This window comes from Comamonas sp. HJ-2 (assembly GCF_053615495.1).
This window is the reverse complement of sequence record NZ_JBSIFD010000009.1, coordinates 56,453-229,429: the sequence shown is the minus strand read 5'-3', so window position 1 is coordinate 229,429 and position 172,977 is coordinate 56,453. Positions and strand designations below refer to the sequence as shown.

The window sequence follows — 172,977 nt, the reverse complement described above, 5'->3', positions numbered from 1 at the left end:
GCTGCACGGCATCGAGCCGCCTCATCGTCACCGACAAGATCTACCCGGCCTTCATCGAGGCCCTGCAGGCGCGCATGACCAAGATCAAGGTCGGTGACGCACGCGCCGCCGGCACCGACATGGGCCCCGTGGTCAGCCAGGCCCAGCTGGAGCAGGACCTGAGCTACGTGGAGATCGCCAAGGCCGAAGGCGCGCGCCTGGCGGCCGGTGGCGCCCGCGTCGCCTGCCACACGGGCAGCGGCAAGCAGGGCTACTACATGGCGCCCACGTTGTTCGTGGACACCGAGGCCGGCATGCGCATCAACCGCGAAGAAGTCTTCGGCCCCGTGGCCAGCGTGATCCGCGTCAAGGACTACGAGGAGGCCCTGGCCGTGTCCAACGACACGCCGTTTGGCCTGTCGGCCGGCATTGCGACCACCAGCCTCAAGCACGCCACGCACTTCAAGCGCCACAGCCAGGCCGGCATGGTCATGGTCAATTTGCCCACGGCGGGCGTGGACTACCACGTGCCGTTCGGCGGTCGCAAGGGCTCAAGCTACGGCCCGCGCGAGCAGGGCCGCTATGCCCAGGAGTTCTACACCACGGTGAAGACGGCCTATACGCTGGCGTGATGCTTGGGGCTGTTCAAGCAAGCTGCAAAACTTGAGCGGCCCATTTTTCAGAAGAAGAGCGAGCATGCCCGGGCCGCGTCGCCCCCGCAGCGAAAGCTGCTACGCTGCGGCCCAGGTTTTCGCTCTTCTCTTCCATGGATTCGCTCACCCCTTTGCGCGCCTTCAGGCGCATTGTCGAACTGGGCAGCATTGCCAGGGCCGCCGATGCACTCGATCTTTCCTCGGCGGCTCTCAGCAAGCAGTTGCGCGCGCTGGAGGCACAGCTGGGGGCGGTGCTGATCCAGCGCACCACGCGCCGCATGAGTCTGACCGATACCGGCCGGGCCTATTACGCCGAATGCTGCCGGCTGCTGGATGGCTTTGACACGCTGGAGCAATCGGTACGTGCCCAGTCCCTGCAGGTGACGGGGCGGCTGCGCGTGAACGCGCCGCTGTCGTTTGCGCTGAGCACGCTGGCGCATCTGCTGGCGCGCTTTATGCAGCGCCATCCGCAATTGCAGATCGACCTATCCATGGAAGACCGGCTGGTGGACGCCGTGGGCCAGGGCTTTGATGTCTCCATACGCCTGAGCGCCGAGCTCGCGGATTCATCGCTGATTGCGCGGCGTCTGGCCTCGCTGTCGCAAATGTTGTGCGCGTCGCCGGCCTATTTGCAGCAACACGGCCGCCCGGCCAGCGTGGCAGCGCTGCGCGACCATGCGCTGCTGAATTACAGCCTGGCTCAGGCTGACGACGGCCTGCAGGCACCGGGTGACGCACGCGCCATCGTCAACAACAGCCTGATGTTGCGGGAGCTGCTGGTGGCCGGCCTCGGCATCGGTGCACTGCCGTCCTTTCTGGCCCGGCCCGCCATCGACCAGGGCCAGCTGGAGGCCTTGGCCCTGCAAGACTGGGCCGAGCAGCCGCGCCATGTCTACGTGGTCTACCCCACGCAACGCCACCTGCTGCCCAAGGTGCGCGCCTTTGTGGATTTTCTGGCCGAAGAGCTGCCTGCGGCCATGGGCGGCGATTCTTGACGCTGGATTAAGAGTTTCTCAAGCGCAGGCCTCTTACTCCTGCGAGGCCTGCGCCCTACGCTTGCTGTCCATCAGCCATGAAGGACACAAGCATGACGCAATGCCATGATTTTTCCTGCGCTCTGCCCGCGCAGGTCGCAGCCCATCCAGCCCATGCCCCGGTCCTGTCCGCGGCAGCGCAGGCTGCTCCTGTCATCGATTTCTTCCACGACGTGGTTTGCGGCTGGTGTTATGTGTTGTCGCCGCGCCTGCGCCAGGTAGCCCGCGAACTGGGCCTGCGTGTACGTCAGCGCAGCTTTGTGCTGCAAGCCTCCCGCGCCGAGATGGTGGCAAGGTTTGGTTCCATGGAGCAGGCCAAGCAGACCATTCTCGGGCACTGGGCGGCCTGCGCACGGCATGACGACACCCAGCGCATCGACATCGAAGGCATGCGCCGCGAAGCCTTTGAGTACCCCAGCGGCCTGGCCGGCGCACTGGCCTGCCAGGCCGCCCAGATCCTGGAGGGCGACGAGGCCCACTGGAATCTGTTCGATGCCATACAGCACGCCCATATGAGTGCCCATCGCAACATAGGCGACGCCGAGGTGCTGCTGGACATTGCCACGCACACCGGCTTCGAGCGCAATGCTTTTGCACGCTGCATGGAAAGCGCAGCGGCCATGGACCTGGTCCAGGAGGACCTTGCCCTGGCCCGGCGCCTGGGCCTGCGCAGCATTCCCACCTTGATCGCCCAGGGCCTGCCACCGCTACAGACCCAGCCCCTGAACATGCTGCGTGAACGGCTGCGCGTCCTGCTGGGCTAAGTCACTACCTCTCACTTTCTCACTAGCGCCGAAAGGCGCACCGCTTCCTAGGAAACACTCATGAACTTCTCTTTCCGCGCCCGTGTCCGGCGCTTGCCTACCCTGTTGCTCGTGATGGCAGCAGCGTTCTCCGGCCTGACTCATGCCCACGGTGGCCACACGCTCCCGGCCGGTGCCGGCCAGGATGTGGGCACCAGCCCCTGGGGGCCGGGCGACGAGATCGGCCGCCTGAACCTGATAACGCCCGCCTCGCGCGCTGCCATCCTGCAGCGCATCGCAGGCGGCCAGGTCTATGACCTCGCTACCGAGTACTACGTGGGCATGCCCAGCTGGCAGGACGCCGGCGATCCGCACTACCAGTTCTGGATGACGCACACGCCACGCGGCACCGTGGTGGACGACCCCATGAACGTGGGCAAGAACATGAACGCCACGCGCAGCTACACGGGCACGGCGTTCTCCATGTACAGCCACACGGGCACGCACATCGACGCACTCAACCATTTCGGCATACGCGGCAGGATCTGGAACGGCTTCAGCGCCGATGAGCATCTGGGCGACCGCGGCTGGCAGCGCACAGGCATAGAGAAATTCCCGCCACTGGTGGCGCGCGGCGTGCTGATTGACGTGGCCGCGGCCAAGGGCCTGGACATGCTGCCCGACCAGTACCGGATCACCCGGCAGGACCTCAAGGACGCGCTGGCACGCCAGAACGTGACGCTGCAAAAGGGCGATGTCGTGCTGATTCGCACGGGGCGCATGAAGCTCTACGAGCAACCCCAGGCCTATATGGCCAAACCGCCAGGGCTGGGCCTGGATGCCGCGCGCTTTCTGGCCGAGGATGCCGGCGCCATGATTGTCGGCGCCGACAACCTGAGCCTGGAGACTTTCCCCTCGGAAGTGGACGATGACTATGTGCCGCTGCACAGCTATCTGCTGGCCCAGCAAGGCATTCCCATCATGGAATTGGTGGCCCTGGACGGGCTCTCGCGCGACAAGGTCTATGAGTTCGCCTTCATCGGAGGGCCGCTCAAGATCCGCGGCGGCGACGCCGCGCCGCTGCGCCCGATTGCCATTCCGGTGCGCTGAGAGCGGCGCTTGCCGGAGCCGCTTCCTGAGCACCGCTCAGAAAAACAATGTGCGCACCCAGGGGGCGGCCAGCACATTGACGGCACCGGCAATCATCATCACCAGCGATGCCATCACGGCCTGCACCTCGCCGGCCTGGCGCGCTCTGGCCACGCCGCTGCCATGGGCAGCTCCGCCCCAGCTGGCGCCCGTGGCCAGCTTGCTGCGGATGCGGGGCAGCACACGCAACACGGTCTCGCCCAGCAGCATGGCACTGACACCGGTCAGCAGCACGAACAGCGCAGCCAGATCGGTGGGGCCGCCCAGCACTTTCTCGGCCTCGATCGCAAACGGTGTCGTGATGCTGCGCACGGCCAGGCCTTTTTGCAGCGCCTCGGACAGGCCGAACATATCGGCAAACGCAATGGTGGTGGAGATGGAGACCAGGCTGGCCACTACCACGCCGGTGGCAATCGACATCCAGTGCTTGCGCAGCAGCTTGCGGTTCTCGTACAGCGGCAGTGCAAATGCCACCGTGGTGGGGCCCAGCAGCCAGACCAGCCAGTGTGTCTGGGCGATGTACTGCGGGTAGCTGACATGGGTCAGCAGCGACAGGCCGATCAGCACCATGGGGGTGGCGACTATGGGCATCAGCAACGGGTGGGGATGCTTGCGGTACAGGCGCTTGTTGACCCAGTAGCAGGCCACGGTGGCCAGCAGCGACAGCAGGCCGATGACTTCATTCGACAGCATGGCTTATTCCTCATCCAGGGCGGCGGCATCGCGGCTGGACTTGCGCCTTGCCAGCCACAGCTCGAAGCGATAGACGCGATCGACTGCCAGTGCGGTCACGGCCATCACGCAGGCTGTGCTGGCGACGATGACGGCCAGAATGCGCAAGCCCTGGTGGCGGATCAGATCGGGGTATTCGGTGACCACCAGCATGGCGGGAACGAAGAACAGCAGCATCTCGGCCAGCAGCCAGTTGGTGCCGCTTTGCAGCCAGCGTGCCTTGACCAGGCCCGAAAAAAGGCCCACGGCCAGCAGGCCGAAACCGATCAGACCGGCGGGCATGCTCCAGCCGAAATGCTGGCGCAGCACATCCATGGCAATCCAGATGGCGCTGAGCAGGCACACTTGCAGCACGGCCTTGAGCAGTTGCCAGAGTGTCTGGGCGAAAGAATGGCTGCAGCCCTGGGCGCGAGGGGCGGCAGCTTCCGTAATCTGTGTCATGGGTGAAATTCTAGGGTTTTCACCTATATTCATAAAATGACTTATTTTCATTTTTTCCATGCGTAAAAGGAATTGTCATGGACTTGCGCGCCCTGCGCTATTTCATCGAGGTTGTGCGCCAGAACGGCTTCACCCGCGCGGCCGAAACCCTGCATGTGACCCAGCCCACCATCAGCAAGATGGTCAAGGCGCTGGAAGATGAATTCGGTGGCCGTTTGCTGCTGCGCGAGGGGCGGGGCGTGCAGCTTACCGATGCCGGCCAGGTGGTCTATGACCGCGGGATGGAGATTCTCGAGCAGGCCCAGTTGCTGCGCCGCCAGGTGGCCGAGGTGGATCACATCACGCGCGGCGATCTGTCCCTGGGCATCATGCCCACCACGGGCCATTACATGGCGCCGGTGATCGCGCTGTTCCAGCAGCGCTATCCGGGTGTGAACCTTCAGGTCAACGAGCAGGGCGCGCGCGCCCAGTACCAGCTGATCCAGGAAGGCAAGCTGGACATGGCGCTGGGCCTGTTCGCGGCCCCCGATCCGGCGCTGGAGCGCTACACCGTGGCGCGCCAGAAGACGCGCGTGGTGCTGCCCGCCCAGCAGGTGACAGACCCGGGCCAGCCCATGCGCTGGAGCGATTTGCGCGAGCTGCCGTTTGTGCTCTACACCTCGGACTTTGCGCTGCACGAGCATGTGCTGCAGCAATGCGAGGCAGCGGGCTTCACGCCACAGGTCAAGCTGCAGACGCGCTACTGGGATTTCATAGGCCATCTGGTCGCGGCCCAGGTGGGCGTGGCCGTGATGTTCGAGCATGTCATCGCCCGCTACGACCCGCAGCGCGTGGCCAGCCGCCCGCTGGTGGAGCCCGAGATCCCCTGGGATGTGGCGCTGATGTGGCGGCCCGGCTACCTGTCGCGTGCGGCCCAGGCCTGGCTGAACTGCGTGCGTGAGGTGTATCCACAGCCGCTCCTCGGTGCTGCTTTCCCGGATTTTCAAAACTGATAGCTGTTTTCCATTGTCCAGTAAGCGATACAAGGCTTTTTGATGCTTGATGCCAGTCCAGGTCTTTGTTGCTAAGCTCGCTGCCATGCCCCGCCCGTTCTCTTCCAATCGCTCCAGCAACTTGCGCCGCAGCACCGTGGTGCGCCAGCCCGCGTCCCGGCCCGAGGTCACGCGTCTGCTGTGCTTTCACAAGCCCTATGGAGTGCTCAGCCAGTTCACGCCCGAGGGCAAGTGGCAGGGCCTCAAGGACTGGATCGATGTGCCCGGTGTCTATGTGGCGGGCCGGCTCGATGCCGACAGCGAAGGCCTGCTGCTGCTGACCAATGACGGCCAGTTGCAGGCCCGCATTGCCGATCCGCGCCACAAGATGGAGAAGACCTACTGGGTGCAGGTCGAAGGCATGCCTGACGAGGCCGCTTTGCAGCGCCTGCGCGAGGGCGTGGAGTTGAGCGACGGCAAGACACTGCCCGCCAAGGCCCGCCTGATAGAGCCCCAGCCCCTGATGTGGCCGCGCAACCCGCCGATTCGCGTGCGCCAGAACATTCCCGATTGCTGGATCGAGCTCATCATCCGCGAGGGCAGGAACCGCCAGGTGCGTCGCATGACGGCAGCCGTCGGCCATCCCACGCTGAGGCTGGTGCGCATGGCCGTGGGGCCTTATTCGATCGAAGGGCTGGAGCCCGGCCAGTGGCTGGATGTGTTGCCGCTCAGTGGTTCCTAGCGCAAAGTATCGAGCCGCAGCAGCTCATCTTCATCTTCCGGCAAGGCAGCTGCCTGCCAGCGCGGCAGAGCCGGCCAGGGGTGAAAGCGACTCCAGCCCACTTGCACCTCCTGCAGATTGCCCCGCAGCAATTGAAGAGCGGTCGTCAGCTCGGATTGGCGAGTCCGCACGCATTCGCGCAGCGATTGCATGGCTTGCTGGCCACGCCCGAAAAAGCGCTGTCTGCCCAACCAATCGGGGGACGGCTGACATTGGGCATAGGCCAGTGGCAGGCTGCTGGCCTCTCCTTCCACCACGGAAATCAGGGCCTGCAGATGCATGTTGAGTTGCTCCTGCGGCATCAGACCCGCCAGTTGCAACTCCAGCGCATTGTTATGAAAACGATAGCGTGCGGGCAGGGCTGCGCTCAGGGTATAGCTGCCGCCGCTGCGCGAGCGGGCTCGGTGACTCAGGATGCGGCTGCCTTGCTCCAGCATCGGGCGGACCAACTGCAACAAGGCCTGCTGGTGCTCGGCATCGTTGTGCTTCAGGGGGATGCGCAACTGCGTGCTGTCATAGCCCCGCCATTGCTCGCGCCAGACCATCCAGCCCGCCGTATGCGGTACGAAGAAAATCAGGGTGATCAGGGACAGCATGGGCACAATGCCCGCCGCCAGCGACCAGGCCGCCCTGATCTCGGCAGCGGCAGAGGCCTCCTCACCCAGGCTGACGAGATTGCCGCTCAGCTTGATGAGGGTGGCAAGACTGATGGCAAAGACCAGACCACAGATCAGAGAAAGCTGCTCGGGCGAATAAAGGCTGTCAGGCAGATGAATCAGTGTGGCCAGTGCGGCGGCGCATCCCAGCAGAACCACGGCTGCGGACAGCAGATAAAACAGGGCGCAAGGGGCCTGCTGCTGGACATCGAGAGCCGGGTTCTGCTCCAGCTCGCGCAGCAACTGCCTGCGGCGCCACCAGCGCAGCGGCTGCCAGAGCAGGGCGCTGACCGCCAGACCGGAGAGCATGCTGATGAACAGCGCCGAAAAAGCCCATAGCAGCAAGGCCGCCATCAGCAAGATACCCAGTCCGACCAACCAGTTCATGCCCGCGATTGTCCTTTTGAATTGATAGCTGCCTGTGTTTGATGGACAAGCAATCTAGCCTGTTGTGGATGAGAAATCGCGCTGCCTGCAATCGCAGGTCAGCGCGATGGTTTGATGCTACAGGTTCAGCTGCAGCTCTTGTTGTTGGCGCCGTGCATGCCGGCGGCCTTGGCATCGGCCTCGCTCATGTACTTGCCGTTCTTGGTCGTGCCGTAGTAACGGGTGCCGGGGCAGTGGTAGATCTTGCTGTCCTCATTGGCCCAGACCTTGCCTGCACCGCCGCCAGGTGCGGCGGTCGCGGCCGGCTTGGCGCCTGCTGCTGCCTTGGCAGTGGCCTGCTGATCAATGCCCTTGCGGCCCGAGCAAGCTCCCTTGGAGGACGCCGCGCTCATGGTGGAGCCATCCTTGCAGACAAAGGTCTGCATGTCCGTCTTGGCAGCGGCAGGGGCCGGCGCAGCCTTTGCTGCGGGTTCTGCCGCCGGCTTGGCGGGCATGGGGGCTGTTTTGGCGGCCGGTGCGGCAGGCGCCGCTGCCGGTGCCTGAGCAAGGCTCGCCCATGAGCTGCTGACCAGGGCTGAAGCCAGGCAAATTTTCCATAAATTGCGCATACGAACTCCCTCCAATAGATGTGATGTCACAAGGCGTGACAGGCGCATGCTGCTACGGAAGACCTGATTCCGCAAGCCTCGGCCGTCAGGCTTCAGGTTCCGCTGACATAGGGGTTCAGCTTGCGCTCGCGGCCAAAGCTGCTTTCCGGGCCATGCCCGGGGATGAAGATCGTCTGGTCGCCCATGGGCCACAGGCGCTGCACGATGGAGTCGATCAGCTGCTGATGATTGCCCTGCGGGAAGTCCGTGCGGCCTATGCTGCCGGCAAACAGCACATCGCCGACAAAGGCGCGGTCGATCTGCGGTGAGTGGAAGACCACATGGCCGGGCGTGTGACCTGGGCAGTGGCGCACGTTCAGCGTTTCCTGGCCGATGCTCACGGTGTCGCCGTCATGCAGCCAGCGCGTGGGCACAAAGGGGTCGGAGTGGGGAAAGCCGAACATGGCGCCCTGCTGGGGCAGGCCGTCGATCCAGAACTGGTCGCCCTCATGCGGGCCGATGATGGGCAGCTCGTACTTGGCCGCCAGCTCACTGGTGCCGCCCGCGTGGTCGATATGGGCGTGGGTGATCCAGATGGCCTTGAGATTCAGGCCCAGGCGTTCCACCTCCCACTCGATCTGCTCGATATCTCCGCCCGGGTCGATGACGGCCGCGTCCATGGTCTGGTCGCACCAGACGAGAGAGCAGTTCTGTTGAAAGGCTGTGACGGGGACAGTGTGATATTGCAACATGGGTGACTTGTATTTTTCGGGCGTTTGCGTAGTCTCGCGGGCTGCGAACCCCGCAAGCATGACACGGCATGACACGCGCATCAAAAATGCCCGCTCAGATTCTGGCGTCATCCCTCATTTGAGCTAGCATGGATGCGAGTGCCCCATTTTGGTGCGGGCTGCTAAAACGTATTTGTGCTGCAAGGCAGCGGGCATTCGCTTCATGGGAGGCGCCCCGACACAGTTTCAAGATCGTTCAGGCCGTGCCAATGCCCATGCAATACAAGTTCCTCCCACGGGCAGGAATGACAGAGGACGGGGCGGTCTGGAGGAAAACCGTTTTTAAACTCCAGGAGACTCTGCATGTCTACCTCTTCCAACCAACCGAGCGGCGCTGACGCCCAGCTTGGTGACGCCCAACGCTCTGGCGCCCAACGCATCGGCATCCCGCGGGAAACCTTCCCGTTGGAAAAGCGCGTGGCCACCGTGCCCGATGTGGTCGAAAAACTCATCAAGCTGGGTTTTTCGGTCGCCATCGAATCGGGCGCCGGCGATGCCGCCAACTTCAGCGATGACGCTTATCGCGCAGTGGGGGCCGAGGTGCTGCCCAACGCTGCGGCGGTCTGGGCTGCTGCCGACATCCTCTTCAAGGTGCGCCCGCCCACCCCGCAAGAAGTCGCGCTGATGCGCGAAGGCCAGATCCTGATCGACTTCATCTGGCCGGCCCAGAATCCCGATCTGATGCAGCAACTGGCTGCCAAAAAGGTGACGGTGCTGGCGATCGATTCGCTGCCCCGGACATTGAGCCGCGCGCAGAAGATGGATGCACTGACCTCCATGGCCGGTGTTTCGGGTTACCGCGCCGTGATCGAGGCCGCCAACGCCTTCGGCCGCTATTTCAACGGCCAGATCACGGCCGCAGGCAAGGTGCCGCCAGCCAAGGTCTTCATTGCCGGCGCAGGTGTGGCCGGTCTGTCGGCCATTGGCACGGCCGCCAATCTGGGCGCCATCGTGCGCGCCAACGACACGCGGGCCGAAGTGGCCGATCAGGTCACATCGCTGGGCGGTGAGTTCGTCAAGGTCGACTACGAAGAAGACGGCGGCGGCGGCGGCGGCTATGCCAAGGTGATGAGCGAGGGCTTCCAGGCTGCGCAGCGCCAGATGTATGCCCAGCAGGCCAGGGAGGCCGACATCATCATCACCACCGCGCTGATCCCCGGCAAACCGGCGCCCAAGCTGATCACGGCCGGGATGGTGCAGAGCATGAAGCCCGGCAGCGTGATCGTCGACATGGCGGCCGAGCAGGGCGGCAACTGCGAGCTGACCGTTCCCAACGAGGCCGTTGTGCGCCACGGCGTGACCATCATCGGCTACACCGACCTCGCATCGCGCCTGGCCAAGCAATCGTCCACGCTGTACGCCACCAACCTGCTGCGCCTGACGGAAGAGCTGTGCAAGGCCAAGGATGGCGTGGCCGTGGTGAATATGCAAGACGATGCGATTCGCGGCCTGACCGTGGTCAAGGACGGCGAAATCACCTGGCCTGCCCCGCCCCTTGCCCAGGCGCCCAAGCCAGCCCCCAAACCGGCTGCGGCTGTGGTGGAGCAGAAGAAAGGCGGCCATGGTCATGGCGCTGCCGGCCCGCTGCCGGCCAAGACCTTGGCCATTATTTTTGCGATTGCCGCCCTGGCCTTCTGGTTCATCGGTGCCTACGCGCCGGCGGCCTTCCTGGGCCACTTCACGGTGTTCGTGCTGGCCTGCTTCATCGGCTACATGGTGGTGTGGAACGTGACGCCTGCCTTGCACACGCCGCTGATGAGCGTGACCAATGCCATCTCCAGCATCATCGCCATTGGCGCCCTGGTGCAGATTGCACCGCCGGGAACGGCGGGTACCGCTCGCCCTGATGACTTGATCCGCTGGCTGGCCTTTGCAGCGCTGGTGCTGACTGCCATCAATATGTTTGGCGGCTTTGCCGTGACACGTCGCATGCTGGCCATGTTCCGCAAATAAGAAGAACGAGCACAAGAGAGAAACACCATGTCCCAAAGTCTCGCAACGGTGGCCTATCTGGGGGCTGCCATTTTGTTCATCCTCAGCCTCGGTGGCCTGTCCAACCCCGAAACCTCGCGCCGCGGCAATCTGTTCGGCATGGTCGGCATGGCGCTGGCCGTGCTGGCCACCGTGTTCGGCCCACGCGTCGATGCCGGCGGCATCGCCTGGATCGTCGGCGCGCTGGTGGTCGGTGGCGGTATCGGCCTGTATGCGGCCAAGGTCGTCAAGATGACCCAGATGCCCGAGCTGGTCGCCCTCATGCACAGCCTGGTCGGCCTGGCCGCCTGTCTGGTGGGCTTTGCCAGCTATGTCGATACCTCCATCGAGCTCGCCGGCGCAGAAAAAGCCATTCACGAGGTGGAAATCTACGTGGGCATCCTGATCGGTGCCGTCACCTTCTCGGGCTCGCTGATAGCCTTCGGCAAGCTCAACGGCAGGATAGGCGGCAAGCCGCTGCTGCTGCCCGCACGCCACTTGCTCAATCTGCTCGCGCTGTTGGTGGTGATCTGGTTCGGGCGCGAGTTTCTGCATGCCCAAACCGTGGCTGACGGCATGTTGCCGCTGATCGTGATGAGCGTCATTGCGCTGCTGTTCGGCGTGCACATGGTCATGGCCATTGGTGGAGCGGACATGCCCGTGGTGGTGTCCATGCTCAACAGCTACTCGGGCTGGGCTGCGGCGGCGACCGGCTTCATGCTGGGCAATGACCTGCTGATCGTCACCGGCGCGCTGGTGGGCTCCTCGGGTGCCATCCTGAGCTACATCATGTGTCAGGCCATGAACCGCAACTTCATCAGCGTGATTGCCGGAGGCTTCGGCTCCGGTGCTCCCGCCAAGAAAGGCGATGCTTCTGCGGCCGCCGAGCCCCAGGGCGAAGTGGCGCCCGTCAGTGCAGCCGAGACCGCCGAGATGCTGCGCGAGGCAAAAAGCGCCATCATCGTGCCCGGCTACGGCATGGCCGTGGCCCAGGCCCAGCACACCGTCAATGAAATCACCCGGACCCTGCGCGAGCAGGGTGTGGATGTGCGCTTTGCCATCCACCCGGTGGCGGGCCGCATGCCCGGCCACATGAACGTGCTGCTGGCCGAGGCCAAGGTGCCTTACGACATCGTGATGGAGATGGACGAGATTAACGAAGACTTCCCCGAGACCGATGTGGCCATCGTCATCGGCGCGAACGACATCGTCAATCCGGCAGCCCAGGACGATCCCGAGAGTCCCATCGCCGGCATGCCGGTGCTGGAAGTGTGGAAGGCCAAGACCTCGATCGTGATGAAGCGCTCCATGGCCTCCGGTTATGCGGGCGTGGACAATCCGCTGTTCTACAAGGACAACAATCGCATGCTGTTCGGCGATGCCAAGAAGATGCTGGACGAGGTGCTGGGGGCACTGAAGAGCTGATGAGATGGAGTGGCCTCTGCTGAGGCGCTCTGCCCCCTCTGCCGCCTTGCTTTGCAATGCGGGAGCCCGGTGTCCCGGGTTGTGGCATATGCCTATTCTTGAAATGCCTGCGGTTTTCGGCCGCAGGCATTTTTGCTGTCAGAGATGCTGAACGGCGATCTCGCCCAGCAGCACGGCGGCAATCACCAGCATCAGCGTGCCCGACAGGCGCGAGACGGCAAGCGCGGCGGCGGGGCGCGAGCGCAGCACGCTTTGCGAGCCCCAGCCCACGCCGAAGTAGACCACGGCGCAACTGGCCGCATGGACGGCGCCCAGGGCCATGATCTGCGCAAACACCGGCCAGCCCTCGGCAGGCCGCACAAACTGCGGCAGCAGGGCCAGCAACAGCAACAGCTGCTTGGGGTTGAGGCCGCTGACGCTGGCACCCTTGATCGTCCAGTGCCAGCGCGTGCCGCTCTCGGCATCGCCGGCGCTGCCTATGGCTGCCGGGCTGCGCCACAGTCCCACGCCCATCCAGGCCAGGTACAGCGCGCCGGTGGCCGTCAAGGCCGTGAGCAGGGCCGGGTTGCGCGCCACCAGGGCGCCAACGCCTGCCGCCACAGCCAGCGTGGCCAGCAGCGCACCGCAGGCCAGGCCCAGTGTGGCGGGCAGCACCAGCCGTCTGCCACGCAGACCGGCCGAGATCACATAGGCCCAGTCGGCCCCGGGCGTGAGCACCAGCAGAAAGGAGACGGCCCAGAAGGCGGTCAAGGCGGCGTAGGACACGAAATTCCCTCGAAAAGCGTTGATGCCGAGAGAATATGGAAGAGGAGAGAGAATGTGCTCTCAATATTCGCCGCCGATCGGCTTGAAATTGGAAGAAACTGCCTCGTGAACTCGCTGGATCGAAAAATTCTTGCTGCGCTCGAAAACAATGGCCGCCTCACGGTGACCGAGCTGGCCGAGCAGGTGGGCCTGAGTCTGTCGCCCTGCCACCGGCGTGTGCGTGCGCTGGAAGAATCGGGCGTGATTCGCGGCTACCGCGCCGAGCTGGACCCCGCGGCGCTGGGGCTGGATTTCTCGTCCCTGGTCTTTGTCACGCTCAAGGACAGCAAGTCCGTGCCTGCGTTCGAGGACGCGGTGGCCCGGCTCGACAATGTGGTGCAGGCCCAGCGCCTGTTCGGCGACCCGGACTATCTGCTGCAGGTCGTGGTGCGCGATCTGCCTGCTTACCAGCGGCTTTATGACGAGCAGCTGACCCGGCTGCCCGGCGTGCTGCGCATGACTTCCACGCTGGTGATGAAGCATGTGGTGAGCAACAGACCGCTGACTTCGGCGATGGAATAAGCCATGAAAAAGCGCCTGTGACGCGAATCACAGGCGCTTTGATGTAGCTGATTCTGCTCCTGATTTCAGAGCTTATGGCGCTTGCTCATCAATGTTTTTCAGTTTAAATAACTTCGAAACTTATATGAGGAAAGCGCTGCAAGCTCCTGAATCGGGAGCTTCGGAACTCAGGAGCCCAGCTTGAGCGAGCCCTTCATGAGGGCCGAGTGACCGGGGAAGGAACAGAAGAAGGCATAGTCAGTGCCAGCCTTGAGCTTGCTCGCATCGATGTCGAACTTGGTAGTCTCGCCGCCACCGATCACCTTGGAGTGAGCCAGCACGCGTGCATCGCCGGCCTTCACATAGTCGGCGCCAGCACCAGCGGCCATGCCGTCGGTGATCACGGCCTGCATGTCGGCAGCGGTGCTGACCACGATGTTGTGGCCCATGGCGGTCTTGGGCATCTTGCCCACATGCTTGAGAGTCACGCTGAACTTCTTGCAGGACTTGGGCACATCGATGCTTTTGACATTGAACTGCATGGCATCGTTGCTTTCAACGACGGCTTCGCAGCCTGCCGCCATGGCGGGTGCGCTCAGGGCACCGACTGCACACAGGGCCAGGGTCATCAGGATCTTCTTCATTGGCTATTCCTTTTCCTAAAAGCGAAACGGGAACCGCTGTGGCCTTGTCGCCCTCCAGGTTCCGCAGTTCATTCTTTCGGAAACCTGCCCAGCCGGCTCAGTACAACTCATGCTCGCATGGGTTGTACTGTTGCACCTTGCGCTAACTCAATTCGCCGAGCATGCGTGCGTTCACTGCCTTGCAGGTCGCTGCCGGCGTTGCTTGCGCGCTTCAGATCGCCATGTCGTAACCAATGGTGATGGGCGCGTGGTCCGAGAACTTCTCGCCCTTGTAGATGGACTCGGTGCGGGCCAGGGCCGCGATCGCCGGTGTGGCCAGGTGGTAGTCCAGTCGCCATCCCACGTTGTTGGCATAGGCCTGGCCCCGATTGCTCCACCAGGTGTAGCAGGCATCCGTGGTGTCGGGCTGAAGCTGACGATAGACGTCGACCAGACCGCCGCTGGCCTCGGTCTTGTGCAGCAACTTGCTCATCCAGTCGCGCTCTTCGGGCAGGAAGCCGCTGTTTTTCTGGTTGCCGCGCCAGTTCTTCAGGTCTTCCTTCTGGTGCGCGATATTGATATCGCCGCAGAGCACGAAGTCGCGCTCTGCCTTGAGGTGCATCAGGTGGCTGTGCATCTTGGCGAGAAAGCGGAACTTGGCCTCCTGGCGCAACTCGCCCGAACTGCCGCTGGGAAAGTAGGCGCTGATGATGGAGAACTTGCGGCCGGGCGTGTCGAAGCGGGTTTCGACATAGCGGCCCTCGGCGTCGAACTCGTCGATATCGAAGCCGACGACCACATCGCTGGGCTCGTGGCGGGTGTAGACGCCCACGCCCGAGTAGCCTTTTTTCTCGGCAAAGTGGAAATAGCCCTTCATGCCGGCCAACACCTCGAAGCGCCCGGCCATATCCGAAGCCTGGGCCTTGATTTCCTGGACGCAAATACAATCCGGCGCAGTGGCTTCGATCCAGGCTTCGGCGCCTTTGGTCGTGGCAGAGCGGATACCGTTGAGGTTGAGGCTGGTTAATTTGAACAAGGATGAATCCATGGTGGTGAGTGAGAAGCCAATGGGCGGTGCAGACCGTCTGGCGCAGGATTTTGTGCAGTTTGCCGTCGATGCGGGCGTGCTGCGTTTTGGCGAATTCAAGACCAAGGCCGGGCGCATCAGCCCGTACTTCTTCAATGCCGGCCTGTTCGACGATGGCGCCAAGATGGCCCGTCTGTCCGAATTCTATGCAAAAGCCATTCTGGCCAGCGGCATGGAGTTTGATATGGTCTTCGGGCCTGCCTACAAGGGCATCCCTTTGGCAGCCACGGTGGCGGTGGAACTGGCACGCCAGGGCAAGAACGTACCCTTTGCCTACAACCGCAAGGAAGCCAAGGACCACGGCGAAGGCGGTACTTTGGTGGGTGCTCCCCTCAAGGGCCGCGTGCTCATCATTGACGACGTGATGTCGGCCGGTACGGCCGCGCGCGAGTCGATTGCTATCATCAAGGCGGCCGGTGCCGAGCCGCATGCCGTGGCCATCGCTCTGGATCGCCAGGAAATGGCGACGGAGAATGGCCAGGACGTGCCGCACAGCGCCGTGCAATATGTGCGCAATCAGCTGGGCATGCAGGTCTGTGCGATTGCCAAGCTGGCAGATCTGTTGCTTTATCTCGAGCAGCAGGGCGGGGATGCCGGGCGCGAGCATCATGAGCGCGTGCTGGCCTACCGTCAGCGTTATGGTGTTGAAGACAAGGAATAAACACGCAAATGAAGCAGGCCTTGCATGCAAAACTGAGTTTGTATGTGATAGCTACCGTCTGGGCAGGCGCCATGCCGGCTCAAGCCCAGGCCCCAGCCAATAGCGGCGGTATCTACGCCTGCACGGATGCCAATGGGCGGCGCATCACGGCCGACAGACCTATTGCCTCCTGCGTCGATCGCGAGCAGCGTGTGCTTGGTACCACGGGCGTCGAGTTGCGCCGCGTGGGCCCCACGCTGACCGATCAGGAGCGCAGTGCACAGGAGGCCAAGCGCCGCCAGGACCAGGCCGAGCAGCAACGCCTGCGTGAGGAGCGCTCGCGTGACCGTGCCATGCTGGCGCGCTTCCCCAATCAGGGCGTGCATGACGCTGCCAGAGCCGAGGCGATTGCCCAGGTCAACGATGTGATCGGCGTGGCTCAGCAGCGCCAGGTCGATCTCAAGGAACGCCGCCGCAAGCTCAATACCGAGCTGGAGTTCTATCAGAACGACCCGAAGAAGGCTCCCGCCAATCTGCGCCGTCAGCTGGACGACAACACGGAATCTCAGGCCGAGCAGCAGCGCTTCATCAAGCAGCAGGAAGAGGAAAAGCAGCGCATCAACCAGCGCTTCGATGCCGAGCTGCAGCAGCTGCGCAAGCTATGGGCTGATCTGCAGCCGGCCGCAACGCGCTCGCACTGACGGCTGTGCCTTCAGTCTTCGTGGCCGTCTTTGTGCATGGCCATGACTCGACCCAGCAGCAGGGTCGCAATCCAGGCCACTCCAGCGATGATCAAGGGCATCTGCACCAGCAACGGTGCCTGAGCCATGAGCATCAGCGCATCGGCTTGCCACAGCGCCCCATAACCCTTGAACAAGCCATAGGCCAGCCATAGCAGCAGGCCTGCGCTGGCAATGGCGGCCATGCTGCGCATATTGCGGCCGTCACGGCTGCCTGCGGGGATGCGAAGGGCGGTACGCCATAGCCAGCCCACGGCGGCCAGTACCAGCAGCACGCAGGCAGCAACGGACAGCGGCATCCACAACGAAAGAGGAATCAGCGACATGGCGCCGCACTTTAGCCCAGTTGATCCCTGGATGAAAAAGAAAATACCCACCGAAGTGGGCATGCATGAAGAGGCTTGTCAGCGGCTCAGTTTGCGCGCCAGACCACATGGTGGCCCGGCACGGACTGAATGCCCAGCACGGTGGCGTGGTGGGCGAGCAGCTCTTCGAAGGTCTTGGTGATTTCGCTGCTGGCTGTGCTGCCTTCATATTCCGTGGCCACCTGTGTCGCGGTAAAGGAACTGGCTCCAAAGCTTTGCACGATGTTGCGCAGCTTGTCGAGGTTGGGGGTGAACACGGCGTCCATGGCAGCAACTCCTTTTCGGGCAATCAAACCAGTACTGCCCATAGTTTATCCAGCAGCCCGTGTCAGGCAAGAGGGCCTTTGCCCGCATGGCTATTGATTGATGGAGAGCAAGGTGCGAATCACGTCGGAGCGCGTGATGACCCCGACCAGGGTTTTGCCGCGCAGCACGGCAATGAACTGAACGCTGTGCGATGCCAGCTCGTGCAGCAGATCGCCCATGGGTGTGTCTTCCTGCACGCTCATCTCTGGTGCGCGCATCAGTTCCTGGGCTACGGATTGCACTTTGGATGGCCTGCTGCGCAGGCGCTGCCAGAGGTTTTGCTGCTGGCGCGCGCGGTGATCCTGCCAGAGCCAGTCGAACAGGTCGGCGCGCAGCACGCGGCCAATCAGCTCACCTTGCGCATCGACCACGGGAAGGCTTTTGATCAGATGGCGGTGAAACAGCTCGGCGACCTCTTCGAGCGGAGTCTGCGGGCTGACGGTCAGGAGCTTGGCGGACATGACGGAGCCGCAGTTCACGCTGGACAGCCGGCGCTTGATGGCTTCCTCCTCGGCGGCGGCCAGCAGCTCGCCGAGGTCCTCGGGTGTCAGGTTGTAGCTTTGCTCGAAGCGCTGCAACAGCTGCTCCAGATCCTGCTCGCTCAGTGCCAGGCGCGTGGTGGGGCGCTGGGTCTTGGCCGCCTGGGGCTGCTGGTGCAGGTAGGGACGGCCGCAGGCACGATGGTAGAGCACGCCGACTGCAGCAAGAACGCCTGAGAGCACGGCCATGGGAATCAGCAGATGCCAGCCCAGCGGCGCCATCTGGGCCGCCGCCAGTACCGTCAGCAAGGCCACGGCGCCACCCGGTGGGTGCAGGGCACGCAGCAGCAGCATCAGGGCAATGGCTCCTGCCACGGCCAGCGCGGCCAGCGAGGTCTGGGACAGCGTGGGAAACGCCCAGAGCAGCAGCAAGGTATAGAGAGCAGGCACGGTGTTGCCGACGACACAGTTCCAGGGCTGGGCCAGCGGGCTGCTGGGCACGGCGAACACCAGCACGGCCGTGGCGCCCAGCGGTGCGAACAGAAACAGGGTGTTGGGAAAGAAATGCTCGACCAGCCCCACCAGAATGCCGGCCAGAGCCAGGCCCAGGCCTGCGCCAATGCTGGCGCGGATCAGCTCTTTCCAAGAAGGGCGCGAGGCCACCGGCCCCAGGCGCTGCCACATTGTTTGCATGACGGACATAGGCTCAGGCTACGGGGCGCAAATTTGATAGCTGCTCCCGCAATGTTGTATTGATTAATGCGGCAATTCTGTCAAAAAAAGCTCCACAGGGTGAGCTGTGGAGCTTTGGCGGGATTGGCTCCGCTTCAGGCGGTTGCGGCGGCCTGAACGGCTCCGGCACTCAGCATTTCGGCCAGCGGCTTGCGGCCCGAGGGCTGCTCGCGCTCGCGCAGATCGTCGGGCAGCGTGGCGGCATCGGCGCGGCGGCCCACGGCGATCACGCATTCGGGCACCAGATGCTCGGGCAGGTTCAGCACCTTGCGGGCTTCATCGGCAGAGAAGCCGCCCATGGCGTGCGTGGCCAGACCCATGGCATGGGCCTGCAGCGCCAGATAGCCCCAGGCGCAGCCCGCATCGAAGCTGTGCTTGGCGGCGGAGGCCTGCCTGTCCGACAGCAGCACGATCAGCGCGCCGCCATTCAGGCACCAGCGGCGGTTGGCTTCGTTGGGGATCTGCGAGAACGCCTGCCAGTTCGCGTCGTCACGCAGGGCGTAGGCAAAGTGCCAGGGCTGCTTGTTGCTGGCCGAAGGCGCCCAGCGGGCGGCTTCCACCAGTTGCTCGATCTGGACAGCGCTCAGTGCTTCAGGCACAAAGGCGCGCGGCGACATGCGCTCGACGAATTGCGCGTGGACGGGGACGGTACTGCTACGGGTGGTGCTCATGGTGATATCGCTGAACTGAAAAGAAAAGGGCCCGCCTGCTGTACAGCGGCGGGCCCGAAACCATAGCGCAAGCTCCGGCCTTTGTGCCGGAGCCGGGAGATCAGGACTTTTGACCCGATTGCGCGCCGATGCCGCGCAGATGGCGCTCCATGCGGAACATCACCAGCGCCATCATCACCATCACCAGGCAGGAAATCAGCAGCGTGGCAAAAGCCGTGTCCATGCCCAGAAACTCCCACTTTTCCTCATCGGGGTTGTCGCCGCGCAGCTTGGCGGCCGTGCGGTCGAACGACAGTGTGTAGTTGGTCAGCAAGGTGTTGACGATCTGCGGAGCGGACTGCTGCTGCAGCTTCTTGGCCAGGCTTTCGTTGCCCAGCACCTTCTCCAGCGCCACGGGCAGCCCCTTGATGTAGGCCGCGTATGAACCCTCGCCATGCTCCATCTCGGCTGCCTGGGCACGGTCGTTGATTTCGGAGGCCAGGTTCACCGGATCCATCAGCATGGCGTCTTCGCCCGAAGCCTCGGCGGCTGCCGCAATCGCTGCATCGGCTGCAGCATCTGCGGCGGCACGGGCCATGCGGTCCTCGCGGGTCAGCGAGATGCGGCGAGCTGTCCAGGCGGCATCCACCTCGGCAGCGGCCGCGTCGGCAGCCTCCTTGTCGCAGCAGGAGTTTTCACGTGCCTCGCGCATCTTGATCTGGCGGTTGACATCGTCGGCCGAGGGCAGGGCATCGCCCTTGAGCAGGGGGTGGATGGGATCCAGGCCCTGGCTGCTGTTTTCCGTTTCTACGCGTTTGCGCGCAGCCGTGTCCCGGTAGATGAAGCCACGCAGCAGGCCGTCGGCCTTGCGGAAATCAGGACGCAGGGCGGGGTCGGCCAGACGCTTTTCCATGGGCACGGCGTTGCCGAGGACGCTCAGGTCGCGGCCGGTCTCTTCTTCCATGTACTTGAGGTCGTAGGGCGCATCCTTCCAGTTCAGCGCCGTTGCGCCGGCAGTGGCGATATCGGGCTTCTTGGGCTTGTAGTGGTCCCAGATCCAGTGGCCCATGCCAAACAGCACAAAGATGGAAAAGGCGAGCAAGACAAGACGCAGAACTTGAATCAGCAAATCTTCTGCGCGGCGCAAGAGGGTCAGCATAGGCAGCAAATCCTTGTAAAAAGCTTGAGTGGTCTGCACTTTCAACTATGAAATTGGAAGCGCGTGAATGATCGCGATTGTAGGAAGCGAATCGGAAAGTCGTAATTTGTTACAGCTGAGTCGACACATGCACGCTTCCGTCCCGCCCAGTGCTTGTTTTTGGGCCAGGGACGCCGGTGCGGCTCCTCTTCACTTCACGAAGGAGCGATGCACCCAGATCCTGTAACGGAATTACGAAACCGCTGTAATGGAGTTTTGATGGATCGAGGCTGGATCATGGGTAAGACGTCGCTGGATAAATCGAAGATCAAGTTTTTGCTGCTCGAGGGCATACATCCCTCCGCGCTCAAGGTGCTGCATGACGCGGGCTACACCAATGTGGAGGCACTGACCGGCGCGCTGGACGGCGAGGAGCTCAAGCGCAAGATTGCCGATGTGCACTTTGTCGGCATCCGCTCGCGCACCCAGCTCACGGCCGATGTGTTCGCGGCCGCGCAGAAGCTGGTGGCCGTGGGCTGCTTTTGCATCGGCACCAACCAGGTGGATCTCAACGCAGCGCGCGAGCGCGGTGTGGTGGTCTTCAACGCGCCTTACTCCAACACCCGTTCGGTGGCGGAGCTGGTGCTGGGCGAAGCCATTTTGCTGCTGCGCGGCATCCCCGAAAAGAATGCCGTCTCCCACCGCGGCGGCTGGAAGAAGAGCGCGGAGAATTCCTTCGAGATCCGCGGCAAGACGCTGGGCATCGTCGGCTATGGCTCCATCGGCACCCAGCTGTCGGTGCTGGCCGAAGGCCTGGGCATGAAGGTCATCTTCCACGACGTGGTGACCAAGCTGCCGCTGGGCAATGCCCAGCAGAGCAGCGGTCTCAACGAGCTGCTGGCCCAGTCCGACATCGTCACCCTGCATGTGCCCGAGCTGGCCTCCACCAACGGCATGATGGGAGCGGCGCAGATTGCCGCCATGAAGCCCGGCAGCATTCTCATCAATGCATCGCGCGGCACGGTGGTCGATATCGAGGCGCTGGCGGAGTCGCTGCAAAGCGGCAAGCTGCTGGGCGCGGCCATCGACGTCTTCCCCAAGGAGCCCAAGAGCAACAAGGACGAATTCCTGTCGCCGCTGCGCGGCATGGACAACGTCATCCTCACGCCGCATATCGGCGGCTCCACCATGGAGGCGCAGGCCAATATCGGTCTGGAAGTGGCGGAAAAGCTGGTCAAGTACAGCGACAACGGCACGACCACATCGGCCGTCAACTTCCCCGAAGTGGCGCTGCCCGAGCACCCCGGCAACAACCGCATCCTGCATGTGCACGAGAATCGCCCCGGCATTCTCTCTGCCATCAACCAGGTGTTTGCCGACAACGGCATCAATATCGCCGGTCAGTACCTGCGTACCGATGAAAAAGTGGGCTATGTGGTGATCGATATCGATGCCAAGTCCTCGGCGCTGGCGCTGGAAAAGCTCGCGCAGATTGCGGGCACCATCCGCTGCCGCGTGCTGTTCTGAAGCCTTGGCCGCTGAACGGAAAAGGAGACCTTGGTCTCCTTTTTTCATGGACCGGCCATTGGCGATGCCAGGAGCTGGCCCGAAGGGCGCGCGACGGACATGGTGTTGCGCGCCGCTGATGCTAGGCTTGTGCCGTTACAGACCCTCCCGCTTGCACAATGAATACACCAATCAAGAGAGAGTTCACCTTTCGTGGCGTGCTGCTTGGCGCGCTCATCACCCTGGCGTTCACCGCCGCCAACGTCTATCTGGGGCTCAAGGTCGGGTTGACCTTTGCCTCGGCGATTCCCGCTGCCGTGATCTCCATGGCGCTGCTCTATCGCTTCAAGGATTCCAACATCCTTGAAAACAATCTGGTGCAGACCCAGGCCTCCGCGGCCGGCACCTTGTCTTCGGTCATCTTTGTGCTGCCGGCATTGCTCATGCTGGGGCTGTGGACGGGTTTCCCGTTCTGGCAGACGGCATTGATCTGCGCGGCCGGCGGCACGCTGGGCGTGCTCTACACCGTGCCCCTGCGCCGCGTGCTGGTGGTGCAGTCCGAGCTGCCCTATCCCGAGGGCGTGGCCGCTGCCGAGGTGTTGCGCGTAGGCGATGAGCAGCGCCATCTTCACGATCCGGAGAACCTGGGCAAACCGCGTAGTTCGGGCTTGCGCGAGCTGGGTTGGGGCACGGGGCTGGCCGCGCTGTTCGGCTTTCTCAGCGGCGGTCTGCGTCTGCTTGGCGATGCCTTCAATTTCTGGATTCCCGCAGGCAGCGTGGCCTTTCGCGTGGCGGCAGGCTTTTCGCCCGCCCTGCTGGCTGCCGGCTATCTGATGGGGGCGGCCGCAGGCATTGCCGTGCTTGTGGGGCTGGCGCTGTGCTGGGGCGTGGTCGTGCCCTGGCTGACGGCCCAGGCGTCTCCTGCGGCCGGCCAGGCGCTCTCCGAGCTGTCCACCCAGCTCTGGGGCAGCAAGGCCCGCTTTCTGGGGGCGGGCGTCATCGGCATCTCGGCGCTGTGGACCGTGGCCACGCTGGCCAAGCCCATTGTCCAGGCGATTCGCAACCAGCCTGCACGCAGCGTTGCCGAGAGCGGCGGTGGCGACGAAACCGACAAGGACATGCCGCGCAGCTGGATGCTGACGATAGGTGCCGCCGCCCTGGGCGTGCTGTTCCTGGTGGTCAATGACTTCATCGCCGGGCATATGCCCGATCTGGCCGCTGGCGCACGCTACGGCCTGGCGGCCTTGTGCGTGCTGTTCGCGGCCCTGTTCGGCTTTCTGGTGGCGGCGGCCTGCGGCTATATGGCCGGTCTGGTGGGCTCGTCGGCCAGTCCCATCTCGGGCATCGGCATCATCGCCACCCTGCTCATGGGCGTGGCCCTGCTGGCGCTGCATGCCCTGGTGCCGGCCTATGCCAGCGCCGTCGCGGGGCAGATGGGCATTGCGCTGGTGCTGTTCATGGTTTCGGCCGTTCTGGCCATGGCTGCGATCTCCAACGACAACCTGCAGGATCTCAAGACCGGCTATCTGGTGGGGGCCACGCCCTGGCGTCAGCAGATCGTGCTCATCATCGGCTGTCTGGTGGGTGCGCTGGTCATACCGCCCGTGCTGGATCTGCTCTACAACGCCTACGGTTTTGCCGGCAGCATGCCGCGTGCCGGCATGGACCCGAATCAGGCCCTGGCCGCGCCACAGGCCACGCTGATGATGCAGATTGCCAGCGGCATCTTCAAGGGCTCGCTGGACTGGAGCATGCTGGGTCTGGGCGTGGCCGTGGGCATTGCCGTCATCCTGATCGATCTGACCCTGCGCAAGAGCGGCAAGGGTGCGCTGCCGCCGCTGGCCGTGGGCCTGGGCATCTATCTGCCGCCCACCATAGGCCTGACGCTGACCATAGGCGCGGTGCTGGGCTGGTGCATTGTCAGAGCCATCAAGGCCTATGCGCAGCGCGGCGGCAAGGACTGGACGGCGGCGGCCGAGGAGCGAGGCCTGCTGCTGGCCTCCGGCTTGATCGTGGGCGAGAGCCTGATGGGCCTGCTGATTGCGGCACTCATAGGCTTCAGCGGCAAGGATGCACCGCTGGCCCTGGTGGGCGAAGGCTTTGCGCCCGCCATGTGGCTGGGCCTGGCCTATTTCGTGGGCCTGTGTGTGTTCTTTTATCGCCGGGTGCTGCGCAAATGAAGACAGGAAGATTCGACGGGGAACAGGCCGAATACCGCCAGGGCAACTTCGGCTTCGCCCATGAATGGCTGCAGGAGTTCAAGACGCTGGACGAGGTGCTGGAGCGGCTGGACGCGCTGCGTGCCGCCGACCCTGCACATCGCTATCTGTGCACGCTGGACGATGTGAGTCAGTGCAGCTACACCAGCGGCCATGCGAGCCAGGATGAGCGCCTGTATCTTGACAGTCCCGACGACATGGACTGGGAGGACCCGGCGCAGGAGCAGGCCCTGACGCTGGCTTCGCTGCAGCACCGCGTGGCGCAGCTGCAGCGGCCCGAGCTGGAGCAGGACTGGGCGCAGGTCTGCGGCACGCTGCTGCTGGCTGCGGAGGACGTGGATGCCCTGCTGCAGGCCAACCGCAGGCCCGAGGTCCTGCTCGACGAGGTGGTCTATGTCCAGCGTCTGCCCGTGCCCGACGACGAGCTCATGATTGCGGGCCAGCCGAACGGCTATTTCAGCGCGGACTGGGACAGCTTCCAGAACCACGCCGTCATCCGTCATCTTGCGGCGCAATATGGTTATCGTTTCTTCGGCATGGGAGCCGCCTGGATGGGATTTGTGCGCGCCAGCTTGCCCGATGCGGCGCTGATCGATCGGCTGACAGAGGATTTGCGCATGCTCTACGGTCAGGGGCAGGACGAGGTGCGGGAACATGCGGGCTGGGCGCAGTTGGCGTCCGTGCTGCTATCACGGCGCACGCTGATGCTCGGCTATGCCGAGGGCTTGGCAGAAGGCCTGGGGCTTGATCAGCCGTCTTCTGAAAGCACTATGAAAAGCTGACAGGGCTGGATTCATCAACGCCGGAGCAGGTCATGAGATGTGCGGTTTCAGCGGTGATGGTTTTATAGTGTGCGGGCTACCCCCGCGGCGCAGGCCGCTTTTTGCAACCAAGGAGAAACCGATGGCAGGTCATTTCGAGTTGAGCAAGAGCAGCGATGGGCAGTTCCGGTTTGTGCTCAAGGCCGGCAACGGCGAGATCATTCTCACCAGCGAGCTGTACAAGACCCGGGCGGCTGCCGAGAACGGCATCGCCTCGGTGCATACCAACAGCCCGCTGGCCGAGCGCTACGAGAAAAAGACCGCCAGCAACGGCAAGGAGCATTTCAACCTCAAGGCCGCCAACCACCAGGTCATAGGCAGCAGCCAGCTCTATGCCTCGGCGGCCTCGCGCGATGCGGGTATCGAGTCCGTCAGGAAAAACGGCGCGACGACGGTCGTCAAGGATTTGACTGGCACTTAAACCCATCGCCGGACAGCACCTGCTGGGAGCGTCGGAGGCCTTTCAGGCCGCTTTGTGATGCCCGTCCACGAACTGCTCTATGGCGCTCCAGAAGCCGTTGGCGCGGAAGATGGTTGAGTGATTCGCCTGGGCGAATGCCTGCACCTGCACCGCCTTGTCCCTGAGGCTGTGCAGCAGGGCGTCGGTGCGCTCGGGCTGCACCACCTGATCGCGTCCGGCGCGCAGCACCAGAATCGGCCCATGGTAATTGCGCAGATGCGCGGCAGAGTCGAACGGGTCGCGCAGCAGCAGTTCCACAGGTAGCCAGCCATACATGCCGCGTACCGTGTTCAGAATGCTGTCGAAGGGCGTGACCAGCACCAGCTGGTCCGGCTGGCGCAGGTCGGCCACGGCAGCCGCCACGCCCGTGCCCAGGCTGCGGCCGATCACGGTGATGGGTAGCTCGGGGTGCAGGCGCCTGACTTCATCGAACAAGGCGGCGGCATCGAGCTCCATCAGCTCTTGCGTGGGCTCGCCCTCGCTGGCGCCATAACCGCGGTAGGCCAGCATATAGATATCGCTGTGCGGCAGGCTGCGCGACAGCTGCTGGCGCCGGTGGGCAATGTTCTCGGCATTCCCGCCAAAGTAGATCACCGCATTGCGCGCCTTGCCGTCGGCCGGGTGCAACTGCCAGCCCCGCAGCAGCACATCGGCGCGCTGCAGCGAGAAATCGGTGCTCTCGGCTGCCACCTGCGTGCCGCCGCCCGGAAAAATCATCTGGCGCTGCTGCGCAAACATATAGCTGCAGATACAGATATAGACCGCCAGGCACAGGGCCAGCAGCCAGAGCAGGGGCTTGAGCAGCTTGGAGAACATGGAGCGCAAAAGTATGGGGTTTGCGCCGGATTGTGCGCAGATTTGTGTGGGTTTGGTGTGCGCTTTACCTTGGATTTATGTAATCAACGGTGGCTTTTGAAAAAGATAGCTGTCAGTGCTTGATGTTTTGTTTTGATGAGATGCCTTGTTTGGTTGCTGGGTTACATGAGGGCATGTTTTGCAAAGCCAACGACATGCCTGCTTTGCTTGCAGAGGGCGGGTCTCGGCCGCCTGCCGACCTACTTTCTGCGGCCGGTATGCCGGACCACCAGAAAGTAGGCAAAGAGCCAGCCCCTACTGCCCCCATCCCTCCGGCTTCGTCTGCGGGCAACCTGCGCCGTCAAGCGCTTGGGGCTGTGCGGCAAGACTCGCTGCGTGCTGGCGCACTCCGCTCAAACAGGTTGCCGCAGATTGGATGACGATGCAGTTGCACTCTGCGGTGCAACTGCCAGCCCAAAGAGCCTGCCGTCGCAGGCGTGGGCAAAAGGGGCAATACCGGGAGCGGGATAGCTTCTTTATCAAATTGATAGCTGTTACTGCAATCGGAATAAACACTTGAAGCCAATTTCGTCATAGCTCTCGCAGGCCGCACGCTCCCGTATCCACCCGTGTGTCAGCGCCTGCGGCACGCGGCTCGGGCTGCGGGCATTGGCACCGAAGAGTGCCAATGCATCGTGCTCTGACTTGCGGCAACCTGTTTGAGCGGCGCGCGCAGCGCAAAGCGAGTTTTGCCGCACCGCAGACTGAATGGCGTGACGCAGGTTTGCCCGTAGCGAAGCGTAGGGACGCAGACAGTCGGGGCGCATTCTTGGGGTTACGTTTCTTGTGCGAGCAAGAAAGGTAACTCGCCTGCCGGGGCGAGACCCGGCCTCTGTCGTGTACAACAAAAAAAGCGCTTTTTTGATAGCGGCCTACGTTGATGCGATTGAGCTAAAGGCTCATTTGGCTTGAAGTCTCTGTTTTAGCGACATGCCTGATTAGTGGACTGAGGGCGGGTCTCGGTCCGCCATGCCGACTTACTTTCTGCTGCCGGTATGCCGGACCACCAGAAAGTAAGCAAAGAGCCAGCCCCTGCTGCCCCCGTTCCTTCGGCTGCGCCTGCGAGGGGGAGCAGACAACAAACTATCACGCCCCCGGCAAAAAATACCCCGCCTTATGCTGATTCCGACTGCTGCTGACACACAGCTTCAACCGCGCCTCCATGTACTGCCGCACTTCCGAGCGGTCGCACATCTGGGCCAGGTCTTCCCAATAGAGCAGGCTGGTGAAAGAAGGCTTCGCGGACTCAGCCGCGTCGCCCTCGCTCACTTCTGCGGCGCGCGCAGGGGAGGGAACATAGATAGGTCCATTCACCGGGGCGTAGTGCTGCACGGGGCGGCCTGCGGCTTCTTCCTTGCGCCTGGAGGTCAGCACAAAGTAATGCTGGCGGGTGTCTGCCAGATGCGGCTTCTTATCGGCGTCGAAGACCTTGTCCAGCCGCTCCAGGCCCTTGGCCACATCGGCGGCGTAAGTCCAGTTGCTCAGGTATTTGGTCTCGATGAACAGAAAGACCTGGCGCGCAGGGTCTGAGATGAGCACATCGGCCAGCTTGCTGCGCAGGCGCTCATGGCACAGGTAAGCGTGGGTGTCAAACGAGATATGGGGGCTTTGAATGCCCAGGTCTTCGCGGCCCGTGACCTCCTGGATGTAGCGGTTGAACTGGACGATGCGCTTGGCATAGCCGGCCGTGAATTCGTTGAAAAAGTAACCGGCAAAAAACTTGCTGCAGAGGTTGCGCTCTTTTTCGGATTCGATGAGTGAGGCGTTCGAGAAGATCACTGATTTTTTCCTGGGCAGGCGCCACAGGGCATGGGGACCGAGGACTGGGATGAGCTGCAAGTAATAAGGCCGCAGGCATATGCTGCCTGCGGCCCTGGAGCGTGCTCCCATTATCTGGGGGCAGAGGCACGCCTTGAGGGACGTGCTTGTAACAGAGTTAGGCCAGCTTGGCCTTGAGCAGCTCATTGACCTGGCCGGGGTTGGCCTTGCCCTTGGACGCCTTCATGACCTGACCGACCAGGGCGTTGAAGGCCTTGTCCTTGCCGGCGCGGTATTGCTCCACGTTGGCAGGGTTGGCAGCAATCACCTCGTTGATGATGGCTTCCAGCGCGCCGGTGTCGTTGGACTGCTTGAGGTCCTTGGCTTCGATGATGGCGTCCACATCGGAGCCTTCACCGGTCCACAGCGCCTCGAACACCTGCTTGGCCGAGTTGTTGCTGATGACATTGCCGTGGATACGGGCGATCAGGGTGCCCAGCTGCTCGGCGCTGACCTTGACCTGGTCCATGCCGATCTCTTCCATGTTCAGGCGGCGCGAGATCTCGCCCATGACCCAGTTGGACGCCAGCTTGGGCTGGCCGCAGGTCTTGGCGGCGGCTTCAAAGTAGGCGGCCATGGCCTGGCTTTGCGTCAGCGTGGTGGCGTCGTACTCGGGCAGGCTGTATTGCTCGACAAAGCGCGCGGCCATGGCGCGGGGCAGCTCGGGCATCTCGGCCTTGACCTGCTCCACCCATTCGGGTGCCACGACCAGCGGGGGCAGGTCGGGGTCGGGGAAGTAGCGGTAGTCGGCCGCGTCTTCCTTGGTGCGCATGGCGCGGGTCTCGCCCGTGTCGGGGTTGAACAGCACGGTGGCCTGCTGGATCTTGTGGCCGTCCTCGATCTGCTCGATCTGCCAGAGGATTTCGTAGTCGATGGCGATCTGCATATTCCTGAACGAGTTCAGGTTCTTGATCTCGCGGCGGGTGCCCAGGGGCTGGCCGGGCTTGCGCACGGACACGTTGGCGTCGCAGCGGAACGAGCCTTCCTGCATATTGCCGTCGCAGATGCCGATCCAGGTGACGATCTTGTGCAGCTCCTTGGCGTAGGCTACGGCTTCAGCGGTGGAGCGGATATCGGGCTCGGTCACGATTTCCAGCAGCGGCGTGCCGGCGCGGTTCAAATCGATGCCGGACTGGCCGATGAACTCGTCGTGCACGGACTTGCCGGCATCTTCCTCCAGGTGGGCACGCACCAGGCGCACGGTCTTGAGGACGTTGTTCTTGCCTTCTTCCAGATAGAAGCTGACTTCACCGCCTTGCACCACGGGGATCTCGAACTGGGAGATTTGGTAGCCCTTGGGCAGGTCGGGGTAGAAGTAGTTCTTGCGCGCGAAGATGGAACGCGGCGCAATCGTCGAGCCCAGCGACAGGCCGAGCTTGATTGCGCATTCCACGGCCTTCTTGTTCATCACCGGCAGCGTGCCGGGCAGGGCCAGGTCCACGGCGCTGGCCTGGGTGTTGGGCTCGGCGCCGAAGGCGGTGCTGGCACGGCTGAAGATCTTGCTGTTGGTCGCCAGCTGGGTGTGGGTTTCGAAGCCGATGACGACTTCGTAGCCATTGATTAGTTTCACAGTCATGTTCTTGCTTCAAAAAGTGGGCTGTATCCATGGCGCCGCGCATGAAACCGGCGCGGCCCGATCCAGGGACAGCGAGCAAGGGCCGCCCCGCAGCGAGGCTGTCGTCCCCCTTGAGGGGGAAGGCGCGAAGCGACTCAGGGGGTGTTTCATTTAAATGCCGGCGGGGCTCTTCAGGTGGAAGTCTGTCGCTTGCTGGAAGCGGTGGGCCGCGTTCAGCAGTTTGGCTTCGCTGAAGTAGTTGCCGATCAGCTGCAGGCCCACGGGCATGCCGCCGTCGCCGAAGCCTGCGGGCAGGCTGAGACCGGGCAGGCCGGCCAGCGATGCGGGCAGGGTGAAGATGTCGGCCAGGTAGTTGCTGACCGGGTCGGCCTTGCCGCCAATGGCCCAGGCCGTCGTCGGCGCGGCCGCGCCGGCGATGACGTCGCAGTCCTTGAACGCGGCCTGGAAGTCGTCGGCAATCATGCGACGGATCTTCTGCGCCTGCAGATAGTAGGCGTCGTAATAGCCTTCGGACAGCACGTAGGCGCCGATCATGATGCGGCGCTTGACCTCGTCGCCGAATCCTTCGGCGCGGGTCTTTTTGTACATATCGTTGAGGTCTTCGTACTTGGCGGCGCGATGGCCGAACTTCACGCCGTCAAAGCGCGACAGATTGGACGAGGCCTCGGCCGGAGCCAGGATGTAGTACACGGGCACGGACAGTTCGGTGCGCGGCAGGCTCACGGGCACCAGCTTGGCGCCCAGCTTTTCGTATTCCTTGAGCGCGGCGTCGACGGCTGCGCGGACATCGTCGGACAGGCCTTCACCAAAGAACTCGGCGGGCACGCCGATGCGCAGGCCTTCGATCGAGTCACCCAGGCGGGCAGCGAAGTCCTCGGCCGGGTAGTCCAGGCTGGTGGAGTCGCGGTCCAGATCGGGGCCGCACATCTCGGAGAGCAGCAGCGCGCAATCCTCGGCACTGCGGCCCATGGGGCCGGCCTGGTCCAGGCTGGAGGCAAAGGCGATCATGCCGTAGCGGCTGGCGCGGCCATAGGTGGGCTTGATGCCGGTGATGCCGCAGAACGAGGCGGGCTGGCGGATGGAGCCGCCGGTGTCGGTGCCGGTCACGGCCGGGGCCAGACGCGCGGCCACGGCAGCGGCCGAGCCGCCCGAGGAGCCGCCGGGCACGCGCTCGTTGTTCCAGGGGTTGCGCACGGGCTGTGCCGCGTCAAAGCCCACGGGGGCCACGGCCGAGTTCTCGTTGGCGCCGCCCATGGCGAATTCGTCGCAGTTGAGCTTGCCCAGGGTGACCACGCCGGACTCCGCCAGCTTGCGCACCACGGTGGCGTCAAACGGCGATTGGTAGCCCTCCAGCATCTTGCTGGCGGCGGTGGTGGGGAAGTCCTTGGTGACGAAGATGTCCTTGTGCGCAATGGGCACGCCGGCCAGCTTGCCGCCCTTGCCTTCGGCGATCAGGGCGTCGGCCGCCTTGGCCTGGGCCAGGGTGGCGTCTTCATTGATGGCGACAAAAGCGCCCAGGTTCTGGTGCTGCTTGGCGCGGGCCAGGAAATGCTGGGCGGCTTCGGTGGCAGAGACCTGCTTGGCGCGCAGCTGCGCGGCCAGCTCGGCCACGCTCAATTGGTGGAGTTCGGTTTGGCTCATGTTCTTGTGGTTCCGCGCGTTTATTCGATGACCTTGGGCACGAGGAAGTAACCCTTTTCGGCTGCAGGGGCGTTCTGCATGTTGGCGTCGCGGTTATTGCCCTCACTTACCAAATCGTCACGTAGCCGTAAGGCGACGTCCTGGATGGCTGCCACCGGATGTGACAGAGGGCTGACGCCCGAAGTATCCACAGCCTGCATTTTTTCGACGATGCCGAAAAAGTTGTTTAGTTGCGCGAGCATGCGCTCACTTTCGTCTTGTGACAGTTCAAGGCGGGCCAAGTTGGCGATGCGCGCAATGTCTTGATCGTTCAATGCCATAGAAATTATTTAACAGGGCCGCCGCGTGTAAAGCAGTGTTTCTAACCCTGACAGTAGAAGTTATTCACAGGGGATACGGTATTATCTCGGCTTTGCCGCAATACCTCCGTTCGGCTGGTCATTGTGCAAAAAATGCCCACCACCCAGACTCCATTACCTTACATCCCGGCGACGGCCAGCCGATGCGCAAGCCGTGCCTGAGAGGACCCTGAATGTTCGGAGCTTTCCGTCGGTACTTCTCCACCGACCTTGCCATTGACCTTGGCACAGCTAACACCCTGATTTTCGCCCGAGACAAGGGCATTGTTCTGGACGAACCTTCGGTGGTTGCGATCCGTCACGAAGGCGGCCCCCACGGCAAGAAGGTGATTCAGGCTGTCGGCCGCGAAGCCAAGGCCATGCTGGGCAAGGTGCCCGGCAACATTGAAGCCATTCGCCCCATGAAGGACGGCGTGATCGCCGACTTCGTGATCACCGAGCAGATGATCAAGCAGTTCATCAAGATGGTGCATCCGCGCTCGGTGCTGACACCCAGCCCCCGCATCATCATCTGCGTGCCCTGTGGCTCCACCCAGGTCGAGCGCCGCGCCATCAAGGACGCTGCCGAAGCTGCGGGCGCCACGGCCGTGTACCTGATCGAAGAACCCATGGCTGCCGGCATCGGCGCGGGCCTGCCCGTGTCCGAAGCCTCTGGCTCCATGGTGGTGGACATCGGCGGCGGCACGACCGAAGTGGGCGTGATCTCGCTGGGCGGCATGGTCTACAAGGGCTCCGTGCGCGTGGGTGGCGACAAGTTCGATGAATCCATCATCAGCTATATCCGCCGCAACTACGGCATGCTGATCGGCGAGCCGACGGCAGAACTGATCAAGAAGCAGATCGGCTCGGCTTTCCCTGGCTCCGAAGTCAAGGAACTGGAAGTCAAGGGCCGCAACCTGTCCGAAGGCGTGCCGCGCAGCTTCACCATCTCTTCCAACGAAGTGCTGGAAGCGCTGACCGACCCCCTGAATCAGATCGTTTCCGCCGTGAAGAATGCGCTGGAGCAGACGCCTCCCGAGCTGGGCGCCGACATTGCCGAGCGCGGCATGATGCTGACCGGCGGCGGTGCGCTGCTGCGCGATCTGGATCGTCTGCTGGCCGAAGAGACGGGTCTGCCCGTGCTGGTGGCCGAGGAGCCGCTGACCTGCGTGGTGCGCGGCTGCGGCATGGCGCTGGAGACCATGGATCGCCAGGGCAGCATCTTCACCAGCGATTAATCGCTGTGCAATGTGGTGTTTTGCGGCACGCGGCATAGTGCGCGTACCGCAGCCACTTCCATGAACAGGGCCTGAGTCCGTGATACGCCTGCATACCGCGCTCTCTTTTTGCATTCCTTCTGATCCAGGAGGCCGTGCGCATGCGGCCATGCCGCGGGAGCACGCATGAGCCTGGACACCCTGGACCACCGCGCTCCATCACTGTTCAAGCAACAGGCCTCGCGCACTTCCCAGCTTGCCCTCTACAGCGCCTTGGCGCTGTTTTTGATGGTGGCCGACGCGCGTTTCAAGATCACCACGCCGGTGCGCGCGGCCTTGTCGGTGGCGCTGTCGCCCGTGCAATGGTTGGTGGCCCAGCCCGTGCTGGCCTATCAGAACGCCAGCCGCTATGCCGAGGTGCAACAGCAGGCCGTGGCCCGCGAGGATGCTGCGCGCAAGGAGCTGGTCGTCATGGCTCAGCGCGCCGAGCTGGCCGACGAGTTGATCAAGGAGAACGAGCATCTGCGCTCCATGCTGGAGTTGCGTGAGCGCTCGTTGACGCCGGGGCAGGTGGCCGAGGTGGTCTATGACAGTCCTGACCCCTATACGCGCCGCGTGGTGATCGACAAGGGGCAGGCGGACAATATTGCGCCGGGCTCGCCCGTGCTCGATGAAAAAGGCGTGATAGGTCAGGTCACGCGCGTCTATCCGACGCGTGCCGAGGTCACGCTGCTCATTGATCGCGATCAGGCCATTCCCGTTTTCAACCCGCGCACTGGCGCGCGCAGCGTCGCCTATGGCGATGCATCCTCGACCCGCGCCGGCGGATTGGAGTTGCGCTTCATGCCCAGCAACGCAGATGTACAGGTGGGCGATCTGCTCACCACCAGTGGTATTGACGGGCTTTATCCCACGGGCCTGCCCGTGGCCAAGGTGGTGACCGTGGACCGCCGTGCCGACTCGGCCTTCACCCGCATCTACTGCGAGCCCGTGGGCCGTGTGCAGGGTGTGCGCCATGTGATGGTGCTCAAGCCCCAGGGCCGTACCGAGCATCCCGAGGCCGCCAATATGCAGGCCCAGGCCGATGCCGAGAAGGCCGACCGGGCTGCCAAGGCTCGTGGCAAAAAGGAGGCGGCCGCTGCCGAAAAGGAGAAGGCCGCCGCTGAGAAGGCGGGGACCAAGGCCGCCAAGCCTGCAAAGGATCCTGCATGATCATGCCGCGCGGCCAGCAGCTGTTGCTGCCGGTCAATCCTCTGTTCATCGTCGTCACCCTGGTGATAGGCCTGGCCGTCAACATGCTTCCGCTGGGCCGCATCGTCTGGCTGCCGGACATGTTGCTGCTGCTGCTGGCCTTCTGGAGTCTGAATCAGCCGCAGCGCGTGGGTCTGGGTATTGCCTTTGTGCTGGGGCTGATCATGGATGTGGACCGGGCTTCGCTGCTGGGCCAGCATGCACTGGCCTATACCTTGCTGGTCTTCGTGACGGGCTGGATGAGTCGCCGCCTGCTCTGGTTCTCGAGCCCCGTGCAGGCCCTGCACCTATTGCCGGTGTTTGCTGCGGCGCACGGCATTCAGGTTCTGCTGCGTGTGGCGACGGGAGGTATCTTCCCCGGGCTGGAGTTTCTGATAGCTCCAGTGATCGAGACCTTGCTGTGGCCTGTGGTCAGCGCTTTGCTGCTGGCGCCGCAGCGCCGTGCGCCGGACAGCGATGAAAACCGGCCTCTGTAGATGAAAGCCCCCTTGAGTCGCTGCGCGCCTTTCCCCCTCTCGCTTCGCGGGGGGGGACGACTGCCTCGCTGCGGGGCGGCCCTTGCTTGCAGTCACTGGCTTGGCGTGCGGGGAGCCTGCGCATGATGGAGATTCGCAACACCGAAGTCGAGCTGCAGCGCTTCCGGATGCGTGCAGTCGTCATGGGCTGCGTGGTGTTCCTGGCGTTCTGTCTGCTGGTCTGGCGTCTGCTGGTGCTGCAGGTCGAGCGCCATGAGGAATTTGCCGAGCGGGCCGAGAGCAATCGCACGGCGGTGGTCCCCATCGTGCCCAACCGGGGCCAGATCCTGGACCGCAACGGCGTGGTGCTGGCGACCAATTACTCGGCCTATACGCTGGAGATCACACGCTCCAAGGTCGAGGATCTGGACGAGACCATCGAAGGGCTGTCCGGGGTCATAGAGATCACGCCGCGCGACCGCCGCAAGTTCAAGCGGCTCATGGATGACTCCAAGAGCTTTGAGTCGATTCCGATCCGCTCGCGCCTGACGGATGAGGAAGTCGCCAAATTCGCGGCTCAGCGTTATCGCTTTCCGGGCGTGGATATCAAGGCCCGCCTGTTCCGCACCTACCCGCTCAAGGAAACCGGCAGCCATTTGATCGGATACATCGGTCGTATCAACCAAAGAGAAAAAGAAGAGATCGACGACTCCGACGATGCGGCCAACTACCGCGGCACCGAGGTCATGGGCAAGCTGGGTGCTGAAAAGAGCTATGAGCTGCAACTGCACGGTCAGACCGGCTGGGAGGAAATGGAAACCTCGGCTGGCGGCCATGCCGTGCGCCGCCTGGGCAGTCGCCCTGCCACGCCGGGACACAGCCTGCAGCTGTCGGTGGACATCAAGCTGCAGAAGATGGTGGAAGACCTCTACGGCAACCGCCGCGGCGTGGCCATCGCCATGGATCCGCGCAACGGCGAGGTGCTGGCCATGGTCAGCAAGCCGACCTACGACCCGAATCTGTTTGTCGACGGCATCGACCAGGAAAGCTGGAAGGCACTCAACGAATCGCTGGACCGCCCTTTGCTCAACCGTTCCATGCGCGGCACCTATCCCGTGGGCTCGACCTACAAGCCCTTTATGGGCCTGGCGGGGATAGAGACCGGCAAGCGCACGCCGGGCACGGTGATCCAGGACGGCGGCTCCTGGACTTTCGGCGGCCACACCTTCCGCTCGGGCCACGCACTGGGGCCGGTCGATCTGGCGCGCGCCATCCAGCATTCCAGCAACGTCTATTTCTACACCCTGGCCAACGAGATGGGCGTGGATGCGATCCACGACTTCATGAAGCCGCTGGGCTTTGGCCAGATCACCGGCATCGACCTGCCCGGAGAGGTGCGCGGTGTGCTGCCCAGCAAGGAGTGGAAGCGCAAGACCTACAAGCGCGCCGCCCAGCAGCAATGGTTTGCAGGCGAGACGATTTCCCTGGGCATCGGCCAGGGCTACAACAACTTCACCATCCTCCAGCTCTCGCATGCGCTGGCCACGCTGGTCAACAACGGCATGAGCTTCACGCCCCATGTGGGCAAGGAGCTGATCGACTCCGTCACCGGTACGCGCACGGCCATTGTTCAGCCGGCACCCGTCAATCTGGGCTACAAGCAGAGCAATGTCGATGCCGTCAAGCGCGGCATGGTCGGAGTGGTGACCGGCGGCACGGGCCGTGGCGTCTTCGGCAGTGCCAGCTATCTGTCGGGCGGCAAGACCGGCACGGCCCAGGCAGTGAGCGTGGGCCAGAAGGAAAAGTACAACGCTGCGCGTCTGGCCGAGTACCAGCGCGACCACTCGCTCTATATCGCCTACGGCCCGGCCGAAGCGCCCAGGATTGCCGTGGCCGTGATTGTGGAGAATGCCGGCTTCGGTGCAGCGGCTGCCGCGCCTATCGCACGCCGCATACTGGACTACTGGCTGGTGGGCAACTATCCCAGCGAGGCTGATATCGCTGCGGTGCGCCAGGGCAAGGCAGGCGCACCGATCGGCACGCCGCGTCGTGTGGAAGATATCTCGGTGCTGTCCGACGACGAAACAGCACCTTGATAAATTGATAGCTGTTAACGCTTGCTGTGTAATGGTTTAACGCAGAAAAGCGTCGTAACCTGTCTTCAGAATCAGCAGGCTGACCACGCCGATGAAAATCGTGCGCACAAAGCCCGTGCCGTGGCGCAAGGCCATCCAGGTGCCAAGCATGCTGCCCAGCACATTGGCCACGGCCAGCGGAATCGCAAAGTGCCACCAGACATGGCCCTTGAGAGTGAATAGCAGCAGTGCCGCGGCGTTGGAGGCCAGGTTCAGCAGCTTGGCGCTGGCCGAGGCGTTGAGGAAGTCATAGCCCAGCAGGCGCACGAACAGGAACACGAAGAAGCTGCCTGTGCCCGGGCCGAAGAAGCCGTCGTAGAAACCGATCAGCAGGCCGATGGCGCTGGCGGTCAGCATCTCGGTGCGGCCTGCCAGGCGCGGCTCGTGGTCGCGGCCCAGCTCTTTTTTGGCCAGGGTGTAGCCCAGCACGCCCAGCAGGATGAAGGGCAGCAGCTTGCGCAGAAAATCGGGCGAAATCAATGTGACAGCCCAGGCTCCGAGAAAAGCTCCCACCAGCGTCGTGCCGATGGCGGGTAGCAGCGTGGCCCAGGTGATATGCACACGCTTGCTGTACTGCCAGGCGGAAATGGCCGTGCCCCAGACGGCGGCACTCTTGTTGGTTCCAAACAGCGTGGCAGGCGTGGTGGTGGGGAAGGCTGCAAACATGGCCGGCACCAGAATCAGTCCGCCGCCTCCCACGATGGCGTCAACAAACCCGGCCAGGGCCGAGGCGAGGGAAACAAGAATCCATTCCATGGAGCAAATGCCTGCAATTGGTGCATGCCGTGAGCAACGCGCGTTGCCGCTGGGCGGCGCTGCCGGAGGCGGGATGAAGAAGCCAGGGGAGAGCGGGCTTGAATGCCCGAGGATGGCGCCGGCATTGTCGCACCGCAGCCTCAAGCTTGTGCGCAGGCATAAAAAAAGCGCCCACTGTGGGGCGCTTTTGAACGCATCTTTGATGCTTTTATATGTATTGGTCTGGTTGTGTCGAGTTGTCTCCTCGGCCCTCCATGCTGCTTCGTGGAGCAGCGAGAGTGACGAGAATGTAAGGGCTGCACCTGTGTGGTGCATTGGGGAATTCCCTTGGGTTATATCAAAAACGTCTGACAAATGAATCAGAAAGTTTCGTGACATCCTTATGAGTTTTGAGATATTTCAAAAACAATAGCGTCATATGCTTATAAGCAAAAGATCTCTGAGGACTTTGCTTAATGGGGAATGACGCCGCGCGGGATTCTTCCGCTAGTACAGACTTTGCGCTCCAGAGCGAATTTCGGGCGCTGACGGGCTTGTCGCAGTGAATCGCTCGGCTTTTCGTGCGGCCGTTTTTCAGGTCGCGTCACGAATCCACTGCGCCGCCTTCTCGGCCATCATCAGCGTCGGGCTGTTGGTATTGCCGCTGGTGATGGTGGGCATGGCGCCGGCATCGACCACGCGCAGACCCTGCACGCCTCGCACCTTGAAACGGCTGTCCAGGACTGCCATCGGGTCGTCGGCGCGTCCCATCTTGGTCGTGCCCACGGGGTGGAAGATGGTGGTGGCGATATCACCGGCCAGACGCGCCAACTCCTCGTCGCTCTGGTATTGAGCACCGGGCTTGAACTCTTCGGGTTGGAAGCGCGCAAGCGCCGGCTGGCTGACGATGCGCCGCGTGACGCGCAGGCTGTCTGCCGCCACCTGCCGGTCTTCTGGCGTGGAGAGGTAATGGGGTGCGATGGCCGGAGCCTGGCGGAAATCCGCGCTTTGCAGTTGCACCGTGCCGCGGCTGCTGGGGTTGAGGTTGCAGACGCTGGCGGTGAAGGCGGCAAAGTCGTGCAGCGGCTCGCCAAAGGCATCCAGCGACAGCGGTTGCACGTGATATTCCAGATTGGGGTGGGCCAATGCCGGATTGCTGCGTGTAAAGGCTCCGAGTTGCGAAGGCGCCATGCTCATGGGGCCGCTGCGCTTGAGTGCGTATTCCAGGGCGATGGCCGCCTTGCCCCAGAGACTGCCGGCCATGGTGTTGAGCGTCTTGGCGTTCTGCACCTTGTAGACCGAGCGGATTTGTAAATGGTCCTGCAGATTGGCGCCCACGCCGGGCAGATCGCGGCGCACAGCCATCCCATGGCGCTGCAGCAATTCGCCGGGGCCTATGCCCGACAGCTGCAGAATATGCGGTGAGTTGACCGCACCCGCGCAGAGCAGCACCTCGCGCCCGGCCTGCACAGTCACCATCTCCTCTCCGGTCCAGACTTCGGCGCCGGTGCAGCGCTGGCTGCCGTCCGGCAGATCTTCCAGAATCAGCCGGCGCACCTGAGCGCGGGTCCACATCTCGAAGTTGGGACGGCCATAGCAGGTGGGGCGCAGAAATGCCTTGGCAGTGTTCCAGCGCAGGCCCGATTTCTGATTGACCTCGAAGTAGCCCACGCCCTCGTTGCAGCCGCGGTTGAAGTCGTCGGTGGCCGGGATGCCGGCCTGCTGCGCGGCCTGGGCAAAGGCGTCGAGTATGTCCCAGCGCAGACGCTGCTTCTCCACGCGCCACTCGCCGCTGCCGCCGGTGCTCTTGCTGCCGTGCAGGCGCATGAACTCTTCGCTGGCGCTGCCGCCGGCGTCGAGACGCCAATGGTCTTCATGCTGTTTGAAAGCCGGCAGGACCTGCTCCCAGCGCCAGGTGTCGTCGCCGGTGAGCTCGGCCCATTGCTCATAGTCGCGGGCCTGGCCGCGCATATAGATCATGCCGTTGATGCTGGAGCAGCCGCCCAGTGTCTTGCCGCGCGGATAGCGTAGGCTGCGACCGTTGAGGCCGGGGTCGGGCTCGGTCTGATAGAGCCAGTCGGTGCGCGGGTTGCCTATGCAATAGAGATAGCCGACGGGGATGTGGATCCAGTGGTAGTCATCCTTGCCGCCGGCTTCGATCAGCAGAATCCGGTGATTCTTGTTGCGGGTGAGACGGTTGCACAGCAGCGAACCTGCTGTGCCGCCGCCGATGACGATGTAGTCGAACTGGGTATCACTCATGGGCAGATCAAAAGGCCGGTACAGCTAGGCGCAGAGGCCAGAGCATCAGGCAGTCATGGGCAAAAAGGCTGGTTCATTAGGTGTGATGAGCTTGCGGGTGTCGATAGGGAAAGCGCTCGCATACTCCTGTTTTGGAAGCTGTCGGCGCAGTGCTGGTTTTGACTTTCGCGGATTTTTGATAAAAATTGCAACGCTATCATTGCGTGGCATGCGGCAGCGGCCTACGTGCTGCGTTTGGCATGCTCCTCGCTTGGCGCGTTATGCTGGCCCCTGCGGTCAGCCCGTCTCCCCCATGTCCTAGGAAGCTTTTCTTTGCCCAGCTCAGACCAACTACCTCAATGCCCGCTGCAGTCCCGCGAAGGTCAGCAATGGGCCGTGCCTGCGGGCCGCTGGAGTGCCGCCGAGCTGGGCGACCGCCATATTTGGCGCCGGCTGGCGCCGCAGATCAGGGCCGTGCCCAAGGGCGCGGCTTGGGATTTGCAGCAAATGGTCTGGTTCGACCATATCGGTGCCCAGTTGCTGTGGGAGCAATGGGGCAAGGCCTGGCCGGCCCAACTGCTGACGACCAAGACCCAGCGCTCCATGCTGGAGCGTGTGGCCAGGTTCAGCGAAGTGCCCGAGTCCAAGCCCGAGCCCTCGGGATGGATGTGCGAGGTCAATCGGCTGGGTCAGATGGTGATCGATGCCTGCGGGCACTTTTCCAACTTGATCCAGCTGGTCGGCCAGTTGCTGCTGGACTGCCTGCGCCTGCTGCGCAACCCGCTTCGCGGCCCCTGGCGTGATATTTCGGGCCATCTCTATGCAACGGGAGCGACAGCTTTGCCGATCACGGCGCTGGTCGGCTTTTTGATCGGCGTGGTGCTGGCCTATCTGATGGCGCTGCAGCTGCGTCAGTTCGGGGCCGAATCCTTTATTGTCAACATTCTTGGCATTTCGCTGATCCGCGAGCTCGGGCCGCTGCTGGCGGCGATTCTGGTGGCGGGGCGCAGCGGCTCGGCCATCACGGCGCAGATCGGCGTGATGCGCGTGACCGAGGAGCTCGACGCCATGCAGGTCATGGGCATTTCCCAGGGTTACCGGCTGGTGCTGCCGCGTGCGCTGGCGCTGGCCGTGTCCATGCCGCTGGTGGCGTTGTGGACCATTCTTGCGGCACTGGCTGGCGGCATGGTCGCGGCGGACCTGACCATGGACATCACGCCCTCCTATTTCGTGCAAAGCCTGCCCGCGGCCGTGAAGGTCGGCAATCTGGTGCTGGCCATGGGCAAGTCCGTGGTGTTTGGCGTGCTGATTGCCTTGATCGGCTGCCATTGGGGCCTGAAGGTAGAGCCCAATACCCAGAGCCTGGGTCGTGGCACCACGGCGGCGGTGGTGTCATCCATCACCATGGTCATCATCGTGGATGCCATCTTTGCCATCCTCTTCAGAAACGTGGGCTTTTAGGATGAACTACCCCCTGTGCGGCTTCGCCGCTTCCCCCCAAGGGGACGACACCTTCGCTGCGGGGCGGCCCTTGCACGGCGTTTCTGGCTTGGGTCGCGCCAGCCTCGTGCAGCGGGGGGCACGCCAATGACAGAGGTGATGCACAACCGCCGTATCGAGGGTGCCGTGGGCGATTACGCGCCGCCGCAGGATGTGAAACCCCTGGTGCAGGCAGTGGACCTGTGGACCGAGTTCGGCGAGGGCGAGTCGCGCTTTGCCGTGCACCAGGACTTGAACTTCGATGTCTACCCGGGCGAGATTCTGGCCCTGGTGGGCGGCTCCGGCACGGGCAAGACGGTGCTGCTGCGCCAGATACTGGGGCTGCTCTCGCCATCGCGCGGCACGGTGACCGTGGATGGCCGGCCCTCGCGCGAAGTCATCAGCGGCGAGCTGGCGGCGAGTCAGGTGGGCATGCTGTTCCAGCAGGGTGCGCTGTATTCGGCCTTCAACGTGCTCGACAACATCGCGTTTGCGCTGCGTGAGCAGGGCACCTTGCCCGATGCCGTGGTGCGCGATGCGGCCATGGTCAAGCTGCAGATGGTGGGCCTCAAGCCCGAGCATGCCTCGCGCATGCCTGCGGACCTGTCGGGCGGCATGATCAAGCGTGTGGCGCTGGCGCGCGCGCTGATGATGGATCCGCCGCTGCTGCTGCTCGACGAACCCACAGCGGGGCTGGACCCCAAGGGCTCGGACGAGTTCTGCGAGCTGCTGCGCGATATTCATGCAGAGCTGGGCCTGACCGTGATCATGGTCACCCACGATCTGGATACGCTGTTCGCGCTGTCCACACGAGTGGCCGTGCTGGCCGAGAAAAAAGTGCTGTTCACCGGAGCTCCGCGCGACGTGGCCCGGATCAAGCACCCGTTTATTGAACATTTCTTCCAGGGAGAGCGTGGCCGCCGTGCCATGGCCCCGGTGCAAGGCGGCGTGGCCGCAGAGGAAAGCTGATGGAAAACAAGTCCCATGCCATGGCTGCCGGCATCTTCGTGCTGGTGGTGGCGACCCTGCTGGCAGGGCTGGCCGTCTGGCTGACGCGCGACAACCGCGAATACCAGCTCTATGAAATGTCCACCAAGGACGGAGTCAGCGGCCTGCAGCCCCAGGCCACGGTGCGCTACAAGGGCGTGCCCGTGGGCAAGGTGGTGCGCATCGGTTTTGATCCGCAGATTTCCGGCAATGTGCTGATTCGCATTGCCGTGGGCGAGGACACGCCGGTCACGCCGGCCACCTACGCCCAGCTCGGCTATCAGGGAGTGACGGGGCTGGCCCATATCCAGCTCGACGATGACAGCAAGTCTTCGCAACCGCTCAAGCCCGGGCCCAGCGGCCTGCCGCGCCTGCCCATGAAATCATCGCCGCTGAACATGCTGGCCGACCAGGGGCCGGTGCTGCTGGAGCGGGTTGACGAAATTTCACGCCGCCTCAATTCCATGCTGGGTGAGGACAACCAGAAGCGGGTGAGCGTGGCGCTCGACAATATCGCTGCCGCATCCGGCGGGATCAAGGATCTGGCCGAGACCATGAACAAGACGGCCAAGGACTTTCCACAGATCACGGCAGATGCGCACCAGACCCTGCAGTCCCTTACCAAGGCCGGCAATGCCGCCACGGGCGTGGCGACCGATCTGCAGCAGACCGTGCGCAAGGTCAATGCCCCCGATGGTCCGCTGCAGCAGATTGCCGAGGGCACGCAGGCCCTGTCGCAGGCGGCCGAGTCGCTGGGGCGCAGCACCTTGCCGCGCATGAACGGCGCGGCCGACGATGTCTCGCGCGCCGCGCGCAGCATGGGCGCGGCCGCGGGCCGCTTCAATGACAACCCGCAATCCGTCATCTACGGCCAGGGAATGGGCTTGCCAGGCCCCGGCGAGCCCGGTTTCGTGGCTCCGGCCAAGTGAAGAAGCAACAAGGACACGACTTGCGCCAATTCGGATCGGGCAGGCAGCTTTTCGATGGAAATGCCTGCTACTCATTCTGGCTGGCCTAAGTCCCAAAGGAATCAATATGGCAGACACAAAGATTTCACTCACCGGCCGCGGAGCATGGCGATTGCTGGGCGCTTCTTCCCTGGTACTGGCGCTCGCCGCCTGCTCGGGCCTGCCCACGGCACCCACGCAACCGGTGCGATATGACCTGGGCATGGCCGACCTGGCAGTGCCGGCCGCGAATGCGGCCGCACCCTCCGTGGCGCCGGTACCGCTGGTGCTGGCCGAAGTCCAGGCGCCGGGGTTGCCCGAGGGCCTGACGGCCATGTTCTACCGTCTGAACTACAGCGACAGCCAGCAACTGCGTGCCTACCAGAACGCGCGCTGGAGCCTGCCTCCCGCTCAGATGGTGGAGCAGCGCCTGCGCATGCGCCTGGGGCTGGAGCGCCCCGTGCTTTCGGGCAAGGATAATGTCCGCCCCCTGCAGGCCGACAAGCGCTCGATTGCGCAGCTGCGCGTGACGGTGGACGAGTTCAGCCAGGTCTTCGACAACGCCAGCAACAGCCGTGCGTTGCTGCGCCTGAGCGCCAGCCTGATCGGTGCCGGCGAGAGTGCAGGCAACCAATTGCTGGGCCAGAAGGTGTTCACGGTCGAAGTTCCGGCGGCCTCGGCCGACGCAGCCGGCGGTGCCCAGGCCATGGCACGCGCCGTGGACGAGGCGGCTGCCCAGCTCAGCCGCTGGTTGCAGGGTTACGGGCGCTAGGGCCCGACCAGTCCCAGGCATTTCCGCTCCCAAAGCCCTGCCATGCAGGGCTTTGTTGATTCCGGGCAAGTCCTGCTTACTCGCGGGCAGCTGCTTTGCTGATGTGGGTCAATGGCCGGGCCGGGCCTTGTTCTTAAGCTGCCAGTTCCTCAACCTCGCACAAGGAACTGCCATGGCCAGCCTCGAATGGAATGCCGCTCTCATCCTGGATTTTCCCGTCATGGACGCGGTGCATGAAGAGTTCGTCACCCTGCTGGCCCAGGTGGAAGCTGCGGGCGACGAGCAGCTGTGCGCGCTCTGGGACGAGCTGATTGCCCATACCCAGCAGCACTTCGATCAGGAAGACCGCTGGATGCAGACCACGGGCTTTGCCACGGGCAACTGCCACAGCCAGCAGCACAAGGTGGTGCTGGCCGTGCTGCGCGAGGGGGCGGTCAAGGGCGGGCAGGGCGATCTGGCCACGATCCGCCATATGGCGGCCGAGCTAGGTCCGTGGTTCAGCCACCATGCGCAGAACATGGATGCCGCCCTGGCCCTGCACATGCGCCGCGCGGGCTTTGACCCGGTGACCGGCGCGGTGCTGGTGCCCGAGGCTTTGCCTGCGGAGCCGATCACCGGCTGTGGTGGTGCCTGTGGTGAAGCTGAAAAAATGGAAGTAGTAACTGCCTGAAACTGGCACGCGATAAGGCGAGAGACAGCGAGCAAGAGCCGCCGCGCAGCGAAGCTGCCGTCCCTCTTGGGGGAAGCGGCGCAGCCGCTCAGGGGAAGTATTTTTTGGGTTAAGGGTATATCGCCGGGGAGGCCAGGATGGGGAAGATCTTGATCAGTCCGCCGGCCATCACCTCGATGGCCAGCGCGGCCAGAATCAGTCCCATGAGCCGGGTCATCACATTGATGCCGGTCTTGCCCAGCACGCGGGCAATCGGGTGGGCCAGCGAAAAGCAGACCATGATGGCAGCGGCCACCACCACGCCATAGCCGACCAGTGCCACATGCTGCCAGATGGTGCGCGCCTGATCGGCATAGATCACCACGGTGGACATGGCGGCAGGCCCGGTCAGCAGCGGAATGGTCAGCGGTACGACGGCAATGCTGTTGCCCTCGGCGGCCTTCTCGACGCCGGCTGCCAGCGTGGCATTGTTGGGGCGGTCTTCGGCGGGACGGGCGTTGAGCATGTTCATCGCACTGATCAGCAGCAGCAGGCCGCCGCCGACCTGAAAGCTTTGCAGCGAGATATTGAAGAACTGCAGAATCTGCAGTCCCAGCAGGGCGCAGACCGCAATCACGCAGAAGGCGGCAAAGGCGGCGGTGCGAATCGTCTGCCAGCGCTGCTCGGCGTCGAAGCCGGCCGTGTAGTGGATGAAGAACGGGACGATGGCCAGCGGGTTGATGATGGCGACCAGGGTGATCAGGGGCTTGATATCCATTACAGCTCGCCTCCTGGCATGGGGGGCTTCTTGCGACTGTCGGCCTTTTGTGGGGCTGAGATAGCTTGCATCAACACTCCTGTGAAAAAATGGCCGAATCATCGACGCGGCATCAGCCATTACAGCATTGCTGGCGGCCGCGTCGCGGATTTCCCTTTTGAACCATGTTAAGGAGCTTCGCAATGGGCAGCTTTGTTGAACTGACAGCCGTGGATGGCGCAAAAACCCCGGCTTATGTGGCCATGCCCGAGGGCCAGGCACGCGGTGCCATCGTGGTACTGCAGGAGATCTTCGGCGTGAATTCGCATATCCGCTCCGTGGCAGACCGCTACGCAGCCCAGGGCTATGTGGCCGTGGCGCCCGCCATGTTTGCCCGCGTCAAGCCCGATGTGGAGCTGGGTTACAGCGAAGAAGACATGAAGGCCGGCTTTGCGCTCAAGACCGCAGTGGAAGCCCTGCCTGAGCCTGGCGCGCTGCGCGATGTGGAAGCAGCCGTGGCCCATGCGGCGACTCTGGTGCCTGGCGGCAAGATCGGCGTGGTGGGCTTTTGCTGGGGCGGCCTCATGACCTGGCGCTCGGCCTGCAATCTGGCCAGCGTCTCGGCTGCAGTCTGCTACTACGGCGGCGGCATGACGGGCGAACTGGAAGCCAGCCGTCTGGCGCTGTGCCCGGTGCTGGCCCATTTTGGCAGCAAGGATCACTACATCTCGCTGGAGTCCGTCGAAGCCTTCAAGAAGGCCCAGCCCAAGGTGGAAGTCCATGTCTATGAGGCCGACCATGGCTTCAACTGCGATCAGCGCGGCTCCTACAACGAAGCCGCTGCAGCGTTGGCAGGTGAGCGCACTCTGGCCTTCTTCGCCCAGTATCTGGGTTGATATAAAAACAATAGCTGCTTGTGCTTTATATATAAGCGCAAGCAGCTGTTTTTATCTAAAGCCCGTTGCCGCTGGGCGGTCCCCCATCAGAGACATCAAGCAAGCGCCGCCGCGCAGCGAGGATGTCGTCCCCCTTGGGGGAAGGCGCGGAAGCGCCTCAGGGGGTCATTCTTTTTCTTCGCTTTCCAGATAGCGGCGGCGCCAGAAATAGGCCACCAGCACCACGGTGATGATCACCATGGCCACCAGGGCCCAGATGAAGCCGTCCTTTTTGTGGACGAACGGGATGAACTCGAAGTTCATGCCGAAGATGCCGGCAATCAGGTTCAGCGGCAGAAAGATGGCCGTCACCGTGGTCAACGTGCGCATGATGTCGTTGGCGCGGTTGCTCTGAGCCGAAAAGTGCATCTGCACGGCGGTCTCGGCACTTTGCTCCATGCGGTGAATGTGGTGGGTCACGCGCTCTATATGTTCGAGCACGTCGCGCGAGCGCACGCGCAGCAGTTCGCGCTCATGCTGGCGCGCAGGTGTGTGCTCGGGCGGCCAGCCCTCCAGCGCCTCGGTCCAGTCCTGCACGGCGGCACGCTGGTCTTCGCAGATCTCATCCAACTGGTGCAGCGCCAGGCGCACGTCGAGCACGCTGGCCCAGTTGCTGAAACGCTTGTTGGGCTTGAGCAGCGCCATCTGCCAGTGGTCGATCTGGCGCGTCAGTGTGCGGCGCAGATCCAGGTAGCCGTCCACCATGCCGTTGACCATGCGCAGCATCAGGTCGGCAGGCTCCACGGGCATCTTGGTGCTGGCCTGGCGGCTGTCAGTCTTGGCGGGGCCGGAAATCAGGCGCTGCCAGAAGTTTTCCAGTACAAAGCAGCCGTCGGGATGCACGGACAGCAGAATCTGGTCATACAGCGCAAAGCCCACGGGCTGGGTTTCCACGCGTTGCAGCACCGGCGCTTCGCGCTGGCCGCTGTGGGCCGGGTTGTGCGATGGAGGCGGGGCGCTGGATGCCGCACTGCCGGTGCCTGCCATCACTGCAGGCAGGCCTGGCGGTGAGGCCGCGGCTGACGCGGGCGAGGCGTGGTTGCCGCTGAGCGGCGGTAGATGGGCGTTGGCCAGCCGGCGGAATACCAGCACGTCGTACACCGAGGTGTAGTCGTAATTGGAAGGGATGGCCGGATTCAACAGGTCGGAGACATGCAGGTCCACGAGGGCGGAGCCGCCCAGCCTGACCAACATGGTCTGAATGGCTGGCAGCTGAGCCTCCAGCTCCGAGCGTGTGCAGGAGACCCAGTAAAACCCCGTGGTTGCCGCCTGCGTGGGCAGTCCGTCAACAGGCTGGGCATAGAGGGGAGAGATATGCAGCACGCGCATGGGATTAGGCAGTCTCGATGTCAGTGCAAAAAGCAGATGTAAAAACGGCCCGTGCAAGCTGCACGGGCCGTCAGATCATGCCTGAAATGCTCTCAGGCGCAAGCATGACCTACGCTGACAGCTATCAATTTTGTTACAGGCCGCGCAGCTTCTTGGCGGCGTCGATGGCAAAGTAGGTCAGGATGCCGTCGGCGCCCGCGCGCTTGAAGGCCAGCAGGGCTTCCATCATCACGGCGTCGTGATCGAGCCAGCCGTTGGCGGCAGCGGCCTTGAGCATGGCGTATTCGCCGGACACCTGGTAGGCGAAGGTCGGTACCTTGAACTCGTCCTTGACGCGGCGCACCACGTCCAGATACGGCATGCCGGGCTTGACCATGACCATGTCCGCGCCTTCGGCGATGTCCTGTGCCACCTCGCGCAGGGCTTCGTCGGTGTTGGCTGGGTCCATCTGGTAGACATTCTTGTCGGCCTTGCCCAGGGCGCCGCGTGTGCCCACGGCGTCGCGGAAGGGGCCGTAGAAGGCGCTGGCGTACTTGGCGCTATAGGCCATGATGCGGGTGTGAATATGGCCTTGCAGCTCCAGGGCCTCGCGGATGGCGCCGATGCGACCGTCCATCATGTCGCTGGGGGCCACCATGTCCACACCGGCTTCGGCATGGGCCAGGGCCTGGCCGACCAGCACTTCGACGGTGTCATCGTTGATGATGTAGCCGCTCTCGTCCAGGATGCCGTCCTGGCCGTGGCTGGTGTAGGGGTCCAGGGCCACATCGGTCATCACACCCAGCTGGGGGAATTCCTTTTTCAGCGCGCGCACCACGCGCGGGATCAGGCCGTCGGGGTTCAGGGCTTCCTTGCCGTCGGGGGTCTTGAGGCTGGATTCGATGGCGGGGAACAGCGCCAGGTAGGGAATCTCCAGCTTCACGCATTCCTCGGCCACGGGCAGCAGCAGGTCCAGGCTCAGGCGGTCCACGCCGGGCATGGAGGGCACGGCCTCGCGCTTGTTCTGACCTTCATGCACGAACACGGGGTAGATGAAGTCGTGCGGCGTCAGCACGCTCTCGCGCACCAGATTGCGGGTGAAAGCATCGCGGCGCAGGCGGCGCGGACGGTTCTGGGGAAAAGGAGTAGGGCTGGACAAATGCATGGGGAAAATTGTGCCCCATTCGTCATGGCTTGGCTTGCAGCTGCGTGACTATTCCATGACGACCGGCGCGACTGGGCCCGAGCTTCGAGGTAAAGACGCGGCGCGCAGCGGCTGTGGCGCAGCGCAGGCCTTTACACTGGCTCCATGCTATGGGTCAAAGCCTTTCACATCGTTTTTGTCGCCAGCTGGTTTGCTGGTCTGTTCTACCTGCCGCGCATCTTTGTCAACATCGCCATGGTCACGCCGGGCTCGGTGGCCGAGCGCGAGCGCCTGCTGCTGATGGCGCGCAAGCTGCTGCGCTTCACCACCATGCTGGCCGTGCCCGCGCTGGGTCTGGGCCTGTGGCTGTGGCTGGGCTGGGGCTTCGCGGGCGGCTGGCTGCATGCCAAGCTGGCCGTGGTGCTGCTGGTCATCGGCTACCACCACAGCTGTGCCGTGCTGCTGCGCAAGCTGGCGGACAACACCTGTCATAAAAGCCATCGCTGGTTCCGTTTCTATAACGAAGTGCCGGTGCTGCTGCTGATCGCTGCCGTGATTCTGGTGGTGGTCAAGCCCTTCTGAATCTTGCACTGAGAGTAGGAGGCGACTGTGTCCGATTCCGCGGTGCCGGTGATTTCCATGCGCCATACCTCGGCCTGGCCGCTGGCGCTGGTTTATGGGCTGCTCATTGTCTTTGCCAGCCTGTTCCCCTTCGACGGCTGGCGCGCCCAGGGCATCGATCCCAGCGTGTTCCTGTTCGCGAGGATTCCGCCGCCTTACTGGACCTGGTTCGACGTCAACACCAATATCGTCGGCTATGCGCCGCTGGGCTTTTTCCTGGCGCTGGCTCTGATGCGCTCGGGCCAGCCCAGGCTGGCCGTGCCGCTGGCTTTTCTTGCCGGCACGCTGCTGTCGCTGTGCATGGAGTTTCTGCAGATCTATCTGCCGCGCCGCGTGCCGTCCAATCTGGATCTGGTGCTCAATGCCGGCGGTACCTTGATCGGTGCCCTGCTGGCTGCGCTGCTGGAGAGGCTGGGGGCTCTCTCGCGCTGGAGTGCATTTCGCAACCAGTGGCTGGGCGAGGGCGGTGCCGGCGTGCTGGTGCTGCTGGCGCTGTGGCCGTTTGCGCTGCTGTTCCCGGCGGCCGTGCCGTTTGGCCTGGGCCAGGTGCTGGAGCGCATCGACGACACCTTGCAGGACTGGCTGCTGAACACGCCGTTCGAAGACTGGCTGCCACTGGGCGATTTCGCCATGACGCCGCTGTCGCTGGTGACGGAGATGCTATGCGTAATGCTGGGGCTGTGGATTCCCTGCCTGCTGGCCTACTGCGCCGTGCGTCATATGGGCCGCCGCGCGCTGGCCGGACTGCTTCTGGTGGCAGCAGGGGTGGGAGTGACAGCGCTGTCGGCCGCGTTGAGCTGGGGCCCGGCCCATGCCTGGGAGTGGGTGGATCTGCCGGTGCGCCTGGGTGTCTGGGGTGGGCTGGGTCTGGCCGTGATTGCATTGCCTGCCTCGCGCAGCATGTGCGCCGTGCTATTGCTGCTGGTGCTGGTGCTGCATCTGAGCATCCTCAATCAGGCCCCGACGAACGTGTACTTCGCCCAGACCCTGCAGGCCTGGGAGCAAGGCCGCTTCATCCGCTTCTACGGTCTGGGCCAATGGCTGGGCTGGCTCTGGCCTTACGTGACACTGGCGTATGTAGTGATTCGACTCTCACGTCGCCAACAGCCTGCCTAGAATGATCCACCATGAGCGACATCCAGAATCAAGACCAGGCCGGCGGCTACTACCAGCGTCATATCTTCTTTTGCCTGAACGAGCGTCCCAACGGTGAGGACTGCTGTGCTCTGCATGGCGCCAAGGCGGGCTTTGACCACTGCAAGCGCAAAGTCAAGGAAGAGGGGCTTGCCGGAAAGGGGCTGGTGCGTGTGAACAAGGCCGGCTGCCTGGATCGCTGCGCCGGCGGTCCCGTGGCCGTGGTCTACCCCGAAGCCGTCTGGTACACCTTCATCGACGACAGCGATATCGATGAAATCGTCGAATCCCATCTCAAGAACGGCAAGGTGGTCGAGCGCCTGGTGCTGCCCGAAAGCGTGGGACGCTGATCTGGCTGCCTTGAGTCCTGTGGCCGTCCCGGCAGGCTTGCGGCAAGGCGGCTCTTGCCTGGGGCGGCCGACTTTGGGCTTGCTTGTTCAGGAACTTTAAGCGTTTTCAAGCGTCAGCCCAATTACAGCAAGCGCAAAAAGCTACAACTAGGATAGCAATCGTGAATTCCCAGACCGAACGACTGACGCTCACCGGCACCGCCGGTGCCATTGAGGCCCTGCGCGATGCGCCGCAACTGGTCGAAGGCCAGAGCCCCAAGGGCGTGGCCATCATCGCCCATCCGCATCCGCTGTTTGGCGGCACTATGGACAACAAGGTGGTCCAGACCCTGGCGCGTGCCTTTGTTCAGTGCGGCTACACGGTCGTGCGTTTCAACTTTCGCGGCGTGGGTGCCAGTGCCGGCGAATATGACGCCGGCAAGGCCGAGCTGCAGGATTTGCTGGCCGTGGTGCAGCAGGTGGCTCCCGAAGGCCCTGTAGCTCTGGCCGGCTTTTCCTTCGGCGCTTTCGTCACCAGCCATGCGCTGGCCCAGCTCTGGGGTACAGGCCGGGTGCAGAAGGCTGTGCTGGTAGGCACAGCCGCCAGTCGCTTCGAAGTGGCTCCCGTGCCTGCCGAGGCCCATGACCAGACCCTGGTGATCCACGGCGAGGCGGACGACACCGTCGAGCTGTCCGCCGTGATGGACTGGGCGCGCCCGCAGATACTGCCTGTTACCGTGATTCCGCAGGTCGGCCATTTCTTTCACGGACAATTGCCTCTGCTCAAGAGCCTGGTGGTGCGCCACCTGAAGTCCCTGTAAGAGCCATTTCCCACACCTTGACGCACGTGAATTGCTGCCCCGTCTTGGTTAACTCCCTTTTCATAGCGCCAGGCCGAGGTATATCCTTGGCTTTGGCCGTTTTCGACGGTAAATCACCGCGCTTACCTTTGCTTTAGCGAGAGTCCTCTTCATGAAGCCCATCTACTCCACACTGCGTGTTCTGGCCGTTGCTGCCGCAGTGGCGCCCGTGTTTGCCATGGCACAGGTGGCGGCCCCTGTTCCTCCCGAAATTGCTGCCCGCAACTATCTGCTGGTGGACGTCACTGCCGGCCAGGTGCTGGGTGCCAAGGACGTTGATGCTCCCGTCGAGCAGGCATCGCTGACCAAGCTGATGTCGGCCTATGTGGTGTTCGACGCCTTGCGCTCCAAGAAAATCACGCTGGAGCAGCGCATGCCCGTGAGCGAGCGCGCCTGGAAGATGCCCGGCTCGCGCATGTTCATCGACCCCAAGATGCAGGTGCCCGTCAATGACCTGCTCAGCGGCATGATCATCCAGTCCGGCAACGATGCCACCATGGCATTGGCCGAGGCCGTGGGCGGCACGGCCGAGAACTTCGTCAAGATGATGAATGACCAGGCCAAGGCCCTGGGCATGAAGAACACCAGCTACAAGAACCCCGAAGGACTGACCGAGCCCGGTCACCTGACGACGGCGCGTGATCTGTCCATCCTGGCCCAGCGATTGATGCATGACTTCCCCGAGTACATGCACTACTACGCCACCAAGCAATACAGCTACCCCGGCACACCCGCCTCCAACGGCAGCAACCGCAATGCCTTGCTGTTCCGCGATCCTACCGTGGACGGCCTGAAGACCGGTCACACCAATGCCGCCGGCTATTGCCTGGTGGCCACGGCCAAGCGTGACCTGCCCAATGTGGGTCAGCGCCGCCTGCTGTCCATCGTGCTGGGAACGGCCAGCGAAAAGGCGCGTGCCAACGAAAGCCAGAAGCTGTTGAACTGGGGTTACACCGCTTTCGATGCCGTCAAGCTGTTTGATTCCGATCAGCCCGTGGCCACTCCCGCCGTCTGGAAGGGCGCTGCCAATGCCGTCAAGATCGGCAAGGCCGACGGCGCCGTGGTGGTGACCGTGCCCTCGGGCACCGGCGGCAAGCTGACCACCGAGGTGGTGCGCCAGGATCCGCTGATTGCACCCATTGCCAAGGGGCAGTCCATGGGGGTGCTCAAGGTCAAGTCGGGTGCGGATGTGGTGGCCGAGGTGCCGCTGGTAGCGCTTGAGGCCGTCGAGCAGGCAGGCTTCTTCGGCCGTCTGTGGGACACCATCCGCCTCTGGATCAAGTAAGTTCCCGGGCCGGCAGGAGGTAGCTCCTGCCGGTGAGAGCACTTTGATGTGCCATGCAAAGCATCTTGCTGCCGGCAGGGCTATTGTCGGCTGGGAGTTGTGCTGATTTGCACAAGCTGGTACATTCGAGGGCTTTTCGGAATTTCCGAAGGGATTCACGTTTCCGCATCGGCATCTGTTGCTGCGGATAAACCTTTTGCTTTCACGAAGCAAATTCACGTTTAGGGACGTTTAATTAATGCCAACCATTAACCAACTCGTGCGTCAGGGCCGCACGGTCGAAGTTGTTAAATCCAAGAGCCCTGCTATGGAAAACTGCCCCCAACGCCGTGGCGTGTGCACTCGTGTGTACACCACCACTCCCAAGAAGCCTAACTCGGCTCTGCGTAAGGTGGCCAAGGTTCGTCTGACCAACGGTTTCGAAGTGATTTCGTACATCGGCGGTGAAGGCCACAACCTGCAAGAGCACAGCGTTGTGCTGGTGCGCGGTGGTCGTGTGAAGGACTTGCCCGGTGTGCGTTACCACATCGTGCGCGGTTCCCTGGACCTGCAAGGCGTCAAGGACCGTAAGCAAGCTCGCTCCAAGTACGGTGCCAAGAAGCCTAAGGCTAAGTAATCAGCCCTGGTTTTTTGAAAACAAACGGTGTTTGATTCGCCTGACTGGCGCGGTCAAACGTAGTGGCCCTGAGCACGAATGTTTTGTGCGGGTCGAGTAAGTGAGAGTTTTGAATAGCTCTCGCGGTATCTGAAAAGATGCCAACTGAAGCAAAGATAGAGGTAAAAAATGCCACGTCGTCGCGAAGTCCCCAAACGTGAAATCCTGCCGGATCCCAAGTTCGGCAATGTAGAGCTGTCCAAATTCATGAACGTGATCATGGAAGGCGGCAAGAAGGCGGTTGCTGAGCGCATCATTTACGGCGCTCTGGACCTGATCGAGAAGAAGCATCCCGGCAAGGACCCTCTGGAAGCTTTCGTTGTTGCCATCAACAACGTCAAGCCCATGGTTGAAGTGAAGTCCCGCCGTGTTGGCGGTGCCAACTACCAGGTGCCCGTGGAAGTGCGTCCCGTCCGTCGTCTGGCTCTGGCCATGCGCTGGATCAAGGAAGCCTCCCGCAAGCGTGGCGAGAAGTCCATGGCTCAACGCCTGGCCAACGAGCTGCTGGAAGCTACGGAAGGCCGTGGCGGCGCCATGAAGCGTCGTGACGAAGTGCACCGTATGGCCGAAGCCAACAAGGCCTTCAGCCACTTCCGCTTCTAATCGGAATCTCGCTCGAGATACAGGGCCGCATGCAAAAACTTGCTGCGGCCTTGTGTCGATTCTGAGCGCCCCCATATAGAGCTGCTGCCTCCTGCGCACAATGCGGGGCCGGCAGTACTCCCATACGATCAAGCAAGGATCCATCATGGCTCGCAAGACCCCCATTGAGCGCTATCGCAACATCGGTATTTCCGCTCACATTGACGCAGGTAAGACAACCACTACAGAACGTATCCTGTTCTATACCGGTGTGACCCACAAGCTGGGCGAAGTGCATGACGGCGCTGCCACCACCGACTGGATGGAGCAAGAGCAAGAGCGTGGTATCACCATCACTTCCGCTGCAGTGACCTGCTTCTGGAAGGGTATGGATCTGTCCTACCCAGAACACCGTTTCAACATCATCGACACCCCCGGTCACGTGGACTTCACGATTGAAGTGGAACGTTCCATGCGCGTGCTGGACGGTGCTTGCATGGTGTATTGCGCTGTGGGTGGCGTGCAGCCCCAGTCCGAAACCGTGTGGCGTCAGGCCAACAAGTACAAGGTGCCTCGTCTGGCCTTCGTGAACAAGATGGACCGTACCGGTGCCAACTTCTTCAAGGTCTATGAAGGCATGAAGACTCGCCTGAACGCGAACCCTGTGCCCGTGGTGATCCCAATCGGCGCTGAAGAAAACTTCCAGGGCGTGGTCGATCTGGTCAAGATGAAGGCCATCATCTGGGACGAAGCTTCCCAGGGCATGAAGTTCGAATACCAGGACATCCCCGCCGAGCTGGTGGAGACCGCCAACAAGTGGCGTGAAAACCTGGTGGAAGCCGCTGCCGAAGCTTCGGAAGAGCTGATGAACAAGTACCTGGAAGAAGGTACTCTGACTGAAGAAGAAGTGAAGCTCGGCGTGCGTACCCGTACCCTGGCCACCGAAATTCAGCCCATGCTGTGCGGCACCGCGTTCAAGAACAAGGGTGTGCAGCGCATGCTGGACGCCGTGATCGACTATCTGCCCGCTCCTGTGGACATCCCTGACGTTACCGGTACCGACCCCGATGACGAAGAGAAGAAGCTGAGCCGCAAGGCTGACGATGCTGAGAAGTTCTCGGCTCTGGCCTTCAAGCTGATGACCGACCCCTTCGTGGGCCAGTTGACTTTCGTGCGCGTGTACTCTGGCGTTCTGTCCAAGGGTGAGACCGTTCTGAATGCCGTCAAGGGCAAGAAGGAGCGTATCGGCCGTATCGTGCAGATGATGGCCAACGACCGCGTGGAAGTGGAAGAAATCCGTGCTGGCGACATCGCTGCCTGCGTGGGTCTGAAGGACGTGACCACCGGTGAAACCCTGTGCGACATCGCTGCGCCTATCGTGCTGGAGCGCATGGTGTTCCCCGAGCCCGTGATTGCACAGGCTGTGGAACCCAAGTCCAAGACCGACCAGGAAAAGATGGGTATCGCTCTGTCGCGTCTGGCTGCAGAAGATCCTTCCTTCCGCGTGCGTACCGACGAAGAATCCGGTCAGACCATCATCGCCGGTATGGGCGAACTGCACCTGGAAATCATCGTTGACCGCATGAAGCGCGAATTCAACGTGGAAGCCAACGTGGGCAAGCCCCAGGTTGCCTACCGCGAAACCATCCGCAGCACGGTCAAGGACGTGGACGGCAAGTTCGTTCGCCAGTCCGGCGGTAAGGGCCAGTACGGTCACGTGGTTCTGACTCTGGAACCCCAGGAAGCCGGCAAGGGCTTCGAGTTCGTCGACGAAATCAAGGGCGGTGTGGTTCCTCGCGAATACATCCCTGCGGTGGAGAAGGGTGTGATCGAAGCTCTGACTTCCGGCGTGCTGGCTGGCTACCCTGTGGTGGACGTCAAGGTGCGTCTGACCTTCGGTTCGTACCACGATGTGGACTCGAACGAAATGGCGTTCAAGATGGCCGCTATCTTCGGTTTCAAGGAAGCTGCCCGCAAGGCCAACCCCGTCATCCTGGAACCCATGATGGCTGTGGAAGTGGAAACGCCCGAAGACTACGCCGGTACCGTGATGGGCGATCTGTCCTCGCGTCGCGGCATGGTTCAGGGTATGGACGACATGGTTGGTGGCGGCAAGGCCATCAAGGCTGAAGTGCCTCTGTCCGAAATGTTCGGCTACGCCACTTCGCTGCGTTCCATGACTCAAGGTCGCGCCAGCTACACCATGGAGTTCAAGCACTACGCTGAAGCTCCTCGTAACGTGGCTGAAGCCATTGTTGCTGCCCGCGCCAAGTAATTGACGCAGGTTTGACGAATCCGTCATAATCTACGGCTTCCAATCGCGGCAGTCCTTTGAGGACTGCCGCGATTTTTGCCGGTCTGCGATCCCATGCCGTCCTGTTTCCTGTGCGGGGCGAGTCAGCAATGAGGTGCAGACCTTAAACATCACACAGGTTTTTGCTCTTTCGGAGAAATCATGGCAAAAGAAAAGTTCGAACGTACCAAGCCCCACGTGAACGTGGGCACCATCGGTCACGTTGACCACGGCAAGACCACCCTGACTGCTGCTATCGCTACCGTGCTGTCCAAGCACTTCGGCGGTGAAGCCAAGGATTACTCGCAGATCGACAACGCCCCCGAAGAAAAGGCTCGTGGTATCACGATCAACACTTCGCACGTTGAGTACGAAACTGCCAACCGCCACTATGCTCACGTGGACTGCCCCGGCCACGCTGACTATGTGAAGAACATGATCACTGGTGCCGCTCAGATGGACGGCGCTATCCTGGTTTGCTCCGCTGCTGACGGCCCCATGCCCCAGACTCGCGAGCACATCCTGCTGTCGCGTCAGGTGGGCGTGCCCTACATCATCGTGTTCCTGAACAAGGCCGACATGGTGGACGACGAAGAACTGCTGGAACTGGTCGAAATGGAAGTGCGCGAGCTGCTGTCCAAGTACGACTTCCCCGGTGACGACACCCCCATCATCCGCGGCTCCGCCAAGCTGGCCCTGGAAGGTGACCAGTCCGACAAGGGCGAGCCTGCCATCCTGAAGCTGGCCGAAGCTCTGGACACCTACATCCCCACTCCCGAGCGTGCTGTTGACGGCGCCTTCGTGATGCCCGTGGAAGACGTGTTCTCCATCTCCGGTCGTGGTACCGTGGTGACCGGCCGTATCGAGCGCGGTATCGTCAAGGTCGGCGAAGAAATCGAAATCGTCGGTATCAAGGACACCGTCAAGACCACCGTCACCGGCGTGGAAATGTTCCGCAAGCTGCTGGACCAAGGTCAAGCTGGCGACAACGTGGGTCTGCTGCTGCGCGGCACCAAGCGTGAAGACGTGGAACGCGGCCAAGTGCTGTGCAAGCCCGGCTCCATCAAGCCCCACACCAACTTCACTGCTGAAGTTTACGTGCTGTCGAAGGACGAAGGCGGTCGCCACACTCCCTTCTTCAACAACTACCGTCCCCAGTTCTACTTCCGTACAACTGACGTGACCGGCTCCATCGAACTGCCCGAAGGCAAGGAAATGGTGATGCCTGGCGATAACGTGTCGATCACTGTGAAGCTGATCTCCCCCATCGCCATGGAAGAAGGTCTGCGCTTCGCTATCCGCGAAGGTGGTCGTACTGTGGGTGCCGGTGTGGTTGCCACGATCATTGCCTAATTCTTAGAAAAGCTAGGAATTAACAATGTCTAAGCAAAAAATCCGCATCCGTCTGAAGGCTTTCGATTACAAGCTGATCGACCAGTCTGCAGCCGAAATCGTTGATACCGCCAAGCGTACCGGCGCCATCGTCAAGGGTCCCGTGCCCCTGCCGACACGCATGAAGCGCTTCGACATCCTGCGTTCGCCTCACGTCAACAAGACCAGCCGTGACCAGTTCGAAATCCGTACGCACCAGCGTCTGATGGACATCGTGGATCCGACTGACAAGACTGTTGACGCTCTGATGAAGCTGGACCTGCCCGCAGGTGTGGACGTCGAGATCAAACTGCAATAAGAGTTTTGGAGGCCTCGCAAGAGGCTTTTAAGGGTCTTTGTTTAACGCGAACTTGCTTGAAAAAGCAGTTCGCGTTAAAATTTGGAGCTTCGCCTTTGATGCGAAGTTTTATTAACCTTCTTTTGTGTGCTAGGCATGATTGCTAAGGCACAACGCTGGGCCAATTGCAGTTTCAGCGGCAAAAGTTTTGGAGCAAACAAATGAGTCTGAGCAACTCCCTGGGGTTGCTGGGTCGCAAGGTGGGCATGATGCGTCTGTTCACTGATGATGGGGACGCAGTGCCTGTCACAGTGGTGGATGTTTCTAACAACCGCGTGACTCAGGTCAAAACCCAAGAGAACGATGGCTATGTGGCCCTGCAGGTCACTTTCGGTGCACGCAAGGCTTCTCGCGTGACCAAGCCTCAAGCCGGCCACCTCGCCAAGGCGGGTGTCGAAGCCGGTGAAGTGACCCGTGAATTCCGCGTGACTGATGAAACCGCTGGCAAGTATGCCGCTGGTGCCGTTCTGCCTGTGGCAGAGCTGTTCAGCGTTGGCCAGAAGGTGGACGTGCAAGGCACCTCCATCGGTAAGGGTTACGCCGGCACGATCAAGCGCCACAACTTCAGTTCGCAGCGCGCTTCGCACGGTAACAGCCGTTCGCACAATGTTCCCGGTTCTATCGGTATGGCACAAGACCCCGGTCGCGTGTTCCCCGGTAAGCGTATGACTGGCCACATGGGCGACGAAACCGTCACTACTCAAAACCTCGACGTGGTTCGTATCGACGAAGCACGCCAACTGCTGTTGATCAAGGGTGCCATTCCTGGTGCCAAGGGTGGCTTCGTTTCCGTGCGCCCCGCGATCAAGGCTAAAGCTTCCAAAGGAGCGAACTAATGCAGCTCGAACTCCTGAATGAACAAGGCCAGGCCGCTTCCAAGGTGGAAGCTCCCGAGACTGTGTTCGGTCGTGAATTCAACGAAGATCTGGTCCACCAGCTGGTGACTGCCTACCGTGCCAACGCACGTCAAGGCACTCGCGCCCAGAAGGACCGTGAACAAGTGCGTCACACCACTGCCAAGCCTTTCAAGCAAAAGGGTACAGGCCGTGCACGTGCTGGTATGTCCTCCTCGCCTCTGTGGCGTGGCGGCGGTCGCATCTTCCCCAATCTGCCCGAAGAAAACTTCTCGCAGAAGATCAACAAGAAGATGTACCGCGCCGGTATGGCTTCCATCCTGTCTCAGCTGGCCCGCGAAGGCCGTCTGGCAGTTGTGGAATCCCTGACGCTGGATACCCCCAAGACCAAGGTGCTGGCAGACAAGTTCAAGGCTATGAACCTGTCTTCGTCGGTGATGGTGATCGCTGAAGAAATCGACGAGAACCTGTACCTGGCATCCCGCAATCTGAAGAACGTGTTCGTGGTTGAGCCGCGCTATGCAGACCCCGTGTCGCTGGTGCACTACAAGAAAGTGCTCGTCACCAAGGGTGCGATCGACAAACTCAAGGAGATGTTCGCATGAGCACTACCAAGTTTGACGAAGGTCGTCTGATGCAAGTGCTGGTCGCTCCCATCGTGTCCGAAAAGGCCACTCTGGTTGCTGAAAAGTCCAATGCTGTGACATTCAAGGTGCTGCAGAACGCTACCAAGCCCGAAATCAAGGCCGCTGTGGAATTGATGTTCAAGGTTGAAGTGGCTGGCGTGTCTGTGGTGAACACCAAGGGCAAGACCAAGCGCTTTGGCAAGACCGTGGGCCGTCGCGACAATGTGCGCAAGGCATACGTGATGCTCAAGCCCGGTCAAGAGCTGAACCTGTCTGGGGAGGCTGCGTAATCATGGCTGTTATCAAGCTCAAACCTACGACCCCCGGCCAACGCGGCGCGGTGAAGGTTACTCGCGACCACCTGCACAAGGGTGAGGGTTTTGCCCCCCTGCTGGAAGCTCAATTCCAGAAGGCCGGTCGTAATAACAACGGTCACATCACAACTCGCCACAAGGGCGGTGGTCACAAGCACCACTACCGTGTGGTGGACTTCAAGCGCAACAAGGACGGTATCCCCGCCAAGGTTGAGCGCATTGAATACGACCCCAACCGTACTGCCCACATCGCTCTGGTGTGCTACGCAGACGGCGAGCGTCGCTACGTCATTGCTCCTCGCAACCTGGAAGTCGGCGCTACCATCATCAGCGGCTCCGAAGCTCCTATCCGCGTGGGCAACACCCTGCCTATCCGCAACATCCCCGTGGGCTCGACCATCCACTGCATCGAACTGAAGATCGGTGCCGGTGCTCAGATCGCTCGCTCGGCTGGTACCTCCGCCACTCTGCTGGCTCGCGAAGGCATCTACGCTCAAGTGCGTATGCGTTCGGGCGAAGTCCGCAAGGTGCACATCGAGTGCCGCGCCACCATCGGTGAAGTTGCCAACGAAGAACACAGCCTGCGCCGTCTGGGCAAGGCCGGTGTGAAGCGTTGGATGGGTATTCGTCCTACCGTCCGCGGTACGGTCATGAACCCTGTCGACCACCCGCACGGTGGTGGTGAAGGTAAGACCGGTGAAGGCCGTCACCCAGTTGACCCATGGGGCAATCTGACGAAGGGCTACCGCACCCGTAACAACAAGCGCACACAGACCATGATCGTGTCGCGCCGTAAGAAGTAAGGGGTAGCAAATGACTCGTTCTCTTAAAAAGGGTCCGTTTGTTGACCATCACTTGCTGGCCAAGGTCGAAAAGGCCATCGCCACCAAGGACAAGAAGCCAGTGAAGACCTGGTCGCGTCGCTCCATGGTCCTGCCCGAGTTCATCGGTCTGACCATCGCCGTGCACAACGGCAAGCAACACGTGCCGGTTTATGTGACTGACCAGATGGTTGGCCACAAGCTGGGTGAATTCGCGCTGACTCGTACCTTCAAGGGTCACCCTGCGGACAAGAAAGCCAAGAAGTAAGGAATAGAACATGTCTGAAACACGTGCTGTTCTCCGTGGCGTCCGCCTGTCTGTTGACAAGGGTCGCCTGGTCGCGGATCTGATCCGCGGCAAGAAGGTGGATCAAGCTCTGAACATTCTCCAGTTCACGCAGAAAAAAGCTGCCGTGATCGTGAAGAAGGTTCTGGAATCCGCTATCGCCAACGCTGAGCACAACGACGGCGCCGATATCGACGAACTGAAGGTCAAGACCATCTACGTCGAGCAAGGCACTACGCTCAAGCGTTTCACTGCTCGCGCCAAGGGCCGCGGCAACCGCATCAGCAAGCCTACCTGCCACATCTACGTGACAGTGGGTAACTGAGGCCTTAAGGAAGAATATGGGACAGAAAATCCATCCTACCGGCTTCCGTCTGGCGGTGAGCCGCAACTGGGCAAGCCGCTGGTACGCTAGCAACCGTGACTTCGCCGGCATGCTGGCCGAAGACATCAAGGTGCGCGAGTACCTGAAGGCCAAGCTGAAGAACGCCGCCGTGGCTCGCGTTCTGATCGAGCGTCCTGCCAAGAACGCCCGCATCACCATTTTCTCGGCTCGTCCGGGCGTGGTGATCGGCAAGAAGGGTGAAGACATCGAAGCCCTGAAGAAGGAACTCGCTGCTCGCCTGGGCGTGCCCGTGGCTGTGAACATCGAAGAAGTGCGCAAGCCTGAAATCGATGCCAAGCTGATCGCTGACTCCATCTGCCAACAGCTGGAAAAGCGCATCATGTTCCGCCGCGCCATGAAGCGTGCCATGCAGAACGCCATGCGTCTGGGTGCTCAAGGCATCAAGATCATGTCTTCCGGTCGTCTGAACGGTATCGAAATCGCTCGTACCGAGTGGTACCGCGAAGGCCGCGTGCCTCTGCACACTCTGCGTGCCGACATCGACTACGGCTTCTCCGAAGCCAAGACGACTTACGGCATCATCGGCGTGAAGGTCTGGGTCTACAAGGGTGACACCCTGGGCCGCAACGATCTGCCCGCCGTGGAAACGCCCCGTCCTGAAGACGAGCGTCGTCCTCGTGGTCCCCGTCGTGACGGTCGCCGTGATGGCCGTGATGGCGCTGGCCGTGGTGGCCGTCGTCCCGCAGGCACCAATGCCGCTCCTGCCGATGGCAGCGACAAGCCTGCTGGCGCTGGTGCTGATTCCGTTAAGCGCGTTCGTAAGGCCGACGCGCCCGCTACAGCAGCGGACGGTAAAGGAGAATAAACATGCTGCAACCTGCACGCCGCAAGTTCCGTAAGGAACAAAAAGGCCGCAACACCGGCATCGCTACCCGTGGCAACTCCGTTGCCTTCGGCGATTTCGGTTTGAAGTCTACTGACCGTGGTCGTCTGACCGCACGCCAGATCGAAGCTGCACGTCGTGCAATTTCCCGTCACGTCAAGCGTGGTGGTCGTATCTGGATCCGCGTGTTCCCGGACAAGCCCATCTCTACCAAGCCCGCCGAAGTGCGTATGGGTAACGGTAAGGGCAACCCCGAGTACTACGTGGCCGAAATCCAGCCCGGCAAGGTGATCTACGAAATCGTGGGTGTGCCTGAAGAGCTGGCCCGTGAAGCGTTCCGCCTGGCTGCTGCAAAGCTGCCTCTGCGCACGACCTTCGTGTCCCGTCACATTGGTGCTTAAGGAGATCAACATGACGAAATCTGCTGAACTCCGCCAAAAAGACGTGGCTGGTCTGGAAGCTGAAGTGAAGTCCCTGCAAAAGGCTCACTTCGGTCTGCGCATGCAAAAGGCCACGCAACAACTGGGCAACACTGCGACCATCAAGGCTACACGCCGTGACATCGCTCGTGCCAAGACCATCCTTGCTGAAAAGCAAGCCGCCAAGTAAGGAGCCGACATGACGGAAGCTAAAACATCCCTCAAGCGCACCTTGATTGGCAAGGTGGTCAGCGACAAGCGTGCCAAGACTGTGACCGTTCTGGTGGAACGCCGCGTCAAGCACCCCATCTACGACAAGATCATGATCAAGTCGAGCAAGTACCACGCTCACGACGAGCAAGGTGAGTACAAGCTGGGTGACGTGGTTGAAATCACCGAGAGCCGTCCTCTCTCCAAGACCAAGAACTGGGTTGCTACCCGCTTGGTTCAAAAGGCTGCTCTGGTGTAAGCCTAACCAGGCCCGCCGGCTGCAAAGCCCTTGAAAACGACCCACAATGCTGTGGGTCGTTTTTTTTATTTGGGCCGCCAAGAATGCGGTCCGTGCTTTGCAACAAAGGAGATAGTCATGATTAAAGTTGGTGATGCCCTGCCCGCAGTGACCTTGATGGAATATGTGGAAGTGGAAGGCAATGGCTGCAGCCTTGGTCCCAACCCCGTGAAGCTGCCCGAGGCTCTGGCCGGCAAGACTATTGCCGTGTTTGCCGTGCCCGGCGCATTCACGCCCACCTGCTCCGAAAAGCATCTGCCAGGCTATGTGGCCAAGGCTGAAGAGCTCAAGGCTGCGGGCGTGGACGAAATCTGGTGCCTGGCCGTGAACGATGCTTTCGTGATGGGCGCCTGGGGCCGCGATCAGAAGGTGGCCGGCAAGGTGCGCATGATTGCCGACGGCGATGCGGCATTCGCCAAGGCGACCGGCCTGACGCTGGACCTGAACGGCAAGGGCCTGGGCCTGCGCGCCAACCGCTTCTCCATGCTGGTCAAGGACGGCAAGGTTGCGACCCTGAACGTGGAAGCTCCCGGCAAGTTTGAAGTCAGCGATGCTGGCACCATGCTGGCTCAAGCCAAGGCTTGATGGCTGAAGCCCTGAGCCGCTGCGCGCGGGAGTGACGCTCTCGCCGCAAGGCGGCTTTGCGCGGCGTCACAGAAAAAAGGCATTGCCAAACTGGCAATGCCTTTTTGCATTCGGGCTCAGAAAAGGTCGGCCTTGAGGTAGTGTGCGCCTGGAAGCGGATTGTGATAGTAGGGTTCGATGGGCTCGAAGCCCAGGTCCACATACAGCGCGCGGGCAGACTCCATATCGTCCAGTGTGTCGAGCAGCACATGGTCATAGCCAGCCTGGCGGGCAATATCGAGCATGGCTTCGGCCAGTTGACGCCCGAGGCCAAAGCCACGAAAAGCCTTGCGCACGAACAGGCGCTTCATCTCAGCGGCATTGGGGTAGTCCGAGTCGTCAAGAGGACGCAGTGCGCAGCAGCCCGCAATGCTGCCATCCACGCGAGCCAGCAGAATCTGTCCACGGGGCGCAGCATATTCGCCAGGGAGGGCGGCGAGTTCGGATTCGAATCCTTGAAATTCCAGGTCGATGTTCAGGCTGTCCGCATACTCCTGAAAGATCTGGCGCACAGCACCTATTTCCTCCAGGCTGGGCGTCAGCAAGTCCACGGCAGGCTTGTCCACGGCAACTAGGCAATGATGAAAGAAGGCCCAGTGTAGCGGCAAGTGCTTTACATGGTTAAAGCCGCTGCCTGCAGCGTCAGAACTCAGAAAGCAGCACTCTGCCCCAGTTGATGGACCCACCAGGAAAGAGAGCTTGCCACCACGGCCAGCAGCGCAGCCAGAACCCGGGTGCTGGCGGTGTCGCGGCTCGCAGCAACGGGTTCCTCCAGCAATTTGTCGCCCGTGACCATGGCCGGGGCCAGTTTGTCGCCCTTGAGGCTGTAGCCGATGAGGGCCAGCAGATGCAGTGCGACCAGTGCGTAAATCAGGTACTGGCCCCAGTGGGCGTGGTAGTTGGTGGCCTTGGAGATCAGCTCGCCAGAGACAAAACGCGTCAACGGTCCGCTGAAGGCAATTTCATCATCGCTCATCAGCCCGCTTGCGATTTGCGCCATCAGCACGATTAGCATCGCGATCACGGACAGTGAACCCAGGGGGTTGTGGCCTGCGCGGTCCTGCGTGGTCGAAGTGCCGCGCATATAGCGGCTCATGGCTGCCGCAGAAGGGATGAAGCTGCCAAAGCGCGACCAGTACCCGCCCACCCAACCCCAGAGAATGCGAAAGATCAGCAAGGCCAGCACCACCTGTCCCAGCAGCAGATGCCAGTTCATGGCATTGCCGCCCATCTTGGCAGTGACCACCAGGGCCACGATGCAGATTGCCAGCAGCCAGTGAAACAGGCGGGTGGGCAGGTCCCAGATCCGAATTCTGTGGATTTCCGTGGAGGCTTGTGTGGCGGACTCTGTCATGGCTTTTTCATGGCTGATGGACCCGGACATTGTGCCCTGGCAGGGCTGCAAGCCCAAATCGCGGCCTTTGGGTGACTCTGCCATACTGGTCGGGCAGCCGCCTGCGGCAGGCTGCAGAACCAAGAAAGGATACCCCGATGAAAGCTTTTTCCACTCTGGCATTCGCTGCTGTGGTTGCCACCGTGGCCCTGCCTGCCTCGGCACAGTTCGCCAAGGCTGAAGATGCCATCAAATACCGCCAGAGCGCCTTGAGCGTGCTGGGCACGCATTTCGGTCGCCTGGGCGCCATGGCCAATGGCAAGATGCCCTTTGATGCCAAGAGCGCGCAGGAAAGTGCGGAAATTGTGGCCTTCATGTCCAAGCTGCCCTGGGCCGGCTTCGGCGCCGGCACCGAAGGCGGCAAGGCCAAACCTGAGGTGTGGAAGGAGCAGGCCAAGTTCCATGATCTGTCGGGCAAGATGGAAGCAGAAGTCGTCAAGCTCAACGCTGCCGCCAAGACCGGAAATCTGGACAATCTCAAGACGGCTTTCGGCCCGGCCGCCAATAGTTGCAAGAGCTGCCACGACAGCTTCCGGAATAAGTAGCCCCCTGAGCCGCTGCGCGGCTTCCCCAGGGGACAGCATCTTCGCCGCGGAGCGGCCTTTGCTCGATGCTCCAGGCATGAAAAAACCGACCAATGGTCGGTTTTTTTTGTGAGCTGCTGTCGCTTGCTATTTCTATGTTTTAGGCACTTTTGATGTTGAAGTGACCTGCTATAAAGCGTTGCGAGCTATGGTTTTTAATCAAGCTGCAGCCGGTTCTGCCAGCAGCTTCTCGATCAGCTTGTGCAGTTGCTCAAAGTCGGGTGCGCCGATATAGCGCTTCACGATCTCGCCGCGCTTGTTGACGATGAAGGTGGTGGGGGTGAGTTGCACATCGCCCCATGCCTTGGCCACGTTGCCGGTGTTGTCCAGCGCGACCTGGAAGGGCAGCTTGCGCGATTCGACGAAGTTCACGACATAGCTGGGCGGGTCGTAGCTCATGGCCACGGCCAGGGTGTCAAAGCCCTTGCCCTGGTACTTCTGGTAGGTGCTGATGATCTCGGGCATCTCTGCCACGCAGGTGGTGCAGCTGGTGGCCCAGAAGTTCACCAGCGTCACCCTGCCCTTGAGGTCGGCGGTGGTTTTCTGGCTGCCGTCCAGCAGCACAAAGGTGGATTGCGGCGCCGCGGCTTGCCCTGCGCCCGAATACACCCAGGCCCCGACGCCGATGACGGCGGCCGCCACAATGCCTGCGATCCAATGTTTGCTTGCCATAGAGATTGATTGTGCACAAATCTTCAGCACCTTGCTGATCTGTGGTTTGGTGTGTCAAACACGCCGAAAGTTCAGTTCTTACTGCTTGACCCACGGGTCAACCCTAGGCTTGCGTGACAAGTCGGGCCCGTGCCGCTGCCGATAATGGGCCATGAAGAAAACCGGACTCTGGGCTGCGCCGCTACTGGTCAGCGGTGCGCTGCTGGCCGCCTGCAGCCCGGCACTGAACTGGCGTACCACCCAGCTCAAGGATGCGCCGCTGCAAGCACTCTTGCCCTGCGATGCGCAGACGGCCAGCCGCCCTGTCGATCTGGGCCTGGGCCAGGTGCCGCTGTCGGTGGTGGGCTGCGAGGCCCGGGGCGCGACCTATGCGGTATCGCATTTTGCCGTGGCCGAGCCCGCCCGCGCGGCCGAGGCTCTGACGTTCTGGCAGCAGGCGGTGCTCAAGCAGCTGAAGTCGGCAGACGGCGTCGCGACAAAGCTCAATGTCAAGGGAGACGGTCCATGGGTGCCCAAGGGGGCGCTGAATCTGCCGCAGTCCTTGCGCATCACGTTCGAAGGCCAGGGCCCGAGCGGACAGAAGGTGGTGGGGCATGGCCTCTGGTTCGCTCGCCTGGAAGGCGGCGGCGCCAGGGTCTATCACGCGGTGATTTACGCTGACAAGGCCATGCCTGCAGAGGCCGAGCTGTTTTTCTCGGGCCTGCAGTTGCAATAAGCCCGCATCCAGATCATGACCCTTGCGCTTCATCCACCTCATTGCCCTTGTTGACGGCGGCGACAAGCCATAATTTGCTATCAAGAACTGTGACTACATGACCACGCGCATTCTTTTGCTCACTCACGCTCCTCTGGCCGCTGCATTGCGCGAATGCGCGCTGCATGTGTTTGCCGATAGCGCTGACGACTTGCTGGCCCTGGACGTGCCTTCCGATGAGGCGCCCGAGGCCACGCTGGAGCGTGCCCTGGCCATGCTGGTGGCGCATGGCGGGCTGGATGCACCGACACTGGTGCTGACCGATCTGTTCGGTGCCACACCCTGTAACGTGGCCCAGCGTCTCACGGGCCTGTTGCAGGCCAGGCTGGTGGCGGGCGTGAACCTGCCCATGCTTTTGCGCTCCATAGGCTATCGGCATGAGCCGCTGGATGCCCTGGTCTCACGGGCCATGGTGGGCGGCAGCCAAGGAGTGATGCAGGTAGCCGGCAGTTCCCGACAAAATCAAAGCGCACGACCTTCTAATGATCAAGACCAATATCACCATCAGCAATAAATTGGGCCTGCATGCCCGTGCATCGGCCAAGCTCACCAAGCTGGCCGGCAGCTTCCCCTGCGAGGTCTGGCTGACCAAGGGCGAGCGCCGCGTCAATGCCAAGAGCATCATGGGCGTGATGATGCTGGCGGCAGGCATAGGCTCCGAGCTGGAGCTGGAAACCGATGGCGCACAGGAGCAGGAAGCCACGGATGCGTTGGTGGCCCTGATCAACGACAAGTTTGGCGAAGGCCAGTAAAGGCTGCTTCACCTGTGCCGCGGCTTGACCGCGCGCAGGTGGCAGCTTGACGATTAGCTCTTTTGATAGCAGGCAGGGTCTTGCTGTCAATGAAGTAGAGCGGCTTTGATGCTGTAGTGCAGCGATAGTTGGCGCTGACTGCTGCAAAAACAAGAGCAAGAAGCAAGCAAAAAGCAATCGCGAAATTCGCGAAAGGGCATTCGCTATGACATTTGCCATCCACGGCCTGGCCGTCTCCCGAGGGGTTGCCATCGGGCGCGCGGTCGTTGTGGCCTCCAGTCGCATGGAGGTGGTGCACTACTTCATCCGGCCCGATCAGGTGGAGTCGGAGATCCAGCGTGCCCGCACGGCACGCAATGCGGTGATTGACGAGTTGCGCCGGCTTCAGGAAGAAATGCCCAAGGATGCGCCTGGCGAGCTGGATGCGCTGCTCGATGTGCATCTGATGCTGCTGCAGGACCAGGCACTGGCCGAGGCCATTCGCAACTGGATATCCGAGCGTCTCTACAACGCCGAATGGGCGCTGACCACGCAGCTGGAAATCGTCTCGCGCCAGTTCGACGAGATGGACGACGAGTACCTGCGCGAGCGCAAGGCCGATCTGGAGCAGGTCGTGGAGCGCATTCTGCGCCACATGAAGGGCGCGGCCAGTCCGCTTGCGCAGGTTGCACCACCTTTGGCTCCAATGGGCGCCGTGCCTGCAACCGATGGACAGCAGCTGCCTCTCGACGTCACCACGGAAACCCCGCTGGTGCTGGTGGCGCAGGATCTGTCGCCAGCGGACATGCTGCAGTTCAAGAGCAAGGTCTTTGCGGGCTTCATCACAGCCGTGGGCGGCAAGACCAGCCACACGGCCATCGTCGCGCGCAGCATGGACATTCCGGCCGTGGTTGGCGCGCGGGCCGCAAGCCAGTTGATTCGCCAGGACGACTGGGTCATCATCGACGGCAACGAGGGCGTGGTCATCGTGGACCCCACGCCCATCATCCTGGCGGAGTACAGCTTTCGCCAGCGCCAGACCGAGCTGGAGCGCGAGCGCCTGACCCGTCTGCGCTACACGCCGTCCCTGACCATGGATGGGCAGAAGGTGGAGTTGCTGGCCAATATCGAGCAGCCCAGCGACGGGGCTGCTGCCGTGCGTGCTGGCGCAGTCGGGGTGGGGCTGTTCCGTACCGAGTTTCTGTTCATGGGGCGCAGCGGCAATCTGCCCGGCGAGGAAGAGCAGTACCGTGCCTATCGCGAGGCCATAGACGGCATGCAAGGCATGCCGGTCACCATTCGCACGCTGGACGTGGGGGCCGACAAGCCGCTGGACAAGGCTCAGCCCAAGGACTACTACCTCAACCCCGCGCTGGGCCTGCGCGCCATACGCTGGAGTCTGGCCGACCCCGTGATGTTCCGCACCCAGCTGCGCGCCATTCTGCGCGCGGCAGCGCATGGGCAGATCAAGCTGCTGTTTCCCATGCTGGCCCATCGCAGCGAGATCGAGCAGACCCTGGCCCAGCTGCGCCAGGCGCAGCATGAGCTCGATGTGCGCGGCGTGGCCTACGGCCCGGTCAAGCTGGGCGCCATGATCGAGATCCCGGCGGCCGCCCTGACGGTACGCAGCTTTCTCCAATATTTCGACTTTCTGTCCATAGGCACCAACGACCTGATCCAGTACACGCTGGCCATCGACCGTGCCGACGAAACCGTGGCCCACCTCTACGACCCCATGCATCCGGCCGTGCTGCGCCTGGTGGCGGAGGTCATCGCAGCGGCCAATGCCGCAGGCAAGGAAGTCAGCGTTTGCGGCGAAATGGCCGGTGATCTGAGCATGACCCGGCTGCTTTTGGGCCTGGGGCTGCGCAGCTTTTCCATGCACCCCGCGCAGATTCTGGCCGTCAAGCAGGAGGTGCTGCGTGCGGACTCCAGCAAGCTGGCACCCTGGGCCAGCGAGGTACTGGGCAGCGAATGCCCTGCGCAGATGCTGGCGCCCTGAAGAACCCAGGGAGCGGCCTCGAGGCAGGCAGAAAAGGGATGGATGAATTACGCACATTCGCAGGAAATCGCCCGTGCGCTTGAGCCGGTGCTGGAAGATGCAGCGCTTGCGCAGCAACTGGCTGAACAAGCCAGGCCGGCCGTGTGGCTGCAGACCACAGCGGTGGAGGATGAAGCGGAGATTGCGTCCGGCAGCACCAAACTTGGCGGCTGTCCCGACCTGCCAGCCGGTGTGGCCTGGCCCGAGCGAGGGCGCTATCCGGACCATGAGCAGCGGGTGAAGCCCCATCGCGAAGACAGCCTTGCTCCCGACAGCCGCTGGCGATGGGCCAGACCCGAGCAAGTACTGCTGTTTCGCAAAGAGGCCTTGCAGCACGTCGCAAGGCTTGAAAGCACTTTTCCGCTGAGCTTTGTGGCGCAGATCAACTTCGCCGAAGCCCGCTCCGCCGGGACTCTGGATGCGGATTTCCCCGAGTCCGGGCTGCTGTCCGTCTTCTACGACCTGATGGAGCAGCCCTGGGGTTTCAATCCTGCCGATGCCTGTGCGCTGAAGTTGATCTTCTCCGAGGGCGATGCCGAGCTCGAGCGGCGCCCGCAGCCGCCGGCGCTGCTAGAGCTGCCCGATCATTGCCGGCTCGCACCTATGGCCTGCGAACTGCATGCCTGCATCACGGCCTTGCCCCTGGAGAGCGCTCAGTGGGATTCGCAGGGCCTGGCGCTTGACGAGGAGCAGCGTGACCGCTTTGTCGAATGGTGGTTCGATGACGCACAAAACGCTGCCAGCAGCGGCGGAGAGGACAGCGGCTGCCATCGCATCGGCGGCTGGCCCACGCCTGTCCAGGGTGATATGCAGACCGAATGCGCGTTGGTTGCTGCAGGGCATTACTGCGGTAATGGCGATGCCTACGCGGACGAGGCCACGCGGGCCGTACGCGATACCGCAACGCAGTGGCTGTTGCTGCTGCAGATCGGCAGCGATGAAAAAGGCGGCATGGGCTGGGGCGATGGAGGCCAGGTCTATCTGTGGATGCGCCGCGACGACCTGCGCGCACGTCGCTTCGACCGAGTGCGGCTGGTGCTGCAGTGTTGCTGAGACCCGCCTGCGCCGTGGCTGCAGGTGCCAACGGTTGCGAAATGGCCGCAAAACAGGTGTTTGGAGATTTCTTTTTGTGGAAAACGAAAATTAATTGATATTGATTCTCATTTGATGTTACTATCCATCCCAGCTTGCAGCACAGGACTCTGGTGGGGTATCCAGCGCTGCATGGCTCAGTTTCATCGTGGGGCGACTCGTCGGGCCTGTTCAGCCTGCAGTCGTTTTTGCCAGCCAGCGGTTTGCCGGTTAGCCAGGCGTTTTTTCGATGTAAACAGTGGATTATCAAAATTCATAGCTTTTAGCGCATGATCTGCAACGATACTGCTATGAATTGGCTATGTAAGCTTTGCCAGAAAAGCGCAGCAAGCTCCTTATTCAGGAGCTTTATTTTTGGCAAATACTGGAGCGTGCAGTACTGCTCATGGCATCCGGGCATGAAAAAAGCAGCCACAGGGGCTGCTTTTGTGAGTGCTGTCTTCGGTGCTCAGACGCCGGCGGCATGGGCCTGCTGGTCGGCGTGGTAGCTCGAGCGCACCATGGCGCCCACGGCGGCGTGGGTGAAGCCCATCTTGTAGGCCTCCTGCTCGAACATCTTGAAGGTATCGGGGTGCACATAGCGGCGCACGGGCAGGTGGCTGTTGGTGGGCGCCAGATACTGGCCGATGGTCAGCATGTCGATGTTGTGGGCGCGCATATCGCGCATCACCTGCAGGATTTCCTCGTCCGTCTCGCCCAGGCCCACCATGATGCCGCTCTTGGTCGGCACATCGGGGTGCAGTTCCTTGAACTTCTTGAGCAGGTTGAGGCTGAACTGGTAGTCGGAGCCGGGGCGTGCTTCCTTGTACAGGCGCGGCGCGGTTTCCAGATTGTGGTTCATCACATCGGGCGGAGCCGACTTGAGGATTTCCAGCGCGCGGTCGTCACGGCCGCGGAAGTCGGGCACCAGGATCTCGATCTGCGTCTCGGGAGAGAGCTCGCGGATGTTCTTGATGCATTCCACAAAGTGGCCCGAGCCGCCGTCGCGCAGGTCGTCGCGGTCCACGCTGGTGATCACCACGTACTTCAGGCGCAGCGCGGCAATGGTGCGCGCCAGGTTCAGCGGCTCGTTCACGTCCAGCGGATCGGGGCGGCCATGGCCCACGTCGCAGAAGGGGCAGCGGCGCGTGCACTTGTCGCCCATGATCATGAAAGTGGCCGTGCCCTTGCCAAAGCACTCGCCGATATTCGGGCAACTGGCTTCCTCGCAGACCGTGTGCAGATTGTTCTTGCGCAGAATGTCCTTGATTTCGTAGAAGCGCGTGCTGGGGCTGCCGGCCTTGACGCGGATCCATTCCGGCTTTTTGAGGACTTCGGCCTGCTCCACCTTCACGGGGATGCGTGCCAGCTTGGCAGCAGCCTTCTGCTTGGCCAGCGGGTTGTAGTTTTCGGCGGACTGCGCTTCGCGCACGACTTCATTGGTGCTCATGATCTTGCCTTCAGGGTGAGAGACGCGCCTTCAGCTGGCGGCCCAGCACGGATGCGGCCTCGTCCCAGGTTGTCTGTACGCCGATTGTAGAAAGGTCCACCGTCCTCAGCCCTGCGTATCCGCAAGGGTTGATTCGCAAATAAGGTTCCAAATCCATATCGACATTGAGGGCCACTCCGTGGTAGGTGCTGTGGCGGCTGACCTTGATGCCCAGGGCGGCAATCTTGCCCAGACCCTCGAAATGGGGCTCGGGTGCCGGGCTGCCCGGTTCGCGATGTTGCGGACGCTGCTCCAGCATGGCATGGCTGCGCGGATCGTCCAGGCGCACATAGATGCCGGGGGCGCCTGCCACGCGGTGGCCGGTGACGCCGAAATGCTCCAGCGTGCGGATCACCGCATCTTCCAGCCGGTACACATACTCTTTGACGAAGTAGCCCATGCGCTGCAGATCCAGCAGTGGATAGGCCACCACCTGGCCGGGGCCGTGATAGGTCACCTGGCCGCCACGATTGGTGGCCACCACGGGAATATCGCCGGGGTTCAGAACATTTTCAATTTTGCCGGCCAGCCCCTGGGTGAAGTGGGGTGAGTGCTCGCATACCCATACTTCGTCACGTGTGGCCGAGTTGCGTGTGCGCGTGAACTCCTGCATCGCGGCCACCGTTGCTTCATAGCCGGTGCGCCCCAGAAAGCGCAGATCCATGGCTTCGGGGGGCTGCAAGGCGGAAGCAATCGGGCTGTTGCTCACAGCACGACCTTCACCAGGGGGTGAGAGGTCAGTGCGCGGTAGGTATCGTCCAGCTGTTCGCGGCTGGTGGCCGTGATGGTGATGGTCACGCCCAGGTAGTTGCCGCCGGAGCTGGGGCGCAGCTCCACCGTGCTGGCGTCAAAGCTGGGGTCGAATTTTTCGGCGATCTTGGTGATTTCATGCACCAGATGCTCATTCTTGACGCCCATCACCTTGATGGGGAACTGGCTCGGATACTCGATCAGCGAATCCTTGCGCGGGTCTTCTTGCTGGCCGTTCTCGTTGGCGGCAGATGGGTTGGGCGTGTCGCTCATGAAGAGTCCTTGGCTGGAATGAAAAATTGCCGTTGGTGAAACAGCCGGTCAATGAGTAAGAAAGATTGTGCGCCACGCCGGGCAGCCCTGCGCGCGTGGGCCTAATCCATGGCTTGGCGAGGCCGGCAAACCGGCAAAGCCCCTGGCAGGCGGCAGACAATTCAGGGTAATCAGGTATTTCAATTAGGGCACACTCGCGCCGCACCAAAGCTGAGGGTGGCAGATGTTGTCACTCAGCGACAACCCTCAGGTCTTGTCAAAGACGTTTTGCGCATGACAGTATCAACCCCTATCTAACGACGGGGGTTTTTACTTATAATCAGAGGCTTTGTAAAAAAGTCTTGCCTGGTCAGCGGTGTGAAAGAAAACATGACAAACATGCCCGCTGATTTTCAGGATGAGGACGAAGTTGAAGACTTCAAGCCCCTGACTGCACAAGAAGCCTCTGCATGGCGTTCGCGCTTTCCGCAGGTTTCGGTCTGGCGCATCGTCATCGTTCAGACGCTGGTCGGCGTTATCGTGGCTTTGCTGTCGTGGTTGATGACGGGGCGTGCAGCCGCAGGCTGGTCGGCGGCGTATGGAGCGCTGGCGGTCGTGTTGCCCGCAGCGCTGTTTGCAAGAGGTGTGGTTCGTCAACGGCCGGGAGGTGCCGGGGCGGCCATGGCGGGGATTTTCGGTTGGGAACTGGTGAAGCTGGTGCTGTGCATCGCGATGCTGGCGGCTGCGCCAAAGCTGGTTCCCGATCTCAGTTGGCTGGCGTTGCTGGCCGGTTTGATTGTTGTGATGAAAACGTATTGGGTTGCACTGCTGGTGCGATCCAGTGTCCGAAAAACTGAAGCTTAAGAAGAGAGTTGACGATGGCCGCTGATGCGCACGCCCCAACTGCAAGTGAATACATCGTTCACCACTTGCAACACCTGCAAAACATCAAGCAGAAGTCCGTCATTGATTTCTCAGTCATCAACTACGACTCGATCGTGGTGGCTGGCGTTCTGGGTCTGCTCGGCATCTTCGTGCTCTGGCTGGCTGCCCGCAAGGCGACTTCCGGTGTGCCCGGCCGCTTCCAGGCCGCCGTGGAAATCCTGGTCGAGATGGTGGACAACCAGGCCAAGGCCAATATCCACAACGCCCAATCGCGCAAATTCATCGCTCCTCTGGCACTGACCGTCTTCGTCTGGATCTTCCTGATGAACGCCATGGACATGCTGCCCGTGGATCTGCTGCCCTATCTGTGGCAAGGCGCTACCGCCGACGAACACGCCTATCTGCGTGTCGTGCCTACCGCCGATCTGTCCACCACGCTGGGCCTGTCCTTCGCCGTGCTGGTCCTGTGCCTGTTCTACAGCGTCAAGATCAAGGGCATGGGCGGCTGGGCGCATGAACTGGTGACTGCACCGTTCGGCACTTCCAAGAATCCCGTCTTCGCCCTGATCCTGGGCGTGGTGAACCTGCTGATGCAGGTGATTGAATACGTTGCCAAGACCGTGTCGCATGGCATGCGACTGTTCGGCAACATGTACGCTGGTGAGTTGGTGTTCATGCTGATTGCCCTGATGGGTGGTGCGGCGGCTATGTCGCTCTCTGGTGTGTTGCTCCCCGTGGGGCACATCATTGCAGGCTCTATCTGGGCAATCTTCCACATCCTGGTGATTACCCTGCAGGCCTTCATTTTCATGATGCTGACGCTGATTTACCTCGGCCAGGCACATGAAGCTCACTGACCTTTCCCTCTTCAACCTTTCTTTCCTTTAATCCCTAGGAGTCATCATGGAAAACGTTCTCGGTCTCGTCGCTCTGGCTTGTGGTCTGATTGTTGGTCTGGGCGCTATCGGCGCTTCGATCGGTATCGCCCTGATGGGTGGCAAGTTCCTGGAATCTTCGGCACGTCAGCCTGAGCTGATCAACGAACTGCAAACCAAGATGTTCATCTTGGCTGGTCTGATCGACGCCGCCTTCCTGATCGGTGTTGCTATCGCCCTGCTGTTCGCTTTCGCCAACCCCTTCCAACTGGTGGCCTAAGCTCCGATCAACGCCCTAAATAGAAAGGTGTTGCCGTGAGTATCAACGCGACCCTGTTCGTTCAGGCCATTGTTTTCCTGATCCTGGTGCTGTTCACGATGAAACTCGTGTGGCCCCCGATTGCGAAGGCACTGGATGAGCGAGCCCAGAAAATCGCCGATGGCCTCGCTGCTGCCGACAAGGCCAAGACCGAACTGACCGCTGTCAACAAGCGTGTCGAACAGGAATTGGCCCAGACGCGCAACGAAACAGCTTCGCGGCTTGCGGACGCCGAACGCCGCGCCCAGGCCATCATTGAAGAAGCCAAGGCCCGCGCGACAGAAGAAGGCAACAAGATTGTTGCTGCTGCCCGCGCTGAAGCTGACCAGCAAGCCATTGCTGCCCGTGAAGCCCTGCGTGAGCAAGTGGCAGCGCTGGCCGTCAAGGGTGCCGAGCAGATCCTGAAGAAGGAAGTCAATGCCGGTATCCACGCTGATCTGCTGAACCGCCTGAAGACAGAGCTGTAAGGAAAGCAAAAAATGGCAGAACTCGCCACCATTGCCCGCCCTTACGCCGAAGCATTGTTCAAAGCCTGCGCCGACAAGGCTGCAGACTTGAACAGCACTGTCGCTTGGGTGGAGGAATTGGCGGCGATTGCCGCCAATCCGCAATTGCGCCAACTGGCCGACAACCCGAACGTGAGCGACGCGCAAGTGTTCGATCTCATCACGGGTGTGGCCAAGTCGGCATTGCCCGAGTCCGCACGCAACTTCCTGCGTGTGGTCCTCGAAAACGGCCGTCTGGACGTGCTGCCTGAAGTGGCAGCCCAGTTCCGCAGCCTCGTGAACAGCAAGAGCGGCTCTTCGGATGCCGTGGTGTACAGCGCTTTCCCGATTGAGGATGCAGCGCTGGCCGAGCTTGGCGCCACGCTGGAAAAGCGCTTTGGCCGCAAGCTGAATCTCACCGTGAAGCTCGATGAATCGCTGATCGGTGGCGTTCGCGTCGTGGTGGGCGACGAGGTGCTGGACACCTCCGTCAAGGCCCGTCTGGAACAAATGAAAGCGGCCCTCACCGCGTAATGCGCTTGAGGTCTCGGCTAACACACAAGAAAGAAGGAAAGAGTCATGCAACTCAATCCCGCAGAAATTTCTGAACTGATCAAGAGCCGCATCGAAGGGCTGGCTGCTAGCACTGACGTCCGTAACCAAGGCACCGTGGTGTCGGTGACTGACGGTATCGTGCGCGTGCACGGCCTGTCGGACGTGATGGCTGGCGAAATGCTGGAATTCCCCGCAGGCGCCGACGGTCAACCCACTTACGGTCTGGCTCTGAACCTGGAGCGCGACTCCGTGGGCGCCGTGATTCTGGGTGCTTACGAGCACATCGCAGAAGGCAACACCGTCAAGTGCACCGGCCGTATCCTGGAAGTGCCCGTGGGCCCCGAGCTGGTCGGCCGCGTGGTGAACGCCCTGGGTCAGCCTATCGACGGCAAGGGCCCCATCAACGCCAAGATGACGGACGTGATCGAGAAGGTCGCTCCTGGCGTGATCGCACGTCAATCCGTGGATCAGCCCCTGCAAACCGGTATCAAGTCCATCGACTCCATGGTTCCCGTGGGCCGTGGTCAGCGTGAACTGATCATTGGTGACCGTCAGACTGGTAAGACGGCTGTCGCTATCGACGCCATCATCAACCAGAAGGGCCAGGGCGTTATCTGTATCTACGTGGCTATTGGTCAGAAGGCTTCTTCGATCAAGAACGTGGTGCGCTCTCTGGAACAAGCCGGCGCGATGGACTACACCATCGTCGTGGCTGCCACCGCCTCTGAATCCGCTGCCATGCAGTACGTGTCGGCCTACGCTGGCTGCACCATGGGTGAATACTTCCGCGACCGCGGCGAAGACGCTCTGATCGTTTATGACGATCTGTCCAAGCAAGCCGTGGCCTACCGTCAAGTTTCGCTGCTGCTGCGTCGTCCCCCCGGACGTGAAGCCTTCCCCGGCGACGTGTTCTATCTCCACAGCCGTCTGCTGGAGCGTGCCGCTCGCGTGAACGCCGACTACGTCGAAGCCTTCACCAAGGGTGAAGTCAAGGGCAAGACCGGTTCTCTGACCGCTCTGCCTATCATCGAAACACAAGCTGGCGACGTGTCCGCTTTCGTTCCCACGAACGTGATTTCGATTACCGACGGCCAGATCTTCCTGGAAACCAGCCTGTTCAACGCCGGTATCCGTCCCGCTATCAACGCCGGTATTTCGGTGTCCCGCGTGGGTGGTTCCGCTCAGACCAAGGTTGTGAAGGGCCTGTCCGGCGGTATCCGTACCGACCTGGCTCAGTACCGTGAACTGGCTGCCTTTGCGCAGTTCGCTTCCGACCTGGACGATGCAACCCGCAAGCAGCTGGACCGCGGTGCCCGCGTGACCGAACTGCTCAAGCAGGCTCAGTACTCTCCTCTGTCGACCGCTCTGATGGCTGCTTCGCTGTTCGCAGTGAACAAGGGCTTCATGGACGACATCGAAGTCAAGCAAGTGCTGCCCTTCGAATCTGGTCTGCACCAGTTCCTGAAGACCAGCCACGGCGCTCTGCTCGACCGTCTGAACGAAAAGCGTGCTTTCGACAAGGAAGGCAAGGACGAAGCTGAACTGACTGCAGCCATTACTGCATTCAAGAAGTCCTTCGCTTAATACCGGCGAGGAGTCATCATGGCAGCAGGTAAGGAAATACGCGGCAAGATCAAATCGGTGGAAAACACCAAGAAGATCACCAAAGCCATGGAAATGGTGGCTGCATCCAAAATGCGCAAGGCGCAGGACCGGATGCTGGCTGCCCGTCCATATAGCGAAAAAATCCGCAACATTGCAGCCCATCTTGGCGAAGCTAACCCTGAATATGTGCATCCGTTCATGCAAGTGAACGATGCCAAGAAGGTCGGCGTCATCGTGGTGACGACCGACAAGGGTTTGTGCGGCGGCATGAACACCAACGTGTTGCGTGTCGTCACCAACAAGTTGCGCGAACTGCAGGATGCGGGTGTTGCGACAGATGCAGTGGCCATTGGCGGCAAGGGACTGGGTTTCCTGAACCGTGTCGGTGCCAAGGTGGTCTCTCACGCTACAGGCTTGGGCGACACGCCTCACCTCGACAAGCTCATCGGGCCTGTCAAGGTGTTGCTGGACCAATATGCTGAAGGCAAGCTGAGCGCGGTGTACCTGGCGTACACCAAGTTCATCAACACCATGAAGCAGGAATCGGTGGTGGAGCAACTGCTCCCCCTGTCGTCCGAAAAATTGCAAGCCGAGAAGACGGGTGCATCGTGGGAATACATCTACGAACCTGACGCTCAAAGCGTCATCGACGAACTGCTGGTTCGTTACGTGGAGTCCCTCGTGTACCAGGCAGTTGCGGAAAACATGGCGTCCGAGCAATCGGCGCGCATGGTGGCCATGAAGGCCGCTACCGACAACGCCGGCAACGTCATCAGCGAGTTGAAGCTGGTCTACAACAAGACGCGTCAGGCAGCGATTACGACCGAGTTGTCGGAAATCGTGGCAGGCGCAGCCGCTGTGTAAACGGCTTTAACGAACAAACAGATTGGAGCAAAAAATGGCTCAAGTACAAGGCAAGATTGTTCAATGTATCGGCGCCGTGGTGGACGTGGAGTTTGCCCACGGCCAGGTGCCCAAGGTGTATGACGCCTTGAAGCTGGAAGGCTCGGCCCTGACCCTGGAAGTTCAGCAGCAGCTGGGCGACGGCGTGGTGCGTACCATTGCCCTGGGTTCTTCGGACGGCCTGAAGCGTGGCCTGATGGTCACCAACACCGGCAACCCCATCACCGTTCCCGTGGGTAAGGCTACCCTGGGCCGCATCATGGACGTGCTGGGCAACCCCATCGACGAACGTGGTCCCGTGGACCAGACCCTGACCGCCGCCATCCACCGCAAGGCTCCTGCTTACGACGAACTGTCGCCTTCGCAGGAACTGCTGGAAACCGGTATCAAGGTGATCGACTTGGTCTGCCCCTTCGCCAAGGGCGGCAAGGTGGGCCTGTTCGGTGGTGCCGGTGTGGGCAAGACCGTGAACATGATGGAACTCATCAACAACATCGCCAAGGCCCACAGCGGTCTGTCGGTGTTCGCTGGTGTGGGTGAGCGTACCCGTGAAGGTAACGACTTCTATCACGAAATGTCCGACGCTGGCGTTGTGAACCAAGAGAACCTGGGCGAGTCCAAGGTTGCCATGGTTTACGGTCAGATGAACGAGCCCCCAGGAAACCGTCTGCGCGTGGCGCTGACCGGCCTGACCATGGCTGAGTCGTTCCGTGACGAAGGCAAGGACGTGCTGTTCTTCGTGGACAACATCTACCGCTACACATTGGCCGGTACCGAAGTGTCCGCTCTGCTGGGCCGTATGCCTTCCGCCGTGGGCTACCAGCCTACCCTGGCTGAAGAAATGGGTAAGCTGCAAGAGCGTATTACCTCCACCAAGGTTGGCTCGATCACTTCCATCCAGGCCGTTTACGTGCCAGCGGATGACTTGACCGACCCCTCGCCCGCCACCACTTTTGCTCACTTGGACTCCACCGTGGTGCTGTCCCGTGACATCGCTTCGCTGGGTATCTACCCCGCTGTGGATCCTCTGGACTCCACCAGCCGTCAGCTGGACCCCCAAGTGGTTGGCGAAGAGCACTACAAGGTGGCTCGCCAAGTGCAGGGTACGCTGCAGCGCTACAAGGAACTGCGCGACATCATCGCGATTCTGGGCATGGACGAACTGGCTCCCGAAGACAAGCTGACCGTGGCTCGTGCTCGTAAGATCCAGCGTTTCCTGTCTCAGCCTTTCCACGTGGCTGAAGTGTTCACAGGTGCTCCCGGCAAGTACGTTCCCCTGTCTGAAACCATCCGTGGCTTCAAGATGATCGTGAACGGCGAAGCCGACCACCTGCCCGAACAGGCTTTCTACATGGTTGGTACCATCGACGAAGCCTTCGAGAAGGCCAAGAAGCTGGCTGCCTAACTGGCTTGCACCCCCTGAGCGGCTCGCGCCGCTTCCCCCTCTCTTTCAGGAGGGGGACGACGCCCTCGCTGCGGGGCGGCCCTTGCTCGGCGTCTCTGGCTTGGGGTGTGCTTGTTTTAGGACCAGTTTTTACCTTTTCTAGGAGCAAAGATGAACACTATTCACGTTGATGTGGTCAGTGCCGAAGAGTCCATCTTCTCCGGTGAAGCGCGCTTTGTCGCCTTGCCCGGTGAAGCGGGCGAGTTGGGCATTTATCCCCGCCACACACCGCTGATCACCCGCATCAAGCCGGGTTCGGTGCGCATCGAAATGCCTGACGGCAGCGAAGAGTTCGTCTTCGTGGCCGGCGGCATTTTGGAAGTGCAACCCAACTGCGTGACCGTGCTGTCCGACACCGCCATCCGCGGCAAGGATCTGGACGATGAAAAGGCGCAAAAGGCCAAGGCTGCGGCCGAGGAAGCCCTGAAGAACGCCAAGGGCGAACTGGACATCGCTCGTGCACAGTCCGAGCTGGCCGTGATGGCGGCTCAGATTGCGGCTCTGCGCAAGTACCGCCAGAAGCGTTGATGTGCTGTGCCCTGAGCACATGCATCAGCAGCAAAAAGCCACCGCATGCGGTGGCTTTTTTTTTATGGACTGCTGCTGCGTAAATCGAAGCGCACTGCGCTTGTGCCAAAAGGGACTGATCCCGAAACCAGCAGGATTCTGAACCGCGGCAGCGCGCAAGCGGTTTAGCCGTTGCAGGCGGCCTGATAGCCGTAGACCACGGAGTTGTCCTTGGGGTCCACATGGCGCGATTTGCGCACCACGGCCTTGCTGGGGTCTTCGCAGAGGGCTCGGATCTGGGCTTCGCACTTCTTGGGGTCATCTTCCTTGAGCTTGCAGCTCAGTGCGTAGTCGTATTCAGCCGGTGCTTCGGCGCCTCTGGGGCTGATGGAGGAGCAGGCGCTCAGTGCCAGGACAGAGCTGATGACGGCCAGAGAGAACAGAGATTTCTGCATGCTTGAGTGCTTTCTTAAGAAAATACGGCTGCCCCAAAACTAACACAGCCATGCGGGTAAAAAGGTTTTTTCTGGATAGGGCCCGCCTGCTTTTTGCATCACCGGGCCTGTTCTCGGTGTCAAAAACAACAAAGGACATGGATGCGCTACAGCGGTACCTTGACGCAATGGAATGACGAGCGTGGCTTTGGCTGGATAGAGGCCGATGGCGGTGGCGAGCGCCTGTTTGTCCATATCAGTGCTTTTGAGCCGCGCCCGCCCGCAGAGCAGCGTCCTCGGCCCGGCCTGCGCCTGGAGTTTGCCGTCGGCATGGAGCAGGGCAGAAAGCGCGCGCTTCAGGTTGCGTGGCGAGCTGGCGGCCCAGTGCCTCAGGCACGGTCTTCTTCGGTGCGGCGCAACAGCCCTTCTGCAGGGCGTTTGCAGTCCTCGCGTGCGGTGCCTCAGGGCTGGCATGCCTCCAGTGGCTTCAGCTATGGCGTGTTGCTGGTCTGGCTGCTGATGATGCTGGCCACTGCCGTGATCTGGGGCATACCGCGCATCCTCTGGCTGATCTATGCAGGCCTGAGCATGCTGACCTTCATGGCCTACTGGCAGGACAAATGGGCCGCCCAGAAGGGGCAGTGGCGCACGCCGGAAAAAACGCTGCAGACCATGGCGCTGGCCGGAGGCTGGCCCGGCGCCCTGCTGGCCCAGCAGTGGCTGCGCCACAAAAGCAGCAAGACCAGCTTTCAGCTGCAGTTCTGGCTCATGGCCCTGATCAATGTGGCGGCCGTGCTCTGGCTGTGTTCGCCGTACGGGCGACATGTGCTGGCCTGAGGCTTCTGCGGTCTGCAGCCGGCGCATGCGGCGGCAGAACCGGATCAGCGGCTGCGGCCCGGCAGATGCCTTTGGATCACGGGCGTATCGGGCAGGTTTCGCTGTGTGTTGGCCGCGGATTTGCGCGGAAAATGCGCCTGCAGCTGCCGGTTGACACGCTCCAGTGCCGATACCAGACCCACGCTGAAATGCCCGCCCTGGAAGGCGGACTGCATATCGCTGATCAGCGTTTGCCATTGCTCGGCGTTCATGGTGCGGTCCAGGGCGCGGTCGGCCACGATTTCTATGGCGTGGTCCGCCAGCAGCAGGTAGATCAGGGCGCCGTTGTTGTGCTCCGTGTCCCAGACATGGAGCTTGGCGAACTGCGAGAGAGCGCGCTCGCGCGCCGTGGCATCGCGCCAGATATAGCTCCAGGGCAGGCCGGCCTCTACGCAGATGCGGACCTGGCCGGTGTGGCCCAGCTCGCTTTTGGCGATCAGCAATTCCAGCTCCTTGAGCGTGGCAGGCGGCAAGGCCTTGCGCAGATGCTGTTCGGCCCAGCGGTGTCGTACCAGGCGTGCCAGGCGTTGAAAGACATTGCTCATTTCACCAGTCCCCCGAGGCGCCACCGCCACCAAAGCTGCCGCCGCCACCGGAGCTGAAGCCGCCCCCGGAACTGAAACCACCGCCGCCGCCGCTGCTCCAGCCGCCTCCGCCGGTGCTGATGTAGGGGCCGCCTCCGCCACGCGAGAGATTGGAGAGCAGGGTGAAGATCAGGCCAACAACGCCGGCCACGCCTGCAATCAACAGGCTGGTGGTGATCACATAAGCGGCCGCCCCGGCAATGCCGCCAATGAGCAGCGAACCCAGCACGCGGCCGAAGATGGCGCGGGCGATGGCAATCCCGATCGGAAAGCCGAAGAACAGCAGCGGCAGCAGAAAGTCCAGATGTTCGGACCAGGATGGGCCGGACTTGCGAGCCTGGGACTGCGGCGCGGGCAGTTTCTCGCCATGAATCAGCAGGCTCATCTGCTCGATGGCGGCAGACAGTCCGCCCGCATAGTCGTCGGCGCGGAAGCGCGGCTTCATGGCGCCGTCGATGATGCGTGCGGCCTGGATGTCGGGAATCGCGCCTTCGAGCTTGCGCGCCACCTCGATGCGCATGCGCCTGTCGTTCTTGGCCACGACGATGAGAGAGCCGTCGCCTATGTCCTTGCGCCCCAGCTTCCAGCTGCTGGCCACGCGCCAGGCATAGGCAGCAATGTCTTCCGGAGCCGTGGTGGCGACCATGAGCACGGCGACCTGGGCGCCGGTCTCGTCCTCCAGTTTCTTGAGCTGCTCGCTCAGCGCCTGCTGATCGCTCTGGCTCAGCGTGCCGGTCTGGTCGATGACGCGCGCCGTCAGCTCGGGCACAGCTTGCAACTGAGCGCCTGCGCCACCCTGCGCCAGGGCCGGCAGCGCCGACAGTAGCACCATGCTAGCAAAAACAATAGCTGCAAGCGCTTTATGGATAAGGGCTTGAGGCGATTTTTGCATGGATTCAAAGAGCGCTGCGCACAATTACTTGCTGCCAGCAGGCGCTGCGGGTGTGGAAAAGTCAACGGCTGGTGGTTGCGAGATCTGGGCTTCGTTTTGTACCGTGAAGGTCGGCTTGACCTTGTAGCTGAATACCTTGGCCGTGATATTGGTGGGGAAGCTGCGCGCCAGCACGTTGTAGGCTTGTACGGTGCCTATGTATTCGTTGCGCGCCACGGTGATGCGATTTTCCGTACCCTCCAGCGTTACGCGCAGATCGCGGAACGCCTGGTTGGCCTTGAGTTCAGGGTATTTTTCCGCCACCACCATCAGGCGCGAGAGCGCGCTGGAAATCTCGCCCTGAGCCTGCTGGAACTTGTTGAAGGCTTCGGGGTTGTTGATCAGCTCGGGCGTGGCCTGAATCGAGGTGGCCTTGGCGCGTGCTTCGATCACCCTGGTCAGGGTCTCCTGCTCGAAGTTGGCCTCGCCCTTGACCGTGGCGACAATGTTCGGGATCAGGTCCGAGCGGCGCTGGTACTGATTCAGCACCTCGCTCCAGGCGGCCTTGGATTTTTCATCCAGACGCTGAAAGTCGTTATAGCCGCAGCCCGTGAGGGAGAGCATGGAGGCCGCGGTTGCGATTGCCAGAAGCCAGCGTTTCATGGGTGTTTCCATTCACGAGATTGAGACGGAAACCATAGCATAAGCGCTTGCTTGGTTCGTGTGCGTGCAAGGCCTGTCACCTTGTCCGCTGTCCAGCGGCGCTAGCATTGCAATCATGTCCACTGTTTCTCCACTCGATGCCCTGCGTGGCGCACAGCGTCCCGGCCCGAAAACTGCGACCTTGCCGCGCCTGTTGCTGGCCGGGGCCACGGGGCCGCTGGGCAACGAGGTGCTCAGTCGCGTGGTAGGCGCGCAGAACTATGCGCTGGTCCAGGTGCTGGCACGCGAGCCCTATGTCCAGGGCCTGCGTGGCATGGAGTTGCTGACGCAACTGCACGGCGATGTGCAGCAATGGCCTGTGCAGAGCGCCGATGTGGGCCTCATCTTGTTTGAGCCTCCGCGTCCCTATTACCAGCGCGAGCGCGCCTTGTGGACGCCCCGGCCCGACCAGCTGCAAGCGGTGGCGCAGTGGATGCAGCGCTGTGGCGTGCATACGCTTGCCGTGGTGCTGCCCCACGATATGGGTAGCCTGCCCCAGGCTTTGAAGCAGGGGCTGGCCAATCTCAATGAGCAAGGCGTAGCTGCGCTGGGCTTCGAGCGCCTGATTTTTGTGCGCTCGGCCAGAGAAGCCCAGAAAATCAATGCAGGCCATTGGCTGCAGCGCACGGCAAAGACCATGCTGTCGGCGCTCAGCTATATGCTGCCGCAGACGGAGCGACCGGTGCGCGCCATGCATGTGGCCCGCCTGGTGGAGGCAGCCTTGCTCAAGGCACCACCGGGAATTCATGTGGCTCCGCCTGAGCTGGTCTGGCGTGCGGCACAGAAAGACGCCCTGCAGTCAGAGCTGCGGAGCTGGCTGGGTTTCTCATGAATTTCGAACAATTTCGCGCACCTTGGTGGCAGCCCGGAGGTCATGTCCAGACCATTTGGGCTGCACTCTGTGCGAAGGGCGGAGAGTCTCCGGCGTGGCGGCGCGAGCGCTGGGATACGCCCGATGGCGATTTCATCGATATCGATTTTTCAAGCCATCTGGCAAGTGCAAGCGCTCCCACACTGGTGCTGTTTCATGGCCTGGAAGGCTCTTCCTCCAGCCACTACGCCAAGGCCCTGGCACAGGTCTGCGCGCAGCGCGGCTGGCATCTGGCCGTGCCGCATTTTCGCGGCTGCAGCGGTGAGCCCAATCACTTGCTACGCGCCTACCACTCCGGCGATGCGGACGAGGTGGACTGGATTTTGCATCGGCTGCGTCAAGGCGCGGGCGGAGAGTTGCTAGCCATGGGAGTGTCGCTGGGCGGCAATGCCCTGGCGCGCTGGGCCGGGCTGCAGCAGCAGGCGGCCGCAGAACTCGTCAAGGGCGCGGCAGTGATCTGTGCGCCGCTGGACCTGGTGGCCGGAGGCGTCAATCTGGGCCAGGGGCTCAATCGCTGGATCTACACCCCCATGTTCATGCGTACCCTGGTGCCCAAGGCCCTCGCCAAATGGCAGCAGTCGCCGGGGGTGTTCGACAGGGAGCGGCTGCAGCGCGCACGCACCCTGCATGACTTTGACGATGTGTTCACGGCCCCGGTCCATGGCTTCAGGGATGCCGATGATTACTGGCGCCGGGCATCGGCCAAGCCCCTGCTCAAGCAAGTGGCCGTGCCCTTGTTGCTGCTCAATGCGCGCAACGATCCCTTTGTGCCGGCGCACAGCCTGCCCAGGCACGATGAGGTCAGTGCCACCGTGCAGCTATGGCAGCCGCCGCACGGCGGACATGTGGGCTTTGCCAGCGGAGCCTGGCCCGCCCATGTGCAGGCCATGCCGCTGGCCGTGACCGAATGGCTGGAGCAGTGGCTCTGAGCGTTCGCAGAATAATCAGGAGATGAGTGATGGATGACATCGTGAAACAGGCCATGCTCAAGTGGCCCAATGTCCCGGCCTGCAGTGGCTGGCTGGGTCTGGATGCGCGCGGCCAGTGGTGGCTCAGGGACGAGCAGGCCCAGGTCTGCGGTGCGTTTGCCAGCGGCAAACCCGGCTCCAGGGGCAATCTGCTGCGCCACGAAAAGTTGGCCGAATTCATCGGTCGCAACTATCTGGTCGAGGCAGATGGTCGCTGGTATTTTCAGAACGGCCCGCAGCGCGTGTATGTGGAACTGGAGAGCGCGCCATGGATATGGCGTCTGCGATACGCGGAGCATGGCTTGCAGTTGCACAGTCATACGGGCCAGGAGCTGGCTGCCGAACAGGTGCAGCAGGTGCTGCTGGACGAGCTGGGGCGGCTGTTTCTGGCCCTGCCGCAAGGCCTGGGCATGGTGCACAGCCTGGACATGCTGGATGCCGCCAATGCGCTGGAGAGTGGTGCGCTGCCCGAGGCGCAGGAGATCGAGAGCGCCTTGCTGCCGTTGCAGTTCGGTTTTGTGCCCAGTCCTGAGGGCTATCAAGTTTGATAGCTGCTTTCGCTTGTGTGCAAGGGGTTTGAGGCCAAAAATAACAAAACCGGCCAAAAGCCGGTTTTTGCGGGGCAGAGGGGCGCCTACTTGGCTGCATCCACCATGTACTGGATGGCGGCCTTGAAGTCTGCATCCGATGCGGTGGAGCCGCCCTTGGGAGGCATGGCGCCCACGCCTTGGGTGGCCTTCTGCACCATATCGTCCATGCCCTTGGCAATGAAAGGTGCCCAGGCAGCCTTGTCGCCAAACTTGGGAGCCCCGGCTACGCCACTGGCGTGGCAGGCCATGCAGGTGGTGTTGTAGAGGTTCTTGCCCACATCGGAGGCCGCGGCAGCTGCGGGAGCCGGGGCGGCTGCAGGTGCTGGCTCGGCGGCTGCAACAGCTGCTGCAGGTGCAGCGGCGACGGGGGCCGCAGCTGCTGCTGCGGGGGCATCACCGGCTGCAGCGCCGGCTGCAGGCTGGGGCTCGGGGAAGTTGGCGCCGGCAGCATTGCTCATATAGACCACGCCACGGGCAATTTCCGTGTCATTGAACTCGCCGCCACCCTGGGCCGCCATCGCACCCTTGCCAGCCAGGGCAGAGTGCACCAGCGTTTCCAGGCCCTGCTTGATGCGCGGGCCCCAGGCTGCTGCATCCTGGAATTTGGGTGCGCCGGCTACGCCGGTTTCATGGCAGGCCGCGCATTGCGACTTGAAGACTTCCGCGCCGCCGCGCAGGGGGCGGTTGGCATCACGAATTTCCACCGTACCCACTTTTTGCAGACGCATGGCCTTGGCCATTTCGGCATTGGCCGTACCTGCGCCCGTGGTGTCGGACGAAGTCACGAACTTGACCAGACCGATGATGACGAAGATGGGAACCACAAACGAGAAGAAGACGGCAAGCAACAACTGCTTGGGTTTTTTAATGGGGCCTGTATGGGCTTCTTCGTGGTGTTGCTCGCTCATGAAGTCCTCTGAGATCGTGGGATGGGGATGAACAAACCATTATAGAAGTGAGGGTTAAGAACGCCAGTGCACGACGATCCGGGTTGACGGCTGCTGCATAAAGGAGTTGAGTTGGATCAACTTTGTGCAGCCAATTTGTGGCGTGCATGAAAAAAGGCGTCCGAAGACGCCTTGTGTGAGAGCGCAAAACTTGGCCCGATTACTGGGCTGTAGTTGCTGCCGCAGGGTTGTCGCTGGCGCTTGCCTGCGTCCAGCCGCCGCCCAGCACCTTGTAGAGATTGACCTGGTTTTGCAGCTGTGCCAGGCGGACCTGAACCACGGACTGCTCCAGTGCAAACAGTGAACGCTGCGCATCCAGCAGATCCAGGTAGCTGGCCACACCGTTGGTGTAGCGCAGGTCCGACAGCTTGTAGCGAACCTGCTCTGCCTCCAGCTGACGCGATTGGGCATCGAGCTGATCCTTGAGTGCTTGGCGATTCACCAAGGTGTCGGACACCTCGCGGAAGGCCGACTGGATGGAGCCTTCGTATTGAGCCACGGCAATCTTTTGGCTGGCTTCTGCAACCTGCAGATTGGCGCGATTGCGGCCTGCATTGAAGATGGGAAGATACAGCGAAGGCGCAATCGTGAACGCCGCAGAGTCCGACTTGAGCAGATCGGAGATGTCGGAGCTTGCGAAACCAGCCGAGGCGGTCAGGGAGATGTTCGGGAAGAACAGCGCACGTGCCGCACCAATGCTGGCATTGGCGGCGATCATGCTTTGCTCTGCCTGGCGGATGTCGGGCCGGCGCAGAAGCAGGTCAGAAGGCAGGCCCGAAGGCACATCGGCCAGGGCTGGCAGATCGCGCAGTTGCTTGCCTTGCATGCTGGTCAGCAGATCGGCAGGCAGGGTCTGACCCACGAGCAGGGTCAGGGCGTTGACGTCGCGCTCGCGCTGACCGGCTTGCTGGGCCAGCGTGGCGCGTGCGCTTTCGGTCAACGACTGAGCCTGGCGGTAGTCCAGCTCGGAAGCGACACCGGAGTCCAGTCGCAGCTTGGTCAGCTTGATGGACTGCTCACGTGTGCCCAGGGTACGACGGGAAATGGCCAGCAACTCCTCGTCAGCCTGCAGGTTCAGCCAGGTGTTGGCGACCGTTGCAATCAGACTGATCTGGGCCGCTTTGCGGCCTTCCTCGGTCGCCAGATACTGGGCTAGAGCTTGCTGCTTGAGGCTGCCGATGCGCCCCCAGAAATCAATCTCCCAGCTGGGCATGGAAAGGCCCACCATGTACGAGTTGGCATAGCGGCCCGTGGTGGCGCTGGGCTGGCGGCTGGCGCTGCCTGCGACACCGAATTCCGGGAACTGGCCGGCACGCTGGATCTGGTACTGAGCCTGTGCCTTTTCGATGTTGAGCACGGCCACACGCAGGTCGCGGTTGTTTTCCAGCGCGAGCTGGATCACCTGCTGCAGGCGAGGGTCCGTGTAGAACTGCTGCCAGGGGATGTCGGCAGCCGCCGTGGCGCCAGCCTGCTCGTCGGTGGCCGAGTAGTGCTCGGCCACCGGAGCTGCAGGGCGCTCCAGCGTGGGGATGAAGGAGCAGCCGCTGGCCAGCAGCGCGCCGGCCAGTGCTACGGGTAGCAAGGTTTTATTCATGTTGCGAGCCTCCCTGTGCTGCAGAAGTTGCCGCCGGGGGAGTGGCGTTGGAGTCCTGCTTGGACTTCTTGCCAAACAGATTGAACACGGCCACAAAGAACACGGGCACCAGGAACACGGAGATCGGCGTGCCGATCACCATGCCCCAGAACACGCCGGTGCCGATCTCCTTCTGGCTGGCAGCGCTGGCGCCGGAGGCGATGTACAGCGGCACCACGCCCAGAATAAAGGCCAGCGAGGTCATCAGAATGGGACGGAAACGCAGATGACCGGCTTCCAGCGCGGCCTCCAGCGCGCTCTTGCCTTCAGCATGCAGGTCCTTGGCGAACTCCACGATCAGAATGGCGTTCTTGGCCGACAGACCGATCACCGTGATCAGCGCCACCTGGAAGTAGATGTCGTTGGGCATGCTGCGCATCAGCATGCCGGCCACGGCGCCGAACACGCCCAGAGGCACGACCAGCAGCACGGACAGCGGGATGCTCCAGCTTTCATACAGTGCGGCCAGACACAGGAACACGGCCAGGATGGAGAACGCATACAGCAGCATGGCCGAGGAGCCCGCCTTTTTCTCGTCCAGAGACTGGCCGGTCCACTCGTAGCCGAAGCCGTCGGGCAGTTCCTGGGCCAGCTTTTCCATTTCCTTCATGGCATCACCGCTGGTAAAGCCGGGCTTGGCCTGACCGGTGATGCTCATGGAGGGGTAGCCGTTGTAGCGTGTCAGCTGCATGGGGCCGCTGATCCACTTGGCGCTGACCATGGTGGAAAGCTCCACCAGCTGGCCTTGCGCGTTGGGCACCGTCAGGCGCATCACGTCCTCGGGCTGCATGCGACGAGCCGCATCGGCCTGGATGGTCACACGCTGCATGAAACCGTTGTTGGGGAAGTCCGTGGAGTTGGACGAACCCAGAGCGGTCGCCAGAGTGGTGGCCAGATCGCCCATGCTCACGCGTTGGGCATAGACCGCATCGCGGTTGATATCGACCTGCCATTGAGGGGCGTCATCCACGCCATCAAAGCGCACGCCGGCCAGAACCGGGCTCTGGTTGGCCTTGGCAACCAGCTGGTTGCGGGCTGCCAGCAAGGCTGCATGACCCTTGCTGCCACGATCCTGCAGGCGGAAGGTGAAGCCATCGCTATTGCCCAGTTCCGAGATGGATGGAGGCACCAGGGTAAAGATGAAGCCATCGCGCAGCGCTGACATGGCGCCCTTGGCTCGGTCGGCGAAAGACTTGGCGTCCGAGCCTGGCGCTGTGCGCTCGGACCAGTCCTTGAGCGTGGTGAATGCCAGACCCACGTTCTGGCCCTGGCCCATGAAGCTGAAGCCCAGAATGCTCACGATGTGATCGACTTCGGGCTGGCTCAGCACAAACTTTTCCAGCTCGGCAACGGTCTTGCTCGTGCGTTCCAGGCTGGCGCCGGGAGGCAGTTGCGTCAGCGAGATGACATAGCCCTGGTCTTCCGTTGGCAGGAAGGCCGTAGGCAGTCGCATGAACATGAAGACCACGCCGGCAATCACCAGCAGATAGACGATAAAGGCTTGAGCGGAGCGCTTGACCACGCCGGAGAGTGCGGAAGAGTAGCGCTTCGTGCCTGCGTCAAACTTGCGGTTGAACCAGTTGTAGAACGGGCCGAGCAAGCCGGTCTTCTTGTCGTGCGCGTGGCCCTTGGGAATGGGCTTGAGCATGGTGGCGCAAAGCGCAGGCGTCAGCGTCAGCGCAAAGAAGCCCGAGAAGAAGATCGAGATGGCCATCACCAGCGAGAACTGGCGATAGATGTTGCCGGTCGCGCCGGAGAACATGGCCAAGGGCAGGAACACCGTCACCAGAATCACGGTGATGCCGACCACGGCGCCCTGGATCTGGCCCATGGCCTTGATGGTGGCTTCCTTGGGAGGAAGGCCTTCCTCGGCCATGATGCGCTCGACGTTTTCCACCACCACGATGGCATCGTCCACCACGATACCGATCACCAGCACCATGGCGAACATGGCCAGAATATTGATGGTCAGGCCGGCCACCAGCATCACGGCAAACGTGCCGAGCAGCGCGATAGGCACCACGATGGTGGGGATCAGGGTGTAGCGGATGTTCTGCAGGAAGATCAGCATCACGATGAACACCAGCACGATGGCTTCAAGCAGCGTGTGCACCACCTTTTCGATGGAAATCTTCACGAACTTGGAGGTGTCGTAGGGCGAGGACCACTTCACACCGGCAGGCAGGAAAGGCTCCATCTCGGCCATCTTGGCCTTGACCAGCTTGGCGGTCGCCATGGCGTTGGCCGTCGAGGTCAGCTGCACGGCCATGGCCACGGCGGGCTTGCCGTCCAGGCGGGACTCGAAGGCATAGCTCTCGATGCCCAGCTCGATGCGGGCCACATCCTTGAGGCGCACGGTGGAGCCGTCGGAGTTGGAGCGCAGCACCACTTCGCCGAATTCCTCGGGCGTGGTCAACTGGCCGGGCACCACGATCGTGGCCGTGGTCGTGGTGCCGGGTGTGCTGGGCAGGTTGCCCAGGGCGCCACCGGAGATCTGCTGGTTCTGCGCGGCAATCGCTGCGTTGACCGATGCAATCGACAGACCGAAGCCCTGGAGCTTGGCAGGATCCACCCAGACGCGCATGGCACGACCCGATGCGAACAGCTGTGCCTTGCCCACGCCGTCCAGACGCTGGATTTCAGGCACCACATTGCGGTTCACATAGTCGGCGATGTCGTCACGCGAGGTCTCCCCGGACTCGGCCTGGAAGGCCAGAATCATCAGGAAGTTGCTCATGGACTTGTCCACGCGCACGCCCAGGGCCTGAACCACCTGGGGCAGGCGAGGCAACACGCGCGAGAGGCGGTTTTGCACGTCCACCTGCGCCAGATCGGGGTTGGTGCCCGGAGCAAAGGTGACGGTCAGAGTGCCTTGACCGCCCGCAGGGGCGGAGGCTTCCATATACATCAGACCTTGCGCGCCGTTGATTTCGCGCTCGATCAGTTGCAGAACGGAGTCCGTCATGGTTTGTGACGTGGCGCCCGGGTAGGTCGCTGTCACGTTGATGGTCGGAGGTGCGACCGATGGGAACTGTGCCACCGGTAGCTTGGTGATGGAGATCACGCCCGCAATGATCACGAAAATCGCGATCACCCAGGCAAAGATCGGTCTGTGGATGAAAAACTTTGACATGGATCGTGCCTGTTACTTGGCTGCCTGGCCTTCGCCAGCACCTTCGGCTGGTGTGGCGGCTTTCTCTTGCGCAGGTGCGGCGGGGGCCGCAGCAGAGGGTTGTGCTGGTGCGCCGGCAGCCGCATTGTTGATCTCGACGGGCTTGACCTTCTTGGCCCCCATGCCCACCTTGATCAGGCCGTCCACCATGACTTTTTCTCCCGCTTTCAGGCCGGATGTGACGACCCAGTTATTGCCACTGGACTGACTGATCTGAACGGGGCGCGGTGCCACGGAGCCATCCTCGGCCACGATCATGACGAAGTTGCCCTTTTCGTTGCGGGTCACGGCTTGTTGCGGAATCAGCGCGGCATTCTCGACCTGGGCCTGCTCCAGGTGCACGCGCACATAAGTGCCGGGCAGCAGCAGTCCGTCGGGATTGGGCAACTCCGCGCGCACGCTGACCTGGCCGGTAGTCGGGTCCACGGTCAGGTCGGTGAACAGCAGCTTGCCGGTGTGTGCGTACTCCTTGCCATCGTCCAAATAGACGTGGACCCGCGCGGCGTTGTCACCTACCTTTGCTAACTTGCCGGAACTGAGCGCTTCGCGCATGCGCATGATGTCGGAAGAGGACTGGGTCAGGTTCACGTACAGCGGGTTGACCTGCTGAATGGTCGCCAGCTGCGTGGCTTCGCCCTGGCCGACCAGAGCGCCTTCCGTCACCAGGGCGCGGCCGATGCGTCCGGAGATGGGGGCGGTCACGCTGGCATAGCCCAGGTTGACATTGGCATTGGTGACAGCCGCCTTGCCTGCCGCAACTTGTGCCAGTGCCGCCTTTTCGTTGGCAATGGCGGTGTCGTACTCCTGCTTGCTGATGGCATTGGCTTCCACCAGGGGCTTGTAGCGGCGTGCGGTGGCAGATGCCTGAGCGAGATTGGCTTCGGCCTGTGCCAGGGTTGCCTGAGCGCTCTGCAGGTTGGCTTTGTACGGGGTGTTGTCAATCTGGAACAGGGCTTGGCCAGCCTTGACATCCGAGCCTTCCTGGAACAGGCGCTTTTGCACGATGCCGGCAGCGCGCGCGCGAACCTGAGCGATGCGCGATGGCTCCAGGCGGCCTGGCAGATCGGAGATCAAAGGCACGTTCTGCATGGATACCGTCACCACACCAACTTCGGGTGGCTGTGCCTGAGCGGCTGCTTGTGCTTTTTGAGCTTCCGCGTTTTTGTCACTGCATGCGACTAGGCCCAGTGCAGCAGCCAAGCTCAGGCCTATGACCATGGAGCGGGTGCCGGATGCGGCTGAATGGGACTGATTGTCGGGAGCCTGGTTTGCTTCATACATCGGGTGCATGAACGTCCTTCCGGTTGACATTGTGAAAACGAGAAAAGAGCGCTGTCCGCAGTGGAGCGCTCATTCGGGTGGAAACCCTAGATGGTTTCCTGCATATCGGTGCTAGGGAAATTATACATACATGCATAAATGTATAATTGCAAACGCTGCGTAAAGCAGCTGAGAAATGGCTTTTCTCGCGGCGAGCTATCGCCGGCGATTGATGGAGAGGGTGAGTGATGGCTCGAAGAACCAAGGCTGAAGCGGATGAGACGCGCACCAAGCTGCTGGATGCGGCTGAAGAGGTGTTTTTCGAGAAAGGTGTATCTCGAACCTCTCTGGGCGATATCGCCCAGCGTGCAGGGGCGACACGCGGAGCGGTGTACTGGCACTTCAAGGACAAGATGGATGTCTTTGTTTCCATGCTTGGGCGCATATGCCTGCCTTTCGAAGAAATCTGTGACGACAGGTATGGTGACCTGTTGCCGCTAGAGCGCATTCGTCACTCCATCCTGTGTGTGTTCGAGAGCTTGGACGAGGATGAGCGCAGACGCAAGGTGTTTGAAACGGCGCTATTCAAAATGGAATACGTGGGCGAACTGGCTGATGTGCGTTTGCAGCATATAGAAAGTTCAGGCTTTGCTCGGGAAAAATTTGCGCACGACCTGGCGGCTGCGGCACAGGGGCAGTCCGTGCGGTTGTCGGTATCCCCGGAAGAGGCTGCCCTCGGTTTGCACTCTCTTTTTGTGGGTCTTATACATGGTTGGGTATTGACGGAAGGGAGTTTCTCATTGGTCAAGGTCGGTTCGATGTCGGTGGATGTCTACTTGTCTGGTTTGGGATTTCAGGTGAATTTGTGATTTGGGTGTCCAAACCCGTGCAATAATTGCGGCTGTTGAATTGTTGTTGGCCGTGCGAGCGGCCTGACGGATTCGCGGCTGTAGCTCAGTGGATAGAGTATTGGCCTCCGAAGCCAAGGGTCGTGGGTTCGATCCCCGCCAGCCGCGCCAGCATCGATCTTCGGTAAGAAAAAAGAAATTTCAAAATTTCTTTTTAAGCTGGAAATAGATGCTACAATTCAAGTCTCTTCGGAGGGGTGGCCGAGTGGTTAAAGGCAGCAGACTGTAAATCTGCCCGCTAACGCGTACACAGGTTCGAATCCTGTCCCCTCCACCAGCAATGGTTGAGAAGAGCGATTGCTAGAAATAGCAGTCACGTGCAGTAGTAAATCTGTGCGGGAGTAGTTCAATGGTAGAACCCTAGCCTTCCAAGCTAATGACGCGGGTTCGATTCCCGTCTCCCGCTCCAGTTTGCGAGCAAAGATTTTAGAAGTTGTTTTTGCAGCTTCTTTGCCCATGTGGCTCAGTGGTAGAGCACTCCCTTGGTAAGGGAGAGGTCGCGGGTCCGATTCCCGCCATGGGCACCATTTTCTGGTGCGCTCGCTTGATAGGGTTGCGCCGAAATCCTCTTGCAGTGAATTAATTTTTTCGGAGTCGGAAAAATGGCAAAAGAAAAATTCGAGCGCACCAAGCCCCACGTGAACGTGGGCACCATCGGTCACGTTGACCACGGCAAGACCACCCTGACTGCTGCTATCGCTACCGTGCTGTCCAAGCACTTCGGCGGTGAAGCCAAGGATTACTCGCAGATCGACAACGCCCCTGAAGAAAAGGCTCGTGGTATCACGATCAACACTTCGCACGTTGAGTACGAAACTGCCAACCGCCACTATGCTCACGTGGACTGCCCCGGCCACGCTGACTATGTGAAGAACATGATCACTGGTGCCGCTCAGATGGACGGCGCTATCCTGGTTTGCTCCGCTGCTGACGGCCCCATGCCCCAGACTCGCGAGCACATCCTGCTGTCGCGTCAGGTGGGCGTGCCCTACATCATCGTGTTCCTGAACAAGGCCGACATGGTGGACGACGAAGAACTGCTGGAACTGGTCGAAATGGAAGTGCGCGAGCTGCTGTCCAAGTACGACTTCCCCGGTGACGACACCCCCATCATCCGCGGCTCCGCCAAGCTGGCCCTGGAAGGTGACCAGTCCGACAAGGGCGAGCCTGCCATCCTGAAGCTGGCCGAAGCTCTGGACACCTACATCCCCACTCCCGAGCGTGCTGTTGACGGCGCCTTCGTGATGCCCGTGGAAGACGTGTTCTCCATCTCCGGTCGTGGTACCGTGGTGACCGGCCGTATCGAGCGCGGTATCGTCAAGGTCGGCGAAGAAATCGAAATCGTCGGTATCAAGGACACCGTCAAGACCACCGTCACCGGCGTGGAAATGTTCCGCAAGCTGCTGGACCAAGGTCAAGCTGGCGACAACGTGGGTCTGCTGCTGCGCGGCACCAAGCGTGAAGACGTGGAACGCGGCCAAGTGCTGTGCAAGCCCGGCTCCATCAAGCCCCACACCAACTTCACTGCTGAAGTTTACGTGCTGTCGAAGGACGAAGGCGGTCGCCACACTCCCTTCTTCAACAACTACCGTCCCCAGTTCTACTTCCGTACAACTGACGTGACCGGCTCCATCGAACTGCCCGAAGGCAAGGAAATGGTGATGCCTGGCGATAACGTGTCGATCACTGTGAAGCTGATCTCCCCCATCGCCATGGAAGAAGGTCTGCGCTTCGCTATCCGCGAAGGTGGTCGTACTGTGGGCGCCGGTGTGGTTGCCACGATCATTGCATAATTGATTTGTAGGGGTATAGCTCAATTGGCAGAGCGTCGGTCTCCAAAACCGAAGGTTGTAGGTTCGATTCCTACTGCCCCTGCCACCTCTTAATGGTGGAATCAACAAGAGCCCGCCTTTGGCGGGCTTTTGTGTCTTGAAATTGCACATTTTTGTGCATTTGAAACAAAATATGGCCACTACTCAGGTTGAAACAGTCAGCTCTGCTGCTGACAAAGCAAAATTAGCCGCTGTTGCGGCTTTAGTTGTTGCTTCTATTGCTGGCTTTTATCTGTTGAGCAAGCAAGGTGCGCTGGTTCAGTGGGCGGCTCTGATTGTCGGCCTGGTGCTGGCTGCTGGCGTGTTTCTGATCTCTGAGCCGGGCAAGCGCTTCATTGGCTTTGCTCGTGATGCTTGGCGTGAGGTGAAGAAGGTGGTCTGGCCCACCCGCAAGGAAACCATGCAGATGACACTGTATGTCTTTGCGTTTGTGGTGGTGATGGCCTTGTTCTTGTGGTTCACCGATAAGACGCTTGAATGGGTCTTGTACGACTTGATTTTGGGCTGGAGGAAGTAATGGCTGATGCAGTCGAAACAGATGTGAATGGTGGAGCAGCGGGACCCGCCAATCCCGATCTGCGCTGGTATATCGTCCATGCCTATTCGGGTATGGAGAAAGCTGTCGAGCGCAATATTGCGGAGCGTATTGCTCGCTCGGACATGCAGTCCAAGTTTGGCCGCATCCTGGTGCCTTCCGAAGAAGTGGTGGAAATGCGCAACGGTACTCGCCGCACCACAGAGCGCCGCCTGTTCCCCGGTTATGTGTTCGTCGAAATGGTGATGGATGACGATACCTGGCACCTGGTGAAGCACACCAGCAAGGTGACCGGTTTCGTTGGCGGTGCCAAGAACCGTCCTGCCCCCATTTCTGAAGAGGAAGTTCGCAAGATCGTCGACCAGATGCAGGAGGGCACCGAAAAGCCCCGCCACAAGGTCGAGTTCATGGTCGGCGAAATGGTTCGTGTCAAGGAAGGTCCGTTCGCGGACTTCAATGGCTCCGTCGAGGAAGTCAACTACGAAAAGAACCGTCTGCGTGTCTCGGTCACCATCTTTGGCCGCGCGACTCCTGTGGAATTGGAATTCTCTCAAGTTGAGAAAACTTGAGATTCGCAATAGAATCTAGGGCTTCGCATTTTTTGACTCGATGCGAAGCTTTTTTGTAGAGTCAGCAACCTCGGGGAGCTGTTTGCAGATATTGCAAATGGCGCTATACCCGTAAGGAGCTCAACATGGCGAAAAAAATCGTCGGCTTCATCAAGCTGCAAGTGCCAGCTGGTAAGGCCAATCCTTCTCCTCCCATTGGTCCTGCGCTGGGTCAGCGCGGCCTCAACATCATGGAATTCTGCAAGGCGTTCAACGCCCAGACCCAAGGTGTCGAGCCCGGCCTGCCTCTGCCCGTGGTGATCACGGCTTTTGCTGACAAGAGCTTCACGTTCGTCATCAAGACTCCTCCCGCAACCGTTCTGATCAAGAAGGCAGTGAAGCTGGACAAGGGCTCTTCCAATCCTCTGAAGAACAAGGTTGGCAAGATCACACGTGCTCAGCTGGAAGAAATCGCCAAGACCAAGCTGAAGGACATGAACGCCGCTGACGTTGACGCTGCTGTGCGTACGCTGGCTGGTTCTGCCCGTTCGATGGGCGTGATCGTGGAGGGTGTGTAAATGGCCAAGTTGACCAAGAAGCAAAAAGCTCTCCAGGGCAAGGTTGATTCCAACAAGCTGTACTCTTTCGCTGACGCCGTGGCGCTGGTGAAGGAAGCTGCAACTGCCAAGTTCGATGAATCCATCGACGTGGCCGTGCAACTGGGCGTGGATGCCAAGAAGTCGGACCAAGTGGTGCGTGGCGCCGTGGTGCTGCCTCACGGTACCGGCAAGACTGCTCGCGTGGCTGTGTTCGCACAAGGCGCCAAGGCTGAAGAAGCCAAGGCCGCCGGCGCTGACGTGGTCGGCATGGACGACCTGGCTGCTCAAGTCAAGGCCGGCGACATGCCCTTCGACGTGGTGATCGCTGCTCCCGACGCTATGCGCGTTGTGGGTCAGCTGGGTCAGATCCTGGGCCCCCGCGGCCTGATGCCCAACCCCAAGGTTGGCACCGTGACTCCTGACGTCGCTACGGCCGTGAAGAACGCCAAGGCTGGTCAGGTGCAGTTCCGCGTGGACAAGGCTGGTATCGTGCACGGCACGATCGGTCGCCGTTCGTTCGATGCCGACAAGCTGCAGGGCAACCTGGCTGCTCTGATCGATGCACTGAACAAGGCCAAGCCTGCTTCCAGCAAGGGTCTGTACCTGCGCAAGGTGGCTGTTTCGTCGACCATGGGTGTGGGCGTTCGCGTCGATACACAATCCATCTCGGCGTAATTGCTAGAAATCGTCAGATGAGCTTTGCTCATCTGGTGTGGTGGGCTGCGGGAGTTGTTGCTCCTGCAGGTCATCCAAGACCGTTGGTGTGATTTGATCACTTAATCACGAAGGCCAACGCAGATGGCGATCCCGCTGCAGATGGAAATTTTCCTAAACAGTTGGTCGCTGCAACAAGAGCGTGTATGCAGGGCTTGCCTTGCATATGCATTTGAAGGAGTAGACCTTGAGTCTTAATCGCAGTGAGAAAGAAGCGGTCATCAACGAAGTGACCAGCCTCGCCGCTAAAGCTCAAACGCTTGTGATCGCGGAATACCGTGGCATCACGGTCGCCGACATGACCAAACTGCGTGCCGATGCTCGCAGCAAGGGTGTGAGCCTGAGCGTGTTGAAGAACACCCTGGCCCGCCGTGCTGTTGCCGGTAGCGCGTTTGACGTGGTGGCTGACCAGATGACTGGTCCCCTGATCTATGGCTTCTCTGAAGACGCAGTGGCTGCCGCCAAGGTGGTGGCCGACTTCGCGAAGACCAACGACAAGTTGGTGATTCGCGGTGGCGCGTTCGGAGGCAAGGCCCTGGACATCGACGGCGTTAAGCAACTGGCAAACATCCCCTCCAAGGAAGTACTGCTCGCACAACTGTGCGGCTTGCTCATGTCGCCTATCTCGCGTACAGCCGTTGTGCTGGGCGCTCTGGCGGCCAAGAAGGGCGAAGGCTCTGCCGAAGCGGCAACAGAAACAGCCGCAGCCTGAGTGCTCGGCAAAACCAACCAATTTTAGGAAATCAAAATGGCATTCGATAAAGACGCATTCCTGACCGCCCTGGACAGCATGACTGTTCTGGAACTGAACGACCTGGTCAAGGCTATTGAAGAGAAGTTTGGCGTGTCCGCCGCTGCTATGGCTGCTCCCGCTGCTGGCGGCGCTGCTGGTGGCGCTGCTGCTGCTGAAGAAAAGACCGAGTTCAACGTCGTTCTGACCGACGCTGGCGCTAACAAGGTGTCCGTGATTAAGGCTGTGCGCGAAATCACCGGCCTGGGTCTGAAGGAAGCCAAGGATCTGGTCGACGGCGCTCCCAAGACCGTGAAGGAAGCCGCTCCCAAGGCTGACGCTGAAGCCGCTGTGAAGAAGCTGGTTGAAGCCGGTGCCAAGGCTGAACTGAAGTAATTCAGTGAAATCAAGGGCTGGAGACTCGTAAAAGGGTCTCCAGCCTTTGGCGCTTGTGGAGTGCGCTTAAAGAACACACCAAAAAGCAGGTTTCCTAGGGAGTCTGCTTTTTAGTGTCTTCTGACAATCCGACAGCAGAAGATGCCTTGGTTCGGGCGATGTGCAACGCATCGCCGTCAGCCATGGTTGGTAGTGGCCAACCGCCAAGCCCGCAGGAGAACCCTGTGGGGCAGTCGTCGCAGACCCAGGACTCATGTCTTTGCCCGGAGATCTCATGGCCTATTCTTATACCGAACGCAAGCGAATCCGCAAAAGCTTCGGGAGCCGCGATAGCGTGCTCGAAGTGCCTTATCTGCTGCAGATGCAAAAAGATGCCTATACAGCATTCCTGCAGGCAGATGTAGCCCCCAAAAAACGTACCATTGATGGCCTGCAAGCGGCCTTCAATTCCGCCTTCCCCATCGTCTCCCACAATGGTTTTGTGGAGATGAAGTTTGTCGAGTACAACCTCGCCAAGCCCGCTTTCGACGTGCGTGAATGCCAGACCCGTGGTCTGACCTTCGCCTCCGCTGTCCGCGCCAAGGTACAGCTGATCATCTATGACCGCGAGTCCTCCACGGCTCAGTCCAAGGTGGTCAAGGAAGTGAAGGAACAAGAGGTCTACATGGGCGAAGTGCCCCTGATGACCGACAAGGGTTCGTTCATCATCAACGGTACCGAGCGCGTGATCGTGTCTCAGCTGCACCGTTCGCCTGGCGTGTTCTTCGAGCACGACAAGGGCAAGACCCATAGCTCGGGCAAGCTGCTGTTCTCGGCTCGCATCATTCCTTACCGCGGCTCCTGGCTGGACTTCGAGTTCGACCCCAAGGACCTGCTGTACTTCCGCGTCGACCGTCGCCGCAAGATGCCTGTGTCGATCCTGCTGAAGGCCATCGGCATGACGCCCGAGACCATCCTGGCAACGTTCTTCGTGAACGACAACTTCCGCCTGATGGACAGCGGTGCGCAGATGGAATTCGTGGCCGATCGCCTGAAGGGCGAAGTCGCGCGTTTCGACATCACCGACAAGTCCGGCAAGGTCGTGGTCGCCAAGGACAAGCGCATCACCGCTCGCCACACCCGCGAGCTGGAGCAGTCCGGCACCAAGTTCGTCAGCGTGCCCGAAGACTTCCTGCTGGGTCGTGTGCTGGCCAAGAACATCGTTGATCCCGATACCGGCGAAATCATCGCCAAGGCCAACGAAGAACTGACCGAAGCCCTGCTCAAGAAGCTGCGCAGCGCCGGCGTGCAGGACGTTCAGTGCATCTACACCAACGAACTGGACCAGGGCGCCTACATCTCGCAGACCCTGCGCACCGATGAAACCGTGGACGAGTTCGCTGCCCGCGTTGCCATCTACCGCATGATGCGTCCTGGCGAGCCTCCTACCGAGGACGCCGTGCAGGCCCTGTTCCAGCGCCTGTTCTACAACGCCGACACCTATGATCTGTCGCGCGTGGGCCGCATGAAGTTCAACGCCAAGATCGGCCGCGAAGGCGCGACCGGTCCCATGGTGCTGTCCAACGAAGACATCCTGGCCGTGGTCAAGATCCTAGTGGACCTGCGCAATGGCCGTGGCGAAGTCGACGATATCGACCACCTGGGCAACCGCCGCGTGCGTTGCGTGGGCGAACTGGCCGAAAACCAGTACCGCACCGGTCTGGCGCGTATCGAAAAGGCTGTGAAGGAACGTCTGGGTCAGGCCGAGCAAGAGCCTCTGATGCCCCACGATCTGATCAACTCCAAGCCCATCTCTGCGGCCCTGAAGGAGTTCTTCGGTGCCTCGCAGCTGTCGCAGTTCATGGACCAGACCAACCCTCTGGCAGAAATCACGCACAAGCGTCGTGTTTCCGCCCTGGGCCCAGGCGGTCTGACCCGCGAACGTGCCGGCTTTGAAGTGCGTGACGTGCACGTGACCCACTACGGTCGCGTCTGTCCTATCGAAACGCCTGAAGGTCCCAACATCGGTCTGATCAACTCGCTGGCTCTGTACGCCCGCCTCAACGAGTACGGTTTCATCGAAACCCCGTACCGTCGCGTGGTGGACGGCAAGGTGACGATGGACATCGACTATCTGTCGGCCATCGAAGAAGGCAAGTACGTGATCGCCCAGGCCAACGCCGATCTGGATGCCGAAGGCAATCTGGTAGGCGAGCTGGTGTCGGCCCGTGAAGCCGGTGAATCGACCCTGGTGTCGGCCGAGCGCGTGCAATACATGGACGTGTCGCCTGCGCAGATCGTGTCCGTGGCCGCCTCGCTGATTCCCTTCCTGGAACACGACGACGCGAACCGTGCCTTGATGGGCGCCAACATGTCGCGTCAGGCCGTGCCTGTGCTGCGTCCTGAAAAGCCCATGGTCGGTACCGGCATCGAGCGCGTTGCTGCCGTGGACTCCGGCACCGTGGTCACTGCCAAGCGCGGCGGTATCGTGGACTATGTCGATGCCACCCGCATCGTGATCCGTGTGAACGACGACGAAGCCGTGGCCGGTGAAGTCGGCGTGGACATCTACAACCTGATCAAGTATCAGCGTTCCAACCAGAACACCAACATCCACCAGCGCCCCATCGTCAGCCGTGGCGACAAGCTGGCCAAGGGTGATGTGCTGGCGGACGGCGCTTCGACCGATCTGGGCGAAATCGCCATCGGCCAGAACATGCTGATCGCGTTCATGCCCTGGAACGGCTACAACTACGAAGACTCGGTGATGATCAACGAGCGCATCGTGGCTGACGATCGCTACACCTCGATCCACATCGAAGAGCTGGTGGTGATGGCTCGCGACACCAAGCTGGGTGCCGAAGAAATCACACGCGACATCCCCAACCTGTCCGAGCAGCAACTGAACCGCCTGGACGAGTCCGGCATCATCTACGTGGGCGCCGAAGTGCAACCCGGCGATGTGCTGGTGGGCAAGGTCACACCCAAGGGCGAGACCACGCTGACGCCTGAAGAGAAGCTGCTGCGCGCCATCTTCGGCGAGAAGGCTTCCGACGTGAAGGACACTTCTCTGCGTGTGGATCAGGGCTCGCAAGGTACCGTGATCGACGTGCAGGTGTTCACGCGTGAAGGCATCCAGCGCGACAAGCGTGCCCAGCAGATCATCGACGATGAACTCAAGCGCTTCCGCCTGGACCTGAACGACCAGCTGCGCATTGTTGAAGCCGACGCATTCGACCGTATCGAGAAGCTGCTGACCGGCCGCGTGGCCAACGGCGGTCCTCAGAAGCTGTCCAAGGGCGCCAAGATCGACAAGGCCTATCTGGACGGCGTGGAGAAGTTCCACTGGTTCGACATTCGCCCTGCCGAAGACGATGTGGCCGCTCAGCTGGAGTCCATCAAGAACTCCATCGAGCAGCAGCGTCACACCTTCGACCTGGCGTTCGAAGAAAAGCGCAAGAAGCTCACGCAAGGCGACGAGCTGCCTGCCGGCGTGCTCAAGATGGTCAAGGTCTACCTGGCCGTCAAGCGTCGTCTGCAGCCCGGCGACAAGATGGCCGGCCGTCACGGCAACAAGGGTGTGGTCTCCAAGATCACTCCTGTGGAAGACATGCCTTTCCTGGCCGACGGCACCACTGCCGACATCGTGCTGAACCCGCTGGGCGTGCCTTCGCGTATGAACATCGGTCAGGTGCTGGAAGTGCACTTGGGCTGGGCCGGCAAGGGCCTGGGCCAGCGCATCGGCGACATGCTGCAAAAGGAAGCCCGCGCTGCTGAAGTGCGTGCCTTCCTGGAAGAGATCTACAACCGCAGCGGCCGCAAGGAAGAGCTGTCTCAGCTGGACGACGGCGAAGTCATGTCCATGGCCAAGGAGCTGACCACGGGCGTGCCGTTCGCAACGCCGGTGTTCGACGGTGCTTCCGAAGCCGAAATCAAGGACATGCTGAAGCTGGCCTACCCTGACGACATCGCTGCCGCCAAGGGTCTGACCGAGACACGCACTCAGGCTTATCTGTATGACGGCCGCACCGGCGAGCGCTTCGAGCGTCCGACCACCGTGGGCTATATGCACTACCTGAAGCTGCACCACTTGGTCGACGACAAGATGCACGCCCGCTCCACCGGTCCTTACTCGCTGGTGACGCAACAGCCTCTGGGCGGTAAGGCCCAGTTCGGTGGTCAGCGTTTCGGTGAAATGGAAGTGTGGGCGCTGGAAGCTTACGGCGCCGCCTATGTGCTGCAGGAAATGCTGACTGTGAAGTCCGACGACGTGGTCGGTCGTACCAAGGTGTACGAGTCCATCGTCAAGGGCGAGCACTCGATCGAAGCGGGCATGCCCGAATCGTTCAACGTGCTGGTCAAGGAAATCCGCTCTCTGGGCTTGGACATCGAGCTCGAACGTTCTTAAGCCCTATTAAACAGAGAGCTGCAACCGCTTTAAAACAAAGGATTTGCGCTTGGTTCGTTGCTGAAACCAAGGCAAATCCAGCGGTGGCTGCAATGATTTTTGACGAAAAGGAAAGAGTTACATGAAATCGCTACTCGACCTGTTCAAGCAATTTACGCCTGATGAGCATTTCGATGCCATCAAGATCGGCCTGGCCTCGCCCGAGAAGATCCGTTCCTGGTCTTTCGGCGAAGTGAAGAAGCCTGAAACGATCAACTACCGTACTTTCAAGCCCGAGCGTGATGGTCTGTTCTGCGCCAAGATTTTTGGCCCGATCAAGGACTACGAATGCCTGTGCGGCAAGTACAAGCGCCTCAAGCACCGCGGTGTGATCTGCGAGAAGTGCGGCGTTGAAGTCACACAGACCAAGGTGCGTCGCGAACGCATGGGTCACATCGACCTGGCCGCGCCCTGCGCCCATATCTGGTTCCTGAAGTCCCTGCCTTCGCGCCTGGGCCTGGTGCTGGACATGACGCTGCGCGACATCGAGCGCGTGCTGTACTTCGAAGCCTATGTGGTGACCGATCCCGGCATGACTCCGCTGAAGAAGTTCAGCATCATGACCGAGGACGACTACGACGCCAAGCAACTCGAGTACGGTTACGATGAGTTCACCGCCAAGATGGGCGCGGAAGGCATCAAGGACCTGCTCGAAGGCATCGACATCGACGTCGAGATCGAGCGCCTGCGCAACGATCTGACCGGCTCCGAAGTCAAGGTCAAGAAGAACGCCAAGCGCCTGAAGCTGCTCGAAGCGTTCAAGAAGTCCGGCATCAAGCCCGAGTGGATGGTGATGGAAGTGCTGCCCGTGCTGCCTCCCGATCTGCGTCCTCTGGTGCCTCTGGACGGTGGCCGTTTCGCCACTTCCGACCTGAACGACCTGTACCGCCGCGTCATCAACCGCAACTCTCGTCTGCGTCGTCTGCTCGAGCTCAAGGCTCCTGAAATCATCGCGCGCAACGAAAAGCGCATGCTGCAGGAAGCCGTGGACTCGCTGCTGGACAACGGCCGTCGCGGCAAGGCCATGACGGGCGCCAACAAGCGTGCCCTGAAGTCTCTGGCCGACATGATCAAGGGCAAGAGCGGTCGTTTCCGTCAGAACTTGCTGGGCAAGCGCGTGGACTACTCCGGTCGTTCCGTGATTACCGTGGGTCCTTACCTCAAGCTGCACCAGTGCGGTCTGCCCAAGCTGATGGCGCTGGAGCTGTTCAAGCCCTTCATCTTCGCGCAGCTCGAGCAGCGCGGCATTGCCACGACCATCAAGGCTGCCAAGAAGGAAGTGGAAGCCGGTACGCCCGTGGTGTGGGACATCCTTGAAGAAGTCATCAAGGAACACCCCATCATGCTCAACCGTGCGCCTACGCTGCACCGTCTGGGTATCCAGGCTTTCGAGCCCATCCTGATCGAAGGCAAGGCCCTGCAACTGCACCCGCTGGTCTGCGCTGCCTTCAACGCCGACTTCGACGGTGACCAGATGGCTGTTCACGTGCCTCTGTCTGTGGAAGCGCAGATGGAAGCCCGCGTGCTGATGCTGGCCTCGAACAACGTGCTGTTCCCCGCTTCGGGCGAACCCTCCATCGTTCCTTCCCAGGACGTGGTGCTGGGTCTGTATCACGCCACGCGTGAAAAGATCAACGGCAAGGGCGAAGGCATGGTGTTTGCCGACCTGATGGAGCTGCAACGCGCTCTGGATGCCGGCGAGACCGAGCTGCACGCCAAGATCAGCGTGCGCCTGACCGAGTGGAACAAGAACAAGGAAACCGGCGAATTCGAGCCCGTGACCTCGCTCGTGGAAACCACCGTGGGCCGTGCCCTGCTGTCTGAAATCCTGCCCAAGGGCCTGGCTTTCAGCAACATGAACAAGGCGCTGAAGAAGAAGGAAATCTCCAAGCTGATCAACGCCTCCTTCCGCAAGTGCGGTCTGAAGGCCACGGTCGTGTTTGCCGACAAGCTGCTGCAAAACGGTTTCCGTCTGTCCACGCACGCCGGTATCTCGATCTCCATCGACGACATGCTGGTGCCTCCGCAAAAGGCCGACATCCTGGCCCGCGCAGAGTCCGAAGTGAAGGAAATCGAGCAGCAGTACGTCTCGGGTCTGGTGACCTCCGGCGAGCGCTACAACAAGGTGGTGGACATCTGGGGCAAGGCCGGCGACGACGTGTCCAAGGTGATGATGGACCAGCTCAAGGTCCAGAAGACCACCGACCGTCACGGCAACGAAGTCGATCAGGAATCGTTCAACGCGATTTACATGATGGCCGACTCCGGCGCCCGTGGCTCCGCAGCGCAGATTCGTCAGCTGGCCGGTATGCGTGGTCTGATGGCCAAGCCTGACGGCTCCATCATTGAGACGCCTATCACCGCGAACTTCCGCGAAGGCCTCAACGTGCTGCAGTACTTCATCTCGACCCACGGTGCCCGTAAGGGTCTGGCCGACACGGCGCTGAAGACGGCTAACTCCGGTTACCTGACTCGTCGTCTGGTGGACGTGACGCAGGATCTGGTCGTGAACGAACAGGATTGCGGTACCTCCAACGGCTATCTGATGCGCGCCATCGTCGAAGGCGGTGAAGTGATCGAATCCCTGCGCGACCGCGTGCTGGGCCGTTCGACCGCCGAAGAAGTGCTGCACCCCGAAACCCGTGCCGTGCTGGTGCCTGCTGGCACCCTGCTCAACGAAGACACCATCGAAGAGCTGGAAGCCCAGGGCGTGGACGAAATCAAGGTGCGTACGGCTCTGACCTGCGAAACCCGTTTCGGCCTGTGCGCAACCTGCTACGGTCGCGACCTGGGCCGCGGCGGCCTGATCAACCTCGGCGAAGCCGTGGGTGTGATCGCTGCCCAGTCCATCGGCGAACCCGGCACGCAGCTGACCATGCGTACCTTCCACATCGGTGGTGCCGCTTCGCGTGCCGCCATCGCCTCGAGCGTGGAAGCCAAGTCCAATGGTGTCATCGGCTTCAACAGCACGATGCGCTATGTGTCCAACACCAAGGGCGAGCTGGTGGTGATTTCGCGTTCCGGCGAGATCGTGATCAGCGAAAACGGCCGCGAGCGCGAGCGTCACAAGGTGCCTTACGGCGCCGTGCTGACCATCAAGCCCGATGAAGCCATCAAGGCCGGCAAGATCCTGGCGAACTGGGACCCGCTGACCCGACCCATCATTACCGAATACGCCGGTCAAGTGCGTTTCGAGAATGTGGAAGAAGGTCTGACGGTGGCCAAGCAGGTCGACGAAGTGACCGGTCTGTCCACTCTGGTGGTGATCGACCCCAAGCGTCGTGGCTCTGCCAAGGTGGTGCGTCCCCAGGTCAAGCTGATTGACGCCAACAACCAGGAAGTCAAGATCCCTGGTACCGACCACGCCGTGACGATCGGCTTCCAGGTCGGCGCCCTGATTCAGGTGCGCGACGGCCAGGACGTGGGCCCCGGCGAAGTGCTGGCCCGTATCCCTGTGGAAGGCCAGAAGACCCGCGACATTACCGGTGGTCTGCCCCGTGTGGCCGAACTGTTCGAAGCCCGTACGCCCAAGGACAAGGGCACTCTGGCCGAGATGACCGGTACCGTGTCCTTCGGCAAGGAAACCAAGGGCAAGATCCGCCTGCAGATCACCGATCTGGAAGGCAAGGTCTGGGAAGAACTGGTGCCCAAGGAGCGCAACATTCTGGTCCACGAAGGCCAGGTGGTGAACAAGGGCGAGTCCATCGTTGACGGTCCTGCCGATCCTCAAGACATCCTGCGTCTGCTGGGTATCGAAGAGCTGTCGCGCTACATCGTGGACGAGGTGCAGGACGTTTACCGCCTGCAGGGTGTGAAGATCAACGACAAGCACATCGAAGTGATCGTGCGTCAGATGCTGCGTCGCGTGATCATCGAGAACTCCGGCGATACCACCTACATCCAGGGTGAACAGGTCGAGCGTTCCGAGGTGCTCAACACCAACGAACAGATGCAGAAGGAAGGCAAGCTGCCTGCCACGTACTCCAACGTGCTGCTGGGCATCACCAAGGCTTCGCTGTCGACCGACTCGTTCATCTCTGCGGCTTCCTTCCAGGAAACCACCCGTGTTCTGACCGAAGCTGCCATCATGGGCAAGCGCGACGAGCTGCGTGGCCTGAAGGAAAACGTGATCGTGGGTCGTCTGATCCCCGCCGGTACCGGTCTGGCCTATCACCAGGCTCGCAAGGCCAAGGACGAAATGGACGATGCCGAGCGTCGTGCCATCGCCGAAGCCGAAGAAGCCGAGCTGGCCGGTGTGCTGGCTGATGACGTCGAAGCACCTGCTGGCGACGCCTCTGCCGACTAAGCATGGCACTGGGCCGCGGCCGGCAACGGCTGCGGTTCGCTGCTGATGCACCGCGCTCCCGCTCTGCCTTGTGCAGACGGGAGCGTTTTTCATTGATCAAGACACGACTTGCGCAAGCTCGGATCAGACATGGTGTTTTCTCGATAGAAATGCCCGCTGTGCATCCTGGTCTGCGTCAGTTCTACAAGATTTTCAGGTCTGCTCTTCATGACTTCCAAGCCTTCCCAACCCAAGAACGCCGCTGCAGGTGCTGCCGTGCCCAACGCTCCTGCCCTGTGGCAACAGCTGGATGCAGTGGCCAAAGCCTTGCACGGCATCCTGGGTGGTCAGTCCAGCAAGGCTGTGCTGGCACAGGTGCCGCAGCGCTTGCGTCCGGGAGTGCAGGCCTTGCTGTTCCAGGTGCTGCGCAATCTGGGGCGTGCCCAGGCGCTGCAAAAGCAGCTGGCGCCGCGCCCACCGGCACCCAAGGTCAGTGCCTTGCTGAGCACGGCGCTGGCACTGGCCTGGGATGAGACCCAAGCCCCATATCCGCCCTTCACCCTGGTCAACCAGGCCGTGGAAGCCGCCAAGAACGGCGCGGCACGCGCGCAGTCCGGCTTCATCAACGCCTGCCTGCGCCGCTTTCTGCGCGAGCGTGATGCCCTGGTGAGCGCGACCGATAACGATCCCGTGGCCGTCTGGAATCACCCTGCATGGTGGATTGCCCGGCTCAAAAAAGACCATCCCCAAGACTGGCAGACCATTTTGGCGGCCAACAACGCCCAGCCGCCCATGACGCTGCGGGTGAATGCACAGAAAAGCACTCCAGCCCAGTATCAGAATGCGCTGCAGGCGATGAACCTGAAGTCGACCGCAGTCGCCGAATGCGGTCTGCAGCTGGAGCAGGCGGTGCCTGTGCAGGAGCTGCCGCAGTTTGAAGAGGGATGGGCCTCGGTGCAGGACGGCGCGGCGCAGGCCGCTGCACCGCTGCTGCTGGCCGGCTTGCCCGAGCCTCAGGGCCGCCCGCTGCGTGTGCTGGATGCCTGTGCTGCGCCCGGCGGCAAGACTGCCCATCTGCTTGAGCGCGCTGCGCCCGGCGGCATCGAAGTCACGGCCCTGGAGATCGACCCCGAGCGGGCTCGCCGCATCGGTGAAACCTTGTCGCGCCTGGGCCTGAAGGCCAAGGTGCTGGTGGCCGATGCGTCCGCTCCCCAGGCGTGGTTCGAATCGCAATGTGGCGGTCAGCTCTTCGATGCGATCTTGCTCGATGCGCCTTGCACGGCATCTGGCATTGTGCGTCGCCAGCCCGATGTGCGCTGGCTGCGCCGTGAGAGCGATGTGGCCCAGCTGGCAGACATCCAGTCCAGGCTGCTCGATACCCTGTGGCCGCTGCTGCAGCCCGGCGGCCGCATGGTCTATTGCACCTGCTCGGTCTTCAAGGCCGAGGGCGATGCCCAGATGCAAGCGTTTCTTGCGCGCAACACTACGGCGGCCAGCTTGCCTGCTCCGGGTCATTTAATTCCCGGCAAAGCTGCCAAACACGATTCCGTGGCAGACAATCCCCTGGGTGACCACGACGGCTTTTTTTACGCTCTGCTGGAAAAATTGCGCTAACGCTGTAGCGGGGGCCTTGCGGCGTGCGGCCCGTGCAGCTTCGCTGGTGCTGGCGCTGTCCCTGGTTTTCGTGCTGGCCCGGGCCGATACCGTGCCGCCGGATATCAGCTCCATGCAGGTCACGCGTACCGACGAGGGGGTGTTTCTCTCGGCCAATCTGCAGTTCGAGCTGCCCGGTCAGGTTGAAGATGCCCTGCGCCAGGGCATTCCCATGTATTTCATTGCCGAGGCTCAGGTGCAGCGCGAGCGCTGGTACTGGTCCGATCAGCAATTGGGCGTCGCCACCCGCTATTACCGCATTACGCACCAGCCGCTGACCAGGCGCTGGCGTTTGCATATCTCCAATTCCGCCTTCACCGGCGGCAGCGGCACCGGACTGGCGCTGGGCCAGTCCTACGAGCAGCTGGAGGATGCCATCGCAGCCATTCAACGCATTTACCGCTGGAAGATTCTGGACTCCGGCCAGCTCGGCTCCACTTCCGGCGTCTCGGTGCAACTGCGCTTTCGCGTAGATCTGTCGTCCCTGCCCAGACCTTTGCAGATTGGGGCTCTGGGGCGCTCGGGCTGGAATCTGCAACTGTCGCGCACCCAGACGCTGGAGGCCGCTCCCTGATGGCTGACATCAAGCTCCCGGACGGCGAAGCCGGCGGCTCTTCTGCCGCGCGCTGGTCGCGCGCCACACGCTGGGCCGTTGGCACGGGCGTGGCGCTGATGGTGGTGGTGGGGGTGCTGCTGCTGTTCCTGCTGACCCTGGCCACGAATAACCGGCTGGCCTATGAGCGCAACTACAACTGGCTGTTTGCCGCCAATGTCGTTGTGGCCGGATTGCTGCTGCTGGTGCTGTTCTGGGGCGGCTTGCGCCTGGCTCTGAGGCTCAGGCGCGGGCGTTTTGGCAGCAAGCTGTTGCTCAAGCTGGCGGGCATCTTCACCCTGGTGGGTTTGCTGCCGGGCTTGTTGATCTATGTGGTGTCCTACCAGTTCGTCTCACGCTCCATCGAGAGCTGGTTTGACGTCAAGGTCGAGGGGGCCTTGTCTGCGGGCGTGAGCCTGGCCAGTGCCACACTGGATACCGTGGCCAATGACATGGCCAACAACACACGCACGGCAGGCCTTCAGCTGTCTCAGACTTCGGATGCCGGGGCGGCACTGATGCTGGAGCGCATCCGAGATCAGATCGGTGCCTCCGATGTGGTGCTCTGGAATGCATCAGGCAAGGCCATTGCCAGTGCCGGTCAGTCTCAGTTCAGCCTCGCGCCGGAGCGGCCCAACACCCAGCTGCTGCGCAACTTGAGGGAGCAGGGCGGTCAGCGTGCCGTGGCCAGCATCGAAGGCCTGGATGATGCCGGCGACGTGCCTGCCGATCAGGCCGCGGCCAACGCCAAGGTGCGCACACTGGCGCTGGTGCCCAGCTCGGCAGTGAATCTGTTGGAGGAGGCGCGTTATCTGCAGGCCACGATTCCCTTGCCGCAAGCCCTGGTCAGCAATGCCCTGGCCGTGCAGGAGGCTAATCGCGAGTATCAGGAGCGAGCACTTGCTCGCGGTGGACTGCAGCGCATGTATATCGGCACTCTGACGCTGGCGCTCTTTCTGGCCGTGTTTGGGGCCGTGGTGCTGGCCGTGGTGCTGGGCAACCAACTGGCCAAGCCCTTGTTGTTGCTGGCCCAGGGCATGCGGGATGTGGCGCGTGGCGATTTGCGCCCCAAGCCTGCGCTGCAGAGCAAGGACGAGATTGGCGGGCTGACGCGCTCTTTTGCCGTCATGACCCAGCAACTGGCCGACGCACGCTCCGACGCTAACCGCAATCTGCTGCAGCTCGATGCGGCGCGGAGCAATCTGCAGACCATTCTGGACAACCTTACTTCGGGCGTCATCGTGCTCGATCGCTCCGGACGCATCGTGCTCAGCAATCCCGGTGCAACACGCATTCTGCGCGCGCCCATGGCGGTGTTCCAGGGCAAGCGCCTGCGCGATGTCTCGGGTTTGCAGGACTTTGCGCGCGTGGTGCAGGAACAGTTCGAGATCTTTCTCGGCGATGCTTCGGCCGAGCAGGGGCGCGACCGCTGGCAGCAGGTCTATGAGCTGGACGCGGGCAACGGCAACGGTGATGTGGTGCACAACACCACCAGCCTGGTCATGCGCGGCGCGGAGCTGCCCGACGACCAGCGCCTGCTGGTGTTTGACGACATCTCGGAGATCGTCTCTGCCCAGCGCGCACAGGCCTGGGGCGAGGTGGCGCGCCGCGTGGCGCATGAGATCAAGAATCCGCTGACGCCGATTCAGCTGTCTGCCGAGCGTCTGGCGATGAAGCTGACCGACAAGCTGCAGCCTGCGGAGCAGGCGCTGCTGGCCAAATCCGTGAAGACCATCGTCGATCAGGTGGGGGCCATGAAGCGTCTGGTCGATGAGTTTCGTGAATATGCACGTTTGCCGGCTGCCAATCTGCAAGCGCTGGATCTGAATGCACTGGTCGCTGAGGTGCTGCAGCTCTATGGCGAAGAGAATGCGGCGGTGCGTGTGGAGGCATCGCTCGACGAAGCCTGTCCGCTGATTCAGGGCGATAGCCAGCAATTGCGTCAGGTCATCCACAATCTTTTGCAAAATGCGCAAGATTCCACGGCGCAAAGAGCGCAGGAAACAGGGCAGACTCCAGGATCCGTCACCATCGAAACCCGCTGGATGGACACGGCCCAGCGTGTGCGCCTGAGCATCAGCGACAGTGGCACAGGTTTTGCTCCCAATATTCTTCAAAGAGCCTTCGAGCCCTATGTGACCACCAAGTCTCGCGGCACAGGTCTGGGTTTGGCCGTGGTCAAAAAAATCGCCGACGAGCATGGCGCAAGAGTGGACCTGGGTAATCGAGAGGAAGACGGGGTAGTGCAAGGCGCGCGAGTGTCGCTATCATTTGTACCTAACGACCGTGCGGGGGCGGCTTGATCCCACTTCGCACAAGGCATAGCAACAGGCTTTAGACACATGGCAAACATACTAGTGGTCGACGACGAACTGGGGATCCGGGATTTGTTGTCGGAAATCCTCAACGACGAAGGTCATAGTGTGGACGTGGCGGAGAACGCCACGCAGGCACGCGTATCCAGGGCAACCCACAACTACGATCTGGTGCTGCTGGACATCTGGATGCCGGACACCGACGGCGTCACCCTGCTCAAGGAATGGGCCACGGCCGGTCAGCTCACCATGCCCGTCATCATGATGAGCGGTCATGCGACCATCGAAACGGCCGTCGAGGCAACGCGCATCGGTGCACTGTCATTCCTCGAAAAGCCCATCACCATGCAGAAGCTGCTCAAGGCGGTGGAGCAGGGGCTGGCGCGAAGCACGGCCAGCCAGGGCTCGGAAACTGCAGCGCATGCCAGCAACGGCACGGCTCCATCGGCCGTGGTCAGCATCACGGCCCAGGCGGCGGAAGACAATCTGCCCAACTCGCACCAAGGCTTCGATCTCGACCGCCCCCTGCGCGAGGCGCGCGACGGCTTTGAAAAGGCCTATTTCGAATTCCACCTGGCACGCGAAGGCGGCTCCATGACGCGCGTGGCCGAGAAGACCGGCCTTGAGCGTACCCATCTGTATCGCAAGCTGCGCCAACTGGGCGTGGACCTTGGACGCAATCGCCGCGGATAATTTCCAAAAAATTCGCAGTTTTCGATTTGGGCTCCAAAAGTGTGCCTATAATCGTGGCTTCAGCACTCAAGGGTGTTGAAGAAAAGGCCCGGTAGCTCAGTCGGTAGAGCAGAGGATTGAAAATCCTTGTGTCGGCGGTTCGATTCCGTCCCAGGCCACCAGATTCAAAGCCCCGGATCAGCAATGATTCAGGGCTTTTCTGCATCCGGACCTGCTTTTTCGGTGGCATTGCAGACCAAGCGAATGCTTGGGGCTGGAATGCCCAGGTGGGGCAGGATGCAGAAAAATATGCCTATAATCGCCGCTTCAGCAAATTCAAGTTGCTGGACAGCACAGGCCCGGTAGCTCAGTCGGTAGAGCAGAGGATTGAAAATCCTTGTGTCGGCGGTTCGATTCCGTCCCAGGCCACCAAACATGAAGCCCCAGATCAGCAATGATCTGGGGCTTTTCTGTCTGTACCTGAGGAAAGAAATCCTCGGTTCCCGGTGCAGTGCCGAGAAAGGCGTGCTCTACGCCACGACTGCATTGCAGCGATTGCTGCCGGTGGTCGTGGGCCACCAAATGAAGCTGCCCGGCGAGAAACAGCCATTCGGCCTGGAGACAGGCTCCGCTCTGAATGGTTGCGCTACGAGGTGCTGCGACCGTAGGACATAAGATACCGGTTTGCGCTGTGCTAATGGCAGCTTCTTTTCTTAATGACCTCACATTCCAGGTGCCACTGCAGATGCCCCCGGAAAGGTGGCTAGGAGGCTTAGCCAATCGCCCTGTTGCGGGTCATTCCGAACCGGCGGCTGCCGAGCGCTACCTTCCAATAGCTCTCCCGCGCTTCGGCCTCCGGCTTTGTGATGCCCAGGTGCAGCGTCTCCAGCAAGGTGAACCTGAACTCGCTGTCACAACCCGGCGCCTCATGCAGCTGTCGAATTAATTCCTGGTTGTCGCCATGCCCGGTACGGGCGTAGTCGCTCCAGCGCTGCCGCACGCCGCACTCACCGCTGGCGGATCCGACATACTGCTGGCCTGTGCGCTCGTCCGTGATCAGGTAGACGCCACAGACATTGCTAAGCTCCCGCTGCTAGGCAACATCCTGCATCGCGAGCCGTAGTTCTGCCATGATGAGGCTGACGCTGCTCAATGCCTTGAACGGAACCGGAGGCGCCTTGGATAGCGCAACCGGATAGTTGTTCTCCCGACGAAGGACCCGACGCCAGCTGACGGCAGGCTCGCCCCACTTGATCTCCAGCTTGACCGCTTCAACCTTGAATTCCCGGCTGAACTGTCGTCTCGTCCCCATAAACCACCTCCGGTTTCATCTTCCACCTTAACAAGGTGTCTTTGAAACCGGCAGCAGCCCACTGATGACTCCTGATGATGAAAGATTAAGCGAGAGCGAGGCGCTTTTGCAATGGCTGCAACGGCAAAGCTGGAATACGTTTGCCTTGCGCGATGTGTACAGGCTCGGTCCAAAGTTTGTACGTAGTGCATTCAAGGCGAGAGCGCTGTTGCAGACTCTGGAGCAGCACTTTGGGGTCATCAAATCGGATGAGGAAATCATGAGCCTTGACGGGAAGGCGTGCAAGGAAAGTTACCTGCTTCGGCCATAGCACCGCCTAGAAAGAGCCTGAGGGGGCGACATCGCGACATGCGCGACCTCTGGCTCTCCTGCTAGAAACGATGGCGCTTATGTATTCGGTTGCGGATGTCCTGCGAGAGCTTCTCAGGGCTTGGATTGCCACCGCAGCTTCAAAACCTCAAGACGCGGGTCTTGAATGAGCAGGGCAAACGCTGGCTCAGCCTCAATGTCTTTCCATTGAGCTTCTGTGTTTTCGAGGGCCGAGGAGAGCGCTCGAATGGCTTCATCTGTGCGGCCTTGTTGCACCAAATCAAGCGCACGGGTGAAGTTTGTGAATTTTGTAGGGTGGGGAGTGAGACCTGACGAGGGTGGGAGTGAGGCCGTAAAGGGGAGAGAAGTTGGCTCGGTGTGATTGAGTGCACGAGGCGTTTGAGGTGGTGCGTCTGCTTGGTTCAGTCGGTGTTTGGTGGATGACCTCTGTTGGACGTCGCTTTGTGCAACAGACGGAGTGAGTTGGCGCTGATAGTAGATGCGGTCACCCAAGATCGGCATGGAGAAGTACATCCTGTTCTCGTTTTCAAAATTGAAAACGAGGCCGACCCCTAAAGACGTTTGAAGAGTGACTTCGTTGCCATCAACCTCTACAGCAGTTAAAGGAATCGGCTCCAAGTCAGTGCTCAAGCGTAGACTTTTGGCGTCGATTTGCAGATCAGGGCCAATAGGTAGCTTGAGACCGTAAAGGCGAAAGTTCTCAGCTACCCAGTGACCTTCAACTACGCGAGAGTCAAGGCCTTTCCCGCAGGCCGCCAGAGCCAGTAGGATGGTAAGTGGCAGCGCATGCAGGAGTTTTTTCATCACACGTTTTTGCGGTAGATAGTCAACAGTTCTTGAAACTTTGGCAATTTGCGAAGAGGGTCAATGTCGGTATCTTGATCCATGGCGTCAAAGTGCTTGAAGCCAGCCATGAACGAGGCTTCCATGTGCCGCAGCGCTTCTTCTGGGTGGTTCTGGCGCAGATGTACGATAGCCAAGTTGTAGTAGATCAATGGCTCAGTGGCATCGCGCTCCTTTGCTTGTTGAAGCTCCTTCTCTGCTCCGCTGAGGTCACCTTGTCCCATCTTGGCGACTGCAGTTTTGATCATTTCGAGAGCTGCCGAACGAGCCGCTTTTCTCTCAGCTTCGCTGAACTCACCATGGCGCAACTTTTCATCAGCTTCACGGCGCGCCAATGATGTTTCTGTATCAGATGGTGCCAGGCCGCCAGAAGATGCTTCCGCAGTGGGTATTGCCACTTTTTCGTCTACAACGACTTCAGGGGGAGGGGGGGCTGCGGTGATGCTCTGGGCAGGTTTGCTGCCCAGCAAATACCATGCGGCTCCGCCAGCGATAGTGACGACAGCAAGGCCTGCTGCAATCATGGGGCCTAGCTTCGTGGAGGACCCGCCTTTCTTGCCACTCCCACTGCCGCCACTTCCTTCGACAAGCTCTAGTGCGCAACCGCAGTCGCTGCACTTCGGGTCGTTGAGCATGGTTTCGCTTTTGACATACTCGCCGCTATTAGCCACAGAGCAGTCACCAATGGACTTGCATTTGTATTGATACATGATTTTCTTTTGTAATGGATTTAGGCAGTGGCTTCAGCACGGATGCCGGCCAACTCCTTGATTTGGGGAATCATGGCGCGCAGTTCTTGATACTGGGCATCTTCTGCGTTGTGGTTGGCCTGCTCCAGGCGCGCATTAACGTGCTTCACAAACTGCTGGTAAAGCTCATCTTTTTGATCTTTGTGAACGAAGTCGCGGGTGATGCCGGCCTTGACGGCTGCTTCAATGCTTTGTTGCAAGGCGGGCGACTGTTCGTTTTCCCAAACCTTTTCCCAAGAGCTGCCACCGTCCAAGACATTGATGCAGATGAGGCCGTCAGCGTCGGTGGTTTGAATAAACCACTCTGGTATGCCTGTTGTGGGGTTCTCGCGGCTCTTGAGCAAGCCCATCAAGCGTGCCAGCATCAAAAATGGCTTGCGCTGTCGGCGTGCTTGCAGTTGCACGCCTGTAGGGGCGAAAAGAGGAGGGAGTTTGCTGCCGTCACCTTCACCATGCAGTAGCACCTGTTCGTCAGGAATCTTGCATAGGCCGTCGTAATGGCTCTTCAGGAAGCTCATGGCATCCACAAAGCGAGCGGGCATGAGGGACGATACTTTGATGATGACAATCTCGTTGCTCAGCGGGCCTTCAATAACTGCCGCGTTGGAAGCACCTGCATCTTTCTGATCAATAAAGAGCTTTTGTAGGTGATGGCGGAACTCGCGCTGTTCCTCGCACTCTGGCAGCATCACGCAGATTGCTTGTTGAAGCCCCGCACTAGCGGATTCGTTGCCAGGTACGCGGCGCTCAATTTCTGCCTTATTGAACGTCACCATATTGCCGGCTTCGCGGTACAGGTCGGCAACAAAGTGGTTCAGCGGTTGAGAGTCCACAGCGTACTGGCGAGAGAGGCGCTCAATGATGTTGACATGCATCACGGGAGAGCTTTGCGCCAGTTCAGTGTGCGCGGCATCGGTGATCTCACCGGCTTGCTGCGACAAGGTGGCAATCAGGTTATTAAGGTTCAGGCGAGCGGCCAGCTTTTCAAAGCTATCTACCTCGACACCTGCCAGCGCCACAATAGCTTTACGTACGCGTTGCGTGCGCTCAATTTGGCCGCGCTCATCCAGAGTCATGCGGCGCAGCAGATCGCGCACGGCATTCATTTCAAAGATGCGGGTTTGGCAGACCTCTTCCTTGTCGGTGCGCAGACGGTTGTTTTGCTCGGTACGGATGCTGTCGGTAGCTTCGCTCAGTTGCACATGAATTTGATCAATCTTGCCGCGCAAGACAGTCAACTCATCGAGCAGAAGGGGGATGAGACGGTGCCCGAACATATAGCCTTCGCGCCAAGTGTTCTTGGAGAAAAGCAGTTGCAGTTTTTCGCGTGCTTCTGCGAAGCGCGTATCTCGTTTGTCGGTGAAGAGACGCCCCAGCGTGCCAACGTCGTTGAAGTCTTTGACCAGGCGCTGCAAATCTTCTTCGAGGCGTTGCATGGCCGCCAAGCTGGTTTGGGCCTTGTCTTCAAACTCCTTCTTGCGCTGCGTCAGGTCATTCAAAATCGCATCGACGTACTGGCGCAGTTGAAGCAAAGACAACTCGCCAATATTCCAGCGGCTGAAGAAGTCACGCTCAATTTGTCTGGCGATGTGGCGAGCCATCTCCAGGCGTGCTTGAGACTTGATTTCGTAGAACTTGCGCACGCCGCCCAAACGACGGAAGGTTTCGTCATAAACACTCGACAAGCGCACGCGAAGTGAGCGAATCCACTCTGCTTCCTTGATGGTCTTGTCGGCCTTAATCTGCTCCTCCAAGGTGGCGGCGACTTGGGGCCAGTACTCGTCAATCAGTTTCCAGCCAGCCTTGGCATCGTCTTCCAAAATGCCTCGATCCAGCGTGAGGTGAGCATCACTGATGAGCAGGTTTTCGCGGGCATCAGGTTTGCGAACTTCAGCTCCCCAGTCTTTGTAGACGGGCTCGTCGGCAAAGCCTTCTCCTTGGCGGAAGTTGTTGAACATCAGCTGTCGGGTTGCTTGCTCGGCAAAGCCGTAAGCCAGATATTCCTTGATTTCGTGCTCAGGAACCACGACGCGCTTGATGCCAAAGCTCATAAATAGCTTTGCACGCGCGGCTTGACCGTCATCCATTTCAATGAAATTGGTGTCGTTCTCGCCCTTCTCAATACGGTCTAGGGCTTCCCAGCGCTTATTAAGCGTTTTCTGGTACAGAAACTCCGCAATGATGTGAGGTACATCATCTTGTACGCCGAAGCGCACACGGTTTTCATTGATGTTATTCACCAAATAACAGCCATTGAAGTACTTCGAAGCGCTCATGCGCGAGCCGTCGAGAACGTTGACCGGGTGGTAGCGGCGCGCAGCCATGGCGTTGAGCTCAGAAATCGCCGCATAGCCGTTAGCGTAGTAAGTGCCAAAGCCAGAAACAGATTTGACCCAAGTCGATCCCTCGTCAGGCAGCAGTGCGTACACGAGGATGCGGAAGTCTGCATCATTGGGACGTAGGCGGCGCAATTGAGCCACGGTGTCCGCTACAAATCCACTACCTGTGCCGCCTGCCAGACCGCAGATGACGTGGATAGTGGCTTGCGCAGTTTTACTGCTGCTTTCCAGTGATTGCAGGCGCTCTTCCAGCAACTGCGAAATCATGCGGGCGTTTTGAGCAAACACCAAACGGCCAAGCTTACGCTTTTGTGCAGCCCCTGCTGTGCCTGAATCAATGAAATCAAAAACCTTGCGCGGTTCAATCCACTCCTTCATGCCGGGATAGGAGTCTGGATCTTGCAAGATCGGGCGTACGCCGCTGGCGGTATATATGCCAATCTGAGCGCGCGCCAGCGAGCAGTCTTGCCCCAGAACGGTCCATTGATCGGTTTCGTGAAGCAGGCCTTCAGAGGTGTCTAAATAGACGTATTCAAAGTTGGCTTCCGAGGGGCTAACGCCATTTTCATCAGTATGGGTCTTGACGATTTTGCGAAGTGCGCGGACGACTTTGCCGCCGGTGCCGCCCAAGCCAACGATGAGGTGATTGTTTGACATGTGTTTTTAATAGAGATGCACCACTGCAAAGCAGGGCGTTAAATGCATGGGGCGTGGAGTGTTGATCAGTGATGAGCGAGCTGAATCTTCAGCAGCAGAGGCTCTTGCCCTTTAGTACCTTCGGGCTTGACTACATAGCTGGCCACTTGCTGACCTACCGTCGGTTGTGGGTCATCGGCAAAAACAATGGCTTTTGAGGCAAATGCTGGTGCGGTATGCATTTGGCAGTTATTCGCCAGCTTAGTGTCGTGTGACTCTTCTGTGAACACGATGGCTTTGCTGGCATAGTTGCCTGCATCTGCCACGGTGTAACTGCAGTTGTTCTGTGCTGGCGCTGCCGTGTTTACTGCCAAAGCATTGACCTGGGAAGGCGACGGCTGTGGGGCTAGTGGCAACACTGCGCGCGTGACAAGGTCGGGCTTCATTTGCTGCAAAACTGTATTGGGCTGGAAAATCTCATCGGGAGACATTAGAACCAGCAGCTTTTCCGTGCCGGGAGGCCCATCAAATTGGAAGTTGCCGTTGCCAGGTAGAAATACCGTGCCCATGGCATCAATCGCGGCACTCTGGCCGGGGCGCGGATGAAGCATGGCGATCTGACCATCGGGCGCTTCGTTGAAGATGTAAACAAAGCTGGGTCGGTTGACTTTCAACCCTACTTGAAATTTGTCGCCCGTTTGGAAGGCGTGCGTCGCCAAGACATCTTGTGGCGCAGCGTTTTCGCGCTTAAGGCGCACAAAGTAGGCCGCCCCAATGGGCTGGGCTTTCGTGGATTTTTTCGCAGCAACATTTTTGCGCTCAACTTGCTTCTTCTCGGCGGTTGACACTGCTATAGCCTTGCCTTCTTTCGAGGCAGCTACATTGGGAGTGCTTTCAACTTTGCTTGTTGCAACAGCCTGGACGTTGCCATCTTCGCCAAAGAACAACGATTTGGCTGCGAATGCGGGCTCTTGTGCTTGTGCGCCTATGCAGGCTGTTATGGTAGCTATGGCCAGCGCTTGTTGAATGAATTTTTTAGACATGAATTTCTCTTGGGTTAATTGGAGACGATGTTGTCCAAATTGACTGCGATAGTGCTGAAGCGCTGAGGTGTTTGTTTGAGGTTCTGTGTGAGGACCTTGGAAGTTGTGAAATTGCGGGAGGATTCAAAGGCCTTGGTAACATCCCCTGAGTAATGTTTCAGATAAGCCATGAACGATTGAGTGAAGAAAGAGCCCCGTAGCGCATCTGATTGATTCAGTGGGCTATTAAAGGTACCAATACTTGGTGTTGGGCCATAAGAAAGTTCCCCAGCACTGGTTGCGGTAATAAAAGTGTAATTTTTACGAGAAGAGAAATCGGCAGTAGTTGCTGGTGATTCTTTTGATGATTTAGAATCATCAATAAAAGAAATGCCTTTGCTTGTGAATTTCTCACCGCTCCAAGATGCGATGGAAACAGACTCGGTTTCAAATCGACCGGAGCTTATGGAATTCTGGTAGTCTGATCCAATGGAGGGAGTGTTTTTGAGGATTTCTCCGCTATAGCAGGTGTCCACAATCACGCGAGTTACAACCGTTGGCTTTTGAGCCAAGTTTTGAATAAGTGTGTCTTTAACGGACGTTCTTTGCAGATTTAACAAATAAGAAGTCTTATCTTGCCCAACTGACTGGCTTGGGTGTGTATTACCGGAGTCATAGGCAGCAATAGACATTCGTCGGTCATCCTTACCCCCAGGTGTTGGTGTGGGAGGATTTCCGTGGCTTGAGACGTAGATGAAAAGACTGTCATTAGGCTGCAAGGAACTATTGATCTTCGCAATCTGTGCCTCAATGTTGGCTTTGGTTGCCTGATTTCCCAGGACTGAGGTAACCTCATAGCCATAGTTTGCAAGAATCATTCCCATCAAGCGAGCATCATCCTCGCCTTGAATCTCATTTAGATGTGAGCTATCCAAAAATTTATTAATTCCAATGACAATAGCTTTCTTCTTTCCAGGGCCTAAGTCTTGCTGTAGTCTTTTATTTTTAAAAAAACTGGAAAGAGCCGATGATGCTTCGCGATTCCACGTGGATTGCTGAACGCCTTCAGGATAGAACGGGGACGTTGATTTAATGCCAACAATCGACTGGGCTATGATGAAGGCTTTTTCTACCTCATCATCATTTTTATAATTCCCGACTAATCGCAAGCGACCAACAGAATCTCGCGAAACCTTTGCGGTTGTGAGCCCCTCTGCTTTGAGTCGAGCCTGCACGCTTTGCAACAGGGTATCTGGGATCTGGTAGCTCTGATAGACCTGCTGGTAGCCTGGCATCGACTGGTTGGCGCAGCCTGCCAAGGCTGCGACCACCAAACTGATCAGAGCAAATTTAGTGGTCTTCTGCATTTACTTGACTACCGTGATACCGCTGGCGGAATTAGCGGGAAGGCCCTTGAGAGAGACGCTGTAGGAAAAACGGAATTTTGAACCTGTAGGAACATCAGGTCCCATGGGGATGTGGATCAACTCTTCATGCTCGCCGTTCTCAAGCACGCGATCAGTTGTGCTGTGACCAGGGAAGGGCACCTCGGTTTCTTTGTCGCCCTCGACAATAAAAAGTTTTCGAGTGATTTGAGCCTGTGCTTCGCCGCCATCTGGTGTCAGGACCACAAATTTTGCTGGAAATTCGAGGTTTTGGCCTTGCGCGATAGTTGCAGGCATTTTCAGAGGGCGAACCGTAAAGACATCACCTTGGGCCGGCTTGTACTTGAACTCCTTAACAATGGCTTTGTAGTTGCCTTTGCGTTCTATGCTGGACTCGGGAATCCAAGCTGGGTTTTTCTTCATGCAAGTTGCAACTGCGTTGTAGTAGGCATTTGCATACCCTGCAATGCCGCCGACCGCCGCACCAGCCAAGGCCAATTGAGCCGCCTTGTCCTGCTTGCCTGAAGCAAGAGCACCGAGAAACCCTGTCACAGCGCCAATTGCAGCACCTTTGGCAGTGGAGCTCATTTTCTCGGAATTGATACAGCTATCCAAATCAGCAGTCACAGCTTCTTGCGCTTGAACCGATATTGCACAAAGGAAAATAGAGACTGTGAGTGCTTGCTTAGTAAATTTTTTCATTTTTGGAAATCTAGCTTTGAAGTAAACAAGTAGTTTCCAAATGATACATTTTATTTCTGACAATGTTGCGGCATATATCCAGCTTGAAGCGAACTTGGCGAAGTCCACGTGGAGTTATGTCATGACGGTCGTCTTGGAGGGCTAGTTCGCGGAGTTCGTTGAGGATGGCAACACGAAGCTCATGGCGTTCAAGTGCGCGAAATTTCACCCTTTCCCAAGTCGCTTGACGAGGTTCATCTCGGTTTTCTCCAGGCTGCGGCTGTCATATACGCTTTGACTTATGCAGAAAATTTTGCTCAGCCTAGTGCATCTGGCGATAGTCACACTCGCGCGGCATTTTGCGTGGAAATCAACACTCAATAGGGAGCGATGCTTATGCCAAGAAAAAAGGCTTGCGGTGTTCTTCCGGAGATATTTTGATGCTCACATCGGTAAGGCTAGCGATGTGAGCGAGCAAATACTTATCAATTAATAGGAAAAGGATATGTGACCAAAAAATGTCCGGTTTGCTGCTGGAAGTTGGCGCTGTTTTCCCGCTCCAAATGGGTACAAATTGCTCAGACGTAGCGAGGCCCTTTGTAGCGCGAATTGAAGATTTTTGTATGCCTCCCATGACACTAGGCAGATCGGTGTCGGGGCCGAAACCTGCTGCGCAAGTGTTCAAAAAATTGAAAACCCTTGTGTCGGCGGTTCGATTCCGTCCCAGGCCACCAAATTTAAAGCCCCGGATCAGCAATGATCCGGGGCTTTTCTCATTGCAGCCTCGGAATGTCCGCGATGGGCTGTGGGTAATAAAAAGCAGAGCGGATTGCGCTTGTCTTTGCTTGATTTCAAAGCGTTTCAGCTCCAGTTCGCTTTGTTGGTATACGCAACCAGCTTTCCATTTGATAGCGCCTGCATGCTGCCGTTAAGCTTGCAGCTTTCATCGTGCACAGACAGGCACAGGAGCGCGTGTGACAGCAGAGCAGCAATCAAGGGCGTCGCAACCGGCAGCTAACTGGCAGCCGGGCCTGATCGCCATTCACGGCAACCAGACCGAGGCGCTGGCCGATACCGTGCTGGCCTGGCTGGCGGCGCATCCCTTGCAGGCGCTGGAGCCCGAGATCGTGCTGGTGCAAAGCAACGGCATGGCCGAGTGGTTCAAGATGCGCATGGCCGAACAGCAGGGCGTGTGCGCCGCTGCACAGGTCGAATTGCCGGCGCGCTTTGTCTGGCGCAGCTACCGGCAGATTCTGGGCAGGCATGAGGTGCCGCGTGAATCGCCGCTGGACAAGACGCCCATGATCTGGCGCCTGATGCGTCTGCTGCCGCAATGCCTGGGCGAGCCTGCGTTCGCACCGATTGCCAACTTTCTGCGCCCTGGCGAGCCGCAGCGTCTGCTGCAGCTGGCCGAAAAGCTGGCCGACCTGTTCGACCAGTACCAGATCTACCGCGCCGACTGGCTGGCCGCCTGGGAGCAGGGCGAGGATGTGCTGCGCACGGCGGGCCGCCCCGATGCGCCCGTTCCCGAAGGGCAGCTCTGGCAGCCCCAGCTGTGGCGCAAGGTGCTGGCCGAACTCGATGAGCAGGAGCGTGCCGCCACCCGCCCGGCCCTGCTGGCTCGGATTCTGGACGCGCTGCAAAGCGGTCAGCCGCCCGTCACGCCGCTGGCGCGCCGTGTGGTGGTGTTCGGCATGAGCCAGATGCCGTTGTCGCTGATGCAGTTTCTGAGCGGCATTGCCCAGCACAGCCAGGTGCTGATTGCCGTTCCCAACCCCTGCCGCTTTCACTGGGCCGATGCCATCGACGGGCGCGAGCTGCTGCGCCAGCAGCGCCGCCGCCATGCCGACAAGGGCGGCAAGGACCTGGCGCAGATTCCGCTGGCCGCCATGCACGCCCATGCCCATCCGCTGCTGGCGGCCTGGGGCCGGCAGAGCCGCGACTATGTGCGCCAGCTCGATGCCTTCGACACCACGGGGGACACGGCCGTGCAATGGGGCTGGCCGCGTGTGGATGTGTATGACGAGGCCGACGCGAGCGAGCTGATCGACGCACCGCTGCTGGTCCAGGTGCAGCAGCGCATTCGCGATCTGGTGCCCATGGCGGAGCACCCTGCGGTCGAGATCGCGGCGGCCGACCAGTCCATCGTCTTTCACAAGGCCCATGGCCTGGTGCGCGAGCTCGAAGTGCTGCACGACCAGCTGCTGCAATGGCTGGCCGAGCCTGCCGCGGCGGGCCGCGCAGCGCTGGCGCCGCGCGAGGTGGTGGTCATGCTGCCGTCGATCGAAGAGGCTGCACCCGCCATCCGCGCCGTGTTCGGCCAGTACGGCCGCCACGATGCGCGCCATATTCCGTTTGATATCGCCGACGTGGGCGCGCGTGCCAGCAGTCCGCTGGTGACGGCGCTGCAATGGCTGCTCAAGCTGCCGCAGCAGCGCTGCCGTCTGAGCGAGTTGTGCGACCTGCTCGATGTCCCCGCCGTGGCGGCGCGCGTGGGTCTGGCGGCAGACGATCTGCCCCAGCTCACGCACTGGATGGCCGGTGCGGGCATTCGCTGGGGGCTCAACCATGCGCAGCGAGCACAGTTGGGCCTGGCGGCCTGCGGTGATCCCAACAGCGCCTGGTTCGGCCTGCGCCGCATGCTGCTGGGCTATGCCAGCGGGCCGGCGCTGGAGGCCGCCTTCGACGAGGCACAGGTGTTTGCCGGCATGGAGCCCTATGACGAAGTGGGCGGCCTGACGGCCGAGCTGGCCGGATCGCTGGCCAGCTTGCTGGGGCGCATGCTGCAGTGGTGGCAAACGGCTGCTACGGCTGCGGCTCCCGAGGTCTGGGCCCAGCGTTTTCGCAGTCTGATGGACGACTTCTTTGTCGCGCAGGGCGATGAAGACCAGGCCTTGTGCGCCGCACTCGACACGGCCCTGGTCGGCTGGCAGGGCGCCTGCGAGCAAGCGGGCTTCGATGCCCTGATTCCGCTGGAAGTGGCGCAGGAGGCCTGGTTGCAGGCCCTGTCCGAGCCCGCGCTCAACCAGCGTTTTCGCGCCGGCGGCGTGACTTTCTGCACGCTGATGCCGATGCGCGCCATCCCCTTCGAAGTGGTGTGTCTGCTGGGCATGAACGATGGCGACTACCCGCGCCGCGCCACGCGCGTGGACTTCGATCTGATGGCCTTGCCCGGGCAGCAGCGCCCCGGTGATCGCGCGCGCCGCGACGATGACCGCCAGCTGATGCTGGATGCCTTGCTGTCGGCCCGCAGCAAGCTCTATATCAGCTGGGCCGGTCGCCATGTGCGCGACAACAGTGAGCAGCCCCCCTCGGTGCTGGTCTCGCAGCTGCGCGACTATCTCCGCCAGGGCTGGCAGGGGGAAGGCAGTGCAGGTCTTTCCGCCAGCGAGCGCGGAGATCTGCTGCTGGCCCAGCGTACCCGCCAGCATCCTTTGCAGCCCTTCAGTCGCCGCTATTTCGAGCAGGCTTCGGGGCTGTCGACCTTCGCGCGCGAATGGTATGGCGCGCATGAAGAGCGGGCAGCGCAGGTGCTGCCGGTCGTGGCTGCCTTCGAGCCCGACCCCGAGGTGCCGCTGACGCTGGCGCGACTGACGGAATTTCTGCGCCACCCTGCACGCAGCTTTTTGCGCAATCGCCTGCAGGTGCGCTTTGAGCAGGACGAGGAGCTGCTGGAGGACGATGAGCTTTTCAGCGTCGATGGCCTGACCGCCTACGGCCTGATTCAGCAGCTGCAGCAAGGCGTGCGCACGCAGCTGGCGCATGATGCGGCGCTGGATGTGGGCATGCAGGTGCAACTCCAGGTGCAGCGTCTGGGGCGTGCCGGCGTGCTGCCGCTGGCAGGTCTCGGCAGGCGCGAGGCCGAGGCCTTGCAGGCGCAGGCCACGCCGTCGCTGCTGGCCTGGCAGCAGCAGATGCGGCTGTGGCCCCATGCGGCGCCGCGCGAGCGGCTGTTGCTGCACTCCGGAGCGGTCACGCTGGATGACTGGATGGATGGCTTGCAGGAGCGTGAAGAGCCGTCTTCGGACGCGGGCCACAGCCGTTGCTGGTTCGCGCTGGAGCCGCGCACGCTGCTGAACAAGAGAGGCGAGCTTCAGGCCCACAAGCTGCTGCCCATTTATGTGCGCAGTCTGGCGCTTTCAAGCACGGGCAGCGACACGCTGATGTGCGTGATCGCACGCGACACCCTGGTCTGGGTGCAGCCGCTGGAGCCGGAGGCGGCCACGCAGCGTTTGCAAGCCTTGATGCAGCTGTGGCTGGCGGGCCAGAACGAGCCCTTGCCGCTGCCTCTCAAAGCCGCCATCGCAGCCGGTCGTGACGATCCGAGCGCCGCCGCGCAGGCCTACGAGGGCGGCTACATGCTGGGCGGCGAATGCGAAGACCCCAGCTGGGCGCGCTGCTACCCCGACTGGGCGGCGCTGACGGCCGATCTGCGCTTCCACGTCCTGGCCAAGCAGGTCTATGGCCCGCTGCATGACTGGCTGGCCGCGCAGGTGCAGACCGAGGATCTGCCCTTGTTGCATTGCGCAGACCAGGACGAACAACCAGGAGAGCCGGCATGAGCGCGCCCGCCAACCCCATGAAGCCCGGCAGCCAGGCGCTGCAGCCCCTGCATTTCCCGCTCTGGGGTTCGCGCCTGATCGAAGCCAGTGCGGGCACAGGCAAGACCTGGACCATTGCAGCCCTCTATCTGCGGCTGGTGCTGGGCCACGGCGCAGAGAACGGCTTTGCCCGAGCATTGATGCCGCCCGACATTCTGGTCATGACCTTCACGCGGGCCGCCACGCGCGAGCTGTCGGACCGCATCCGTGCCCGCTTGATCGAGGCCGTGCAATGCTTTCGCGGCGAGGCCGAACCGGCGGCGCACGACAGCTTCCTGCGCGACCTGCGCGATGCCTATGCCGAAGGCGAGCTGCGCGACACCGCTGCCTGGCGGCTGGACATGGCTGCGCAGTGCATGGACGATGCCGCCATCCACACCATAGACGCCTGGTGCCAGCGCATGCTGCGCGAGCATGCGTTTGACAGCGGCAATCTGTTTGATGAAACGCTGGAGGCCGATGAAAGCCAGCGTCAGACCGAGGCTGCACAGGATTACTGGCGCCAGCAGTGCTATCCGCTTTCGGGCGAGGTGCTGGAGGCGGCGCTGCAGGTCTGGCCCGATGTGCAGGCCCTGGTCAAGGATATGCAGTCGCTGCTGCGTGAAAACATAGCCGCCACGGCGGGCGCCGGAACCTTGGGTGAATGCATTGCGCAGACCCAGGCTGAGCGTGCGCAGCAACTGCGAATGCTTGGCGATGGCTGGGAGCAAAAAGCGCAGCAATTGGAAGACTGGCTGGACGGCCAGTTGGCCACCAACAAAAGTGCTTGGAATGGTTTGAAGCTCAAGCCTGCCAACTACAAGAACTGGCTGAAAGCTTTGCGGGAGTGGGCTGCCGCGCCGCACGATGGTTTGGCGGCTGCAATGAAGACTGGGGCTACCCGTTTGGTGCCTGCCGGGCTGGATGAAGCGCGCAAAGGTGATGCGCCGGTGGAGCTGCCCCCCGCATCTGCCGAGTTGGAGCAACTGCTTCAGGCCCTGGCGCAGATGCCGTCCCTGCATGTGGCGCTGCGCCTGCATGCGGCAGTCCAGGTGCAGCAGCGCCTGCTGTGGCTCAAGCGCCAGGCCGGCACTTTCGGTTTTGCCGATATGCAGCAGCGCCTGGATGCGGCTCTGGCTGGCGATAACGGCCCCGCGCTGCAAGCCGGCATCCTGGCCCAGTATCCGGTGGCGCTGATTGACGAGTTCCAGGACACCTCGCCGCTGCAGTACCGGCTGTTCGACCAGATCTACCGCACGGCAGACAACAGCGCGGGCAGCGCACTGCTGCTGATCGGCGACCCCAAGCAGTCCATCTACGGCTTTCGTGGTGCGGACATCTACAGCTATCTGCAGGCCAGGCAGGCGACCGAGGGCCGCCACTATGTGCTGGACACCAACTTCCGCTCCACCGAGGTGCTGGTCGATGCGGTCAACCAATGGTTTGTGCAGGCTGAAGTGCGCGAAGGCGAGGGTGCGTTCATGTTCCGCGCCGGGCAGAGCAATCCGCTGCCGTTCGAGAGCGTCAAGGCCAATGGCCGAAAGGAGCTGCTGATGCAGGGCAGCCAGCGCATGGCCGCGCTGACCATTGCCTGGGATGGCAGCAGCGATGAGCCGCTGAGCAATGACGACATCCGCCGCCGTGGGGCGGAGTTCTGCGCCAGCCAGATCGTGCAGTGGCTGATGGACGGTGCCACGGGCTTTGCCGAAGCCGGCCAGCCGCTGCAGCGCCTGCGTCCGGCCGATATCGCGGTGCTGGTGCGCACTGGCAAGGAGGCCTCAGCCGTGCGCCGTGCACTGGCGCGGCGCAATGTGGCCTCGGTCTATCTCTCCGATCAAGACTCGGTCTTCGCCAGCGTCGAGGCGCAGGATCTGCTGCTGTGGCTGCGTGCCGTGGCAGCGCCTCTGGACGGACTGGCCGTGCGTGCCGGTCTGGCCACGCCCATGATGGGTCTGTCGTTTGACGAGCTGGCCTGGCTGGCCAGCGATGACGAGGCCTTCGATGCGCGCAGCGAGCTGCTCAAGGAACTGCACAGTCTCTGGCTGCGCCTGGGCGTGCTGGCCATGCTGCGCCAGACGCTGTACCGCTTTGAATTGCCGGCGCGCTGGCTGAAGGACATGGGCGGCGAGCGCCGTCTGACCAACTATCTGCACCTGGCCGAGCTGCTGCAAGGCGCGAGTGCCCAGCTGGAAGGCGAGCAGGCGCTGATCCGCTGGCTGGCCACCCAGATCGAGAGCCCGGGCGCGGCCGGCGATGCACAGATCGTGCGGCTGGAATCGGATGCCGATCTGGTCAAGGTCGTCACCGTGCACAAGAGCAAGGGGCTGGAGTACCCACTGGTCTGCCTGCCGTTCGGCGGCAGCTTCCGACCTGTGGACGGCAAGGCGGCCTATCTTTCGCTGCCCGTGCAGATCGATGGCGTACCCGCGCGCGAGCTGGTGCTGGACTACGACGATGCACAGTTGACGCAGGCCGACAAGGAACGCCTGCGCGAGGATCTGCGCCTTCTCTATGTGGCGCTGACCCGCCCGCGCCATGCACTGTGGATGGGGCTGGCCCCCATGAAACGCGGCAACAGCAAAAACTGTGTGAACGAACAGGGTGCGGCAGGCTATCTGCTGGCCGGAGATGTTTCGCAGGCCGCAGCCGGCTGGCGCGCCAGCATCCAGGCCCTGAGCGAGCGTTGCACGCAGATCGCCGTGGTGGATCTGCCGGCCGAACTGCCCGTGGCCTCGCGCTATGTGGCCGCGCAGGCCTTGCCCGCCCTGGCCGCCGCGCCCGTGTACGAGGCGCAGTTCGACCGCCGCTGGGGCATTGGCAGCTTTTCGTCGCTGACCCGCGCCATGGCCGCACCCAGCCTGCCGGTCCTGCCGGTGGCCGCACAAAGTCCCGCCGAGGACGAGCGTGCGCTGCAGGCCCAGGAAGCGGGTGAAGCTGCGCTGGACCTGGGCGTCATCAACGAGGTCATGACCGCCCTGCCTAACTTGACCGGATTCGCCGCCGGTGCGCGCAGCGATGCTGCGGTGTGGCACCGCTTCATGCGCGGCCCGGTGGTGGGCAATTTCCTGCACGACCAGCTGGAATGGCTGGCCGCAGAGGACTTTGCGCTGCAGCCCGAGGATGATCCCGGCAACAGTGAACCCCTGGCGGCCCGACTGCTGCGCCGCTGCGAGCGCGCGGGCCGCAAGGAGCAGGCCGCCGATGTGCTGCAGTGGCTGCGCGCCGTGGTGCACCAGCCGCTGGCGCCGCTCGGCGTCTCGCTGGCGCAATTGGGCGAAGGTGATGCGCTATTGCCCGAGATGGAGTTCTGGCTGCCGGCGCGGCGCCTGTCGGCACCTCGTATTGACGCGCTGTGCCGCCGGCACATTCTTGCCGGCCAGCCGCGCCCGGTGCTGCCCGAGCGCGAGCTGCACGGCATGCTGATGGGCTTTGCCGATCTGGTGTTTCACCATGGCGGCCGCTACTGGGTGCTGGACTACAAGACCAACCACCTGGGCCAGGACGGCGCGGCCTACGCCCCTCAGGCGCTGGAGCAGGCCATGCTAGAGCACCGTTATGACGTGCAGGCTGCGCTGTATCTGCTGGCTCTGCACCGCCTGCTGCAAAGCCGGCTGGGCGCGGCTTACGACCCTCGCGAACAGCTGGGCGGCGCGCTCTATTTCTTCCTGCGCGGTCTCGATGGCGAGGCCGCCGGCATGCATGTGCTGAAGCCGCCGCTGGCGCTGCTGGACGGGCTGGAGGCGCTTCTCGGAGATAACGAAAAGGAATTGAAGGAGGAGCAGCCATGAAGGGGCGCCGCAAAGCCGATCTGCAGACGCTGGACCTGTTTGCAGCTCCCGCGGATGGCGACACGATTGCACCGGGCACGACGGACTGGCTGGCCGCGCTGGAGCGACTGGCCGATGCGGGCCTGCTGCGCCGCCTGGACAGCGCCCTGGCGGCCTTTGTCGCCGCGCAGGACGCAGAGGCCGGGCCTGCGCTGCTGGTGGCCACCGCCGTGCTGGCGCAGATGGAGGGGCGCGGTCACAGCTGCCTGCCCTTGAAGGCGCTGGCTGGCGATCCCAATCAGATTCTTGCCTGGCCCAAAGAGGCAGAGCGCCTGCAGCAATCGCTATGGGAGCAATTGCCCGGCCGGTTGGCTGACTGGCTGCAGGCCCTGCGCCGCAGCCCCGTGGTGCGTGTCGTGCAGCCGGGAACGGTAGCGGCAGACCGAGGTCAGCCGCTGGTGCTGCTGGACAGCGCTGCGCCCTTGCTGTATCTGCGCCGCTACTGGGACTATGAGCGCAGCGTGGCCGCCCATATGGCGCAGCGTACGGCGGCCGATGCGGTGGCGCTTGACGAGCCCAGGGTGCGCGAATGGCTGGGGCGGCTTTTCAGCTCGTCCGCAGCTGCCGCAAATGCGGTGGACTGGCAAAAGCTGGCTTGCGCGCTGGCGCTGCGGGGGCATATGTCCGTCATCACCGGCGGGCCGGGCACGGGCAAGACCTATACCGCTGCCCGCCTGCTGGCGCTGCTGTTTGCCACGGCGCCGGATGCCGCGCAGCTGCGCGTCGCGCTGGCTGCGCCAACCGGCAAGGCGGCGGCGCGGCTGAAGCAGTCCATCGATAGCTCGCTGCTGGAGCTGAAGGAGGCCGTGGGCCGAGAGCTGGATCTGGAAGCGCTGGTCAAACGCATGGGGGCGGCACGCACCCTGCATTCGCTGCTGGGGGCCAGGCCTGACACGCGGCGCTTTGCCCACCATGCAGGCAATCCGCTGGATGTCGACGTGCTCATCGTCGATGAGGCCTCCATGATCCACCTCGAGATGATGGCCGCGCTGCTGCAGGCCCTGCCGCCCACAGCGCGCCTGATTCTGCTGGGCGACAAGGATCAGCTCGCCTCGGTGGAGGCCGGTGCCGTGCTGGGCGATCTGTGCCGCGATGCGCAGCGGGGCAATTACGCGCCGGACACCGCTGCCTATGTCGAGCGTGTGACGGGCCAGTCCCTGCCTGCACAGTACCTGGCGCCGGCCAGGGCCCTGCCGCTGGCCCAGCACACCGTCATGCTGCGCGAGAGCCGCCGCTTTGGCGGCCCTATCGGTCTGCTGGCACAGGCCGTGAATGCCGGCGATGCACCTTCTGCCATGGCGCTGCTGCGCACGCAGACCCAGGCCGGCCTGCATGCCGAACTCTGGGCGCGCGAAGGCGGTGAGGTCGAGGCCGTGGTGCGCAGCGCCGTGCAAGGCCGTGGCGGAATGGCCAGCTATGCCGCCTATGCCGAGGTGCTGGCACAACATGGGCAGGGCAAGGGACGCGGCTTTGCCACCGAGGCCGAGCACCGGCAATGGGTGAGGGAGGTGTTGGCCGCCTTCGACCGCTACCGCCTGCTGTGCGCCGTGCGCGACGGCAGCTGGGGCGTGGCGGGCCTGAACCGCGCGGTGGAGCAGGCCTTGCAGGCCATGGGCGCCATACGCAAGGAGGGCGAGTGGTATATGGGCCGTCCGGTAATGGTCACGCGCAACGATGCGCAGCTGGGCGTGTTCAACGGCGATATCGGCATGGCCCTGCCCAGCTTTGGCGACCCGGCGCGGCTGCGCGTGTACTTCATGCAGGGCGAGCTGCTGCACCATGTCAGCACGGCGCGCCTGGCCCATGTGGAGACCGCATTTGCCATGACGGTGCACAAGAGCCAGGGCTCGGAGTTCGAGCATACGGCGCTGGTGCTGGCCGCGCAGGGCGGCAATGTGCTCAGCCGCGAGCTGGTCTATACCGGCATCACGCGGGCGCGCAAGGCGTTCTCGCTGTGGACCGAAGTGCCCGGCCTGCTGGTGTCGGCGATGGGCAGTCCCACGCAGCGCAGCAGCGGTTTGCTGGGATTCATGGAACGTGCTCAGTAGCCTAGGGGTGAGGCTCTGCTTTGATAGCGGTGACCGCAATCCAGGTAACACTGGAGGCTGATTTCGCTCAACCTATAAAGGCTTCCCATCCGGCTTTGCTCGAAGTGATGAGCCAGTGACACTGGCGCAGTCCAAGCGCGAGACGGCCAGCTAGGTCCGCCCCGCAGCCAAGGTCGTCGTCCCCCTTTGGGGGAAGACGCGAAGCGGCTCAGAGGGGATCAGTGTTCGTAAACCGCGTCCCAGTTGGCAAATCCCTTGACCTCGATCGGATTGCCGCAGGGGTCGGTGAAGAACATGGTCCATTGCTCTCCGGGCTCGCCTTCAAAGCGCACTTGCGGCTCCAGAATGAAGGCGGTGCCGGCGGCTTTGAGGCGTTCGGCCAGGGCCAGCCAGTCGGGCTTGAGCAGGATCACGCCCAGATGGGGCATGGGCACCATATGGTTGCCGACCTTGCCGGTGTTGCTCACGGCAAAGGGCTGACCCAGATGCAGGGAGATCTGGTGGCCAAAGAAGTCGAAATCGACCCAGGTGTCGGTGCTGCGACCCTCGCGACAGCCGAGCACGCCGCCGTAGAAACGGCGGGCCTGGTCGAGATCGGTCACGTGGTAGGCAAGATGAAAAGCGCTTTGCATGATGGGCCCAAGCGTAGCATCACCGGGCCCGTACCCGGCACGCTTCAGCGCGCAGCCTTGGCCTGCATGCGTGCCATCAGCTCCTCGGTGTTTCGCTTGCGGTCGGCGTTGACCTTCTGCACCGTGGGACGCTCGCTCATGCGCGCCAGATAGTCGCGCACCGGCAGCTCGGCCAGCAGATCGCTGCCGCCCAGGATCTTGCTGGCGCTGCTGACCAGCGGCAGATGCACGATGGCGCTGCAGTCGGCCAGCGTGAAGCTGTCGCCCGCGATGAACGGGGTATCGAAGCGGGCCAGCTTGGCAAAGGCTGCGATGTTCTTTTTCAACTGCTCCAGCGTCTTGTCGCGTGTGCCATCACTGATCTTGCCGCCGAAGAAGGCCTGGGGATAGAGGTTGCGCGCCACCAGCTCCAGGTGCAGGTTCAGATAGACGCAAAGCTCACGTACCTTGGCGGCAGCAAAGGGGTCTGCGGGCAGCAGCGGCACCTTGCTGGACAGCGCTTCCACATATTCGATGATGGCGTCGGACTCGCTGATGGCGCCATGCTGGGTGCGCAGATACGGCACCTTGCCCAGCGGAGATTCCTCGGGGTTGGTGCTGCCCAGCCAGGCCAGCTCCTCGGCGAAGGGAATCTGCTTTTCCATCAAGGCCAGCTTGACCTTGTTGTAGTAGTTGCTGGCCGAAAATCCGCACAAAGTCAGCATGCTTGTCTCCTGATCGGTGGTTGTGAATAGGTATCCGTGGCCAGTCATCGTAGAGGCAAGTGGCGCAAGCCCTGCGTCGCCAACCGGATAGCGGGCCGGCTTCTACAATCGCTCCATGCATTGGCGCGCACACCCTCCTCGGCACAAACCGGCAGCCCTTCTGGCTCGCAGGGTGCTGGGTGCGTGGTTCTGCGTGCTGCTGGTCAGCATGCTTACGCCCTGGGCGCGCGGCACGCCGCCTGCCGGCTGGGAGGCAGTATGCACGGCCAGCGGCAGCACACACTGGGTGCCCAGCCCCGCCAGCGACGATGCCGCTACCCCACATGGGCTGGATTGCGCGCTGTGCCTGCCGCTGCTGGCGCCGCCGCCAGCGCAGCAGGCAGATCCTGGCTGTCACCGCGCCGTTGTCGATGCCCGGCCCTGGGCCGATGTCGCTCACAGAGCTTTTGTCTCCACCCTGCCGCCCGTACGTGCGCCGCCCTTTGAAACCCTGAAAAACATAGCTGAGGGCGCTTGATGGTCAAGCGTCTCAGATCGATTTGAGATTGACACGACTTATGCAAATCGGGCTCAAGCAAGGGCTTGGTTTCAAGGGGGCCATCTTGATGCACCCTTGTTTGCGTAAGTCCAGACTGAATTTGAATGGAGATGGTTTCATGAATACGCGTCGTTTTACCGTGATGGCCCTGGGTTCGCTGGTCGCTTCGCTGCTGGTTTCGGGGGCCGCCTGGGCTCATGCCGATGCGGCCCATGTCAAGGTCGAGAACGCCTGGGCCCGCGCCAGCGTGGCGGGTCAGCAGGCTTCGGGGGCCTTTATGCGCCTGACGGCCCAGGAGCCGCTCAAGCTCGTCGGTGTGGAAACCACGGCCGCCGCCGTGGCCGAGGTGCACGAGATGAAGATGGAGGGCGATGTGATGCGCATGCGCGCCATCGAGGCCCTGGATCTGCCTCAGGGCGTGGCCGTGGATCTCAAGCCCGGCGGCTATCACCTGATGCTTCAGCAGCTCAAGGCCCCGCTGGTCAAGGACAGCCAGGTGCCCGTGACCCTGGTGTTCAAGGATGCCAAGGGCGCAGTGTCGCGCCTGAGCCTGCAGCTGCCGGTGCGCGTGGCCGCCCCTGCTGCGGCCGGTGCCGGGCACCAGCATATGGGTCATGGTGCTCATCAGCATTGATGGCTTGAGCCAGGCGCGCGACCTGCTCCCTTGTTTGCAGCAAACATCGCAAGTGCAGTAAGCTAGTTCCGCATCCGGTCTTGTCCGGATGCGGATTCTGGTATCCATCCCTGCAGTGGAGAGCACTATGAGCGGCGACGCATCGGCATTTGGTTTCGGCAAGTTCATTCCCGGCTTTGATTTTCTGCAGGGGCTGGCGCAAAGCGCTGGCGCTGCGGCCAATCCCATGGGCCGCGTGCCGCAATGGGTGGCTCCCACCGTAAGCGTGGAAGAGGTTGACAAGCGCATTGCCGAGCTGAAAGCCGTGCAGTTCTGGCTGGAGCAAAACAGCCGCGCCCTGGCTGCCACCATCCAGGCGCTGGAAGTGCAGCGCATGACGCTGTCCACGCTCAAGGACATGAATGTCAGCATGAGCGAGCTGGCCAAGTCCTTTCCTTTCCCTGGTGCAGCGCCGGCAGAGCCCGCAGCGACCGGCAATGCCGGCTGGCCCATGGGAAGTGCCACGGCCAAGGCTGCGGTTGCAGAGCCGCTGGCAAGCCCTGCGCCCGAGCCTGAAGCACAGGCTGCGGCGCAAGAGGAACAGAACCATGCCAAGGCTCAGGCAGAGCCGCCTTCTCAGGCTGCCTTGAACCAGGCCATGCAATGGTGGGGAGCGCTGACCCAGCAGTTCCAGCAGATTGCGGCCAAGGCCATGGCAGAGCCCGTTCCGCCCGAGACGCTGGCCGCTGCCCAGCGCGCCACCGAGATGGCCAGCGGTTTTGCCAAGTCCACCATGGAAAAAGTGATGGCACAGGCAGGCGGTTTTGGCGCTGCAGCCGCAGCGAAAAGTTCGGCAAATAGTGCAGCGGCAGCCGAGCCCAGGCCTGCACGCAAGGCGGCGGCCAAGACCGGTCAACCCAAAACGGCAGCCAGCAAAACGGCAGCCGCTAAAAAAACTGCTGCCAAGCAGCCTGCCGCCAAAAAGACTGCAGCCAAAACCTCTGCTACCTCGCGCAAGCCCTGAGCAATCCCTTCCCGCTAAGGTGGAAAATCGTGGTTGAAAGGCATCCACGCTCCAGCAAGAACAGGAGGGCTTATGTCACTGTTTCCCGTCGCTCATGCCAGTCATGAAGACTGGCGCGCTGCGACTGAGCAAGTCGTGCTGCAGCTGCGTGGGCAGTTGCTGCGCCAGTCACTGCAGCCGCACCGGCTGGGTCTGGTCTATATCGCGCAGGGGCTGGTGCCCCATGCGCAGCCCTTGCTGGCGCTGCTGGCGCGCGAGTTGCCCCAGGTCACCGACTGGGTAGGCAGCTCCGGTCACGCCGTACTGGCCATGGAGCACGAGTATTCCGAAAGCTCCTCGCTGGCGGTCATGCTGCTGGACCTGCCCGCCGCCCATTACCGCGTCTATTCCGGCGTGGCACCGCTGGCGCAAAGCGGCGCCGAAGCCGGATTCGAGGCGCATTCGGCCCTGGTGCACTCCAGCATCGATCAGCCTGATCTCGCTGAGTTGCTGCTGGAGCTGTCCGAGCGCATCAGCTCTGGAAATCTGTTCGGGGCGCTCAGCAGCGAGCAGGGCGTGCAGTTCGCCTGTCGTGCCGAAGACCTGCCCCGGCTGAGGGCCCAGGCCAGCGTCGGCATTTTTCATGCCGGCTTTTCGGGGGTGGCCTTCGATGCCGATGTAGCCTGTATCTCAAGACTGGCCCAGGGCTGCGCGCCCTTGGGCGCGGGATTGGAGATTACCGAGGCCAGAGGCCCGGTGGTGCTGGAGCTCGAAGGCGAGCCCGCCTTGCCCCGACTGCTGCAGATGCTGGATGTGGAAGCCAGCCCCAGCGCCGGAGGCGGCTGGCAGGCTGCGCTGTCGCAACTGCGCAAGACCCAGGCCGCGATTGCCCCGCTGGGCCGGGGTCTGGAGCGCGGGGCGCTCACCGACGAGGCCCAGGTGCTGCATATCGTGGGGCTGGATCCGGTGCGCCAGGGCGTTGCGCTGTCGTCGCCCGTGGAGGCCGAGCATACGGTGATCTTCTGCCAGCGCCAGAGCAGCGCGGCCCGTCATGAGCTGATGCAGATGGGCGCGGCCCTCAAGGATGCGCTGCAGCCCGACTTTGCCGACGCAGGTCCCGAGACCATGGCCGAGGCGGCCCAGCCCCAGCATATACGCGGTGCCATCTATGTGAGCAGCAAGGGCCGGGGCAGCGAGCTGTTTGGCGGCGCCGATGCCGAGCTCAAGCTGCTGCGCCATGCGCTGGGGCCGGTGCCTCTGATCGGCCTGGTGGCCGAGGCACAGCTGATGGATGCGCATGTGCATCAGCTGGCCGGCGTGCTGACGGTGTTCACCGGTAAATAGCCTGAAATTTGATAGCTGCTAACGCTTGATTCAAATGGTTTTCAAAATCAATTGACTCTGAAGCACCGAATTAACTGGCACAAGCAGCTATCAAAAAAAGTCGCCCCAAAAACTGGCGCGGCCTGAAATCAGCGATGCCGAGCAAGAGCCGCGTCGCGGCGATGGCATCGTCCCCCTCCGCGAAGCAGAGAGGGGGAAGCGGCGGGGCCGCTCAGGGGGTGGAATACAGTTCCACGCCCAGATTCAGCATCAGGCGATTGGCCCAGCCGAACAGGGCGGCCGAGTGCAGCATGTCCAGAATTTCCAGATCGGTCAGACCTGCATCGCGCAGCGGCTGCAGATTTTGCGGGCCAAAGCCGCCCGGCGCACGCGTCAGTGTCAGCGAAGCCTGGATGATGGCGCGCTCGCGGGCATTGGTGCCGGCGGTCTCGGGCTCGTCAAACAGCTGAGCCATCACATCGTTGCGCTTGGCCAGCTGCTCGAAGCGTTGAGCGTGCACCGAAGCGCAGTACACGCAGCCGTTGGAGCGAGAGACGGCCGTGGCCGCCACTTCGCGCTCGGCGCGGGACAGGCCGCCGGGCGCATACATGATGGCGTTGAAGGCCTGGGAGCGCTCCAGCAGCACCTGGGGCTGACGGGCCAGCAGTAGATAGAAGTCCATGCTCTTGGCCTTGGGGTGGCTGACCTCCAGTACCTGCTGCTGCTCGGGCGTGGCGGTGTCGGGGTTCAGCACCTGCAGCCAGGCCTTCCAATCCAGGGTCTCGCTGGTAAAGCCGTTGCGGCGCAGCGGCTCGCCGGGCGGCGGCAGGTTGGCAGGGTGGACAAAGGGCGCGGCATCGACAGGCTGGGCGGCAGGCGCTTCGGTCACGCCGCCCAGCTCGCCCATGGCCCTCACACCCGCCAGTAGGCGGGCCTGATAGGCCACAAAGCCGATCAGCTGGGCCAGCAGCACGGTGTCGTTGAGCGACAGGCCTGCGGCAGGAATGGCGAGCAGCGCGGCCTGATCGCTTTGGGCTGGGTTCAGGGCCAGCGTGCGCACAAAGTGCAGCATGGCGTCCAGGCGCGCATTGCCGGTCTGGGCGCCGGGCTGATCGAGGATGGAGCGCAGCTCGGGCGTGATGGCGTCGCCCAGGGCCTCGGCGCGCGCACGGTATTCGGCTTCCAGCACGGTCACGCCGCTGACGCGGGCCTGCTCGGCAGCCAGCACCAGGCGCTCGGCCTGGGTCAGCGCGCTGTCCAGTTGATTGCCCAGCAGCAGGTCTTCGCAGGCCTGGGTGGCCAGAGCGACTTTTTCGCGCTCGTGGCGGGTGGTGAATGTGGGGCTGTCGCTGCCAATGCCTGCCAGGCGGTCGATGGTGTCGAGGGTGATATCTGTCATGTGCGTCTCTTATTGTTGAAGTTGGCGAATGCGCGCGGCGCTGTCGGCGGCGGTCCATTCCGTGCCGTCCAGCTCGGGCTCGGCATAGGCCTTGAGCTTGTCGAAGTGCTGCTCGATATCGTCCAGATAGAACAGCGAGGCCAGACCTTGCGCGAGTTTGCGCGCTCCGTCGCTGATGGCGGGAATATCGCCCGACACCGTGCCGTGCGAGAGCGCAGCGGGGTAGCAGAAGCAGTGAATCCGGTCGAGACCGGGTAGCTCGCCCTGGAACTCGAACAGCGGCCCCAGATCGGGCGATGCCGACAGCTCGGCATCCTCATCGCCGGACTCGGGCGTGAAGCGGCTGTTCCACAGCTTTACATGCGGCGCGATGTCCGCAAACTCGGGACGCAGGCTCCAGTCGATGGCAAAGCCCGTGGAGACGATGAGAAAGTCCAGCACGAACACGCCGGCCGAGGTCTGCACCTGCAGCTTGTTGCCCGCTTTTTCCACACTCTGCACGGCGCAGCCCAGGTTGAAGAAGGCGTTGTCATGGCGCGAGACGCGCAGCGTGCTGCCGTGCGGTGGCGGCACCTGCTGGGCGTTGATGTAGTGGCGGATGCGCCATTTCCAGGCATCGGGCAGCAGATACTGGCCGTGGGTCAGACCGGGCACGCCCGAGCCCTTGGACTTGTTGATCAGCGGCAGCTGCGGGCGGCGGATCAGCATGTCCACGCTGGCCGCGCCGTTTTCGAGAGCCGTCGCCGCGCTGTCCATGGCCGAAGCCCCGGCACCGACCACGCCCACATGCTTGCCCGCCAGCGTGGCGTAGTCCATGGCATCGGAGGAATGGGCCCAGAACTTCCTGTCCACGCCCCGCATGAAGGCGGGAACCGTGGCGCCGCCCAGGCCGTCGCGGCCCGTGGCCAGCACCAGGCGGCGGGTTTGCCAGGTGGCGGTCACGCCATTGGCCTTGACATCGACTTCCACCACGCCATCGGCCTGTGGGCGCACGGCAATGACTTCATGACCGTTGCGTACATCGGCGTTGGTCACGCGGCGGTACCAGCGCAGATAGTCCATCCACTGCAGGCGCGGGATCTTGTCCAGCGCCGTCCAGGCATCGAGTCCGAACTGGGCGATGAACCAGGCGCGAAAGGACAGGGCTGCAACTCCCATGGCGGGGCCGGTCAGCTCCTTGGGCGAGCGCAGGGTTTCCATGCGCGCCGTGGTGGCCCATGGGCCTTCGAAGTCCGGCGCAGACCTGTCCAGCAGCACGGGCTTGATGCCGACCTGCTGCAGCGCCATGCTGAGCGCGAGACCGGCCTGGCCGGCGCCGATGACGAGCACGTCATGCACCGGCAGTCCCTTGCGCGCGGAAGGGGGAATCCAGGCCTTGGCAGGCCAGCCCAGAGTGACGAAGTCGTCACGCAGGCGTTCTTCCAGCGTTGCCAGTCCCGATGTGGCGGCTGTCGTAGAAGGTGAGATTGACATAGCTAAAACCCAAAAGCGCCTGAGGCTTGAGCCGCAGACGCATCAAACAAACACCGATAACTTAACACTGCTTGAACTCGAAGCAGGACCAAGCGAGAGACTCCGAGGAAAGTCCTGGGCGGCCCCGCCGCCCCGCACCGAGGGTGTCGTTCCTCTCCCTTGGCGCGCAGCGCGTAGAGAGAGGGGGAAGCGGCAGGGCCGCTCAGGGGGTGTTAGTCAATACTGATTTTGGCATCCTTGACCACCTTGGCCCATTTGATGCGATCTTCGTGTACGGTCTTCTTGAACTGCTCGGGTGTCTCTTCGCGGATGGTGTTGCCCTGGGAGACAAAACGCTCGCGCACCTCGGGCTGCTTGAGCACGTCGTTGACAGCCAGGTTGAGCTTCTTGACGATGACCGGGTCCGTGCCCTTGGGCGCGAAGATGCCGAACCAGATGGAGCTGTTGAAGCCCTTGGTACCGGGCAGGCCGCTGGCGGCAATGGTGGGCACTTCCTTGACGGCTTCCACGGGCTTGGCCGTGGTCACGCCCAGCAGGCGCACCTTGCCGGCCTTGTAGTGGCTCAGCACGGTCTGCACCTGGTTCATGATGCAGCAGGTCTCGCCGCGCAGCACCGAGGTGATGGCTTCGGGGCCGCCCTTGTAGGGCACATGAACCATGTCCAGGCCCAGACGCGAGTTGAACTCGGCAAACGCCATATGGGTGCCTGCACCATTGCCGGTGGAGGCGTAGTTGTACTTGCCGGGATGGGCCTTGACCTCGTCAACGAACTCCTTGAGGTTCTTGACGTTGATCACATTGGGATTGATGGTCAGCACATTGGCCACGTCCACCAGCGGTGCGACCGGCACAAAGTCGGCCTCCACATCGAAGGGCAGCTTTTTGTAGAGCGCGGCATTGCTGCCATGGGTGGCGGCGGTGCCGAAGTAGATGGTGTAGCCATCGGGCTTGGCGCGGGCCACGAACTCGCTGCCGATATTGCCGGCGGCGCCGCTCTTGTAGTCAATGATGACGGGCTGACCCAGAATCTTGCCCAGCGGCTCCTGCGCCACGCGGCCGATCACGTCCACACCCGAGCCGGCGTTGAAGCCCATGATCATGGTGATGGGCTGGTGCGGATAGCTGGCGGCACCGGGGTCGGCCGCCTGGCTGGCCAGGGGAAACAGGGCGGCGGCCGCCGTTGTGGCAACAAGACCGGAGATGAAACGGGGCAGCAAACGCATGATGGGACTTGTCCAGAGGAACCTTGAATGCTGTGAATTGTGTCCGTAATTTAATGATTTGCTTCTATATGCTTATGCGGCATTAAGCTTGTGGGGTTAATGCAAAAAAGCCCAGATCTCTTGCGAGACATGGGCTGAAATCCGCTGGAAAGTGATGACTCGGAGGGCCAGCGGAGGGAGCGATCAGGGCTTAAAGCTTCAACAGGCTTTTAGCGGCGATAGGGGTTGTGGGGGTTGCGGTCATGGCGGTTGGGCACGCCGTCGCCATCCCTGTCCCAGCGGCTGGCGCGGTAGTCCCAGCGGTTGCCGTGCTGTACCCAGATGGGCTGGCGGTACACATAGCCGGGGCGGTTCTGCACCCAGTGGCCGGCGCGCCAGACATGGCGGTGGCCGCGCGGCTCCCAGTAACCCGGAGCCCAGACATAGCCACGGCGCGGAGCGGGCACGGCTTCATAGCGGACCGGGGGCGGTGCGTTGAACTGCACGTTCACATAGGCGCCCTGGCTGGCACCCGCCCAGTAAGCGCTTTGGGCCTGTGCACTACCGGCAAAGCCCAGCAAGGCGAGTGCGCCTGCGGCAGCGACGGTGTGGATGGTGTTGCGGATTGTCAGCATATACGCCTCCTTCATGGGTAGCGGGCTGTCTGTGGGTCCAGGCATCCCTTGGGCTCCATGTTGGAAGGCCAGCGTCAACCGCGGGTTGCCGCTGTGCGAAGTCTTGCAATCTTGTGTGTCTGTTTGGTGAAGAATGTATAAAACAGGCGAATAACGCAGATGCAGCAAGCGCATTTAGCTACATATTTTGGAGTGACAGTCTACCGGCGCAAGGCCGCAAAGGCGGGCAGCTCCCATTTGCGCATGCCCAGCACCAGGGTGTAGCCCTCGATCTTGTTGGGCCCCAGGCGCTGATCCTGCAGATGCTGCTGCGAGAAGTCCTGACCGATGCGCTGGATGCGCTCCACGAAGCTGGGCGCCAGGCTGGGGGCGATGGAGCCATGCACCAGCAGCATGGTCTCGTCCTCGCCGGCAAAAGTGCCGCCAAAGTAGTCCAGCACAGCGTTCTCGCGGAAGAAGTCCATCACCGGGCCGTTGGTCTGCCAGCGGAAGGTCTTGGCCAGGCGCAGCTTGTAGCGGTTGCCAGGACGCAGCTCGATGATGCCGATGCGGTCCAGCTGCGCCAGATAGCCGATGCCCTCGGGCTCGCTGATGCGGTAGGTGGCGACTATCTGCTCCAGCGTCCACTGGCTGAGCACGCAGATGGCCGTGAGCAGCAGCTTGCGGTCGGCAACCACGGCAATCTCCTGCTCGCGCGTGATCTGCTGCAGCAGCGGCCGACTGTCGGCCACATTGCGGGCCAGATCGGCAAAATCCAGGTGCAGGGCACGGCAGATCTCGTCGATGCGCGACAGCGGCATGTCGCCCTTGGCCAGCATGCGCTTGACGCTGGATTCGGCCATGCCTATGGCCTGGGCCAGGTCGGCATAGGTCATCTGCGCGGCCTTGAGTTCTTTCTTGATGGCGGTGACGAGATCGGCAGTCGTGCTCATGGTATCGGTTGGTAGTACTGGCAGTGCAGCGGTATGGGGCAAGTTTAGAAGATTGATGCCGCTGCTTCGGCGGGTTTCCATACTGCGCGGCAATCACACAAGGAAGCGCCATGCAACTGCATACCTCATCGATCACGACCGTGGAAATGACGAACCCCGAGATCTCGGGCACGTTGGAGCAGCGCTTTGCCTTGTTCGGGGGCATGGCCTTGCTGTTCACGCTGGCGCTGCTGATGCCTGGCATGGCTCAGCCCGAGCACTACCACGCCTTTGCCGACCGGCGCGGCTGGCTGGGCGTGCCCCATGCGGCCGATGTGTTGAGCAATCTGGGGTTTGTGCTGGCGGGACTGGCGGGCTGGGTCGCACTGGCGCGTGCCGACTATCAAAAGCTCAACGGCACGGCGCGTGCCCTGTGCGCCCTGTTCTTCACGGGCCTGCTGTGCTCGGGGGCAGGGTCTGCGTACTATCACTGGGCACCGCAGGATTCGAGCCTGGTCTGGGACCGGCTGGGCATGAGCCTGGCTTTCGCCGGCTTGCTGGGCCTGGCGGTACAGACGCGTATTGACGACATCAGCGCCCGCATCACTGCCGGAGTATTGCTGGTGGCCGCACCTGCCAGCGTGGCGGTCTGGGCGCAGACCAGCAATGTGCTGCCCTGGGTGCTGGTGCAAGGCGGCGGCATGCTGACTCTCCTGTGGCTGGCCTTTGTGGCACCGCGTCGTCATGCGCTGCCCATGGAGCTGGGCTGGGTTCTCGGCTTGTACCTCGTTGCCAAGCTGCTGGAGTTCTCGGACGGCGATGTCTTCGATGTGACCGCGCACTCAATCTCCGGCCACAGCCTCAAGCATTGGATGGCCGCCGCCGCCGCATGGCCTGTGCTGCGTGCCTTGAAGCAGTGGCGTGAGTCGTAATATTCATAGCGGCTGGCGCATGTTCAACAAGCGTCAGCCGCATAAAACCTACAAAAAAATCCGGGCAAGTTGGCACAATGCCAGCAGCGCCACAGGGAGAGATCCATGAATTCCACGCCGACCGTGCATACGGCCGCCGCTGCACAGCAGCATGCCCACCCCAACCAGTTTGCCCTGCTGGGCCAGCGTCGCTTTGCGCCGTTTTTCTGGACGCAGTTTGCCGGTGCGGGCAATGACAATCTCTTCAAGTTCGCCTTCACGGTGATGGTTACCTATCAGCTCAGCGTCTCGTGGCTGCCGCCTTCCATGGCCGGCCTGGTGATCGGTGCGCTTTTCACCCTGCCTTATCTGCTGTTTTCGGCCACTTCGGGTCAGCTGACCGACAAGTGGGACAAGACCCGCATGTTCCGTCTGGTCAAGAACCTCGAGATCGCCATCATGCTGATTGCGGCCTGGGGCTTTGTCCAGGCCAATGTGCCGGTGCTGCTGCTGTGCGTGTTCCTCATGGGGCTGCACTCCACGCTGTTCGGCCCCGTCAAGTTCGCCTATCTGCCCCAGGTGCTCAACGACCGCGAACTCACGGGCGGCAACGGCATGGTGGAGATGGGCACTTTTGTCGCCATTCTGCTCGGTCAGGTCGCTGGCGGCCTGCTGATCGCCGTGCCCGAGGTCGGTCATATGCAGGTCGCCATGGCCTGCGTGGCCGTCGCGGTCGTGGGCCGCATCTGCGCGCAGTTCATCCCTCATGCGCCCGCGACCGATCCGGGCCTGGTCATCAACTGGAACCCGTTCACCGAAACCTGGCGCAACCTCCAGCTGGCACGCCAGCAGCCCGTGGTGTTCCGCTCGCTGCTGGGCATCAGCTGGATGTGGTTCTTCGGCGCGGTGTTTCTCTCGCAGTTCCCCAGTTTCGCCAAGGAGGTGCTGCATGGCGACGAACATGTGGCATCGCTGCTGCTGGTGATCTTCTCGGTGGGCATAGGCATCGGCTCGCTGCTGTGCGAAGTGTTCAGCCGTCGCCAGGTGGAGATCGGCCTGGTGCCGCTGGGCGCGATTGGCATGAGCGTGTTTGCGATTGATCTGTTCTTTGCCACACGCGCGCTGCCGCCCTCCGAGCTGATGGGCGTGAACGCCTTTTTTGGAGAGGCCAAACACTGGCGCGTGATGCTGGATCTGGGCCTGCTGGCGCTGTCGGCGGGCATCTACAGCGTGCCCATGTATGCGCTGATCCAGATGCGCAGCCAGCCCACGCACCGCGCGCGCATCATCGCGGCCAACAATATCCTGAACGCGCTGTTCATGATCGCCTCGGCCGTGCTGGCCGGTGCCCTGCTGGCCGCAGGTTGCAGCATTCCCCAGGTGTTTCTGATCACCGGCATTGCCAACGCCATCGTGGCGCTCTATGTGTTCCTGCTGGTGCCCGAATATCTGCTGCGCTTTGTGGCCTGGGTCATCACCCACTTTGTCTACCGCTTCAAGGTGCGTGGCGACGAGCATATTCCGCGCGATGGCGCGGCCGTGCTGGTTTGCAACCATGTGAGCTTTGTCGACGCCATCTTGCTCATGGCGGCCAGCCCGCGCCCCATTCACTTCGTGATGGATCACCGCATCTTCCAGACGCCGGTGCTGGGCTGGCTGTTCAAGCTGGCCAAGGCGATTCCGATCGCGCCGCACAAGGAGGACCCTGCGACCTATGAAGCCGCGTTCGCACGGGCCGCGGAGGTGCTGCGCGAGGGCGATCTGCTGGCCATCTTCCCCGAGGGCGGCATCACTTTCAATGGCGAGCTGCAACCCTTCAAGGGCGGCATCATGAAGATTCTCGACCACGCGCGAGACGACGGCCTGCAGGTTCCCGTCATTCCCATGGCGCTGACCAATCTCTGGGGCTCCTACTTCAGCCGCATCGAGCTGCGCGGTGGCAGGAATGTGGCCATGGTCAAGCCGCTGCGCCGCGGCCTGTTCAATCGTGTGGGGCTGGAAGTGGGCGAGCCCGTGGCGGCTTCCTCTGTCACGCCGGCCCTGCTGCAGCAGAACGTGGCGGATTTGCTCCGGCGTTGAGGCTGGAAGATCAGGGCAGAAGCCGGATATCACCCATGTAGGCCAGTCCTTCGCCATGGGTGTTGTCCGAGTCCGCCGAGACGGTGACGCCGATGATGGTGGGCATGGCCTGGGACTCGTCGCCAAAGGCGTGCAGATAGTCGGACGCCAGGTTGCGCTGTTCCGCCACCCACTGGCCTTTGTGCGTGCTGCCGCTTTGCAGCACGATATAGCGCATGCGATGCGTGAACGCGTTGTGCATGACCGTGCCTGTGGGTTGCTTGTTGTCCCAGACATAGCACAGCGTCTCGGCCGGAATATCTTCTCCGGTGCTGATTTTTCCCAGGCGCAGCTTGGCCCGTTCACCAAAGCTCAGCTGCGATTTGTCAAAGTCGAATGATATGCAGAGCTTGAGCGCCGCATCGTCACCGGCTCTGGTTTTGATATCGGCCTTGTCGATCAGCTGATCCACGCGCCAGCGCCACTGCAGTTGCAGATCGGGCGAAGCAGTCAGGTGCAGCGTGTGAACCATATTGCCATAGGCGTCCTGTGTGCTCACGCGCAGCACATGCCCGCCATCCTGGTCCACCACATTGAATGCCGTCGGGTTCTTGTTGGGCAGGGTGGCAAAGTGCCAGGGCCCTCCCAGAGGGCCCGGCGGCATCTGCGAAAAAGCAGGAATGCTGCTGCCCTGCGCCAGTGCCGAGACAGCTAGCGTGGACATGGCCGTGGCAAGCGCTGCTGCAAGCCGGCTTTGCCGGCGTGAAGGTTGGTGCAGGGCGAAGGTCTGAGAGTGAAGCCGCATGGATTGCCTGATGATTTTTGAAAGTTGTGGGCGCGGGAGTGGGGCAAGATGTGCAAGCTGCAACTGGTTTGAGCACTGGCAGCGGGCGGGAAGTATCGCTTCTCGATACTGCGAGACCTGCCGCTTGCTGATTTTGACAAAACACAGGGCCGAAGTTTCGGGCGCATGGATGATTCGTTCGTCGCCGCATGCAAATCGCGGCCCATTTCAACAACCACCGGGAGCCATTTGTGATCAACGTCCTGACCTTTATCCGTCCTCTTCGCAACAGCTTGTGCGCCCTGGGCGCGGCCTTTGCCTTGCTGGGCGGCAGCGCAGTCCACGCCCAGAGCGAAGCCTCTCTGGTGCTGTCGGCCCTGCCTGTGGCATCGGTGGTTGCAGCGGTATCGGGTGGCGCTTCGGAGGAAGTCGTGGCAATCCCCCTGTTTCTGTCGGCGGCAGGTGCATCCGTGATCGTTGAGGCCGTGGAAAGCAGTGCCACAGGCGTGACCTATGTGCTCAAGAATGTGGCCGACGGCACCTCGGCCGTGGTCAAGGTCTCCGGCCAGGCCGCAGGCGCGCTGTCGGTCGGCGTGGGCACGGTGGTGCAAACCAGCGCCACGGCGGCCGGCGTGATTCTGTCCACGGCAGGCAAGGTGCTGGCTTTCATCCCCAACGAAATCGGCAAGGCGCTGATGCACAACGAGCGTCTGTAATTCAAGAAGCTGGAGGCTCGCATGATCAAGGAAGCTACAAGCGTTGTACAAGCCATGGCGCCCGCTCGACGCGCCGGCATGCCCATTCACGGCCCTGTGGCGCTGGCGCTGGGCGCCGCGTTGATTGCCTGGGCCGGCTCGGCCGAGGCCGGCCGCAGCTGTGAAGACCGTCCGCTGACCGCCGATGTGATGGCCAAGGGGCTGAATCTGGCCGCGCGCACCGCCAAGGCGCTGGATACCGAATTTCAGAAGAACGGCACGCAGGTCGTGCTGCTGGCGCGGCAAGGGCAGGACCTGAGCAAATACGATCTCAAGTACTCGCACTATGGCTGGGCCTACAGAACGCCTGCCGGCCCCTGGCGCGTGGCCCACAAGCTCAACGAGTGCGGCACGGCATCCGGCCATATCTACCGCCAGGGCCTGGGCGAGTTCTTTCTTGACGATATGTGGCGCTATGAAGCCGCCATCCAGATCCCGACACCGGCGGTGCAGCAGGCCCTGCTCAAGTTCCTGAACGCTCCCACGGTGCTGCGCCTGCAAAACGAGCCCTACAGCATGGTCAGCTATGTCTGGAGCAGCAAATACCAGCAGTCGAACCAATGGGCGACCGAGACGCTGGCAGCCGCCATGGAGCCGGCGGCGATTCAGAACCGCGCACAGGCTCAGGCCTGGTTGCAGTCCAAGGGCTATGAGCCCAGCGCGCTCATCATCCGGGCGTTCTCGCGACTGGGCGGGCGCATGACGGCTGCCAATATCGCGTTTGACGATCATCCGAATGAAAAGCGCTTTGCCAGCCGCATCGAGACGGTGACGGTGGACTCCGTGACCCAGTGGTTGCAGCGCACGCAACTGGCATCGGCCGTGCGCACCGTGCAGTGAGTTTGAGTCTTTTTGGCTTCAAGGCCTTGCTGAGTATGCGTATGGTGCTACGTTTTTGGAGTAATTGAAAATGAGCAAGTCTCTGCGTTTGCCCGAGAAATGGTTTCGCCGTGGCCTCTGGCTGGTCGCGTTGGTGTTTGCCTTCTTCCTGATCGGTCTGGGTGGGCTGGTGGTGGGCAACCTGCCGCAGCCCGATCGCTCGCTGGAGATCGAGTCTTTTATTCCTGAGGCTGATGCACAGCGTGTGCAGGCCCAAATCGACCAGGCCCGGAAGACGGCCGGCGTGACCCAGAAGGCCCTGGACAGGGCCCAGCTCAAGTTCGACGCCGAGCGTGCGCGCTACCAGTCGGCGCGCGACACCTTTGACAACTGGGTGGCGACCCGCCGGGCCACGGAGCGCCCCGAGCAGGACGCCGAGTTGGTCGCACGCAGCAAGGCGCTGGATGCACTCAAGCAGGCCGAAGACATGGCCCGCCAGGAGCGCGAGAAAGAGGCCCAGACCCATCTGGAGGCCAATCAGGCAGTCTCCAGCGCCGATGCCGAGATGAGCAGTCTGCGCGAGCAGGCCTATCCCCAGTATGAAGCCGCCATGCGCGCCAGCGAGCTGCGCGTGTTTCTGTTCCGTCTGGCCATCACTTTGCCCCTGCTGGGCGTGGCGGGCTGGCTGTTCGCCAAGAAGCGCAAGAGCACCTGGTGGCCATTTGTCTGGGGCTTTATCTTTTTTGCGCTGTTCGCCTTCTTTGTCGAGTTGGTACCTTATCTGCCCGACTACGGCGGCTATGTGCGCTATATCGTCGGCATTTTGGTGACGGTATTGCTGGGGCGCTATGCCATTCTGGCGCTCAACCGCTATCTGGAAAAACAGAAGCTGCAGGAGTCCTTGCCCGAAGAGCAGCGCCGTGAAGAACTGAGCTATGACGTGGCGCTGGAGCGGCTGTCCAAGAATGTGTGCCCGGGCTGCGAGCGCCCGGTGGATCTCAAGAACACCGAGATCGACTTCTGCCCTCACTGCGGTATCGGCCTGTTCGACCATTGCGGCAGCTGCAGTACCCGCAAGAGCGCGTTCTCACGCTTTTGTCATAGCTGCGGCACTGCAGCCGGCAAGATGCTGCTGCCGCGTACCGATGCGGCGGTTGCAGCACCGCCCGCCTCCGGGTCAGGCGAGCCCGGATGACCTTGGGGCGGGCTATCGGCTTGTCGGGGGCACAGTGGCGTGTCGCGCTCAGCAAAGCTGTGAACTGACGCGATTGCGCCCGGCGGCCTTGGCCTCATACAAAGCCTGGTCTGCCTGCTGCAGCAGCATGTCCAGGCTTTGATGCGCTTGCAGGCTTGCGGTATGGACCAGGCCAATGCTGACCGTGGCACTCATCGTCTTGTCATTCATGGGCACGCGCAGCTCCCGGATGGCGCGGTTGATGCGCTTGGCGATCTCCTGCGCAGCGGTTGCGTCCACCTTGGGCAGGGCCACGGCGAATTCCTCACCTCCCATGCGGCCCACGATGTCCTGAGCGCGCAGCACCTGGCTCAGGGTCTGGCTGAAGCTGCGCAGCAATTGGTCGCCTCCCGCATGGCCGAAGCTGTCGTTGATCTGTTTGAAATGGTCGAGATCCAGCATCAGAATGGCGAAGGGCTGGCCATCCTGGCGGCAACGCTCCAGTATTCTTTGCCCCTGCTTCATGAAGGCACCGCGTGCCAGCATATCGGTCAGAAAGTCGTGGTTGACGGCATGACTGAGCTTTTGCATCAGCTCGTTGCGCGCCATATGCGATCCGGCCACCGCCAGCGGGCCCAGCACCAGCATGCATAGCTCCATGCGAAATGACAGCGTTTCGAGAAAATGCGCGGGTGTGAATTCAAGCGTGCCCAGCGAAATGAAAATGATGCTGCTCAGGCAAAGTGTTGCCGTGATCAGCGTCAGACTGAAGATGCGATAGCTCAGCGCGCACCATATGAGAGCCGGCAGCGAGAACGCCAGCGAGCCGGGACCTTTGATCCAGTAGCTGATGGCTTCCAGCGCAATGACAGACAGCAAGGGCAGGATGCGGCGCAAGGGGGAGGGCTCGCCCAGATGCCCAACTGGCTGCTTGCGTGTCGGCCAGGCCAGGACAATGGGCAAAAACATCATGTAGTTCAGCCATTCGCTGCTCAGCCACATGGAAAAGGCCTGCCAGTGCGGCGTCCCGAAAACGGCGCTCAGCACCGGAGCTCCCAGCAGCGCGGCCGTCAGTGCGCCCAGACCACTGCCCACAAACAGCAGCAGGGCGGAGGACTGGCGTTGCATGAACAAAGTGGCATGGCGCTGCCTGTGCATCAGCGCCCAGGCCGCGCCCACACCGGCCATATTGGCGATGCTCAGCAGGATCGCCACATCGAGCCGGCTGCCTGTGAGCAGATCGGCTGCGATATAGGCCGCCGAAACCGCCAGCACCGAGCTCGGGCGCAGCCAGTCAGGGCGGTGCAGCAAAAGGCCCAGCAGCAGCGCGTTTGCGGGCCAGATCGCCGAGAGAAATCCCATGGGGCGCCCCAGTATGCCCAACAAGGCGGCTAGCAACACCAGGCCCCCAAGCCCGAGCGCCGCTGCCCATGTCCTGGGGGCAGCGGTCTGCGGCAGCGGCGTTGGCTTGGGTGCGGAGGCTTCGGTCATGGGAGAGGGGCCGCGAGCGTTTCGTGGAATTTTCTTCAGTGGCTCTTTGCGAATTCGATATCAATCGCCAAAAATGCCTGTTGTTGCCGTCAGATGTTGTGGTTCTAACAAAAACATATAGAAAAACGATTGCCAAAGCGGTTTTGCAGCGCGCAATTGACGATGTTTTTCATTTGACGGACTCCAGACAAACCGGATGTCAGCCGCCGAATGAAAAAAGCCAGAGACTCGCTCTGGCTTTTCGAGGTTCTGCTGTGGCAGATGATGGGTGGCTCAGACCCCGCGTGCGCGGTCGGCCTTGAATTGGGCGCGGAACTCGGCAAAAGTGCCTGCGTCCAGTGCGTTGCGGATTTCCTGCATCAGGTTCAGGTAATAGTGCAGATTGTGGATGGTGGTGAGCATGGGGCCCAGCATCTCGCCGCAGCGGTCCAGGTGGTGCAGATAGGCACGGCTGAAGCCTTCGCGGCCGCCATCGTCCCAGCTCACGCCGCTCTTGCCCGCGCAGGCGTGGCAGGTGCAGGTGGTGTCTATGGGCTGGTGGTCCACCTTGTGACGAGCGTTGCGGATCTTCAGATCGCCGTAGCGCGTGAAGATGGTGCCGTTGCGCGCATTGCGGGTAGGCATCACGCAGTCAAACATGTCGACGCCATCGGCCACGCCTTGCACCAGGTCTTCGGGTGTTCCTACACCCATCAGGTAGCGCGGCTTGTTGGCGGGCAGCAGATGCGGCGTGTGGGCCATGATCTCCAGCATTTCGTCCTTGGGCTCACCCACGGAGACGCCACCCACGGCATAGCCGGGAAAATCGATTTCCAGCAGACCCTGCAGCGATTCCTCGCGCAGATTGGTGTACATGCCGCCTTGCACGATGCCGAACAAGGCATTGGGGTTTTCCAGGCGCTGGAATTCCTCCTTGGAGCGCTTGGCCCAGCGACGGCTCATCTCCATGGACTTGCGCGCTTCGGCTTCGGTGGTCTTCTTGCCGTTGGTTTCGTAGGGCGTGCACTCGTCGAGTTGCATGACGATGTCCGAATTCAGAATCGTCTGGATCTGCATGCTGACCTCGGGCGACATGAACAGCTTGTCGCCGTTCACGGGACTCTGGAAATGCACGCCTTCTTCGGTGATCTTGCGCATCGCACCCAGCGACCAGACCTGGAAGCCCCCCGAGTCGGTCAGTATGGGCTTGTCCCACTTCTCAAAGTCGTGCAGACCGCCAAAGGACTTCATGATGTCCAGACCTGGGCGCATCCACAGATGGAAGGTGTTGCCCAGGATGATCTGTGCGCCCATTTCTTCGAGGCTGCGCGGCATCACGCCCTTGACGGTGCCATAGGTGCCAACGGGCATGAAGATGGGGGTCTGGACCTTGCCGTGGTTAAGCGTCAAGGTGCCACGGCGCGCGTGGCTGGTCGGGTCGGTCTTGAGAAGGTCAAACTGCAGCATAGCCCGCTATTTTCCCAGATGCCCGCAAGCACTGCTGCAATAGCCGGTGCTTGCCCCAGATTCGCAACCCGTCTTTGCAGCCTGGGCCTACACTGGTGCGCAAGACGAACAGGAGGTTGCCATGCTCAAGATCATGATTGCGGTGGATGGATCGGATGTCGCACTTGAGGCCGTACGCCACGGCATCAAGCTTTTGCAGAGCGGACTGGATGCTCACTTTGTAATAGCTCATGTGCAGAAGGAGGCCACGCTGCTGGAGCTTGCAACCACAGATTCAGATCTGATCGCCAACGCCAGCATCGAAGCCGGCATGGATCTGGTGGCGCCTGCACAGGATCTTCTCAAGGAGGCAGGGGCCTCCTATGAAGTAGAGATCAGCCTGGGCGAAGAGGCCAATACCCTGATCGATATTGCCGAGAGCAATGAATGCGATCAGATCATCATCGGTGCCACGGGCCAGAGCGGCCTGGGCAGCATTCTGATCGGCTCGGTCTCACGCGAGGTGGCCAGACACAGCCGGCTGCCGGTGACGATTGTGAAAATGCCCGAAGTGGCCGAGGCGGATGACAATTCCGCTGAAGATGCTGATTCCTGATTTGATAGCGCTATGCGCTTGACCAATAAGCACTGGAAGGAGATTTGATGGGAGATCAGGCCGCACGGCGCTGCTGGCCGGATTCGCGTCTTTGCCAGCTGCTGCGGCTGCCTGCACGATGGGCTGCAAATTTGCCATGCGGCATGCTGGCCAGACGCATCAGCATCCAGCGGCAATAGCCTTGCACGCTCAGGCATTTGTTGATTTCTTCTTCGGGCAGCGGGCCGGAGACCACGACCAGCCGGTTTGCGCCTTCCCAGTCTCCTGCCATGCGCAGACGGCGTTGCGCGCCCATGGCCCAGGAGTGAATGCGGGTGGGGTGACCATGCTGGTGCACGCGACCGGTGATTCGGTCAAACGCGATGGCGACCAGCTCGGTCTTGAGACGATAGGGGCGCTCTCCCGTGATGGCGTTGGGTGCATCACGCATGTCGTAGAGATAGTAGAACCCGGACTTGAGCCGATATCGCAGATGCAGTAAATCCATGAACCATGCCCCCCAAGCCTGTGTCACGCAGGACTGCGTGCAGGGCATTCTCCATGAAATTGTCACAAAACGGTGTTTTTTCGGGCTCAGGCACTTTCTGGCGAGCTCAGCACCTGTCTGAGCTTGCCCAGTTGTTCATACAGATCGCTGGCGTTTTTGCTGCCCAGCGGAGTCAGCAACTGCTCAAGCCATAGCTCATGCGCAGCAGCCATGGCCTTGAACTGCTTTTTGCCCGAGCGGGTCAGGCGCACGATCATGGAGCGGCGGTCTTCCTCGTCAGCCACGCGTTCCACCCAGCCTTCGGCCACCAGTTGATCGGTCAGTCCGGTCACATTGCCGCCGGTCACCATCAGATATTCCGACAGGGTCTTCATGCGCAGACCTTTGGGAAAGCGGCTGAGTTGTGCCAGGTAGTCAAAACGAGGCAAGGTCGTGCCGAACTCTGTGCGTAGCTGGCTGCGAATGACTTGCTCGATCTGTGTGCTGCAGGTCAGAAGGCGCAGCCACAGGCGCACGGCCTGATGGTCGGAGTGGGACAGGCCAGCCTCGCGTCCCGGGGCTTCGGGCATGTCGATGGAGAAATCCGGATTGTGTTGGGCCATGGTTGGCATGGTGCGCAAACTAGCGTGCTTTGGGTTCAGGGTTTGGCCGGATTCTAGTGAAAATTTCATGCATTAATAATTTAGATATAAAGTAATTTTTCAAAAGCCAGGAACGGATCACTGTCATGAAAATTGTCTGCATAGGTGGTGGCCCCGCCGGCTTGTACTTCGCTTTGCTGATGAAGCAGATGAGCCCTGCGCATGAGGTGACGGTGGTGGAGCGCAACAAGCCCTACGACACCTTTGGCTGGGGCGTGGTTTTCTCCGATGCCACCATGGACAATATGCGCGACTGGGACCCGGTGACAGCCGCGCAGATCGAGCAGGCTTTCAACCATTGGGACGATATCGAGTTGTTGTTCAAAGGGCGCAAGATTCGCTCCGGAGGACATGGTTTTGTGGGGATTGGCCGCAAGCATCTGCTCAATATCCTGCAAGCACGATGCGAACAGCTGGGTGTGAACCTGGTGTTCGAGACCGATGTGCAAAGCGACGAGGACTATCCGGATGCCGACCTTGTGATTGCCTGCGATGGCGTGAACTCACGCATCCGCAGCAAGTACGCCGACGTCTTCAAGCCCGATATCGTCACCCGCCCCAATCGCTATATCTGGCTGGGGACGAACAAGGTCTACGAGGCATTCACCTTTGATTTCGTGCGCACGCCGCATGGCTGGTTTCAGGCGCATATCTACAAGTTCGACGACAAGACCTCGACCTTCATCGTGGAGACCACGGAGGAATGCTGGAAAGCCAGCGGTCTTGACACCGCCGATCAAGAGCAGTCCATTGCCTTCTGTGAAAAGTTGTTCGCGGACAATCTTCAGGGCGAGAAACTGATGACCAATGCCCGCCATCTGCGCGGCTCGGCCTGGATCAACTTTCAGCGCGTGGTCTGCGATCAGTGGTGGTTGAAAAACCGCAAGGGCAGCCATGTGGTGCTGATGGGCGATGCCGTGCATACAGCACATTTCGCCATTGGCTCAGGAACCAAGCTGGCGATCGAGGATGCGATCGAGCTGGCTCGCCAGTTCAAGCTGCGGGGTGATGCGGCTGCGCATATTCCCGAGGTGCTGGCGGCCTATCAGGAAGCGCGTCGCGTTGAGACGCTGCGCATTCAGAATGCGGCCTGGAATGCGATGGAGTGGTTCGAGGTCTGCGGCCAGCGCTATTGCGACCAGCTGGAGCCCGAGCAGTTCATGTACTCCATGCTCACGCGCAGTCAGCGCATCAGCCATGAAAACCTGCGACTGCGTGATGCGCAGTGGCTTGGCGGCTATGAGAAATGGCTGGCCGAAAGAAGCGGTGTCGCGGTCGATGCCAAGGCGCCGCCGCCCATGTTCCTGCCCTATACCCTGCGCGGCATCACGCTGAAGAACCGTATCGTGGTCTCTCCCATGGCACAGTACTCTGCGGTTGATGGCGTGCCTGGTGAGTTTCACCTCGTTCACCTGGGTGCGCGTGCGCTTGGCGGCGCCGGTCTGGTGTTTGCCGAGATGGCCTGTGTCAGCCCCGAGGGGCGCATCACGCCTGGCTGCCCGGGTACTTATAGCGCTGAGCAAAAGCAGGCCTGGAAACGCATCAGCGACTGGATTCACACCAACACCGATGCCAAGTTCGCCATGCAGATCGGCCATGCGGGTGCCAAGGCCTCGACGCGGCTGGCCTGGGAAGGTACGGATCTGCCGCTGGAGCAGGGCAACTGGCCCGTCATGGCAGCGTCGGAGCAGCAATATCTGCAGGGAGTGAGCCAGATCTCCAGGGCCATGACACGCGCCGACATGGATGAGGTGCTGCAGCAGTTTGTGCATGCTGCGCAAATGGCGGCCGACATCGGCGTGGACTGGCTGGAGCTGCATTGTGCGCACGGCTATCTGCTGTCGGGCTTTATCTCGCCGCTGACCAATCAGCGCAGTGATGAATATGGCGGCAGCCTGGAAAACCGCTTGCGCTACCCGCTGGAAGTGTTCAAGGCCATGCGTGCCGTTTGGCCGCAGGACAAGCCCATGTCCGTGCGCATCTCTGCCCATGACTGGGTGCCGGGCGGCATCACGCCCGAAGATGCGGTACAGATTGCCAAGGCCTTCAAGGCCGCAGGTGCCGATCTGATCGACTGCTCATCGGGGCAGGTCAGCAAGCTCGAAAAGCCGGTGTTTGGCCGCATGTATCAAACCCCGTTTGCAGACCGCATCCGACAAGAGGCCGGTATTGCGACCATGGCCGTGGGCGCGATCAGCGAGGCCGACCATGCCAACAGCATCATTGCTGCAGGGCGTGCCGATCTGTGTGCGATTGCCAGACCGCATCTGGCCAATCCGGCCTGGACGCTGACCGAGGCCGCCAAGATAGGCTACACGCCTATCGTCTGGCCCAAACAATACTTCCAAGGCAAGCGCCAGATGGAAGCCTTGTTCGAGCGCGAAAAGGCCTTGAAATGAAGCACCCCCTGAGCCGCTGCGCGCCTTCCCCCCTCTCTCCACACGCTGCGCGCTATGGGAGGGGGCGGCACCCGTGGCGTGGGGTGGCTCTTCCTTGGTGTCCGTGTGGCGGTTCGCGCCAGTTTCGTGAGCGATGGAGAACTCAATGACAGGCGATCTGAACGATCAACATGCGCTGGTGACAGGCGCGGGCCAGGGCATTGGCGAGGCGATTGCACGCCAGTTGCTGGCGCAGGGCGCTCGCGTCACGGTGCTGGGGCGTCGCGCCGAGCCGCTGCAAAAACTGGTGGAAGAACATCCCGGTCAATGCCGGATGGTACTGGCCGATGTGGCGGATGAATCACAGGTGAAAACGGCGTTTGAAAAGGCAGTGGCTGCGCAAGGTGCCATCAGTATCCTGATCAACAACGCAGGTCAGGCCGGCAGTGCACCATTCATGAAGATGGATGCCGCGCATTGGCAGCAGATGCTGGCCGTCAACCTGAGCGGCACCATGCACTGCATTCAGCAAGTGCTGCCGGCCATGTCCGCTTCGGGCTGGGGGCGCATCGTCAATGTGGCCAGCACGGCCGGTTTGGTGGGCTATGCCTATGTCGCCGCCTATGTGGCGGCCAAGCATGGCGTGGTGGGTCTGACACGAGCTCTGGCGCTGGAGTACGCCAAGATCGGGATCACCGTCAACGCCGTCTGCCCCGGCTATACCGAAACCGAGATTGTCAAAACCAGCATTGACCGCGTCGTAGCCAAGACCGGCCGCACACCAGAGCAGGCAATGGCCGAGTTCGTCAAATCCAACCCTCAAGGCCGCCTGGTACAGCCGCACGAGGTGGCGGACGCCGTGCTGTGGCTATGTGGGCGAGGCGCATCAAGTATTACCGGGCAAGCCATAGCCGTCGCTGGTGGCGAAGTCATGTGAACCGGATCTTTGGAGACAGACATGAGCGAATATGCAATCGATCCAGCGCTGCAAGCTGGCAATCACAAGCTGCTGGCGGGATATAAGGCCACGCATTTCCAGTGGCAGGTGACAGATGGTGTGGCCACCATCACCCTCAATCGCCCGGAGCGCAAGAATCCGCTGACGTTTGATTCCTATGCCGAGCTGCGCGACCTGTTTCACCAGCTCAAGTGGGCGCAGGATGTGAAGGCCGTGGTGCTGGTCGGCGCCGGCGGCAACTTCTGCTCGGGTGGCGATGTGCATGAAATCATCGGTCCGCTGGTCGCGCTCAAGGCCCCCGAGCTTTTGATGTTCACCCGCATGACGGGCGAGCTGGTCAAGACCATGCGTGCCTGCCCCCAGCCCATCATTGCGGCAATCGATGGCGTATGTGCGGGGGCTGGGGCCATCATGGCCATGGCCTCGGACATGCGCCTGGGCACTGCGCGCAGCAAGACCGCATTCCTGTTCAACCGCGTGGGGCTGGCGGGCTGCGACATGGGGGCCTGCGCCATGCTGCCGCGCATCATTGGTCAGGGGCGTGCGAGCGAGCTGCTCTATACGGGACGCAGCCTGGGTGGCGAGGAGGGCGAGCGCTGGGGCTTCTTCAACCGTCTGTGCGAACCTGAGAGCGTGCTGGCCGAGGCGCAGAAGCTGGCTGCCGATCTGGCTGCCGGTCCCAGCTTTGCCAACGGCATTACCAAGACCATGCTGCACCAGGAATGGGCCATGACCATAGAGCAGGCCATCGAAGCCGAAGCCCAGGCCCAGGCCCTGTGCATGCTGACCGAGGATTTCTCGCGTGCCTATCACGCGTTCGTGGCCAAGCAAAAGCCAGTCTTTCAAGGAAACTGATATGGCAGACACCAGCTATCTGAAGTGGCCTTTTTTTGAAGCCCATCACGCTCGTCTGGCCCAGTCGCTAGATGCCTGGGCCAGGCAGAACATTGCGCATTCCCATGGCCCCGATGTGGATGCCGAATGCCGACAACTGGTCAAGGCCCTGGGCGAGGCAGGCTGGCTGCGTCATGCGGTTGCGGGTACGGCCTATGGCGGTGCGGGAGAGCATATTGATACAAGAGCCATCTGCCTGATCCGGGAGACTCTGGCGCGTCATAGCGGGCTGGCCGACTTTGCGTTTGCCATGCAGGGTCTGGGTTCGGGGGCGATTTCTCTGGCGGGCAGCGAGGAGCAGAAAAAACGCTATCTGAGCCTGGTGGCCAGGGGCGATGCGATCTCAGCCTTTGCGCTGTCCGAGCCCGACGCCGGCTCGGACGTGGCGGCCATGGCCTGCGAGGCCAGGCTGGAAGGTGATCACTATGTCATCAACGGCGAGAAGACCTGGATTTCCAACGGGGGGATTGCCGACTTCTATGTCGTTTTTGTGCGTACCGGCGAGGCTGCGGGTTCGCGTGGTCTGTCGGCACTGATCGTGGAGGCCGGCACCCCGGGCTTTGAGATTGCCGAGCGTATCAACGTCATCGCGCCACACCCGCTGGCGCGTTTGAAGTTTTCGAACTGCCGCGTGCCTGCCGCCCAGCTCGTGGGCGCGGCCGGCGAGGGCTTCAAGGTGGCGATGCGCACGCTTGATGTGTTCCGCACCTCGGTGGCCGCCGCATCGTTGGGCTTTGCGCGTCGTGCCATGGATGAGGCATTGCAGCGCGCGACCAGCCGCAAGATGTTCGGCGGCGTGCTGGCTGATTTTCAGCTCACCCAGGCCAAGCTGGCGCAGATGGCCACGCAGATCGACAGCGCGGCGCTGCTGACCTATCGCGCAGCCTGGTTGCGTGACCAGGGCGAGAACGTGACAAGGGAAGCCGCCATGGCCAAGATGACGGCGACGGAAAACGCCCAGCAGGTGATCGATGCCGCCGTGCAGATCTGGGGCGGCCTGGGCGTGGTCAGCGAGCAGCCTGTGGAGCGCCTTTACCGGGAGATTCGCGCCCTGCGCATCTACGAAGGCGCGACCGAGGTGCAGCAGCTCATCATTGGGCGTGACCTTATCAAAAGTCATAGCTGATGGCGCTTTTGTATCAAGCGTTTGATCCTGTTTTTGCCTGAAAGATCGGAATCATGTCGTACACCGCGCATATCGATACCTTTGCTGCCGACAACCTGCCACCGCCCGAACAGCAGCCCGAGTTCATTTTCGAGCTGCCCGAGCTGCGGTTCCCCGAGCGCCTGAACTGTGCTGTGGAGCTGCTGGATAGACATGTGAGCGAGGGGCGCGGCGACCGCTTGTGCATTCAGGCCGAAGGCCTGCGCTGGAGCTATGCGGATCTGCAGCTCAAGGCCAATCGCATCGCCAATGTGCTGACGCAGGAGCTGGGACTGCAGCCGGGCAACCGCGTGTTGCTTTGCGCACCTAACAATCCCATGATGGTGGCCTGCTGGTTTGGCGTCATCAAGGCCGGGGGCATTGCCGTGGCCGCCATGCCGCTGCTGCGGGCCAAGGAGCTGTCCACCATCATCGACATAGCGCAGATCAGCCATGCGCTGTGCGATGCGGCACTGCGCACCGAGGTGCAGGGTGCGCAGGAAAAAACCAGCACGCTCAAGGCCGTGCGCTATTTCAACAGTGTGGAAGCCGATGCACTGGAGCGCCTGATGGAGCGGGCGGGCGATGACTTCCAGGCCGTGGAAACTGCAGCCACCGATACCTGCCTGCTGGGCTTCACCTCGGGCACCACGGGCGTGCCCAAGGCCACCATGCATTTTCATCGTGATGTGATGGCGGTCTGCGCCTGCTGGCCCGTGCATACGCTGCGTGCCAATGCCGACGATGTGTTCATAGGCAGTCCTCCGCTGGCATTCACTTTCGGGTTGGGGGGGCAGGTGCTGTTCCCTATGTCCATCGGGGCCAGCATGGCCTTGCTGGAGAAAGCCGGCCCCGTGCAATTGGTTGATGGCATTGAGCGATTTGGTGCCAGTGTGGTGTTCACTGCGCCCACGTCCTATCGTGTGATGGCCCAGCAGGGCGAACGCATCCGCCGCACCCGGCTGCGCAAATGCGTGTCGGCGGGCGAGGCCTTGACCGCCTCCACACGCGCGCTGTGGAAGGAGGCGACCGGTATTGAAATCATTGACGGCATCGGTTCTACCGAGATGCTGCACATCTTCATCTCGCACCGCGAAGAGGAGGCCCGTCCCGGTGCCACCGGCAAGGCCGTGCCCGGCTATCGGGCCAAGGTGGTGGATGATGCGGGGCTCGAGGTACCGCCCGGCACCGTGGGCAGACTGGCCGTGCAGGGTCCAACGGGGTGCCGCTATCTCAACGACAGCCGTCAGACCAAGTATGTGAGCCGGGGCTGGAATCTGACGGGCGATGCCTATCTGATGGATGTCGACGGCTACTTCGTTTATCAGGCACGCACCGACGACATGATCATCTCGGCCGGATACAACATCGCTGCACCCGAAGTCGAAGAGGCCCTGATGCAGCACGGTTCTGTGGCTGAATGCGCGGTGATTGGCGTGGCCGACAGCGAGCGAGGCCAGATCGTCAAGGCTTTTGTGGTGCTGCGTGCCGGCCATGTGGCCAGCGATGCCATGGTCATGGAGCTGCAGGATTTTGTGAAGAGCCAGGTCGCTCCCTACAAATATCCACGGGCCGTACAGTTCGTCGATCAGCTGCCGCGCACGGCCACGGGCAAGTTGCAGCGCTTTCGCCTGCATCAAACCTGATTGCTATGTTTTTAAAAGCTGCATGCGCCCGATTGAAAAGCGCTGCAGGCAGATTTTGCCGAAGGAATTGCTTGGGTATGAATGAAGTGGCAATGGCTTCAAAACGCTTTGTGACGCAGATGCCGATTCGTTTTGCGCACTGCGATCCGGCGGGCATCATCTTCTTTCCCCAGTATCTGGTGCTGTTCAACGGGCTGGTCGAAGACTGGTTCAACCAAGCTCTGGGCCTGAGCTATGCGGACATGCTGCACAAGGACAAGGTGGGCCTGCCCATCGTGCATCTGGGGTGCGACTTTCGTGCCATCACCCGCATGGGTGAAACCGTGAGTCTGGGCCTGTCGGTTGCCAAGCTGGGCAATCGTTCGCTGACGCTCGATGTGGATTGCACAGGTCCTGAGGGACAGCTGCGCGTGACGGCGCAGAAAGTGCTGGTCTTCACCAGTCTCCAAACCCATCAGGCCATCACTGCGCCGCAACATATCCGCCACGCAATCGAGCGTTGGCAAAGTTCATCCAATCCAACAGAAAACAGGAGTTGAACATGCAAGTACTGCTGCCTCCGGGCTGGCCCCGGCCCAAGGGATATGCGAATGGCGTGGCCGTCAGCGGCCGCCAGATCTATGTGGCCGGCATGATAGGCTGGGACGCCGAAGGCCGGTTTCATACTGACGACCTCGCGGCGCAGGCCAGACAGGCTCTGCACAATATCGTCGAGGTGCTGCAGGCCGGTGGAGCCAGGCCTGAACATATCGTGCGCATGACCTGGTATATCACCGACAAGAAGGAATATCTGGCGCAGCAGGCCGAGATCGGCAAGGCCTATCGCGAACTGATTGGTTCATTCAGCGTGGCCATGACGGCCGTGCAGGTGGCTGCCTTGATCGAGGACCGGGCCAAGGTGGAGATCGAGGTGACTGCAGTCGTGCCCGACTGATTGGCAATCTGCGCACGCATAGCCGCTGGGCCTTGGGCGCAGCGGTTTTTTACGGCTGCTGCTTTGCAGTCTTACCGTTGTGCAACGCGGCTTGCATGGAGGCGGCGGAGGCTGGGCTATCCTCGCGCAGTCCTCCAGCCGTTGCACACCCGCTGTTTTGCGAGATGCCATGAAGCCGATATTTGACCCGTACCGACGCCATGTTCTTCAATGCATGCGTGCCGCAGCATTGCTGACAGGTGGTGCCATGCTGCTAAGCGCCTGTGGCAAGAAGACACCCAAGGCCGCAGCCGTTCCTGCCGGGGCTACCGTGCTGGCGCTTGGTGACTCCTTGACGCAAGGTGTTGGAGCCAGCGCAGATGCCGGCTACCCCAGCCTGCTGGCCGAGCGCACGGGTTGGAAGGTGGTGAATGCAGGTGTTTCGGGCGAGACCAGCAAACAGATTGCGGACCGTCTGCCGGGGCTGCTCGATGAGCACGGGCCATCGCTGGCGATTCTGTGCGCCGGTGGCAACGACTGGCTGCAGCGCAGGAGCGAGCAAGTTGTGCAGGGCGAGATCACGCGCATGCTGCAGCTGTGCAAAGCCAGGGCGACGCCCGTGCTGCTGGTGGCCGTGCCGGAGCTGAGTCTGAGTGCAGCGTTGACGGGGCGCATGAAGGATCACTCCATCTACCAAACCTTGGCCAAGGACAACCGGGTGGCATTGCTGGCCGATGCCTGGAGCGAGGTGCTGGGCAATAGTGCCTTGCGCGCCGATCAGGTGCATGCCAATGCCGCAGGCTATGCGCGGTTTACCGAGTTGCTGGTGGCTCAGGCCCGGGCTTCTGGCTTTCTGGCGTAAATCACGGCTCGGCCCAGCGGCTGCGGACCAGGCCGGCTTCAGAAGTCCAGCAGGCTCAGGCCCACGCTGAGTACCGTACGCTTGTTGTTGTAGTCGATCAGACTGTCGCCATAGCCGCTGAACAGCTGAACATGCAGGCGCAGATTGCTCTTGCCGCCGTTCCAGCCTTCGCCCAGGGTGCGCAGCCACTCGATACGACCGGAGCCCTTGCCCTGGCCCAGCGAACCGCGTGCAGTCAGGCCCAGATAGTTCTGCTCGTTGACGTTCCAGCCCAGCTTGACTTCACCGCGACCGATGTAGTCCTGGATGTGGGGGTTGTCGTCCTCGAGCGCGCTCTCCTTCATGCGCTGCCAGGCCTTCAGATGCAGCTGCCAGCGGTTGCCCAGCTCGGCGCCGGTCATCAGATACCAGCGGTTCCAGCTGCGCGACAGCGGGTTGCTCTGGCCGTTCGACTGATGAGCTATGCCTATGCCCGAGTAGCGCCAGCGCCAGCCCAGCGGCAGCTGGGCGTCCGTCGGGTAGACGTAGAAGACCTCGGGCTCGTGGTCGGTGGTGCGGAAGGGCCGCGAGATATCGCCGTTGAACAGCTGCCAGTAGGACTGCTGGGTATAGCCGAACCACAGCGAATCCTTGCCCTTCGAGGTAGGGCCGGTCAGCAGGCCGGAGGCAATCTTGGTGCGGGCCGAGAGCTGCAGGCGCATCTCGTGCTTCTGGTGGGGCTGCTCGGTCGCCAGGCCGCGGCTGGGCGAATAGGGCTGCTGATTGACCTCGTCGCCCACGACCACGGAGACCGACATGGGACGGTAGCCGCGGAAGTTGAAGGTGCCGCAGTCCGTGCCGGGCTCCAGCTCGAAGTAGCGCGACACCTCGGTGTAGCGCGGATCGCGGCAGCCGCCGTTGTTGGGTGAGAGACCCAGGCCGCTGTCGGCGCTGGCGACAGTCGCCCCAGCCGCACTGGCGGGCGCGGCATCGTTCGCCGAGGCGGTAGCAGCAGTGAGAGCCGGCGCAGCTTGTGCGCTGGCTGCAGGTGCACTCCAACCGGTGGCCGGGGGCGCAGCCGCCGGGCCTTGCTTGTGTGCCCAGGCATCAAAGCAGGCCAGGCGGTCGTTGTTGCTGGTGGTGGCAGCACATTGCTGCCAGCTTTCGGGGGGCGGCAGTTCCGCGCTGCTGGCGGTGGTTGGGTTCAGGCCGCCGACCAGTGCCAGGCCGATGCTCAGGGTCAGGGGGGGCGGGGTGAAGAAGCGAATACTCATGGGGTCAATCAATGCACAGGCCGGTTGCGGTTGGCAACACCCAGCCCTGCTCAGGGTTGGGCCTTGCGCATGATGAACGCACGTGGTGGAACATTTTCTCCCTCCTGGTAACTGCCGTGAATTTCTGTACCGCAACTGCCCTCGACCACTTCGCCCAGCCAGGTGCCGGTGATGCGTGAGCCGTCTGCGCTTTCTTCAAGAGTGACCGTACCCTCGTTCACATCGCCCACCATGGGATGGCTGCTGCCCAGGCGGCTGACGCTGCCTTTGACATTGCCTTCCCATTCGGGATGCGGGCCCAGCACCATGCGGGCGGTTTCCTCACTGCCGGCGACGGAGCCCGTCCATACGCCTTGCAGCTGCTTGTCGCTCATCTGCCAGTCTCGCGCGCAAGTGCTGACAGGCTTGGAGTCAAACTGCGCGCAAGCTGTTATGGAGAAAGCGCTGGCAGCTATGAAAATCAAAGATCTCAAAGTCATGTGGAGTCATCAGTTGGCGGCGCCTGGCGCCGCCTGGTTCTTGCGCGCGGCAAATTCTTCGCGCAGCTTGCGCAGCTTCTCGCGCGGGTCTTCCTTGGCCGTGGCCGCATCGAGGCCCATTTCCTTGATGAAGCGGCTGGGCTGGCAGGCCACCATCTCGCGGCCTTTTTTGCGGCGCTTGGTCCAGCTCACGGCCAGCGTGCGCTGGGCGCGGGTGATGCCCACATACATCAGGCGGCGCTCTTCCTGCAGCCGCGCTGCCGTTTCATCGCTGACCTGCTGCTGCTTGCCATCGTCATCGTCCAGCTTGAATGGCAGCATGCCCTCGGTCACGCCGACCTGCATGACATGGAGCCATTCCAGACCCTTGGACGCGTGGAGGGTGGAGAGCACGACCATGTCCTGCTCCTTCTCACGCTCGCTGATGGTGGAGAGCAGGGCAATGTTCTGCGAGACCTCCAGCAGGCTCTTGACCTCGGTCTGGGTGCCGGCGCCTGCAGCATCTTCTATCTGGCCGCCAGCGCGCTGGGCCATCCAGTCACAGAACTCCAGCACATTGCTCCAGCGCGCGGCGGCGACGGACTCGCTGTCCTCGCTGTCATACAGATACTGTTCGTAGCCAATTTCCTTGAGCCAGTCGATCAGAAAGCTGCGCGAGGCTTCAAAGCCCAGGGTGTGGCGGGCACGGTATTCCAGGTCGTTGATATAGCGGCCGAATTCCAGCAGGCTTTCGAAGGCCTTGCGCGGCAGCGCCTCCTCCAGCATGGCATTGAACAGCGAGCCGAACATGCTGAGCTTGTGCGCAGCGGAGAACTCCCCGAGCTTGCCCAGCGTGGTGTGACCGATGCCGCGCTTGGGCGTGCCTATGGAGCGCAGAAACGCCGGGTCGTCGTCGTTGTTGATCCAGAGGCGGAACCATGCACACAGGTCCTTGATCTCGGCGCGGTCGAAAAAGCTGGTGCCGCCCGAGACCTTGTAGGGGATGTTGGCCTTGCGCAGCGCCTTCTCGAAGGGCTTGGCCTGGTGGTTGGCGCGGTAGAGGATGGCGAAGTCCTTCCACGCGGGCTGCGGGTTCATATTGGCGCGCAGGCTCTGGATGCGGGCCACGGCACGCTCGGCCTCGTGCTCTTCGGTGTCGCAGTCGACGATGCGCACGGGTTCGCCCTCGCCGAGTTCCGAAAACAGTGTCTTGGGAAATAGCTTGGGGTTGGGGCCGATCACATTGTTGGCGGCGCGCAGGATGGCGCTGGTGGAGCGGTAGTTCTGCTCCAGCTTGATGACCTTGAGCTGCGGAAAGTCCACGGGCAGCTTCCTGAGGTTGTCCAGCGTGGCGCCGCGCCAGCCGTAGATCGACTGATCGTCGTCTCCCACGGCCGTGAAGTGGGCGCGCTCGCCCACCAGGAATTTGAGCAGCTCGTACTGCGTGGCATTGGTGTCCTGATATTCGTCCACCAGCACATGGCCCAGCAGGCGTTGCCATTTTTCGCGCACCTCGGGGTGGCCGCGCAGCAGGCGCATGGGCATGCCGATCAGGTCGTCGAAGTCCACGCTCTGGTAGGCGGTCAGGCGCTCTTCATAGCGCTGCATGATGAGAGCGGTGCTGCGCTCGTTGTCGTCCTGCGCCATGGCCAGGGCCTTGCGGCTGTCCCAGCCCTGATTCTTCCAGCCGCTGATGGTCCACTGCCACTGGCGGGCCGTCGCCATATCGGTGGTGCCGCCCGCGCAGTCCTTGAGGATGCCGGTGACATCGTCGGTGTCCAGAATGCTGAACTGGGGCTTGAGACCGAGGATGTGGCCGTCCTCGCGCACCATGCGCACGCCTAGCGAGTGGAAGGTGCAGATCAGCACCTCCTTGGCCTGGCGGCCGATCAGACCTGCGGCGCGTTCGCGCATTTCGGCGGCGGCCTTGTTGGTAAAAGTGATAGCGGCAATGCGGCGTGGCGCCAGACCGGTTTCGATCAGACGGCCTATTTTGTGCGTAATCACACGGGTCTTGCCCGAGCCGGCGCCTGCCAGAACAAGGCATGGACCTTCGGTGTAATGCACGGCCTGGAGCTGAGCGAGGTTGAGACCAGCAGACATGAAGCAGAGTGACCCATCATCAAAAACAAGGACTGGGAGCATACCGCTTCGCTGTGAAGAGCCCTGATGACAGCGCTCACAACTGACAAAAATCAGGGACTCAGCGAGCGTTTCACCTACACGTGCGCTCTCCTGTTACTTGAATAATTGTTGTAATAAGGTGTTAGTTGTGTAGCGTGAATATTGCATCGTGTCCGGCCTTGATCCCGACAGCGCCAGCGAATTTTCGATGGTTGAGGGATTCATTGTCTTTTCCTCAACCCTCAGGGTGTTGTGCATGGCGAGAACCATCGGTGAAGTGAGCTTGGCCGCAGAACTTTGGACGCCTGCCGTGCAGCAGCGCTTTGAAGCGCTGTTCGCCGTGGCCGCGCGCAAGTCGCTTTCCGGCTGGCGTCAGGTTCCGCGCCATGCGGCCGAAGTGCTGGTGATCGAAGGGCTGGAGAGCCTGCTGGCCAGGGCCGAGGCGAGAGCTCCTTGCGTGGTCTATCTCGGCGGCGAGCCGGCCATGCAGCCGCTGGGGCGTTCTTCCCAGGGCTGGGCAGTACATCTTGATGTGGACTTCACGCTGTCCGACCTGATCGACATGCTCGACCGTGCCGCGGTTTTCCTCATGGACTGGAGAGCCCAGCACAGGGCCGGTGAGCCCCTGTCGCTACAGCGTGCCTTGCAAGAGCTTCAGTCGCGGGGAGTCGACTGTACGCATTGCTTTCAAATCAAATCCTGGGTCGCCTTGCCTGGCAGCGCCAACAGCGCGCAGAACATGCGTGTGCTGGCGCTGCTCGCGCGTGGGCCTATCGATGCCAGATCGCTGGCCGAGCACGCCGGCATTGAGATGTCGCAACTATCGGCCCTGCTGTCCCTGCCTCAGATTCAGGCAGTCCTGCGCTGTAGTCTGCGCGGCTCCGGGGAACCCTCCGCTGCGCAGAAATCAATTGCCCAGAAGCAGCCAGCCGCTTCCGTGACGCGTCAATGGCTCAGCAAGCTGACGGGCTGGATTACCCGTGGAGGACGTACATGACATCTTTCATGCCCATGCAGCCCGGCCAGGGTCTGCTGCGGGTGAGTCTGCTGGGGTCCATGGGCATAGGCAAGACCACGGCGCTGCGCAGCCTGTGCGGGGAATTCATGGCAGGCAGCGATGTGCGCAACCTGGACAAGGCGACGCACAGCAAGGAGTTCACCACGGTCGGTGCGGAGTTTGGCGAGATCGATCTGGGCTCTGGCGAGCGACTGCAGCTGGTAGGCAGCCCCGGTCAGGATCGATTCGATTTCGTGCGCCGCTGGGTGCTTTCTGCATCGGTGGGAGCGCTGCTGATGGTGGACGTCAACGATGCGGGCGCGGTGGACTACGCCTGCGAGATGCTGACGGGGATCGCAGAGCTGGACCAGGCACCTTTGATGGTCATTCTCAGTTGCCGTCCCGCCAGCGGAGCAAGGCTGGAGGCATTCAGCTCCGCCCTGGTTGCCAAAGGCCATGACCTCACCCCGCTTGTTGAGGCTGATCCACGTGATCGCCAGCAGATGCTGGATGCCCTGAGCGTGCTGGCATCGCTGCTCTCCTTGCAAAGTCAGACTCTATGAAGACCCATACCTCCCTCGTGATTCCGCCACATGCCGTGGAGGCAGGTCAGGAAATCCTGGCGCGTGTGGTGGCCCCGGTGGCGGGCGTCCACATCGCCTTGCTCTGTACCCCTGACGGTTTCGAGATTTCAGCGCTGCGCATTCGCAGCGATCTGCCGACCGAACGACTGTCGGCCATGGCGGGCTCGCTCATGGCCATGGCCAAGGCCGTGGCCAATGAGATCGGACACAAGGATTGCAAGCGCCTGACTTTCGAGACGGAGTCGGGTACGGTGGTCTTCCAGGCGGTGAACGGCTCCTTCCCGGCTGTTCTCTGTCTGGTGGTGGATCAGAACGCCTTGCTGGGTCGCGCGCTCTGGGCGGCTGGCGAGGTTGCCACAGGGTACCTGCCCTCTTGATCACAGGTTCACTGGAGTTCTGAGTCTGAGTGGGTGCGCATCTGGCGCACGAGTTCCTTGTCTTGCTTTTTCAAAAGGTGGATTTATGGCCTCTATCCAGGATTCTCTGAACGCTCTGATGACCGCAGACGGTGCTGTCTGCGGCGCCCTCGTGGACAGCGCCAGCGGCATGCTGATGGGCAGCGTAGGCGGCGGCGTGGACATGGAGCTGGCCGCGGCCGGCAACACCGAGGTCGTGCGTGCCAAGATCAAGACCATGCGCATGCTCAATCTCAACGACCAGATCGACGACATACTGATCACTCTGGGCAAGCAATATCACATCATCCGTCCCGTGGCCGCCAATGACGGCGTGTTCTTCTATCTGGTGCTGGACAAGGCTCGTGCCAACCTGGCGCTGGCGCGTCGCAAGACTGCAGATGTGGAAAAGGAACTCAAGCTCTGACGCGCTGTCCTTGTACCTGTCACAGCAGCCTGCCTTGCGCAGGCTTTGTTTTTGGATAGGTCTGCACTGAAAAATTTTCATCGAAGGCCGTGAGAGGGCTGGAGCCGGGCGCTGTCACAATTTGTGCGTGTTGTCCGTTCTACTCATCACCTTTCCCTTCTTTGCCCTGGTGGCTTGCGGCTTTGTCGCCACATGGCGCGGCATCCTGCCCCAGGCGTCCATCCCCGGCCTCAATGCCTTTGTGCTGTACTTCGCGCTGCCTTGCATGCTGTACCGCTTTGGCGCGCAGACACCGATTCATCAGCTGCTCGACATCAACGTCACCCTGGTCTATCTGCTCTGTGCGGTGCTGATGGTGGGGGCGACCGTGCTGCTGACCCACGCACGCCTGGGCTGGAACGATGCCGCATTCGGTGCACTGGTCGCTGCTTTTCCGAACACCGGCTTCATGGGCGTCCCCATGCTGGCGGCGCTGCTGGGCGCGCAGAGTGCGGGGCCGGTGATCGTGACCATGGCCATCGACATGGTCCTCACCACCTCGGCCTGCATTGCGCTGTCGCGGCTCGATCTGGCGGGAGGGCAAGGAATCTGGCTGGCAGTGCGCAATTCGCTCAAGGGCATGGCGTCCAACCCCATGCCCTGGTCGATTCTGCTGGGCGGCCTGGCATCCGCCATGGGTTGGGTATTGCCCGGCCCGGTGGACAAGACCGTGTCCATGCTGGCTGCAGCGGCTTCGCCGGTGGCCTTGTTCACCATAGGCGCGGTGCTGGCGCGCTCGCAGATGAACAGCCATGAGCGCGTGGCAGCGCGCGACTATGTACCGATCGCGCTGGCCAAACTGGTCGTCCATCCGCTGCTGGTCTGGGCCGTCGGATTGGCCGCAATCTCCATGGGCTTGGGGCTTCAGCACGAAACCCTGGTGGTGCTGGTGCTGCTGGCAGCCCTACCGTCCGCCAGCAATGTGTCGCTGCTGACCGAGCGCTACGGCGCCCACAGCGGCCGCGTGGCCCGCATCATCCTGGTCTCGACCAGCCTGGCCTTTCTCAGCTTCTCCGCTGCCGTGGCGCTGATGACCTGATCAGAAAAAAATAGCGGTTTGCGCAAGACCAGCCTGCGCAAACCGCTGTTTGTATCCTGAATCTCAAATCAGGCATGCCCCGAGAGAGGCAGCCAGCAAGAGCCGCCTCGCAGCAAAGGCTGCCGTCCCCTTGAGGGGAAGCCGCGAAGCGGCTCAGGGGTGGATCAATACTCCCAGAACATCCGCTGCAGTTCCTTGGTGTTGGCGCCCTTGGTCAGCGCCAGCATGGTCAGCAGGCGTGCTTTTTCGGGGCGCATGTCGTGGGCGACCACCCAGTCGTACTTGTCGTCGGGCTGCTCGGCATTGCGCAGCACAAAGCCGTAGGGCACGCGTGACGAACGCACGATGAGCACGCCCTTGCCGCGGGCATCCTGCAGCGGCTTGACCATGCGGTCGGCGACCGAGCCATTGCCGGTGCCGGCATGGACGATGGCCTTGGCGCCGGCATCGACCAGGGCATTCACGGCCGTGGGCTGGACGCTGCCGTAGGCATAGACGATGTCCACCTGAGGCAGCTTGTCGATGTTGTCGATATTGAACTCGGAGTTCATGGTGTGGCGCTTGACGGGCGCGCGGAACCAGTAGTTCTTGCCCTCGACCACCATGCCCAGCGGGCCCCACTGGCTCTTGAAGGCACCGGTCTGGATATTGATGTCCTTGTTCACATCGCGGGCGGTGTTGATCTCGTCATTCATGGTGACGAAGACGCCCTTGCCCCTGGCGTCCTTGGAGCCAGCCACGCTGACGGCATTGACCAGGTTCAGTGCGCCATCGGCGGACAGGGCCGTGCCCGGACGCATGCTGCCGACCACGGCAATGGGCTTGTCGGTGTGCACGGTCAGGCTCAGGAAGTAGGCCGTCTCGGCCAGCGTGTCCGTGCCGTGGGTGATGACGATGCCGTCCACATCGGACTGCTTGGCCAGTTGCGAGACGCGCTTGGCCAGGGTCAGCAGATTGTCGTTGGTGAAGCTCTCGGAAGCGATCTGGAACACCTGCTCGCCGCGCACATTGGCGATCTGGGCCAGCTCGGGCAGGCCGGCCAGCAGCTTGTCCACAGGTACCTTGGCGGCCGTGTAGGTAGCACTGTTGACGGTCGAGGCACCGGCACCCGCAATCGTGCCGCCCGTGGCCAGCACCACCACATTGGGCTTGGCTGCCTGTGCCTTGGCCGCCTGCGCGGCCGCAGGCGATGCATCCTGCGCCAGGGCTGCGCCGGGGGCGGACAGAACGCCCAGAACGGCAATGGTGGCGGCCAGCAAGGACTGGCGGAAGACTTGTTTTTGCATGAAGTAGTGCTCCGTGATTGAATGAA

The 172,977-nt window shown here is 61.6% G+C and carries 167 protein-coding genes and 7 tRNA genes; 113 read left to right on the top strand and 61 right to left on the bottom strand.

The genetic code is table 11. The features are described from left to right. From ACWGXF_RS09130 to ACWGXF_RS09115, 4 genes are all read left to right on the top strand, one after another. A partial coding sequence (locus ACWGXF_RS09130) for an aldehyde dehydrogenase family protein (RefSeq protein WP_452101855.1) occupies window positions 1-611 on the top strand: 611 nt, incomplete at its 5' end. A 134-nt stretch (window positions 612-745) separates the two neighbouring features. Next, window positions 746-1,627: a LysR family transcriptional regulator gene (locus ACWGXF_RS09125; RefSeq protein WP_452101854.1), complete on the top strand. Its 882-nt coding sequence runs from the start codon at window positions 746-748 to the stop codon at window positions 1,625-1,627. 92 nt (window positions 1,628-1,719) lie between these two features. Beyond that, window positions 1,720-2,430, top strand: a complete 711-nt coding sequence (locus ACWGXF_RS09120; protein WP_452101853.1) for a DsbA family oxidoreductase — start codon at window positions 1,720-1,722, stop codon at window positions 2,428-2,430. A 60-nt stretch (window positions 2,431-2,490) separates the two neighbouring features. After that, a complete protein-coding gene (locus tag ACWGXF_RS09115) occupies window positions 2,491-3,519 on the top strand; it encodes a cyclase family protein (protein ID WP_012836729.1) in 1,029 nt (342 codons plus the stop codon). Between the two features lie 36 nt (window positions 3,520-3,555). Here the strand turns inward: ACWGXF_RS09115 and ACWGXF_RS09110 are convergent, their stop codons facing one another. Both ACWGXF_RS09110 and ACWGXF_RS09105 read right to left on the bottom strand, forming a co-directional pair. Further along, window positions 3,556-4,251 (bottom strand): LrgB family protein, encoded by a 696-nt coding sequence (locus tag ACWGXF_RS09110; protein ID WP_003059524.1) that lies wholly within the window; start codon window positions 4,249-4,251, stop codon window positions 3,556-3,558. 3 nt (window positions 4,252-4,254) lie between these two features. Further along, the gene (locus ACWGXF_RS09105) at window positions 4,255-4,731 is read right to left on the bottom strand and encodes a CidA/LrgA family protein (protein WP_452101852.1); all 477 of its coding nucleotides are present in this window, start codon (window positions 4,729-4,731) and stop codon (window positions 4,255-4,257) included. A 77-nt stretch (window positions 4,732-4,808) separates the two neighbouring features. Between ACWGXF_RS09105 and ACWGXF_RS09100 the strand changes: the two genes are divergently transcribed. Together ACWGXF_RS09100 and ACWGXF_RS09095 are read left to right on the top strand one after the other, a co-directional pair. After that, window positions 4,809-5,723 carry a LysR family transcriptional regulator gene (locus ACWGXF_RS09100; RefSeq protein WP_012836732.1) on the top strand — a complete coding sequence of 305 codons (915 nt, stop codon included), beginning with the start codon at window positions 4,809-4,811 and terminating at the stop codon, window positions 5,721-5,723. A gap of 49 nt (window positions 5,724-5,772) precedes the next feature. After that, a complete protein-coding gene (locus tag ACWGXF_RS09095) occupies window positions 5,773-6,444 on the top strand; it encodes a pseudouridine synthase (protein WP_039050974.1) in 672 nt (223 codons plus the stop codon). Here ACWGXF_RS09095 and ACWGXF_RS09090 read toward each other — a convergent pair. From ACWGXF_RS09090 to ACWGXF_RS09080, 3 genes are all read right to left on the bottom strand, one after another. Then, entirely contained in the window at window positions 6,441-7,526 is a 1,086-nt protein-coding gene (locus ACWGXF_RS09090; RefSeq protein WP_452101851.1) for a hypothetical protein, read from the bottom strand. The genes ACWGXF_RS09095 and ACWGXF_RS09090 overlap by 4 nt on opposite strands. A gap of 125 nt (window positions 7,527-7,651) precedes the next feature. After that, window positions 7,652-8,020 carry a sunset domain-containing protein gene (locus ACWGXF_RS09085; RefSeq protein WP_202788074.1) on the bottom strand — a complete coding sequence of 123 codons (369 nt, stop codon included), beginning with the start codon at window positions 8,018-8,020 and terminating at the stop codon, window positions 7,652-7,654. Between the two features lie 206 nt (window positions 8,021-8,226). Further along, entirely contained in the window at window positions 8,227-8,865 is a 639-nt protein-coding gene (locus ACWGXF_RS09080) for an MBL fold metallo-hydrolase (protein WP_039050972.1), read from the bottom strand. Window positions 8,866-9,207: 342 nt separating this feature from the next. Between ACWGXF_RS09080 and ACWGXF_RS09075 the strand changes: the two genes are divergently transcribed. Next, complete coding sequence (locus ACWGXF_RS09075; RefSeq protein WP_452101850.1) at window positions 9,208-10,857, top strand: Re/Si-specific NAD(P)(+) transhydrogenase subunit alpha; 1,650 nt, start codon at window positions 9,208-9,210, stop codon at window positions 10,855-10,857. A gap of 27 nt (window positions 10,858-10,884) precedes the next feature. Next, a complete protein-coding gene (gene pntB / locus ACWGXF_RS09070) occupies window positions 10,885-12,300 on the top strand; it encodes a Re/Si-specific NAD(P)(+) transhydrogenase subunit beta (RefSeq protein WP_452101849.1) in 1,416 nt (471 codons plus the stop codon). Between the two features lie 138 nt (window positions 12,301-12,438). Here the strand turns inward: pntB and ACWGXF_RS09065 are convergent, their stop codons facing one another. After that, window positions 12,439-13,065 (bottom strand): LysE family translocator, encoded by a 627-nt coding sequence (locus ACWGXF_RS09065; RefSeq protein ID WP_039050970.1) that lies wholly within the window; start codon window positions 13,063-13,065, stop codon window positions 12,439-12,441. A 105-nt stretch (window positions 13,066-13,170) separates the two neighbouring features. Between ACWGXF_RS09065 and ACWGXF_RS09060 the strand changes: the two genes are divergently transcribed. Beyond that, complete coding sequence (locus tag ACWGXF_RS09060) at window positions 13,171-13,626, top strand: Lrp/AsnC family transcriptional regulator (protein WP_003070362.1); 456 nt, start codon at window positions 13,171-13,173, stop codon at window positions 13,624-13,626. A 167-nt stretch (window positions 13,627-13,793) separates the two neighbouring features. Here the strand turns inward: ACWGXF_RS09060 and azu are convergent, their stop codons facing one another. Both azu and ACWGXF_RS09050 read right to left on the bottom strand, forming a co-directional pair. Then, window positions 13,794-14,249 (bottom strand): azurin, encoded by a 456-nt coding sequence (azu, locus tag ACWGXF_RS09055; protein WP_003070364.1) that lies wholly within the window; start codon window positions 14,247-14,249, stop codon window positions 13,794-13,796. Between the two features lie 211 nt (window positions 14,250-14,460). Next, a complete protein-coding gene (locus ACWGXF_RS09050) occupies window positions 14,461-15,264 on the bottom strand; it encodes an exodeoxyribonuclease III (RefSeq protein WP_087085392.1) in 804 nt (267 codons plus the stop codon). A gap of 10 nt (window positions 15,265-15,274) precedes the next feature. On the opposite strand from ACWGXF_RS09050, the gene pyrE reads away from it, so the two are divergent. Next, the gene (pyrE, locus tag ACWGXF_RS09045; protein ID WP_045839220.1) at window positions 15,275-15,976 is read left to right on the top strand and encodes an orotate phosphoribosyltransferase; all 702 of its coding nucleotides are present in this window, start codon (window positions 15,275-15,277) and stop codon (window positions 15,974-15,976) included. Window positions 15,977-15,984: 8 nt separating this feature from the next. After that, window positions 15,985-16,656, top strand: a complete 672-nt coding sequence (locus tag ACWGXF_RS09040) for a hypothetical protein (RefSeq protein WP_003070372.1) — start codon at window positions 15,985-15,987, stop codon at window positions 16,654-16,656. An 11-nt stretch (window positions 16,657-16,667) separates the two neighbouring features. On the opposite strand, the gene ACWGXF_RS09035 is transcribed toward ACWGXF_RS09040, so the two are convergent. The 5 genes from ACWGXF_RS09035 to ACWGXF_RS09015 form a co-directional block, all read right to left on the bottom strand. Then, entirely contained in the window at window positions 16,668-17,021 is a 354-nt protein-coding gene (locus ACWGXF_RS09035) for a hypothetical protein (protein WP_003070374.1), read from the bottom strand. A gap of 86 nt (window positions 17,022-17,107) precedes the next feature. Then, window positions 17,108-17,326 carry a hypothetical protein gene (locus ACWGXF_RS09030; protein ID WP_003070377.1) on the bottom strand — a complete coding sequence of 73 codons (219 nt, stop codon included), beginning with the start codon at window positions 17,324-17,326 and terminating at the stop codon, window positions 17,108-17,110. Window positions 17,327-17,416: 90 nt separating this feature from the next. Then, window positions 17,417-18,538, bottom strand: coding sequence for an HPP family protein (locus ACWGXF_RS09025; protein WP_452101848.1), 1,122 nt, complete (start codon window positions 18,536-18,538; stop codon window positions 17,417-17,419). Window positions 18,539-18,672: 134 nt separating this feature from the next. Continuing rightward, a complete protein-coding gene (locus tag ACWGXF_RS09020; protein WP_452101847.1) occupies window positions 18,673-19,248 on the bottom strand; it encodes a nitroreductase family protein in 576 nt (191 codons plus the stop codon). 100 nt (window positions 19,249-19,348) lie between these two features. Then, window positions 19,349-20,386, bottom strand: coding sequence for a hypothetical protein (locus tag ACWGXF_RS09015; RefSeq protein WP_003070384.1), 1,038 nt, complete (start codon window positions 20,384-20,386; stop codon window positions 19,349-19,351). A 276-nt stretch (window positions 20,387-20,662) separates the two neighbouring features. Here ACWGXF_RS09015 and serA point away from each other — a divergent pair, with 276 nt between their 5' ends. From serA to ACWGXF_RS08995, 4 genes are all read left to right on the top strand, one after another. Continuing rightward, window positions 20,663-21,892 (top strand): phosphoglycerate dehydrogenase, encoded by a 1,230-nt coding sequence (gene serA, locus ACWGXF_RS09010; protein WP_034357918.1) that lies wholly within the window; start codon window positions 20,663-20,665, stop codon window positions 21,890-21,892. A 158-nt stretch (window positions 21,893-22,050) separates the two neighbouring features. After that, window positions 22,051-24,051: an OPT family oligopeptide transporter gene (locus ACWGXF_RS09005; RefSeq protein ID WP_452101846.1), complete on the top strand. Its 2,001-nt coding sequence runs from the start codon at window positions 22,051-22,053 to the stop codon at window positions 24,049-24,051. Further along, complete coding sequence (locus ACWGXF_RS09000; protein ID WP_452101845.1) at window positions 24,048-24,872, top strand: hypothetical protein; 825 nt, start codon at window positions 24,048-24,050, stop codon at window positions 24,870-24,872. Before ACWGXF_RS09005 ends, ACWGXF_RS09000 begins: the two co-directional genes overlap by 4 nt. 121 nt (window positions 24,873-24,993) lie before the next feature. Further along, window positions 24,994-25,332: a YegP family protein gene (locus tag ACWGXF_RS08995; protein WP_452101844.1), complete on the top strand. Its 339-nt coding sequence runs from the start codon at window positions 24,994-24,996 to the stop codon at window positions 25,330-25,332. Between the two features lie 42 nt (window positions 25,333-25,374). Here the strand turns inward: ACWGXF_RS08995 and ACWGXF_RS08990 are convergent, their stop codons facing one another. From ACWGXF_RS08990 to gatC, 5 genes are all read right to left on the bottom strand, one after another. Beyond that, on the bottom strand, window positions 25,375-26,187 hold the full coding sequence (locus ACWGXF_RS08990) for an alpha/beta hydrolase (RefSeq protein ID WP_039050963.1): 813 nt from the start codon (window positions 26,185-26,187) through the stop codon (window positions 25,375-25,377). Between the two features lie 1,125 nt (window positions 26,188-27,312). Continuing rightward, window positions 27,313-28,005 (bottom strand): hypothetical protein, encoded by a 693-nt coding sequence (locus ACWGXF_RS08985; RefSeq protein WP_012836752.1) that lies wholly within the window; start codon window positions 28,003-28,005, stop codon window positions 27,313-27,315. Window positions 28,006-28,162: 157 nt separating this feature from the next. After that, the gene (gatB, locus tag ACWGXF_RS08980; RefSeq protein WP_039050962.1) at window positions 28,163-29,620 is read right to left on the bottom strand and encodes an Asp-tRNA(Asn)/Glu-tRNA(Gln) amidotransferase subunit GatB; all 1,458 of its coding nucleotides are present in this window, start codon (window positions 29,618-29,620) and stop codon (window positions 28,163-28,165) included. Between the two features lie 150 nt (window positions 29,621-29,770). Next, the gene (gatA, locus tag ACWGXF_RS08975; protein ID WP_054073296.1) at window positions 29,771-31,261 is read right to left on the bottom strand and encodes an Asp-tRNA(Asn)/Glu-tRNA(Gln) amidotransferase subunit GatA; all 1,491 of its coding nucleotides are present in this window, start codon (window positions 31,259-31,261) and stop codon (window positions 29,771-29,773) included. A 20-nt stretch (window positions 31,262-31,281) separates the two neighbouring features. Further along, a complete protein-coding gene (gene gatC, locus ACWGXF_RS08970; RefSeq protein ID WP_003074628.1) occupies window positions 31,282-31,581 on the bottom strand; it encodes an Asp-tRNA(Asn)/Glu-tRNA(Gln) amidotransferase subunit GatC in 300 nt (99 codons plus the stop codon). A gap of 212 nt (window positions 31,582-31,793) precedes the next feature. On the opposite strand from gatC, the gene ACWGXF_RS08965 reads away from it, so the two are divergent. The 4 genes from ACWGXF_RS08965 to mrdA all read left to right on the top strand — a co-directional run bounded on the left by ACWGXF_RS08965 (window position 31,794) and on the right by mrdA (window position 36,618). Beyond that, entirely contained in the window at window positions 31,794-32,837 is a 1,044-nt protein-coding gene (locus ACWGXF_RS08965) for a rod shape-determining protein (protein WP_003059473.1), read from the top strand. 165 nt (window positions 32,838-33,002) lie between these two features. After that, the gene (gene mreC / locus ACWGXF_RS08960; protein ID WP_003070406.1) at window positions 33,003-34,028 is read left to right on the top strand and encodes a rod shape-determining protein MreC; all 1,026 of its coding nucleotides are present in this window, start codon (window positions 33,003-33,005) and stop codon (window positions 34,026-34,028) included. Further along, window positions 34,025-34,543: a rod shape-determining protein MreD gene (gene mreD / locus ACWGXF_RS08955; protein WP_003070409.1), complete on the top strand. Its 519-nt coding sequence runs from the start codon at window positions 34,025-34,027 to the stop codon at window positions 34,541-34,543. The genes mreC and mreD overlap by 4 nt, the downstream gene beginning before the upstream one ends. 122 nt (window positions 34,544-34,665) lie before the next feature. Beyond that, window positions 34,666-36,618: a penicillin-binding protein 2 gene (gene mrdA / locus ACWGXF_RS08950; protein WP_003070410.1), complete on the top strand. Its 1,953-nt coding sequence runs from the start codon at window positions 34,666-34,668 to the stop codon at window positions 36,616-36,618. Between the two features lie 36 nt (window positions 36,619-36,654). On the opposite strand, the gene ACWGXF_RS08945 is transcribed toward mrdA, so the two are convergent. Both ACWGXF_RS08945 and ACWGXF_RS08940 read right to left on the bottom strand, forming a co-directional pair. Continuing rightward, window positions 36,655-37,413, bottom strand: a complete 759-nt coding sequence (locus ACWGXF_RS08945; protein ID WP_003074636.1) for a sulfite exporter TauE/SafE family protein — start codon at window positions 37,411-37,413, stop codon at window positions 36,655-36,657. A gap of 573 nt (window positions 37,414-37,986) precedes the next feature. After that, window positions 37,987-39,654, bottom strand: coding sequence for a GMC family oxidoreductase (locus ACWGXF_RS08940; protein ID WP_012836757.1), 1,668 nt, complete (start codon window positions 39,652-39,654; stop codon window positions 37,987-37,989). Between the two features lie 312 nt (window positions 39,655-39,966). On the opposite strand from ACWGXF_RS08940, the gene ACWGXF_RS08935 reads away from it, so the two are divergent. From ACWGXF_RS08935 to ACWGXF_RS08915, 5 genes are all read left to right on the top strand, one after another. Beyond that, window positions 39,967-41,094, top strand: coding sequence for an MlaE family ABC transporter permease (locus ACWGXF_RS08935; RefSeq protein WP_003070415.1), 1,128 nt, complete (start codon window positions 39,967-39,969; stop codon window positions 41,092-41,094). 126 nt (window positions 41,095-41,220) lie between these two features. Next, window positions 41,221-42,081: an ABC transporter ATP-binding protein gene (locus ACWGXF_RS08930; RefSeq protein ID WP_003070417.1), complete on the top strand. Its 861-nt coding sequence runs from the start codon at window positions 41,221-41,223 to the stop codon at window positions 42,079-42,081. Further along, on the top strand, window positions 42,081-43,028 hold the full coding sequence (locus ACWGXF_RS08925; RefSeq protein WP_012836759.1) for an MlaD family protein: 948 nt from the start codon (window positions 42,081-42,083) through the stop codon (window positions 43,026-43,028). The genes ACWGXF_RS08930 and ACWGXF_RS08925 overlap by 1 nt, the downstream gene beginning before the upstream one ends. Before the next feature lie 106 nt (window positions 43,029-43,134). Further along, the gene (locus ACWGXF_RS08920; protein ID WP_003070420.1) at window positions 43,135-43,818 is read left to right on the top strand and encodes an ABC-type transport auxiliary lipoprotein family protein; all 684 of its coding nucleotides are present in this window, start codon (window positions 43,135-43,137) and stop codon (window positions 43,816-43,818) included. Between the two features lie 172 nt (window positions 43,819-43,990). Then, window positions 43,991-44,488: a hemerythrin domain-containing protein gene (locus ACWGXF_RS08915; RefSeq protein WP_003070423.1), complete on the top strand. Its 498-nt coding sequence runs from the start codon at window positions 43,991-43,993 to the stop codon at window positions 44,486-44,488. 109 nt (window positions 44,489-44,597) lie between these two features. On the opposite strand, the gene ACWGXF_RS08910 is transcribed toward ACWGXF_RS08915, so the two are convergent. Further along, window positions 44,598-45,245, bottom strand: a complete 648-nt coding sequence (locus tag ACWGXF_RS08910) for a MarC family protein (RefSeq protein ID WP_003059455.1) — start codon at window positions 45,243-45,245, stop codon at window positions 44,598-44,600. Window positions 45,246-45,427: 182 nt separating this feature from the next. On the opposite strand from ACWGXF_RS08910, the gene ACWGXF_RS08905 reads away from it, so the two are divergent. After that, entirely contained in the window at window positions 45,428-46,120 is a 693-nt protein-coding gene (locus ACWGXF_RS08905; protein WP_012836761.1) for a dienelactone hydrolase family protein, read from the top strand. A 165-nt stretch (window positions 46,121-46,285) separates the two neighbouring features. Here the strand turns inward: ACWGXF_RS08905 and ACWGXF_RS08900 are convergent, their stop codons facing one another. Together ACWGXF_RS08900 and hemB are read right to left on the bottom strand one after the other, a co-directional pair. Continuing rightward, window positions 46,286-47,488 (bottom strand): magnesium transporter CorA family protein, encoded by a 1,203-nt coding sequence (locus ACWGXF_RS08900; RefSeq protein ID WP_012836762.1) that lies wholly within the window; start codon window positions 47,486-47,488, stop codon window positions 46,286-46,288. A 133-nt stretch (window positions 47,489-47,621) separates the two neighbouring features. Continuing rightward, on the bottom strand, window positions 47,622-48,632 hold the full coding sequence (hemB, locus tag ACWGXF_RS08895) for a porphobilinogen synthase (RefSeq protein WP_003059450.1): 1,011 nt from the start codon (window positions 48,630-48,632) through the stop codon (window positions 47,622-47,624). 144 nt (window positions 48,633-48,776) lie between these two features. On the opposite strand from hemB, the gene ACWGXF_RS08890 reads away from it, so the two are divergent. The 21 genes from ACWGXF_RS08890 to ACWGXF_RS08790 all read left to right on the top strand — a co-directional run bounded on the left by ACWGXF_RS08890 (window position 48,777) and on the right by ACWGXF_RS08790 (window position 63,741). Continuing rightward, the gene (locus ACWGXF_RS08890) at window positions 48,777-49,193 is read left to right on the top strand and encodes a CopD family protein (RefSeq protein WP_003064013.1); all 417 of its coding nucleotides are present in this window, start codon (window positions 48,777-48,779) and stop codon (window positions 49,191-49,193) included. Window positions 49,194-49,250: 57 nt separating this feature from the next. Continuing rightward, window positions 49,251-50,348, top strand: a complete 1,098-nt coding sequence (locus tag ACWGXF_RS08885; RefSeq protein WP_034357922.1) for a VanZ family protein — start codon at window positions 49,251-49,253, stop codon at window positions 50,346-50,348. A gap of 11 nt (window positions 50,349-50,359) precedes the next feature. Continuing rightward, entirely contained in the window at window positions 50,360-50,716 is a 357-nt protein-coding gene (locus ACWGXF_RS08880; RefSeq protein WP_003074660.1) for a (2Fe-2S) ferredoxin domain-containing protein, read from the top strand. A 161-nt stretch (window positions 50,717-50,877) separates the two neighbouring features. Further along, on the top strand, window positions 50,878-51,516 hold the full coding sequence (locus tag ACWGXF_RS08875; protein ID WP_003064008.1) for an alpha/beta hydrolase: 639 nt from the start codon (window positions 50,878-50,880) through the stop codon (window positions 51,514-51,516). A 151-nt stretch (window positions 51,517-51,667) separates the two neighbouring features. Continuing rightward, window positions 51,668-52,840 carry a D-alanyl-D-alanine carboxypeptidase family protein gene (locus ACWGXF_RS08870; RefSeq protein WP_003064007.1) on the top strand — a complete coding sequence of 391 codons (1,173 nt, stop codon included), beginning with the start codon at window positions 51,668-51,670 and terminating at the stop codon, window positions 52,838-52,840. 238 nt (window positions 52,841-53,078) lie between these two features. Then, a complete protein-coding gene (rpsL, locus tag ACWGXF_RS08865) occupies window positions 53,079-53,456 on the top strand; it encodes a 30S ribosomal protein S12 (protein WP_003059441.1) in 378 nt (125 codons plus the stop codon). 168 nt (window positions 53,457-53,624) lie between these two features. Further along, window positions 53,625-54,098, top strand: coding sequence for a 30S ribosomal protein S7 (rpsG, locus tag ACWGXF_RS08860; RefSeq protein WP_003059438.1), 474 nt, complete (start codon window positions 53,625-53,627; stop codon window positions 54,096-54,098). Between the two features lie 145 nt (window positions 54,099-54,243). Further along, window positions 54,244-56,352, top strand: coding sequence for an elongation factor G (fusA, locus tag ACWGXF_RS08855; RefSeq protein ID WP_003064006.1), 2,109 nt, complete (start codon window positions 54,244-54,246; stop codon window positions 56,350-56,352). 180 nt (window positions 56,353-56,532) lie between these two features. Further along, window positions 56,533-57,723, top strand: a complete 1,191-nt coding sequence (gene tuf / locus ACWGXF_RS08850) for an elongation factor Tu (protein WP_012836789.1) — start codon at window positions 56,533-56,535, stop codon at window positions 57,721-57,723. Between the two features lie 25 nt (window positions 57,724-57,748). Then, window positions 57,749-58,060: a 30S ribosomal protein S10 gene (gene rpsJ, locus ACWGXF_RS08845; protein ID WP_003059431.1), complete on the top strand. Its 312-nt coding sequence runs from the start codon at window positions 57,749-57,751 to the stop codon at window positions 58,058-58,060. A 200-nt stretch (window positions 58,061-58,260) separates the two neighbouring features. Continuing rightward, window positions 58,261-58,935, top strand: a complete 675-nt coding sequence (gene rplC / locus ACWGXF_RS08840) for a 50S ribosomal protein L3 (protein WP_003059417.1) — start codon at window positions 58,261-58,263, stop codon at window positions 58,933-58,935. Continuing rightward, complete coding sequence (gene rplD, locus ACWGXF_RS08835) at window positions 58,935-59,558, top strand: 50S ribosomal protein L4 (RefSeq protein WP_003065421.1); 624 nt, start codon at window positions 58,935-58,937, stop codon at window positions 59,556-59,558. The genes rplC and rplD overlap by 1 nt, the downstream gene beginning before the upstream one ends. Next, a complete protein-coding gene (rplW, locus tag ACWGXF_RS08830) occupies window positions 59,555-59,869 on the top strand; it encodes a 50S ribosomal protein L23 (RefSeq protein WP_003059415.1) in 315 nt (104 codons plus the stop codon). The genes rplD and rplW overlap by 4 nt, the downstream gene beginning before the upstream one ends. Window positions 59,870-59,871: 2 nt before the next feature. Beyond that, window positions 59,872-60,696, top strand: coding sequence for a 50S ribosomal protein L2 (rplB, locus tag ACWGXF_RS08825; RefSeq protein ID WP_003059414.1), 825 nt, complete (start codon window positions 59,872-59,874; stop codon window positions 60,694-60,696). 10 nt (window positions 60,697-60,706) lie between these two features. Continuing rightward, the gene (rpsS, locus tag ACWGXF_RS08820) at window positions 60,707-60,982 is read left to right on the top strand and encodes a 30S ribosomal protein S19 (RefSeq protein WP_003059413.1); all 276 of its coding nucleotides are present in this window, start codon (window positions 60,707-60,709) and stop codon (window positions 60,980-60,982) included. Between the two features lie 10 nt (window positions 60,983-60,992). Then, window positions 60,993-61,325, top strand: coding sequence for a 50S ribosomal protein L22 (rplV, locus tag ACWGXF_RS08815; protein ID WP_003059408.1), 333 nt, complete (start codon window positions 60,993-60,995; stop codon window positions 61,323-61,325). Window positions 61,326-61,341: 16 nt separating this feature from the next. Further along, entirely contained in the window at window positions 61,342-62,211 is an 870-nt protein-coding gene (rpsC, locus tag ACWGXF_RS08810; RefSeq protein WP_003059406.1) for a 30S ribosomal protein S3, read from the top strand. Between the two features lie 2 nt (window positions 62,212-62,213). Further along, window positions 62,214-62,630 (top strand): 50S ribosomal protein L16, encoded by a 417-nt coding sequence (rplP, locus tag ACWGXF_RS08805; protein ID WP_003059405.1) that lies wholly within the window; start codon window positions 62,214-62,216, stop codon window positions 62,628-62,630. 10 nt (window positions 62,631-62,640) lie between these two features. After that, entirely contained in the window at window positions 62,641-62,838 is a 198-nt protein-coding gene (gene rpmC / locus ACWGXF_RS08800) for a 50S ribosomal protein L29 (protein ID WP_003059403.1), read from the top strand. Between the two features lie 9 nt (window positions 62,839-62,847). Beyond that, the gene (gene rpsQ / locus ACWGXF_RS08795; RefSeq protein ID WP_003059401.1) at window positions 62,848-63,117 is read left to right on the top strand and encodes a 30S ribosomal protein S17; all 270 of its coding nucleotides are present in this window, start codon (window positions 62,848-62,850) and stop codon (window positions 63,115-63,117) included. Window positions 63,118-63,234: 117 nt separating this feature from the next. Beyond that, on the top strand, window positions 63,235-63,741 hold the full coding sequence (locus tag ACWGXF_RS08790; RefSeq protein ID WP_003065420.1) for a peroxiredoxin: 507 nt from the start codon (window positions 63,235-63,237) through the stop codon (window positions 63,739-63,741). 116 nt (window positions 63,742-63,857) lie between these two features. Here ACWGXF_RS08790 and ACWGXF_RS08785 read toward each other — a convergent pair whose 3' ends face one another. Then, a complete protein-coding gene (locus ACWGXF_RS08785; protein ID WP_003065419.1) occupies window positions 63,858-64,346 on the bottom strand; it encodes a GNAT family N-acetyltransferase in 489 nt (162 codons plus the stop codon). A gap of 83 nt (window positions 64,347-64,429) precedes the next feature. Beyond that, window positions 64,430-65,134 carry a cytochrome b/b6 domain-containing protein gene (locus ACWGXF_RS08780; RefSeq protein ID WP_256629617.1) on the bottom strand — a complete coding sequence of 235 codons (705 nt, stop codon included), beginning with the start codon at window positions 65,132-65,134 and terminating at the stop codon, window positions 64,430-64,432. A gap of 137 nt (window positions 65,135-65,271) precedes the next feature. Here ACWGXF_RS08780 and ACWGXF_RS08775 point away from each other — a divergent pair, with 137 nt between their 5' ends. Further along, window positions 65,272-65,718, top strand: a complete 447-nt coding sequence (locus ACWGXF_RS08775) for a c-type cytochrome (protein ID WP_003065417.1) — start codon at window positions 65,272-65,274, stop codon at window positions 65,716-65,718. A 198-nt stretch (window positions 65,719-65,916) separates the two neighbouring features. Here ACWGXF_RS08775 and ACWGXF_RS08770 read toward each other — a convergent pair whose 3' ends face one another. Then, window positions 65,917-66,429, bottom strand: coding sequence for a TlpA disulfide reductase family protein (locus ACWGXF_RS08770; protein WP_039050689.1), 513 nt, complete (start codon window positions 66,427-66,429; stop codon window positions 65,917-65,919). A 151-nt stretch (window positions 66,430-66,580) separates the two neighbouring features. On the opposite strand from ACWGXF_RS08770, the gene ACWGXF_RS08765 reads away from it, so the two are divergent. The 5 genes from ACWGXF_RS08765 to ACWGXF_RS08745 all read left to right on the top strand — a co-directional run bounded on the left by ACWGXF_RS08765 (window position 66,581) and on the right by ACWGXF_RS08745 (window position 71,008). Next, on the top strand, window positions 66,581-67,144 hold the full coding sequence (locus ACWGXF_RS08765; protein ID WP_087865513.1) for a hypothetical protein: 564 nt from the start codon (window positions 66,581-66,583) through the stop codon (window positions 67,142-67,144). 97 nt (window positions 67,145-67,241) lie between these two features. After that, complete coding sequence (locus ACWGXF_RS08760; protein ID WP_003065414.1) at window positions 67,242-67,697, top strand: PTS sugar transporter subunit IIA; 456 nt, start codon at window positions 67,242-67,244, stop codon at window positions 67,695-67,697. Further along, window positions 67,666-67,935, top strand: coding sequence for an HPr family phosphocarrier protein (locus ACWGXF_RS08755; protein ID WP_034359051.1), 270 nt, complete (start codon window positions 67,666-67,668; stop codon window positions 67,933-67,935). Before ACWGXF_RS08760 ends, ACWGXF_RS08755 begins: the two co-directional genes overlap by 32 nt. 205 nt (window positions 67,936-68,140) lie before the next feature. Next, on the top strand, window positions 68,141-69,916 hold the full coding sequence (ptsP, locus tag ACWGXF_RS08750) for a phosphoenolpyruvate--protein phosphotransferase (protein WP_039050687.1): 1,776 nt from the start codon (window positions 68,141-68,143) through the stop codon (window positions 69,914-69,916). 42 nt (window positions 69,917-69,958) lie between these two features. Continuing rightward, complete coding sequence (locus ACWGXF_RS08745; protein WP_012836774.1) at window positions 69,959-71,008, top strand: YwqG family protein; 1,050 nt, start codon at window positions 69,959-69,961, stop codon at window positions 71,006-71,008. 487 nt (window positions 71,009-71,495) lie between these two features. Here ACWGXF_RS08745 and lipA read toward each other — a convergent pair whose 3' ends face one another. From lipA to ACWGXF_RS08730, 3 genes are read right to left on the bottom strand one after another with little or no spacing between them, the layout of a single operon-like run. Next, window positions 71,496-72,476, bottom strand: coding sequence for a lipoyl synthase (gene lipA, locus ACWGXF_RS08740; RefSeq protein WP_003059385.1), 981 nt, complete (start codon window positions 72,474-72,476; stop codon window positions 71,496-71,498). Between the two features lie 10 nt (window positions 72,477-72,486). Next, window positions 72,487-73,179, bottom strand: a complete 693-nt coding sequence (gene lipB / locus ACWGXF_RS08735; RefSeq protein ID WP_256631298.1) for a lipoyl(octanoyl) transferase LipB — start codon at window positions 73,177-73,179, stop codon at window positions 72,487-72,489. A gap of 41 nt (window positions 73,180-73,220) precedes the next feature. Then, complete coding sequence (locus tag ACWGXF_RS08730) at window positions 73,221-73,538, bottom strand: YbeD family protein (RefSeq protein WP_003065410.1); 318 nt, start codon at window positions 73,536-73,538, stop codon at window positions 73,221-73,223. 378 nt (window positions 73,539-73,916) lie between these two features. On the opposite strand from ACWGXF_RS08730, the gene ACWGXF_RS08725 reads away from it, so the two are divergent. The 9 genes from ACWGXF_RS08725 (at window position 73,917) to ACWGXF_RS08685 (ending at window position 81,116) form a co-directional block, all read left to right on the top strand. Beyond that, window positions 73,917-74,381 carry an ATP synthase subunit I gene (locus ACWGXF_RS08725; protein WP_003065409.1) on the top strand — a complete coding sequence of 155 codons (465 nt, stop codon included), beginning with the start codon at window positions 73,917-73,919 and terminating at the stop codon, window positions 74,379-74,381. A 14-nt stretch (window positions 74,382-74,395) separates the two neighbouring features. Continuing rightward, entirely contained in the window at window positions 74,396-75,259 is an 864-nt protein-coding gene (atpB, locus tag ACWGXF_RS08720; protein WP_003065408.1) for a F0F1 ATP synthase subunit A, read from the top strand. A 46-nt stretch (window positions 75,260-75,305) separates the two neighbouring features. Next, window positions 75,306-75,557, top strand: coding sequence for a F0F1 ATP synthase subunit C (gene atpE / locus ACWGXF_RS08715; RefSeq protein ID WP_003059376.1), 252 nt, complete (start codon window positions 75,306-75,308; stop codon window positions 75,555-75,557). Between the two features lie 35 nt (window positions 75,558-75,592). Continuing rightward, window positions 75,593-76,063, top strand: coding sequence for a F0F1 ATP synthase subunit B (locus ACWGXF_RS08710; RefSeq protein ID WP_003065405.1), 471 nt, complete (start codon window positions 75,593-75,595; stop codon window positions 76,061-76,063). Window positions 76,064-76,075: 12 nt separating this feature from the next. Beyond that, window positions 76,076-76,615 carry a F0F1 ATP synthase subunit delta gene (locus ACWGXF_RS08705; protein ID WP_003065404.1) on the top strand — a complete coding sequence of 180 codons (540 nt, stop codon included), beginning with the start codon at window positions 76,076-76,078 and terminating at the stop codon, window positions 76,613-76,615. A 45-nt stretch (window positions 76,616-76,660) separates the two neighbouring features. After that, window positions 76,661-78,220, top strand: a complete 1,560-nt coding sequence (gene atpA / locus ACWGXF_RS08700; protein WP_003065402.1) for a F0F1 ATP synthase subunit alpha — start codon at window positions 76,661-76,663, stop codon at window positions 78,218-78,220. Between the two features lie 18 nt (window positions 78,221-78,238). Further along, on the top strand, window positions 78,239-79,105 hold the full coding sequence (gene atpG, locus ACWGXF_RS08695) for a F0F1 ATP synthase subunit gamma (protein WP_003065400.1): 867 nt from the start codon (window positions 78,239-78,241) through the stop codon (window positions 79,103-79,105). A gap of 34 nt (window positions 79,106-79,139) precedes the next feature. Beyond that, on the top strand, window positions 79,140-80,549 hold the full coding sequence (gene atpD / locus ACWGXF_RS08690; protein WP_003065399.1) for a F0F1 ATP synthase subunit beta: 1,410 nt from the start codon (window positions 79,140-79,142) through the stop codon (window positions 80,547-80,549). Between the two features lie 150 nt (window positions 80,550-80,699). Next, the gene (locus ACWGXF_RS08685; RefSeq protein WP_003059364.1) at window positions 80,700-81,116 is read left to right on the top strand and encodes a F0F1 ATP synthase subunit epsilon; all 417 of its coding nucleotides are present in this window, start codon (window positions 80,700-80,702) and stop codon (window positions 81,114-81,116) included. 164 nt (window positions 81,117-81,280) lie between these two features. On the opposite strand, the gene ACWGXF_RS08680 is transcribed toward ACWGXF_RS08685, so the two are convergent. Next, the gene (locus ACWGXF_RS08680; protein ID WP_012836777.1) at window positions 81,281-81,550 is read right to left on the bottom strand and encodes a hypothetical protein; all 270 of its coding nucleotides are present in this window, start codon (window positions 81,548-81,550) and stop codon (window positions 81,281-81,283) included. Window positions 81,551-81,691: 141 nt separating this feature from the next. On the opposite strand from ACWGXF_RS08680, the gene ACWGXF_RS08675 reads away from it, so the two are divergent. Further along, a complete protein-coding gene (locus ACWGXF_RS08675; protein ID WP_452101843.1) occupies window positions 81,692-82,366 on the top strand; it encodes a DUF1294 domain-containing protein in 675 nt (224 codons plus the stop codon). A gap of 44 nt (window positions 82,367-82,410) precedes the next feature. Here ACWGXF_RS08675 and ACWGXF_RS08670 read toward each other — a convergent pair whose 3' ends face one another. The 3 genes from ACWGXF_RS08670 to ACWGXF_RS08660 all read right to left on the bottom strand — a co-directional run bounded on the left by ACWGXF_RS08670 (window position 82,411) and on the right by ACWGXF_RS08660 (window position 84,523). Continuing rightward, on the bottom strand, window positions 82,411-82,950 hold the full coding sequence (locus ACWGXF_RS08670; protein ID WP_012836779.1) for a TPM domain-containing protein: 540 nt from the start codon (window positions 82,948-82,950) through the stop codon (window positions 82,411-82,413). Window position 82,951: 1 nt separating this feature from the next. Next, the gene (locus ACWGXF_RS08665) at window positions 82,952-83,821 is read right to left on the bottom strand and encodes a TPM domain-containing protein (protein WP_003065387.1); all 870 of its coding nucleotides are present in this window, start codon (window positions 83,819-83,821) and stop codon (window positions 82,952-82,954) included. 84 nt (window positions 83,822-83,905) lie between these two features. Continuing rightward, complete coding sequence (locus ACWGXF_RS08660; protein ID WP_003065385.1) at window positions 83,906-84,523, bottom strand: LemA family protein; 618 nt, start codon at window positions 84,521-84,523, stop codon at window positions 83,906-83,908. Window positions 84,524-84,638: 115 nt separating this feature from the next. On the opposite strand from ACWGXF_RS08660, the gene ACWGXF_RS08655 reads away from it, so the two are divergent. Genes ACWGXF_RS08655 through ACWGXF_RS08645 form a run of 3 tightly spaced genes read left to right on the top strand, consistent with a single transcriptional unit; the run spans window position 84,639 to window position 86,949 of the window. Next, window positions 84,639-85,394, top strand: coding sequence for a Rossmann-fold NAD(P)-binding domain-containing protein (locus ACWGXF_RS08655; RefSeq protein WP_256629619.1), 756 nt, complete (start codon window positions 84,639-84,641; stop codon window positions 85,392-85,394). Continuing rightward, the gene (locus ACWGXF_RS08650) at window positions 85,391-86,362 is read left to right on the top strand and encodes a YheT family hydrolase (protein WP_256629620.1); all 972 of its coding nucleotides are present in this window, start codon (window positions 85,391-85,393) and stop codon (window positions 86,360-86,362) included. Before ACWGXF_RS08655 ends, ACWGXF_RS08650 begins: the two co-directional genes overlap by 4 nt. A 29-nt stretch (window positions 86,363-86,391) precedes the next feature. Beyond that, complete coding sequence (locus ACWGXF_RS08645; protein ID WP_003065376.1) at window positions 86,392-86,949, top strand: DUF2946 family protein; 558 nt, start codon at window positions 86,392-86,394, stop codon at window positions 86,947-86,949. Window positions 86,950-87,035: 86 nt separating this feature from the next. Here ACWGXF_RS08645 and ACWGXF_RS08640 read toward each other — a convergent pair whose 3' ends face one another. The 4 genes from ACWGXF_RS08640 to ACWGXF_RS08625 form a co-directional block, all read right to left on the bottom strand. Continuing rightward, on the bottom strand, window positions 87,036-87,899 hold the full coding sequence (locus ACWGXF_RS08640) for a c-type cytochrome (protein WP_256629621.1): 864 nt from the start codon (window positions 87,897-87,899) through the stop codon (window positions 87,036-87,038). 199 nt (window positions 87,900-88,098) lie between these two features. Next, window positions 88,099-89,532, bottom strand: coding sequence for an efflux transporter outer membrane subunit (locus tag ACWGXF_RS08635; protein WP_012836785.1), 1,434 nt, complete (start codon window positions 89,530-89,532; stop codon window positions 88,099-88,101). Further along, window positions 89,525-92,704: an efflux RND transporter permease subunit gene (locus ACWGXF_RS08630; protein ID WP_012836786.1), complete on the bottom strand. Its 3,180-nt coding sequence runs from the start codon at window positions 92,702-92,704 to the stop codon at window positions 89,525-89,527. Before ACWGXF_RS08630 ends, ACWGXF_RS08635 begins: the two co-directional genes overlap by 8 nt. A 12-nt stretch (window positions 92,705-92,716) precedes the next feature. Beyond that, on the bottom strand, window positions 92,717-94,024 hold the full coding sequence (locus tag ACWGXF_RS08625; RefSeq protein WP_051517631.1) for an efflux RND transporter periplasmic adaptor subunit: 1,308 nt from the start codon (window positions 94,022-94,024) through the stop codon (window positions 92,717-92,719). Window positions 94,025-94,251: 227 nt separating this feature from the next. Between ACWGXF_RS08625 and ACWGXF_RS08620 the strand changes: the two genes are divergently transcribed. The 21 genes from ACWGXF_RS08620 (at window position 94,252) to ACWGXF_RS08520 (ending at window position 114,640) form a co-directional block, all read left to right on the top strand. Then, on the top strand, window positions 94,252-94,872 hold the full coding sequence (locus ACWGXF_RS08620) for a TetR family transcriptional regulator (RefSeq protein ID WP_012836788.1): 621 nt from the start codon (window positions 94,252-94,254) through the stop codon (window positions 94,870-94,872). Between the two features lie 74 nt (window positions 94,873-94,946). After that, window positions 94,947-95,022 (top strand) — tRNA-Arg (locus ACWGXF_RS08615). An 80-nt stretch (window positions 95,023-95,102) separates the two neighbouring features. Next, window positions 95,103-95,188 (top strand) — tRNA-Tyr (locus tag ACWGXF_RS08610). Between the two features lie 58 nt (window positions 95,189-95,246). Beyond that, window positions 95,247-95,320, top strand: a tRNA-Gly gene (locus ACWGXF_RS08605). A gap of 43 nt (window positions 95,321-95,363) precedes the next feature. Continuing rightward, window positions 95,364-95,438 (top strand) — tRNA-Thr (locus ACWGXF_RS08600). 75 nt (window positions 95,439-95,513) lie between these two features. Further along, the gene (gene tuf, locus ACWGXF_RS08595) at window positions 95,514-96,704 is read left to right on the top strand and encodes an elongation factor Tu (RefSeq protein WP_012836789.1); all 1,191 of its coding nucleotides are present in this window, start codon (window positions 95,514-95,516) and stop codon (window positions 96,702-96,704) included. Between the two features lie 9 nt (window positions 96,705-96,713). Then, a tRNA-Trp gene (locus ACWGXF_RS08590) sits at window positions 96,714-96,789 on the top strand. Window positions 96,790-96,876: 87 nt separating this feature from the next. After that, window positions 96,877-97,260 carry a preprotein translocase subunit SecE gene (gene secE / locus ACWGXF_RS08585; RefSeq protein ID WP_012836790.1) on the top strand — a complete coding sequence of 128 codons (384 nt, stop codon included), beginning with the start codon at window positions 96,877-96,879 and terminating at the stop codon, window positions 97,258-97,260. Next, window positions 97,260-97,847, top strand: coding sequence for a transcription termination/antitermination protein NusG (gene nusG, locus ACWGXF_RS08580; RefSeq protein WP_003065695.1), 588 nt, complete (start codon window positions 97,260-97,262; stop codon window positions 97,845-97,847). The genes secE and nusG overlap by 1 nt, the downstream gene beginning before the upstream one ends. Window positions 97,848-97,972: 125 nt before the next feature. Further along, on the top strand, window positions 97,973-98,404 hold the full coding sequence (gene rplK, locus ACWGXF_RS08575) for a 50S ribosomal protein L11 (RefSeq protein WP_003059339.1): 432 nt from the start codon (window positions 97,973-97,975) through the stop codon (window positions 98,402-98,404). Beyond that, window positions 98,405-99,100, top strand: coding sequence for a 50S ribosomal protein L1 (gene rplA, locus ACWGXF_RS08570; RefSeq protein WP_003065693.1), 696 nt, complete (start codon window positions 98,405-98,407; stop codon window positions 99,098-99,100). It begins immediately after the preceding gene. Between the two features lie 226 nt (window positions 99,101-99,326). Next, window positions 99,327-99,851, top strand: a complete 525-nt coding sequence (gene rplJ, locus ACWGXF_RS08565) for a 50S ribosomal protein L10 (protein WP_003065692.1) — start codon at window positions 99,327-99,329, stop codon at window positions 99,849-99,851. Between the two features lie 36 nt (window positions 99,852-99,887). Next, window positions 99,888-100,265, top strand: a complete 378-nt coding sequence (gene rplL / locus ACWGXF_RS08560) for a 50S ribosomal protein L7/L12 (RefSeq protein WP_003065690.1) — start codon at window positions 99,888-99,890, stop codon at window positions 100,263-100,265. A 274-nt stretch (window positions 100,266-100,539) separates the two neighbouring features. Continuing rightward, on the top strand, window positions 100,540-104,652 hold the full coding sequence (rpoB, locus tag ACWGXF_RS08555; protein WP_003065687.1) for a DNA-directed RNA polymerase subunit beta: 4,113 nt from the start codon (window positions 100,540-100,542) through the stop codon (window positions 104,650-104,652). A 121-nt stretch (window positions 104,653-104,773) separates the two neighbouring features. Next, window positions 104,774-108,997 (top strand): DNA-directed RNA polymerase subunit beta', encoded by a 4,224-nt coding sequence (rpoC, locus tag ACWGXF_RS08550; RefSeq protein ID WP_003065685.1) that lies wholly within the window; start codon window positions 104,774-104,776, stop codon window positions 108,995-108,997. Window positions 108,998-109,204: 207 nt separating this feature from the next. Further along, window positions 109,205-110,590, top strand: a complete 1,386-nt coding sequence (rsmB, locus tag ACWGXF_RS08545; protein WP_039050753.1) for a 16S rRNA (cytosine(967)-C(5))-methyltransferase RsmB — start codon at window positions 109,205-109,207, stop codon at window positions 110,588-110,590. Between the two features lie 43 nt (window positions 110,591-110,633). Further along, the gene (locus tag ACWGXF_RS08540; RefSeq protein WP_034362111.1) at window positions 110,634-111,203 is read left to right on the top strand and encodes a DUF4390 domain-containing protein; all 570 of its coding nucleotides are present in this window, start codon (window positions 110,634-110,636) and stop codon (window positions 111,201-111,203) included. Further along, entirely contained in the window at window positions 111,203-113,524 is a 2,322-nt protein-coding gene (locus tag ACWGXF_RS08535) for a sensor histidine kinase (RefSeq protein ID WP_256629622.1), read from the top strand. Before ACWGXF_RS08540 ends, ACWGXF_RS08535 begins: the two co-directional genes overlap by 1 nt. Before the next feature lie 39 nt (window positions 113,525-113,563). Next, window positions 113,564-114,229 carry a response regulator gene (locus tag ACWGXF_RS08530; RefSeq protein WP_003065673.1) on the top strand — a complete coding sequence of 222 codons (666 nt, stop codon included), beginning with the start codon at window positions 113,564-113,566 and terminating at the stop codon, window positions 114,227-114,229. An 85-nt stretch (window positions 114,230-114,314) separates the two neighbouring features. Beyond that, window positions 114,315-114,390, top strand: a tRNA-Phe gene (locus tag ACWGXF_RS08525). A 174-nt stretch (window positions 114,391-114,564) separates the two neighbouring features. Next, a tRNA-Phe gene (locus ACWGXF_RS08520) sits at window positions 114,565-114,640 on the top strand. Window positions 114,641-114,980: 340 nt separating this feature from the next. Here ACWGXF_RS08520 and ACWGXF_RS08515 read toward each other — a convergent pair. Both ACWGXF_RS08515 and ACWGXF_RS08510 read right to left on the bottom strand, forming a co-directional pair. Beyond that, the gene (locus tag ACWGXF_RS08515) at window positions 114,981-115,268 is read right to left on the bottom strand and encodes a GIY-YIG nuclease family protein (RefSeq protein ID WP_144267105.1); all 288 of its coding nucleotides are present in this window, start codon (window positions 115,266-115,268) and stop codon (window positions 114,981-114,983) included. 33 nt (window positions 115,269-115,301) lie between these two features. Further along, window positions 115,302-115,520, bottom strand: a complete 219-nt coding sequence (locus ACWGXF_RS08510) for a hypothetical protein (RefSeq protein ID WP_256629623.1) — start codon at window positions 115,518-115,520, stop codon at window positions 115,302-115,304. Between the two features lie 64 nt (window positions 115,521-115,584). Here ACWGXF_RS08510 and ACWGXF_RS08505 point away from each other — a divergent pair, with 64 nt between their 5' ends. After that, window positions 115,585-115,830 carry a hypothetical protein gene (locus ACWGXF_RS08505; protein WP_087863581.1) on the top strand — a complete coding sequence of 82 codons (246 nt, stop codon included), beginning with the start codon at window positions 115,585-115,587 and terminating at the stop codon, window positions 115,828-115,830. A gap of 113 nt (window positions 115,831-115,943) precedes the next feature. On the opposite strand, the gene ACWGXF_RS08500 is transcribed toward ACWGXF_RS08505, so the two are convergent. The 6 genes from ACWGXF_RS08500 to ACWGXF_RS08475 form a co-directional block, all read right to left on the bottom strand. Beyond that, window positions 115,944-116,654 (bottom strand): hypothetical protein, encoded by a 711-nt coding sequence (locus ACWGXF_RS08500; protein WP_087863582.1) that lies wholly within the window; start codon window positions 116,652-116,654, stop codon window positions 115,944-115,946. Next, the gene (locus tag ACWGXF_RS08495) at window positions 116,654-117,403 is read right to left on the bottom strand and encodes a TPR end-of-group domain-containing protein (protein ID WP_256629624.1); all 750 of its coding nucleotides are present in this window, start codon (window positions 117,401-117,403) and stop codon (window positions 116,654-116,656) included. Before ACWGXF_RS08495 ends, ACWGXF_RS08500 begins: the two co-directional genes overlap by 1 nt. A gap of 20 nt (window positions 117,404-117,423) precedes the next feature. After that, the gene (locus ACWGXF_RS08490) at window positions 117,424-120,438 is read right to left on the bottom strand and encodes a tubulin-like doman-containing protein (protein WP_034377950.1); all 3,015 of its coding nucleotides are present in this window, start codon (window positions 120,436-120,438) and stop codon (window positions 117,424-117,426) included. Window positions 120,439-120,503: 65 nt separating this feature from the next. After that, window positions 120,504-121,460, bottom strand: coding sequence for a DUF4384 domain-containing protein (locus tag ACWGXF_RS08485; RefSeq protein WP_087863585.1), 957 nt, complete (start codon window positions 121,458-121,460; stop codon window positions 120,504-120,506). A 14-nt stretch (window positions 121,461-121,474) separates the two neighbouring features. After that, a complete protein-coding gene (locus ACWGXF_RS08480) occupies window positions 121,475-122,806 on the bottom strand; it encodes a caspase family protein (protein WP_256629625.1) in 1,332 nt (443 codons plus the stop codon). After that, entirely contained in the window at window positions 122,807-123,634 is an 828-nt protein-coding gene (locus tag ACWGXF_RS08475; protein ID WP_452101842.1) for a hypothetical protein, read from the bottom strand. Between the two features lie 845 nt (window positions 123,635-124,479). Here ACWGXF_RS08475 and recC point away from each other — a divergent pair. From recC to recD, 3 genes are read left to right on the top strand one after another with little or no spacing between them, the layout of a single operon-like run. Beyond that, window positions 124,480-128,067, top strand: a complete 3,588-nt coding sequence (recC, locus tag ACWGXF_RS08470) for an exodeoxyribonuclease V subunit gamma (protein WP_452101841.1) — start codon at window positions 124,480-124,482, stop codon at window positions 128,065-128,067. Further along, a complete protein-coding gene (gene recB, locus ACWGXF_RS08465; protein WP_256629627.1) occupies window positions 128,064-131,873 on the top strand; it encodes an exodeoxyribonuclease V subunit beta in 3,810 nt (1,269 codons plus the stop codon). The genes recC and recB overlap by 4 nt, the downstream gene beginning before the upstream one ends. Further along, window positions 131,870-133,960 carry an exodeoxyribonuclease V subunit alpha gene (gene recD, locus ACWGXF_RS08460; protein WP_256629628.1) on the top strand — a complete coding sequence of 697 codons (2,091 nt, stop codon included), beginning with the start codon at window positions 131,870-131,872 and terminating at the stop codon, window positions 133,958-133,960. Before recB ends, recD begins: the two co-directional genes overlap by 4 nt. Before the next feature lie 218 nt (window positions 133,961-134,178). On the opposite strand, the gene ACWGXF_RS08455 is transcribed toward recD, so the two are convergent. Both ACWGXF_RS08455 and ACWGXF_RS08450 read right to left on the bottom strand, forming a co-directional pair. Further along, the gene (locus tag ACWGXF_RS08455) at window positions 134,179-134,592 is read right to left on the bottom strand and encodes a VOC family protein (protein WP_202788664.1); all 414 of its coding nucleotides are present in this window, start codon (window positions 134,590-134,592) and stop codon (window positions 134,179-134,181) included. A 44-nt stretch (window positions 134,593-134,636) separates the two neighbouring features. Further along, window positions 134,637-135,296, bottom strand: coding sequence for a glutathione S-transferase (locus ACWGXF_RS08450; protein ID WP_256629629.1), 660 nt, complete (start codon window positions 135,294-135,296; stop codon window positions 134,637-134,639). A gap of 115 nt (window positions 135,297-135,411) precedes the next feature. Here ACWGXF_RS08450 and ACWGXF_RS08445 point away from each other — a divergent pair, with 115 nt between their 5' ends. The 4 genes from ACWGXF_RS08445 (at window position 135,412) to ACWGXF_RS08430 (ending at window position 138,794) form a co-directional block, all read left to right on the top strand. Continuing rightward, the gene (locus tag ACWGXF_RS08445) at window positions 135,412-135,813 is read left to right on the top strand and encodes a hypothetical protein (RefSeq protein WP_256629630.1); all 402 of its coding nucleotides are present in this window, start codon (window positions 135,412-135,414) and stop codon (window positions 135,811-135,813) included. 139 nt (window positions 135,814-135,952) lie between these two features. After that, window positions 135,953-136,468: a copper chaperone PCu(A)C gene (locus tag ACWGXF_RS08440; protein WP_003065656.1), complete on the top strand. Its 516-nt coding sequence runs from the start codon at window positions 135,953-135,955 to the stop codon at window positions 136,466-136,468. A 127-nt stretch (window positions 136,469-136,595) separates the two neighbouring features. Further along, on the top strand, window positions 136,596-137,471 hold the full coding sequence (locus ACWGXF_RS08435; protein WP_256629631.1) for a PhaM family polyhydroxyalkanoate granule multifunctional regulatory protein: 876 nt from the start codon (window positions 136,596-136,598) through the stop codon (window positions 137,469-137,471). 72 nt (window positions 137,472-137,543) lie between these two features. After that, window positions 137,544-138,794, top strand: coding sequence for an FIST signal transduction protein (locus ACWGXF_RS08430; RefSeq protein WP_003065653.1), 1,251 nt, complete (start codon window positions 137,544-137,546; stop codon window positions 138,792-138,794). 211 nt (window positions 138,795-139,005) lie between these two features. On the opposite strand, the gene ACWGXF_RS08425 is transcribed toward ACWGXF_RS08430, so the two are convergent. The 5 genes from ACWGXF_RS08425 to ACWGXF_RS08405 all read right to left on the bottom strand — a co-directional run bounded on the left by ACWGXF_RS08425 (window position 139,006) and on the right by ACWGXF_RS08405 (window position 144,414). Beyond that, window positions 139,006-140,172, bottom strand: a complete 1,167-nt coding sequence (locus ACWGXF_RS08425; RefSeq protein ID WP_256629633.1) for a CMD domain-containing protein — start codon at window positions 140,170-140,172, stop codon at window positions 139,006-139,008. 9 nt (window positions 140,173-140,181) lie between these two features. After that, window positions 140,182-141,645, bottom strand: a complete 1,464-nt coding sequence (locus ACWGXF_RS08420) for an NAD(P)-binding domain-containing protein (RefSeq protein WP_256629634.1) — start codon at window positions 141,643-141,645, stop codon at window positions 140,182-140,184. Window positions 141,646-141,857: 212 nt separating this feature from the next. Next, a complete protein-coding gene (locus ACWGXF_RS08415) occupies window positions 141,858-142,868 on the bottom strand; it encodes a Bug family tripartite tricarboxylate transporter substrate binding protein (protein ID WP_256629635.1) in 1,011 nt (336 codons plus the stop codon). 209 nt (window positions 142,869-143,077) lie between these two features. Continuing rightward, window positions 143,078-143,482: a YXWGXW repeat-containing protein gene (locus ACWGXF_RS08410; RefSeq protein WP_256629636.1), complete on the bottom strand. Its 405-nt coding sequence runs from the start codon at window positions 143,480-143,482 to the stop codon at window positions 143,078-143,080. Window positions 143,483-143,682: 200 nt separating this feature from the next. Further along, window positions 143,683-144,414, bottom strand: a complete 732-nt coding sequence (locus ACWGXF_RS08405; RefSeq protein WP_003065639.1) for a helix-turn-helix domain-containing protein — start codon at window positions 144,412-144,414, stop codon at window positions 143,683-143,685. 110 nt (window positions 144,415-144,524) lie between these two features. Here ACWGXF_RS08405 and ACWGXF_RS08400 point away from each other — a divergent pair, with 110 nt between their 5' ends. Next, a complete protein-coding gene (locus tag ACWGXF_RS08400) occupies window positions 144,525-145,325 on the top strand; it encodes a hypothetical protein (RefSeq protein ID WP_452101840.1) in 801 nt (266 codons plus the stop codon). A 105-nt stretch (window positions 145,326-145,430) separates the two neighbouring features. Next, on the top strand, window positions 145,431-147,383 hold the full coding sequence (locus ACWGXF_RS08395) for an MFS transporter (RefSeq protein WP_012836806.1): 1,953 nt from the start codon (window positions 145,431-145,433) through the stop codon (window positions 147,381-147,383). A gap of 10 nt (window positions 147,384-147,393) precedes the next feature. Here the strand turns inward: ACWGXF_RS08395 and ACWGXF_RS08390 are convergent, their stop codons facing one another. Further along, entirely contained in the window at window positions 147,394-148,086 is a 693-nt protein-coding gene (locus ACWGXF_RS08390; protein ID WP_012836807.1) for a DUF3047 domain-containing protein, read from the bottom strand. 269 nt (window positions 148,087-148,355) lie between these two features. On the opposite strand from ACWGXF_RS08390, the gene ACWGXF_RS08385 reads away from it, so the two are divergent. The 3 genes from ACWGXF_RS08385 (at window position 148,356) to ACWGXF_RS08375 (ending at window position 150,915) form a co-directional block, all read left to right on the top strand. Then, window positions 148,356-148,862 carry a hypothetical protein gene (locus ACWGXF_RS08385; RefSeq protein ID WP_452101839.1) on the top strand — a complete coding sequence of 169 codons (507 nt, stop codon included), beginning with the start codon at window positions 148,356-148,358 and terminating at the stop codon, window positions 148,860-148,862. A 21-nt stretch (window positions 148,863-148,883) separates the two neighbouring features. Then, entirely contained in the window at window positions 148,884-149,741 is an 858-nt protein-coding gene (locus ACWGXF_RS08380; protein WP_452101838.1) for a DUF2145 domain-containing protein, read from the top strand. Between the two features lie 70 nt (window positions 149,742-149,811). After that, a complete protein-coding gene (locus ACWGXF_RS08375; RefSeq protein ID WP_452101837.1) occupies window positions 149,812-150,915 on the top strand; it encodes a serine endopeptidase in 1,104 nt (367 codons plus the stop codon). A gap of 48 nt (window positions 150,916-150,963) precedes the next feature. Here ACWGXF_RS08375 and ACWGXF_RS08370 read toward each other — a convergent pair whose 3' ends face one another. Both ACWGXF_RS08370 and tgt read right to left on the bottom strand, forming a co-directional pair. Next, window positions 150,964-152,385 (bottom strand): diguanylate cyclase domain-containing protein, encoded by a 1,422-nt coding sequence (locus tag ACWGXF_RS08370; protein ID WP_452101836.1) that lies wholly within the window; start codon window positions 152,383-152,385, stop codon window positions 150,964-150,966. A 273-nt stretch (window positions 152,386-152,658) separates the two neighbouring features. Next, window positions 152,659-153,831 carry a tRNA guanosine(34) transglycosylase Tgt gene (gene tgt / locus ACWGXF_RS08365; RefSeq protein ID WP_003065625.1) on the bottom strand — a complete coding sequence of 391 codons (1,173 nt, stop codon included), beginning with the start codon at window positions 153,829-153,831 and terminating at the stop codon, window positions 152,659-152,661. A gap of 121 nt (window positions 153,832-153,952) precedes the next feature. Here tgt and ACWGXF_RS08360 point away from each other — a divergent pair, with 121 nt between their 5' ends. Beyond that, a complete protein-coding gene (locus ACWGXF_RS08360; protein ID WP_012836812.1) occupies window positions 153,953-154,426 on the top strand; it encodes a universal stress protein in 474 nt (157 codons plus the stop codon). A gap of 55 nt (window positions 154,427-154,481) precedes the next feature. Here ACWGXF_RS08360 and ACWGXF_RS08355 read toward each other — a convergent pair whose 3' ends face one another. Both ACWGXF_RS08355 and ACWGXF_RS08350 read right to left on the bottom strand, forming a co-directional pair. Next, complete coding sequence (locus tag ACWGXF_RS08355; protein ID WP_050788965.1) at window positions 154,482-154,961, bottom strand: hypothetical protein; 480 nt, start codon at window positions 154,959-154,961, stop codon at window positions 154,482-154,484. A gap of 38 nt (window positions 154,962-154,999) precedes the next feature. Continuing rightward, the gene (locus ACWGXF_RS08350; protein WP_012836814.1) at window positions 155,000-155,524 is read right to left on the bottom strand and encodes a MarR family winged helix-turn-helix transcriptional regulator; all 525 of its coding nucleotides are present in this window, start codon (window positions 155,522-155,524) and stop codon (window positions 155,000-155,002) included. Window positions 155,525-155,640: 116 nt separating this feature from the next. Here ACWGXF_RS08350 and ACWGXF_RS08345 point away from each other — a divergent pair, with 116 nt between their 5' ends. From ACWGXF_RS08345 to ACWGXF_RS08310, 8 genes are all read left to right on the top strand, one after another. Next, complete coding sequence (locus ACWGXF_RS08345) at window positions 155,641-157,953, top strand: bifunctional salicylyl-CoA 5-hydroxylase/oxidoreductase (protein WP_452101835.1); 2,313 nt, start codon at window positions 155,641-155,643, stop codon at window positions 157,951-157,953. Window positions 157,954-158,098: 145 nt separating this feature from the next. Continuing rightward, window positions 158,099-158,869, top strand: a complete 771-nt coding sequence (locus ACWGXF_RS08340) for an SDR family NAD(P)-dependent oxidoreductase (RefSeq protein ID WP_452101834.1) — start codon at window positions 158,099-158,101, stop codon at window positions 158,867-158,869. Window positions 158,870-158,890: 21 nt separating this feature from the next. Further along, window positions 158,891-159,745: an enoyl-CoA hydratase family protein gene (locus tag ACWGXF_RS08335; RefSeq protein WP_256629643.1), complete on the top strand. Its 855-nt coding sequence runs from the start codon at window positions 158,891-158,893 to the stop codon at window positions 159,743-159,745. Window position 159,746: 1 nt separating this feature from the next. After that, window positions 159,747-160,910, top strand: coding sequence for an acyl-CoA dehydrogenase family protein (locus ACWGXF_RS08330; protein WP_256629644.1), 1,164 nt, complete (start codon window positions 159,747-159,749; stop codon window positions 160,908-160,910). A gap of 53 nt (window positions 160,911-160,963) precedes the next feature. Next, window positions 160,964-162,574, top strand: coding sequence for a benzoate-CoA ligase family protein (locus ACWGXF_RS08325; protein ID WP_003065612.1), 1,611 nt, complete (start codon window positions 160,964-160,966; stop codon window positions 162,572-162,574). Window positions 162,575-162,651: 77 nt separating this feature from the next. After that, the gene (locus tag ACWGXF_RS08320; protein WP_256629645.1) at window positions 162,652-163,113 is read left to right on the top strand and encodes an acyl-CoA thioesterase; all 462 of its coding nucleotides are present in this window, start codon (window positions 162,652-162,654) and stop codon (window positions 163,111-163,113) included. Between the two features lie 2 nt (window positions 163,114-163,115). Beyond that, window positions 163,116-163,508, top strand: a complete 393-nt coding sequence (locus tag ACWGXF_RS08315; protein ID WP_012836821.1) for a RidA family protein — start codon at window positions 163,116-163,118, stop codon at window positions 163,506-163,508. A 169-nt stretch (window positions 163,509-163,677) separates the two neighbouring features. After that, window positions 163,678-164,349 (top strand): GDSL-type esterase/lipase family protein, encoded by a 672-nt coding sequence (locus ACWGXF_RS08310; RefSeq protein WP_012836822.1) that lies wholly within the window; start codon window positions 163,678-163,680, stop codon window positions 164,347-164,349. Between the two features lie 38 nt (window positions 164,350-164,387). Here the strand turns inward: ACWGXF_RS08310 and ACWGXF_RS08305 are convergent, their stop codons facing one another. The 3 genes from ACWGXF_RS08305 to ACWGXF_RS08295 all read right to left on the bottom strand — a co-directional run bounded on the left by ACWGXF_RS08305 (window position 164,388) and on the right by ACWGXF_RS08295 (window position 168,163). Beyond that, window positions 164,388-165,602, bottom strand: a complete 1,215-nt coding sequence (locus tag ACWGXF_RS08305; protein ID WP_452101833.1) for a phospholipase A — start codon at window positions 165,600-165,602, stop codon at window positions 164,388-164,390. A 50-nt stretch (window positions 165,603-165,652) separates the two neighbouring features. Then, window positions 165,653-165,976 (bottom strand): hypothetical protein, encoded by a 324-nt coding sequence (locus tag ACWGXF_RS08300; RefSeq protein WP_003065599.1) that lies wholly within the window; start codon window positions 165,974-165,976, stop codon window positions 165,653-165,655. A gap of 114 nt (window positions 165,977-166,090) precedes the next feature. Then, a complete protein-coding gene (locus ACWGXF_RS08295) occupies window positions 166,091-168,163 on the bottom strand; it encodes an ATP-dependent helicase (RefSeq protein WP_256629646.1) in 2,073 nt (690 codons plus the stop codon). A 229-nt stretch (window positions 168,164-168,392) separates the two neighbouring features. On the opposite strand from ACWGXF_RS08295, the gene ACWGXF_RS08290 reads away from it, so the two are divergent. The 5 genes from ACWGXF_RS08290 (at window position 168,393) to ACWGXF_RS08270 (ending at window position 171,665) form a co-directional block, all read left to right on the top strand. Further along, window positions 168,393-169,181 (top strand): hypothetical protein, encoded by a 789-nt coding sequence (locus tag ACWGXF_RS08290; RefSeq protein ID WP_256631299.1) that lies wholly within the window; start codon window positions 168,393-168,395, stop codon window positions 169,179-169,181. Beyond that, complete coding sequence (locus ACWGXF_RS08285) at window positions 169,178-169,744, top strand: GTP-binding protein (protein ID WP_452101832.1); 567 nt, start codon at window positions 169,178-169,180, stop codon at window positions 169,742-169,744. Before ACWGXF_RS08290 ends, ACWGXF_RS08285 begins: the two co-directional genes overlap by 4 nt. Next, a complete protein-coding gene (locus ACWGXF_RS08280; RefSeq protein WP_012836827.1) occupies window positions 169,741-170,142 on the top strand; it encodes a roadblock/LC7 domain-containing protein in 402 nt (133 codons plus the stop codon). The genes ACWGXF_RS08285 and ACWGXF_RS08280 overlap by 4 nt, the downstream gene beginning before the upstream one ends. An 85-nt stretch (window positions 170,143-170,227) precedes the next feature. Continuing rightward, window positions 170,228-170,587, top strand: a complete 360-nt coding sequence (locus tag ACWGXF_RS08275) for a hypothetical protein (RefSeq protein ID WP_003065585.1) — start codon at window positions 170,228-170,230, stop codon at window positions 170,585-170,587. 127 nt (window positions 170,588-170,714) lie between these two features. After that, window positions 170,715-171,665, top strand: coding sequence for an AEC family transporter (locus ACWGXF_RS08270; protein ID WP_012836828.1), 951 nt, complete (start codon window positions 170,715-170,717; stop codon window positions 171,663-171,665). Between the two features lie 164 nt (window positions 171,666-171,829). Here ACWGXF_RS08270 and ACWGXF_RS08265 read toward each other — a convergent pair whose 3' ends face one another. After that, a complete protein-coding gene (locus tag ACWGXF_RS08265) occupies window positions 171,830-172,951 on the bottom strand; it encodes an asparaginase (protein WP_003065578.1) in 1,122 nt (373 codons plus the stop codon). Window positions 172,952-172,977 lie beyond the last annotated feature (26 nt).

Coding starts and splice junctions, on each gene's coding strand:
- rplP (WP_003059405.1), top strand. CDS start 62,214: ATGCTGCAACCTGCACGCCGCAAGTTCCGTAAGGAACAAAAAGGCCGC.
- ACWGXF_RS08660 (WP_003065385.1), bottom strand. CDS start 84,523: ATGAAACGCTGGCTTCTGGCAATCGCAACCGCGGCCTCCATGCTCTCC.
- ACWGXF_RS08500 (WP_087863582.1), bottom strand. CDS start 116,654: ATGAAAAAACTCCTGCATGCGCTGCCACTTACCATCCTACTGGCTCTG.
- ACWGXF_RS09090 (WP_452101851.1), bottom strand. CDS start 7,526: ATGAACTGGTTGGTCGGACTGGGTATCTTGCTGATGGCGGCCTTGCTG.
- ACWGXF_RS08360 (WP_012836812.1), top strand. CDS start 153,953: ATGCTCAAGATCATGATTGCGGTGGATGGATCGGATGTCGCACTTGAG.
- ACWGXF_RS08725 (WP_003065409.1), top strand. CDS start 73,917: ATGCCCGCTGATTTTCAGGATGAGGACGAAGTTGAAGACTTCAAGCCC.
- rpoB (WP_003065687.1), top strand. CDS start 100,540: ATGGCCTATTCTTATACCGAACGCAAGCGAATCCGCAAAAGCTTCGGG.
- ACWGXF_RS08505 (WP_087863581.1), top strand. CDS start 115,585: ATGACTCCTGATGATGAAAGATTAAGCGAGAGCGAGGCGCTTTTGCAA.
- ACWGXF_RS08490 (WP_034377950.1), bottom strand. CDS start 120,438: ATGTCAAACAATCACCTCATCGTTGGCTTGGGCGGCACCGGCGGCAAA.
- ACWGXF_RS08350 (WP_012836814.1), bottom strand. CDS start 155,524: ATGCCAACCATGGCCCAACACAATCCGGATTTCTCCATCGACATGCCC.
- ACWGXF_RS08675 (WP_452101843.1), top strand. CDS start 81,692: ATGCGCTACAGCGGTACCTTGACGCAATGGAATGACGAGCGTGGCTTT.
- ACWGXF_RS08275 (WP_003065585.1), top strand. CDS start 170,228: ATGGCCTCTATCCAGGATTCTCTGAACGCTCTGATGACCGCAGACGGT.
- ACWGXF_RS09095 (WP_039050974.1), top strand. CDS start 5,773: ATGCCAGTCCAGGTCTTTGTTGCTAAGCTCGCTGCCATGCCCCGCCCG.
- ACWGXF_RS08410 (WP_256629636.1), bottom strand. CDS start 143,482: ATGCTGACAATCCGCAACACCATCCACACCGTCGCTGCCGCAGGCGCA.
- ACWGXF_RS09005 (WP_452101846.1), top strand. CDS start 22,051: ATGAATACACCAATCAAGAGAGAGTTCACCTTTCGTGGCGTGCTGCTT.
- ACWGXF_RS08765 (WP_087865513.1), top strand. CDS start 66,581: ATGAAGAAAACCGGACTCTGGGCTGCGCCGCTACTGGTCAGCGGTGCG.
- ACWGXF_RS08915 (WP_003070423.1), top strand. CDS start 43,991: ATGGCCAGCCTCGAATGGAATGCCGCTCTCATCCTGGATTTTCCCGTC.
- rplL (WP_003065690.1), top strand. CDS start 99,888: ATGGCATTCGATAAAGACGCATTCCTGACCGCCCTGGACAGCATGACT.
- ACWGXF_RS08280 (WP_012836827.1), top strand. CDS start 169,741: ATGAAGACCCATACCTCCCTCGTGATTCCGCCACATGCCGTGGAGGCA.
- atpG (WP_003065400.1), top strand. CDS start 78,239: ATGGCAGCAGGTAAGGAAATACGCGGCAAGATCAAATCGGTGGAAAAC.
- ACWGXF_RS08775 (WP_003065417.1), top strand. CDS start 65,272: ATGAAAGCTTTTTCCACTCTGGCATTCGCTGCTGTGGTTGCCACCGTG.
- ACWGXF_RS08295 (WP_256629646.1), bottom strand. CDS start 168,163: ATGTCTGCTGGTCTCAACCTCGCTCAGCTCCAGGCCGTGCATTACACC.
- ACWGXF_RS08345 (WP_452101835.1), top strand. CDS start 155,641: ATGAAAATTGTCTGCATAGGTGGTGGCCCCGCCGGCTTGTACTTCGCT.
- ACWGXF_RS08380 (WP_452101838.1), top strand. CDS start 148,884: ATGATCAAGGAAGCTACAAGCGTTGTACAAGCCATGGCGCCCGCTCGA.
- recD (WP_256629628.1), top strand. CDS start 131,870: ATGAAGGGGCGCCGCAAAGCCGATCTGCAGACGCTGGACCTGTTTGCA.
- ACWGXF_RS08425 (WP_256629633.1), bottom strand. CDS start 140,172: ATGACAGATATCACCCTCGACACCATCGACCGCCTGGCAGGCATTGGC.
- ptsP (WP_039050687.1), top strand. CDS start 68,141: ATGACATTTGCCATCCACGGCCTGGCCGTCTCCCGAGGGGTTGCCATC.
- ACWGXF_RS08385 (WP_452101839.1), top strand. CDS start 148,356: ATGCAAATCGCGGCCCATTTCAACAACCACCGGGAGCCATTTGTGATC.
- pyrE (WP_045839220.1), top strand. CDS start 15,275: ATGGTGGTGAGTGAGAAGCCAATGGGCGGTGCAGACCGTCTGGCGCAG.
- ACWGXF_RS08535 (WP_256629622.1), top strand. CDS start 111,203: ATGGCTGACATCAAGCTCCCGGACGGCGAAGCCGGCGGCTCTTCTGCC.
- rpmC (WP_003059403.1), top strand. CDS start 62,641: ATGACGAAATCTGCTGAACTCCGCCAAAAAGACGTGGCTGGTCTGGAA.
- ACWGXF_RS09075 (WP_452101850.1), top strand. CDS start 9,208: ATGTCTACCTCTTCCAACCAACCGAGCGGCGCTGACGCCCAGCTTGGT.
- lipA (WP_003059385.1), bottom strand. CDS start 72,476: ATGAGCACCAATGAAGTCGTGCGCGAAGCGCAGTCCGCCGAAAACTAC.
- rplB (WP_003059414.1), top strand. CDS start 59,872: ATGGCTGTTATCAAGCTCAAACCTACGACCCCCGGCCAACGCGGCGCG.
- ACWGXF_RS09115 (WP_012836729.1), top strand. CDS start 2,491: ATGAACTTCTCTTTCCGCGCCCGTGTCCGGCGCTTGCCTACCCTGTTG.
- ACWGXF_RS08415 (WP_256629635.1), bottom strand. CDS start 142,868: ATGCGTTTGCTGCCCCGTTTCATCTCCGGTCTTGTTGCCACAACGGCG.
- ACWGXF_RS08925 (WP_012836759.1), top strand. CDS start 42,081: ATGGAAAACAAGTCCCATGCCATGGCTGCCGGCATCTTCGTGCTGGTG.
- ACWGXF_RS09035 (WP_003070374.1), bottom strand. CDS start 17,021: ATGTCGCTGATTCCTCTTTCGTTGTGGATGCCGCTGTCCGTTGCTGCC.
- ACWGXF_RS08900 (WP_012836762.1), bottom strand. CDS start 47,488: ATGCGCGTGCTGCATATCTCTCCCCTCTATGCCCAGCCTGTTGACGGA.
- ACWGXF_RS08995 (WP_452101844.1), top strand. CDS start 24,994: ATGGCAGGTCATTTCGAGTTGAGCAAGAGCAGCGATGGGCAGTTCCGG.
- ACWGXF_RS08640 (WP_256629621.1), bottom strand. CDS start 87,899: ATGAGCGAGCAACACCACGAAGAAGCCCATACAGGCCCCATTAAAAAA.
- ACWGXF_RS08680 (WP_012836777.1), bottom strand. CDS start 81,550: ATGCAGAAATCTCTGTTCTCTCTGGCCGTCATCAGCTCTGTCCTGGCA.
- gatC (WP_003074628.1), bottom strand. CDS start 31,581: ATGGCATTGAACGATCAAGACATTGCGCGCATCGCCAACTTGGCCCGC.
- rpsG (WP_003059438.1), top strand. CDS start 53,625: ATGCCACGTCGTCGCGAAGTCCCCAAACGTGAAATCCTGCCGGATCCC.
- ACWGXF_RS08405 (WP_003065639.1), bottom strand. CDS start 144,414: ATGAGCACGACTGCCGATCTCGTCACCGCCATCAAGAAAGAACTCAAG.
- ACWGXF_RS08510 (WP_256629623.1), bottom strand. CDS start 115,520: ATGGGGACGAGACGACAGTTCAGCCGGGAATTCAAGGTTGAAGCGGTC.
- ACWGXF_RS08870 (WP_003064007.1), top strand. CDS start 51,668: ATGAAGCCCATCTACTCCACACTGCGTGTTCTGGCCGTTGCTGCCGCA.
- ACWGXF_RS08635 (WP_012836785.1), bottom strand. CDS start 89,532: ATGAATAAAACCTTGCTACCCGTAGCACTGGCCGGCGCGCTGCTGGCC.
- secE (WP_012836790.1), top strand. CDS start 96,877: ATGGCCACTACTCAGGTTGAAACAGTCAGCTCTGCTGCTGACAAAGCA.
- atpA (WP_003065402.1), top strand. CDS start 76,661: ATGCAACTCAATCCCGCAGAAATTTCTGAACTGATCAAGAGCCGCATC.
- rplW (WP_003059415.1), top strand. CDS start 59,555: ATGAGCACTACCAAGTTTGACGAAGGTCGTCTGATGCAAGTGCTGGTC.
- mreC (WP_003070406.1), top strand. CDS start 33,003: ATGAGCCTGGACACCCTGGACCACCGCGCTCCATCACTGTTCAAGCAA.
- ACWGXF_RS08890 (WP_003064013.1), top strand. CDS start 48,777: ATGCTATGGGTCAAAGCCTTTCACATCGTTTTTGTCGCCAGCTGGTTT.
- ACWGXF_RS08455 (WP_202788664.1), bottom strand. CDS start 134,592: ATGCAAAGCGCTTTTCATCTTGCCTACCACGTGACCGATCTCGACCAG.
- atpE (WP_003059376.1), top strand. CDS start 75,306: ATGGAAAACGTTCTCGGTCTCGTCGCTCTGGCTTGTGGTCTGATTGTT.
- ACWGXF_RS09080 (WP_039050972.1), bottom strand. CDS start 8,865: ATGTTGCAATATCACACTGTCCCCGTCACAGCCTTTCAACAGAACTGC.
- ACWGXF_RS09020 (WP_452101847.1), bottom strand. CDS start 19,248: ATGAGCACCACCCGTAGCAGTACCGTCCCCGTCCACGCGCAATTCGTC.
- rpsQ (WP_003059401.1), top strand. CDS start 62,848: ATGACGGAAGCTAAAACATCCCTCAAGCGCACCTTGATTGGCAAGGTG.
- ACWGXF_RS08940 (WP_012836757.1), bottom strand. CDS start 39,654: ATGAGTGATACCCAGTTCGACTACATCGTCATCGGCGGCGGCACAGCA.
- rsmB (WP_039050753.1), top strand. CDS start 109,205: ATGACTTCCAAGCCTTCCCAACCCAAGAACGCCGCTGCAGGTGCTGCC.
- ACWGXF_RS08920 (WP_003070420.1), top strand. CDS start 43,135: ATGGCAGACACAAAGATTTCACTCACCGGCCGCGGAGCATGGCGATTG.
- ACWGXF_RS08530 (WP_003065673.1), top strand. CDS start 113,564: ATGGCAAACATACTAGTGGTCGACGACGAACTGGGGATCCGGGATTTG.
- ACWGXF_RS08480 (WP_256629625.1), bottom strand. CDS start 122,806: ATGCAGAAGACCACTAAATTTGCTCTGATCAGTTTGGTGGTCGCAGCC.
- ACWGXF_RS08395 (WP_012836806.1), top strand. CDS start 145,431: ATGAATTCCACGCCGACCGTGCATACGGCCGCCGCTGCACAGCAGCAT.
- rplV (WP_003059408.1), top strand. CDS start 60,993: ATGTCTGAAACACGTGCTGTTCTCCGTGGCGTCCGCCTGTCTGTTGAC.
- nusG (WP_003065695.1), top strand. CDS start 97,260: ATGGCTGATGCAGTCGAAACAGATGTGAATGGTGGAGCAGCGGGACCC.
- ACWGXF_RS08390 (WP_012836807.1), bottom strand. CDS start 148,086: ATGTCCACGCTAGCTGTCTCGGCACTGGCGCAGGGCAGCAGCATTCCT.
- tgt (WP_003065625.1), bottom strand. CDS start 153,831: ATGCTGCAGTTTGACCTTCTCAAGACCGACCCGACCAGCCACGCGCGC.
- ACWGXF_RS09030 (WP_003070377.1), bottom strand. CDS start 17,326: ATGGACGCCGTGTTCACCCCCAACCTCGACAAGCTGCGCAACATCGTG.
- ACWGXF_RS08430 (WP_003065653.1), top strand. CDS start 137,544: ATGTCACTGTTTCCCGTCGCTCATGCCAGTCATGAAGACTGGCGCGCT.
- mreD (WP_003070409.1), top strand. CDS start 34,025: ATGATCATGCCGCGCGGCCAGCAGCTGTTGCTGCCGGTCAATCCTCTG.
- rpsS (WP_003059413.1), top strand. CDS start 60,707: ATGACTCGTTCTCTTAAAAAGGGTCCGTTTGTTGACCATCACTTGCTG.
- ACWGXF_RS09120 (WP_452101853.1), top strand. CDS start 1,720: ATGACGCAATGCCATGATTTTTCCTGCGCTCTGCCCGCGCAGGTCGCA.
- ACWGXF_RS08755 (WP_034359051.1), top strand. CDS start 67,666: ATGATCAAGACCAATATCACCATCAGCAATAAATTGGGCCTGCATGCC.
- ACWGXF_RS08945 (WP_003074636.1), bottom strand. CDS start 37,413: ATGGAATGGATTCTTGTTTCCCTCGCCTCGGCCCTGGCCGGGTTTGTT.
- ACWGXF_RS09105 (WP_452101852.1), bottom strand. CDS start 4,731: ATGACACAGATTACGGAAGCTGCCGCCCCTCGCGCCCAGGGCTGCAGC.
- ACWGXF_RS08340 (WP_452101834.1), top strand. CDS start 158,099: ATGACAGGCGATCTGAACGATCAACATGCGCTGGTGACAGGCGCGGGC.
- ACWGXF_RS09025 (WP_452101848.1), bottom strand. CDS start 18,538: ATGCAAACAATGTGGCAGCGCCTGGGGCCGGTGGCCTCGCGCCCTTCT.
- ACWGXF_RS08670 (WP_012836779.1), bottom strand. CDS start 82,950: ATGAGCAATGTCTTTCAACGCCTGGCACGCCTGGTACGACACCGCTGG.
- ACWGXF_RS09125 (WP_452101854.1), top strand. CDS start 746: ATGGATTCGCTCACCCCTTTGCGCGCCTTCAGGCGCATTGTCGAACTG.
- ACWGXF_RS08355 (WP_050788965.1), bottom strand. CDS start 154,961: ATGCCCTGCACGCAGTCCTGCGTGACACAGGCTTGGGGGGCATGGTTC.
- ACWGXF_RS08400 (WP_452101840.1), top strand. CDS start 144,525: ATGCAACTGCATACCTCATCGATCACGACCGTGGAAATGACGAACCCC.
- ACWGXF_RS08265 (WP_003065578.1), bottom strand. CDS start 172,951: ATGCAAAAACAAGTCTTCCGCCAGTCCTTGCTGGCCGCCACCATTGCC.
- ACWGXF_RS08450 (WP_256629629.1), bottom strand. CDS start 135,296: ATGCTGACTTTGTGCGGATTTTCGGCCAGCAACTACTACAACAAGGTC.
- rplA (WP_003065693.1), top strand. CDS start 98,405: ATGGCCAAGTTGACCAAGAAGCAAAAAGCTCTCCAGGGCAAGGTTGAT.
- ACWGXF_RS08625 (WP_051517631.1), bottom strand. CDS start 94,024: ATGTATGAAGCAAACCAGGCTCCCGACAATCAGTCCCATTCAGCCGCA.
- ACWGXF_RS09015 (WP_003070384.1), bottom strand. CDS start 20,386: ATGCTGACCCTCTTGCGCCGCGCAGAAGATTTGCTGATTCAAGTTCTG.
- ACWGXF_RS08495 (WP_256629624.1), bottom strand. CDS start 117,403: ATGTATCAATACAAATGCAAGTCCATTGGTGACTGCTCTGTGGCTAAT.
- ACWGXF_RS08930 (WP_003070417.1), top strand. CDS start 41,221: ATGACAGAGGTGATGCACAACCGCCGTATCGAGGGTGCCGTGGGCGAT.
- tuf (WP_012836789.1), top strand. CDS start 95,514: ATGGCAAAAGAAAAATTCGAGCGCACCAAGCCCCACGTGAACGTGGGC.
- ACWGXF_RS08650 (WP_256629620.1), top strand. CDS start 85,391: ATGAATTTCGAACAATTTCGCGCACCTTGGTGGCAGCCCGGAGGTCAT.
- ACWGXF_RS08885 (WP_034357922.1), top strand. CDS start 49,251: ATGCGCCATACCTCGGCCTGGCCGCTGGCGCTGGTTTATGGGCTGCTC.
- ACWGXF_RS08630 (WP_012836786.1), bottom strand. CDS start 92,704: ATGTCAAAGTTTTTCATCCACAGACCGATCTTTGCCTGGGTGATCGCG.
- rpsL (WP_003059441.1), top strand. CDS start 53,079: ATGCCAACCATTAACCAACTCGTGCGTCAGGGCCGCACGGTCGAAGTT.
- ACWGXF_RS08620 (WP_012836788.1), top strand. CDS start 94,252: ATGGCTCGAAGAACCAAGGCTGAAGCGGATGAGACGCGCACCAAGCTG.
- atpB (WP_003065408.1), top strand. CDS start 74,396: ATGGCCGCTGATGCGCACGCCCCAACTGCAAGTGAATACATCGTTCAC.
- ACWGXF_RS08485 (WP_087863585.1), bottom strand. CDS start 121,460: ATGTCTAAAAAATTCATTCAACAAGCGCTGGCCATAGCTACCATAACA.
- ACWGXF_RS09085 (WP_202788074.1), bottom strand. CDS start 8,020: ATGCCCGCCAAGCCGGCGGCAGAACCCGCAGCAAAGGCTGCGCCGGCC.
- ACWGXF_RS08300 (WP_003065599.1), bottom strand. CDS start 165,976: ATGAGCGACAAGCAGCTGCAAGGCGTATGGACGGGCTCCGTCGCCGGC.
- ACWGXF_RS08705 (WP_003065404.1), top strand. CDS start 76,076: ATGGCAGAACTCGCCACCATTGCCCGCCCTTACGCCGAAGCATTGTTC.
- rpsJ (WP_003059431.1), top strand. CDS start 57,749: ATGTCTAAGCAAAAAATCCGCATCCGTCTGAAGGCTTTCGATTACAAG.
- ACWGXF_RS08685 (WP_003059364.1), top strand. CDS start 80,700: ATGAACACTATTCACGTTGATGTGGTCAGTGCCGAAGAGTCCATCTTC.
- ACWGXF_RS08645 (WP_003065376.1), top strand. CDS start 86,392: ATGGATGACATCGTGAAACAGGCCATGCTCAAGTGGCCCAATGTCCCG.
- ACWGXF_RS08770 (WP_039050689.1), bottom strand. CDS start 66,429: ATGGCAAGCAAACATTGGATCGCAGGCATTGTGGCGGCCGCCGTCATC.
- azu (WP_003070364.1), bottom strand. CDS start 14,249: ATGAAGAAGATCCTGATGACCCTGGCCCTGTGTGCAGTCGGTGCCCTG.
- ACWGXF_RS08655 (WP_256629619.1), top strand. CDS start 84,639: ATGTCCACTGTTTCTCCACTCGATGCCCTGCGTGGCGCACAGCGTCCC.
- ACWGXF_RS08990 (WP_039050963.1), bottom strand. CDS start 26,187: ATGTTCTCCAAGCTGCTCAAGCCCCTGCTCTGGCTGCTGGCCCTGTGC.
- ACWGXF_RS08330 (WP_256629644.1), top strand. CDS start 159,747: ATGGCAGACACCAGCTATCTGAAGTGGCCTTTTTTTGAAGCCCATCAC.
- ACWGXF_RS08730 (WP_003065410.1), bottom strand. CDS start 73,538: ATGAGCGACACGCCCAACCCATCTGCCGCCAACGAGAACGGCCAGCAA.
- recB (WP_256629627.1), top strand. CDS start 128,064: ATGAGCGCGCCCGCCAACCCCATGAAGCCCGGCAGCCAGGCGCTGCAG.
- rplC (WP_003059417.1), top strand. CDS start 58,261: ATGAGTCTGAGCAACTCCCTGGGGTTGCTGGGTCGCAAGGTGGGCATG.
- ACWGXF_RS08445 (WP_256629630.1), top strand. CDS start 135,412: ATGCATTGGCGCGCACACCCTCCTCGGCACAAACCGGCAGCCCTTCTG.
- ACWGXF_RS08790 (WP_003065420.1), top strand. CDS start 63,235: ATGATTAAAGTTGGTGATGCCCTGCCCGCAGTGACCTTGATGGAATAT.
- ACWGXF_RS08780 (WP_256629617.1), bottom strand. CDS start 65,134: ATGACAGAGTCCGCCACACAAGCCTCCACGGAAATCCACAGAATTCGG.
- ACWGXF_RS08420 (WP_256629634.1), bottom strand. CDS start 141,645: ATGTCAATCTCACCTTCTACGACAGCCGCCACATCGGGACTGGCAACG.
- ACWGXF_RS08335 (WP_256629643.1), top strand. CDS start 158,891: ATGAGCGAATATGCAATCGATCCAGCGCTGCAAGCTGGCAATCACAAG.
- ACWGXF_RS08905 (WP_012836761.1), top strand. CDS start 45,428: ATGGGCAGCTTTGTTGAACTGACAGCCGTGGATGGCGCAAAAACCCCG.
- lipB (WP_256631298.1), bottom strand. CDS start 73,179: ATGGATCTGCGCTTTCTGGGGCGCACCGGCTATGAAGCAACGGTGGCC.
- ACWGXF_RS08325 (WP_003065612.1), top strand. CDS start 160,964: ATGTCGTACACCGCGCATATCGATACCTTTGCTGCCGACAACCTGCCA.
- ACWGXF_RS09040 (WP_003070372.1), top strand. CDS start 15,985: ATGAAGCAGGCCTTGCATGCAAAACTGAGTTTGTATGTGATAGCTACC.
- ACWGXF_RS09000 (WP_452101845.1), top strand. CDS start 24,048: ATGAAGACAGGAAGATTCGACGGGGAACAGGCCGAATACCGCCAGGGC.
- rpoC (WP_003065685.1), top strand. CDS start 104,774: ATGAAATCGCTACTCGACCTGTTCAAGCAATTTACGCCTGATGAGCAT.
- ACWGXF_RS09110 (WP_003059524.1), bottom strand. CDS start 4,251: ATGCTGTCGAATGAAGTCATCGGCCTGCTGTCGCTGCTGGCCACCGTG.
- fusA (WP_003064006.1), top strand. CDS start 54,244: ATGGCTCGCAAGACCCCCATTGAGCGCTATCGCAACATCGGTATTTCC.
- ACWGXF_RS08665 (WP_003065387.1), bottom strand. CDS start 83,821: ATGGTGCTACTGTCGGCGCTGCCGGCCCTGGCGCAGGGTGGCGCAGGC.
- ACWGXF_RS08320 (WP_256629645.1), top strand. CDS start 162,652: ATGAATGAAGTGGCAATGGCTTCAAAACGCTTTGTGACGCAGATGCCG.
- tuf (WP_012836789.1), top strand. CDS start 56,533: ATGGCAAAAGAAAAGTTCGAACGTACCAAGCCCCACGTGAACGTGGGC.
- rplK (WP_003059339.1), top strand. CDS start 97,973: ATGGCGAAAAAAATCGTCGGCTTCATCAAGCTGCAAGTGCCAGCTGGT.
- ACWGXF_RS08910 (WP_003059455.1), bottom strand. CDS start 45,245: ATGGATATCAAGCCCCTGATCACCCTGGTCGCCATCATCAACCCGCTG.
- pntB (WP_452101849.1), top strand. CDS start 10,885: ATGTCCCAAAGTCTCGCAACGGTGGCCTATCTGGGGGCTGCCATTTTG.
- ACWGXF_RS08310 (WP_012836822.1), top strand. CDS start 163,678: ATGAAGCCGATATTTGACCCGTACCGACGCCATGTTCTTCAATGCATG.
- rpsC (WP_003059406.1), top strand. CDS start 61,342: ATGGGACAGAAAATCCATCCTACCGGCTTCCGTCTGGCGGTGAGCCGC.
- ACWGXF_RS08440 (WP_003065656.1), top strand. CDS start 135,953: ATGAATACGCGTCGTTTTACCGTGATGGCCCTGGGTTCGCTGGTCGCT.
- gatA (WP_054073296.1), bottom strand. CDS start 31,261: ATGAGCCAAACCGAACTCCACCAATTGAGCGTGGCCGAGCTGGCCGCG.
- gatB (WP_039050962.1), bottom strand. CDS start 29,620: ATGACTGTGAAACTAATCAATGGCTACGAAGTCGTCATCGGCTTCGAA.
- ACWGXF_RS08435 (WP_256629631.1), top strand. CDS start 136,596: ATGAGCGGCGACGCATCGGCATTTGGTTTCGGCAAGTTCATTCCCGGC.
- ACWGXF_RS09100 (WP_012836732.1), top strand. CDS start 4,809: ATGGACTTGCGCGCCCTGCGCTATTTCATCGAGGTTGTGCGCCAGAAC.
- ACWGXF_RS08745 (WP_012836774.1), top strand. CDS start 69,959: ATGAATTACGCACATTCGCAGGAAATCGCCCGTGCGCTTGAGCCGGTG.
- ACWGXF_RS08285 (WP_452101832.1), top strand. CDS start 169,178: ATGACATCTTTCATGCCCATGCAGCCCGGCCAGGGTCTGCTGCGGGTG.
- ACWGXF_RS08370 (WP_452101836.1), bottom strand. CDS start 152,385: ATGACCGAAGCCTCCGCACCCAAGCCAACGCCGCTGCCGCAGACCGCT.
- hemB (WP_003059450.1), bottom strand. CDS start 48,632: ATGCATTTGTCCAGCCCTACTCCTTTTCCCCAGAACCGTCCGCGCCGC.
- serA (WP_034357918.1), top strand. CDS start 20,663: ATGGGTAAGACGTCGCTGGATAAATCGAAGATCAAGTTTTTGCTGCTC.
- mrdA (WP_003070410.1), top strand. CDS start 34,666: ATGATGGAGATTCGCAACACCGAAGTCGAGCTGCAGCGCTTCCGGATG.
- rplD (WP_003065421.1), top strand. CDS start 58,935: ATGCAGCTCGAACTCCTGAATGAACAAGGCCAGGCCGCTTCCAAGGTG.
- ACWGXF_RS08880 (WP_003074660.1), top strand. CDS start 50,360: ATGAGCGACATCCAGAATCAAGACCAGGCCGGCGGCTACTACCAGCGT.
- atpD (WP_003065399.1), top strand. CDS start 79,140: ATGGCTCAAGTACAAGGCAAGATTGTTCAATGTATCGGCGCCGTGGTG.
- ACWGXF_RS08305 (WP_452101833.1), bottom strand. CDS start 165,602: ATGAGTATTCGCTTCTTCACCCCGCCCCCCCTGACCCTGAGCATCGGC.
- ACWGXF_RS08965 (WP_003059473.1), top strand. CDS start 31,794: ATGTTCGGAGCTTTCCGTCGGTACTTCTCCACCGACCTTGCCATTGAC.
- ACWGXF_RS08290 (WP_256631299.1), top strand. CDS start 168,393: ATGGTTGAGGGATTCATTGTCTTTTCCTCAACCCTCAGGGTGTTGTGC.
- ACWGXF_RS08760 (WP_003065414.1), top strand. CDS start 67,242: ATGACCACGCGCATTCTTTTGCTCACTCACGCTCCTCTGGCCGCTGCA.
- ACWGXF_RS08375 (WP_452101837.1), top strand. CDS start 149,812: ATGAGCAAGTCTCTGCGTTTGCCCGAGAAATGGTTTCGCCGTGGCCTC.
- ACWGXF_RS08315 (WP_012836821.1), top strand. CDS start 163,116: ATGCAAGTACTGCTGCCTCCGGGCTGGCCCCGGCCCAAGGGATATGCG.